The sequence below is a fragment of the Pseudoleptotrichia goodfellowii genome, assembly GCF_007990505.1.
In the GTDB taxonomy this organism is placed as follows: domain Bacteria; phylum Fusobacteriota; class Fusobacteriia; order Fusobacteriales; family Leptotrichiaceae; genus Pseudoleptotrichia; species Pseudoleptotrichia goodfellowii.
In genome coordinates this window covers 230,686-461,371 of the sequence record NZ_AP019822.1, presented here as the reverse complement: position 1 = coordinate 461,371, position 230,686 = coordinate 230,686, and the positions used below count along the sequence as shown (strand labels likewise).

General features: G+C 31.7%; 258 protein-coding genes, 15 tRNA genes and 3 rRNA genes (2 of these 276 running past the window's edge). 52 read left to right on the top strand and 224 right to left on the bottom strand.

Features of this window, described 5'->3' with window-relative positions:
* Together FVE72_RS02370 and FVE72_RS02365 are read right to left on the bottom strand one after the other, a co-directional pair.
* Positions 1-526: the 5' portion of a TIGR03915 family putative DNA repair protein gene (locus tag FVE72_RS02370; RefSeq protein ID WP_026737106.1), read on the bottom strand. It extends 206 nt beyond the left edge of the window; the window shows 526 of its 732 coding nt (coding positions 1-526); the start codon lies at positions 524-526; the stop codon falls past the left edge of the window.
* An 80-nt stretch (positions 527-606) separates the two neighbouring features.
* A complete protein-coding gene (locus tag FVE72_RS02365) occupies positions 607-1,845 on the bottom strand; it encodes a putative DNA modification/repair radical SAM protein (protein ID WP_026737105.1) in 1,239 nt (412 codons plus the stop codon).
* Between the two features lie 317 nt (positions 1,846-2,162).
* Between FVE72_RS02365 and FVE72_RS02360 the strand changes: the two genes are divergently transcribed.
* Genes FVE72_RS02360 through FVE72_RS02345 form a run of 4 tightly spaced genes read left to right on the top strand, consistent with a single transcriptional unit; the run spans position 2,163 to position 4,911 of the window.
* Positions 2,163-2,846 (top strand): DUF969 domain-containing protein, encoded by a 684-nt coding sequence (locus FVE72_RS02360; RefSeq protein ID WP_026737104.1) that lies wholly within the window; start codon positions 2,163-2,165, stop codon positions 2,844-2,846.
* A complete protein-coding gene (locus tag FVE72_RS02355; RefSeq protein WP_026737103.1) occupies positions 2,846-3,787 on the top strand; it encodes a DUF979 domain-containing protein in 942 nt (313 codons plus the stop codon). The genes FVE72_RS02360 and FVE72_RS02355 overlap by 1 nt, the downstream gene beginning before the upstream one ends.
* 19 nt (positions 3,788-3,806) lie before the next feature.
* Positions 3,807-4,448 (top strand): pyroglutamyl-peptidase I, encoded by a 642-nt coding sequence (pcp, locus tag FVE72_RS02350; RefSeq protein WP_026737102.1) that lies wholly within the window; start codon positions 3,807-3,809, stop codon positions 4,446-4,448.
* A gap of 28 nt (positions 4,449-4,476) precedes the next feature.
* Positions 4,477-4,911 (top strand): gamma-glutamylcyclotransferase family protein, encoded by a 435-nt coding sequence (locus FVE72_RS02345; protein WP_026737101.1) that lies wholly within the window; start codon positions 4,477-4,479, stop codon positions 4,909-4,911.
* Between the two features lie 63 nt (positions 4,912-4,974).
* Here the strand turns inward: FVE72_RS02345 and FVE72_RS11385 are convergent, their stop codons facing one another.
* The gene (locus FVE72_RS11385; RefSeq protein ID WP_026737100.1) at positions 4,975-5,481 is read right to left on the bottom strand and encodes an MATE family efflux transporter; all 507 of its coding nucleotides are present in this window, start codon (positions 5,479-5,481) and stop codon (positions 4,975-4,977) included.
* Positions 5,466-5,762 (bottom strand): MATE family efflux transporter, encoded by a 297-nt coding sequence (locus FVE72_RS11380; RefSeq protein WP_232049495.1) that lies wholly within the window; start codon positions 5,760-5,762, stop codon positions 5,466-5,468. The genes FVE72_RS11385 and FVE72_RS11380 overlap by 16 nt, the downstream gene beginning before the upstream one ends.
* A gap of 454 nt (positions 5,763-6,216) precedes the next feature.
* On the opposite strand from FVE72_RS11380, the gene FVE72_RS02335 reads away from it, so the two are divergent.
* The 5 genes from FVE72_RS02335 to FVE72_RS02315 all read left to right on the top strand — a co-directional run bounded on the left by FVE72_RS02335 (position 6,217) and on the right by FVE72_RS02315 (position 9,689).
* A complete protein-coding gene (locus FVE72_RS02335; RefSeq protein WP_026737098.1) occupies positions 6,217-6,573 on the top strand; it encodes a Fur family transcriptional regulator in 357 nt (118 codons plus the stop codon).
* Between the two features lie 65 nt (positions 6,574-6,638).
* Complete coding sequence (locus FVE72_RS02330) at positions 6,639-7,595, top strand: metal ABC transporter substrate-binding protein (RefSeq protein WP_026737097.1); 957 nt, start codon at positions 6,639-6,641, stop codon at positions 7,593-7,595.
* A gap of 26 nt (positions 7,596-7,621) precedes the next feature.
* On the top strand, positions 7,622-8,314 hold the full coding sequence (locus FVE72_RS02325; RefSeq protein WP_026737096.1) for a metal ABC transporter ATP-binding protein: 693 nt from the start codon (positions 7,622-7,624) through the stop codon (positions 8,312-8,314).
* 21 nt (positions 8,315-8,335) lie between these two features.
* Positions 8,336-9,169 (top strand): metal ABC transporter permease, encoded by an 834-nt coding sequence (locus FVE72_RS02320; protein ID WP_026737095.1) that lies wholly within the window; start codon positions 8,336-8,338, stop codon positions 9,167-9,169.
* 82 nt (positions 9,170-9,251) lie between these two features.
* Positions 9,252-9,689, top strand: a complete 438-nt coding sequence (locus FVE72_RS02315) for a Dps family protein (protein ID WP_026737094.1) — start codon at positions 9,252-9,254, stop codon at positions 9,687-9,689.
* Positions 9,690-9,813: 124 nt separating this feature from the next.
* Here FVE72_RS02315 and fni read toward each other — a convergent pair whose 3' ends face one another.
* The 8 genes from fni to uppS form a co-directional block, all read right to left on the bottom strand.
* On the bottom strand, positions 9,814-10,821 hold the full coding sequence (fni, locus tag FVE72_RS02310; RefSeq protein WP_026737093.1) for a type 2 isopentenyl-diphosphate Delta-isomerase: 1,008 nt from the start codon (positions 10,819-10,821) through the stop codon (positions 9,814-9,816).
* Positions 10,822-10,886: 65 nt separating this feature from the next.
* Positions 10,887-11,819, bottom strand: a complete 933-nt coding sequence (locus FVE72_RS02305) for an Abi family protein (protein WP_006806251.1) — start codon at positions 11,817-11,819, stop codon at positions 10,887-10,889.
* Between the two features lie 142 nt (positions 11,820-11,961).
* Positions 11,962-12,978, bottom strand: coding sequence for a phosphomevalonate kinase (locus FVE72_RS02300; protein ID WP_036056027.1), 1,017 nt, complete (start codon positions 12,976-12,978; stop codon positions 11,962-11,964).
* Positions 12,962-13,903, bottom strand: a complete 942-nt coding sequence (gene mvaD / locus FVE72_RS02295; RefSeq protein WP_026737091.1) for a diphosphomevalonate decarboxylase — start codon at positions 13,901-13,903, stop codon at positions 12,962-12,964. Before mvaD ends, FVE72_RS02300 begins: the two co-directional genes overlap by 17 nt.
* Complete coding sequence (gene mvk / locus FVE72_RS02290; protein WP_026737090.1) at positions 13,885-14,763, bottom strand: mevalonate kinase; 879 nt, start codon at positions 14,761-14,763, stop codon at positions 13,885-13,887. The genes mvaD and mvk overlap by 19 nt, the downstream gene beginning before the upstream one ends.
* A gap of 101 nt (positions 14,764-14,864) precedes the next feature.
* Positions 14,865-16,097 (bottom strand): tyrosine--tRNA ligase, encoded by a 1,233-nt coding sequence (gene tyrS / locus FVE72_RS02285; protein WP_026737089.1) that lies wholly within the window; start codon positions 16,095-16,097, stop codon positions 14,865-14,867.
* A 36-nt stretch (positions 16,098-16,133) separates the two neighbouring features.
* Positions 16,134-17,060: a phosphatidate cytidylyltransferase gene (locus FVE72_RS02280; protein WP_026737088.1), complete on the bottom strand. Its 927-nt coding sequence runs from the start codon at positions 17,058-17,060 to the stop codon at positions 16,134-16,136.
* Positions 17,050-17,745, bottom strand: a complete 696-nt coding sequence (uppS, locus tag FVE72_RS02275; protein ID WP_026737087.1) for a polyprenyl diphosphate synthase — start codon at positions 17,743-17,745, stop codon at positions 17,050-17,052. The genes FVE72_RS02280 and uppS overlap by 11 nt, the downstream gene beginning before the upstream one ends.
* 155 nt (positions 17,746-17,900) lie before the next feature.
* On the opposite strand from uppS, the gene nadR reads away from it, so the two are divergent.
* On the top strand, positions 17,901-18,989 hold the full coding sequence (nadR, locus tag FVE72_RS02270; RefSeq protein WP_026737086.1) for a multifunctional transcriptional regulator/nicotinamide-nucleotide adenylyltransferase/ribosylnicotinamide kinase NadR: 1,089 nt from the start codon (positions 17,901-17,903) through the stop codon (positions 18,987-18,989).
* Between the two features lie 47 nt (positions 18,990-19,036).
* Here the strand turns inward: nadR and FVE72_RS02265 are convergent, their stop codons facing one another.
* The 30 genes from FVE72_RS02265 to FVE72_RS02115 all read right to left on the bottom strand — a co-directional run bounded on the left by FVE72_RS02265 (position 19,037) and on the right by FVE72_RS02115 (position 44,396).
* Positions 19,037-19,987 carry a hypothetical protein gene (locus FVE72_RS02265; RefSeq protein WP_026737085.1) on the bottom strand — a complete coding sequence of 317 codons (951 nt, stop codon included), beginning with the start codon at positions 19,985-19,987 and terminating at the stop codon, positions 19,037-19,039.
* Positions 19,988-20,026: 39 nt separating this feature from the next.
* Positions 20,027-20,809: a hypothetical protein gene (locus FVE72_RS02260; protein WP_026737084.1), complete on the bottom strand. Its 783-nt coding sequence runs from the start codon at positions 20,807-20,809 to the stop codon at positions 20,027-20,029.
* 102 nt (positions 20,810-20,911) lie between these two features.
* Positions 20,912-21,127, bottom strand: a complete 216-nt coding sequence (locus FVE72_RS02255; protein WP_026737083.1) for a hypothetical protein — start codon at positions 21,125-21,127, stop codon at positions 20,912-20,914.
* Complete coding sequence (locus FVE72_RS02250) at positions 21,118-21,465, bottom strand: hypothetical protein (RefSeq protein ID WP_026737082.1); 348 nt, start codon at positions 21,463-21,465, stop codon at positions 21,118-21,120. Before FVE72_RS02250 ends, FVE72_RS02255 begins: the two co-directional genes overlap by 10 nt.
* A gap of 3 nt (positions 21,466-21,468) precedes the next feature.
* The gene (locus FVE72_RS02245) at positions 21,469-22,029 is read right to left on the bottom strand and encodes an RBBP9/YdeN family alpha/beta hydrolase (RefSeq protein ID WP_026737081.1); all 561 of its coding nucleotides are present in this window, start codon (positions 22,027-22,029) and stop codon (positions 21,469-21,471) included.
* Positions 22,030-22,083: 54 nt separating this feature from the next.
* On the bottom strand, positions 22,084-23,418 hold the full coding sequence (locus FVE72_RS02240; protein WP_026737080.1) for a HAMP domain-containing sensor histidine kinase: 1,335 nt from the start codon (positions 23,416-23,418) through the stop codon (positions 22,084-22,086).
* Positions 23,419-23,450: 32 nt separating this feature from the next.
* Positions 23,451-24,128: a response regulator transcription factor gene (locus FVE72_RS02235; protein ID WP_026737079.1), complete on the bottom strand. Its 678-nt coding sequence runs from the start codon at positions 24,126-24,128 to the stop codon at positions 23,451-23,453.
* Positions 24,129-24,258: 130 nt separating this feature from the next.
* On the bottom strand, positions 24,259-24,585 hold the full coding sequence (locus tag FVE72_RS02230; RefSeq protein ID WP_026737078.1) for a PepSY domain-containing protein: 327 nt from the start codon (positions 24,583-24,585) through the stop codon (positions 24,259-24,261).
* Between the two features lie 80 nt (positions 24,586-24,665).
* Positions 24,666-25,031 carry a PepSY domain-containing protein gene (locus FVE72_RS02225; protein ID WP_026737077.1) on the bottom strand — a complete coding sequence of 122 codons (366 nt, stop codon included), beginning with the start codon at positions 25,029-25,031 and terminating at the stop codon, positions 24,666-24,668.
* Positions 25,032-25,107: 76 nt separating this feature from the next.
* Complete coding sequence (locus tag FVE72_RS02220) at positions 25,108-25,467, bottom strand: PepSY domain-containing protein (RefSeq protein WP_026737076.1); 360 nt, start codon at positions 25,465-25,467, stop codon at positions 25,108-25,110.
* A 203-nt stretch (positions 25,468-25,670) separates the two neighbouring features.
* A complete protein-coding gene (locus FVE72_RS02215; RefSeq protein WP_026737075.1) occupies positions 25,671-26,225 on the bottom strand; it encodes a sugar O-acetyltransferase in 555 nt (184 codons plus the stop codon).
* A gap of 90 nt (positions 26,226-26,315) precedes the next feature.
* Complete coding sequence (locus FVE72_RS02210) at positions 26,316-26,702, bottom strand: VOC family protein (protein ID WP_006808067.1); 387 nt, start codon at positions 26,700-26,702, stop codon at positions 26,316-26,318.
* A 26-nt stretch (positions 26,703-26,728) separates the two neighbouring features.
* Positions 26,729-27,325: a flavin reductase family protein gene (locus FVE72_RS02205; protein ID WP_026737074.1), complete on the bottom strand. Its 597-nt coding sequence runs from the start codon at positions 27,323-27,325 to the stop codon at positions 26,729-26,731.
* Positions 27,326-27,408: 83 nt separating this feature from the next.
* A complete protein-coding gene (locus FVE72_RS02200) occupies positions 27,409-28,245 on the bottom strand; it encodes a histidinol-phosphatase HisJ family protein (RefSeq protein ID WP_026737073.1) in 837 nt (278 codons plus the stop codon).
* Between the two features lie 24 nt (positions 28,246-28,269).
* A complete protein-coding gene (locus FVE72_RS02195; RefSeq protein WP_026737072.1) occupies positions 28,270-29,007 on the bottom strand; it encodes a TraX family protein in 738 nt (245 codons plus the stop codon).
* Between the two features lie 26 nt (positions 29,008-29,033).
* Positions 29,034-30,455 carry a 6-phospho-beta-glucosidase gene (locus FVE72_RS02190; RefSeq protein ID WP_026737071.1) on the bottom strand — a complete coding sequence of 474 codons (1,422 nt, stop codon included), beginning with the start codon at positions 30,453-30,455 and terminating at the stop codon, positions 29,034-29,036.
* A gap of 14 nt (positions 30,456-30,469) precedes the next feature.
* Entirely contained in the window at positions 30,470-30,925 is a 456-nt protein-coding gene (locus FVE72_RS02185; protein WP_006808066.1) for a pyridoxamine 5'-phosphate oxidase family protein, read from the bottom strand.
* A 30-nt stretch (positions 30,926-30,955) separates the two neighbouring features.
* Positions 30,956-32,359 carry a 6-phospho-beta-glucosidase gene (locus tag FVE72_RS02180; protein WP_026737070.1) on the bottom strand — a complete coding sequence of 468 codons (1,404 nt, stop codon included), beginning with the start codon at positions 32,357-32,359 and terminating at the stop codon, positions 30,956-30,958.
* 323 nt (positions 32,360-32,682) lie between these two features.
* The gene (locus FVE72_RS02170; protein WP_006808093.1) at positions 32,683-33,009 is read right to left on the bottom strand and encodes a PTS lactose/cellobiose transporter subunit IIA; all 327 of its coding nucleotides are present in this window, start codon (positions 33,007-33,009) and stop codon (positions 32,683-32,685) included.
* A 104-nt stretch (positions 33,010-33,113) separates the two neighbouring features.
* Positions 33,114-34,001: a tetratricopeptide repeat protein gene (locus tag FVE72_RS02165; protein WP_026737069.1), complete on the bottom strand. Its 888-nt coding sequence runs from the start codon at positions 33,999-34,001 to the stop codon at positions 33,114-33,116.
* 21 nt (positions 34,002-34,022) lie between these two features.
* Entirely contained in the window at positions 34,023-34,391 is a 369-nt protein-coding gene (locus FVE72_RS02160) for a PepSY domain-containing protein (protein ID WP_051411725.1), read from the bottom strand.
* Positions 34,381-35,826: a HAMP domain-containing sensor histidine kinase gene (locus FVE72_RS02155; RefSeq protein ID WP_051411724.1), complete on the bottom strand. Its 1,446-nt coding sequence runs from the start codon at positions 35,824-35,826 to the stop codon at positions 34,381-34,383. The genes FVE72_RS02160 and FVE72_RS02155 overlap by 11 nt, the downstream gene beginning before the upstream one ends.
* Positions 35,819-36,502: a response regulator transcription factor gene (locus tag FVE72_RS02150; protein ID WP_026737067.1), complete on the bottom strand. Its 684-nt coding sequence runs from the start codon at positions 36,500-36,502 to the stop codon at positions 35,819-35,821. The genes FVE72_RS02155 and FVE72_RS02150 overlap by 8 nt, the downstream gene beginning before the upstream one ends.
* A gap of 157 nt (positions 36,503-36,659) precedes the next feature.
* On the bottom strand, positions 36,660-36,998 hold the full coding sequence (locus FVE72_RS02145) for a hypothetical protein (RefSeq protein WP_026737066.1): 339 nt from the start codon (positions 36,996-36,998) through the stop codon (positions 36,660-36,662).
* A 194-nt stretch (positions 36,999-37,192) separates the two neighbouring features.
* Entirely contained in the window at positions 37,193-37,489 is a 297-nt protein-coding gene (locus FVE72_RS02140; RefSeq protein ID WP_006808068.1) for a PG0541 family transporter-associated protein, read from the bottom strand.
* 45 nt (positions 37,490-37,534) lie between these two features.
* Positions 37,535-40,582, bottom strand: a complete 3,048-nt coding sequence (locus tag FVE72_RS02135) for an efflux RND transporter permease subunit (RefSeq protein ID WP_026737065.1) — start codon at positions 40,580-40,582, stop codon at positions 37,535-37,537.
* A 27-nt stretch (positions 40,583-40,609) separates the two neighbouring features.
* Positions 40,610-41,653: an efflux RND transporter periplasmic adaptor subunit gene (locus tag FVE72_RS02130; protein ID WP_026737064.1), complete on the bottom strand. Its 1,044-nt coding sequence runs from the start codon at positions 41,651-41,653 to the stop codon at positions 40,610-40,612.
* Between the two features lie 33 nt (positions 41,654-41,686).
* Positions 41,687-42,967 (bottom strand): TolC family protein, encoded by a 1,281-nt coding sequence (locus FVE72_RS02125; RefSeq protein WP_006808076.1) that lies wholly within the window; start codon positions 42,965-42,967, stop codon positions 41,687-41,689.
* Between the two features lie 14 nt (positions 42,968-42,981).
* Positions 42,982-43,566, bottom strand: coding sequence for a TetR/AcrR family transcriptional regulator (locus tag FVE72_RS02120; RefSeq protein WP_036056025.1), 585 nt, complete (start codon positions 43,564-43,566; stop codon positions 42,982-42,984).
* A gap of 197 nt (positions 43,567-43,763) precedes the next feature.
* On the bottom strand, positions 43,764-44,396 hold the full coding sequence (locus FVE72_RS02115) for a TetR/AcrR family transcriptional regulator (RefSeq protein WP_036056015.1): 633 nt from the start codon (positions 44,394-44,396) through the stop codon (positions 43,764-43,766).
* Positions 44,397-44,573: 177 nt separating this feature from the next.
* On the opposite strand from FVE72_RS02115, the gene FVE72_RS02110 reads away from it, so the two are divergent.
* Positions 44,574-45,146: an META domain-containing protein gene (locus tag FVE72_RS02110; protein WP_026737062.1), complete on the top strand. Its 573-nt coding sequence runs from the start codon at positions 44,574-44,576 to the stop codon at positions 45,144-45,146.
* Positions 45,147-45,168: 22 nt separating this feature from the next.
* Entirely contained in the window at positions 45,169-45,627 is a 459-nt protein-coding gene (locus FVE72_RS02105) for an META domain-containing protein (RefSeq protein WP_026737061.1), read from the top strand.
* A 188-nt stretch (positions 45,628-45,815) separates the two neighbouring features.
* Here FVE72_RS02105 and FVE72_RS02100 read toward each other — a convergent pair whose 3' ends face one another.
* Positions 45,816-46,856 (bottom strand): M50 family metallopeptidase, encoded by a 1,041-nt coding sequence (locus FVE72_RS02100; RefSeq protein ID WP_006808055.1) that lies wholly within the window; start codon positions 46,854-46,856, stop codon positions 45,816-45,818.
* A 107-nt stretch (positions 46,857-46,963) separates the two neighbouring features.
* On the opposite strand from FVE72_RS02100, the gene FVE72_RS02095 reads away from it, so the two are divergent.
* Positions 46,964-47,929: a DMT family transporter gene (locus FVE72_RS02095; RefSeq protein WP_026737060.1), complete on the top strand. Its 966-nt coding sequence runs from the start codon at positions 46,964-46,966 to the stop codon at positions 47,927-47,929.
* Positions 47,930-48,023: 94 nt separating this feature from the next.
* Here the strand turns inward: FVE72_RS02095 and FVE72_RS02090 are convergent, their stop codons facing one another.
* The 10 genes from FVE72_RS02090 to FVE72_RS02045 form a co-directional block, all read right to left on the bottom strand.
* The gene (locus tag FVE72_RS02090) at positions 48,024-48,509 is read right to left on the bottom strand and encodes a cell division protein SepF (protein WP_006808096.1); all 486 of its coding nucleotides are present in this window, start codon (positions 48,507-48,509) and stop codon (positions 48,024-48,026) included.
* A gap of 18 nt (positions 48,510-48,527) precedes the next feature.
* Complete coding sequence (locus FVE72_RS02085) at positions 48,528-49,211, bottom strand: YggS family pyridoxal phosphate-dependent enzyme (RefSeq protein WP_026737058.1); 684 nt, start codon at positions 49,209-49,211, stop codon at positions 48,528-48,530.
* A gap of 23 nt (positions 49,212-49,234) precedes the next feature.
* Positions 49,235-50,347, bottom strand: coding sequence for a radical SAM family heme chaperone HemW (gene hemW, locus FVE72_RS02080; RefSeq protein ID WP_051411804.1), 1,113 nt, complete (start codon positions 50,345-50,347; stop codon positions 49,235-49,237).
* 101 nt (positions 50,348-50,448) lie between these two features.
* On the bottom strand, positions 50,449-52,167 hold the full coding sequence (locus tag FVE72_RS02075; protein ID WP_026737056.1) for a phospho-sugar mutase: 1,719 nt from the start codon (positions 52,165-52,167) through the stop codon (positions 50,449-50,451).
* Positions 52,168-52,325: 158 nt separating this feature from the next.
* Positions 52,326-52,685, bottom strand: a complete 360-nt coding sequence (locus FVE72_RS02070) for a YbaB/EbfC family nucleoid-associated protein (protein ID WP_006808053.1) — start codon at positions 52,683-52,685, stop codon at positions 52,326-52,328.
* A gap of 73 nt (positions 52,686-52,758) precedes the next feature.
* A tRNA-Tyr gene (locus FVE72_RS02065) sits at positions 52,759-52,843 on the bottom strand.
* Positions 52,844-52,857: 14 nt separating this feature from the next.
* Positions 52,858-52,933, bottom strand: a tRNA-Thr gene (locus FVE72_RS02060).
* A gap of 12 nt (positions 52,934-52,945) precedes the next feature.
* A tRNA-Asp gene (locus FVE72_RS02055) sits at positions 52,946-53,022 on the bottom strand.
* A 5-nt stretch (positions 53,023-53,027) separates the two neighbouring features.
* Positions 53,028-53,103, bottom strand: a tRNA-Val gene (locus FVE72_RS02050).
* A 20-nt stretch (positions 53,104-53,123) separates the two neighbouring features.
* Positions 53,124-53,198, bottom strand: a tRNA-Glu gene (locus tag FVE72_RS02045).
* A 182-nt stretch (positions 53,199-53,380) separates the two neighbouring features.
* Here FVE72_RS02045 and sppA point away from each other — a divergent pair.
* Positions 53,381-55,168, top strand: a complete 1,788-nt coding sequence (gene sppA, locus FVE72_RS02040; protein ID WP_026737055.1) for a signal peptide peptidase SppA — start codon at positions 53,381-53,383, stop codon at positions 55,166-55,168.
* A gap of 196 nt (positions 55,169-55,364) precedes the next feature.
* Here the strand turns inward: sppA and FVE72_RS02035 are convergent, their stop codons facing one another.
* The 3 genes from FVE72_RS02035 to FVE72_RS02025 are packed head-to-tail and all read right to left on the bottom strand — an operon-like array spanning position 55,365 to position 57,388.
* Positions 55,365-56,174, bottom strand: a complete 810-nt coding sequence (locus FVE72_RS02035; RefSeq protein WP_006808077.1) for a Cof-type HAD-IIB family hydrolase — start codon at positions 56,172-56,174, stop codon at positions 55,365-55,367.
* 27 nt (positions 56,175-56,201) lie between these two features.
* Complete coding sequence (locus tag FVE72_RS02030; RefSeq protein ID WP_026737054.1) at positions 56,202-56,564, bottom strand: response regulator; 363 nt, start codon at positions 56,562-56,564, stop codon at positions 56,202-56,204.
* Positions 56,565-56,584: 20 nt separating this feature from the next.
* Entirely contained in the window at positions 56,585-57,388 is an 804-nt protein-coding gene (locus FVE72_RS02025) for a Cof-type HAD-IIB family hydrolase (RefSeq protein ID WP_026737053.1), read from the bottom strand.
* 151 nt (positions 57,389-57,539) lie between these two features.
* On the opposite strand from FVE72_RS02025, the gene FVE72_RS02020 reads away from it, so the two are divergent.
* Positions 57,540-58,013, top strand: a complete 474-nt coding sequence (locus tag FVE72_RS02020; RefSeq protein ID WP_006808048.1) for a thioredoxin family protein — start codon at positions 57,540-57,542, stop codon at positions 58,011-58,013.
* Positions 58,014-58,088: 75 nt separating this feature from the next.
* Here the strand turns inward: FVE72_RS02020 and FVE72_RS02015 are convergent, their stop codons facing one another.
* The 14 genes from FVE72_RS02015 to FVE72_RS01950 all read right to left on the bottom strand — a co-directional run bounded on the left by FVE72_RS02015 (position 58,089) and on the right by FVE72_RS01950 (position 70,106).
* Complete coding sequence (locus tag FVE72_RS02015; RefSeq protein WP_026737052.1) at positions 58,089-58,838, bottom strand: methyltransferase; 750 nt, start codon at positions 58,836-58,838, stop codon at positions 58,089-58,091.
* Between the two features lie 2 nt (positions 58,839-58,840).
* Positions 58,841-59,758: a regulatory iron-sulfur-containing complex subunit RicT gene (ricT, locus tag FVE72_RS02010; protein ID WP_036056291.1), complete on the bottom strand. Its 918-nt coding sequence runs from the start codon at positions 59,756-59,758 to the stop codon at positions 58,841-58,843.
* Positions 59,736-60,248, bottom strand: coding sequence for a PSP1 family protein (gene ricT / locus FVE72_RS02005; RefSeq protein WP_026737050.1), 513 nt, complete (start codon positions 60,246-60,248; stop codon positions 59,736-59,738). Before ricT (FVE72_RS02005) ends, ricT (FVE72_RS02010) begins: the two co-directional genes overlap by 23 nt.
* A complete protein-coding gene (radC, locus tag FVE72_RS02000; protein ID WP_006808034.1) occupies positions 60,245-60,919 on the bottom strand; it encodes a RadC family protein in 675 nt (224 codons plus the stop codon). Before radC ends, ricT (FVE72_RS02005) begins: the two co-directional genes overlap by 4 nt.
* A gap of 56 nt (positions 60,920-60,975) precedes the next feature.
* A tRNA-Arg gene (locus FVE72_RS01995) sits at positions 60,976-61,052 on the bottom strand.
* Between the two features lie 50 nt (positions 61,053-61,102).
* A tRNA-Asn gene (locus FVE72_RS01990) sits at positions 61,103-61,179 on the bottom strand.
* A 14-nt stretch (positions 61,180-61,193) separates the two neighbouring features.
* Positions 61,194-61,308: ribosomal RNA gene (gene rrf, locus FVE72_RS01985) — 5S ribosomal RNA — on the bottom strand.
* 46 nt (positions 61,309-61,354) lie between these two features.
* A 23S ribosomal RNA gene (locus FVE72_RS01980) occupies positions 61,355-64,271 on the bottom strand.
* A 52-nt stretch (positions 64,272-64,323) separates the two neighbouring features.
* Positions 64,324-64,399 (bottom strand) — tRNA-Ala (locus tag FVE72_RS01975).
* Positions 64,400-64,422: 23 nt separating this feature from the next.
* Positions 64,423-64,499: transfer RNA gene (locus tag FVE72_RS01970), tRNA-Ile, on the bottom strand.
* Between the two features lie 58 nt (positions 64,500-64,557).
* Positions 64,558-66,069: ribosomal RNA gene (locus FVE72_RS01965) — 16S ribosomal RNA — on the bottom strand.
* The 16S, 23S and 5S rRNA genes sit together here with 4 tRNA genes alongside, the layout of an rRNA operon.
* 226 nt (positions 66,070-66,295) lie before the next feature.
* Entirely contained in the window at positions 66,296-67,024 is a 729-nt protein-coding gene (locus FVE72_RS01960; protein WP_006808442.1) for a biotin--[acetyl-CoA-carboxylase] ligase, read from the bottom strand.
* A 40-nt stretch (positions 67,025-67,064) separates the two neighbouring features.
* The gene (locus tag FVE72_RS01955) at positions 67,065-69,569 is read right to left on the bottom strand and encodes a DegV family protein (protein WP_026737049.1); all 2,505 of its coding nucleotides are present in this window, start codon (positions 69,567-69,569) and stop codon (positions 67,065-67,067) included.
* Between the two features lie 42 nt (positions 69,570-69,611).
* A complete protein-coding gene (locus FVE72_RS01950; protein WP_026737048.1) occupies positions 69,612-70,106 on the bottom strand; it encodes a KdsC family phosphatase in 495 nt (164 codons plus the stop codon).
* 166 nt (positions 70,107-70,272) lie between these two features.
* On the opposite strand from FVE72_RS01950, the gene FVE72_RS01945 reads away from it, so the two are divergent.
* Entirely contained in the window at positions 70,273-71,412 is a 1,140-nt protein-coding gene (locus FVE72_RS01945) for a S1C family serine protease (protein ID WP_026737047.1), read from the top strand.
* 64 nt (positions 71,413-71,476) lie between these two features.
* On the opposite strand, the gene tpx is transcribed toward FVE72_RS01945, so the two are convergent.
* The 11 genes from tpx to FVE72_RS01895 form a co-directional block, all read right to left on the bottom strand.
* Complete coding sequence (gene tpx / locus FVE72_RS01940; protein ID WP_006808341.1) at positions 71,477-71,992, bottom strand: thiol peroxidase; 516 nt, start codon at positions 71,990-71,992, stop codon at positions 71,477-71,479.
* Positions 71,993-72,167: 175 nt separating this feature from the next.
* Complete coding sequence (eno, locus tag FVE72_RS01935) at positions 72,168-73,472, bottom strand: phosphopyruvate hydratase (protein ID WP_006808329.1); 1,305 nt, start codon at positions 73,470-73,472, stop codon at positions 72,168-72,170.
* A 92-nt stretch (positions 73,473-73,564) separates the two neighbouring features.
* Positions 73,565-75,388 (bottom strand): peptidylprolyl isomerase, encoded by a 1,824-nt coding sequence (locus FVE72_RS01930; protein ID WP_006808336.1) that lies wholly within the window; start codon positions 75,386-75,388, stop codon positions 73,565-73,567.
* 282 nt (positions 75,389-75,670) lie between these two features.
* On the bottom strand, positions 75,671-76,174 hold the full coding sequence (locus FVE72_RS01925; protein WP_026737046.1) for a ferritin: 504 nt from the start codon (positions 76,172-76,174) through the stop codon (positions 75,671-75,673).
* Between the two features lie 41 nt (positions 76,175-76,215).
* Positions 76,216-76,650 carry a Fur family transcriptional regulator gene (locus FVE72_RS01920; RefSeq protein ID WP_026737045.1) on the bottom strand — a complete coding sequence of 145 codons (435 nt, stop codon included), beginning with the start codon at positions 76,648-76,650 and terminating at the stop codon, positions 76,216-76,218.
* A gap of 152 nt (positions 76,651-76,802) precedes the next feature.
* Positions 76,803-77,291: a GNAT family N-acetyltransferase gene (locus FVE72_RS01915; protein WP_026737044.1), complete on the bottom strand. Its 489-nt coding sequence runs from the start codon at positions 77,289-77,291 to the stop codon at positions 76,803-76,805.
* 5 nt (positions 77,292-77,296) lie between these two features.
* Positions 77,297-78,046, bottom strand: a complete 750-nt coding sequence (gene truA, locus FVE72_RS01910; RefSeq protein ID WP_026737043.1) for a tRNA pseudouridine(38-40) synthase TruA — start codon at positions 78,044-78,046, stop codon at positions 77,297-77,299.
* Positions 78,047-78,414: 368 nt separating this feature from the next.
* Positions 78,415-78,762, bottom strand: a complete 348-nt coding sequence (locus FVE72_RS01905; RefSeq protein ID WP_026737042.1) for a hypothetical protein — start codon at positions 78,760-78,762, stop codon at positions 78,415-78,417.
* A 14-nt stretch (positions 78,763-78,776) separates the two neighbouring features.
* Entirely contained in the window at positions 78,777-79,151 is a 375-nt protein-coding gene (locus FVE72_RS01900; RefSeq protein WP_026737041.1) for a type II toxin-antitoxin system death-on-curing family toxin, read from the bottom strand.
* Complete coding sequence (locus FVE72_RS11535; RefSeq protein ID WP_258454568.1) at positions 79,151-79,279, bottom strand: hypothetical protein; 129 nt, start codon at positions 79,277-79,279, stop codon at positions 79,151-79,153. The genes FVE72_RS01900 and FVE72_RS11535 overlap by 1 nt, the downstream gene beginning before the upstream one ends.
* Positions 79,280-79,463: 184 nt before the next feature.
* Positions 79,464-80,195 carry a metallophosphoesterase gene (locus tag FVE72_RS01895; RefSeq protein ID WP_036056011.1) on the bottom strand — a complete coding sequence of 244 codons (732 nt, stop codon included), beginning with the start codon at positions 80,193-80,195 and terminating at the stop codon, positions 79,464-79,466.
* A gap of 160 nt (positions 80,196-80,355) precedes the next feature.
* On the opposite strand from FVE72_RS01895, the gene FVE72_RS01890 reads away from it, so the two are divergent.
* The 3 genes from FVE72_RS01890 to FVE72_RS01880 all read left to right on the top strand — a co-directional run bounded on the left by FVE72_RS01890 (position 80,356) and on the right by FVE72_RS01880 (position 81,910).
* Positions 80,356-80,757 carry a hypothetical protein gene (locus tag FVE72_RS01890; RefSeq protein ID WP_146966347.1) on the top strand — a complete coding sequence of 134 codons (402 nt, stop codon included), beginning with the start codon at positions 80,356-80,358 and terminating at the stop codon, positions 80,755-80,757.
* On the top strand, positions 80,661-81,602 hold the full coding sequence (locus FVE72_RS01885) for an IS1634 family transposase (RefSeq protein ID WP_456300128.1): 942 nt from the start codon (positions 80,661-80,663) through the stop codon (positions 81,600-81,602). Before FVE72_RS01890 ends, FVE72_RS01885 begins: the two co-directional genes overlap by 97 nt.
* 71 nt (positions 81,603-81,673) lie before the next feature.
* The gene (locus tag FVE72_RS01880; RefSeq protein WP_146966343.1) at positions 81,674-81,910 is read left to right on the top strand and encodes a hypothetical protein; all 237 of its coding nucleotides are present in this window, start codon (positions 81,674-81,676) and stop codon (positions 81,908-81,910) included.
* A gap of 321 nt (positions 81,911-82,231) precedes the next feature.
* On the opposite strand, the gene FVE72_RS01875 is transcribed toward FVE72_RS01880, so the two are convergent.
* Complete coding sequence (locus FVE72_RS01875; RefSeq protein WP_026737038.1) at positions 82,232-82,498, bottom strand: hypothetical protein; 267 nt, start codon at positions 82,496-82,498, stop codon at positions 82,232-82,234.
* Between the two features lie 83 nt (positions 82,499-82,581).
* Entirely contained in the window at positions 82,582-83,163 is a 582-nt protein-coding gene (locus FVE72_RS01870) for a hypothetical protein (RefSeq protein ID WP_026737037.1), read from the bottom strand.
* A gap of 111 nt (positions 83,164-83,274) precedes the next feature.
* Here FVE72_RS01870 and FVE72_RS01865 point away from each other — a divergent pair, with 111 nt between their 5' ends.
* Entirely contained in the window at positions 83,275-83,682 is a 408-nt protein-coding gene (locus tag FVE72_RS01865) for a hypothetical protein (protein ID WP_026737036.1), read from the top strand.
* Positions 83,683-83,706: 24 nt separating this feature from the next.
* On the opposite strand, the gene FVE72_RS01860 is transcribed toward FVE72_RS01865, so the two are convergent.
* From FVE72_RS01860 to FVE72_RS01840, 5 genes are all read right to left on the bottom strand, one after another.
* Positions 83,707-84,042 (bottom strand): hypothetical protein, encoded by a 336-nt coding sequence (locus tag FVE72_RS01860; RefSeq protein WP_026737035.1) that lies wholly within the window; start codon positions 84,040-84,042, stop codon positions 83,707-83,709.
* The gene (locus FVE72_RS01855) at positions 84,023-84,391 is read right to left on the bottom strand and encodes a hypothetical protein (protein ID WP_026737034.1); all 369 of its coding nucleotides are present in this window, start codon (positions 84,389-84,391) and stop codon (positions 84,023-84,025) included. Before FVE72_RS01855 ends, FVE72_RS01860 begins: the two co-directional genes overlap by 20 nt.
* Positions 84,392-84,404: 13 nt before the next feature.
* Positions 84,405-84,722: a hypothetical protein gene (locus FVE72_RS01850; RefSeq protein WP_026737033.1), complete on the bottom strand. Its 318-nt coding sequence runs from the start codon at positions 84,720-84,722 to the stop codon at positions 84,405-84,407.
* A 148-nt stretch (positions 84,723-84,870) separates the two neighbouring features.
* Positions 84,871-85,395 (bottom strand): glycoside hydrolase family 108 protein, encoded by a 525-nt coding sequence (locus FVE72_RS01845; protein WP_026737032.1) that lies wholly within the window; start codon positions 85,393-85,395, stop codon positions 84,871-84,873.
* Between the two features lie 3 nt (positions 85,396-85,398).
* Positions 85,399-85,884 (bottom strand): hypothetical protein, encoded by a 486-nt coding sequence (locus tag FVE72_RS01840; protein ID WP_036056009.1) that lies wholly within the window; start codon positions 85,882-85,884, stop codon positions 85,399-85,401.
* A gap of 63 nt (positions 85,885-85,947) precedes the next feature.
* Here FVE72_RS01840 and FVE72_RS01835 point away from each other — a divergent pair, with 63 nt between their 5' ends.
* The gene (locus tag FVE72_RS01835) at positions 85,948-86,949 is read left to right on the top strand and encodes an acyltransferase family protein (RefSeq protein ID WP_026737030.1); all 1,002 of its coding nucleotides are present in this window, start codon (positions 85,948-85,950) and stop codon (positions 86,947-86,949) included.
* 6 nt (positions 86,950-86,955) lie between these two features.
* Here FVE72_RS01835 and FVE72_RS01830 read toward each other — a convergent pair whose 3' ends face one another.
* The 58 genes from FVE72_RS01830 to FVE72_RS01570 all read right to left on the bottom strand — a co-directional run bounded on the left by FVE72_RS01830 (position 86,956) and on the right by FVE72_RS01570 (position 123,643).
* Entirely contained in the window at positions 86,956-87,672 is a 717-nt protein-coding gene (locus FVE72_RS01830; protein WP_026737029.1) for a hypothetical protein, read from the bottom strand.
* Between the two features lie 12 nt (positions 87,673-87,684).
* A complete protein-coding gene (locus FVE72_RS01825; RefSeq protein WP_026737028.1) occupies positions 87,685-88,989 on the bottom strand; it encodes a hypothetical protein in 1,305 nt (434 codons plus the stop codon).
* 11 nt (positions 88,990-89,000) lie between these two features.
* A complete protein-coding gene (locus FVE72_RS01820) occupies positions 89,001-89,600 on the bottom strand; it encodes a hypothetical protein (protein ID WP_146966340.1) in 600 nt (199 codons plus the stop codon).
* The gene (locus FVE72_RS01815; protein WP_026737026.1) at positions 89,600-90,757 is read right to left on the bottom strand and encodes a baseplate J/gp47 family protein; all 1,158 of its coding nucleotides are present in this window, start codon (positions 90,755-90,757) and stop codon (positions 89,600-89,602) included. The genes FVE72_RS01820 and FVE72_RS01815 overlap by 1 nt, the downstream gene beginning before the upstream one ends.
* Positions 90,747-91,115, bottom strand: a complete 369-nt coding sequence (locus FVE72_RS01810) for a hypothetical protein (RefSeq protein WP_026737025.1) — start codon at positions 91,113-91,115, stop codon at positions 90,747-90,749. Before FVE72_RS01810 ends, FVE72_RS01815 begins: the two co-directional genes overlap by 11 nt.
* A 13-nt stretch (positions 91,116-91,128) precedes the next feature.
* The gene (locus FVE72_RS01805) at positions 91,129-91,755 is read right to left on the bottom strand and encodes a hypothetical protein (protein WP_026737024.1); all 627 of its coding nucleotides are present in this window, start codon (positions 91,753-91,755) and stop codon (positions 91,129-91,131) included.
* Positions 91,755-92,681 (bottom strand): hypothetical protein, encoded by a 927-nt coding sequence (locus FVE72_RS01800; RefSeq protein ID WP_026737023.1) that lies wholly within the window; start codon positions 92,679-92,681, stop codon positions 91,755-91,757. The genes FVE72_RS01805 and FVE72_RS01800 overlap by 1 nt, the downstream gene beginning before the upstream one ends.
* Positions 92,674-93,093, bottom strand: coding sequence for a hypothetical protein (locus tag FVE72_RS01795; protein ID WP_026737022.1), 420 nt, complete (start codon positions 93,091-93,093; stop codon positions 92,674-92,676). Before FVE72_RS01795 ends, FVE72_RS01800 begins: the two co-directional genes overlap by 8 nt.
* A gap of 8 nt (positions 93,094-93,101) precedes the next feature.
* On the bottom strand, positions 93,102-93,596 hold the full coding sequence (locus tag FVE72_RS01790; RefSeq protein ID WP_026737021.1) for a phage baseplate protein: 495 nt from the start codon (positions 93,594-93,596) through the stop codon (positions 93,102-93,104).
* 2 nt (positions 93,597-93,598) lie between these two features.
* Positions 93,599-95,803, bottom strand: a complete 2,205-nt coding sequence (locus FVE72_RS01785; protein WP_026737020.1) for a phage tail tape measure protein — start codon at positions 95,801-95,803, stop codon at positions 93,599-93,601.
* An 11-nt stretch (positions 95,804-95,814) separates the two neighbouring features.
* Positions 95,815-95,952, bottom strand: coding sequence for a hypothetical protein (locus FVE72_RS11190; RefSeq protein ID WP_154669366.1), 138 nt, complete (start codon positions 95,950-95,952; stop codon positions 95,815-95,817).
* A gap of 34 nt (positions 95,953-95,986) precedes the next feature.
* On the bottom strand, positions 95,987-96,403 hold the full coding sequence (locus FVE72_RS01780) for a hypothetical protein (protein WP_026737018.1): 417 nt from the start codon (positions 96,401-96,403) through the stop codon (positions 95,987-95,989).
* Positions 96,404-96,412: 9 nt separating this feature from the next.
* Positions 96,413-96,838 (bottom strand): hypothetical protein, encoded by a 426-nt coding sequence (locus FVE72_RS01775; RefSeq protein WP_026737017.1) that lies wholly within the window; start codon positions 96,836-96,838, stop codon positions 96,413-96,415.
* A gap of 14 nt (positions 96,839-96,852) precedes the next feature.
* Entirely contained in the window at positions 96,853-97,923 is a 1,071-nt protein-coding gene (locus FVE72_RS01770) for a hypothetical protein (RefSeq protein ID WP_026737016.1), read from the bottom strand.
* A gap of 1 nt (position 97,924) precedes the next feature.
* Positions 97,925-98,833, bottom strand: a complete 909-nt coding sequence (locus FVE72_RS01765) for a hypothetical protein (RefSeq protein ID WP_026737015.1) — start codon at positions 98,831-98,833, stop codon at positions 97,925-97,927.
* The gene (locus FVE72_RS01760) at positions 98,833-99,309 is read right to left on the bottom strand and encodes a hypothetical protein (protein ID WP_026737014.1); all 477 of its coding nucleotides are present in this window, start codon (positions 99,307-99,309) and stop codon (positions 98,833-98,835) included. The genes FVE72_RS01765 and FVE72_RS01760 overlap by 1 nt, the downstream gene beginning before the upstream one ends.
* Positions 99,306-99,479 carry a hypothetical protein gene (locus tag FVE72_RS11185; RefSeq protein ID WP_154669365.1) on the bottom strand — a complete coding sequence of 58 codons (174 nt, stop codon included), beginning with the start codon at positions 99,477-99,479 and terminating at the stop codon, positions 99,306-99,308. Before FVE72_RS11185 ends, FVE72_RS01760 begins: the two co-directional genes overlap by 4 nt.
* Positions 99,480-99,487: 8 nt before the next feature.
* Positions 99,488-99,880: a hypothetical protein gene (locus FVE72_RS01755; RefSeq protein WP_026737013.1), complete on the bottom strand. Its 393-nt coding sequence runs from the start codon at positions 99,878-99,880 to the stop codon at positions 99,488-99,490.
* 3 nt (positions 99,881-99,883) lie between these two features.
* Positions 99,884-100,303 (bottom strand): hypothetical protein, encoded by a 420-nt coding sequence (locus FVE72_RS01750; protein WP_026737012.1) that lies wholly within the window; start codon positions 100,301-100,303, stop codon positions 99,884-99,886.
* A gap of 8 nt (positions 100,304-100,311) precedes the next feature.
* Complete coding sequence (locus FVE72_RS01745) at positions 100,312-101,217, bottom strand: encapsulin (RefSeq protein WP_026737011.1); 906 nt, start codon at positions 101,215-101,217, stop codon at positions 100,312-100,314.
* Between the two features lie 14 nt (positions 101,218-101,231).
* Positions 101,232-101,630, bottom strand: coding sequence for a structural cement protein Gp24 (locus FVE72_RS01740; RefSeq protein WP_026737010.1), 399 nt, complete (start codon positions 101,628-101,630; stop codon positions 101,232-101,234).
* A gap of 2 nt (positions 101,631-101,632) precedes the next feature.
* A complete protein-coding gene (locus FVE72_RS01735) occupies positions 101,633-102,715 on the bottom strand; it encodes a DUF2213 domain-containing protein (protein ID WP_026737009.1) in 1,083 nt (360 codons plus the stop codon).
* A complete protein-coding gene (locus FVE72_RS01730) occupies positions 102,705-103,493 on the bottom strand; it encodes a phage minor head protein (protein WP_026737008.1) in 789 nt (262 codons plus the stop codon). Before FVE72_RS01730 ends, FVE72_RS01735 begins: the two co-directional genes overlap by 11 nt.
* Positions 103,486-104,787, bottom strand: coding sequence for an anti-CBASS protein Acb1 family protein (locus FVE72_RS01725; protein WP_026737007.1), 1,302 nt, complete (start codon positions 104,785-104,787; stop codon positions 103,486-103,488). Before FVE72_RS01725 ends, FVE72_RS01730 begins: the two co-directional genes overlap by 8 nt.
* 10 nt (positions 104,788-104,797) lie before the next feature.
* Positions 104,798-106,057, bottom strand: coding sequence for a PBSX family phage terminase large subunit (locus FVE72_RS01720; RefSeq protein ID WP_026737006.1), 1,260 nt, complete (start codon positions 106,055-106,057; stop codon positions 104,798-104,800).
* Positions 106,038-106,736, bottom strand: a complete 699-nt coding sequence (locus FVE72_RS01715; RefSeq protein WP_026737005.1) for a hypothetical protein — start codon at positions 106,734-106,736, stop codon at positions 106,038-106,040. The genes FVE72_RS01720 and FVE72_RS01715 overlap by 20 nt, the downstream gene beginning before the upstream one ends.
* A gap of 191 nt (positions 106,737-106,927) precedes the next feature.
* Complete coding sequence (locus tag FVE72_RS01710; RefSeq protein ID WP_026737004.1) at positions 106,928-107,443, bottom strand: hypothetical protein; 516 nt, start codon at positions 107,441-107,443, stop codon at positions 106,928-106,930.
* 61 nt (positions 107,444-107,504) lie between these two features.
* A complete protein-coding gene (locus FVE72_RS01705; RefSeq protein WP_051411723.1) occupies positions 107,505-108,176 on the bottom strand; it encodes a phage antirepressor N-terminal domain-containing protein in 672 nt (223 codons plus the stop codon).
* A 115-nt stretch (positions 108,177-108,291) separates the two neighbouring features.
* On the bottom strand, positions 108,292-108,462 hold the full coding sequence (locus FVE72_RS01700; protein ID WP_146966338.1) for an AbrB/MazE/SpoVT family DNA-binding domain-containing protein: 171 nt from the start codon (positions 108,460-108,462) through the stop codon (positions 108,292-108,294).
* Between the two features lie 307 nt (positions 108,463-108,769).
* Positions 108,770-108,925 (bottom strand): hypothetical protein, encoded by a 156-nt coding sequence (locus FVE72_RS11180; RefSeq protein WP_154669364.1) that lies wholly within the window; start codon positions 108,923-108,925, stop codon positions 108,770-108,772.
* Positions 108,926-108,950: 25 nt separating this feature from the next.
* Positions 108,951-109,142 (bottom strand): hypothetical protein, encoded by a 192-nt coding sequence (locus FVE72_RS01695; protein ID WP_026737003.1) that lies wholly within the window; start codon positions 109,140-109,142, stop codon positions 108,951-108,953.
* Between the two features lie 136 nt (positions 109,143-109,278).
* The gene (locus FVE72_RS01690) at positions 109,279-109,746 is read right to left on the bottom strand and encodes a hypothetical protein (RefSeq protein ID WP_026737002.1); all 468 of its coding nucleotides are present in this window, start codon (positions 109,744-109,746) and stop codon (positions 109,279-109,281) included.
* A complete protein-coding gene (locus FVE72_RS01685; protein WP_051411722.1) occupies positions 109,739-110,539 on the bottom strand; it encodes a putative HNHc nuclease in 801 nt (266 codons plus the stop codon). The genes FVE72_RS01690 and FVE72_RS01685 overlap by 8 nt, the downstream gene beginning before the upstream one ends.
* A gap of 3 nt (positions 110,540-110,542) precedes the next feature.
* Positions 110,543-110,740, bottom strand: a complete 198-nt coding sequence (locus FVE72_RS01680) for a hypothetical protein (protein ID WP_026737001.1) — start codon at positions 110,738-110,740, stop codon at positions 110,543-110,545.
* A 13-nt stretch (positions 110,741-110,753) separates the two neighbouring features.
* Positions 110,754-110,990 carry a hypothetical protein gene (locus tag FVE72_RS01675; RefSeq protein WP_026737000.1) on the bottom strand — a complete coding sequence of 79 codons (237 nt, stop codon included), beginning with the start codon at positions 110,988-110,990 and terminating at the stop codon, positions 110,754-110,756.
* A 2-nt stretch (positions 110,991-110,992) separates the two neighbouring features.
* Positions 110,993-111,742, bottom strand: a complete 750-nt coding sequence (locus FVE72_RS01670; RefSeq protein ID WP_051411721.1) for a BRO-N domain-containing protein — start codon at positions 111,740-111,742, stop codon at positions 110,993-110,995.
* A 4-nt stretch (positions 111,743-111,746) separates the two neighbouring features.
* Positions 111,747-112,268, bottom strand: a complete 522-nt coding sequence (locus tag FVE72_RS01665) for a dUTPase (protein WP_026736999.1) — start codon at positions 112,266-112,268, stop codon at positions 111,747-111,749.
* A gap of 12 nt (positions 112,269-112,280) precedes the next feature.
* On the bottom strand, positions 112,281-112,469 hold the full coding sequence (locus tag FVE72_RS01660; protein WP_026736998.1) for a hypothetical protein: 189 nt from the start codon (positions 112,467-112,469) through the stop codon (positions 112,281-112,283).
* A gap of 2 nt (positions 112,470-112,471) precedes the next feature.
* On the bottom strand, positions 112,472-112,693 hold the full coding sequence (locus FVE72_RS01655) for a hypothetical protein (protein WP_026736997.1): 222 nt from the start codon (positions 112,691-112,693) through the stop codon (positions 112,472-112,474).
* Positions 112,683-112,832: a hypothetical protein gene (locus FVE72_RS11175; protein ID WP_154669363.1), complete on the bottom strand. Its 150-nt coding sequence runs from the start codon at positions 112,830-112,832 to the stop codon at positions 112,683-112,685. Before FVE72_RS11175 ends, FVE72_RS01655 begins: the two co-directional genes overlap by 11 nt.
* Before the next feature lie 9 nt (positions 112,833-112,841).
* Positions 112,842-113,522 carry an ATP-binding protein gene (locus FVE72_RS01650; RefSeq protein WP_232049463.1) on the bottom strand — a complete coding sequence of 227 codons (681 nt, stop codon included), beginning with the start codon at positions 113,520-113,522 and terminating at the stop codon, positions 112,842-112,844.
* A complete protein-coding gene (locus FVE72_RS01645) occupies positions 113,506-114,306 on the bottom strand; it encodes a helix-turn-helix domain-containing protein (RefSeq protein ID WP_051411720.1) in 801 nt (266 codons plus the stop codon). Before FVE72_RS01645 ends, FVE72_RS01650 begins: the two co-directional genes overlap by 17 nt.
* A gap of 12 nt (positions 114,307-114,318) precedes the next feature.
* The gene (locus tag FVE72_RS11170) at positions 114,319-114,477 is read right to left on the bottom strand and encodes a hypothetical protein (RefSeq protein ID WP_154669362.1); all 159 of its coding nucleotides are present in this window, start codon (positions 114,475-114,477) and stop codon (positions 114,319-114,321) included.
* Positions 114,474-115,025, bottom strand: a complete 552-nt coding sequence (locus FVE72_RS01640) for a hypothetical protein (protein WP_026736995.1) — start codon at positions 115,023-115,025, stop codon at positions 114,474-114,476. The genes FVE72_RS11170 and FVE72_RS01640 overlap by 4 nt, the downstream gene beginning before the upstream one ends.
* Positions 115,026-115,034: 9 nt before the next feature.
* Entirely contained in the window at positions 115,035-115,577 is a 543-nt protein-coding gene (locus tag FVE72_RS01635) for a hypothetical protein (RefSeq protein ID WP_026736994.1), read from the bottom strand.
* Positions 115,574-116,488, bottom strand: a complete 915-nt coding sequence (locus FVE72_RS01630) for an N-6 DNA methylase (protein ID WP_051411719.1) — start codon at positions 116,486-116,488, stop codon at positions 115,574-115,576. The genes FVE72_RS01635 and FVE72_RS01630 overlap by 4 nt, the downstream gene beginning before the upstream one ends.
* Positions 116,489-116,583: 95 nt before the next feature.
* Positions 116,584-117,360: a phage antirepressor KilAC domain-containing protein gene (locus tag FVE72_RS01625; protein WP_051411718.1), complete on the bottom strand. Its 777-nt coding sequence runs from the start codon at positions 117,358-117,360 to the stop codon at positions 116,584-116,586.
* A gap of 2 nt (positions 117,361-117,362) precedes the next feature.
* Entirely contained in the window at positions 117,363-117,611 is a 249-nt protein-coding gene (locus FVE72_RS01620) for a DUF3310 domain-containing protein (protein WP_026736993.1), read from the bottom strand.
* Between the two features lie 8 nt (positions 117,612-117,619).
* Positions 117,620-118,177 (bottom strand): hypothetical protein, encoded by a 558-nt coding sequence (locus FVE72_RS01615; protein WP_026736992.1) that lies wholly within the window; start codon positions 118,175-118,177, stop codon positions 117,620-117,622.
* A gap of 100 nt (positions 118,178-118,277) precedes the next feature.
* Positions 118,278-118,356: transfer RNA gene (locus tag FVE72_RS11165), tRNA-OTHER, on the bottom strand.
* 82 nt (positions 118,357-118,438) lie between these two features.
* Positions 118,439-118,681 (bottom strand): hypothetical protein, encoded by a 243-nt coding sequence (locus FVE72_RS01610; RefSeq protein WP_026736991.1) that lies wholly within the window; start codon positions 118,679-118,681, stop codon positions 118,439-118,441.
* A gap of 747 nt (positions 118,682-119,428) precedes the next feature.
* Positions 119,429-119,665: a hypothetical protein gene (locus FVE72_RS01600; protein ID WP_026736989.1), complete on the bottom strand. Its 237-nt coding sequence runs from the start codon at positions 119,663-119,665 to the stop codon at positions 119,429-119,431.
* Positions 119,666-119,743: 78 nt separating this feature from the next.
* Positions 119,744-119,929 (bottom strand): hypothetical protein, encoded by a 186-nt coding sequence (locus FVE72_RS01595; protein WP_026736988.1) that lies wholly within the window; start codon positions 119,927-119,929, stop codon positions 119,744-119,746.
* Between the two features lie 72 nt (positions 119,930-120,001).
* Entirely contained in the window at positions 120,002-120,814 is an 813-nt protein-coding gene (locus FVE72_RS01590) for a VRR-NUC domain-containing protein (protein ID WP_026736987.1), read from the bottom strand.
* 3 nt (positions 120,815-120,817) lie between these two features.
* Positions 120,818-121,264, bottom strand: a complete 447-nt coding sequence (locus FVE72_RS01585; protein WP_146966335.1) for a hypothetical protein — start codon at positions 121,262-121,264, stop codon at positions 120,818-120,820.
* A 74-nt stretch (positions 121,265-121,338) separates the two neighbouring features.
* Complete coding sequence (locus FVE72_RS01580; protein WP_026736985.1) at positions 121,339-122,187, bottom strand: hypothetical protein; 849 nt, start codon at positions 122,185-122,187, stop codon at positions 121,339-121,341.
* Positions 122,188-122,197: 10 nt separating this feature from the next.
* Positions 122,198-122,722 carry a helix-turn-helix domain-containing protein gene (locus tag FVE72_RS01575; RefSeq protein ID WP_036056005.1) on the bottom strand — a complete coding sequence of 175 codons (525 nt, stop codon included), beginning with the start codon at positions 122,720-122,722 and terminating at the stop codon, positions 122,198-122,200.
* 210 nt (positions 122,723-122,932) lie between these two features.
* The gene (locus FVE72_RS01570; protein WP_026736984.1) at positions 122,933-123,643 is read right to left on the bottom strand and encodes an XRE family transcriptional regulator; all 711 of its coding nucleotides are present in this window, start codon (positions 123,641-123,643) and stop codon (positions 122,933-122,935) included.
* Between the two features lie 161 nt (positions 123,644-123,804).
* Here FVE72_RS01570 and FVE72_RS01565 point away from each other — a divergent pair, with 161 nt between their 5' ends.
* The 16 genes from FVE72_RS01565 (at position 123,805) to FVE72_RS01520 (ending at position 130,744) form a co-directional block, all read left to right on the top strand.
* Positions 123,805-124,164 (top strand): hypothetical protein, encoded by a 360-nt coding sequence (locus FVE72_RS01565; protein WP_146966333.1) that lies wholly within the window; start codon positions 123,805-123,807, stop codon positions 124,162-124,164.
* Positions 124,165-124,222: 58 nt separating this feature from the next.
* Entirely contained in the window at positions 124,223-124,606 is a 384-nt protein-coding gene (locus FVE72_RS01560) for a hypothetical protein (protein WP_026736982.1), read from the top strand.
* An 11-nt stretch (positions 124,607-124,617) separates the two neighbouring features.
* Positions 124,618-124,977 carry a hypothetical protein gene (locus FVE72_RS01555; RefSeq protein ID WP_026736981.1) on the top strand — a complete coding sequence of 120 codons (360 nt, stop codon included), beginning with the start codon at positions 124,618-124,620 and terminating at the stop codon, positions 124,975-124,977.
* Between the two features lie 30 nt (positions 124,978-125,007).
* Entirely contained in the window at positions 125,008-125,184 is a 177-nt protein-coding gene (locus tag FVE72_RS11160) for a hypothetical protein (RefSeq protein WP_154669361.1), read from the top strand.
* An 80-nt stretch (positions 125,185-125,264) separates the two neighbouring features.
* A complete protein-coding gene (locus FVE72_RS11155; RefSeq protein ID WP_154669360.1) occupies positions 125,265-125,438 on the top strand; it encodes a hypothetical protein in 174 nt (57 codons plus the stop codon).
* Positions 125,422-125,598 carry a hypothetical protein gene (locus FVE72_RS11150; protein WP_154669359.1) on the top strand — a complete coding sequence of 59 codons (177 nt, stop codon included), beginning with the start codon at positions 125,422-125,424 and terminating at the stop codon, positions 125,596-125,598. Before FVE72_RS11155 ends, FVE72_RS11150 begins: the two co-directional genes overlap by 17 nt.
* Entirely contained in the window at positions 125,568-125,783 is a 216-nt protein-coding gene (locus tag FVE72_RS11145) for a hypothetical protein (RefSeq protein WP_026736980.1), read from the top strand. The genes FVE72_RS11150 and FVE72_RS11145 overlap by 31 nt, the downstream gene beginning before the upstream one ends.
* On the top strand, positions 125,780-125,998 hold the full coding sequence (locus FVE72_RS01550) for a hypothetical protein (protein ID WP_026736979.1): 219 nt from the start codon (positions 125,780-125,782) through the stop codon (positions 125,996-125,998). The genes FVE72_RS11145 and FVE72_RS01550 overlap by 4 nt, the downstream gene beginning before the upstream one ends.
* Entirely contained in the window at positions 125,988-126,227 is a 240-nt protein-coding gene (locus FVE72_RS01545) for a hypothetical protein (RefSeq protein ID WP_026736978.1), read from the top strand. Before FVE72_RS01550 ends, FVE72_RS01545 begins: the two co-directional genes overlap by 11 nt.
* Before the next feature lie 16 nt (positions 126,228-126,243).
* Positions 126,244-126,891, top strand: a complete 648-nt coding sequence (locus tag FVE72_RS01540; RefSeq protein WP_051411717.1) for a YqaJ viral recombinase family nuclease — start codon at positions 126,244-126,246, stop codon at positions 126,889-126,891.
* Positions 126,892-126,904: 13 nt separating this feature from the next.
* Positions 126,905-127,072, top strand: coding sequence for a hypothetical protein (locus tag FVE72_RS11140; RefSeq protein ID WP_154669357.1), 168 nt, complete (start codon positions 126,905-126,907; stop codon positions 127,070-127,072).
* 10 nt (positions 127,073-127,082) lie between these two features.
* Complete coding sequence (locus tag FVE72_RS01535; protein ID WP_026736977.1) at positions 127,083-127,988, top strand: DUF1351 domain-containing protein; 906 nt, start codon at positions 127,083-127,085, stop codon at positions 127,986-127,988.
* 2 nt (positions 127,989-127,990) lie between these two features.
* Entirely contained in the window at positions 127,991-128,734 is a 744-nt protein-coding gene (bet, locus tag FVE72_RS01530) for a phage recombination protein Bet (RefSeq protein WP_026736976.1), read from the top strand.
* Positions 128,735-128,768: 34 nt separating this feature from the next.
* On the top strand, positions 128,769-128,933 hold the full coding sequence (locus FVE72_RS11135; RefSeq protein ID WP_154669356.1) for a hypothetical protein: 165 nt from the start codon (positions 128,769-128,771) through the stop codon (positions 128,931-128,933).
* Positions 128,920-129,321, top strand: coding sequence for a YopX family protein (locus FVE72_RS01525; RefSeq protein WP_036056003.1), 402 nt, complete (start codon positions 128,920-128,922; stop codon positions 129,319-129,321). Before FVE72_RS11135 ends, FVE72_RS01525 begins: the two co-directional genes overlap by 14 nt.
* Positions 129,322-129,388: 67 nt before the next feature.
* Entirely contained in the window at positions 129,389-130,744 is a 1,356-nt protein-coding gene (locus FVE72_RS01520; protein ID WP_026736975.1) for a recombinase family protein, read from the top strand.
* Between the two features lie 24 nt (positions 130,745-130,768).
* On the opposite strand, the gene FVE72_RS01515 is transcribed toward FVE72_RS01520, so the two are convergent.
* From FVE72_RS01515 to FVE72_RS01490, 6 genes are all read right to left on the bottom strand, one after another.
* Positions 130,769-130,852 (bottom strand) — tRNA-Leu (locus tag FVE72_RS01515).
* 20 nt (positions 130,853-130,872) lie between these two features.
* A tRNA-Lys gene (locus tag FVE72_RS01510) sits at positions 130,873-130,948 on the bottom strand.
* Positions 130,949-130,951: 3 nt separating this feature from the next.
* Positions 130,952-131,027, bottom strand: a tRNA-His gene (locus FVE72_RS01505).
* Between the two features lie 28 nt (positions 131,028-131,055).
* Positions 131,056-131,131, bottom strand: a tRNA-Gly gene (locus tag FVE72_RS01500).
* Between the two features lie 15 nt (positions 131,132-131,146).
* Positions 131,147-131,223 (bottom strand) — tRNA-Pro (locus FVE72_RS01495).
* A gap of 78 nt (positions 131,224-131,301) precedes the next feature.
* Positions 131,302-131,904, bottom strand: coding sequence for a hypothetical protein (locus FVE72_RS01490; RefSeq protein ID WP_006808333.1), 603 nt, complete (start codon positions 131,902-131,904; stop codon positions 131,302-131,304).
* 146 nt (positions 131,905-132,050) lie between these two features.
* Between FVE72_RS01490 and FVE72_RS01485 the strand changes: the two genes are divergently transcribed.
* The 3 genes from FVE72_RS01485 (at position 132,051) to FVE72_RS01475 (ending at position 134,667) form a co-directional block, all read left to right on the top strand.
* Complete coding sequence (locus FVE72_RS01485; protein WP_154669355.1) at positions 132,051-133,067, top strand: endo alpha-1,4 polygalactosaminidase; 1,017 nt, start codon at positions 132,051-132,053, stop codon at positions 133,065-133,067.
* A gap of 159 nt (positions 133,068-133,226) precedes the next feature.
* Positions 133,227-133,997 carry an IS1634 family transposase gene (locus FVE72_RS01480; protein ID WP_146966331.1) on the top strand — a complete coding sequence of 257 codons (771 nt, stop codon included), beginning with the start codon at positions 133,227-133,229 and terminating at the stop codon, positions 133,995-133,997.
* Positions 133,998-134,322: 325 nt separating this feature from the next.
* Positions 134,323-134,667 carry a hypothetical protein gene (locus FVE72_RS01475; protein WP_332069763.1) on the top strand — a complete coding sequence of 115 codons (345 nt, stop codon included), beginning with the start codon at positions 134,323-134,325 and terminating at the stop codon, positions 134,665-134,667.
* 236 nt (positions 134,668-134,903) lie between these two features.
* Here the strand turns inward: FVE72_RS01475 and FVE72_RS01470 are convergent, their stop codons facing one another.
* The 20 genes from FVE72_RS01470 to FVE72_RS01375 all read right to left on the bottom strand — a co-directional run bounded on the left by FVE72_RS01470 (position 134,904) and on the right by FVE72_RS01375 (position 156,260).
* Positions 134,904-135,929 carry a glycosyltransferase family 4 protein gene (locus FVE72_RS01470; protein ID WP_232049462.1) on the bottom strand — a complete coding sequence of 342 codons (1,026 nt, stop codon included), beginning with the start codon at positions 135,927-135,929 and terminating at the stop codon, positions 134,904-134,906.
* On the bottom strand, positions 135,823-137,079 hold the full coding sequence (locus tag FVE72_RS01465; RefSeq protein WP_026736971.1) for a glycosyltransferase: 1,257 nt from the start codon (positions 137,077-137,079) through the stop codon (positions 135,823-135,825). Before FVE72_RS01465 ends, FVE72_RS01470 begins: the two co-directional genes overlap by 107 nt.
* A gap of 30 nt (positions 137,080-137,109) precedes the next feature.
* Positions 137,110-137,988, bottom strand: a complete 879-nt coding sequence (gene ylqF / locus FVE72_RS01460; protein WP_026736970.1) for a ribosome biogenesis GTPase YlqF — start codon at positions 137,986-137,988, stop codon at positions 137,110-137,112.
* A 1-nt stretch (position 137,989) separates the two neighbouring features.
* A complete protein-coding gene (gene rsmI / locus FVE72_RS01455) occupies positions 137,990-138,691 on the bottom strand; it encodes a 16S rRNA (cytidine(1402)-2'-O)-methyltransferase (RefSeq protein WP_006808332.1) in 702 nt (233 codons plus the stop codon).
* A 16-nt stretch (positions 138,692-138,707) separates the two neighbouring features.
* A complete protein-coding gene (locus FVE72_RS01450; protein ID WP_006808319.1) occupies positions 138,708-140,012 on the bottom strand; it encodes a S41 family peptidase in 1,305 nt (434 codons plus the stop codon).
* A 19-nt stretch (positions 140,013-140,031) separates the two neighbouring features.
* Positions 140,032-140,769: a TlyA family RNA methyltransferase gene (locus FVE72_RS01445; protein WP_026736969.1), complete on the bottom strand. Its 738-nt coding sequence runs from the start codon at positions 140,767-140,769 to the stop codon at positions 140,032-140,034.
* Between the two features lie 102 nt (positions 140,770-140,871).
* Positions 140,872-141,333 carry a divergent PAP2 family protein gene (locus FVE72_RS01440; RefSeq protein ID WP_006808314.1) on the bottom strand — a complete coding sequence of 154 codons (462 nt, stop codon included), beginning with the start codon at positions 141,331-141,333 and terminating at the stop codon, positions 140,872-140,874.
* Positions 141,330-141,656, bottom strand: a complete 327-nt coding sequence (yhbY, locus tag FVE72_RS01435; RefSeq protein ID WP_026736968.1) for a ribosome assembly RNA-binding protein YhbY — start codon at positions 141,654-141,656, stop codon at positions 141,330-141,332. Before yhbY ends, FVE72_RS01440 begins: the two co-directional genes overlap by 4 nt.
* A 1-nt stretch (position 141,657) precedes the next feature.
* Positions 141,658-143,532: a ribonuclease J gene (locus FVE72_RS01430; protein WP_026736967.1), complete on the bottom strand. Its 1,875-nt coding sequence runs from the start codon at positions 143,530-143,532 to the stop codon at positions 141,658-141,660.
* A gap of 37 nt (positions 143,533-143,569) precedes the next feature.
* A complete protein-coding gene (gene mrdA / locus FVE72_RS01425; RefSeq protein WP_026736966.1) occupies positions 143,570-145,525 on the bottom strand; it encodes a penicillin-binding protein 2 in 1,956 nt (651 codons plus the stop codon).
* Positions 145,526-145,548: 23 nt separating this feature from the next.
* Positions 145,549-145,893: a ribosome silencing factor gene (rsfS, locus tag FVE72_RS01420; protein WP_006808339.1), complete on the bottom strand. Its 345-nt coding sequence runs from the start codon at positions 145,891-145,893 to the stop codon at positions 145,549-145,551.
* 16 nt (positions 145,894-145,909) lie between these two features.
* Complete coding sequence (locus FVE72_RS01415) at positions 145,910-146,914, bottom strand: LytR C-terminal domain-containing protein (RefSeq protein ID WP_026736965.1); 1,005 nt, start codon at positions 146,912-146,914, stop codon at positions 145,910-145,912.
* On the bottom strand, positions 146,911-148,272 hold the full coding sequence (mtaB, locus tag FVE72_RS01410) for a tRNA (N(6)-L-threonylcarbamoyladenosine(37)-C(2))-methylthiotransferase MtaB (protein ID WP_051411716.1): 1,362 nt from the start codon (positions 148,270-148,272) through the stop codon (positions 146,911-146,913). The genes FVE72_RS01415 and mtaB overlap by 4 nt, the downstream gene beginning before the upstream one ends.
* Positions 148,259-148,966, bottom strand: coding sequence for an RsmE family RNA methyltransferase (locus FVE72_RS01405; protein ID WP_026736963.1), 708 nt, complete (start codon positions 148,964-148,966; stop codon positions 148,259-148,261). The genes mtaB and FVE72_RS01405 overlap by 14 nt, the downstream gene beginning before the upstream one ends.
* 29 nt (positions 148,967-148,995) lie before the next feature.
* Entirely contained in the window at positions 148,996-150,057 is a 1,062-nt protein-coding gene (ruvB, locus tag FVE72_RS01400; protein ID WP_006808340.1) for a Holliday junction branch migration DNA helicase RuvB, read from the bottom strand.
* Positions 150,058-150,070: 13 nt separating this feature from the next.
* Positions 150,071-150,694, bottom strand: a complete 624-nt coding sequence (locus FVE72_RS01395; protein ID WP_006808324.1) for a DUF445 domain-containing protein — start codon at positions 150,692-150,694, stop codon at positions 150,071-150,073.
* Between the two features lie 154 nt (positions 150,695-150,848).
* The gene (locus tag FVE72_RS01390; RefSeq protein ID WP_026736962.1) at positions 150,849-152,135 is read right to left on the bottom strand and encodes a ComEC/Rec2 family competence protein; all 1,287 of its coding nucleotides are present in this window, start codon (positions 152,133-152,135) and stop codon (positions 150,849-150,851) included.
* A complete protein-coding gene (locus FVE72_RS01385; protein WP_026736961.1) occupies positions 152,136-152,678 on the bottom strand; it encodes a type II secretion system protein in 543 nt (180 codons plus the stop codon).
* 55 nt (positions 152,679-152,733) lie between these two features.
* Positions 152,734-155,418, bottom strand: a complete 2,685-nt coding sequence (recJ, locus tag FVE72_RS01380; RefSeq protein WP_026736960.1) for a single-stranded-DNA-specific exonuclease RecJ — start codon at positions 155,416-155,418, stop codon at positions 152,734-152,736.
* Positions 155,419-155,597: 179 nt separating this feature from the next.
* Positions 155,598-156,260 carry a DUF3298 domain-containing protein gene (locus FVE72_RS01375; RefSeq protein WP_026736959.1) on the bottom strand — a complete coding sequence of 221 codons (663 nt, stop codon included), beginning with the start codon at positions 156,258-156,260 and terminating at the stop codon, positions 155,598-155,600.
* 445 nt (positions 156,261-156,705) lie between these two features.
* Here FVE72_RS01375 and nifJ point away from each other — a divergent pair, with 445 nt between their 5' ends.
* On the top strand, positions 156,706-160,242 hold the full coding sequence (gene nifJ / locus FVE72_RS01370; protein ID WP_026736958.1) for a pyruvate:ferredoxin (flavodoxin) oxidoreductase: 3,537 nt from the start codon (positions 156,706-156,708) through the stop codon (positions 160,240-160,242).
* Positions 160,243-160,375: 133 nt separating this feature from the next.
* Here nifJ and FVE72_RS01365 read toward each other — a convergent pair whose 3' ends face one another.
* A complete protein-coding gene (locus tag FVE72_RS01365; protein ID WP_036055997.1) occupies positions 160,376-160,732 on the bottom strand; it encodes a winged helix-turn-helix transcriptional regulator in 357 nt (118 codons plus the stop codon).
* Positions 160,733-160,869: 137 nt separating this feature from the next.
* Between FVE72_RS01365 and FVE72_RS01360 the strand changes: the two genes are divergently transcribed.
* From FVE72_RS01360 to FVE72_RS01350, 3 genes are read left to right on the top strand one after another with little or no spacing between them, the layout of a single operon-like run.
* Positions 160,870-161,829, top strand: a complete 960-nt coding sequence (locus FVE72_RS01360) for a VOC family protein (protein ID WP_026736956.1) — start codon at positions 160,870-160,872, stop codon at positions 161,827-161,829.
* A gap of 53 nt (positions 161,830-161,882) precedes the next feature.
* Positions 161,883-162,473, top strand: a complete 591-nt coding sequence (locus FVE72_RS01355) for an alpha/beta hydrolase (RefSeq protein WP_026736955.1) — start codon at positions 161,883-161,885, stop codon at positions 162,471-162,473.
* A 17-nt stretch (positions 162,474-162,490) separates the two neighbouring features.
* On the top strand, positions 162,491-163,537 hold the full coding sequence (locus FVE72_RS01350) for an LLM class flavin-dependent oxidoreductase (protein WP_026736954.1): 1,047 nt from the start codon (positions 162,491-162,493) through the stop codon (positions 163,535-163,537).
* Between the two features lie 591 nt (positions 163,538-164,128).
* On the opposite strand, the gene FVE72_RS01345 is transcribed toward FVE72_RS01350, so the two are convergent.
* Both FVE72_RS01345 and FVE72_RS01340 read right to left on the bottom strand, forming a co-directional pair.
* The gene (locus FVE72_RS01345) at positions 164,129-164,623 is read right to left on the bottom strand and encodes a flavodoxin (RefSeq protein WP_026736953.1); all 495 of its coding nucleotides are present in this window, start codon (positions 164,621-164,623) and stop codon (positions 164,129-164,131) included.
* Positions 164,624-164,726: 103 nt separating this feature from the next.
* Positions 164,727-165,332, bottom strand: a complete 606-nt coding sequence (locus FVE72_RS01340; RefSeq protein ID WP_026736952.1) for a class I SAM-dependent methyltransferase — start codon at positions 165,330-165,332, stop codon at positions 164,727-164,729.
* A gap of 174 nt (positions 165,333-165,506) precedes the next feature.
* Here FVE72_RS01340 and FVE72_RS01335 point away from each other — a divergent pair, with 174 nt between their 5' ends.
* From FVE72_RS01335 to FVE72_RS01320, 4 genes are all read left to right on the top strand, one after another.
* Complete coding sequence (locus FVE72_RS01335; protein ID WP_006806277.1) at positions 165,507-166,121, top strand: hypothetical protein; 615 nt, start codon at positions 165,507-165,509, stop codon at positions 166,119-166,121.
* 126 nt (positions 166,122-166,247) lie between these two features.
* The gene (locus tag FVE72_RS01330; protein ID WP_006806285.1) at positions 166,248-166,463 is read left to right on the top strand and encodes a heavy-metal-associated domain-containing protein; all 216 of its coding nucleotides are present in this window, start codon (positions 166,248-166,250) and stop codon (positions 166,461-166,463) included.
* 109 nt (positions 166,464-166,572) lie between these two features.
* Positions 166,573-167,046 carry an META domain-containing protein gene (locus FVE72_RS01325; RefSeq protein WP_051411715.1) on the top strand — a complete coding sequence of 158 codons (474 nt, stop codon included), beginning with the start codon at positions 166,573-166,575 and terminating at the stop codon, positions 167,044-167,046.
* Between the two features lie 41 nt (positions 167,047-167,087).
* Positions 167,088-167,633 (top strand): GNAT family N-acetyltransferase, encoded by a 546-nt coding sequence (locus tag FVE72_RS01320; protein ID WP_051411714.1) that lies wholly within the window; start codon positions 167,088-167,090, stop codon positions 167,631-167,633.
* A gap of 95 nt (positions 167,634-167,728) precedes the next feature.
* Here FVE72_RS01320 and FVE72_RS01315 read toward each other — a convergent pair whose 3' ends face one another.
* The 17 genes from FVE72_RS01315 to FVE72_RS01235 form a co-directional block, all read right to left on the bottom strand.
* Positions 167,729-168,964, bottom strand: coding sequence for an aminopeptidase (locus FVE72_RS01315; RefSeq protein WP_026736951.1), 1,236 nt, complete (start codon positions 168,962-168,964; stop codon positions 167,729-167,731).
* Positions 168,965-169,190: 226 nt separating this feature from the next.
* The gene (locus tag FVE72_RS01310; protein WP_006806971.1) at positions 169,191-170,549 is read right to left on the bottom strand and encodes a PTS ascorbate transporter subunit IIC; all 1,359 of its coding nucleotides are present in this window, start codon (positions 170,547-170,549) and stop codon (positions 169,191-169,193) included.
* Positions 170,550-170,563: 14 nt separating this feature from the next.
* Positions 170,564-170,848: a PTS sugar transporter subunit IIB gene (locus tag FVE72_RS01305; RefSeq protein WP_026736950.1), complete on the bottom strand. Its 285-nt coding sequence runs from the start codon at positions 170,846-170,848 to the stop codon at positions 170,564-170,566.
* 10 nt (positions 170,849-170,858) lie between these two features.
* Complete coding sequence (locus FVE72_RS01300; protein ID WP_026736949.1) at positions 170,859-171,287, bottom strand: PTS sugar transporter subunit IIA; 429 nt, start codon at positions 171,285-171,287, stop codon at positions 170,859-170,861.
* Positions 171,288-171,387: 100 nt separating this feature from the next.
* Entirely contained in the window at positions 171,388-172,371 is a 984-nt protein-coding gene (alsB, locus tag FVE72_RS01295; RefSeq protein WP_006806972.1) for a D-allose transporter substrate-binding protein, read from the bottom strand.
* A 55-nt stretch (positions 172,372-172,426) separates the two neighbouring features.
* Positions 172,427-173,329 carry an allose kinase gene (gene alsK / locus FVE72_RS01290; RefSeq protein ID WP_026736948.1) on the bottom strand — a complete coding sequence of 301 codons (903 nt, stop codon included), beginning with the start codon at positions 173,327-173,329 and terminating at the stop codon, positions 172,427-172,429.
* 11 nt (positions 173,330-173,340) lie between these two features.
* On the bottom strand, positions 173,341-174,021 hold the full coding sequence (alsE, locus tag FVE72_RS01285; protein ID WP_026736947.1) for a D-allulose 6-phosphate 3-epimerase: 681 nt from the start codon (positions 174,019-174,021) through the stop codon (positions 173,341-173,343).
* 2 nt (positions 174,022-174,023) lie between these two features.
* A complete protein-coding gene (gene alsC / locus FVE72_RS01280; RefSeq protein WP_006806615.1) occupies positions 174,024-174,977 on the bottom strand; it encodes a D-allose ABC transporter permease in 954 nt (317 codons plus the stop codon).
* Entirely contained in the window at positions 174,977-176,506 is a 1,530-nt protein-coding gene (locus FVE72_RS01275; protein ID WP_026736945.1) for an ATP-binding cassette domain-containing protein, read from the bottom strand. The genes alsC and FVE72_RS01275 overlap by 1 nt, the downstream gene beginning before the upstream one ends.
* Positions 176,507-176,520: 14 nt before the next feature.
* Complete coding sequence (locus tag FVE72_RS01270; protein ID WP_026736944.1) at positions 176,521-177,525, bottom strand: LacI family DNA-binding transcriptional regulator; 1,005 nt, start codon at positions 177,523-177,525, stop codon at positions 176,521-176,523.
* A 172-nt stretch (positions 177,526-177,697) separates the two neighbouring features.
* On the bottom strand, positions 177,698-178,129 hold the full coding sequence (gene rpiB, locus FVE72_RS01265) for a ribose 5-phosphate isomerase B (RefSeq protein WP_006808283.1): 432 nt from the start codon (positions 178,127-178,129) through the stop codon (positions 177,698-177,700).
* A 174-nt stretch (positions 178,130-178,303) separates the two neighbouring features.
* Positions 178,304-179,239 carry a transketolase family protein gene (locus tag FVE72_RS01260; protein ID WP_026736943.1) on the bottom strand — a complete coding sequence of 312 codons (936 nt, stop codon included), beginning with the start codon at positions 179,237-179,239 and terminating at the stop codon, positions 178,304-178,306.
* 3 nt (positions 179,240-179,242) lie between these two features.
* The gene (locus tag FVE72_RS01255) at positions 179,243-180,052 is read right to left on the bottom strand and encodes a transketolase (protein ID WP_026736942.1); all 810 of its coding nucleotides are present in this window, start codon (positions 180,050-180,052) and stop codon (positions 179,243-179,245) included.
* Between the two features lie 22 nt (positions 180,053-180,074).
* A complete protein-coding gene (locus FVE72_RS01250) occupies positions 180,075-181,343 on the bottom strand; it encodes a PTS ascorbate transporter subunit IIC (protein WP_006808284.1) in 1,269 nt (422 codons plus the stop codon).
* 24 nt (positions 181,344-181,367) lie between these two features.
* The gene (locus FVE72_RS01245; RefSeq protein WP_036055991.1) at positions 181,368-181,652 is read right to left on the bottom strand and encodes a PTS sugar transporter subunit IIB; all 285 of its coding nucleotides are present in this window, start codon (positions 181,650-181,652) and stop codon (positions 181,368-181,370) included.
* Between the two features lie 15 nt (positions 181,653-181,667).
* On the bottom strand, positions 181,668-182,129 hold the full coding sequence (locus FVE72_RS01240) for a PTS sugar transporter subunit IIA (protein ID WP_006808285.1): 462 nt from the start codon (positions 182,127-182,129) through the stop codon (positions 181,668-181,670).
* Positions 182,110-184,215 carry a PTS sugar transporter subunit IIA gene (locus FVE72_RS01235; protein WP_026736940.1) on the bottom strand — a complete coding sequence of 702 codons (2,106 nt, stop codon included), beginning with the start codon at positions 184,213-184,215 and terminating at the stop codon, positions 182,110-182,112. Before FVE72_RS01235 ends, FVE72_RS01240 begins: the two co-directional genes overlap by 20 nt.
* A gap of 191 nt (positions 184,216-184,406) precedes the next feature.
* On the opposite strand from FVE72_RS01235, the gene FVE72_RS01230 reads away from it, so the two are divergent.
* Positions 184,407-184,952, top strand: coding sequence for a 5-formyltetrahydrofolate cyclo-ligase (locus FVE72_RS01230; protein ID WP_036055989.1), 546 nt, complete (start codon positions 184,407-184,409; stop codon positions 184,950-184,952).
* Between the two features lie 8 nt (positions 184,953-184,960).
* Here the strand turns inward: FVE72_RS01230 and FVE72_RS01225 are convergent, their stop codons facing one another.
* The 12 genes from FVE72_RS01225 to FVE72_RS01170 all read right to left on the bottom strand — a co-directional run bounded on the left by FVE72_RS01225 (position 184,961) and on the right by FVE72_RS01170 (position 204,759).
* The gene (locus FVE72_RS01225; protein ID WP_081724158.1) at positions 184,961-185,947 is read right to left on the bottom strand and encodes a S66 peptidase family protein; all 987 of its coding nucleotides are present in this window, start codon (positions 185,945-185,947) and stop codon (positions 184,961-184,963) included.
* Positions 185,944-186,522 carry an HAD family hydrolase gene (locus tag FVE72_RS01220; RefSeq protein ID WP_036055987.1) on the bottom strand — a complete coding sequence of 193 codons (579 nt, stop codon included), beginning with the start codon at positions 186,520-186,522 and terminating at the stop codon, positions 185,944-185,946. Before FVE72_RS01220 ends, FVE72_RS01225 begins: the two co-directional genes overlap by 4 nt.
* Positions 186,523-186,643: 121 nt before the next feature.
* Positions 186,644-188,356, bottom strand: coding sequence for a proline--tRNA ligase (locus FVE72_RS01215; protein WP_026736936.1), 1,713 nt, complete (start codon positions 188,354-188,356; stop codon positions 186,644-186,646).
* Between the two features lie 129 nt (positions 188,357-188,485).
* Complete coding sequence (locus FVE72_RS01210; RefSeq protein ID WP_026736935.1) at positions 188,486-189,373, bottom strand: DMT family transporter; 888 nt, start codon at positions 189,371-189,373, stop codon at positions 188,486-188,488.
* Positions 189,374-189,442: 69 nt separating this feature from the next.
* Positions 189,443-191,518, bottom strand: a complete 2,076-nt coding sequence (recG, locus tag FVE72_RS01205; RefSeq protein WP_026736934.1) for an ATP-dependent DNA helicase RecG — start codon at positions 191,516-191,518, stop codon at positions 189,443-189,445.
* Between the two features lie 277 nt (positions 191,519-191,795).
* Positions 191,796-192,965, bottom strand: a complete 1,170-nt coding sequence (locus tag FVE72_RS01200; RefSeq protein WP_026736933.1) for an iron-containing alcohol dehydrogenase — start codon at positions 192,963-192,965, stop codon at positions 191,796-191,798.
* Positions 192,952-193,713: a DeoR/GlpR family DNA-binding transcription regulator gene (locus FVE72_RS01195; protein ID WP_006806498.1), complete on the bottom strand. Its 762-nt coding sequence runs from the start codon at positions 193,711-193,713 to the stop codon at positions 192,952-192,954. The genes FVE72_RS01200 and FVE72_RS01195 overlap by 14 nt, the downstream gene beginning before the upstream one ends.
* A gap of 14 nt (positions 193,714-193,727) precedes the next feature.
* Positions 193,728-194,318, bottom strand: a complete 591-nt coding sequence (locus FVE72_RS01190) for a class II aldolase/adducin family protein (protein WP_006806491.1) — start codon at positions 194,316-194,318, stop codon at positions 193,728-193,730.
* A 103-nt stretch (positions 194,319-194,421) separates the two neighbouring features.
* A complete protein-coding gene (locus FVE72_RS01185; RefSeq protein WP_026736932.1) occupies positions 194,422-195,468 on the bottom strand; it encodes an S-methyl-5-thioribose-1-phosphate isomerase in 1,047 nt (348 codons plus the stop codon).
* A gap of 2 nt (positions 195,469-195,470) precedes the next feature.
* On the bottom strand, positions 195,471-196,799 hold the full coding sequence (locus FVE72_RS01180; RefSeq protein ID WP_036055985.1) for an APC family permease: 1,329 nt from the start codon (positions 196,797-196,799) through the stop codon (positions 195,471-195,473).
* Between the two features lie 30 nt (positions 196,800-196,829).
* A complete protein-coding gene (locus FVE72_RS01175; RefSeq protein ID WP_026736931.1) occupies positions 196,830-197,570 on the bottom strand; it encodes a nucleoside phosphorylase in 741 nt (246 codons plus the stop codon).
* A 184-nt stretch (positions 197,571-197,754) separates the two neighbouring features.
* Complete coding sequence (locus tag FVE72_RS01170; protein WP_026736930.1) at positions 197,755-204,759, bottom strand: autotransporter-associated N-terminal domain-containing protein; 7,005 nt, start codon at positions 204,757-204,759, stop codon at positions 197,755-197,757.
* A gap of 303 nt (positions 204,760-205,062) precedes the next feature.
* Between FVE72_RS01170 and FVE72_RS01165 the strand changes: the two genes are divergently transcribed.
* From FVE72_RS01165 to FVE72_RS01155, 3 genes are all read left to right on the top strand, one after another.
* Complete coding sequence (locus FVE72_RS01165; RefSeq protein ID WP_146966327.1) at positions 205,063-205,431, top strand: hypothetical protein; 369 nt, start codon at positions 205,063-205,065, stop codon at positions 205,429-205,431.
* Between the two features lie 52 nt (positions 205,432-205,483).
* Complete coding sequence (locus FVE72_RS01160) at positions 205,484-205,831, top strand: transposase (protein ID WP_146966324.1); 348 nt, start codon at positions 205,484-205,486, stop codon at positions 205,829-205,831.
* A gap of 250 nt (positions 205,832-206,081) precedes the next feature.
* Positions 206,082-206,615, top strand: a complete 534-nt coding sequence (locus FVE72_RS01155) for an IS1634 family transposase (protein ID WP_146966321.1) — start codon at positions 206,082-206,084, stop codon at positions 206,613-206,615.
* Positions 206,616-206,855: 240 nt separating this feature from the next.
* On the opposite strand, the gene FVE72_RS01150 is transcribed toward FVE72_RS01155, so the two are convergent.
* The 20 genes from FVE72_RS01150 to FVE72_RS01055 all read right to left on the bottom strand — a co-directional run.
* The gene (locus FVE72_RS01150; RefSeq protein ID WP_036055983.1) at positions 206,856-208,448 is read right to left on the bottom strand and encodes a ClC family H(+)/Cl(-) exchange transporter; all 1,593 of its coding nucleotides are present in this window, start codon (positions 208,446-208,448) and stop codon (positions 206,856-206,858) included.
* 14 nt (positions 208,449-208,462) lie between these two features.
* A complete protein-coding gene (gene nagA / locus FVE72_RS01145; RefSeq protein ID WP_006806514.1) occupies positions 208,463-209,611 on the bottom strand; it encodes an N-acetylglucosamine-6-phosphate deacetylase in 1,149 nt (382 codons plus the stop codon).
* Positions 209,612-209,647: 36 nt separating this feature from the next.
* The gene (gene nagB / locus FVE72_RS01140) at positions 209,648-210,481 is read right to left on the bottom strand and encodes a glucosamine-6-phosphate deaminase (RefSeq protein ID WP_026736928.1); all 834 of its coding nucleotides are present in this window, start codon (positions 210,479-210,481) and stop codon (positions 209,648-209,650) included.
* Between the two features lie 138 nt (positions 210,482-210,619).
* Positions 210,620-212,056, bottom strand: a complete 1,437-nt coding sequence (gene nagE / locus FVE72_RS01135) for an N-acetylglucosamine-specific PTS transporter subunit IIBC (protein ID WP_026736927.1) — start codon at positions 212,054-212,056, stop codon at positions 210,620-210,622.
* A 431-nt stretch (positions 212,057-212,487) separates the two neighbouring features.
* Positions 212,488-213,237, bottom strand: a complete 750-nt coding sequence (locus FVE72_RS01130) for a YebC/PmpR family DNA-binding transcriptional regulator (RefSeq protein ID WP_006806488.1) — start codon at positions 213,235-213,237, stop codon at positions 212,488-212,490.
* 55 nt (positions 213,238-213,292) lie between these two features.
* The gene (gene ruvA / locus FVE72_RS01125) at positions 213,293-213,934 is read right to left on the bottom strand and encodes a Holliday junction branch migration protein RuvA (protein WP_026736926.1); all 642 of its coding nucleotides are present in this window, start codon (positions 213,932-213,934) and stop codon (positions 213,293-213,295) included.
* 16 nt (positions 213,935-213,950) lie between these two features.
* Entirely contained in the window at positions 213,951-214,736 is a 786-nt protein-coding gene (gene murI, locus FVE72_RS01120) for a glutamate racemase (RefSeq protein ID WP_026736925.1), read from the bottom strand.
* 41 nt (positions 214,737-214,777) lie between these two features.
* On the bottom strand, positions 214,778-215,848 hold the full coding sequence (locus FVE72_RS01115; protein ID WP_026736924.1) for a D-alanyl-D-alanine carboxypeptidase family protein: 1,071 nt from the start codon (positions 215,846-215,848) through the stop codon (positions 214,778-214,780).
* Positions 215,849-216,336: 488 nt separating this feature from the next.
* Complete coding sequence (locus FVE72_RS01110; protein WP_051411711.1) at positions 216,337-217,518, bottom strand: M23 family metallopeptidase; 1,182 nt, start codon at positions 217,516-217,518, stop codon at positions 216,337-216,339.
* A gap of 5 nt (positions 217,519-217,523) precedes the next feature.
* Positions 217,524-218,714, bottom strand: coding sequence for an efflux RND transporter periplasmic adaptor subunit (locus FVE72_RS01105; protein ID WP_026736923.1), 1,191 nt, complete (start codon positions 218,712-218,714; stop codon positions 217,524-217,526).
* A 4-nt stretch (positions 218,715-218,718) separates the two neighbouring features.
* The gene (locus FVE72_RS01100) at positions 218,719-221,334 is read right to left on the bottom strand and encodes an acetate and sugar kinases/Hsc70/actin family protein (RefSeq protein ID WP_026736922.1); all 2,616 of its coding nucleotides are present in this window, start codon (positions 221,332-221,334) and stop codon (positions 218,719-218,721) included.
* Positions 221,335-221,361: 27 nt separating this feature from the next.
* On the bottom strand, positions 221,362-222,198 hold the full coding sequence (locus FVE72_RS01095) for a protein kinase domain-containing protein (protein WP_026736921.1): 837 nt from the start codon (positions 222,196-222,198) through the stop codon (positions 221,362-221,364).
* An 11-nt stretch (positions 222,199-222,209) separates the two neighbouring features.
* Positions 222,210-223,418 (bottom strand): hypothetical protein, encoded by a 1,209-nt coding sequence (locus FVE72_RS01090; RefSeq protein ID WP_026736920.1) that lies wholly within the window; start codon positions 223,416-223,418, stop codon positions 222,210-222,212.
* 189 nt (positions 223,419-223,607) lie between these two features.
* Complete coding sequence (locus FVE72_RS01085) at positions 223,608-225,917, bottom strand: PP2C family protein-serine/threonine phosphatase (RefSeq protein WP_026736919.1); 2,310 nt, start codon at positions 225,915-225,917, stop codon at positions 223,608-223,610.
* 15 nt (positions 225,918-225,932) lie between these two features.
* Complete coding sequence (locus tag FVE72_RS01080) at positions 225,933-226,784, bottom strand: PP2C family protein-serine/threonine phosphatase (protein ID WP_026736918.1); 852 nt, start codon at positions 226,782-226,784, stop codon at positions 225,933-225,935.
* Positions 226,781-227,320 (bottom strand): FHA domain-containing protein, encoded by a 540-nt coding sequence (locus FVE72_RS01075; protein ID WP_006806857.1) that lies wholly within the window; start codon positions 227,318-227,320, stop codon positions 226,781-226,783. Before FVE72_RS01075 ends, FVE72_RS01080 begins: the two co-directional genes overlap by 4 nt.
* Before the next feature lie 67 nt (positions 227,321-227,387).
* Positions 227,388-228,212, bottom strand: a complete 825-nt coding sequence (locus FVE72_RS01070) for an FHA domain-containing protein (protein WP_026736917.1) — start codon at positions 228,210-228,212, stop codon at positions 227,388-227,390.
* Positions 228,213-228,232: 20 nt separating this feature from the next.
* Positions 228,233-228,685 (bottom strand): DnaJ domain-containing protein, encoded by a 453-nt coding sequence (locus FVE72_RS01065; protein ID WP_026736916.1) that lies wholly within the window; start codon positions 228,683-228,685, stop codon positions 228,233-228,235.
* A 118-nt stretch (positions 228,686-228,803) separates the two neighbouring features.
* The gene (locus FVE72_RS01060) at positions 228,804-229,241 is read right to left on the bottom strand and encodes a hypothetical protein (RefSeq protein ID WP_006806858.1); all 438 of its coding nucleotides are present in this window, start codon (positions 229,239-229,241) and stop codon (positions 228,804-228,806) included.
* A 47-nt stretch (positions 229,242-229,288) separates the two neighbouring features.
* Positions 229,289-230,686, bottom strand: partial view of a hypothetical protein gene (locus FVE72_RS01055; protein ID WP_026736915.1) — the 3' portion only. Its footprint extends 768 nt past the window's final position; only the last 1,398 of its 2,166 coding nucleotides appear in the window; its start codon lies off the right edge, out of view; it ends in the stop codon at positions 229,289-229,291.

Here is a 230,686-nt window from a genome sequence, read left to right as displayed (position 1 = left end):
TTTTTCTTTTTTTATCAAAAATAGCAAATTTTTCTTTTCCCAGTCTTTTTTCAAAATGAGAAAGCAGGATCGGTAACACATTATTTTTAGGTTCGATTGTTGAAAACAATGTTCCGTCTTTCATTTCTCTGAATCTTAAAACTCCGAGATATCTATGCCGTTCTCTCAAAACTCTTTTGACAAATTTATTCATGAGAAAAGCATGTTCATCTGCCGAATGTATAATTTTTTCATCAGAATCCAATGCTTTATAAACGGTATTAGCTATTACAGTATCTTTATTGTTTTCAAAGGATAAAAAACAAAGACGTATACTTTTGAAAAAATTTTCCGAAAGCCTTTTACATATTGTCCTTTCCACACGTCGAGCTTCATAATGATCAGTTAAAACATGTATATCCTCTGTTCTGAAAGTGAGCTGTTCTGTTTCGGCGACTACTCTTATCACTTCTTTTCTGTTTTTATATGCCTTAAAAATAACCGTGAGTAATCCGTCAAAACTTCCGTCATAATAATAATTAGGCATTGTTTCCTCCTGATAATCTTATTTAAATTCTGTATTTTCAGCATTCAGCCTCTCATTTATCAAATTATAGATATCTTTCTTTAAAAAAGTCTCATTTGATACATGCCGATTTTTTCTCTTTCAATTAAAATATTCCTTATCAGTTCCGGATTTTCTTTTTTAAGCCCTAAAAACTCGCCATTTACAGTGATAAAATATTTTGCACGTTTTATTACTACCCCCAATTTTTGCAAATGTTCATATTTTATTATGCCGTATTTTCTGCTCATAACTATTCGACGGGCAGAATTTATTCCTATTCCGGGAATCCTCAAAAGCTCTTTATAAGAAGCTCTGTTTATTTCCATAGGAAAAAGATACCAATTTCTCAAAGCCCAATTTGCTTTCGGATCGAGGAGAGGATCAAAAAATGGATTTTGCTCGTTCAATATTTCTCCGGCTTTAAATTTATAAAATCTGAGCAACCAATCTGCCTGATAAAGACGATGCTCTCTTATCATCGGAGCAGCATCGACATTAGCAAGGATTCCTGACTTGTTTACAGGAACATAAGCCGAATAATATACTCTTTTCAAGTCAAAATTTTTATAAAGATTCTCACTTTTATTAAGTATTTTATAATCGCTTTCTCCGCTTGCTCCTATAATCATTTGAGTTGTCTGTCCTGCCGGAATGTATAAAGGTGCACTTTTAAATATTTTCTTTTCTTCTTTATTTTCCACTTCATTTTTATGTACCAGTCCCATAGATGTTGAAATATCTATGGATTTTTTGTCGGGAGCGAGCAATTTCAGAGCTTTACTCTCAGCAAGTTCTATATTTACTGAAACTCTGTCTACGTACAGTCCCATTTCCCGTATAAGTTCCTTACTTGCACCGGGTATAACTTTCATATGAATATATCCGTTAAAGTTTTCTTCGAGTCGAAGTTTTTTCGCTACAATAATCATCTGCTCCATTGTGTAATCGGCACTTTTTATTATTCCCGAACTTAAAAACAGCCCTTCGATATAATTTCTTCTGTAAAAATTTACAGTCAGCTTTACAATCTCTTCAGGAGTGAGTATCGCTCTTTCAATATCGTTACTTCTACGATTAACACAGTATTTACAATCGTACATACAATGATTTGTCATAAGGATTTTAAGCAGGGAAACACATCGCCCGTCTGCCGACCACGAATGGCATATTCCGCTAAAAGCCGCATTTCCCAATCCGTTATTTTTATTTGCTCTTTTACTTCCGCTCGACGAACACGATACGTCGTATTTAGCAGCAGCACTTAGTATTCTCAATTTATCTTCCACAGGCTTATTCATAATTTTTCCTTTCAGATTTCTTTTATCATGAATGAATTTTATCAGAATAACGCTTTTTTCCCTAAATCACTATATTCTGATATTAAGATTTCTCAAAAATATCATTTCGGAATTTTTACCATTTAAAACAATATTTTTTATTTTTTTCAAAATTTCTTTTATTTTCAGACTTTTTCACAACATAAAATCTGCAAAAATTTCGTCGGATATCATACCGTTTTTTCAATTTAATTACTTTTACCTATTGCATTTATCGTAATTTAAGGTTAAAATACTGTATCTGTAACAATTATTATTTATATAAGGAGGAGTTTTTTATGAATTTATGGATACTTATAGGTATCGTTATTATTGTCGTAGGATTTTCTTTGAAATTGGACGTTCTTGCTGTCGTAATAACCGCAGGAGTTGCTACAGGATTGGCTGCAAAAATCGACTTTTTCAAAATCCTTGAAATTATGGGGAAAGCCTTTGTGGAGAACAGATTAATGTCTATCTTTTTAATCAGTTTCCCTGTCATTGCTATATTGGAAAGATACGGTCTGAAGGAAAGAAGTGCGGAACTTATAGGAAACCTTAAAAATGCCACTGCAGGAAAAATTTTAGGTTTTTATATGATTATCCGTTCTGTCGCATCGGCTCTTTCTATAAGAATCGGAGGACACATCCAATTTATAAGACCGCTTATTTTACCAATGTCTGAGGCTGCTGCTGAAGCTTCCAAAGGGGGAAAACTAAGTGAAGATGAAACTGAACGTTTAAAAAGCTTAAGCGGTGCAGTGGAAAACTACGGTAACTTCTTTGCTCAAAACATATTTGTCGGTGCATCAGGATTACTTCTTATCCAAAGTACAATGGGAGAAAACGGATACAATGTTTCTCTTAAAAATCTTGCATTTTACTCAATTCCTATAGGAATTATTGCAATAATATTTACAATTATACAAGTAAGTCTTTATGACAAAAAACTTAAAAAAGATTCGCAGGGAGGTAATAAATAATGGACTTGAAAACACTTTTTAACTATTTATCCGAAATAATTTACATTCTTTGCGGATTGGTCAGTATAAGCACTGCAATCAGAGGGCTTAAAAATGAAAAAGCAAAAATAGGAACTTTTTTATTCTGGTTTCTTTTAGGTCTTATATTCATTTTGGGAAAATATATTCCATATGTATACACAGGCGGAATGTTAATAGTTTTAGGACTTATTACAGTTACAAATCAGCTTAAAATGGGAAAATTTGCAGATATTTCTGCCGAATTCAAAATAGCTCAAAGCAGAAAATTCGGAAATCTGATATTTATTCCTGCTGCATTAATAGGTATTTCAGCTTTTCTGATACTTCAATTTAAAATCGGAAAAACAGCTATTCCTGCTGCATTAGGTATTGGAGGAGGTGCTATTATTGCATTAATTGTGGCACTTTTAATTATAAAACCGAATTTAAGCGAAACAAACGAAGACTCTGCAAAACTTCTGATGCAGACAGGGGCAGCAGCTCTTTTGCCTCAGTTACTTGCAGCTCTCGGAGTGGTATTTAAAGAAGCCGGTGTCGGAAATGTTATTGCTCAAAGTATTTCGTCTGTAGTTCCTTCAGGAAATATATTTTTAGGTATCATTATTTATGCAATAGGAATGGCAGTATTTACTATGATTATGGGAAATGCCTTCGCAGCATTCTCAGTAATAACAGCAGGTATAGGTATTCCGTTCATTTTAAAACACGGAGGAAATCCTGCCGTTATAGGAGCTTTAGGAATGACTGCAGGTTACTGCGGAACACTTATGACACCTATGGCTGCAAACTTTAATATAGTTCCTGCTTCCATACTTGAAATAAAAGATAAAAATGCTATGATTAAAACACAAATTCCTATGGCATTGGCATTATTCGTTGTTCATATAATATTAATGCTGTTGCTGTTCGGTATAAAATAAACATTTGAGGAGGGCGTCAATGAAAATATTAGTTACAGGGTTCGATCCTTTCGGAGGAGAACTTGTAAATCCGGCTCTTGAAGCCGTAAAAAAATTACCCGATAATATTGCGGGAGCTGAAATTATAAAAATAGAAATTCCTACTGTCAGAATAAAATCTCTTGAGAAAATAGAAAAAGCTGTTGAGGAGCATAATCCTGATGTTATTTTATCTATCGGGCAGGCAGGAGGAAGATTCGACATTACTGTAGAACGTATAGGTATAAATATTGATGATTTCCGTATTCCCGACAATGAAGGAAATCAGGTTATAGACGAACCTGTTTTCTCTGACGGAGAAAGTGCTTATTTTTCCAATTTGCCTGTAAAAGCCATAGTGGAAAATATTAGAAATCATGAAATTCCGGCTTCGGTTTCAAATACTGCGGGAACGTTTGTTTGCAACCACGTTTTATATGGTGTAAGATATTTAATTGAGAAAAAATATAAAGAAAAAAAATCAGGATTTATTCATATTCCTTTTTTGCCTGAACAGGTTATAAGTAAACCGAATATGCCTTCAATGTCTGTAGATACTGTAGTCGAAGGACTGACAGCAGCTATCGAAGCTATTGTGAAAAATGATGAAGATATTAAAAAAACAGGCGGAACCGTTTGTTAGACACAAATTTATATTACAGGAGAGAAAAATGATAAAATTATTTGTCTACGGTTCTTTGAGAAAAGGATGTTTCAATCATTATTATATTGATAAAGCTCAATTTAAAGGAATATTTTATGTGAGAGGAAATATTTTTACAATTAAAAACAAGAATTATCCTGCATTAGTTTTGTCTGAACAGGATGAAAATAAAAATCCGGAGAATTTTACAACAGGAGAATTGTATGAATTTCCCGATAACACTGAAAATTTAACAGAAATACTTGAAAATCTTGATAAAATGGAAAATTATTACGGGAAAAATCACCCTGAAAATGAATATAACAAACTTTATCTTGACATATACGACAGGAGTTTTAATAAAGCGGACAAGGCTTATGTATATGTTTTTAACATTAATAATCCGAAACTTAAAAACTCTTTAGGAGAAAAAATTGAAAACAATGATTTTCTTAATATTTAAAAAATGTGAGGGTTTATAGCTCTCACATTTCCATTTCCGAATATACTTTTCTTTTCATTTTTTTTACATATAAAAAGTAGCACCGATCTTGCTCCCGAAAACAGTATAAAAGAAAACCAAAGCCCATGATTCCCCCATAAAGGGATAATGAAAAAGTAAACCGTCAAAAACACTCGAAGCATTGGCAAATCCGTCAAAGAAATACGCCATTAAATACTGGATCTGAAATAGTATGGAATTTGCCGCCAAGACTATTTCTCCTTCTCCTGAGGCTTCTTCCATAAACAGGTTGGTAACTGCAAGAAGACACACTGTTCTTATGACCAGATCAAAGTTTACTCCTACAATCTTTTTTGCAGCTTCTTTATCAAATATCTTTTTAAAATCTATTTTTTTTACGGCTTCAATTATTTTTAAATCCTCGCCTTTTTTTCCTTTCAATATTATGTATATTGACAATAAAGTTGTCATAATTTGAGAAATAAGAGTAGCATAGGCAACACCGGCGACATTCATATTAAGACTTTTTACAAAAAATAAATCCAGAACAATGTTTACAAAATCAGACATTCTCTTATTTGCTTACGTCCCATTATCCAACCGAGAAAAGTATAATTTAAAAGGACAAAAGGTGCTCCCCATATGAGTATTTTATAATAAACTCCCATATAATGCAGTACCTGCTCATCAGCTTTGTAAAAACGTAAAGCCAAATTCAATATTCCGTTCTGAAATACAAAAAACAGTAATCCTGTTATAACTGATATTATCATAGGTCTTATAAGTGCAAGAACTTCTTCTTTTTCGTCTTTCATACCGAATGCCTTTGCCGAATATCCCGACGTACTCACTCTCAAAAACCCTAAAATTCAATATATTGTGTTAAATATCGTTCCTCCCAGTGCCACTCCTCCTATATACACAGGATTCGGCAATCTTCCTACAACTGCAGTATCAACAGAATTTAAAAGCGGTGTTGTAAGCGTAGAGAGAGAGTAAATCCTATAGCCATTTTCAAATATCCGTTATTTAATTTTCTTTTTTCCGTTTTAGTCATAAATATTTTTATATAATTTTATTTTTTGATTTTATAAGAAATTTCAGCTTTAAAGACATGATGATTCGTAATTTTTGTAATAAAAAAGCTTTAATTTTCGCTAATTATAACCTTAATGACAGTTTTTGTCAAATTTTTAAAAAAATGAAGAAAAAAATTTGACAAATAAAAATATTTATTATAAAATAAATCATATTTTTGCAAATCATTTGCATTTTTAAATTTTATTTTTATAGAAGGTAAACATTATGAAACTTACTAAAAATAGGCAAAAGGTCCTTGATTTAATACAAATCTCGGATATCCCCGTAAATGTAAAATTTTTAAAAACAAAAGTTGATTTTGATCTTTCTACGATTTATCGGGCTTTAGATTTTTTAGAAAAAAATAAACTTGTATTTTCTTTTGACTTTGAAAATGAAAAGTATTATTTCAAAGAAGAAAATGCCAACTTTTTTATATGCGACACTTGTAAACATATAGAAACCGTTCCCGATTTTTCGGACTCGGAAATAGAAAAAGAAAAAAATACATTGGAAAAAAAAGGATTTTCTCTTTTATCGCATTTATCCATTTTTAAGGGGAAATGTAGCGACTGCGATTAAGTGAAAAATAACCCGGTTTACACTCAGTACTGACTTATATATAAAACTTACAGGAGGATTTGGAAATGAAAAAAATTGTAGCACTAATGTTATTGGGACTTCTTGTTTTTTCGTGCGGAAAAACTGAAAATCCTGAAAAAAAAGAAAGCGGAGCAAAAACGGAAGCTCCTAAAAAAGAAAAAATTGTAACGAGTATTCCGCCACTTAAATGGCTTGTCCAGAAGATTGCCGGCAGTGATTTTGAAGTTACTTCTATTGTACAGCCTAACATGAATCACGAGCTTTTTGAGCCGAAACCTGAAGATTTGAAAACTCTTGAAGATACAAAAGTATTTTTTACTTATGACGTATTACCTTTTGAAGAAACAATAGAAAAAAGTTTGAACGGCTCGGATAAAATTACAAATGTTTTAAGCGGTGTAGATCCTGCTCTATTTTTAAAAGGACACCATCATCACCATGATGAAGACGAAGATCATGATCATGACCATGATAAAAATGAAAAACATGAAGAAGAAAAAGAACATCACGATCATGACGAAGATGCCAGAGATCCTCATGTATGGTTTTCTTTGGAAATGATGCCTCAAGTGGCAAAAAATGTAAAAGATAAATTGGCTCAAATGTATCCTGATAAAAAAGATACTTTTGAAAAAAATTATAATGACTTTTTAGCTGAATTGACTAAATTCAAAGAAGAAATCTCTAAAAAAATGTCAGGAAAAACTAAAAAATTATTTATGATTTATCATCCTGCATTGAATTATTTCTTGAAAGACTATGACATCAAAGAAATCGAGATAGAAAGTGAAGGGAAAGAGCCTTCAGCACAACAAATTAAAGAAATTATAGATGAAGCTAAAGAACACGGTATAACTACTATTTTAGTGCAGCCTCAGTTTCCTAAGCAAAGTGCAGAAGCTATTTCAAAGGAGATTCCTAATTCCAAAGTAGCTGAATTTAATGCCGATTTGGAAAACGTATTTGAAAATCTGAACCGTTTTGTAGATTATCTGGATTAAGGGGATTTTTTAAGAAAGGGGATATAATGAGTAATTCTGAAGAAAAATTAATAAGCGTAAAAGATTTGAATTTTAAATATCACAATGAAATTATTTTGGAAAATATAAGTTTTGATATAATAAAAGGACAAAATGTAGCTATTTTAGGAAGAAACGGAGGCGGAAAATCTACATTAATAAAGGTTCTTTTAGGTTTTTTGAAAAAGAAATCGGGAGAAATCAGGTTTTTTATCGATAAAAAGAAAATCGGTTATCTCCCTCAAATTAGAGAATTTGATGCTTCTTTCCCTATTAATATATTTGATCTTGTTATATCGGGACTTACAGATAAAAAAAATCTTTTCAGACGTTTTAACGAAGAAGAAAAGAAAAAGACAGAAAATCTTTTAAAAGAATTCGGAATTTCTCATTTAAAAGATAAATTAATAAGCGAAGTTTCAGGAGGACAGTTGCAGAGAGCTCTTATTGCAAGAGCACTCGTTTCTTCTCCGGAAATTATATTTCTGGACGAACCCGAATCATTTTTGGATAAAGAATTTGAGTTTAAACTATTTGAAAAAATAAAAAAGCTCTCAAATTCAACACTTGTAATAATTTCTCATGAAATGGAAAAAATTTATAATTATGTGGATTCAATATTTATTGTAGAAGGAACTATTAAAACATACAAAAACAAAAAAGCATTTTATGACAGCGAAGATAACACACACAGACATTAAATATCAAAGTTGGGGAGAAAAATGGATTTTTTAAATATTTTAGGATATTCTTTTATGAGAAATGCCCTTATAGTAGGCTTTCTTTCGAGTATATGCTGCGGCATAATAGGAACATATATAGTTAATAAAAAAATGGTCTTTATTTCTTCTAGTATAAGCCATGCTTCTTACGGAGGAATCGGGATCGGAATCTATCTTGTTTATTTTTTCAGATTACCGATGAAAGACCCTTTAATTTTCGGTCTTATTTTTTCAATTTTATCGGGTATTTTAATATTGATTTTGAAAGACTTTTTCAATGTTGAAGGAGATTTGGGCATAGGTATGGTCATGTCTTTAGGTATGGCTGTGGGAATTATATTTTCTTTTATGACTCCCGGTTATCAGTCGGATATGTCCACTTATTTATTCGGAAACATTCTTCTTTCCAATAATTCAAATATAATTTCTCTTTTAATACTTGACATTATAACTGTCATATTTTTTATAATTTTTTATAAAGGTATAGTTTATACAAGTTTTGACGAAAAATTATACAGATTGTATGGTGTTCCCGTTTATTTTATCAACTATTTTATGGTTATGCTTATATCTTCCGCAATAATAATAAATATTAAGACTATAGGGATTATTCTTATTATTTCCATACTTACAATTCCTCAGGCAGCCGCTTCCATGGTTGCAAAAAAATACAATATTATTATACTTTTATCGGTATTCTTTTCATTCCTCGGAATTTTATTCGGATTATATTTTTCATATACTTTAAATATTCCTTCAGGGCCGTCGATAATAGTTTCGTTAATAATTTTAATAGTTTTTGTAAAATTATTCTCGTTTTTAAGAAAAAAATGATTGACAAAAGATGATTTTTTTAATATAATTAGTTTGTAATTATTACAAATATAAAATAATTTTAAATAAGGAGAGGATAATAATGAGCAAAACTTCTGAAAAATTGAATTTGTATCTGGTTAATTTGAATGTTCTTTACAGAAAAGTTCAAAATTACCATTGGAATGTAGTGGGAAAAGGATTTTTTACAATCCATACAAAATTGGAAGAATTTTACGATAAAATCAACGAGCAGGTAGACGATGTGGCTGAAAGAATACTTTCAATAGGGGCAAGACCTTACGGGACATTGAAAGATTACTTGGAGCTTACCACAATTAAAGAAGCTGAAAATAAGGAAATATCCGTTCATGATGTGCTTGTTTCTGTAAAAGCCGATTTTGAATCAATGTTGACACTTGTAAAAGAAATTAAAGTAACTGCCGATGATGAAAATGACTACGGAACTTCGGCTATGTTGGACGAGTATATCTCGGAATATGAAAAAAATCTATGGATGTTAAATGCTTACCTAAAATAAAAACCTTTTATCTGACAAAGTACTATGAGGGATCAACAGAATTATTCTGCTATTCCCTCATTTTTTAATTTACAGAACAGTATTTACCCATTTTTATTTATATTCTTACACTGTCTTCTTTACATTATTTGAAATATCCTTCGGAAAACTCTTTTACTTTTCCGTATAAAATATATTTTACTTTTTTTAATTCTTCCAAATTTTGTGCATTCAATGCACACATTATCATTTTACATTCTTCTTTCCAACTGTTTACAATCTCTATCATTTCTTCAACAGTGTTTTTTTCAGCTAATCTCAATACAGTTCCCGATATTCCTACACCTTTTGCTCCCAACACTAAAGATTTTATTATATCGAGAGGATTTCTCACTCCTCCGCTTGCTATTATTTCTATATTGTCGGCATATTTTTTTACACTTAAAAGGGAAGTTACCGTTGTCTGTCCCCATTCATCGAGATAAGAAAGACTGTTTTTTCTTCTCATATTTTCTATATATGCAAAACTTGTGCCTCCACGACCGCTTATATCAAAAGTTTTTATTCCTGACTCCATTCCAATCTTTACAGTTTCTTCACTCATTCCGAAGCCTACTTCTTTTAATATCAGAGGGATTTTTATATTCTTAACAAAACCTTCTATATTTTTTCTCCAGTCTTTGAAATTTTTGCTTCCTTCCGGCATTATAAGCTCCTGCATAACATTTACGTGTATTTGCAAAAATAAAGGTTTCAAATCCTCTATAGCTTTAAGTCCCGCTGTATAATCTTTATCCGCTCCTATATTTGTTCCGAGAAGGAGTTTTTTATTTTCCTCTTTTACAATTTTAAAAGAATTGTCATCGGAATTTTTTAAAGCTGCACTGTATGATCCTGTAACAAACAAAATACCGCATTCCTCAGCAACTTTTGCAAGTTTTCTGTTTATTTCTTTGCCTTTTTCACTTCCTCCGGTCATAGCATTTATAAAAAACGGACACTCAAAATCATTACCCGCAAATCTTGCCGAAATATCTATTTCATCAATATTAAATTTCGGAACGGATTGGTGTATAAGCTCCATATCGTCAAAACTGTTATAAGGACTCTCGTATTTTAACGCATATCTTATATGTTCGTCTTTTCTATTCATTACGATTTAAAGTTCTCTCAAATACCTGATCATATTTTTGAAACAACTTTTTCCTTTCTATAATTTTATTTATGCCAATTTACAGGAAAATCCATTTCTATTAAAATACTGTTTATATTAATAACATTTTCCAAATCTTCTTCCAAGACGATTATTATATTTTTTAAATTTTCTGTAAGCTTGTCATATTCTTTTCTGGACAAAAAGAATTTTAATCCTTCATAAATGGTAAAAAGCTTTTGTCTTTTATTATTTGTTAAAACAGGACTTTTTTTAATATTAATCGTTCTTTTGGAAGAATAATTATATAATCTCTCATTATGTGCTGTTACATTTCTAAAAATAGAAGCAGTAGATAAAAAACTTTTTATAAAAGATGGAGAAATAGCAACTAAATTATTATACTCTACTTTGTATAAATTTTGAAAATGAGAACTTATTTTATCGTGTATTTCAGTTTTTAGACAAAAATATAATTTGCTAATATCTCCAAAAGTTAAATAATGTACTATAATCCAAAAGGGTATATTGTCTTTTGTGGTATTATAGTGTTTTATTATAATCTTTTCATTATCTTTTTTTATATTATTCAAAGTTTTGATTAAGTAAGAAATATAATGAATATTTTTATTTTCATGTCCTGTATTATAATTTTTCGGTAAGAGATAAGGATTTTTTTCTATTTGACCGTATACTTCCGAAAAATAGTAAGCAATAACCGTTTTAAAAAATTTTTCTAACTCTGTAAGATATTCAAAAAACAAAATTCTCAACTTTTTATCAAAGTCATGCAATGCTTTTAAATGTTTAAAACTGATATTCAGAATATATGTATCTTCTCCTTTTGAATTTTTGCCCAAGATAAAAGGTTTTTTATAAAAATTTACAATAGAATAATAATTATATCTCATCAAGATAGAAATAGTTTCATTATCTACAATCATACGATTGAATAATATATTTCTTTGTTCCTCAAAAGTTTTAAATGGCTGATCCATAAATCCCCCTCTCCGGATATGTAAAAAAGCCCTTTAAAGGGGCTTTTTATACAGCCTGTATCGACTTCTTAAAAAAATCATTGATACAGTACGATCCATTGTTAGTATAATGATACCCTTTTTTTTATAATTTGTCAACTATTTATAATCTCCCCCTGTACAACAAAACAATACCCTTTTTTTCCCATTTTTCTATAACAGTTTTTGTGTCATTTTTATTAAAAGATATTGCTATTCCGCAATCTCCTCCTCCGGCACCGCTGCTTTTTGCACACATATCCAGTTCTTTTGCAGCATTCACAAGTTCAGTCAACTCATTGCTGTAGATTGAAGAATCCAGATTTTTCAATAAATCTCCGCTTTTAATAACTGCTTCTTTTATTAACTCTTTATTTCCCGACTTTATTCCTTTTATAATATTTTTTACATTTTCATCGGATTTTTCCAAAAAATCTTTATTTATAGACTTTTTCACATTATTTATCATATCTTTGGAAATAGCGGGTTTTCCTGTCCAACCTACTAAAAATTCATAGTCATGCTTGCATTTCAGCACTTCTATTTTGTATCCCCAGTCGCTATTAATAACCTTTTCAAAAGTTTCATTTTCAATTTTTTCTTTTATTTTTTCTCTGTCAAAAGAAATATAAGCTACAAGTTCTTCATAAGCAATGCATGCCAAATCTCCCATAGAGCCGTTATCTCCTCTTTTTAAAAGAACATAAGCAGCCAATTTGAAAATTGTGTCTTTGGAAATACAATATTTATGAAGTCTCACCATAGCCTTTATTGTGAGTATTACAACACTTCCGCTTGAGCCTATACCGTATTTTTTACCTTCTTTTTCCATTTTTCCTGTTATATTAAGTTCAAAAGGCTTTGTATCTATACTTTTTATGTGCAGATATTTATTCACAACATTTACAGTTTCCTGTATTAAACTGTAGTTTTCATCATGCTCTAACGATACAGAGTAATTATACATATCCGAATATATTTTATATTTTTCGGAAAATCTTATTTGTGCATTCATGTAAATGTTCACATTCTTTACAATCGCTGTCAATCCCGGTGTCAATATAGCGTATTCTCCCGCTATATAGAGCTTTCCGCAAGCCTTTTCTTCTACAAAATCAGTATTATTAATCGTTATTTTCATCGGTAATCACCTTTGTTTTTGAAGCAATTATCTTGTATTTTTTTCCTAACACATATTTCAACTTTTCAAAATCTTTTTCAAGACACAACACTTTCACATTAGGACCTGCATCCATTGTAAAATAGCACTTTTCTCCGCTCTTTCTCAATTTTTTTACAAATTCCATAGCTTCTCTGCTTTTATCCGTCAAATATGAAAACGGAGGATTTGCGTAAAGTGTCGTTTCGTGCATTGCCAAGGCATTTTTCTCCGTCAACTCTCCAACTTTTTCAAAATTATTTTCAGCAAGTGCTTTTTTCATTTCTTCATATTCAATTTCGGAATTTTTTATCCATTTATCAAATATCGTTGAAGTTTCTCCACAAAGTTTCATTCCTTCACGACTTGATATTATTTTCTTTTCTTCATTCAATACAAGCATTATCATCGCTAATTTTAGATCGGTTTTTATTTCGTATATTTCTCCAGTGTCCTTATCCCAGGCCCCTATCGGTCCGAAAAAACTTCTCGCTGACGAGCCTGAGCCGTATTTGGAGATTCGGGCAAGTTCCGTTCTTGTCATATTTTTCCTGAAAAGTTTATTACAGGCTTTTATAAGTGCCGACAATCCGCTCGAACTTGAAGAAAGTCCGGCTTCAGTAGGCATATTATTTTCACTTTTTATCAATACTTTCTGTTCCTTATTTTCTCTGAACAGATCCACTACTTTACTTATTTTTTCTGTCTGTTTACTATCCTGCAGCACTCCATTGAGATAAAATACATCTGTTTCAGACTCGATAAAACTTATTTCAGTGTCTGTATACATATTTTCAAGGGTTAGAGATATGCTGCTTGTTGCGGGAATCATATTTTTCGCATCTTTTTTTCCCCAATATTTTATAATTGCTATATTTGCATAGGATCTTACAGATTTTGTATCCATGTGTTCAATGCTCCTTTTTCAACCAATATTTTTGCTGTTTCTTTCGCTTTCTCTTCACTGTCTGTCAATGCTATGACGCATCCCCCTTTTCCTCCCCCTGATATCTTTGCTCCTAAAGCCCCGTTTTTCAACGCTTCTTTTACAAGCATTTCCGTTTCCTCAATATTTAATCCCAACTTTGAAAGTTCTTCGTGAGCCTTTGTCATATTCTTTCCTATATTTACAATATCTTTTTCTGATATAAATTTTTCCGTTTCATCGGTAAGCTCTCCCAATTTCAAAAGCATAGGACGGGCATTTTCTCCCATTTCACGAACTGCTGTTACAGTTTCTTTCGTTTTTCCCTGTACTCCCGAATCAGCTATTACAAGATACGCTCCCAAATTCAAATCCAAAGGGAAAAAACCTGCTCCTTTTATAAACTTTACAGCTTTTTCACTGATACATGTTCTGAAATCCAATCCGCTCGGAGTAGTATGTGCAACCATTTCTGCACGCTGCACAATTTTTTCCAGAAGTTTATCATCGATATTTTTGCCAAAATAATCAAACACTGCTCTGACTGCAGCTATACTTACTGCCGCCGAGGAGCCCATTCCTCTTTTTTCAGGTATTTGGGATATTATATTATATTTTATTTTTTCTTTTTCCTTACCTAAATATTTCATTGCCTCATAAATAGCCGTTGATAAAGTATCTTCAGGATTATGAATAAAAAAACTGTGAGAAGGTATTATTTCACACTTTACAGTTATATTTTCAAGAGGAATAGCAATAGCAGGATATCCATAAACTACCGAATGCTCCCCTATCAATATTATTTTTGAGTGTGCAGTTCCTGATCCTTTTTTTTCATTCATAATAAATCCTTCTCCATTATTTGAATATTAATGATAAAGTACAAATCAGTTATAAAACAAGGTTTTTCATAACTGATTTTTTTATAAATTCAAGATTTTCTCTACTTCACTTTAACTATTTTCTTTTTCCCCGCTCTTATTACCATTCCGCTTTGGATTTTTACAACCGCTTTTACATCTTTTACAGCTTCATCGTTTATTTTAAAACCGCCCTGTTCTACAAGTCTTCTGGCTTCACTCGTAGAGCTTAAAAGCCCTGTTTCTTTTACAAGTAAATCTACTATTCCGATTTCTTTGTATTCCAGTTCAACTTCAGGTAAATCTACATCGAGATTTTTCTTACTGAATACATTTTCAAACCATTCTCTCGCTTTTTTACTTTCTTCTTCGTTATGATATATTTTTACAACTTCTTCTCCTAACCTTTTTTTAGCTTCCATAGGATGAAGTGTACCGTTATTTATTTCTTCTTTCATCTTAGCGATTTCTTCCTGAGCCACTTCGGTTATTACTTCGTAATATCTGTACATCAAATCATCAGATACGGACATCACTTTTCCGAACATATCGTTAGGGCTGTCTTTGACACCGATATAATTATTTAGAGATTTACTCATTTTTTCCACTCCGTCAAGCCCTTCAAGAATAGGCATAATCATACACACTTGTTGTTCCTGCCCTGCATTTTTCTGTAAATCTCTTCCTCTTAAAAGATTGAACTTCTGCTCTGTCGCTCCAAGTTCCACATCGGCTCTTAATTCTACCGAGTCGTATCCCTGTAAAATCGGGTACATAAATTCTATTAACGACACAGGCTTATTTTCCGAAAGTCTTTTGGCAAAATCCTCCCTTGAAATCATTTGAGATACTGTAAACTGTGATAAAAGTCTTAGTACATCTTCAAGATTAAGTTTTTCAAGCCAATCCCCGTTATATACTACTTTTATTTTATCCAAATCAAGTATTAACGAAACCTGATCCAGATACGTTTTTATATTTTCCTGAACCTGTTCTGCAGAAAGCATTTTTCTTGTTTCGGATTTCCCTGTAGGATCCCCTATTCTTCCTGTAAATGTTCCTATAAGAAAAAATACCTGATGTCCCAAATCCTGAAACTGTTTCAATTTTCTCAAAGGCACTGCATGTCCCAAATGCAAATCCGTTCCTGAAGGATCGATTCCCAATTTTATTCTTAAAGGAGTATTTGTAGAAATAGACTTTTCAAGTTTTTTCTTAAACTCACTTTCATTAATTATTTCATCACAACCTCTTTTCAATATATCAAATTGTCTTTCCACTTCTTTTTTTATTTCCGCTTCATTAGTAAAACTCATTTTTTCCTCCTGTTTTATTTTTATTTGTTTTTTAAATTACATATGTGCCACATATTTCATAAATACGTAAACTATGGGAAGTACAAAAAGTGCACTGTCAAATCTGTCCAAAAATCCTCCATGTCCTAAAAGTAAATTTCCCGAATCTTTTATTTCCAGTTCCCTTTTTATTTTGGATTCTACCAAATCTCCCAATTCCGCAAAAATTCCTATTCCCAGAGCAAGCAGAAAAGCCTGCCATCCCAATATGGCTATATAGTTATAATCAAGGCTGCATGTTTTCGATATTAATGTTATACTGCACACAAAATTTGCTATAAATAAATATATTTTATCAAAAAACGAAATCACAAGAAACACTCCTACAATTCCTGCTATTGCTCCTTCGATAGATTTATTCGGGCTTATTTTCGGAGCAAGTCTTTGCTTGAATATTTTCCCTCCTATAAATTTCCCGACTAAATATGCCGAAATATCACATGCCCAAATCAGTATAAAAGTCATCGCAACTATGACGTTTCCATTGGGAAACTCGTATTTTATAAGGAGTATATACGAGAAGAAATACGATACATATATTATTCCGAAGAGGGTGTAAGCTATTTCAGCCATCGCTCCTTGGATTTTCACTTTCAGAATCTGTCTGAAAGCTATAAGCATCAGTGCAAATACTATAAATCCTCCCATATCGAAATTTATCTGTTGAAAAAATTTCAATCTTAAAAAGGAAAATATATTTTTGGAATTTTGCTGAAAATATATTGCCAAAGGCAGAAACAATCCCAGACCTATTCCTATTCTGTTTGCAACTTCAAATCCTTTATCTTTAAGCATTTTGTAAAATTCATGCAGAGAAACTCCTATTATTACCATTGTAAATATGAGAAACATTATATCTCCTTTTAGAAATATCCAAAGAAGAAAAGGCACAAACAATACTATTACAAATATTCTACTTAGCATTCAAACCTCCGTATCTTCTGTCTCTTTTATTAAAAGCCAGAATAGCTTTGTCATATTCTTCAGGCGTAAAATCAGGCCAGTAAACATCAGTTACGTAAAATTCCGAATAAGCGATTTCCCAAAGTAAAAAATTACTTATCCTGAATTCACCGCTTGTTCTTATTACCAGTTCGGGATCGGGAATGTCCGGTCTGTATAAATAGCCTGCAAATTCCTTCTCATCAACAGTTTCTTTTTTATCTTTTATTATTTTATTTACCGCATCGACTATTTCTTTTCTCCCGCCGTAATTAAACGCTATATTAAAAATCATTTTTTCACAATCTTCCAAATATTTTTCCGTTTCTTCAATTTTTTTCAGAAGTTTTTCGGATATATTTTCCTTCGTTCCTGTTACTAAAAGTCTGATTCCCTGTTTTTTCAAACTTTTCTTTTTTGTGTCCAGATATTTGGTAAACAGCTCCATTAATCCGTTCACTTCTTTTTCAGGCCTTTTCCAGTTTTCAGTGGAAAAAGCATAAACAGTCAAATATTTTACTCCTATTTCAATAGAATGTTCTATTATTTTTTCAAGATTAATCGCACCCTGTCTATGTCCTTCCAATCTGATTTTTCCTCTTTCTTTAGCCCATCTTCCGTTACCGTCCATTATCACAGCTACATGCTCGGGTATTTTCAAGTCCATATATATCCTCTCAAAAAAATTTATTTTTTATTATTTTGTTACCTTATTTTACCATATTTTTTCAAATTTTTAAAAATCTTTTTTGCTTTAAATTTGTTATTTTAAAATTTTATATGATATAATTAGAATAAATAATTACAAGGAAGTGAATACAAATGAAAATCGGAATTGTTGTAGGAAGATTTCTTCCCTTACATACAGGACATGTGAATTTAATACAAAGAGCAAGCGGTCTGGTTGATAAAGTTTACGTAGTAGTTTCTTATTCCGACAAAGGAGATACGGAAATGATTTCCAACTCCCGTTTTATAAAAGAGATTACGCCTAAAGACAGACTCAGATTCGTAAAACAGACTTTTAAACATCAGGATACTATTTCTTCTTTTTTGTTTGATGAAAGCAACTGTCCGCCTTTTCCCGAAGGCTGGGAAATATGGTCAAGTCTTTTAAAAAAGGAAATTGAAACGAGAGAGCCTGATATAGACTGGGAAAATGACGTTTTATTCATAAGCAACAGAAAAGATGATGCAAAATATAATTTAAAATATTTCAATGCCAAAACTGAATCCATTGATCCGGAATATCTCGAATATCCTGTAAACTCATGGGAAATCAGAGAAAATCCGAGTAAATACTGGGAATTTCTGCCTCGTGAAGTAAGAGAACATTTAATCCCGATTATTACTATTTGCGGCGGAGAAAGCAGCGGAAAAAGCGTAATGATCGACAAACTTGCCAACGCTTTCAATACTTCTTCTGCTTGGGAATACGGGCGTGAATATGTTTTTGAAAAACTTGGGGGCGATGAAGATTCTTTACAATATTCCGATTATGAAAAAATCGTGTTCGGTCATCAGTCCAACGTCCTTTATGCCGCAAGAAATGCCAACAAGTTCGCTTTAATAGATACCGACTATATAACGACTCTCGCTTTTTGCCTGACTTACGAAAAAAGAGACAATCCGATTATAAGAGAGTTTGTCCAGAATTATAAATTTGACTTGACTATACTTTTGGAAAATAATGTAAAATGGGTAAATGATGGACTTCGCTCAATAGGGGAAAGTGAACGGAGAAAAAAATTTCAGGATTTACTGAAGGAACTGTATAAAGAATACAAAATTCCTTATATTATTGTAAAATCCGATAACTACGAAAAAAGATATTTAGCCTGTAAAGAGATTATAAAAGCCTATCTGAACGGACAGGATAATTTACAGGAAATAGCCGATTCTTTTATTTAGAGTCTATAGAAAAAGTGCAAGGCAGTTGTTATACTGAATTGCACTTTTTATTTTTCAATCACTTCATAATTATGAACATACAGTGACTGTATTTCTGAATAAGATATAATTGAAATCTCCGAAAATTGTTTATATTTCTCAAATCTTTTTAATTTCAATATGTCTTCTTTCATCTCAATTATTATTCCAACTTTTGTTTCTTCATAATCTTCATTATCTATTGAAACAACTAACTTATTTTCCATGCTTATTTTTAAAATTTCAAAAAAATCAATATTTTTAAACAAATTCTTTATTTCTGTCCTTTTCATAATATTAAAATTTATGAGTTCATTTATTTCTTCTATTTTATCAATTTTTATAATTGAAAGTTGACTGTTTTCATTAAATTCTCTCTTTTCTCTAAAGATAAAATATTCTCCTATTGTTTGAACAACATTTCCGAAATATATTTCTCCCGTATTCATTACTATTTTTCTTATAGTATTCTCTCTGTCAGTTTTTACCGTGTCTTCAATTTCTTCTAAAAGTTTTATTCTTTTTATATAACTTTCTTTAATAATCTCAGTAGAAATGACTTTCATATCATCATTTACAAAATCAAAATAAAATTTATTTTCTGTCTTTTTTCTCATATAACCTGTTTCAGTGCTTTCGTCTTCCAATTCTATTGATAACAGTACTTTATTATCAATAATCTTTTTATAAAAATCTTCAATAAATTTTATTTTACATAATTCGATTTTTCTGTTTTCTTTATCTTTGTTTTTTCTCAACTCATTCAAACTGTCTATATAATCTGATTTTACAATAAGTCTGTCAATTATATCTAAGTTTACTATCTTTATACCGTTGTATTTTCCGTATATATCACAGGAATTTAAAAACAAATAATCATCTGACACTTTTATAATATTTCCGACTATAAAATCATTTTCTTTAAATCTATATACACCTATAAGATCGCTTTTATCTGTATTTTTAAGTATCTGTTTCATTTCGGTTACTCTCTTTTATTTGATATTCAATTTTATTTTTTAGTATCCTAAATACTTTTTTTCTATATTTTTATAATCTTCTTGTATTAATTCATTGAGAATTTTTTTGAATTTACCTTTTTCAATCTTATTATGATATTTTTTTCCATTATCCAGTATCAACTCGTAATTTTGTTCATTATATAATGTTTCCTCATATTTATTATTTATAGCATCCATAAGTTTATTTTGTAATATTTCTGTTTCTAATTTTTTTATTTCCCATACTCTTTCTGCTTTATCTAAATTATTAGGATAATACAGAATTTTACATTTATTCTCACCACAAAAAATTTCCCACTGGCTACCAAATTCATTTAAAGCCCTAAAAAGAAATCTTTTTGAATTATGATATTCCTCATCACTTATTAATATTTTATTTTTATAAGAAAATATATTTAATAATTCTATTTCCTCTTCGATAATGTAAGGTATAATGTATTCTTTCCGATTTATATTTATTTTTGTAATAGAATTACTGGCAATAAATATATTTTCGCTTTTTTTTATAATTTTATTTAACAGCTTTTTTATTTTTTTAATTTCATATCTGTTAACATTTCTATTATTTACCATCTTATCATTTTCATATATTTTACAATTATCTTTTCGACAACTTAACAATATTTCATTTTTTTTTGTATCAATATCCGATGACTCTTCCTCTGAAAAATTTTCATACCTACTTTTTATTTTTAATTCAAAGTTTAATTCGTTTTCCATACAGGAGATACACAAAAAAGATGTGATAATTATTAATATGATTTTTTTATCTATCCTCATATTCCTCACCTTCTTAATAATAAAGTCTATAAGTCAACTCCATTTTCAATCATATCATCTATTCTATGATATAATATGGCTTTTTAATTCTGATATTCTACGTTATTTATTGTTCTTATCTTTAATATCATTTTTTACATACTTTTTTAATACCTCTTCCGATTCATCATAAACATGAACTATCATAGACTTTTCTTTTCCTTGATAATTTACTTTTAAAACTTCTTCCGGTTCACAATTTTTCCCTTCTGAATCAAGGTAGGCTCTTGTAGGATTTTTATCAGAACAGTAAAAATTTATAAATATTCTTACTTCCATTTCTTATCCTCTTTTTTTAATTTTACTTTCACTTCTTGCCTTCCCTGCATTTCTCGGGGATAATATAATGGAGAAAAAGGCAAGCCTCCTACATCTTCTCCATTAAATATGCGTAATACCTTTTCTCTTTCTTTTCCGTTCAGTTTTACTTCTTCCACGTATACTTCCGTATCTTTATTTAGTAATCTGAATATATCGCGTCTTATTCTATCTACTTCCATATTCTCTGCCAAGTCATCTTTAGAAGTTATTGCCAGTACAATAAAAAACAAAATAAATATAAACATAAATAATAATAACACAAGCATAGATATATTAATTTTTTTCTTTACTGACATAATTTAATTCTTATTTTCTTCCAAAATCTCTTTTACCAAAGGTAATTCAGTAAATCCTTCTCTATCCAAAAAATGTCCGCCTTTTTCCACAGGATAAAATTTTCCGTTCAATTTTTCAGCAACTTTCTCGCTTAGTTTTACCGGCACAATATGGTCATCCTTTGCAGCAACTACCGCTCTAAGTTCCGCTTTTTCATTTATTTTTTTATAATCAGGTTTTTCTTTTACAAAAGGATGAAGTTCTTCAAATCCTGCAATTCCCTCATCAAATCCCGAAACAAGAATAAATCCTCCGAATCTCGGTAAATTTTTATACTCAGATAAATATTGTAATATTGTAATTGTTCCCAGGCTATGTGCAACAAAATAAGTATCTTCATTAATATTTTTTATATTTTCCCTCATTGTTTCAAGCCACTTATCAAACTTAGGATGTTCCGAATCAGGCATTTCAAGCACTGAAACCTTCCAGTTTTTTTCTTCCATTACTTTTTTCAGCCACGGGAACCAGTGTTTTTCAGGCGAAGCTCCGTAACCGTGTATTATATAAAGTTGTTTAGTCATTTACAGCCTCCTTAAAATATTATAACAAAATTATATCACACTCTCTTTTATAATTCAACACTTTTTGAACTTTACTGTAAATTTTGCTCCTTCATTCAATTCACTTTCAACATTTATAGTTGCATTATGATTTTCCACAATTTTTGAAACAAGAGAAAGTCCCAATCCGAATCCTTTATTTATTTTTTTATTTCTTGAATCGTTTACCTGATAAAATCTTCTCCAAATCAGTTCTTTTTCTTTTTCGGATATTCCGATACCATTATCCTTTACTTCGAGAACACAGTTTTCATCTTCGGAATACAGCTTCACATTTATTTTATCTTTTGTAAATTTCATTGCATTATTCAAAAGATTATCCAAAAGTCTTTCGATCATAATTTTATCTCCGTTTATCGAAAGATTTTTTTCTATTTCCGGGAAAATTTTTATATTTTTTTCTTCCAGTAAATTTTTATAATCTCCCAATATTTTTTCAGTTATTTCGGAAAAATCTATTTTTTCAGGCAAAATACTAATCTGTTTTTCTATTTTCGATAATTCCATAATCTGATTTATAAGCTCCGACATTCTTTTTGCCTGTCTTTGAATAACCCCGAAAGAATCTTTTGCTTCTTCCATATTATCTACATATTCAAGTGAATACTGACTTTCTGTAAGTATAACGCTGACAGGTGTTCTCAGTTCGTGAGATACGTCCGAACTGAACTGTTTTTCACGCAAATAAAAGTTTTCCAATGAATTTAACATTTCATTGAAAGTATTTGCCATTTTATGTATTTCGTCTTTTCCGTCATCTATATCTATTCTTTTGGAAAAATTACCGTTTTTACTTATTTCAAGAGCTGTATCCGAGATTTTCGCTACAGGTTTCAACGTCTTTTTTACAATTCTGTATCCTCCGTAAACGATAATTACTAACAGTATCGGACTTAAAACAGTCAATATTAAAAATAATTTATTTATCTCATCGGACATTTTTCTTACAGGAATTATTCCTCTAATCCAATCTCCGTCAGAATTATTCATTTTTCTGTCATAATAATAAAATTTTTCACCATTTTTTTCGTATGCACCTATTGTGTCTTCTTCAAGCTTCAATGTCAAATCAAATCCTCTGGGCGACATTCCGCCCGACTCTATTCCTTCATTATTATATCTGACAAAATAAATTCCGTCATCAAAGTCGTCAAAGTCATTATCTGAAATCAGCTCATTTACTGCCTCTGTTAATTCTCTCTGATTTTTATCTTTGCTTATTTTGTCTGTAACTGTAAAAGATATAATCAGCATTGCCGACATCAATATTATTACAAATGTCGTATACCAAAGAGTTATTTTTACAGTTATCGGTAAATTTCCCCAAATTTTTGTAACTTTTTTTCCCATATTCATTGCCTCTTATTATAATTTTCTGATTTTTATTCATCTTCTTCTTTTACAACATAGCCCATTCCTCTTTTTGTAAAAATAATCTGTTTTTCATCTCCTATGTCTATTTTTTTTCTTATATTTTTTATAAGAACATCTATTATATTTGAATCTCCTTCATATTCATAGCCCCAAACACGTTCTATAATCTGATCTCTGCTCAAAATCCTGTTTTTTCTTTGTACAAGATATTCTAAAATTTCGTACTCTTTCCCTGTGAGATCTATTTTTTTCCCGGCTCTTGTAACAGATTTTTCAGTAGTATCCAAAATCAGGTCTTTCACTTCGATTTTATTCGAACTGTTTCCGAATTTTCTTCTGACAACGGCTCTTATTCTCGCCGAAAGCTCATTAAAGTCAAAAGGCTTTACAAGATAATCGTCAGCTCCCATATCAAGGCCCTTTACTTTATCCTCTGCACTGTCCCTTGCCGTCAGCATTAAAACGGAAGTATTGTTTCCTTTGTTTCTCAGTTCTTTTACAACTTCAAATCCGTTTATTTTAGGCATCATAACATCCAAAATGACCAAATCGTATTCTCCGTATTCCAAATACTCAAGTGCTTCTTCCCCGTCAAATACGCCGTCTACGCTATGACCGTTCTTTTTCAGATATTTTGTAACAATATTATTCAAATCTATTTCATCTTCAACAAATAAAATCTTCATTTTCCGATTACTCCTTCCGTTTATTCCGATACACAACTATACCATAAAACCGACAAAATTAAAAGAAAGTTAATTGACAATAATGAATTTTCAAATAACCCTCTTAATAATAATATCTATAAAATGTTTATTAATCTCTGTCTACGTGCCATTTTAAAACTTCTCCTGTTACTGCATCTATATCAAAATCGTATTCCAATCCTTTGTAGTATATTTCTCCTTCGTACACCATTCTTCCGTGATCTCTGTCAAGTTCCATTTCCACTATGTTGCTTTCATTTGCTCCCGGTACTTCTTTTAACGCTATGGCTTTTGCTCTGCTTTCAGTTATTACTTGGGAATTTGTGCTGTTTACAGCATACTGAGAAACTTTATTTGAATTTTCCCTATAAGCAAACCCTAACACTCCGAACATTGCCAATCCTAATACTACCAATTTTAAATTTTTGTTTTTCATTTTTATCTTCTCCTTCTGAATTTTATTTTTTATTTTTTGCTTAAATTTATTATATAATACTTTTATGAATCTAAAATGAATTAATAATTTCTGTTTTTAGCTTTTTTCATTTTCCATTTTACAATTTCGCCTGATGTCGCATCTATATCAAATTCGTATTTTGTATTGTTGTAACGTATTTCTGTTTCATATACCATTCTTCCGTCTTCTCTGTCCAAGTGAACTTCGGTTACATGGCTGTCATTTGCTCCTGGCACTTTTTTCAAAGCTATCTCTTTAGCTCTTGCAACTCCTATATAACTTCCTGCTGTAACATTTCTTACCTGAGCTTCAACATCTCTGTTTCCTGTTTTGCTGTTTCTTGATTTACTCGCTGAATTTGCAGTTCCTGCAACTCCCAGCATCATAATTCCCAATATCATTACGTTTAATATTCTGTTTTTCATATTTCTTCTCCTTCAATTTTTATTTTTTCTCTTAACTTGAACTTATTATATATCACTTTTATGAATCTAAAATGAATTAATAATTTTTATAATAAGTTTTTACTTCTTTTTTCAAAATTTCTCCTGTTGTTGCATCTATATCAAATTCGTGTTCTGTATTGTTATACTGTATTTCTATTTCGTATATCATTCTTCCGTGTTCCCTGTCCAGTTCCATTTCTGTGATATTGCTTTCATTTGCTCCCGGAACTTCTTTTAATGCTATGGCTTCTACTCTTTCTTTCATTATTACCTGTGTATTTTGTGTATTTGCTCCGTTGTTCACTACATACTCTGTTTTATTTGAAACGTTATTTCTGCTCACACCGTATGCGATTCCCAAAATTCCTAACATTCCTATTCCCAATACTGCAAGTTTTAAAGTTTTGCTTTTCATTTTACATCTCTCCTTATAATTTTATTTTTATATTTTTTTGTTTTCCCTCTTAACTTGAGCTTATTATAAATTACTTTTATGAATATAAAATGAATTGAAAAAATTTTTTTATCAAAATATAAAAATGTGAGAATTTTACCGTCCTCACATTCTTTATAATAAGTATTTACAAAAACCGATCATTTTCAAATACTGCATTTTATTTATAATTTTTTTATTACTCTGCAGGGATTTCCTACGGCAACTACATTATCAGGAATGTCTTTTGTTACAACACTTCCTGCACCTATTACCGTATTATTGCCGATTGTAACACCCGGCAGCACACTCACTCCCGCTCCTATCCAGACATTATTTCCCACTTTAATAGGATGGGCATATTCAAGTCCTGCGTTTCTGCTCTCTGTATCAAGGGGATGTCCTGCAGTGTAAAATCCGCAATTCGGTGCAATAAATACATTATCTCCGAAAGTTACTTTGCCTCCGTCCAGTATAATCATATTATGATTGGCATAAAAATTTTCTCCTATCTCAATATTGTATCCATAATCACACCAAAAAGGAGCGACAATCATAAAATTTTTTTCTGTTTTTCCTAAAATTTTTCTCATAACCTCTCTTTGCTTTTCCTCCTGAGAAGGATAAATCTGATTGTATTCATAGCACAAATCTTTAGCTTTTCTTCTTTCTTCTGCAAGTTCTTCATTATAATTGGCATCGTAAATCATTCCCGCCAACATTTTTTCTTTTTCTGTCATATAATTCCTTTCGTACGACAGTTTATTCCTGCTCTTATCTTTAATTTTTGTATTATCTGCAAAAACGGAAATAAATCATATACTCTATTCTTAAACTGTTATTTCTATCAAATTTCCGTCAGGATCTTCAATCACACTTTCATAATAGCCGTCTCCCGTCGTTCTCGGTCCGCTCAGACATTTATATCCGTCTTTAACCAGCATTTCTGTAAGCCTGTCAACTTCACTGTCAGAGCCTGTACTGAATGCCAGATGAATAAATCCCTCATTTACTGTTCTTTCTTCTCTTTGACTGATTTCCGGTCTTGTCATTATTTCGAGCCTTGTATCACTTCCTTCAAAACCTAAGAAATACGTCTGTAATCCTGTGTTTTTATTATGATATTTTGTATTAGCCTTTGCTCCGAAATATTTTTCGTAAAATTCTCTTATTCTTTCCAAGTCGTTTGTATACAATGCAATATGATTTATTTTCATTATTAACACCCTTTCAATCCGATATTTTACAAAGCTTCCTGAAAATTGAAATTCAATCCCAGTCTTTCTCCTGTTCCTACATATTCCCTAAATTTATAAATCAAAGGTTTCCATTTTTCCGTGTCTATCTGTGAATCATTTTTTAATATTTCTTCCGACATAAAAATAGCCTGTATTTCACACGTTACAATGGCAAACCAGTCTTTTTTCACAATATCGGCAGCTTTGGCTTCTATATGAATGGGACACTCTTTTATTCTTACGGCTTTTACAGTTTCCCCCTCTATTTCAGTAAATTCGGCAACTTCAAATTTATCCTCGCAATAAGAATATCCCAATTTCTGTTTTGCTTCAGGTACTTCAGGCATACCTGTAAACTTTTCAATTCTTTTTATATTTTCAAATAATTTTTCGTCAGGAATATTGAAAGTCAAGTCCGAGCCTTCTTCTATGTTCTGAAACCCTTTGCTCCCAAGACCTATTCCTATAACCATTGTTTTCCCCAATACCCATGATGATGATAACGGAGATACATTATTCTTTCCTGTCTGTTTGTCTTTTGTTGTCATAAGTATTACAGGAAATCCGTAATAAAATCCGTTTTTTTCTATTTTTTTAAACATATTTTCTGCTCCTTATATAATATTTATGAGTTAACTATATCATATTTCCAAATTTAGTTCAATATTTTTTGAACAAAATATATTTATAATTCATGAAATATCGGTTTCATTTTGTCAAAAGTGCAAATATGAGTAAATCCTATTTTTTTCAGTTCACTTTGAATATAAGGAATATGATCCCCCACATTTTCAGCTTTATGGGCATCGGAACCTATTGTAATTATTTTCCCGCCCAGTTCATAATAAAGCTTTAAAATATTTCTTTCGGGAGTCAAATCTTTCAGACCGTATCTAAAACTCGATGTATTTACTTCTATACCTTTTCCGTCTTCTATGACTTTTTTCAAAATTTCGGTAATAATTTCCCGTGATTTTTCAAAAGGATAAATCGTTTCATTATACCTCTGTATATGATCAAGATGTCCTAAAATACTGTAATCACTATATTTCTGAATCACTTTATAAATTTCCTCATAATATTTGTAATTATACTCATCAAGAGTTTTCCCTTGCTGAAAAACTTTATTCCAAAATTCTTCGTCATTTACCTGATGACACGAAAGAATTACAAAATCAAGGTCATATTTGTCGAATATTTTTTGAAAATCAACTATTGTATGAGTCTGCATTCCAAATTCCAAACCCTGTCTTATTATAATTTTATCTTTATATTTTTCTCTAAGTTCGCCTATCTCCCTAAAATATTTCGGATAATCTACATTGAGCAGATTTTTATATTTTTCTTTTTCGCTGTCATTCATTTTATTATAAACATCATGGTCGATTTTTATTCCGTAATCTACATGATCCGTAAAACAAATTTCGTCAAAATTTTTACTGACAGCACTTTCTATTATTTTTTGAAGTTCTTCCTCGGAATCATCGCTGTATCTGCAATGTATATGATAATCTGCGAGCATTTATATCTTCTCCTTTCTTTTCCTTTATAAATTAAAGTACATTCTCAGCAATCCCAATACAAGAAGATGTGCAGGATAAAAGCAGTAATTTAAAATCTTGTACTGTTTTCCACGCTTTCCGTTATATGTAAGAGTAAGCCCGAAACCGAGTATCGACCACACTTCTTTAAAAATCGAAACATATCCGAATACAGCCGATAATAAAGGCTTTTCATAAAAAATATAGAAAAAATATCCGATTAAAATAGCATGATATTCATAGTCTACCGATAAAAATACAGCAATAACGGACATTATTATAAGGATTATGAACGAAACCGGATACCACATTATTTTGGATATTTTCCCGGTTTTTCTTTTCAATATGTCTATAATCCAAATTGTTACAAGAGATAATGCCAACGAAAAAAGGACATTGTTCGAGTCGGGATTGAAAAAAACACCCGATTGAAACATATCAAAAGGAATTTCGGAAAGCACACCGAAAGTCAGCAAATACAAAAGATATTTTTTGCGACTTTTTGTCTTGAAAAAGCCTTCAACCAAAAAGAACGAAAAAAGCGGAAATGCCACTCTTCCGAAAACATCAAATACATTACTTATTTGCTGCAGCACTCCTTCTCCTGTTAAAATCGGGTATATTAAAGCCTTATTTACATGGTCTGCTAGCATAGATAAAAAAGCTGTGTATTTTAACTGTGCACCTGAAAACACACGTATTTTCCCCAATATGCCGTTATTTTCATTAAGTATATTATCCATACTGCCCCCCTTTTTTACATAATTTTTTATTCCAAATCTTCTCCGTTACTTGCGATTACTTTTTTATACCAGTCGAAACTTTTCTTTTTACTTCTTTTCAATGTACCGTTTCCGTCATTATCTCTGTCTACATATATAAATCCGTAACGTTTTTTCATTTCTCCTGTTCCTGCACTTACAAGATCAATAGGCCCCCATGTCGTATATCCGAGCATATCTACTCCGTCAAGTTCCACAGCATCTTTCATCGCTTTTATATGGGCTCTCAAATAGTCTATTCTGTAATCGTCTTCTACATAACCGTTTTCATCAGGAACATCTACCGCTCCCAATCCGTTTTCTACCACAAATAACGGTTTTTGATATCTGTCATAAATTTCATTTATCGTAGTTCTGAATCCTAAAGGATCAAGCCCCCAACCCCAGTCTGTTACTTCTATATAAGGATTTCTCATGCTTTCCAGAAGATTTCCTTCACCAAGATCGGCTGCCTCTTTTGATATGCAACGTGTTGTGTAGTATGAAAAACTTACAAAGTCTACAGTATTTTCTTTCAGTATTTTTCTGTCTTCTTCTGTTATATCTATTTTCAGATTATTTCTTTCAAAAAATTTCAAAGCATAATTAGGATAATATCCTCTTACCTGAACATCTATAAAGAAATAATTTTCCCTGTCTTTCTCAAGTGCTTCCCACACATCTTCGGGTTTGGCAGTCAACGGGTAATATTTCCCCGAAGCAAGCATACATCCCACTTTATTTTCAGGATCGATTTCATGAGCAATTTTCGTAGCCCACGCACTTGCCACAAGTTCATGATGAGCAGCCGCATACAAAGCCTGTTTTTCATTTTCTCCTTCTTCAAATACAATTCCCGCACCCATAAACGGAGCATGTAAAAGTATATTTATCTCGTTAAATGTAAGCCAGTATTTTACAAGACCTTTGTATCTTTTAAATATTACTTCACATAACTTTTTGTAAAAATCTACTATTTTTCTGTTTCTCCAGCCGCCATACTCTTTTATTAAATGAATCGGAAAATCAAAGTGAGTTATTGTAACTAAAGGCTCTATTCCGTATTTTCTGCATTCTTTGAATACATTTTCATAAAATTCCAACCCTTTTTCATTAGGAGTTTCTTCATCTCCTTTAGGAAAAATTCTCGTCCATGCGATAGACATTCTGTAAGTTTTAAATCCCATTTCGGCAAATAAAGCTATATCCTCTTTATATCTGTGATAAAAATCGATAGCTCCTTTGGCAGGATAGAAATAACCTTCTTCAAATTCAAGCATTTTTCTTTTTCCTGTAATTACCGAAAGCCTTGCTTCTCCTACAGGTGTCAAATCTACGTTGGCAAGTCCTCTCCCGTCTTCATTATAAGCTCCTTCAAGTTGATTTGCGGCAGTAGCTCCGCCCCACAAAAAATCTTTTCTGAATCCCATAAGTTCCTCCTCGCTTATTTTTGGATATATTTTTCTTTTTTATAAGTATTTTTGACAAAATCAAATTTTTCCAAATAAGGTTCTCCATTTTCATAAATCCACTTTTGAATATATACAGGGTTTATAATAAACAATCTTTCATTTTCTAAAGAAGAATAATTTTCATAAGAATTTCTAAAAACTTCTTTATATAAATTGCAGAATTTTTCATTTTCAAGGGGCTTTCCCGTTTCTTTACAAATACCCTCAATTTGGATATTTTCAAAGCATAATGCTACGTTAGGATTAACTTTTAACTGTTCATATTTTCTAAAATTTCTGTCTGTTTGAAAATAAAATTGATTATCTATAATTCCTATACACATCATCCTTGAAGTAACTCTATCATCTGAAGAAGTCGAAAGTACCATTTTCTTACCTTTACCAAGTTGTTCAAAAAGAAAATTACATTTTTCATCAAATTCTTTCATATTTATTTCTCCTGGATTTTAATATATATTTTACTTTTTTACTGTTTTTTTAGTAGATTTTTTAACTGCTTTTTCTTTTGATTCTTTTATTTTATATTTTTCAGGATTTTTATAATACTCCCTAAATTGCGGCAAATATTTTTCATGAGCGTCAAGCAGTTCATTTAAAACTTTTCTCGCTATTTCCGTTCCCGGTATAAGAGGATTTGTAGTAAATGCCTGTAATGCAGTCGCATAATCTCCCGTAACCGCAGCTTCTATAGTAAGTTCTTCCATAGCTTTCATAACCTGTATCCAGCCTCTCTGCCCTGCATTGGGAAATCTTCCGAAGTCAAGAGGCTTAGGACCTGCTCCTGTTATATATGAAGATATTTCCACTGCCGCATCATAAGGCAAATCGGCTATCGCTCCCTTATTTTTAGTATTTACGACCATTATTGTGCCTTTATTGTTATAAATACCGTTTATAATCTCGCACGCCGCATCGGAATAGTATGCTCCTCCTCTTTGTTCAAGCTGTTTCGGTTTTTCATGTAATTCAGCATTTTTATACAATTCAAACAGTTCTTCTTCTACTTTTTTTACGATTTGTCCTCTTGTTCCTTTTTCTTTATAGTCTTTCAAAGACTGCTGCAACATTGTATCTTGTAAATAATAGTATCTGTGATAAGGACAAGGCAACATGCCCAGATTTTTTATCTGATCGTAATCAAAATTGAAGTTTACTATATTTTTTACACCAATATCTTCTTTATCCTGTAATCTTTCCCATAAATCGTACGTCAAATCATTTCCTTTTTTATCGTAAACATTATACCAGACAAAATGATTCAATCCCGCGAACTGAAAAATAAAATCGTCTTTACTTTTTTCATATATTTTCGCACAGTCCATCATAAGATTTACCGGAACGTTACAAAGACCTACAACTTTATCGAAATTACCGTATTTTAAAACTGCTTCGGTTACCATCCCGGCTGGATTTGTAAAGTTTATAAGCCATGCATCGGGAGCAAGTTCTTTCATATCTTTTACGATATCAAGTATTACCGGTATTGTTCTGAATGCTTTAAATATTCCTCCCGCTCCGTTTGTCTCCTGTCCGAGCAGTCCGTTTTCAAAAGGAATTCTTTCATCTTTTATTCTCGCGTCGAGAAGTCCCACACGAAACTGCGTAGTTACAAAATCGGCATTTTTCAATGCTTTTCTTCTATCCAGTGTCAAATGCACTTTACAGTCTATTCCTGCCGCTTTTACCATCCTTTGAGCCAGTTTTCCCACTATTTCCAGTTTTTCTTTTCCTTCTTCAATATCTACAAGCCATATTTCCTTTACAGGAAGTTCTTTTATTCTTTTAATAAAACCTTCTATAAGTTCGGGAGTATAGCTTGATCCTCCCCCTATTGTAACTATTTTCACACCTTTTTTAGCCATATTTATCCTCCTGTTTTTCATAGTCTATATATTATTTTATTATAGAATTAAATTTTATTCAATAAATTTTCCAACTTAATCTCCAATCTATTTTATATAAATTTGACAGGGATTCCGTTCATTCCGTAGATTAAAGAAACATTCCAACTCTTTGTAGCCCGTATTGATGTAAAAATAATTTTTAATACCCCGTCAAATTATCATTACAGGGCTGTCTCAATTTTACTATGAAACAACCCCGTCTTTTTAAGTATTCTAAATTATATATTGCCATTCTTTCTGACATATAAAATTCTACAAGCTCTAATTTTCTATTGAATTTACTATTTTTTATTATATATCGTTTTATACAAATCAATAAACTCTTTCGCCAAATCTTTGAACAATATCGCTCCCATTAAATGATCCTGAGAATGTACCATTATCAATCCTATATCTATTTTTTCCCCGTTTGCTTCTTTCATAATCAAATCAGTCTGCATGCTGTGAGCTTTCAGCATTTCTTCTCCTGCCTGATCCATAAACTTTTGTGCCTCTTCAAAATTTCCTTTTTTAGCTTCGTTTAATGCCTGATAAGCTAAACTTTTACTTTCTCCTGCGTGTCCTATTAAAGTCATCGCAACTGTTTCAACATCAAAATTTTCAGCCATTTTATTTCCTCCTGAGTTTTTATTTTCTTCATATATTAGTTATATCACATTATTCTTATATGTCAATTATATATTTTTAAGATTCAAAACATCTCTTTACTTTTTTATATTTCCAGTTCCTTAAATTTCTTCAAATTTTTTCTGTAAAGTTTTTTATTTGTATTTTTTATTTCTTCGTTATATTTTTTTATAATTTTAATAGTTTCTTCAATAAGTCCGTCATCGAGAACATCTGCGTATCGGGAATAATTTTCATAAAAAGACTGAAAGCCCTTTTCATACTGTTTATTTTCAAAGTATGACAATGAAGCCAGTATTTCTTCTTTTGCTTTTTTCTTGTCTTCTTCAAAATCATATCTTTTTTTACTTTCTTTAGTATAACTGTTTGCTCCCGATTCAAAAGCTGCGGACGGTGCAACAAACCCGGCAAAACTGTCACTTTTTTTTGAATAAAGTGCCTGTTCTTCACGAGTTTTTTCGGCCATTTTACTGCTTCTTGCATACTCTGCAGACGCAACTGCCATTTCTTCGGCTTTCACAGAATTTTCAGAAAATCTGCTTTTCATCTGACCATAAATATTTGCAGCTTTATCGTAATCATTCGCTCTTATATAATTCTCTCCTAACTGCAAATATATTTTTTCTTCGTCAGGATTTACTTCCAATGCCTTTTCATAATATTCCAGAGCCTTTTTTATATCATTTCCGTATTTTTCATTTTGATAATAAGCACCAAGCAGCTCATAAGCGATATAATTTCTTTTATCAGCTTCTACAGCTTTTAAAAGAAGTTTTTCCACTTCAGACGGATTTTCCGTTTGCAATGCTTTTACCAATATATCTGAAGATTCTTTCTTTATATTATATTTTTTCAATTTCAGTTTATACTGCTCGATTTGTCCGATTGTAGCAGTCCGTGCTTGGGACAATATTTGAATCCCGAATATCAAAAATACTACTGTCAACAAATTCCCGAATTTTTTCTTTTTCATTTTTCCTCCCGAATTACCGTTCTAAATTCCTATAATATCCCAAAATGTTCCTTTAGATTTATTTTCCGCTCTTTTTCTGTTTTCCTGACTGAAATTCAGAACATTTCCTTTTCCTGCGTCGATATTATATTTATATTTTTTATCCTCGGTAAAAAATTCTATTACATAAAAATATTTTCTGTTTTCTTTTTGGAGCATTATTTTAGTAATTCTTACTTTCTGTCCTAAATGTATTCCTGCGTGTTGCAGCATAATTTCTTTAGCTTTTCCCGTAGAAATTTTTACATTCGGATTGGTAAATTTGACTCCCTTTTTACTACCCTCTGCAAAAATTCCGATAGTAAAAATCGCCATTCCTGTCAGTACAATTCTTAAAATCTTATTTTTCATTATACATACTTCCTCCATTTCCACTTGAAAAAACTACAGGCAGTTCAAAAGTAAAAACTGTCCCTTTATTTAGTTCACTTTGAACCTGTATTTTCCCTTTATGAACTTCTATAATCCCTTTTACCATTGACAATCCTAATCCCGAATTATCTCCTGTCCTTGAAAAATCCGCTCTGTAAAACCGATCCCATATTTTGTCTATATGTTCCTCGGATATTCCTATTCCGTCATCGGTAATTTTACAAATAACTTTATCTTCTTTTGCAAACAAATCAACCGAAACATTTCCTCCGTCTTTCCCGTAAAAAACTGCATTGGACAAAAGATTTATAAATACTCTCATTATCATTGATTCATCTATATCCGCATAAACATTCCCGGAAATATTACTTTTTATGGTTATATTTCTCTTTTCTGCATTCGGTCTTTGAGTTTCTATAGCTATTTCAGCCGTTTCACTCAAATTCGTATTTTCAACATTAAGCTTCTGATAACCTTTATCCATCCTTGCAAGCATCAGCAGATTGGACACCAATCCCGACATTTTCTTCGTTTCCTCAAGTATACTCTGAAAAATCTCTTTTGTTTCTTCATTAATATCCAGATATTTAAGTCCGTACTCACTTTGGGTACTTATTACCGAAATAGGAGTACGAAGCTCATGAGATACATCGGATGTAAACTGCACTTCTCTGTCGAAAGAACCCTGAAGTCTGTCAAACATCTCATCAAAAGTATTTGCCAATGTAAAAATTTCGTCTTTTCCGTTACCGATATTTATTCTCTCGGAAAGGTCATTTCCTTTGTTTATTTTCTCGGCAGTTTTTGTTATATCTTCTATAGGTTTAAATGCTTTTTTTGTTATGATATATCCACCCGACGCGGAAATTATAATCAAAAAAGGAAATAATGCCAAAAATATAAAAATCGTCATTTCTGCACTTTTTTCAGGCTGCGAAATAGGAGTAACTCCGCGAATCCACAAATCTCCGTAACCTTCAAAATTCCTTTTTATCTCGTAAACATACCATTTCAAATTACCCTGTTTGACCGTTTTTACTTTATTGTTTTCTTTAAAAGAACTTCCCGTTTCCAAGTCCAGATACAAATCTCCGTATATGAAATCTCCGTTTTTATCATATACGGATATGAAAATATCTCCTGCTGAAGTATCAAGATTATTATCGAGAACAATCTCTCCGTCAATAAAATCTATTCTTTCAAAAGATTTTTCCACTGTTTTTTTCAGTCTGTTATGAACTGCATTTCTGACGTTAAGGCTTCCGATGTTCAGCATTGTTATAATAAACAATGCCGTAATTCCTATTATAAGGCCCGTGTACCAGAATGCTATCCTCATTTTAATAGACAGTTTTCCCGAAGATTTTTTTTCATTTCCGATTGTATTTTTTCTTATTTTAGCTGCTTTAGTCATTTTCCACCTTTAGTATATATCCGACTCTTCTTATTGTGTGAATTAATTTCGGAGAAAAATTGTCGTCTATTTTTTTTCTTAAAAATTTTATATACACTTCGACTATATTACTTCCACCTTCATAATCAAAATCCCACACATGCTCTTCTATTTTCTCTTTGGAAACGACTTTCCCCTTATTTCTTATGAGATATTCCAGTATGGCAAATTCTTTAGCCGAAAGTTTTATAGAAGTTTCATCACGAAATACAGTATGATCGTTACAGTTTACAGTTAGATTTTCTACTTTGAATATATTTCCCGTTTGAGAAGTATCCGAACTTTTTCTGAGTAGAACTCTTACCCGTGCCAAAAGCTCTTCAAAAGCAAAAGGTTTTATGAGATAGTCGTCTGCTCCGTAATCCAATCCTTTTACTCTGTCTTCTACCCGATCTCTCGCCGTCAGAAAAAGCACGGGTGTTTTTATATTTTTTTCTCTTATCTTTTTCAGCACTTGAAAACCATCTATTTTAGGCAACATAATATCCAAAATAACGGCATCGTAGTCTACAGAAAAAATATAATCCAAAGCCTCCTGTCCGTCATAACAGCTATCCACTCCATATTTCTCCTGTTTTAATATTTTTACTATTACATCGTTTATCTTTTTTTCATCTTCTACTACCAATATTCTCATTTTTTCTCCTGAAAATCTATTTTTATTAATTATAACATATTTTAACATTTATTCCTTAAAATAAACTGAAAATTTTTATTTTCAAGTTCAAAAAAACTATGAGGACTTTTCGTCCTCATATTAATAATGATTATATTTCATAATATTTTTACTTTTTCTAACTTACAGTTTCTTCCATTGACCAGTTTCCTTCTTCTTTGGAAAACTTAATAACCAACTGTTTTTTATTTTCTTTTTGTTTTTCCGGAGTTTCTTTAAGCCCTATTTTGACTTCGGCATTTGTTTCGGACATATAGCTGATTTCCTGAATTTCGTACTTTGAAACAGGACTAACTATATTTTCTATGCTTCTTTTTATTTCACTTTCTATTTGTGCGTTATTTTTTCTAATCTCCTGTTTTGAAAATCCGACATTTTCTTCTTTTGTCGTTTGATAATCGGCTGCAAAAGACTGTAATGAAATCGCTGTTGAAATTAAAATTGCAAATTTTTTCATAATTGCCCTCCTAATTTTGTTTTTTTCATTGTAATAGGATTTTATCATCTCAATATTAGAAAAAATTTATTTTAAAATTGCAGCTGCCTGTGCCTGAATAAAGTATTTTCAAATAAAAACGGCAAAAGTCCCTTTTTTGAACTTCTACCGTCTTTTCGTACTTTTTTAATATTTTTTATAAAAATCAAATAATTTTAAAGTATCATATCATCTATAGGTATGAGAACCGCTCCCATCGAGATCATATGCCCTACATCTATTTTCATTTTCTTTATAACCCTCATAATTTCTTCGCCCTGATCATCTTCCACATAGGCTATGAGTATACTGTCCGTCCCCGGCCATAAATGACTGTTAAAATGTTTCAGATGTTTCCCCCAGTCACTGAAAACTTCAGGAACTAAAACGTATTTCTCAAGCCCGTATTCATTCAGTTCTTCTTTTACTTTTTCCAAGAAAAACGAGTCAAAATATACTTCAAGTCTTTTCATATCGACCATCTCTCCCTTCGGATATATAATATATTATACCCTATTTTATGCTAATTGTGTATTTTCTTTCTTTTTCTTTTTTTCGGCTCTTTTTTCTTTTGCTTCTTCCACTATTAAATACAATACCGGAATAAATATCAATGTAAGCAGTGTAGAGAAAGACAATCCGAACATTACCGCTATAGCCATTCCCTGATAGTATCCTGCCGTTCCTCCGCCTATGGCGAGGGCCATCGGTATCCATCCCAAAACTGTTGTAAGGGTGGTCATCAGTATCGGACGAAGTCTCGATCCTCCCGACTCTATAAGTGCTTCCCTTATTCCGACTCCTCTTTGCCGCATATTTGCTACAAAATCCAGTAACACAATGGCGTTATTAACAACCATACCCATAAGCATTATTATTCCTATCATAACGAACATACTTAACTGAACACGGGTTATTACCATTCCGATTACGACTCCTATTATCGATAAAGGCAGAGAAGTCATTATTATGAACGGCAGTATAAAAGATTCAAGCTGTATTGCTAATACTATATATATCAATACAATTGATAATCCCAAAGCACGACTCATTTCTCCGCCCATTTCTTCCTGGCTTCTTGCATTCCCTGCAGTTGCCAGTTTGTACCCTTGGGCAGGACGTGCTTTTTTAAATGCCGCATTTACAAATTTTGCCGCATCACTAAGTCCTTTGGAACTGTCAAGGTTAAACCCTACCGTTACTATTCTCGATCCGTTATACTTAGTTATCTCCGAAGTTCCTTCGACATTGGAAAGTTTTGCTATATCTCCTATTCTCACATAGGCTCCGTCTGAAGCTTTTATTTCGAGATCCAGTATTTTTTCCAACGAGTTTCTGTACTGTTCTTCCAACTGCAATGTTACATCGAGTTTTTCAGTACCTTCGGTTATTTCTATAGGAGCTATACCGAGTACAGACATATTAAGCATAGTTGTCAGATTTGTAACATTTATTCCGTAGCTTTCTGCTTTTTCTCTGTTTATTTCAAGCTGTGCCTGAGGATATCCTCCTTCTGTGGAAGATTTTACGTCTTTCATCCAGTTTTCTTTCTTTATTTCACCTATTATCGAATTTGCAATTCTGTTAAGTTCATCTTCATTTTCTCCTTCTATTTCAAAAGAGTAATCTTTATTGGCATTTGCCGAAGTTGTTTCTTCAAAAAGTACCGCTAAATTTACATCAGGCAGATCTTTAAGTTTTTCTCTTATTCTGTCCATAGCTTTGGCAGTATCTTTATCGACTTTCACATTTACTATTGCAGCATCTGTCTGAGATATCGAATAATAACTTTTTGTATTTTTATCGGCTTTTACAGCTTCTTCTATTTTTTTAGTAATTTCATAAGATTTTTCTAAATCCAGTCCTGTGGCAAGAGAAGCCACCACCGAATATTCTTTATTATCTATCTGCGGGAAAAATGCCGTTTTTACCATGGGTCCGAATATTACCATAGTAGCCACAAATCCTACAAATGTCCCTATAACGACTTTCCATTTGTTATCCAGTGCGGCCGCTATTGCTTTTTTGTACTTTTCTTTAAAAGCGTTATAATATTTGGATTTATCTTTACTGTCCAGTATTTTCTGCAAATTCAGAAATCTGCTCGATACCATAGGAATAAACAGAACTGCCACTATTATCGAAGCACTTAATGCGAACATCATTGAAAATGCAATACTTTTAAATACTGCTTTAGTAAATCCTTCAAATATGACTATCGGTAAAAATACACAAACCGAAGTCATTGTCGAAGCTATCATCGGCATAACGACTTCATTTGTTCCACGTACGGCAGCTACATTAGGCGGTTCTTTATATTCCTGCATATGATCGAATATATTGTCCAGTGTAACTACCGAGTTATCTACCAGTGATCCTACCGCAAGAGCAAGCCCCATAAGAGAAACCATATTCAGCGAGATCCCTTGTGTTCCTAAAAGGAATAGCGTAAACATTGTAGAAATCGGTATTGACAACGATATAAATATGGAAGCTCTTATATCTTTAAGGAATACCATAAGTACTATAGCAGCTATAACCAATGCCTGTAATCCGCTGCTCGTAACGTTGGCTATGGAATCTTTTACCATTATACTGTTATCGGTAATAAGTTCGTAGGTTGACCCTTTAGGAAATAAAGGTTTCATTTCTTCCAGCTGTTTTTTTGCGGTATCGGCTATTTCCACGATATTTCCGTCTTTTGTTTTTTCTATAATTACTCCGACAGCGTCTTTTCCGTTTACTCTCGTATAAGTTTCTCTGTCTTTTGTGCTGTAGCTCACCTTTGCAATATCTGCAAGTTTCAATGTCTGTCCGTTATCATTGGATAAAATTATATTTTCAACCTGTTCGAGATTTTCTATTTCTCCCGAAACTTTTAAAATAAATTTTTTCCCTCCGTCAGTTACTGTTCCCGCAGGAGTTATTGTATTTGCCGCTTTTATTTTGGAATATATTTCCGAAGGCGACAAATTAAACGCTTTCAGTTTATAAGGATCTAGTTCGACTTTTATTTCTCTTTCGGTACTTCCCGTTACTCTTATATCTCCGATTCCTCTGTTTCTCTGTAATCTCGGTTTCATAGTTTCCTTAACAAAAGAAGTAAGAGTGGCTTCATCTGCACCTTTAAGTATTATAAATAAAGCCATCGAGGAATTTCCTCCTCTTGTATTTGCCCCTGATATTATAGGGCTGTCCGCATCAGTCGGCAAATCATTTTTGATTTTATCTATTTCAGACTGTATCTGTACTTTCTTTGTATCGGTATTTGATCCGAAATTAAACTGTATTACTACTACCGATGTTCCATATGCCGAAGTAGTTGTTATATTTTTTATACCGTCTACATTCAGTGATGCTTCTTCTATTCTTTTTGTTATTTGAGTATCTACGTCCTCGGACGTTGCTCCTGTCCATTTTGTCTGTACGACTACAAAAGGAAAGTTAAAATCCGGTATTAATTCCTGTTTCATATTTTTCATAGCACTATAACCGGCAAAAATCATAAATATTATTATCATCGTTGTTGAAACGACCCTTTTGGTTGCGAATTCCGCTATTGTCATTTTGTTGCTCCTTTCTCCCGGTTATTTCTAATTAACTTTTTTCAGTTTTTCTCCGTCCTGTACTACATTCTGTCCGTCAATTATAAGTTCGGATCCTGCAGTCAGTCCTTCTCCTTCCACTGCAGCATATTTTTCATTCTGATTCAGTATTTTTATCGGTATTGCCATGGCTTTTCCGTCTCTTACTATGTATATAATCTGTTGTACACCTCTCACAACTATAGCTTCTTTGGGTATTATTATTCCCGCTTCGATACCTGTATCTATACTTGCCGTACCGTACATACCGCTTTTTATTTCTTTTTCAGGATTCGGTATTCTTATCTTAACGACAAACTGTCTTGTTTTCGTATCGGCAGTTCCAGATATTTCATAAACCTTTCCCGAAACTTCTTTATTTAATTCGTCTATTTTTATTTTTGCATCTGTTCCCACTTTTATTTTACTTATAGCGTTAGGAGAAACTCCCACTTTTATTTCCATTTCCGACTCGTTTACTATTTTAAACAATGTCTGCCCCGCACTTATTTGCTGATGTCTTTCCAAAGTAAGTCCGGATATTACACCGTTTATATCCGCTTTTATTACGGATTTGCTGTTACTGTCATTTGCCAATGCCAAATTTGCACTTGCAGATTCATAATTTGTTTTTGCATTCAGATAATCCGTTTCAGTAATCAGTCTTTTTTGGTATAACTGACTGTATTTTTCATACTGTATTCTGGCAGCATTATAATTTGCAGATGCCGACTGGACGTTGGATCTCGCCGCCTGATTGTCTATCCCCAGTATTACCTGCCCTGCATGGACAGTATCTCCGTCTTTTACATTCAGCACAGTCAACTCACCGCTGACTACCGCTGTATAAGGTATTTCTTCTTTCCCTTTTATTTCAGCTCCTGCAGTATATCCCAAAGACATATCGCTCTGATTTAAAAGTACAGTTTTTACAGGTCTTAAGTCCTCTTCGACTTTCTGTTCCTTCTTTTTTCCGCATGATATTGCAAATATGAGCAATACCAACAGCCCTAAAATATATTTATTGTAATACGATTTTTTACCGTTTTTCATACCTTTTCTTTCCTCCGATTTCTTATTGAATAATTAGTCTAAAAATGCTCCGTATCTTGAAACTAAGTAATAATATCTCAATTTTGAACTTATATAGTCTGTTCTGCTCTGTCTTAAGTTTGATTCGGCATTAAGCAGATCTCTCATTGTTATCAGTCTGTAAGAATATCTTTCCTGTTCGAGTTCATACACTTCTTCAGCTTTTTCGACTGCTATTTTCTTAGCTTCAAGGCTTTTCTCAAGGGCCTGCAGCTGATAATAGACTTTTTTCATTCCCACTTTCAAATCATCAAGAGCTTTTTCCGCTTCTATTTCTTTTATTTCATGATTTCTTTTGGCTTTTTCCACATCCAGTTTATTTTCTCCCCAGTCGAATATCTGCCATGATAAATTTAACCCTATTGTACCGTTATAGTTTTTCGTTTTTGAAACTTCGGAAAATTTTGTTCTGTCAGAAGTTCCGTAAGTTACTACTCCTGTTACTTTAGGTCGCAAATCGGCTTTTTCAAGATCTATGTTTTTTCTGCTTATTTCCTTCTGTTTTAAAGCCATTTGATATTCGGTATTTCTAGTTGTAAGTTTTGCCAAATCATCTTTCAGATTTACGGCTTTACTGAACTTTTCTTCTACAGTAAAAGGGACGATTTCTATTTTCTCGCTGTCTTTTACTCCGATCATATTCCCCAATGCTTCTTTTGCTATTTCTATATTTGAAGTTTGCTGTATCACATCGGCTTCTATTGCTTTCAGACTTCTTTCAGCTTCTATAAATTCAGGCTTTGTAACCAGTCTTAATTTATATTTTTCTTTCTGTTCCTCATAATTTCTCGATAACGCCTCTTTGGACTTTTTCAGCACTTCAAGCGTATTTTCAGCTTCATAGACATCTATATACGCCTGTATAACACTCAGCATCGTATCTTTTCTTATTTTATCCAGAGACAGTTCCATTAACGACAAATAGTTTTTTCCTATTTCTATCCCCGATTTTATAGCTCCCCCTGTATAAATAGGCTGAGCCAATGTAACATTTTGTCCGTATGCCTGATTGTATTTACCTGTAAAAGGCGATTTAACATCTTTAAAATACTTATTTGCCGTTGCATTATAAGTTACCTTGAAATAAGCACTTTTCCACGCTTTATTCACATCAAGTTTACCTTTTTCCACTTCAAGCATTCCGATTTTTATATCTTTGTTATTTTTTATTGCCATTTCCGCCGCTTCCTGTACGGTTATCTTTTGTCCGAAAACGAAAACAGGCAATGCAAATAACATCATTGTAACTGCTACGCCGATTTGTTTTATTCTCATCTCTTCCTCCTGACTTATTTTAATGCATTATTTATAAATTCTATTATCTGTTCTATCTTTTTTTCTCTTTCCATAGTGTATCCTCTTTCACAATCTATTCCTTCGGATAAAACTTCATCCAGAAAGAACCCTTCTATAGATAAAAGTATAAATTCGGATATAAATCTGCTGTTGTATTTTTCCCCTCCTCCACCTCTGTTTATAATATTTTCTTCGATAAAATTTACAGATATAATCTGAATTTCGTTCAAATAATTGACAATCTTCTGATCTTTTAAAAAAGCATCCACATTCTGCATATTTGTTTTTTTCATATATTTAAAAAATATATTACTCCTTTTATTTACAAATTCTTTTAAAATTTCTTTCGGATTTGCATTTACGTCTATTTCTTTTAGTGCCTTTATTTTTTCTTCTTTTATTCTATCCAGAATTTCATATAAAACTTCTTCTTTGGAGTCAAAATACGTGTAAAAATTCCCTTTAGATATTTCCAGTGCCTTTGTTATGTCTTCTACCTTTGTTTTATGATATCCGTTTTCAGAAAATAATTCTATTGATTTTTCTATAATCATTTGTCTTTTGTCTTCTTTTTTCATCATCTCCACTCCTTTTTTCACTTTTCTGAAAAAGTGACCCACAAGTCATTTTTATATATAATATTCCTTTTTTTCTGTTTTGTCAATCATTAAAATTCATTTTTTGAATTTTTCGATACTTTAGAGATAAAATATTGCCCAAACTTTAAGTTGCAGCGAATTATATCATGTTGAAATTTTTTTATTTGGAAAATAAATTACTGTACTTTTTCTAATAAATTCTCATTTCCGTCAAAAATCATTACTGAATTTAAAATTTCTTCTATACGTTTGTCCCAATTTTCATCATACTTTATATCCGACATAGTTATAATAACTGTCAATCCTTCTACCAATGCCCACATGGCAATAATCTTATCCTGTATTATTTTAGAAGACACTTTCAACTCATCAAATATATCAAGTGCTGTCTTTTTTAGAATTTCAAGTGCTTTATTTTCAGTTTTTTCTGTAAATTCAAGAGAAAAATCCATTTTTAAATTCTTTTTTGAAAATAAGAAATTATGATAAATCGGATATTTATAAAAAAACAGAACATAACTTTTTCCCATTTTCATCAAAACATCAGGAGTTCCATAATATTCTTTTTTTGCTTTTTCCAATTCTTCTGCCAATTGATCAATAACATGTAAACGCATAGCATCCAACAATTCTTCCTTATTTTTAAAATGTGCATATGGAGCTGCATTGCTGACTCCGCATCTCGTAGCCACCTTTCTTAACGAAAAGTTACTTTCTCCTTCCAGATTAATAATTTCTATCCCTTTTTCAATAAGTGCATATCTCAAATCGCCATGATGATACCTGTCTTCTTTAATTTTATTCTTCATTACAATTCACCTCTTAATCTTAATCACGTAAAGATTATAACACACAATCTTTACATTGTAAAGATTATTTTTTTGAAAAGCTTATTATAATTTTTATATTTTTTCAAAATAAAGACTTTTCAAACTTTTCTGTGATATTATATTGTATTATTAAAAATTTGAAAGGATTTTACCCAAATGAAAATGAAAATAAACAAATTTCTTATTACAGCACTAATGCTGTTAATTTCCGCTTACTCTTTTTCAGATAATGAAACTCCGGCTGAAACTGAAACTACTGTTAATAATACGGAAACTAAAATTGAAAACAGTGAAGAAGCGACTGAACCTATTGTAAAACCTGTAACAACAAGTGTTACTACTAAAGAAAGCAAAAAAGCTAAATCTTCTGCAACATTCAAGAAAAAAGAAGTTGCAAATATTTTATGGAGATTGACAAAAATTTCCGATAAAGACTTAGCTTCAAGTGAAGATGAACAGGATAAAAAAGAAATCATTACTCTTTACTTATCTTCCAACGGCGGAATGAACGGAGTTACAGGAGATAACGGATATTTCGGCAACTATAAGCTGAACGGAAACAGTATTTCTATAAGTTTATTCGGAAACTCGGCTGTTTACGACGGATCGACAGAGCTCGAAACAGAGTACCTGAACCTTTTAGGAAGAGTTTCTTCAATCAGTGTTTCAGGAAATATACTTACTTTAAGAGCAGGAAAAGATTTATTAATATTCCAAAGAGTTCAATAAGTACCGAAAGGAGTAATAAATTATGAAAACAAAAATTATTTTAAGTTTAATCAGTATTCTGTTTATATTTGCCTGCACAACAGCTAATACTGCTTCTCAAAACAATAAACCCGGCAAAGTAAAAACCGATATCGCAGCTAAATTATTAAATACTTCATGGGAATTAACTGAAATAAACGGACAAGAACCCGATTTCGGAGTTGCCTATTCATCAAAACCTGTTATTACTATAGAATTTAAAGATAACGGAATGAACGGGCGTTCTGTTGTAAACGGATATTTTTCTTCATACAAAATAAATGACGACAATATCAATTTCGGAGGTATAGGGGCTACAAGAATGGGAGGTCCTAAAGAATTTATGGATCTTGAATACAAATATTTCAACATACTGGATAAAGTTAATAAAGTCGAATTACCCGACGAAAATACTTTAATTTTAAAAAGTAATACCGATACTTTGAAATTTACGAAAAAATAAATTTTACAAATTTCTAAAAAACTAAAAATAGCTGTGTTAATAGATTTTTCTATTTTTACAGCTATTTGTTTTTACAATTTTGTAAATATTATATTTATAAAAACTAAAAAATCTTATTTTTTTATTTTTAAAACAAAAAAACTGTCTTAAAATTTAAAACAGTTTCTTTTTTATAGCTCATTATTTTTCTAAAAATATTTCATCACATCGTTAAACACAATAAATACCATTAATCCCAGCAACAACAACATTCCGATCATATGTATTCTTTCTTCGATTTTTTTATTCACTTTTATTCCGAAAAATTCAGGTATTACAAACAACAGTCTTCCTCCGTCAAGAGCAGGTATCGGGAGCAGATTCATCAATCCTATATTAATCGAAAGCAGAATAAAGATATTCAATAATCCTATTCCTCCTCCGTCTTTATAAGCCTGTCCCACATATTTGGGAAGTCCTACAGGTCCTGTAACTTCTTTCACGGACACTTTCCCGGTAATAAGCATTTTAAGCCCGTCTGCCATAACTTTAAAATAGTTCCCGAAAGTATAGAAAGACGCCGAAATCTTTTGGAAAAACGAAATTTTAGCCTGTGCTGCTACTATACCGAGGGCATTTATTTTCAATTCCTCACTATAAGTGAGTTTAATATCTGTATTTATCTCTTTATTATCTCTCATTATTTTTAAAGAAATATTTTCTCCATTATAACCTTTTTCATTTATTTTATATATCGCATTAGCCAAATCTTCCCAGTTTTTTATTTTTTTACCGTTTATTTCCGTAATTCTGTCATTTACCTGCAACACATTCTTTGCAGCAGAGTTTTCATTGACAGATCCTACTATAGGCTTGATATATCCCGCAGGAACTCCTCCCGTAACAGAAAGCATAATAAATATAGCTATTATCGACGATATAAAGTTCATCATTATTCCGGCTATCAGTACGACAAATCTGCTGAACGGTGACTTTGTGTAAAAGCCGTCCTTTACTTGCTTTTCAGGATCATCTTCAGGCTGCATGCCTCCTATATTTACAAAACCTCCCAAAGGAAGCAGTCTTATAGAATAAGCAGTTTCATTTATTTTTTTTGAAAATACTTTTGGTCCCATTCCTATAGCAAATTCCAGAACGGGCATTTTATAATATTTTGCTGTCATAAAATGTCCCAATTCATGCAAAAATATTATTATTCCCAATATTATTATCGTAAAAATTATACTCATTTTTTTCCTCTCATTATTTTAAAATCTTCTTTTTTGTGCTATACTTTGTTTATTATATCATACGTCAATATTGAATTACAAACAAAAGTAACAAAGAAAGGATTAAAATGAAAAAAAACAATTTAATTTTAGGAGGATTTTTAATAGTTATCGCTGCTATTATGTGGGGACTTGACGGGGTTTTACTTACACCTTCGTATTTTTCAAAATTCCATTTTTATGATGTGAATTTTATCGTATTTATTGCTCATGCGATACCTACACTTATTTTATCGGTACTTTTTACAAAACAATATAAAATGTTAAAAGAATTTACTAAAAATGACTATATATTTTTTCTGCTTATTGCTCTATTCGGCGGAAGCATAGGAACTTTATCCATAGTAAAAGCCTTACAACTAAGTGAATACAGTAAATTCAGTATAGTTATTCTGATTCAGAAATCTCAGCCTATATTTGCTGTAATTCTGGCTTTCCTTATTTTAAAAGAAAGACCTTCAAAAAAATTTTATATAGTTGCGATTATTTGCATGATTTCGATTTATTTACTTACTTTCGAGTTCAAGAGTCCTACACTTTTGCCTAAAAATAATCTTTTGGCAGCCATGTATTCCCTCCTTGCAGCTTTTTCTTTCGGAAGTTCAACTGTTTTCGGGAAAAAAATTGTAGGAAAGTTTTCTTTTTTAACAAGTACATTTTACAGATTTTTCTTTACTACTGTAATAATGCTTGTTTTTATTCTCTTTTCCGGAAATACCGAAAAAAGTATAATTACATTTACAGGAAATAAAAGTCTAATGTCATTGGCACTTTTTATCGCCGTATATGGACTTTGTGCAATATTTATTTACTACAACGGATTAAAAAACATTCCTGCATCTATCGCTACATTCTGCGAACTGGCATACCCTTTAACTTCGGTCTTTGCCGAAGCGGTAATATTAAAAAGATTTCTCTCTCCTGTACAGTTTGTATCGGCTATGATTTTGGTAGGTTCTATTCTATATCTGAATCTTTCCAAAGTGGACAAAGAATTTAAAAATATAGATAAAGTCGGAGATTCCGAGATATAGTATAAAGTAAAATAAAAATATACCTTAAAACTATTTTTACAGTAAGAATAGTCAAAAGGTATATTTTTATATTGTTTTAAATAAATACCGTATTTTAAAGCAAATCGGAATTTCTCTTTCTTTCTTCTTCCAAAGAAGTGTCTATATCTTCATATCCCACTCCGTTAGGAATAGACGTAAGAACTTTATCGGTAACTTTTGATAAATGGGCATCCATTGCATAAGCAGCTCCACTTACAAAATCTATAACTCTTTGTCCTACTTCAAATTCCAAAAATTCCAAACTGAATGTAACCACTTTTTTTTCTTTTATAGAATCAGCTATCAGCCTTGAGTCTTCAAATGTTTTTGGTCTTATTATCGAAACATAACTTACTTTCATTTTCCCGATTTCCTCCTTCTTTCCTCCACCGAAAATGCTCATTACTCTTTTTTCTTTCTCTTCAGGTTGCTGCTCACTTTCATTGACAGTGTGAGTTTTGACCTGAGGTTTAGGCTTAACGACAACTTCCTCTTCTTCTATTACTTCTTCTTCATCCACATCTCCGAAAAATTCCAAAAATTTCTTTCCTAATTTCAAATTAATAACCTCCTGTTTTTATTTAAACAATTTACTTCCTATTCTGATTATAGTTGATCCGCTCTCCAGTGCTTCTATATAATCATTGGACATTCCCATAGAAAGTTCATCTAAATAATCGTATTTTTTTTCATATTTCTCTTTTAACCTCAGCATATTAAAAAAATATTCCTTTATTTCATGACTCTCAGCTTCCAAAGGAGCCATTGTCATAAATCCTTTTATTTTTACGTTATCCATAGAAAAATATTTTTCATACTCTTTTTCAAAACTTTCGACATAAACTCCTGTTTTCGACTCTTCTTTTGAAATATTTATTTGTATTAAACCGTTTACAATTCTGTTATTTTCAGCGGCTTTTTTATTTATTTCTTCCAAAAGTTCATAAGAATCTATTGAATGTATCAAATTTACATTTTTTATTATATACTTTATTTTATTTTTTTGCAACCTCCCGATAAAATCCCATTTCAAATTTTTATATTTATCTTCAGAATAATTTTTCACTTTATCTCTGTAAACTTGGGCTTTGTTTTCTCCAAAATAATTATATCCCATATCTATAATTTTTTTCTGTTCTTCAAAATTAAAATATTTTGTTACAAATAATATTTTTACTTTTTCAGGATAAGGAGAATATTTTTTTATATCTTCCTTTATTTTTTCATAATTTTGATGTATTTTTTCCCGGGTAAGTTCCATTTTTACTCCTTAAATTGTAAATTTTAAATAAATTCGACAAATACTTCATTTGCAAGTAAAATACCTTTTCTTGTGAGTCTCATTCTTTTCCCGCTGTCAAACCTTTCGAGCAGTCCTCTTTCCAAAAGGCTTTCGACTTTTTCATTTTGAAAGTATTTTATTCCCTCTTCTGTCAGTCTTAATCCGAGCATATTTTTAAGTTTTTCTTTTTCCTTTTCGTCTATTATTTCAATACTTTTTTCATCTATGGGAAGTGCATTTTCCTCAAGAGATTTATAATATTTATTGAAAGTTCTCACATTGGAATATCTTCGTCCTTTAAAGTAAGTTGCCGCACTAAGTCCAACTCCTATAAACTCTTTATTTCTCCAATATTTAAGATTATGAATACCGCCTCTTCCTTTTTTGGAAAAATTTGATATTTCATAATGATTGTAGCCATTTTTTTTCAGAAAATCTATTATTTCTTCGTACATTTCAGCTTCCAAATCCTGATCCATTTCGGATAATATTCCTTTTTTCAGTTTGCTCCAGAATACTGTCCCTTCTTCCCATATCAGCGAATAAATAGATATATTGTCAGGAGAAAGGAGCAGTATATTCTCCAAATCTTTTTTTAAATCCTCAAAACTCTGATTAGGAATACCGAACATCAAATCAATTGAAATATTTTCAAATCCAGCTTTTCTCGCATCACGAAAAACTCTTACGGCATCTTCTCCGCTATGCAGTCTACCGATAAATTTCAGCACGTGATTTTGAAAGCTCTGTATTCCTATACTGAGTCTGTTTATACCTGTTTTTCTCAATCCTTTAAGTTTTTCTGCCGTCATGTCGTTAGGATTCAGTTCCAATGTTATTTCGGAATTTTCTTTGTATCGAATATTACTCATTATTTCGGCTGTCATTTCCACAGGAAGTAACGAAGGAGTTCCTCCTCCGAAATAAACAGTGTCGTATTCATATTCGGGATACATTTTAAGTTCTTTTATCAGTGCTTTCGTATACCTTTCATACTCACGGCTCATATTGATAAATGTGCAAAAGTCACAATATTCACATTTTTTTTCGCAGAAAGGAATATGAAGATAAAGTGCATCCGGTTCTTTTTTGTTACAGGAGCCCTTTATTTTCATACTCTCTTTTATATACAATCCATTTACATTTTCCAAGTTCTTATTATTTTCTGTACTGTTCATCTCCTTATTCTTGCTTTCATTATTTGTCTAAAACTTTTTTATAATTTCAAAATTTTCAAAAATTCTTCCATTGTATTTTCAAGTTTTTCTTTTACTTTTTCATCGGAATCGGCATTCACACTGAAATAAAATTTAATTTTAGGCTCTGTTCCCGAAGGTCTTGCAGTGATATATGTATTGTCTTCCAACACAAACTGCAATACATTTTCTTTCGGAAGTTTGATTTCTTTTTCTTCTCCCGTTTCCAAATTATACTCTTTATGCGAATCGAAATCTCTTTTGATTTTTATTTTCTTTCCTATCAGCGTATCTTTTATGTTTTCCCTTAAATCCGACATTAATGCCGTCATTTTTTCTATTCCGTCTTTTCCTTTTAATGTTACCGATTTTATTCCCTCAAGATAATATCCGAATTCTTTGTACAATTTTTGCAATTCTTTATATATTGAACTTCCAATCGAATTATAATATGCAGCCATTTCAGCTATTACCATTGATGTTACCAACGCATCTTTATCTCTGGCATGAGTTCCTATTAAATATCCGTAACTTTCCTCAAATCCGAATAAATAGCTTCCGTCAAGTTTTCCTGTTTCAAATTCTCTTATTTTTTCCCCTATGTATTTAAATCCTGTCAATGTTTTCATAACACCTACATTTTTCGCAGGTGCCACAACATCTATCATAGGGGTCGATACTATTGTAGTTATTACTTTTGCATTTGCAGGGATATCTTTTTTATTATTTAACAAATATTGAAGTAATAACAGTCCCATTTGGTTTCCGTTAGGATAATACCAGTTATCGCTGTCGTCTTTTACCGCTATCCCTATTCTGTCGGCATCAGGATCATTAGCCATTACAAGTTTTGCTCCTATTTCATCGGCTAATTTTACTCCAAGTTTAAATGCTGCCACTTCTTCAGGATTGGCATATACTACCGTAGGAAAATTCCCATCAGGCTCTATCTGCTCTTTTACTACTTCAAAACTGTACCCGAAATCGGACAATATTCTTTTCATTGGTCTTCCGCCTGTACCATGCAAAGGCGTATAAACTATTTTAAAGTTTTCTTTTCCCGGAATATTCGTTTTTAAAGTCTGTTTTTTTATTTCAGAAAGGTAATCATCATCTATTTTCCCGTCAAGTTCTATTATAAGTCCTTTTTCCCGTGCTTCTTTTTCACACATGACTTTTATTTCTTCCAAAGTTTTAATTTTATTTACTTCTTCTAATATTCCTGTTACTTCAGGTGCTACGATTTGACCTCCATCACTCCAGTAAACTTTATATCCATTGTATTCAGGAGGATTATGACTCGCAGTAACTACTATTCCTGCAAGGCAGCCTTTATATCTGACACCGAAAGACAATTCCGGAGTGGAACGTAAATCGGAATAAATATACGCTTTTATACCGTTTGCAGCCATTACTCTTGCAGTATTTAAAGCATATTCTCTCGAACCTATTCTACAGTCATGAGCTATTATAACACCTTTTTCTTCAGCTTCTTTTTTGTTATATTTAAGCATATAATTTGCAAGCCCCTGAGTCGCTTTTCTTATAACATATTTGTTGATTCTGTTTGTTCCTATTCCCCTTACTCCTCTTATTCCTCCTGTACCGAAGCTCAAATCCTTAAAAAATCTGTCTTCTATTTCTTTCGGATCGTCCTTTAGACTTTTCAATTCCTCTTTGTCTTTTTCATCAACAGAATCTGAATTTAACCAGTATTCATACTTTTCCATAAATTCCATAGCGATATCCTCCCTAAAATAATGTTATTTATTTTAATTTTACCACATTTATTAAATATAACAAATAGAAATTACTTAGAATTTTGAATTTTTTTAAATCATATAGAAAAAAGTCGGAAATATCCGACTTTCTATGAATTTATTATGATTTAAAATTTTTAGAATAATCCCGGTATACTTACACCGCCTGTTATTACTTCCATTTCTTTTTCAGCCATTTCTTCAGCTTTTTCAAGTATTTCATTTATTGCATTTATTATTACATCAGAAACAATTGAAGTATCCCCTTCATCAACTGCATCTTTTAATATATCCATCGAAATAGACAAATCAACTATTTTTTTCTGTCCGTTTGCTTTTACAGTTATTCCGCCACCGGCAACAGACGTTTCCACAAATTTATCTTTCAGACCTTCCTGTATTTTCAACATTTCCTGTTGCATAACCTGTGCCTGTTTTATTATATCCTGTTGACTTCCGCTTTTTCCTGAATTGGCTCCTTTTAACTTTCTAACCATGTTATTATTGCCTCCTGAATAAAATTCACATAATAAATTATCTATAAAAATTCATATCTCATTAATAAAAAAATGGTGGTGAGGGAAGGATTCGAACCTTCGAAGGCTGAGCCGGCAGATTTACAGTCTGCTCCCTTTGGCCACTCGGGTACCTCACCGCATTCTTTAAAAGTGGTGCCGCTTGTCGGACTCGAACCAACCACCTACTGATTACAAGTCAGTTGCTCTACCAGATGAGCTAAAGCGGCATAAAATATAAATGGCGGAAGTGACGAGACTCGAACTCGCGACATCTTGCGTGACAGGCAAGCACTCTAACCAACTGAGCTACACCTCCATAAATGGTGGTCACAATTGGGCTCGAACCAATGACCCCCTGCTTGTAAGGCAGGTGCTCTCCCAACTGAGCTATGCGACCGATATATCTGTATTTTTAAATGGTACGCCCTAGGAGAATCGAACTCCTGTTACCGGGATGAAAACCCGAGGTCCTGACCTCTAGACGAAGGGCGCACATTATTTTTTCACACTTCTCTTACAGACAAAAAAGATATTATCATAAATGGAAAATTAAGTCAATACTTTTTTTTAATTTTTTTATATTTTTTTGACATATACTAAAAATTTTATTTTTTTATACGTTGATATTTAAGATTTTAAATGATATAATTCCAGATATATTAAGGAGGTTACCAATGAAATTTTTTGATTTTATAAAAAGATTTTTATTATTTACAATTAAAGAAATATACTCTTTCTTTTTAAAATTGTCATTGTTATTTTTTGTATTTTTTATACTGTTAAGTTCACTGATAGGTTATATTATAAGCAAAGCAAAAGACGAAGACAGTATTTCCAAAAATTACAACTATGTTTTACTTAACGTTTCTTCAATATCCGAAGACAAACTTGACACTTCTCTATTCGGAGAAACTAAAAAATACAATATTTCTTATATGGACGTACTTAACAGTTTGGAAGATATAAAAAATAACGATAATATAAAAGGAATTATAATAAATCTTGATCAGACAAATATTTCTTCAGTAAAATCCGAAGAAATCTCTAAAAAACTTCAGGAAATTAAAAATAAAAATAAAAAAGTTTATGCTTTCGGAGCATATATGGATAACAGCAATTATCCTCTGGCTTCTGTAGCAAATGAAATAATAATGGTGCCGTCAGCTTCAGGTTCAGTTTCTCTGGCAGGATATCATTACTCGGATTTATATTATAAAAAACTGCTTTCAAATGTCGGAGTAGATATGGAAGTTGTCCGTATCGGAGATTTTAAATCATATGGAGAAAATTATACATCCGATACAATGTCTCCGGGATTAAGAAATGAGCTGACACGTATTCTGGAAAGCAGATTCAACTCTTTCCTTGATAAAGTTTCAAAAGCCAGAAGACTCGATAAAAACAAACTCAATGCCGATATACTTAACGGAGATGATACGAATCTTACTCCTTCTGCTGCAAGAGATAAAAATTTTGTTGATACTCTTGAATATTTTAATGATTTAATGACAAAACTTCAAATAAACGAAGATAATATAGTAGATATTTACGATTATTATGCCGATAACGGAAAAAGAATAGAAGAGCAGAATCAGGATAAAGGTACAATAGCGGTAATTTACGCTGAAGGTCCTATAGTTTATAATGAAGAAGCTCAGGGAATATACATATCTCCTGACAACATGGCGGAAAAATTGAAAGAGCTTTCAAAAATTAAAGATTTGAAAGGTGTCGTTTTAAGGGTTAATTCACCGGGAGGGTCGGCTCTTGCTTCGGAAATGATTTATCAGATGCTTTCAAAAATAAATGTTCCTGTTTATGTTTCAATGTCTGAAGTTGCAGCTTCAGGAGGATATTATATATCTATGAGCGGAAAAAAAGTCTTTGCTAATGATGCCACAATTACAGGGTCTATAGGAGTTGTCTCCATGTTCCCTAAATTCTATAATGCTCAAAATAAATACGGAGTTACCTCAAACTCTATCAGCAAAGGAAAATATACGGATACTTTCGATCCTTTTGTTCCTTTATCTACCGAATCCAGAAATAAAATAATAGAATCCATGAATGCCACTTATGACGAGTTTAAATCGAGAGTTTCCAAAAACAGAAATATGGCTCCTCAAGTGCTTGAAAATTATGCACAGGGTAAAATCTGGCTAGGAAGTGAAGCAAAGGAAATTAATCTTGTAGACGGTATTGCTACTCTTGATGAAACAATAAAAATTCTTGCCCGTGATTTAAACTTAGGCGATAATTACAGAGTTGAAAACATTTATGCTAAAAAAGATTTTAAAGAAACATTGAAATTACTTTCTTCTTATATATTTGAGAAATTCCAGCTGACTTCCCAGTTGGAAACAAAATTACCGGGAAGTTCAAAAATAATGGACGAATATAAATTAATAGAGCAAAATAAAAATAAACCTATGTATTATTTACCTTACCAAATAAAATTTTAAAAATAATTAGGGGGAATTTCCCCCTAAAACCCCTTTCACAATCTCAAATTTTACATGCTCAAGAATGTCCGTTACAAAAAAGATGTTTTCATTACACTCACTAACACATTTTTAGCATTGTAAAATTTGAGGATTGATTTTTTATATTAAAAATCCTGCTTTCAGCATTTTAAAAGCTGTTTGGCAGGATTATATTTTACAAAAATAACTCTATAAGTTTTTTCGCTTCTCCGTCATCTGAATTTTTTCCTATTATTTCAAAGTCTTTCGGCAACAAATTTTTAAGTCTGTATATGGCATTTCCCATTGCATGCCCTTTTCCCATGGTTGTTAAAAGCTCGTAATCATTTTCTCCGTCTCCGAAACTGACTGTTTCTTCAGAATTTATGCCGTCCCTTTTAAGTAGAAATTTAGCTGCATTTGCCTTATTTGCTGTTTTTGAAAAGACTTCCATACAGTCATCGGATACAAATACGACACTTACATTATTATCAGTTTTTTTCAATATTTCTTTTTCCAGTTCGATTAGATTTTCATGCTTTCCTATATAGAAAAATTTCAATATTTCCCTTTTCCCCAGTTCATTTTCAGGAACTTCGATCATATCCAGAGGAAAAGTTTCTCCGTCTCTTTTTATAACTTCTTCCAACGTTCCTTTTGTTATTATCCAGTCATCTCCCGAAAATATATTTAAGTGAATATCTTTTCCGAAAGACTTGTAATCAATACTCAAAATTGCATCTATTTCTTTTCTTCCCAAGCCGTCTTCATATATTACTTTTCCGTCTTCATCATTTATTCTCGCACCGTTTGACGAAATAAGAGGAATATTTATTCCCAATTCATCTTTTACTACTTTTGCCAATCCGTAATTTCTTCCTGTGGCAATATAAAATTTTATTCCTTTATCTATTATTTTTCTGACTGTTTCTTTAGTAAATTCGGACACTTTGTGCTCATCATTGAGTAATGTCCCGTCCAAATCAGTTACTACCGCTTTATACATAAATTATACCTCCGTTTCCGATTTTAATTATAAAAATAATTTTGACAATTCGTTCATAAATTCCTCATCTGTAAAAGGTTTGGATAAAAATCCTTTTGCTCCTGCTTCTTTTCCCATTTTTATATAATTCTGAAAAGTTATCATCGTACTGCACAACATAACTTTTGCTTGGGGATCATAATCTATAATTAGTTGTGTTGCTTTTATCCCGTGTACTCTAGGCATATTAATATCCATTGTTACAATAGTCGGCTTTACTTTTTTGTACATTTCAAAAGCTTCCATTCCGTCTGCCGCTTCATAAACTTCGTATCCCTGATCTTCCAGTATATCTTTTATATCTTCTCTTATATATGAAGCATCGTCTGCTACTAATGCTGTTTTTGTCATTTTTTTCTCCTATCCTGTTTTTATAAAAATAATTCTCTTAATTTTTCAGCTTCTCCGTTATTTTCATTTGTGCCGATCACTTCATAATCAGGCAAACCTTCCAACAATCTGTATAAAGAATTTCCCATAAGATAACCTTTTCCTGCTTCTTTCAATAGCTCATAGTCATTATACCCGTCTCCGAAAGCTACAGTTTCACTTAATTTTATCCCGTCCTTTTCGAGTAAATACTTTGCAGCAACTGCTTTATCCGAATTTTTATCAAACACTTCCAGACTTCCTTCCGAAACAAATACTGCATTTACTTCTTCATTAGTCACTTTTTTCAATATTTTTTCGAGTTTTAAAAGTTTGTCATGAGGTCCTAAAAAGAAAATTTTTGTATATTCTTTTTCCATAAATTCTTTCCAACTGACAACTTCAGGCAAAAATGTTCTGTCCGGTCTTTTTTTTCTGTAATAGTCAACAACATCTTCAACTATGTACCAGTTACTTCCCGAATAACCGTTCAATATTATATTTTGCCCTACGAATTTATAATCAACTTTGTAAATTTCATCAAGATATTTTTTTTCAATATTATTTATATAAATCTCGTTACCGTCACTGTCCATTATTCTTGCTCCGTTAGAAGTAATCAAAGGTATTTTCAGATTTATTTTATCCATTATTTCTTTAGCCCCGAAATAACTTCTTCCTGTTGCAATATAGAATTTTATTCCTTTTTCGACTACTTTTTTGACGGTTTCTATTGTGAAATCGTTTATTTGGTGATTTTCATCCAATAATGTTCCATCCAAATCACTTATTACAGCTTTATACATTTTTCCTCCTTCAGTTATTTTAGCATATTTTGATATAAAAATAAATAGAATAAGTTTTTGCTTTACTTTGGGAATTTTTTTAAAGTTAACCTTTATTTTTTAAGATTTTTGGTTTATAATAATTATAATAAAATTATTTAGAGGTGATAAAATGAGTACATTTCAGGATTATTTAAAGTTTTCCGACAACGAAGAATATTCACAAAAACAGTTAAAAATTATAGATAAAATAACTCTTTCCGAAGAAACTGAAAAAGCTGTAAAATCTATAAACAAAGAAATAAAAATATTATGTTTAGCTCAAGTTTACTGCCCCGACTGTCGTGCCATAGTTCCTTTTATGAAAAAATTTTCCGAACTGAACAGTAATATAAAAGTCAACTATCTGCCCAGAGAAGGTAACGAAGAATTATTGAAAAAATTGACCGAAACAGTTAAAATTCCCACACTGGTTTATGAAAAAGAAAATAATATGTCGGTATTTTTATTGGAATTTCCTAATGTTGTACAAAAAGCGATGAAAGAAAATCCCGAAAATTATGATGAAATAAAATACAATTTCAGAACAGGAAAATATAATCAGGAAATAGAAAAAGAACTTGTAAATTATTTAATTTCTTTGTAAATCCGATAAAATTCACATCCCGTTAGCCTCTAAAAAATAGGTTATGCGGGATTTTTTAATCACAGCTAAACAATATTATTTCAAATTATATTCAATTTCAATTCCCGAGTTGATTTTTCCGCCTTTTTTTCCATGTATTATTATCAATTTCTTTTTTTTATATTGATTTATATTCAAACTCAATATTTGCAATTCATTTTTATAAATATATCGAAAGCTGTCATTCAGCCTTTCTTCAGGAACAATAACAAAAAATTCTCCATAATTTTTAAGTAATCTTTTTGTATTAAAAAACAGTTCTTCCAATGTCAGCAACACTTCGTATTTACTTATGGCTTCTGTTTTATCCTGAGGTAATTTCCCCGAATTTACTTTTTTATAAGGAGGATTGGAAAAAATATAGTCATACTCTCCGACAACATTTCTTATATCCTCATTTAAAACCAAAATTTTGCTTTGTAACGAGTTTTTCTCTACATTCCCTATCAAATACCCAAATACTTCTTTTTGTACTTCTACAGCATAAATTTTTGAAATATTCGGCAATCCCGAAACTAATAAGGAAATAATTCCCTGTCCTGCTCCTATTTCAAGCATATTTCGATTATGAAAAAAAGTCCGGTTTGATTTCCCGGATTTTTTTTCCAATTTATTTTTTATAAAATTTGCCAATAATAATGAATCTTCTGTTATCTTTAAACCAATTTCACTTACAGTCATAATTTTATTGACACTTTCAAGTCTTTCAGTATAACTGCCTACATCTCCGATTTCATCAGATTCCCTCAAAAAATCATCTTTTTTATTATTTTTTAAACTGCCCATAGTTAATTTCCTTCTATAAAATTACAGCAATTCTGTCTTTTCTCTATTTCTCTCTTTTCTTCCGCATCAAACTGTATTTCAGCCAATCCGTATCTTCCTATACCTTTTCCATGAATATTTACAAATATCAAATCATTCAGCATATTCATACTTATAACGTTACCTTTTCCTTCTTCGGTTGTTACAGTTTGTCCCACTGCCGGATAGTTTTCTCTTACTTCATTATACTGATCATTTTCAAATCCTATACAGCATTTCAAACGTCCGCATACTCCCGTAATTTTTGACGGAGTAACTACTACTCCTTGATCTCTTGCCATTTTTATTGAAACTGAATCAAATTTGTTTATAAAAGATTTACAGCATAATGTTTTTCCGCAACTTCCGCAATCTCCAACCATTTTTGCATAATCTCTTACACCGATTTGTCTTAACTCTATCCTGACTTTGAATATTGCAGCCAAATCTTTTACAAAATCCCTAAAATCTACTCTTTCTTCAGAAGCAAAATAAAAAATTAACTTTTTCTTATCGAAAGTATATTCAGTGGCAACAAGTTTTAAATTAAGATTATACTTTTTCAGTTTATTTCTGAATATAAATCCTGCTTTAACCGAATCCTCTTTTAATTCTTTATTTTTTTCCAAATCCTTATCATCCGCTACTCTTATAATCCTCTTTAAAGATTCTTTTTCTTCAACTCTTCCTGATTTTATGCCTATAACTTTTCCGATTCCTAAACCCATTTGAGTCTCTACCAGAACTTTATCGTTTATTTTTACCCTAAAATCAGGATTGTCAAGAAAAAAATACCGCTTTTGAAAAGTTTCAAAGTACACATCTATGGTTCTATCCTCATTGATTTTATTGATAATACCGGAATCAAGTTCATTCTCATTACCAGTATATCTCTTTCCCATATTTTCCAAATGCACTTAAAATTCTCCCTTCATCATTTTGCTTTATTTGATAGAATTCTACTCTTTTCTTGAAAGTCTTATTTACTTCTTTTACCAATTCTCTGAAATCAAGTCTGTTTTCAGCTGTAAAATAAAAAATAAGCTTATTTTCATCAAAAGTATACTCCCCTATAACTAAATTCATTTCAGGTAAAATACTTTTAACTATTTTTTTACACTTAAAATAAGCATCATTTGCCTTTTCATCCAACTCTTTTAATTTTTCGACTTCTTTATCGGTAAGTTTTCTCTTTACTTCCCTTATTTTTACATCATCTTTTTCTTCGGATTCTTCTCCGAATTTATCAGTCATTCCTATAACGATACCTGTCTGTTCTCCCCTTATTGTATCAACTATTACATGATCGCCTTTTTGATAATTTTCATATTTCCCTATTAAAAAGGGATAAACTTTTTTTGTTTTTCTAAATTTTATGTTTAAAATCTTCATAATATTCCACCTTCTAAAAAACTAAAATATCCTTTTTCACTTATTATTATATGGTCCAGCAATCTTATTTCGACATTTTCAAATATTTCTTTAATTTTTTTTGTCAATATTATATCAGACTGCGAAGGTTTCAAAGAACCTGAAGGATGATTATGTACAAGTATAACAGATTTTGCATTGTATTTCAAAACCTTTTTCATCAATTCCCTGACATAAATAGTACTTCGGTCCAAAGTTCCCTGAAAAAGTTCTTCTTCTCGTATAAGCTCATTTTGAGTGTTCAAAAATAACACTTTAAAAATTTCAATATCTCTTTTCAAAAGAGAAAATTCTAAATAATCCAGAAGCTGAACGTTACTTGAAATTACAATTCTTTCATTGTGAATTTTCCTATACAACTGATCTTCCAACATTGAAAATAATACTTTTAAAAATATTGCAATTCTTTCAGTGATAAAACTGTTTGTTTCCAGTTCGTCTTTAGACTGTTTCAGTAAAGAATACAAATCACCGTATTTATTAAGTAAATCCTTCGCAATTTTCTTACAATCTCTTCTTACTATAACATAACTCAAAAGAAGTTCCAACACTTCATAATCATGAAATCCTGAGATTCCCGACATCAGAAACCGTTTTCTCAGCCTTTCTCTATGTCCCTCATTTTCACCCATATTTCCCCCGATTTAAAACTCACACTCTTCAAATAACACTTTAATATATAAAAACATGGCGCACTCGTGAGGAATCGAACCCCAAGCCTTCTGATCCGAAGTCAGACGCTCTATCCAGTTGAGCTACGAATGCACCTCTTAATAATTTTATCACATTTCAAATAAAAAAACAAACAAAAAAAATGGCGTCCCCGGATGGATTCGAACCAACGACCCTTTGGTTAACAGCCAAATGCTCTAACCGACTGAGCTACGGAGACGCAAAAAAGAAAAAGTTTGGCGATTACCGATTTTCCCTAGAAGTAAATCTAAGTATTTTAGGCGTAAACAGACTTAACTGCCGGGTTCGAAATGTAACCGGGTGTATCCCTGTTGCTAAGATCACCAAACTGAATATAAAGACAATGAGAAATAAATAGTAGTAGTAAAGAAGTTAAATAAAAGCTAACGTAATATTAGTACCGGTCAGCTAAATACATTACTGTACTTACACCTCCAGCCTATCACCACCTGTTCTCGATGGTTACTTAAAGAATACTCATCTTAAAGTGGGCTTCTCACTTAGATGCTTTCAGCGATTATCCCTTCCAAACGTGACTACCCGGCCATGCTACTGGCGTAACAACCGGTACATCAGAGGTTTGTCCATCCCGGTCCTCTCGTACTAAGGACAGATCTCTTCAATATTCTAACGCCTGCAGTGGATAGGGACCGAACTGTCTCACGACGTTCTGAACCCAGCTCGCGTGCCTCTTTAATGGGCGAACAGCCCAACCCTTGGGACCTTCTCCAGCCCCAGGATGAGACGAGCCGACATCGAGGTGCCAAACACTTCCGTCGATATGGACTCTTGGGAAGTATCAGCCTGTTATCCCCGGGGGTAGCTTTTATCCGTTGAGCGACGGCCTTTCCATTCAGCACCGCCGGATCACTAACTCCTACTTTCGTACCTGCTCGACCCGTCAGTCTCGCAGTCAAGCTCCCTTTTGCGTTTGCACTCTCCGGTTGATTTCCATCCAACCTGAGGGAACCTTTGAACGCCTCCGTTACTCTTTTGGAGGCGACCGCCCCAGTCAAACTGCCCACCTTAGCACTGTCTCATATACTACAAATATATGATTAGAATTTCAACAACATATGGTTGGTATTCCAACGACGACTCTGATAAAACTGACGCCTTATCTTCTCAGTCTCCCAACTATCCTATACACACATTGCCAAAACCCAATGCCAAGCTACAGTAAAGCTCCACGGGGTCTTTCCGTCCTACTGCAGGTAATCGGTATCTTCACCGACATTACAACTTCACCAGGTCTCCAGCCAAGACAGCTCCCAAATCATTTCACCATTCGTGCAGGTCGGAACTTACCCGACAAGGAATTTCGCTACCTTAGGACCGTTATAGTTACGGCCGCCGTTCACCGGGGCTTCAATTCGAATCTCTCAATCCTCCTCTTAACCTTCCGGCACTGGGCAGGTGTCAGCCCATATACGTCGCCTTTCAGCTTAGCATAGACCTGTGTTTTTGGTAAACAGTTGCTTGGGACTCTTCACTGCGACCTATTTCCCCTCGTGGTGTCTCTCCACTCAAGTATATTAGGTACCCTTCTCCCGAAGTTACGGGGCTATTTTGCAGAGTTCCTTAGCTAGAGTTATCCTGTCGGCCTTAAGTTTCTCACTCTGTCCACCTGTGTCGGTTTTCAGTACGGGCACTACTTCTCTCGATAGAAGTTTTTCTCGGCAGTGTAGGATCTGTAACTTATACCATATGGTACTTACCCATCAGGTCTCACATTTAAATATACGGATTTGCCTATATATTCATGCTACTCCCTTAGAAAGACTATTCCGTCAGTCTTCTTACATACCTTCCTGCGTCACTCCTTCTCTAATAACGATTATAGTGGTATAGGAATATTAACCTATTTTCCATTCGCATACGCTCCTTAGCCTCTGCTTAGGTCCCGACTCCCCCAGGGCGGACAAACCTTCCCCTGGAAACCTTGGACTTCCGGCCGGATGGATTCTCACCATCCTTCTCGCTACTCATTCCTGCATTCTCACTTCTGATACCTCCAATATACCTTCCAGTACACCTTCTTCGGCCTACAGAACGCTCTCCTACCAATTAGATTACTCTAATTCCACAGCTTCGGTTTATGTCTTAGCCCGTTATATCTTCGGCGCAGATACTCTCGACCAGTGAGCTATTACGCACTCTTTTAAGGTATGGCTGCTTCTAAGCCAACCTCCTGGTTGTCTATGAATATCCACCTCCTTTCCCACTTAGACATAATTTGGGACCTTAGCCGGTGGTCTGGGTTGTTTCCCTCTCGTCCATGGACCTTGTCATCCATAGACTCACTCCTAATCATCAATATATGGTATTCGTAGTTTGCTTGATTTCGGTAAGCTATATGCCCCTGATCATACAGTGCTCTACCCCCACATATCTAAATTAAGGCTGCACCTAAATGCATTTCGGAGAGAACGAGCTATTCCTGCGCTCGATTGGCTTTTCACCCTAAACCTATCTCATCTCCCAACTTTTCAACGGCGGTGAGTTCGGTCCTCCACTGAGTCTTACCCCAGCTTCAACCTGGACAGGCCTAGATCACTAGGTTTCGCGTCTATGATATGCGACTTGTCGCCCTATTAAGACTCGGTTTCCTTCGGCTCCGCTTACTTAACCTCGCCACATATCATAACTCGCAGGATGATTAACCAAAATCCACGCAGTCACACATTTCTGTGCTCCTACCGCTTGTAAGCACACGGTTTCAAATTCTTTTTCACTCCCTTGCTCAGGGTTCTTTTCACCTTTCCCTCACGGTACTCTCCTCTATCGGTCAACTAAAGTATTTAGCCTTACGTGATTTGGTCCACGCTGATTCACACCAAATTCCTCGTGTTCGATGCTACTCGGGATTATATCTATCATTATATCATACTTACACTATACAGGACTGTCACCTTCTTCGGTTTAGCTTCCCAACTAATTCCGCTTCATACAACATAACTTAAACTTTATGGCTATCTGTTCATTCTATATCCCTCTACCCCATATATGCAACGTCGCCAACTTCTACACATACATGGTTTAGGCTCTTCCCCGTTCGCTCGCCGCTACTTAGAGAATCGTTTTTACTTTCTTTTCCTCCCGCTACTTAGATGTTTCAGTTCACGGACTTACCTCTCTCGTGTATACTCTCCCAGTATACAGGTTCTCCCATTCGGATATCTATGTCTATTGCGGTTACTTGCACCTTAACATAGCTTTTCGCAGCTTATCACGTCCTTCTTCGGCTTTAGTTGCCTAGGCATCCTCCGTGTGCCCTTATTTCGCTTTTTTCATTGTAACTCTTTTACCTACTATTCATTTCTCATTGTCCTTTTTTCACTCTTGGTGGAGATAAGCGGGTTCGAACCGCTGACCTCTGCCTTGCAAGGGCAGCGCTCTCCCAACTGAGCTATATCCCCATACAATCACCTTTAAAAAACCTTGGTGGGCATGACTGGACTCGAACCAGTGACCCCTGCGTTATCAGCACAGTGCTCTAACCACCTGAGCTACACGCCCTCAATCCCTTAAAGCTTTTAAACACAAGAAGAAGAAAGATGTTTTCTTTTCTCCTTAGAAAGGAGGTGATCCATCCGCACCTTCCGGTACGGATACCTTGTTACGACTTCACCCCAATCACTATTCACACCTTAGGTACCTTCCTCCTAAGTTAGACCAGTAACTTCAGGTGCAAACAACTCTCGTGGTGTGACGGGCGGTGTGTACAAGACCCGAGAACGTATTCACCGCAACATTGCTGATTTGCGATTACTAGCGATTCCAACTTCATGAAGTCGAGTTGCAGACTTCAATCCGAACTTAGAACAGCTTTCAAGATTCGCTCCATATCACTATCTCGCTCCTCTTTGTACTGCCCATTGTAGCACGTGTGTAGCCCAGATCATAAGGGGCATGATGACTTGACGTCATCCCCACCTTCCTCCTGCTCTTCGCAGGCAGTCTCGCTAGAGTCCCCAACTTAATGATGGTAACTAACGATAAGGGTTGCGCTCGTTGCGGGACTTAACCCAACATCTCACGACACGAGCTGTCGACAGCCATGCACCACCTGTCTCTACGTTCCCGAAGGCACCATGTATCCTCATACATGTTCGTAGGATGTCAAGATCTGGTAAGGTTCCTCGCGTTGCGTCGAATTAAACCACATGCTCCACCGCTTGTGCGGGTCCCCGTCAATTCCTTTGAGTTTCAACCTTGCGGTCGTACTCCCCAGGCGGATCACTTATCGCATTTGCTTCGGCACAGACAGTCTTCCTGCCCACACCCAGTGATCATCGTTTACAGCTAGGACTACCAGGGTATCTAATCCTGTTCGCTCCCCTAGCTTTCGCACTTCAGCGTCAGTTATCGTCCAGTGAGCTATCTTCATCATCGGCATTCCTACACATATCTACGAATTTCACCTCTACTCGTGTAGTTCCGCCCACCTTTCCAATACTCTAGACAATCAGTTTCAAAGGCAAGCTTACAGTTGAGCCGCAAGTTTTCACCCCTGACTTGATCGTCCGCCTAGATGCCCTTTATGCCCAATAATTCCGGATAACGCTCGCGACATACGTATTACCGCGGCTGCTGGCACGTATTTAGCCGTCGCTTCTTCTGTGGGTACCGTCACTTCCTTCTTCCCCACTGAAAGCACTTTACAATCCGAAAACCTTCTTCGTGCACACAGAATTGCTGGATCAGAGTCTCCTCCATTGTCCAATATTCCCCACTGCTGCCTCCCGTAAGAGTAAGGGCCGTATCTCAGTCCCCTTGTGGCCGTCCACCCTCTCAGGCCGGCTACCTATCATCGCCTTGGTAAGCCATTACCTTACCAACTAGCTAATAGGACGCAAAGCTCTCTTTCAGCATCTCTTTTCATTAATCTCTCATGCAATCAATTAATTATATCCGGTCTTATCAGAAGTTTCCCTCTGTTATCCCAGTCTGAAAGGTAAGTTCTTTACGCGTTACTCACCCGTCCGCCATGGTTACCAAATTAACAAGTTAATTCTTCCCCATCGACTTGCATGTGTTAAGCATTCTGTCAGCGTTCATCCTGAGCCAGGATCAAACTCTTCATTCAATATATCTCTATATTTCCTTTATTTCACCATTATTTCATCTTTTCACATCTTTGCTTCTTCTTCTCATGTTTTCATTGTCCTCGCCAACTACACTCCCGTAATTGACAAAAATTATATTACCAAATTTATTACCCTTTGTCAAGATATTTCTGAAAAAATTTTGAAAAAAATTTTTCATCTCTATATCTTTGTAATTTATAAAAACTATATCACTATATATTGAGTTTACAAAATCACTTCAAAATCAAGCGATTCAAATTTTGATTCTTCTGTATCCCCTTTTCCTATTAGACAAATTTTTCCTGCTCTGTCTATACGGAGAAATCTGTATATTTTTTCTCCCAATTTATTTTCTTTTTTTATTTTTATTATTTTATCTTTTAAATAGCTTTTTTCATTTATCTTCTCAAGTATTCTTTCCCATTCCTTATTCAGGTTTGTAAATTCTTTTTCAAACAAAAAAACAATTTCTTTTATTATTTCTTCTACAGAAAACTTTATCCCGCATATTTCCGAAAGAGAAACTGCCCTTTCCTGAAATATACCGAAATCATTATTATTTATGTTTATTCCTATTCCTATTATTATGTTTTCTCTTATTTTTTCACATAAAATTCCGCATATTTTTTTGTCTTGATAGTAAATGTCATTTGGCCACTTAAACTTCAGATTTTCAGAAAAATCATCATTTTTAAGATTTTCATCTATATATTTTTTCAAAATTTCATATACTGTATATCCACTGAAAATCGTTATTTTTTCCTGTAAATTTTCCTTATCTTTTACCGAAAACGAGAAGAGTGCAGCTCCCTCGTCGGAAATCCACACTCTCCCTCTTTTTCCTCTTCCGGCTGTTTGTCTTTTCGCAATTATAACTTCAAATTCTTCTATTTTATGATTTTTTCTCAAATAATCATTAGTAGAATCTATTTCTTCAAAAACTGTGAACTTCAAAAGCAATCCCTCTTTTCAACATATTTCTCTTTTTAATAATTTAACTTAATCTTGGAAATACAAATACTCCGTAAACAGGACCTGCGTGAGCTCCTATTACAGCTCCGACCTGTCTGTTAAGTATAGGGAAACTTATTCTTGAACTTTCTCCTATTTCCGAATGAATTTTCACTATACTTTCAAGTTCATTCGGACCTCCTCCCCAACCTGTAAACACTATAAGACTTTGTTTCTTACTTTCATCTTTTACATATTTTTCAATATATTTTTGAGCATTTCTTTCTCCAAGTACTTTTTTCTCTACTGTTATTTCTCCCTGACTTACCGTTAATATAGGTTTAAGCTGGAAGGCTCCCGCTATAACGGAACTTGCTTTTCCTATTCTTCCGCCTTTTTCAAGATATTTAAGATCCGGAACTACAATCAACAATTTTCCTTTATTTTTGAAAGAATTTACCCAATTTATTATTTCTCCGTAACTTTCTCTTTTTATGGATTTTTTAGCAGCTTCTATAACTAAAAATCCTTCAAGTAGAGAAGCTCCCATACTGTCTATAAGCTCTATATCATTTTCTCTGTTGGTAAGAGATCTTCCCACTCTTGCTGCTTGAAGAGTACCGCTGAATTTAGCCGACGGATGTATGGAAATTATTTTTTTGTATCCCTTTTCAAACAATCTGTTATAAGCATTTAAAAATTCCTGTGGAGAAGGTTGGGAAGTTTTTATTTCCAATTCTTTTTCAGTCATATCTTTCCAAAATTCAGTTTTCGAAATTTCCTCCCCGTCTTTAAATATTTCTCCGTTTATATCGATTTTTAAAGGAACTATTTTAACAGGCAGTCCTTCTATATCCTCCTTAGACAGATCCGATACCGAGTCTGTCAATATAGCAATTTCAGGCATATTAGGATCTTTATTTTCAATATAAATATAATAATAATAATTTTCCTGATTTCCGTTGATGTAAGTAACCTTTATGTTGCCTAATTTATCCAATATAAACTGTTTTACTTCTTCGTCTTTGGTATTTCCCTCTACTGCTACTACTTTTACTGTATTCGGAGTTATGAGAGAATTTAATATTTCTTCTGTTAATTCTTTCAACGAAGAATTTGTATACTTAATTTTTCCGTTTACAAGACCTATATAATTGTCTTTTTCTATTGTAAGTTCATCTACTTTAGTATCTCTGACAGCTTTAGTAATTTCAATCGAATAATTTCTTTTAGCATTATTTTTAATTTCTTCTATCCCGTCCTGCCTGTTTTTTAAACAGTAGTAACCTTCAAGCATTGTTTTAGTTTCATAAACTATTGTATTTTTCCCTGATTTTTCTGCTGCCATTTTTGCAGTAGTTATAACGTTTTTATTGTTAGGAAGTACGTAAACGTTTGTCTTTTCAACTTTATCTATTGCCGACAGAATTTCCTGTACGCTCGGGTTTTTGCTTTGACCTCCGAGAATAACAACATCGGCTCCTTCTTTTAAAAATTCGTCTTTCAGGTTTTCCGAATCTGCAAGTATAATATAAGCATTTTCGGTTTTATTTATTTTGTTGTTCTTAAATATTTTCGCTTCGTCTTTTTCACTGAAAATTTGTAAATTGTCATGTTGCAATTTCATATTTTCCACTTTCATTTTTTCAAGCGGACCGTATTCAAGGGCTATTTCAAAAGCTTTTCCCGGATGGTTTGTATGTATGTGAGTTTTGAATTTTTTGGATGTTTGAGCAAAAACCGCTGAATCTCCCAATTCCAAAACTCTTCTTTTATATTCCTCCACATCAAAATCTCCGTTCAGTATTATATATTCAGTACAATACTGGAACTTTATACTTTCAGGATCGTGATCTATATTTGCTATGGTTTTATCAAATTCATTTTCTTTAACTTGAGCTTTTTGCAATTCTGCAAGCAGATTCAATTCTGTCGCAACTTTATAAAATCCCTCAAACAAAAAGAACAATCCTTTTCCTCCGGCATCTACAACTCCCGCTTCTTTTAATTTAGGAAGCAATTCAGGTGTTTCTTCCACTGCACGATTAGCTTCTTCCGTAATTTCCTTCAGAAATATTACCAAATCATCCATAGAAGGAGCTATTTCCATAGCTTTATCAGCTATTTTTCTTATAACCGTGAGCATAGTTCCTTCTACAGGTTCACTTACTGCCCCGTATGCTGTTTTCTTTGCACTTTCAAAAGCCTGAGCAACATCGGCAGGAAGTAATTTTATTTTATTTCCGATTCCTTTAAGAAAACCTGTAATAACTTGAGAAAGTATAGTTCCCGAATTTCCTCTTGCTCCCATTAATACAGCTTCTTCCACTACGCCTATCAAATCTTCCATGGAAGTTTTTTCGTTTGTGTTGTTTTCCAATTCGGTTACCATTGAATTTAAAGTCATTGCCATATTACTTCCGGTATCTCCGTCAGGGACAGGATAAACATTCAATTCATTTAATATATCTTCATGTTTTATTACCCATTTTCCGCCGCCCATTAAAATTACTCTAAGTCTTTTGGCATCTAAATACTTTATTCCCATTATTCCTCCTAAACAATTATTTTTCTTTGTCATTTTGACTCATTATTTTAAATTTTTCAGAAATTTTTCCCAAATTCCGTCTTTTTTCAATATAAACTCCGTAAATTCTCTGACTGCTCCGTCTCCTCCGTTTTTTGAAGATACAAAATCAGCCACTTCTTTTACTTCCGGTACGGCATCCTGAGGAGCCCCTTTTAATCCGACTTTTTTCATTATATTGAGATCATTCAGATCATCTCCCATATAAGCAATCTCGTCTTTTTTCAAAAGAGTTTTTTCCATTATTTCTTCCAAAATAAGAGTTTTCTCCGAGATTCCCTGGTACAAATATTTTATTTTCAGTTCTTCGGATCTTATTTTTACAAGTTCGGATTCTCTACCGGTTATTATCCCGAAATCTATACCGACTTTTTGTGAATTAACAATGATATATCCGTCTTTTACATTGAACTTTTTCAGTTCTTCTCCTTTATTTCCACGGTATATTCCTCCGTCAGTCAACGTACCGTCAACATCCAGCAAAATCAATTTTATCATAATTTCTCCCTACTTATAGATGATATATTATAACTTTTATACTTGCAAATGTCAAACGTCAAGTTTTTTTACATTTTTAAGTCAATACAAAGAAAATTCATATAGCTATTTAATTTATTTTATTTACACTATCTTACATCACAAAAAAATGAAGGAGGAATTTAAAATGAAAAAAAATAAAGCATTTATTATATTATTGTTATCAATAATTTTAAGCTGTTCAAAGCCTGCAGAACAAAAAAAGGATGTTTCTCAGAATAACAGTCAAAACAACACTGTTTCCCAAAAGGAAGTTGAAAAAAGTAATAAAAATGCATTGGAAACTCAAGGGGCATTTATAAATGTATACAAAGAAGCTAAAGATTCTATTGTTAATATAAGAACAAAAAAAACGATTACAGTAAATACTTACAATCCCCTAGAAGAACTGCTTTTCGGGAGTTCCGGAGGACAGGAAAAGAGAGAATCGGGTTCTTTAGGATCAGGATTTGTCGTATCCGAAGACGGTTATATAGTTACAAATAACCATGTAGTCAATAATGCCGACGAAATTTATGTGAAGTTTACCGACGGAAGAGAATATCTTACAAAACTCGTAGGAACTTCTCCCGAAGTGGACATTGCCATATTAAAAATAGAATCCAGCGAAAAATTTAAGCCTTTGGAATTTGCCGATTCAGATAAAATACAAATCGGTCAATGGTCAATAGCTTTCGGTAATCCTTTAGGATTAAACGATTCTATGACTGTAGGAATAATAAGTGCAGCAGGAAGAAGTTCTTTAGGAATAGAAGAAATAGAAAACTTTATACAGACAGATGCTGCGATTAATCAGGGAAATAGCGGAGGTCCTCTGGTTGACATTAACGGAAAAGTTATAGGTGTAAATACAGCCATACTCTCGACTTCAGGAGGAAGTGTAGGTCTCGGATTTGCAATACCTTCCAACCTTGTTTCCGTTGTAAAAGACTCTATAATTTCCACAGGAAAATTTGAAAGACCTTATGTCGGACTTTACTTGGATAATCTTGACAGCCAGAAAGTAAAAAATCTGAATATTAAATCAGGAAACGGAGTTTACATAGCTCAGGTTGTTCCAGGTTCACCTGCGGAAAAAGCAGGATTAAAAGCTAATGATGTAATAATCAGAGTTAATGATAAACCTATAAATTCTGCCGGTTCTTTTATAGGTGAATTGGCGGCTAAAAAAATAGGACAAACTGTAAATTTACAAATAATAAGAAATTCTCAAACTATGAATGTAAATGTTACTTTGGAATCTTCCCCTAAAATACAGCAAAGATAATTTTATAAAAACGAGGGCTTATTGCCCTCGATATTTTGAATATTAACTCCAACAACTCAAAAAACTAAACTAATGATTTTGCTACTTCAAGAGCTTTATCATAATCAGGATGTTCTCCTATTTCGGAAACATATTCCACATATTTTACATTTCCTTCTTTATCAACAATTACAGTTCCTCTCGCAAGAAGTCTTAATTCTTTTATAACAAAGCCGTATTTCAATCCAAAATCCAGTTCTTTATGATCAGATGTCGTTAATGCATTTTCTATCCCTTTATCCGCACAAAATCTTCCTAAAGCGAAAGGCAAGTCAGCCGAAACTGTCAATAACTGAATATCTTCAGGAAATTTAGCCGCTTCCTGATTAAATCTTGTAGTCTGTAAAGCACAAACTCCTGTATCTACAGAAGGAAACACTGAAATTATAACTACTTTTCCTTTATAGTCACTCAATTTAACTTCTTTCAAATCATTTGCCAAAACTGTAAAATCTTTTGCTTTATCTCCTACTTTTACTTCTTCCCCCAATAATGTAATCGGAGTTCCTTTAAATGTAACAACATTTTTTCTTTCTGTCATCATATTTCTCCTCTCTAATAATTTATCTTTAAACGTAATTTTTATTGTCTTTTTATTTTAATACAAATAGTTTTTATTGTCAATAAATATTTGTATATTAAAATATTAATTTTAAAAAAAGAGTCGAACTGAATTTTATAATTCGAGCCGACTCTTCTATTTATAATTCTTAAAACTATTTGTAAATGTTATAGAATGCTGCTTTTCCTTCATAAACAGCTTCTTCAGCCAAATCGTCTTCAATTCTTAATAATTGATTGTATTTAGCCATTCTGTCTGTTCTTGAAGCAGATCCTGTTTTAATTTGTCCTGCATTTGTAGCAACTGCTATATCAGCTATAGTATCATCTTCAGTTTCTCCCGATCTGTGAGATACTACCGCAGTATATCCTGCTTTTTTAGCCATTTCTATAGCATCCAATGTTTCTGTTAAAGTACCTATTTGGTTAACTTTTATTAATATTGAGTTTGCTATTCCTTCTTTAATACCTCTTGAAAGTCTTTCGGTATTTGTAACGAATAAATCGTCTCCTACCAATTGTACTTTTTTACCTAATTTTTCAGTTAATAATTTGAATCCTGCCCAGTCATCTTCTGCCAAACCGTCTTCAATAGAGATAATAGGATATTTAGCACATAATCCTGCATACCATTCAACCATTTCTTCAGAAGTTCTTACTACTCCGCCTTCTCTTTTGAATGTATATACATATTTATCTCCTTCTTTTGTAGCAAATTCAGAAGATGCAGCATCCATTGCGAATGTGATTTCTTCTCCCAATTTGTATCCTGCAGCTTCTACAGCTTTAGAAATAATATCCAATGCTCCTTCTGTTCCATTAATATTTGAAGGTGCATACCCTCCTTCATTTCCTACGTTTGTAGAATCTCCGTTAGCTTTTAATAATTTTCCTAAGTGATGGAATATTTCCGCTCCCATTCTCAATGCTTCTTTATAAGTTTTAGCTCCTACAGGCTGTACCATAAATTCCTGAACATCTACTGCAGAATCGGCATGAGATCCTCCGTTTAAAATATTCATCATAGGAACAGGTAATTCTTTTGCATTAACTCCTCCCAAATATCTGTACAAAGGTATTCCTAATTGGTTAGCTGCCGCTTTAGCCACTGCCAATGAAACTCCTAAAATTGCATTTGCTCCTAATTTTCCTTTATTAGGTGTTCCGTCTAATTCTATCATAGCTTTGTCAATAGCAACCTGATCCAAAGCATCCATTCCGATTAGATTTTCAGCCAAAACAGTATTTACGTTTTCAACTGCTTTTAAAACACCTTTTCCCAAATATCTGGATTTGTCACCGTCTCTTAATTCAACTGCTTCGTGTTCTCCTGTAGATGCCCCTGACGGTACAGACGCTCTCCCCATAGCTCCGCCTTCCAAGAAAACTTCCACTTCAACAGTCGGATTTCCTCTTGAATCAAGTATCTCTCTTGCATAGATATCTTCAATTCTAGTCATTTCTAATTACCTCCAATAATTTTTATTTATTTTACTCTTTGATTATATCACAATGTCTGTTTATTTTCAAAAGAAAATTTTATTTTTCATTTCTATTTTTCAATTTCTTCATTTACATGCTCAAAAGCAAGTTCAAGTCTTATTCTTTCCTTTACACTGTCAAATGTAACTTCTTTAAACGGCACTTCGGATATTTTACTCAAAAGGAAATAACCGTATTCAGTTTGATGTTCGATTATATCTCCGACTTTTGAAGCAAACAGTTTATTACTTAATTCCGAGTCATATTTTCCTACTCCCGGAATTGGCTGAGATTTAGTCAATTTTTTAAACTGTTCCTTTATTTCAAATTTATACTTATCCTGAGTATTTACTTGCTGCCAAGTAACTTTTTTAGCTGTAAGTTCATCTTTTAAAGTTTTCATTTTCTTTATAAGTTCCTGTTTTGTAGCTTCGGATACAGAAGGTGTAAGTAATATATGACTTACTTTTGCTTTATCGCTGTTTGAAGAATCTTTATCTTCAACATAAATAATATGATATCCGAACTGTGTTTTTACAGGCCCTACTATTTTACCTTTTTCGGCTTTTTTAACAGCTTCGGCAAATTCCGGAACCATTCCCGATAAATCAATGACTCCCAGTTGTCCTCCGTTATCTTTGGATCCCGGATCCTGACTTAATTCTTTGGCTTTTTGTCCGAAGTTTTCAACATTTACTGTTTTAATCAATTCTTCCGCTTTCTTTTTAACTTCGTCAAAATCAGCTTTTGAAGGTTGGAAATAATCTCCTACAACCTGTCCTGCAATTGTATTCTGTATATTATAAGTTTCTCTTTTAGAATTAAATCTTTCAAGCATCGCCTGTTCAGTAGGTTTATAAGTATCTATTAAATAACTGTAGTATTTTTTTGCATAATCATTCAATTCCTGTATCCCCGCAGCTTCAGGAGAAGCTTTTATTCCTGCAGCTTTAGCTTTTTTAGCTATCTCTATCAATTTATTCAAATCGGATTCCAAAGATTTTTTAGCCTCTTCTCTTAAAGCTTCGCTGTATCCGTTTTCGGAATTTACAAACATTGTAATTATTTTTTCGTTTAAAGAGCCGCCTTCAAATTTATATCCGTCTTTTTCAACTATAGTTTTAGTTATATTTTCGTACATTTTTTTATAATCTATTTTTTTCACATCATCATTTTTTATTTTTATTTTGGCATTTTTCCACGCTTTTACTAAATAAGAACTTATAAGCATCTGTTCATTGTCACCGTTTAAAGTTTCAATTAACTGAGGTTTTGCTTCTTCAAATGTCTGATCCTGAAAATTGAAGTATTTATATCTTTCGTATGCTTTTTTCAATTCTTCATCACTTATTTTTGAAGAACTTTCTATCTTTTCCGCTACTTTTTCAAGTAACATTTTATCTCTTATAAATTCTTTATAAGTAGTCAAATTATAACCGTTCGTACCTAAAAGTCTAATAAAATTTTCTTTTCCGCCTGCCTGTTTTTGGTCGTTTTCGACTATTTTATCAATATCCGCTGAACTCACTTTTACCTTCAAATCTTTAGCTGAGGACAAAAGAAGTTTCTGATCAATCAATCCTTTTAAAAGATACTCTCTCAACAGTTCTTCAGGTAATGATTTAAAATTATCAGGATTTCCTCCTAACTGAGCTATTTGCTGTTTTCTTTGTGCAACTATGGAATCAAGTCTTGAACTGAGATCCGCATAACTCTTTTCCATATCATCTGCATAAATTTTTTCTCCGTTTACTTCGGCTATCACTTTTTTTCTTTCAATGAACACATTATTTTTCAGGAAATTCCATCCTGCATATACCATTGAAAGTGCAAATGCTATAATTAAAGCGATTGATATCCCTTTAATAATATTTTTGTGTTTTCTTACTGACATGTTTCCTCCTATTTTATTTACTGCTGAATTTATTATAGCAATAAATTCCCAATGTTGCAATAAAAAAATACATCTTATAAAATTATATTAAAACAAGAACTTTTTATTAACTTCCCCATCCTTTCATCCTTTATTCCCGACGTATTCGGAGTATTCAGATGACCCGAAATTTTTAAAAATATTATTTTCCTGTTTTAAAACTATTTTTTTCGATGTATTTAATTTCCACACTTTTTCTGTTTCTATATTTTATATCTCTAAAATAAATCAAATATTTTGTTACTATTCTTCAGTTCTCTCTCCCATTTCTTTATCGAACATATACAATGCAACACTGTCTTTATCCACATTCAACAATGTTATTTTATCGATAATTTTCTGAACAGTTTCCTCTTCTTCTCCCTGTTCCGACACAAACCAGTTTAAAAACACTTCCGCTCCGTAATCTTTTTCTTTTCTTACATTTTCATAAATAGCTTCTATAGATTTTGTAACTGACTGTTCGTGTTTTAAAGAATCTTCAAAAACTTCTTTTACTGTTTTAAAATTTCCTTTGGGCTTTCCCAAAGCTTCAAGCTCGACTTTTCCGTTTCTTGATAATAAATAATCGTAAAACTTTCTTGAATGTTCTATCTCTTCTTTAGCTTGGTTGTCCATCCATTTTGCAAATCCTTCCAACCCCAAAGATTCAAAATGTGCAGCCATTGCCTGATATTGATAGGCAGCTCCCAATTCCATGTTTACCTGATCATTTAATAGCTTTTCTGTTTTTTTCGTTAATTTCATCGATATCTCTCCTATTTCAAATTTTAAAAAACAAAATCAAACTAATTTTTAACAACTGTTGTATTTCTGTTTTTTAAACATTCGGCACACGTTCCTTTAAGATAAAAATGCGTTTCTTCTATTTCCACATCTCCTAATTTGGACAAATCCAATTTAGACAAATCCACATCAAAATCCTTAATCTCTCCGCATACTTTACATTTAAAATGCCCGTGAACCCCTGTTACAACATCATATCTGACTTCATTTTCCTCTATTATTACTTCCTGAACAATATGATTCCCGACAAAAAGGTTCAACATATTATAAACAGTTGTTTTTGATAAAGTCGGAATTTCAGCAGAAAGTGTTTGAAATATATCATCTACCGTAGGATGAATATGATGTTCCAGTAAAAATTCAAATATTTTTATTCTTTGAATGGAAGGTTTAATTCCATTTTCTTTCAAATATTCTCCTACATTTTCTATGTGCATGTTTCCTCCTTAAATTTTCCGGCTTTGTTAACAATGTATTGATACAATCCGTTTTTTTGCTTCTTACTTCAATTTTGTATTCATTATAATTTTATAATGTATTTTAAAACTTGTCAATTATTTTTTTTACTTTAATTATCAAACTATTTTAATTAACCTTTATTTTCATACTTCATTAAATATCTTTTTTCTCCATCTTTATACTCATTTGTCAGAACTTTTTCTATTTTAAATCCGGACTTTTTATACATTTTTATCGCTCTTTCATTATTTACTCCGACAGTCAGTTCGATAATATTTATACTATTTTCAGACAGGTAATTTATCACATATTCGAGCAATTTTCTTGTATGACCTTGTTTTTCATACTTAGGAACTGCAGAAACTCCGTAAAGATAGCCTTTTTCTCCGTTGAAACTTCTTAAAACTTCTATTATAGAAACAGGTTCTTCCATTTTATCCTCTTTATGCAGCATCGCAAATACTTTTCCATATTTTGCAAAAGGTTTTATATTGAAATTTCCAATAGACGCTTTCTGAAATACTTCATCTTCATGTTTCACTATTTGAAATAACAGTTCGGAATCTTTTTCCGAATCCAGTTCTCTGATAAAAAATTCTCCCATATAATTTCCTTTCACTTATTCTAATAATCAACCCTGTAAAGATACAGTCCTTCAGACGGAGCCAATATTTTCGGTTTATCAGCATCAGGATTTTCAAGCCTCATTTTTATATAATCTTCTCTTTCTTTTCCGAAATATATTGCCATTGCCGATCCTATCATTATTCTTATCATTGTTTTTAAAAATGAACTTCCGCATATTTCAACATATATTTTTTTTTCTCTTTCTTCGTATTCACATTTAATGTTGTAAATTTCCCTCATTGTATTTCTGATTGCCTTATCTTTTTTCATAAAACTGCTAAAGTCGTACTTTCCCTTGAAAATTTCCATTATTTTCTGAAACTGTTCAATATTTATATCATTTTTTATTCCCGTAATATAATTCGACTCAAAAGGAGTTATTTCTTCCTCTTTTTTCATAATATATAAATAAGTTCTTGATTTTGCGTCAAACCTTGAATTAAACTCTCTCTCTATTTCTTCAACTGATAAAATCTTTATCTCTCCGTATAAATTTTTATTGATTTGCCTTTTTATTGCTTCTAAAGGAATTTTTTCATCAATAAAAAAATTGGAAACCTGACCTAAAGCATGGACTCCCTTATCAGTACGTCCTGATGATATCATATTTATTTTTTGAGAAAAATTTTTCAAAATAACTTTTTCGATTTCTCCCTGAACAGTCTTTTTATTTTTTTGCCTTTGAAAGCCGTAAAACTTACTCCCGTCGTATTGATATACCATTTTAATATTTTTCTCTTTTGTCATCTTTCTCCCGATCCGAAAAATTAATTTTTGTTTTACATCATTATTTTCGCAATGAATTTTTTGAACTAATTAAATTAAAGACTTATTTTAAGTTCTTATAAATCATTTAATATGAAATAATAAGTTTATTCTAAGTGTTTTCGTTTAATATATATACATAAAGTAATAAATTAACTTTTTTCTTCATAACTTCCTTAAGAAAAGGCTTTGTCTAACCAACAGGGTCTTTTTTTATTCTATATCCCTACAAATCCTGATTTCAAAAGAATTTACTACACTTTTTTAATCAATGTATTTTATCATATTTTCGATAAAAATTCATATAAACAAAAAAGACCGTCAAAGTCTATTGTCAGTCTTATAGAAATTCATCCCGTTTTCTCAACTGTTTTATCTTTATTGAATTTTAACATTTCCCGTACTTCTTCATGTGAATAAGTACGACTATTTTTTAATCTATATTCTAAATGTTCAAAAAAAGCATTTATCATTGCTGCTTGTAGGATATCTCTTTTAGCTTGATTCATCACTTCATTTCTTTTAAATCCCCTATATCCGACTTTTATTTTTTTAAAATGAAATACATCGCTGTTAATATCTTTCATTATTTTTCGGACTTTCTTTTTATTGTCTTTCTTATAGCTCACTTTATCTTCCTTATAATCTTGATAAGCTAAAATACTTATATAAGGCATATTCCTTTTTGTTCTGCTCATTTTACTCCTCCTTATTACAAATATCTTTTCAATATTTCCTTAAACTGCTCTCTCGCCAATTTTCTCTCTACCAATTCAATTATATAATATTCCATTTCCTCAATATACAGGTCCAGTTTTTCATTGTACCCATTTATACTCAAAAATAATGTTCCTGTGGCTATTGAAGTCCTTTTGTTCCCGTCATTAAAGAAATGGTTTTTTGCTATGCTGAATATCAAATATTCGAGTTTATCTACAAAGCCGGGATAATATAAATCATTCTGCATAAAATCACAAATTTGACTTATACCGTTTTTATCTTTATATCCTGATAAGCCACCAGACACCTCCAAGACTTCTTTGTGTATTTCCCATACTTTCTCAACATCAAAATATTTAATATCCATTATTTATCCCTCAATCTTATAAATACATCCTTATGCTCTCTTATTTTAGCTTTCACAGTTTCCATTGCTTTTTTCAGTTCCCGCTCTCTTATCTCTTTTTCGGTCATTTTTACTGGCTTCTTATCCATTTTATATCCCCTCATTTCATTTTATCTTCTATTATGATTATAACATACTTCATTATTAAATCAAATCGGATATCTTTATCTTTATTAAACCATAATTTTATTTTTATTGTTGGTTCATCTTGATTTTACTGACTTTTTCTATAAGAAAAGGCTTTGTCTAACCAACAGGGTCTTTTTTTATTTCTTAATCTTCTTTAACATATATTTCTTCTTTGGAATTCAAATTTATACAGCCTAGTACTTTCGTGTTATACGAACCTGTGTCAATACAGCAGACATCATTTACATAGTATCTTATTTTACCGTCTTTACTTGGAGTATGTCCAAAATAAATTGCTTTTCCTGTTTTATTATTTGTCCAAAAATCATCTCTACTCCAAACTAAAAATCTATGCTCCTGTTCATCTATACCTTTAGTAGTATCATAAGCCGCATGAACAAATATATTTTTATCTCCTTCAATTATTAAAGGCAACTGCTCTATCCAGTTTACAAACCATTCCAAATTTTTCATTCCGTCTTTTTCTTTCCATTCTTCTAAAGTTATACCCAAATTTTCAGAGAAGGAAATATCGGTTTTCTCTCCTCCGTTACGATACCAATGAGCATCATCTCCTGATTGAACAGCTTTATACAGCATATCTTCATGATTCCCTAAAATATGCTTTATATTATATCCCTGTTCGGACAATTCCATATATTTTTTATAAAGTTCATAAGATTGAGGTCCTCTGTCGCATGAATCTCCCATTATTATAAGCAAATCTTTCTTAGTAAGTTGTATTTTATCCAGCAACTTTAAAAATAATGAGTAGTATCCATGTATATCCGAAGTTACAAAAATTCTTTCAAAATCTTTTTCATGAATTTTTTCTATTCTGATTATATTCTTGGATTTTTCGCTTTTTTTAAACATTCCAAATATTTTTTTATTTTATCAGTCATATATTTTACCTAAATTTCCGAAGAAATAAACATATGAAGTAGAAAAAAGATTAATTTTATTGCTTTTTTCTACATTTTTTTCTTGACTTTTTCTTTATTTCTATGTATAATTATACATAGGTGATAATCTTATGGCTTCTTTAGTTTTTCTATATAATAAAAAATACAATAAAACTTATGTTTATGAATCTATTAACTATTGGGATAAATCTGAAAAAAAATCTAAATCTAAAAGAAAATTAATCGGTATTAAGGACCCTCTTACTGGACAAATTGTACCTACTTCCACTCCAAAAAAGAAATTGGAAGAAAATAAAGCTCAAAATGATAAGCGTAAATTTTATGGTGCTAATCTGCTTTTAAATCTTATTGCTAAAAAATTGGGACTGACTTCTAATCTTAAAGAATGTTTTCCTGATTTGTACAAAGAAATTTTATCTGTTGCACAATATCTGATATTAGAAAAGATAGTCCTATATCAAGATATGAAAAATGGAGTAAAATTCATAAAACATTTAACAGAAGTGAACTAACTTCTCAAAGAATAAGTGAAATGTTTTCAGAAATAAATGAAAGCGGAAAAAACAATTTCTTTAAATTACAGGCTGAACAGTTGAAAGAAGATGAGTATTGGGCTTATGATACAACAAGCATATCATCTTATTCAAAAGCTATTAATCAAATGAGATACGGATATAATAAGGAAAATGATACATTAGCACAAATCAATCTTGCAATTTTGTATGGAGAAAAGTCAAGATTGCCTTTTTACTATAGAGTTTTACCAGGAAACATTGTTGATGTGTCAACAGTTAGAAGATTAATAAAAGATGTTCAGTATATAGGAGTTAAGAAACCTAAATTAGTGATGGATAGAGGATTCTACAGTAAAAACAATATAGATGAACTCATGAATAATAAATTTAAATTTATTGTAGGAACAAAGTCATCATCAAAAATAATAAAAGAAAGAATAGAAAAAGTAAAAGATATTAAGAAATTTACTAATTATATAGCTGAATATAATATATATGGTAAAAAAGAAATACTTATGTGGGACGATACAGACAAGGAAAATAAGAAGTATCTTTACTTGTATGTGTTTTTTGATGATGAAAAAGCTTTAAAAGAAGATAAAGATTTTACAGAATACCTGATTAAATTAAAAACAGATATAGAAAATAATGTAGAAAATGAAAAAAGAGTCGAAGACTATAGGAAATATTTCGATATTAAAGTTGAAAAAGAAAATATAATTGCTGTAGCAAAAGATGATATTATAGAAAAACATATGAAAAAATATGGTTATTTCAGTTTGATAAGTAATGAAAATCTTGAAGCAAGAGAAATATTAAGTATATATAGACAAAAGATGTAGCAGAGAAAGCATTTCATAATATAAAAGACCGACTTGATGCAAGAAGATTAAGAGTATCATCAAAACCTACAATGGATGGAAAAATATTTGTAACATTCGTGTCATTAGTAATGCTATCGTATATAAAAAATAAGATGAGTGAAAAAGAATTATATAAGAAATACACAACACAGGAACTTCTTGATGAATTGGACTTGATAGAAAGTTATGAAAGAGGTAATGAAAAACTTAAATTGGGAGAAGTAACAAAGAAACAGAAAGAAATATTTAAATATATGGATATTAAATTTCCTGAAGAATTATTATAGAAAAAGACTAATTCTATGTCCTTTTTTCATATGTATAATTCTTCGGGAATTTAGGATTTAATTTCCTTTCTAAAAATTTTATAATTTTATAAAAAAATAGCCCTTTTTAAAACAGGCTTTCAGTTCGAATTATTTAATAAATATCTTTTTACAGCTCTAAACTGCTGAGAAATTTTACCAAACTTTAAAATCTTTTATTAAATAAATGGTGCGAGAGTGCATACTCTACTTAACACCACAATTAACGGTATAATATCTACGCCTATTTTCAAGAGATTTTATAATAATTTATAACCTTTGTCAACATTTAAACAAAAAGAGTCAATTACGACCCTTTTTTGCTTCTGTTTTTCTATTTTCCCAAAATATATTGTATTCATCTTCCGTTGCCTCAGAGATTAAGTCTTTCAACTTCTCAATCTCAAACAACCTTTTATATCTGTATCCATTTAAAATTCTCCTTACTTCATACGTTTCATCTCCATTTAAAATATCTAATTCCTGTAGATGAATATAAAAATACGCTCTGTCTACACCTCTGTTGAGTCTGTAGACATTATCTCTAAAATGAATAAAAAATTTTGCCATAATACATCCCTCCCTTTTAATATATTATACCTCAGATTTAAAAAAAGAAAAGAGCCTTAAGAGCTCTTTATAATTAACTTATTTTACATATCAATTGGCTTATCATAAACAACTTCTTTTTCTAAATCATCTATTTTATCTGCTATTTCTGAAAAGTTTTTGTCAAATAAGTTTAATTCTATGCAACTATATTTATTTGAATTTACATCATACAATATTTTATAATTTTTATAATATATTAATATAAATCCTATTTTATTTTCAGGGTTTGATTTTTTCTTACAATAATCAACAATATCTTCTATTTTATTTGTCTCTATAACAACAGAATCACTTTCATAGACAGTTAATAAAGGTCTTTCATATTTTATTTCGAACTCCTCTTTTAAATATAATAATGAATCTATATTTAATATTTCAAAAAAATCTTTTTCTTCTTTTATAAATAAATACGCTATCGTTACGCCTGTATCTTTTATTGTTATATCTTCTCTGCGGCTTTTTATGTTGCGAATCTCATCTTTTTCACACTTATTAAAAGTAGGTTGTATCTCTATACTATAAGGATAATATTCTTCGACAATCATTTTAATTTTGCAATATAATTCTTCAGGCTTTTTTCTTATACCGATTAATTCATCTTTGATTATTTTTCCTATCTCCATAAAAAAACCATCTCCTTTAATATTTTACATAATTATATCTTATTTTTTAATTTTGTCAACATTTTTGTGAAATTTTGAGAAATGAGGTATAATATCGACAGGAGGTATTTTATGTTATTAAAAACTGGAGAACAAATAGAAAGAGATTTATATTATAAATTTAAAGACTTTGATATAAACGAAATATCAAAGGAAGTAAAAATTGATCCTGAAATTATAGAAAAAATAATAGGCGGATCCGAATTTGAACATATCAAAGAATGGCTTAAATTAATTGAAATGGTTACTCAAGATGTTCAATTCATCGAGTGCAGTGATATGATTAATTTAATTAATGAAAGTATTATGCTGTATGGGACTAAGAAGAAATACAAAATAAAATATAAAGCAAGAAGCCGAAAGCATGTGAAGTTCTATGAAATAATTGACTTTGAAAAAGCAGACGAAGAATATTTCGGAGTAATTCTCACACTCCCTCAAATTCTCAAATTATTTGAATTTCAGAATAAAATTATATAAAAAGGATAGCCTTTTTAGGCTATCCTACAGCAACATTTTAATCCCGTCTACCACTTTCTTTTTATTAGCTTTTACAGTATCATCTGTCTCTTCAAAAACACCGAATCTATCAAATCCGACAATAACTCCCAAAGATAACATATTAATTCCGATTAAAAGCCACATATCTTCTTTTCTTGACTTATTTTCTATATCTATAAATATTTTTTCCGTGTATCTGTTTTTAAGTTCCATTTTTATAGCCGTCAAATTTTGATTCCGCTGATATGCTCTTAATTTAAGAGTCACAACAGAGTTCAAAAATACTAATGCTAATACTATAATAAGAAATTTACGGCTTTTATGATATTTCTTTTCCATTCTTTCTGCCGCCTTTCTTCACGAATCCGAATTTCTCCAATAATAATTCCAAAAATCCCGTGCTTATTCCGTATCTTTTTTGATTTATAGTTTCTACTATAGCCTCTCCAAAAAAGCCAATTACAGGGCTTGACGGATATAAAAAATCAGCTCCGAAATGCCCCATAATCTTATTGAACGAAAGAGCAATAGACATTGTCATTCCCGCTATTGCCACTCTCTTAAAAACGGGTTTTACAGGTTTATTGTCAACTATTCTTTGTGATACTACTCCGAAAAGCACACCGCTAAAGAATAGTATTATGAAAAATCCGTGATTGTTTATTATCTCCTGCAAATCATTTAACACTGTAAAACTCCTCCTATATTCCGATTGCTATTTTTTCCTCTCTCAATACCTCTTCAATTAATTCTCTTAAATTAATTTCTTTTTTTAAGATTTCTATAGTTCCGAGTACCAATTCTTCTGTCGCAAATTCAATTGCATTTGGAATATATTTATTATCAACTTTTTGAGCATTTTTAACAAACTCTATTGAATCGTTCCAGAAATTGTCAAGTGCTGCTTCTAATTTCTCAAGTCCTTTTTTTGCTCCTTTCAATATTTCCTGCTCAAGAACTCTCTTTCTTGCAAATTCTTTAATTTTTCCTAATAATATTATTTTTAATGCTATATCCATAGTCATACCTCCTAAAATTTTATTTTTTTGTTATTTGTTTGATTATTCGCGAGAAATCACTCGAATATTCTCGCGAATTTTTAGACTCATTTTTTATGATTTTTGAGCCTTATTTATTTTTTAAACTCAATTTTGCGATTTTTTGAGCCTATAGATTTTCTTTAATGTATTTTTCCTTTCTTGCAACTCTGTTTAGCCAACCTTTCAAAAACACCCGCTGTGTCGGCTTTCTCTCTGCTAAGCTTTCATAAAATCTTCTTTGTTTTGTATGATATAAAACCAAAAATTTTTCGGGAGTTATTTTATTAATCGCTTCTATAGTTTTACTCCCAACTACTCCGTCAATATTCAAAAATGCTCCTAAGTCGTTAGCTGTCGACTGTGCTTTTTTTATCCCTGTCATCCCGCTATTTACAGCCCAATCTAATATTGACAACGCTACTCTATCGTCTTTTAATTCTTCAAGACGATTTTTGTCGTAGTAGTCTTTTTTGTAAATATCTTTTGCCATACTCAAAGGCAATTCGCTCATTTTTCCTTTATATCCGTGCCGCCTTGCTTCACTTTCTATAATACCGTATCTCGTCTTTCCGCCTTTGTCGTGCTTATCATCGCTATAATCCCCCTCCACTTTTAAAATATAATCGAATAGTTTTTCAAATCTACTGCTCATTTTTTACGCCTCCTTTCCGTTTATTAAATTTATTTTCTTCAAATATTTATACAACCGTTCAGGATTGAACTTGTTATATCCTTTTTTTGTCATAGCCCTTTTACCGTATTGCAATCTGTAGTTTAAAGCATAATCTATCGCGTTCAAGCACCATTCAGAACAAAAAAACTCGTCTAAGTTATGCCCGTTTCCCGCGAAAAACAGTTGGCTTTCAATTATTCCTTTATAGTCATATCCCGATCCTTTTGTCATCTCGAAAAACTCCATTATTTTATCTATATTTACTAAAGCCGAAGCCTCGTAAATATCGAAATTTTTCTTTGGAATATACGGCTCTTTCCGTACTCCACCAGGATTTGCTAAATAAACTTCGTTGTTATAAACAAATTCACAATGAGAGTAGTTTCCTAATGTCCACGCAGAAATTAAAAATCCGACTAAGCTCTTTGGCTTGTGAAAACATATGTATAAAGTATCTTTTTTTAACATTTCTACCACCTTTCATTTTTTTATGTTATAATAATATAAATTAAATTTTAAAGGAGTTTTACTATGAAAAAATATAATCAATTTGAAATTTTTAGATTTATTGGTGCATTCAGCGTTTTGATTTTTCATACAGCTAAAGACACAAGTTTTTATCCCCAAGTTCCTTTGCTTTTCCAAAATGGAACAATTTGGGTATATTTCTTTTTCGTTTTATCAGGATTTATGCTTTCTTATTCTCATTTGAATAAAAACATTGATATAAAAAAATTTTATTTAACGAGACTTTTTAAATTTTATCCCTTATACTTTTTTTCTTTATTACTTCTTTTTGTTTATTCCCTAAAATATAAAGAAAAATTAATATACAGCCTTTTAATGATACAAAGTTTAATATTCGGAAAAGCTACAGACCAAAATTATAATTATGCCTCTTGGTATCTTTCTGTCTTGGCTTTTCTAATAATAATATTCCCATATTTATTAAAATTTATGAAAGTACATTCTAAATATTTTAAATGTTTCACAATATTTACAGTTATTTACACTTACTACGTGTATCTAACATTTAATAAATACAGTGATAATTCATATATTTATCATCTTATTAATTATTTTCCTTTAATGCATCTTTCTTCCTTTGTTGCTGGGATGCTGTTGTTTTATTATTTAAAAAATATAAATGGTAAAAAATATTATTCTTTTTTACTCCTCTTATATTTTTTATTTTTAACTCTATTTATTCAATATAATAAATTTATTCCTTATACGTCTATATTAATTTCATTATCTTTTGTACCTTTGATTATGTTTTTATTTTTAGATACAGGATTTTTTAGCAAAATTTTAGGTAATGACTTTTTTATATATTTAGGAAGTTTAAGTTTTTCAATATATATTCTTCATGTTCCTATTTATCACATTTATAGGAAATATATACATAGTATTGATAATAATTTCCATTTTCTAATATTTTTTATAATAGTTTTCGTTGCTTCAAATGGCACAAAATACTTTATTGAAAATAAATATTATAAATTTTTATGTAGCAAGTATCTAAAGTCCTAATGGATTTTAGATACCTCCATTTTCTCTGTAATACTTTTCAAAATAAATTTTAATATCTAAATTTTTCAACTCTTCGTCTATTAAATCTTCCAAAGCTTCCTCTGCTTTCGCTTCTCCGATTATCACTCCGTTTAATACTTTTTCACCCTTAACAAATATTTCTCCTATTATCTCTTTTGTTATTTTACTGAGAACGGGATTATGTTCTTCGTCATAATATTTCCATTCTTTTTCTTTAGCTATGGTGTCTTTAATCATCATCAAAAGTACTCTATCAGTATCACGAATAGGTTGATAGACACCGTCTTTTATCTTTACACCAAGTTTTATTTTTTCTTCCTTAAGTTCTTTCAACTTCTCTTTTATCTTCTTTATTTTAAAATCTCTATCATATACGACTTTCCCGTTCTTTATTATTTCACATTCCTTTAATTCTATCATTTCTCCGTTAATAAAATACAAATTCGGATTTACTTTTATTTCTTCACTGTATTCAATTTCTTCAATAATATCTCCAACCATAGTAGGAGCTATTTTTGAAACGTCTTTTTCTCTTCCTAAAATTAAAAAACTATCTTTGTTATACATAATTTTTAATGTATTTTCTTTAAAATTTTTCTGCTCTTCATACCAATTCTTATTATCTTTATCAAAAATCCCCCAATACTTCATTCCTTCCTCTGTTTCCATTACTTCTACTCTATCAACTACAAATTTTTTCATTTTTTCCTCCTGTTATGCAAAATAAGCATTAAGCCATTGACCATTTCTATGAAACTGTAAAGCTCTGCTCCCTATTTTAATATGATCCTGACTTTCTCCATAATTTCTCGAAACCTTTGTTAAAACATAACCATTTCTTTCTCCCTTTCCATTAATTTCATCTTCTACATAACCTACCATTCTAATTTCATAAATTCTGTTTACTTGAGCGTCGTGTGCTTTATTCCAAGCATCATTTGCCCTTCCCCACAAATTCGATTTATCCGCATCAATCCTATCCATTCGCTGGTCTCTTGCTATCATGTCGAATTGGTCCATAATCTCACACCAATTTCCGCTATTTCTGTTCGGCACTCTGTAATAAGCACGTCCGCCATTTAAGTGGAACGCCCCCATATAATCGCCATTTTCAAGATACATGTGTAAATGGCGAGGTGTCCATACATCTGATGCATTAGCTCTTACAAATTCTGTAACGTTTCCCTTATCTCTATAACCTTTTGCAAATGGAACGTAAGGCGACAAATCAGGCTTTGGCGATACGCTTCTTATTGTATCGTAGCTAACTATCCCGTATTCATTCCCATTCGCAGGTTGCAGGATTTCTTTTAAAATGATTGACAAATCTTTCATTGTTACAAATTTTGTATGGTCCGCTTTTTCAATTAAATTTTCCCAATATGTCTTTGCATTTTGATATTCTCGTTCATAATCTTTTCCGTTTAGTCCTTCTTTGACTTCTTTATTGTTGCCGATATTTTCACGAGCATATTTCTTGATTTTCTTTGCGTCGTTTTCTGTATCTGATTTTTTGTAGATTTTAGCAATTCCTGATGTCTCTTCACTTGCTGTTGTGACTAATTCTGTAAAAAAAACATCACCGTTATACACTACATTTATAACGCTATCCTTTTTCAATGCTTGTGCTTTTATTTCTTGGCTTCCAGACAATTTCAAGGCATATCTATTATTATCTATAATCAAAATAGGATTATCAAATACATTAGTTTTCGGAATTATAAATTTTAACTTCAATCCTGAAAAAACATTCTGCTCATTTGTAAAATTACTAATTACATAAGCATCAACTCCCGTTCCATAATTCTCAGAATATTCAGTATCAACAAAGTAAACTGAATTTTTTTGTATTTCATTCAAATCGTCGGAACTAATAATATCTCCCTGAGTTTGTATAACCCCTCTAAACGGAGTTATTTCTCTAACTTCGCTATCCCCAACATTTGCAATCGGTTCTTTTATTTTAAATAAATTATTGTGTTCGTATACTCCTCTTTTAAATTTCTTAATGCTCGGCATTTTTAACCTCCTTAATCATTTATTTCTTGCATCTCATCAAGATTATATTCATGTCTATCATATTCATAATCTGTATTATTTCCTACTTTATATTCTTTTTTATTACCCTTACAATCAATTAAAAAATTTCCATCTAACATTTCCCAGCAATCTATTATTATTCCAGCTGCTTTTATATGTTTTAAAAAACTTATAACTTCTTGTATATCTGTTTTTTCTAAAATCCTTAATTTAATGTGCCTTGATTTCATTTCTTTGTTTGAATTTTTGTCAAAGATTTTAATTTTACTTTTCTCTATCCCAAAAAATATTGATATAGCATTAACTATAAAATTAAAATCAACTTTTCCAAGCCTTAAAACAAATGATATTTTCAAATATTTTTTATATTCTTCGTCTGTTCTTCCTGCTCTATAAATTCTAAATTGTTCTCCAAACAAATCTAACTCATATCCATAAAGTCTATCAATAACATCTGAATATAATATCTTTTCGTAATATTTATTATATAAATCGAATCCGCTTGCTATTATTTCAAAAATCTTCTTATTATTGACTCCTTTTCTGTCAATAATATTTCCACATAAACTTAAAAACATATCTGCATTCATCATAGCGTTACCTCAATATTATTAATACTTAAAAAGCTATATTCGTCATGTCTTATGGCAATATCCTCTTTTATCCAACTCCCACTACCTTTTTTTATTTCGACATCTGCTTCCAATTGCTTTGACAATTGATAAACCGCAGACTGAATTTTTTCATAATTCACATATTGCCCTAATTTAAAATTATTAGTTTCTTTTACTATACTATTTATAATTTCATCTTTCGTTACCTTATTTTGTTCAGAAACATTTTTTATGTTTCGTACTCTTACAGAATATTCAATTTTTGTAGCTTGTTTAAATTTGATTATTCTGTTTTGATTTGAGTCTGTAACAACTCTCATAACTACATCGCCGTCTGTAACTATTCCGGGAGAAATAGTATTTAAAACTGCGTAAGCTACTTCTTCATCTATAAGTCCTTTTACAACAATTCTAATATGTCCCGGTTCAAGTTCAAAAGTCTCGTCCCTTTCGTCCGTAGAATTTTCTTTAATATCACAATCCTCAACTTGCGACAACTTAAGTAAATTTGCTTTTATACCATTAATATCGGCTCCGCCTTTTGATGTTGATAAATTTAAAATTCTTTCTCTCAATTCCTCGTCGCTTTCTAAAAACGTTCCTCCTGTTATTGCTTCTTGATTATAAATTTTTGTTACATTTTCATCTCCGGTTGCTTTTTCTACAATAGTATTTGCTTCCGTATTATATTCTTCTCCAAATTCCATTGCTTTTATTTGGACTTTTGCTTTACCATTAGAACTTATTAATACATTTGATACTGTCTTATATAAAAGTCCTTTTTTTGAACGGACTTGAAAACCTTTTGAAACTATATGTCCCGGAGTTCCTTCAACAGTTAAATCTCCATAAGCATATTTCCCCTGTATCCTTTCTATCCCATAATTGCTCGCATATTCCGATAATAAAGCACCGTTTTTGTTAAATAACCAAAATAGAAAATATACATTTTGAAGCTGCTTACTTGTATTCTCAAGCATATAAGATATAACTTCTAAAAACTGCCCTAAAGAAGTTTCAGGATTTATTTCAAATTCTTCTCCAAATTGTATTTTCCCTTCTTTTTCCATTTCTTCTTTAAAGTCTGCAAATGTCGGAAAAATTATTCCGTTTTTATCTGTCTTAAATCCCATTAAACACACCTCCCTCTATATCGGAACTTACTTTTTCTCCAAAATATATAAATTCTATTTTAAAACTTGCTTCTCTATTTTCTTTTTTTAATTTTTCTATATTAATACTACTCACATCTACTCCCTTATATCCTGATATTCTTTCGTACATATAAGCGATTATTATATTATCTCTTTCTGTATCACTAAGCTGCCCGTTATAGTCAAGCCAAGGTATTCCTATTTCTTCTCTTAAATTGTAAGTTCCTCTTATTAATTTTATTTTTTCTTTTATTTCCTGCAGAACTTTTTCTTTTTCTGTAAGAATCTGAAAGTCATTGTTATCTATTTTTAAATCCTCGTTTTCCATTTTAAACATTTGATTTCCTCCACTAAGGATGTATATAAGGTGTTCCGTCTTTACTTATTCCGTTTTCAGTTTTAATATCATCTGTTTCTACAGATTTAACCTTTAATTTCCCGTTTATCGTTACATCTCCATTAAATTTCAAATTCCCGTTCCAAGTACAATTTCCATTTACCTCTATAGTCCCATTTTTTATGATAATATTCGTCTCATTATTTCTTATAAGTATATTTTTGGAATTGTTTTGTCGATCCGACAAAATACTTTTTGGAATGGCCTTTAAGACTACAGAATAGCCCATATCCATACGTCCGAACGATTGCTGTTCCTGAACTTCATCATTATAAAAAGCTTCTATATAAGGTCGTTCCAATACTCCTACAAGTACCTTATCACCGTTAGAATACGGGATATAAATTTCAAAATTTTGACTTGAAAAAACAGGTAACAAAGGAACATCTATTAAATCTTCGGGAGGAGTTTGAAAATAATCGTTTTTCAAAGTTCTTATTGCTTTTTGTAAAAACTTAACACTTGCTTTTCTTTCTTCGTTATTTACATCATAAATTTTTGCTATCCATAACGTGTGAATATCGTTCAACTCCTCTGTCACAATTGTTCGATTGTGTTTTTCCAACTCCGAAAATGCCATTATTTTTTCTCCTTTTTCTCTGCTTTTGCTATTTTTTCTTCCGATTTATTTTTAATTTTTTCAAGTTCTTTAAGCATATTTTGACCGAATATATCCATATCAAGTATTTTTAATTCTGTCATAAAATCCCCATTTTCTCCGTCACAAGTATGTTTTATTTTATCAATCACATAGTCTTTTCCAAGTCCCTCAATATATATTTGAGTGTTTATTTTAAAATTTCTAAAACCTAATTTTATGCTATACCCGTCATCGTCGGCAGTTAAATCAAGTAAATCTAATTGCTTTAATTCTGTTCTTTCTTTTATATATAAGTGTTTTGGAAGAAAATAAAGCAGTCCGTTTTCAATATAAAATATACTCATCGTATCTTTTGCAAGATCCTCAAATATCTTCTGTAAACTCGTATTTGACTTTGAAAAATTAGATTGATAAGGCAAATCTTTGAATGGCTCTATTTTACCTATTCCAAGTTTTATTTCTCCACTACTGCCAAATTTTTCAATCAAATCCTTAATAATAAATGACGGCTTATTTCCTTTCGGATAGCTTACATTTAATGTCTGCATTACCCAAATATCACGTTCTTGGAAACACACAAGAGAATACTTAATATCTAAATCGTCATAATCATTTTTTATTGTTGCTAATTGTCCGCTAAATACCAAATCTTTTACTTTGATCTCTTTCTTTTCTCTATAACCTGCATATAATTCAATTTGAGGATTAGACCTCATAAATTCATACTCTAAAGAGTTTCTCCCTTTTTCCCTTTCCTTTATATTATACAAATTAAGTTCTAATACATTTGATTGGCTGGTCCTATCAATTTCAAGATTAAAATCAATATTGAAACTATCATTATCATAAATAAGTACATTATTATCTAAAATTAACCTTATCTCTATATATCTAAATTTATCCATTTTTTACCTCTTTAAACAAAAAGAAACCATAGTTTTCAATGTTTTCAAGACTAAAAGATTTGTCTTTCAAAGACTTTTTATTTTTTGGAATCAATAACAAAATCAAATCATCATAATCATTCGTGATCTGCTTAACCGCAAACAATAAATCTTGTCTCAATTGTAATTTTGAAGTAGAAAGTAACTCATTATCTACATTAAATATCTGAAAAACAACATTTTCAATACTATCAAACAAAAAGTCGTATTTTTTGTTTATGTACATTAGTTCAAATTTTATCTTTCTTTCAAAAACTATTGCTTCTATTTTTAATGTCTTACTTTTCAAATTTGTAAAATCAAAAGGGATTTCGACAAAATCGTTGTTTAATATTAAATTCTTTATTTCGTTTTCCTTGTATTGTATTTTCATATAAACACCTACTTTATTGCTCTACTATATAAATTGACAATATTATTCAATTTTTCTTTTGCGATTCCGACAACTTGAGTAAACATACTATCTTGTTGAGTAACATTTTTTATATCATCATAAATATTTCCTCCGGGAACTCCATATCTCATTTCTTGAAAAGACACATTTAATTCAATAATGTTATCTCTTTCGTTGTCATATTCCTGTGTATTTGAAATATTCTTTATAACCATATTTTTAAATATTTGACCATGTTTTAGTAATATCAAAACCTGTTTATCATTGTTTTCCCACATTGATTGTAGTGCAGTTAGATATAACTTTTTTAATCTTCCTTCAAAAATAATAGTTAAATTTATTTCTTTTGCTTTAAAATATCTATGATCATTATCTTCATAACCTAAGTATGTTTTTCTTGATGTTATTTCTTTTTGCCAATTAATTCCGTTTGATACAGACCTAAAAGGCAAGGCTCCGAAAAAACCGTCATATTTTAACATGCTTACCCGCCTCTTCTCTTATTTTGTATTTTAAACAAATCTGCTATTCTACTGTTTGCATTTATTCCGTATGATGTTCCATTTGATCCATTTAAAAATATTTCAACTTTATTGTTATTATTAATTTCTTTATTATTAGTTCCTAAAACCCTTTCTTTTATATGTTTAAATAATTCAGTTACTCCTTCTCTTTTTTGAGAATCGAGTAAAGCTTTTCTTTTTGCTTCAAACAAGTTAGCTCTTTTTATTTCAGAAGTAATAGAATATCCTGTTTTTTTAAGAATATCCTGCAAACTTTCTATAGCTGTAACAATAGCTTTTTCCCCTTCCGTGTTTTGCTTATTACTTTTTCCTGCTCCGTCTTTATTTTTCTTTCCTTTACTTCCTCCACCAGAATTTCCTCCCGAGCCAAACATTCCACCTGTTTTTCCAAATATATCTAAACCTTTTTTGTTATTTTTTTTCTTTTTTGTTCCTCCTAAATTTCCAGGATTTTTTCCGTCTCTTGCAAATCCGTTTATTCTTTTATCTCTTTCGTTTACAGTAGATTGTCTTTTTCTTATATCTTGTTCTATATTATCTGTGACACCTTTAAGCCCATTAGCTCCTTTTTTTATGTATTCTCCTATAAGAGGAATATCAGCTAATTTATTCATTAATCCTACAAAAGCATTAAGTATAGTTTTTACAGCTTTTTGTGCCGCAAGGACTATCTTATCAAAAATATTAAGTGCCGCATCTTTTAGCCTTTCAAATCCTTCGGAAGCTCTCGGGATATTACCTGTAAATAAAGCTACAACTATATCAATCATAATCGCTGTAAAATCTAAAAAGCCTTGAAATAAAGCCATCCAATAATCAACCATAAATTGAAAAATTGCTATCATTTCAGTCACACCTGCTGTTATCCAAGCGACTAATATATCAAATGTCGCTTTTAAAAAATTAAGAACCTCTCCAGCTGTTGTAGTTATGCCTATCCATTCTAAAAATTTCACTATCAAGTCAGCGATTATTGAATTTCCTGTAGTAAATCCATTCCATAAATCCCATATGACAAATACTACTCCAGCTATTGCTACTATAATCCATCCTAATCCTGCACCAAACGTAGCAAACAATCCAGCTACACTTGATATAATTGGAGTTAAAACCATAAATGCTCCTACTAAAGCTGTTAAAGTTGTTATGATTAATACTATCCCTGTTACTAATTCTGGATTTTCTTCTACCCATTTTTTTATTTTATCTAAAACATTATTCACAATATCCATTAAAGGCTTTAAGACTGATTGTAACTTTTCAAATATAGTTATCTTTATAGTATCAATCGAATTTCTAATATCTTGCATTTTCCCAGAAAATGTATCTGCTGATTTTCCAGACATTCCCATTATTCCATCAAGTTTTCCTAAACTTAATAAGTATTCATATATATCTTTTTCACTCTTCTTTACTTGAGTAGACACTCCTCTAAAAGTATAAATAACACTGCCTCCGGCATCTTTAGCAGTTATTCCGAATTTCTTCAATCCTCTGTTTTGTCCTAACATTGCAGAAGTAACGGCATTAGTCCATTGTCCTATATTCTTTCCTTGAGATCTTGCAAAATCATTTAGCCGTATAAACTCTTCTTCGGTTGGCTTCATTCCTCTTTGTACTAATTTTTGAAAACTTTCGCCAACGTCTCCAATACTCGCATGAGCATTAGAAGCAATATTTTTTATCATATCCATAGCGGCATCGCCTTCTTCGGTTCCGCCCAAAGTATTTCTCATTATTGTTTTTAAATTTTCAAATTCAACTCCAACCTCCATTATTCCTTTTGTCATATTTTTACTAAAATTCAACAATGCTGTTCCGCTTACAATTTGAGACATTTGTTTTGTAAAATCTTGCAATCCTCCGCTGGAATTTCCTGGTATTCCGGTAGAAGCAGGAGAATTTGTTGGTTGCGGTGTTGGCTTAGAAACTGGAGCTTTCGGGGCATCTCCTTTTTGATGAAACGAAACAGGAACTTTGATTTCTTTTGCTATTCTTTGCTTTAATGCTTCGACTCTTTTTTCTCCTCGTATATTAAAAGTAATATCTACTTGTGCTTTTAAAGTAGATCTTATCATGTCATTAATTTTCCTTAACGCTTCTTTTAATCCGTCTAAATCAGCTTTGAGCTTCAGTGTAACTATAGTTTCGTTTTTATCTGCCATTCCAACACCTCCTATTTCCTTTTATATAATTCTTTTAAAAAGCTCACTGTATCTATGATTTGTTTATCTCCCCAATTATCCTCAATGTCATAAGGATTCAATTTAAACTCATATGCTATGTAGTGAGCATCTATTAGTCTTGCATCCATTTTTTTATAGTGCTTTTTATAGTTTATTTCTCCGTTACTTTTTATCTCCACTTCTGGGATTTACCGCAATATTCGTCGCAAAAGCTACCATTTGCACAATACTCATAAAAGTCAATTTGTCCACAACAGACTCGGCAATTTGAAACAATTCTTGAGTCAATTCAATAAAATCATCTAATGCTCCATCATCAACACTTGAAAAATTTCCATTCTCAAGAGCTGATAAAACTACTGAAGCATTCGAGATAAATTTAGTTAATTTTCTCGCTTTCGGAGTTATCATTTGAACTGGTATAAAAGCTTTTTCTCCGTCATCTCCCTCCCCTTCTAAATAAACTTTAAAAACTTTATTCGGGAGACCGAAATGCCTTTCCTCTCCCTCGTAAGCTCCCTCAAAAGGTTTTTCTCCAAGTTTTATTGGCTTGAAATTCATTTTTTTATCTTTTTCCATTTTTTCTCCTTACCCTACGTTTTTTTCGATTCTTGTTCCTGCTATTTTTAATGTATTTGTCGGAGCGTCCGACTTAAAAGCTCCGTCCGAATCTAATTCGCTCATTATGTTGCCGTCATTGAAGTATGATGTTACAGATTTTCCGTCTATAACTTCATGTATTTCAAATTCTAATTCTGGATAATCTCGGCTTTTTAAAAACTTTAAAAATTCAAGTGTTCTCTTCATTGAATTTGCAAGTGGTGGAATTGACATTGTTATCTCATAAGGTACATTCCTCATCATCGAAAATATATTTTTACCTCTTGTTGTGCTTCTTCTTGTCGCTTTATCTTCTGCAGCTTCTACATCAATACTATCTTCATCAAATTCATCAATTATAAGTTCTCTTCCCGGAACTCTTATAAGGACAAATCCGTCTCTCATATATGCCATTTTTAATTACCTCCTTAATTTCCTTTATTTGATTTCAATGTTATTTGTACTTTAGACTTTATTATTGCTCCTTGGAAATAACACTTATACTCAACTTCAGCTTCTCTATTGCTTAAATTTATTACATCAACCGAATAAGCATTCTCTCCTGTTTCAAGCAAATCATCTATGTCATAAATTATTCCTCTTGTTGCAAATTCTCTTAATATAGATGTTCCTTTTGAGGAAATTAATTTTTTGCCTTTTTCCATTGCTGGCAATTTATTTCCTTCTGTATTTCTTTCTATAATATATTTCGTTATTCCGACTCTCATATATTCATCTATTGCGATTTTAGCAACTGTGTAATCAAACCAAGTTATGCCGTTCATAGCTTTACCATAATACGGAATTATAAATTGGTCTTCTTCTGTAACAATATTTACTCCCGTTTCACTTTCTCTCTTACTTCCTACCAGTTCTAATATTTCTGATAAAGAATAACCCGATCCTGTCAATCCATTTAATTTAATACTTGCAAACGGAACACTTCCTGGAAAAAAATTTCTTACTGTTGCAACTAAGTTAGTTATTTGACCTTCTGTTTTATCGGTAGCTATATAAAATCCATTTTCCACTTTGTTTTCTTTAGCTATTTTTAAGTTAGTTTCTTTTGTAAAATTAGCTGCTCCTTGAAATAAAAATACATAATCTACCGAAGTTCCCTTTCCAAAATCAATCGCCTCTTTCACATCCGCTTCTTGACCCACAGGAACAATTGTATAAAACCATTTTCCTTTCCAACGGGTATCAAGTCCCTCAAGGATTTTAGTATATGTTAAAGAAGCCGTACTATCTCCGAAAACCCATATATAATCTGGCTTTGTTGAAGCTCCGAAATAATCTTTGACTAATATCGTTTCTTTATCATCATCACCAAAACCTAAAGCTTTCAATTCAGCTACACTTGTTATAGCTTTTGGTAATTCGTCAGAAGTTTTTACATCCTTAGACTTTGTTATTAATAATACACTTGAAAAATCTCTTGTAGTTGTACTAAGTGCTGCATTAATAGCCGCAATGCTCACTATTGCATTTCTTGACATTTTAGTCCTCCTTATTTTTTAATTTCCCTTTTATTTTTGCACTTTCTATATAATCGTTATCATAACTATAGAATGTATCTACAGTAAATTCAATATCGTATACTTTTTCGTTATAAAATCCATTGTTTATTATCGTATCACTTTCGCTTATTAAATCTAATTTTTGAATTTCGAGATCCGATATATTTTGAAATTTTATATTCAGTTCATCAATAATATGATTTAATATCTTGTTTTTGCTGAGTATTGTATCTAAATTAAGTATTGTTCCTCTATCGTAAAGCCTTACAATCATTTTATATATTCTTTTGCTTCTGTATTTAAAAATGATTTTATCGGTTTCCGATATTTCTTCTTTGATAGTCGTATAATCATTTGCCCTTTTTACTTGCATAATTTCATAAGTTAAAAACGGCTTTTCTATTTTCTCAAAATAAGAATTTTGAAAAAAAGAATGGTAGACTATTGCTTCAATTCCCAATTTTTTAAATATTTTAAAGAATAACAAATTAAGCTCTGTTTTATATAAATCAAATTTTATATTTTCTATATTATCGGTTAGATAAAACGTATAGTAATGTTTTAATTCATCTTTTAATTTTCTAACTTCTATTAGTTCAAACTTCTTATTTTCATAAATAATACAGTCTCCGTTATTGACTTCAATTGTTCCGCTGTTTCCATTTTTATCAACTGATACAGTCGGAATACGGACAATTCCCAAAAGATTATCTCTTGTATTTATGCTTTCAATTTTATCGTTATTAGCTTTATAACTTTGATAGTCAATATAGGACTTTATTTTATATTCTTCAAATTTGCTCTCAATGATCCCGTTTATATTTTTTTGAGAAATCAATTTTAAAAATTTGTATTCTTTTTCCTTTTCGTATATTTGACTTATATTCATTATCCTTTACCATATCTTCCTTTATTATTAATACTATAAGCTATACTTCTCACTAAGGTTCCCGTATCGATGAGAGGATCGTTAAACCCTTTTCCCTTGATTGTGCTTACAGCATTTCCCGGACTCGTAAATCCGTATACTAATTGTTTATGTTTATTGTTAATATCTAACCCTATTACGTTTCCTGCCTTCATGATGTCTTTATCATTTTTCAAATATATCCCGACATATTTTTCCTTATTATCTTCAAGATATTTATTTAAAAACTCTAAAACATTACGACTTGGTATTTTCCCATCCTTAGTTCCATATAATAATACTGAATAAAGATTTTGAGCAGTTATATTTTTGGCATAGTGTTGCGTATCTGAAAATATTCCACTTTCTATCGTTAGGACCGGAAATTTTATTTCAGGTTTTTCAATTTTTTTAACTGAAACATTTAGTTTTGCTTTGAAACTTCCTCTGAATTTCATTTTTTAGTTCCTTTTTTTATCAACTTTATTTTTCCATTACTTTGAGCAATTATCCTTTCCATTCTTAAATCAAGCTCTCCTACATCCAAAATTCCTGATTCTTCAAATACAACTTTTTCATTTGTTTGAGCAAGAACTACTGTAATAGGTTCTTTTATTTCTATTTCCATTATTCCCCCTAACTGAAAAATTTAATTCCATGATGTTTTTGTTTTGCCTTTTCTTCTGCAGTCGCAAAATCATCAGTATACTTTCTTATTAAAGCTCTAAAATTTTGACCCGGAATTGTCTGATCCAACGCTAAAGCACTCAGTCTTGCTTTCCAACTTTCGGAATTATTTGGAAGATTTAATCCTGTAGTTTCTTTCAAATTCATAAGCAATAGATGTTGAGTCAAATATTTAATCAAAATATCTTTTACCTTTTTAGGAATCGTCGCCTTAACATCTTCTATAAAAATAACGGCTTCATCTATTTTAATTTTAATCGTTTCGTCAGGAATAATATAACTTTCGTCCGCTTCTTTATAATTTAATTCAGGAACTCCAGTTCTTATTTCTTTGGCTTCCATATTTTATCCCTCTATTTTTTCAATATTTTCTTCAATTTGCTTTATTAGTTCTTCTTTTTTAACATTTTCATCATTTACATATTGCTTAAATTTTTCAATAATGTCTTTTTTAGATATTTCCTTTAAATCTTTTTTTACAAGTTCCAGTTCCGAAAGTAATCCGGCTTTTCTTTGCTTTAATTCAGTTTCTTTATTCATTTTGTTTACTATTTTTTCATTGTTGATTCCCTCTGCTTCTGTTTCAGTTAAAACTTGAATACGTTTTCCGTATCCTTCTAAAAATTTTTTTATTTTTTGCAAATTTTCTTCGTTAAGTTCAGTTTCAAGTATTCCTTTTGTGAATTTTAATATATTCCCTTTTTCAGTTATTACCTGAGATATTATAAACATCTCAGGTAAATCACTTATTATCTTTACTTTCATTTCCCCTCCTACGCAGTTATAAGTTCCATTATTGACTCCGGTCTAAATGCAACTATTTCAGATATTTTTTCTTCTACAGCCACATAAGTTGTTCTTCCAATTTCCCATTCGTCTCCAGTTGCTTCTTGAACTACAATCGCTTGAAAATTTTCTGGAACATTATCCAAAATTAGCATCGTTGCTTTTTGAGAAACTGGATTTTTTAATCCTTTTACAACTACTATATTTCCAAACAATCCCAATTCTTCAATAACTCTCAATCTTGTTTTGTATTCCTGCGTTCCGTAACTTTTCATTAATTCTGCATGTAACGTATTATCAATTACTAATGTTCTGGCATTGTAAGTCCCTTTTGCTCCTGTTGTAAATTCAAGAGCAGCTTTTACAAATGCATCAGTTACCTGTTCTCCCGTCGCAGTAGACAAATTTACTCCAAGCGTAAAGCTTCTTTTCCCGTCAACAGTCAACAATCCCTGTCTGTCAAGTTTCTCATTACCATACAGTAATTCTTTATTTTCTGTTTCAGAAATTGCATAGAATGTTTCTGATGCTTTTAAGTTAAATAATTTTGTTTGTTTTTCACGCTCCACACTTATAATTTTGTCTTTTTCTGCTATAGAAAATTTGTGACCACTTCTTATCCAGTGTAGTTTTGCAAATTTATCCTTTGCATCAACTTCTGTGAAAGGTATATCATCATCTCTTTCCGATACTACTTCTGCCACTCTTCTTGAAGACACAGAGCTGTATTGTACGTATTTATCGCCGATTTGTATTCCCGATTGATCTCCGCCGATTGGAACAATCATTCTACCTTTTAGTTCATCTTTTCTTTCTTCTAAAACAATACCTAATGCAACCATAAACGATGTTGCTAATTGATATGTTTTGTTGTTGTATTTATTAAATCTCATCTATTATCTCCTCCTTATGCTATTCCTTCTAACACTAATATTGCTAATTCTCCACTTTTGGCAGTTGTTTCATAATAACCTCTTATTTCTGTTCCCGAAGCAGCTTTTACAAATCCGCCTGTATTATTTACTCCCGCTTTATCTCCTTTACCTACATTCTCTTCAACTTTCACACATATATTTCCGAGTTGCAAAATTGATGCTGTTGTCGGATATTCTATTACTCCGTCTTTATTATCATCTGTATGTATAACAACTCCTGCAAAAGTTCCTGTTGTAAAAGGTTTTATCGCTCTCATTCCATCAGTTGTACTCCATTGTACTGCTTTTCCGATAGTTATATTTTCATCTATAACATCGCAAACTCTTCTTCTCAATTCACGTGAGAAATATGCCTCTTGTCCTAATTTCATTATTAATTACCTCCTGTTCTTTTTTTTGAAAAATATCCGTTATCAATATTTAAAGTAAGTCCCGCTTCATTTTGATTATTAAATTTACTTCTTTCTGATAATTTTGCTTCTTTATCCATTTCTGACAAAGTTTCAACACTAAAGTTAAACGTATCTTTTAAATCATTAACTGTCGCATTTTCTCTCATATTGAATTTTGGATTCACTTCTTTAATTACTTTTTCCATTATTTTTTCTATTTTTTCTTTTTCATCAACAGAGTTTAAAACCTCTTTCGCTTTACTTATTATTTCTTTATTTTCTGTTTCTGTTACCAATTCATTGTATTTTGCCTCTAATTTAGAATTTTCTGTAATTAAGGTTTGTTTTTCTGTTTCAAGCGTTGCTTTTTCATCAAATAATGCTTTTTTCTCCAACTCTAAACCGTTAAATTTCTCCTTTAAATTTTCGTTTTCATTCTGAAGGTTTATAGCCTTTGCTAACAATTCTTCAGACGTTAAATCTTCTCCATTAAATTTTAATGTCATTCCTTTTTCCTCCTCGTAATCTAAATAATTATATATAAGTCTCACATCGCTTCCAGCTCTCCCTTTTCCAGCTAAAATAGCAACGTGATTTGCAATAATGTTTTTTTGAATATATTCATTGCCCTTTATAAGCTCTGTTTCTGCTGTATATCCTGCACTCAATTCTATATTTTCGTTTTTGTTATGACGATCCTTTATAAAATTTACAGCATTTTTATCTTCTACTTGCAAAATCGCTCCAAGACAATCTCCGTTTTCAAATACATCTATTATCGTTCCTTTTCCAAATTCAGCAACATTTTCCGAGTTAATCATTGACAATTTTCCAGACGTTGACGGATGCTCCAATGTTACTTTTTTGTGTAAAAAAGAATTTTTAACATCGTCACTAAACAAAATATCTTTCGGGATTTTCTCCCGTAATACACCTGTTTTATTCCTGTATTCCATAAAGCTATCAGCTTTTAATATGTTACCTTTTATCTGTAAAAATCCCTCATCAGTTTCAATAAAATTAGGTTTTTCAAGTTGTTTTAAGTTATATCTATTATGCGGCATTATCCAGTCCCTCCTCTATCACTTTTTCATTTATTCCAAAATCACAACGGCAACCCCATTCTTCTTTAGGAAGTATTCTTGAATGATCTTTTCCGATTCCGTCTTTTAAAACTCCGTTGAGTGAAAATTTTCTTCCATGCCTCCAAGCATGTTTTTCTCTCACTCTATCGTCGTTTTTAGTTATCCAAATAAATTCATTTTTCCCAAGTTCTTTTAACACTGTTTTTATGTATTCCGCCTGTGCTTCTCCAAGCACATTTACAGTATTAAGTAAATTTGAATAGCTCATCCTTTCTATTATTTTTTTCTTCGCTTCTTCCCACTTTTTTATATCTACTTCTTTTTTAAATTTTTCTTTAAGTTCTTCCAAAATTTCTCTTTCTTTATTAATTCCTTTTTGTGTTTTGGAGAAGTAATTAGTAGTAATACTCACAACCCTATTAGGAGTATTTTTCAGCAACTCTTCCATTTTTTTATCCGCTTTTTTTAGTGCTTCTTCAAATATTTCGGTTTTCATTCTATCTTTAAATAATTCCTGATGCTTTTCGCTTAATTTATCTATTATTAAAGCTAATGTATAAAGCAATAACAATCTATTAATTCCAAATATCATCTTGTCTTCTTTTGGCTTAAATTTTTCTGCCGCTTCAATTAGTTGTTCTTCATCTTCAACGTCTATATTGTTATATTCTATATATTTCAAGAATTTCTTAGTTCTTTTTTTTAGTATATTTAATAGTTTTTTTTCTATATCCGTGCTAATATCAAACTCAATCATTTTCACTCAACTCTTTCAACAGTGCTTCAAAATCAAAATCATCTTCTCCAAGCCTTTTAATTATTTCTGCAACTTTATCTTTTTTTTCTATAAGTTCATTATTAGATATAATGTTTACTGCCTTTTCTAAATACTCAAGTTTTTTAGTATCTAATTCAACTTTTTTTAAGCTGTTTTCTATTTGTTCTGACTCTGTCGGTTCGAGTAAATTTGGTAGACTCACTCTATATGATTGCGATATTTTAAGTTCAATTAATACTTTGTCAATTAAGCTGTTGATAACAGGAAGAATGTGCTTATTAAAAAATCTTTTTAAGTATTCGGCGTATTTTTTAGCATCTTCTTGTGATCCCGCAAGTGTTCCTTGAGTATTTCCTGCGAGTCTCTGTTTCGGAATATTTGTATGTATTGATAATATAGTTAAAACTGCATTTATAAATTTTTCAGGATCCAATCCCCCAGTTGAGTTTATTACTTGTAATTCGTCATCTTGTCCTATTACTGCCAAAGTCGAAGCATTTATTTCTTCTTCTTTATCTCTTATTCCTCCGCTTTCTTTTATTTTATCCATTGTAGCGTTGTCCGTCTTTAAAATTAGAAATACAGCTCTATATATTAACTGCCCAATACTCCATTCCGTACTATCAAATATTACCATTCTTTCAAAAAGAGAATTAAATATTGATTGTCCTATCTCTTTTTTATCCTCATTTATTCTTGAAAAAACGACACGGCTCGGATGTATTTCGGTATTTATTACCTGATTATTATCTTTATAGTTCTTTATCTGCAATTCTTTTATTTCTCCGTACTTCAGAGATAATTTCGAGTTTTCGAGTTTTAGTTTTGCTATTTCGGATTTGCTAAATATATTTAAAGCTTCAATTTGAAATCTCTCTCCGAGTTCATCCGCCGTTTCTGTCTCAATATTATGTAGCGTATTCAAATACATAATCGCATATCCATGTTTACGAACTTCTGACATAAAATTCATTATTTTTTCAAGATAATCAAGTTTATCTAATTTTTCTTTCAGTTTTTTTGTACTTTCTATATCATCCGTTCCATCATCTTGTAAAATTGCAATATCAAGTCCATTTTTTAAAACATCTTCTATCGGAGCATTCAGTATTATTTTTGCAAATTCATTACTTGCGATTAAGTCATCTATCATCTCTACACTCAAATATTTTTTCACAGGAATTTGTCTATTTAGCGTATCTCTTTCCGTTCCTTTTGTACTATTCCTTGCGTTACTCGCGAATCCATTATATTTTTTCTTTTTTTTGTTCATTTATATTCTCCTATAATATACCGTGCATTCCTCCGACACTATATTTTTCAATAGAATAACGTAATGCATCAAGTGCATGATTGTAACTATCGATTGGTTTATTTAATGTATTTCCGTTTTTATCTACGTCCCAAATATAATTTTTTAGTTCCATTATCACATTCCTACATTTTGGATGTACATATATATCGAATTGTTGTAAATATTGTATCCCCTGATTAACGCTTCCTTTTCCTTTTGAAGCTGCTTTTATTCTTGAAATTCCAAGCCTCTTTATTTCTTCAATTGACTTTTGTTCGGCACTATCAGCTATAATTTCATCTTTTGAATAACCTCGCCTTTCTATTTCTAAGGCTATTTCATTGTTCAACATTCCTCTTGCATAAAATTCATCAAATATATATAATCGTTTGTTTTCTAAATCGACTATACTTGCTACAAATGCTGTATTATCGTTAGTAAATCCGAAGTCAAGTCCGAACACTGCTTCTAATTTAAAATTGGTCCTTAACATCAATAAAGCATTAAACTCAAGTATTTCCCAGTTGTCATAAACAAGTCCTTCCGCTATTCCCCATTCGCCCATTCCTGCAACTTTGAATCTGTTTGGATTTTTAGTTTTCATTTCCTCAAATCTTTTTATTGTTACTTCATCCAAAAATTCATTCATTGTATAGTCAGTTGTAATAGCATATATTAGATCATCTATATATGTTCTATCATACGTATCGTTATAAAATCTTTTTCTTAGCCAGTGATCTTCTGACCATGGATTAAAACTTAATGTAATTTGATGGAAAAGTCCGTCAGGGAGCTTACCCCTTATACTTTCTTCAAGAGTGTCAAACATCTCTTGTTTTTCAATTTGAAAACATTCTTCGATCCAGACAAAATTCAAATATCCGTTCGCTACTGTTATTGATGTCAATTTTAGCGGATCGTCTAATCCGGCAAACAATATCTGTTGTCCTGTCGGCAAATAAGTCAAAGTATGTTCTCCTTTGGGGATTTTCCATAAACGATTTACTTTTAACTTGTTAATCGCCCAAATCAAATCAGCTCTACAACTGTTTCTTAAAGTATTGAACACCCTTCTTATTACAAGCAAATTGCTTTCAGGGTATTTCATAATCCTGTAAATCATATTTATTGCTATCGTTTTACTTTTCTTACTACCTCTTGAACCTTTTACAACTCTATAAAAATGTTTATCATTCCAGAATTTGTCATAATTACAACCAATAATGTCTTTAATCTTTATCTGTGTCATCCACTATCACTACCTGTTCAAATTCTTCTGTTATCAAATTTTTATTTTTTTCAACATCAATTTTTTGCTGTTGTAATTCTTCCTCTGATAATTGCTTATCTATTTCGAGTAGCTCAAATGGTGTTAGTATTTTTCCAGTCCTCATTATATCGTTCGCCATTTGCTTGATAGAGTTAAAAGCTTTGTTGTATTCTTGTATCTTTTTAATATCGGTTTCTTGGTTGCCTACCTCTTTAATCGAACGCACAACTAAGTTCCTTTTCGCCTTTTCAGTGTTCTCCAAAACGGATTCCAAATCTGGGTAAACTTTTTCCGCTATCATATCTAAATATCGTTCCGTCTTTTCCAGTCTTGCTTGTCTTATGCTCTTAGCTTTTCTTTGATACGTTCTTTCCGATATGTCATATTCCGACATTATCTCTTTTTTACTTTTCCCTTTAAGAATATCTTTTTTTATCTGCGTTTCTCTGTCTAAAGTAACCGAATTATTTTGGTTACTTTTTTTGGTTCGGTTACTTTTATTTTTGGTTACCTTATTTTGTTTTTTTTTAATCCAATTTTCTTGAGAACTCCACTTCTTTATACTGCTGAGATTTGTATTATATTTTTTCGACAGTACACTCATACTTGTTCCGTTTTCGTACTCATCTTTAATTAACGGTTTTATGTCTTCGTACACATCATTTTCCCTCCTGTAAAAATCTGACAAAAGAAAAAGCGAACCCTCTACGTATTGCTACGTAAAAGGTCCGCTTGGGACTCTGCGAATAAAAAGCCTGTTGTTACTTTGCTTACCCAGAAATTGTTTCTGGTTCCAAATATATTTTTATTTTTTATATTATATCATTATTTGAGATAAACTTCAATATATTATGATATAAATCCTTTTTCTTTGTAGTAAAAAAGAAAGTTAGCCAAAGTTTCTATTGATTTTTGTCCAGCTATGCTGTACTTTATCGAATCCGAAAACTCTCCTTTTTTTCTTAATATTAAATAGCTAATACTTGCTCCTAATGCTGCTAAAACTCCTAAATCTCCCGCAACTTTTTGAGCCACAAGCATATTTACTACTTGATTTTGGCGATTAGGAACATTAAATTCTACATTGTAATCTCTTATATCAAATATTTTATATCTATGGTGAAGCGTTTCTATAAAACGTCCGTCATCGTTAAATATAAGATATTTATTTTGTCCTGTTTCCACTTCTCTATAATTATTGAATCCTATTTTTCTTAATTCGTCATAAAAGTTTTTTTCTTTTTTTAAAAGACTTCTATGAAACAATATTGTTGCTATCAAAAATGGTGGAAAAGCAATAAAAATAATAGAGAGAAAATATGCTGCAAACAAAGTAAATTTAATGTTAAACTTCCTTAGACTCATTATCTACCAACTCCTTTTATATATATTATACCCTATTTCCATTATTTTTCAAGTATTTTTATTAAATTTCATTCAATTCTTTTTCTGTTCTTTTTAAGCTATCAGTATTTAATTTGTCAATATCTTCTATAGTGAGTTCTTTACCTTCAAGAATAAATGCTGTTCTTTTGCTTTCTTTATAGTTAAATTTCGCTCTTTGAAAACCAAGACCTGCTCTATATTTTATCCAATCATAATCATTTGCTATTTGGATTAGCAAACTTCTTACAATATCCTGATTTTTTCTTATTCTTTTTGATCTGTCCTCAATTTCATTTAGTTCAGGCTCATATCGGACTTTATTTTCAAGCTTTCTTTTCCCTAAAAATTCATCGGCTAATACATCTTTAGCCCTTAACTGGTAATTTAATAATTGTTCTTTTAGTTCTTCTGTAAATCTCGACAGATTTATCTTCGCTAACCAAATTGGCAAATAATCAAGTTCTATCATTAAAACCTGTTGTGTTCCTCCGTTTGTTTTGAGGTGCGTTAATTTTGACGCACCTTTCAAAAGCTCATCTTTATTAATTTTTTTAATTTGAGTATCTGATAAATTCTTATCCATTCCTAAATTCTTGCAAATGCTTTTTACCGATACATATACCTTGTTGCCAATCAACACTGTAACAATAGATTTCCCATCAAATTTAATTTCTCTCACATTTTTATTTTCTTTGCATTCTAATAATTTCATATTAGCTCCTCCTAAAAATTTTGATTTTTAGAAGTCTATGTGATATAATCCTATTGGTAGGATAGAGTTATATCCATAAACTCCTTTTAGTTTTAGGACTATTAGGAGTTTTTTCTTATCTCTTTTTTATTATAAGTTGCTGATTTTCTCTATCAAAAATTAGGTCAATACTTTTTTCATCTTCTGTTATACCTAATTCTCTTAGCCACTTTATTGGAACGGTTAATCTCGTTGCCTTACCTGTTCCTGCTTTATAGAAAGAGATATTTAATTTTCTTTTTTCCATTTTTCCTCTCCTCTATTAGTCCCAATTTTTTATATCATATCTGGGACTAATTTGTCAACAAAAATTTTTGATTTTTTTAAAAAATTATGATACAATACATTTGTCTTAAGACAAACCCCGTAAAGGGAACTTATAAAAATATAGAAATTTTTGGATTAAAGGCTGGTGTTTTCCAGTCTTTTTTGTTATAATAATTTTGGCTTCCAAAAAGCCACTATATTTTTATAAGGAGGTACTGTAATGCTTAAAATAGCAGTTGTACTGATTTTTTTGTTTATCAGTTACAATTTATTTTAAACATCAGACCTCAACCTTGCGGGGTATTTTTATGAGTTTTATCGACTATTGTTCCTATATTTCTTTTCTTGCACCTCGTACATATGAAATCATAATTAAATCTTCCGCCTTTTATTTCGTATTCCATTTTCTTTTTTTTGCAAAATTTACATTTCAATTCTTTCACTTTTAAAATAACCTCCCGATTTATTTTATAATTTCAAGATATTGTATATATACATCAATAACCCTATTATACTTAAGATATATATCATTATAACAAAAAATGCTTTATATTCTTCGCGGTCATAATCGCTTACTACAAATAGATTTATTGTCTTAATTATTATATCCGACGTAATCAATATATATAACATTAGTATTACTACAATAAATATTTTCATCTATCTTCTCCTCCTATTAAAATCTTTTTTTATTTTTATTCCCGAATGTAAAGGATTTTTTGTTATTATTGGCGGATTCGTCCCTTTGATGCCGTTTTTTGAATACTCTGTATATCCTCCGCCGTAATTTTCTCTTCTATATTTTTCTTTTTTCTCTCCTCATTTTTATGATCCTCGTCCTGACTCCCAAAACAGTCCTGTTTAAATCTTTTGCTATCTGAACAGCTGTCTTGTGTTCATAGTTTTTCAAAATATAATCTTCTTCGTCCTTAGACCATTTTTTGAAATTATTTTTTCTCACTAATCTGTAAGAATTTGTGATTCCGTAATGTCTTGTAAGGAAATTTGAAATACCGTAAAATGTTCTTCCTGTTGTATTTGCTATTTGTTCTTTTGTATACCCACTTTCAAACATTTTAATAATCTTTTCTTTTTCCTGATCTTCAAAAATTTTTCTATATCTATATTTAGTGTATTTTTGAATAATATAAGATATTCTTCTTGATTTTTTTCCTAAAAGTTTTGAAATTTCTTTTATTTTAAGTTTTTCGACTTCTCTCAAATATCTTATTTCTTCTATTTCTTTTCTTGTGACATCATTCATTCTTTCCCTTCCTTGTAATTACATTGTCATAATACCCCTCTTTCAATCTTTTCCTGAAAAGTCTAAAATGGTTCGGATAAACATCGAGTAGCTCATATACTAACTGTTCGTTAAGCCAGATTCCACCTATATGGTATTTTTCTTCAAAACTTTTTACTCCAATATTGTGTTTTTCAGAATGATGTAACCGGCACAAAGAGACAAAAGGATTTTGCAAACCATCATCATTTTCATACGTTCCTGCACTACTTGAGATTGTCGACCAATGATCTAAATCAACTATATCTCCGTTGTCAAAGTCATGTACCTTTCCGCATACAGCACATCTTCTCGCTCTTAAACAAGCTATTACATATCTACCAATATCAGGCACCCATAGGGCAGGATTACCTGTTTCCTCTCTAAAACCTATGCTTTCAGTTACAGCAAGTTCACATAACCATTGTATGAATTCCCGTGCTACATCTTTACTCGCTCCGTCTCGTTTAAGTTCCGAGATGCTAAAGTATTCGTAATCTCTTTGTCGGCAAAATTCAGTCTGTAATTGCTCTCGCCACTGTTCTTTATCTCCTCCGTTACAATAAGCAAAATCATCCAAAATACACCAAATTTTCTTCCGTTGCTCCGTAGTCAGTCTTTTATCAACATTGACTTCTGCAACAGTATTTTCCAAAAAATCTTCCAGCGATTTTATCCGTTCTTGCTTAATTGTATGCGTAGAAGTCAGATTATATTTTGTTATCCCGGTATTCAAATCCACTTCAAATGTGCCTCTTATGATGTCATTATCCAACTCCTACACCTCCACTTTAATTTTTTTATTATTTAAAAGTAATCGCCATTTCGGATCTGCTCTCCTAACTTTTTTAAATTTAAAATTTGCAAATAATTCGGGATTTCTTCTTAAAAATTCTCCGTCATCTTCAGTAATTTCAGAACCTGTCAAAAGTACTTTCCTAACAAGTTCAAAAGTTCTTTTCGTTTCTCTTCTCATCTCGACACCTCTTTTATTGACTTTTCCATTTTTCAAATTCTTTTAAAGCTATAAATGTTATTGTTTCCGTATCTATTCTTTCCATTCCAATTTCTTCTTTTATTATTTGCTCTGTTATATCCGTCATGTCCTCATCTCTTAACTCATATTTTAAACATTTCGCTATACTCACAAATAAATCTGATATTTTGTCCTGCACATCAAAATCATCTAATAATTTTTGAAATTTCCCGTATTCTTTGCTATTCATAACTAAGCCACCTCTCTTATTTTTTCTATAATTTCGTTCATATCCGTTTCATACATTTTCAAAGCTATGTTATAAAGATTATCTATATGTCCAAATTTAACAGCATATTCAATAACACTTTTACACTTGTCTCTGCTCCTGATTTGAGTTTTATTGTAGCCTTCTTTTCTCGCCTTCAAGTCTACATGATGTGTTTCTCTGTAGACTTTGTATAATTCTCCACAACGCTCTCTATAGTTGGCTCCTTTGTGCTTTACAACTCTATTTAAAATATCTTGTTTCTTGTACACATCAATATTATTTGTTACTCCCTCAATTATTTCAGATTTGTAAGCAAGTTCTAATTTCAGTTGCTTATTTTTTTCTTTTTCTTCTTTTAATTTTGTAGCAACTCGAATTAACAAATCAGGATTTTCTAATAACTCATCGGTAGCGTACATTCCATGTTTTCTGATACTCGGCAAGACATCTTTTGTTACCCACTTTTTAAACTCTTTCGCTTCTTTCATTTCGCTCGAAATTATTAAAGAATAAAAACCACTTTCATTTATTATCCAAGTTTCCTGTTCTCTTCCTATATTATCGACGACAGGACATTTCATACGGTCATCTTCTTCAACATGTCTTGTTATTGCTTTCGACGTATCTTTATACCCTAAAATTTCAGCAATATCTTTTCCTACGAAATAAATTTCGTTATCTTTTTTTAAAGCCCTTATCTGTCCTATCTTTTCATTTTTAAATATTTGCAATTCATTAGTATTCCTCCTTAGTTCTTTCGTTCATATTTTTAAGCCATTTTTCATGATGTACTTTTAAAAACTCCTGCTCCGATGCACCGATTTTCATTACTATGTTTAACATTTGTCTAAAATAATGATATGCCTCGACTCCGATTAAGATCGTATCTAAGTCAAATAAGCATTCTAAACTGATTTCGATGCTTTCATTGTAATGATATTGTATTATGTCCAGTTCTAATCTCTCAAAATTGGCTGTTTTCATACATTTTCTTAAATTAAGATAGCTTAAAAAGAAGTGTAGCACGTCCGACAATTCTTCTAAAACTCTGTTCTTGTCGTACCTTTTAGCTGTATTTTTCCAATAATTCCACTCCCCTTTAAGTTCCTGTGACAGTTCTCCGAGTTCTGTAAAATACGCTATTAAAACTCTGCTTTCTGTTCTTTTTCTCAAAGTTTCTTTATCGTCAAATTTTCTATCAAGCTCAGCTTGTCTTTTCAATAATTCTTTAACATCAAACGTTTTTAATGCTTCCATTTTTAATTCCTCCTAAAATATGTCTTTTAATTCTTCAAGTATATATTCTAATTCTGAAATATCTTGGTCGTCTTCATAAATAAGACGATCAGCTTCATCTACCGTATCTTGATAATCGCTTATTATACCTCGCACTCTACTCATTTCTGTTTCAATTTCTTTTATTTTTTCAAGTGCGTCTCCTTGCAATATTTTTAACATCTTCACTCCTTCAAAGTCATTAGGTCTTCAATACTCACATTATCAATACAATGCTGTAATTTGCTTTCAGGAACTTTCTTATAGCCTTGATTAAAGCCTGTTACTCCCTTTTTATGTAGTTTGACAAAATCTACTATCTCCGACCATTTATCTGTTTTTATCTCAACTTTATTATCTCCGTGCCATATTTGGAAATAATAAAGATTTACTTTTCTACTTTTCATTTAATTCTTCTTCTATCTCAAATTTTATTTTTCTCAACTTTTTAAGTTCGGTTTCATAGGATTTTATTCTGTTTTCTGTAAATTCGATTTTTTTATCAATCAAATCCAATCTTTTTCGTAAAATTTCTTTAGTCACCATTTGCTCCTCCTAAAACAATCTTTCAAAATCCGCTTTATGCAAATCTTTTCTTCTGCTATCCCAATCAAATTTATAGCTTTTGCAACGTTCTCGGATTCTATCAAATAACTTCGGACTTCCATTGATTCTCAAAAACTCTTGAAACTGTTTATTATCTAAGTTAGTATTTATGATAAAAGAAACGCGATTTTTGTACAAAAACTCAAAAATCAAAAACATTTTTTCTTTTCCCCAATCTGTTATCATTTCATTTCCTAAGTCATCAAAAATTACAAGATCCGACTTTTTTAACCTTTTAAATAAATACTCGTCCGTTGCATCCGTATATTTTTTATACGTCTGTCTTATTTCTTCAAGTAAATCAAATAGGCTTGTTCGGTAAACTTTATATTCTTTATTGAGTTCATTCATAATACAAACCGAGTAGTAACTTTTTCCTGTTCCGCATTCGCCGTACATGAAAATGCCTAATCCGATTTCTTTTATTTCTTCAAAGTTCCGGCAAAAATTTTCAAATGATTTTTTGTGTTTTTTTTCAGTATCATTTTTACAATCAGCTTTTTTAAAAGTTATTTGTTTTTCTTCTTCCAAAATATTTGAAAGTCTTTGGTATTCTTTCGTTTCTTGTTTTCTTATTTCTTCATCCCAATCCACAGTTTCAGCCATATAATTATTAGTTCCAGTCTTCAAATCCCGTTGAGTAGTCTGGTTTTTCCGAATGTTTTCCATTCGTTTTGCTATATCCTGCACGCTTTCCACCATTATTGTTTCCTCCTTGCTTTTTATTTTCTATCCATTGTGGTTCAGCTGTCCTCCAGTTATACATATCCATATATTCCAAAGCTTCTTTTAAAAGTTCTTCTGTCGGAAAGAAATTAATCAATGTCTTAAGAGGTCCTGGAGTTTTTAAAGATAATTTTATCTTTTTTCTATATTTTACAAACTCAAAAAGTAGATTTTTATACTCCTCACTTTTTTGAGCAGCGTTTATATAATCATCAATTTCGTTTCTTTCTTTTTTATTTTCTTTTTTGTTATATTCAGTATTTAGTATATTTCTTTCTTTAGTAGTATTCTTTCTTTTGTATACGTCGGGAAAATCCCGATTTGGGTTTTCCCGATTTGGGTTTTCCCGATTTGGGTTTTCCCGATTTGGGTTTTCTTCTTTTAAAGAAAAATCCTCAATGTCATTTTCGCTTTTATCTTCAAAAACATAATAATCTACCCTACCGTCAGCATATCGCTTTCGGCTTACATATCCCGCTTCAATAAGTTCTTTTAACCCGCTGTATACTGAATCTAATCCGTCTTTTGAATTTGCTGCTATTTCTTTTGGATTATATTTCCAGTCATATGGTTTTGACAGCATATATAGCAATATTCCCTTAGCCTTTAAAGATATGCTTTTGTCATTTATTAATTCGTTTTGTATTGTTGTATAATTCCCCTTTTTATTTATTAATTTTTTGGCCATATTCCGACACCTCTAATCTTCTAAAATTCTTCTTAACAGATGTATTCTGTCTAAATATCTGTTAAATTCCTTGTTTCTTTGCTCTATCGTCAAGTTTTCATCCTTTGATACTGCTTCTTTTTCTTCCTTGAATCTTTCAAGCAGTTCCCTTATTTCTTGTTCTGTTTTCATAAATCCCTGCTTTCCTTCCATATTCTCGTTCGTTCTTTAAAGTTCCAACCTTTTGTATAAAAACCTTTTTCTAACAATTTTTTATCTATGTTATCAAACATTCTTTTTTTTAATGCTCCAAGAGTTCTCCCTAACGCTTTGGCTGTTTTCAATCTTCCTATTTTATAATAATTTTTGTAAATAAAATCGTCTTCTTCCTGCGACCATTTTTTACCATTGTTTTTAAATAACCCTTTATTTCTTATATTTGTTAAATTGCATGTTTTATACATCAATTCCATTCTATAATTTAAGGATCTTTTTGTTATTTTCAATCTTTTACAAATGGTGTTTTTATCAATAGTTGAATTTTCAACTAAGTTTCTTAATTCTATCTTTTTTCTTTTATCCATAAAATACGATGTTTTAAATTTATATATCCTAGCTTTGTGACAAACAGATTGTTTTGTTCTTCCAAGTGCCTCTGCCGCTTCCCTGTGACTTAATCCTTCCACTTCGATCATTATTCTTAAATCTTCTATTTCTCCTAATGTCCAATTTCTTTTCATAGTTACTCCTTAAACAAATTCCGCATACTCATCTAAGTATTTTTGTAGTTCGTCCAGTTCTATTCTAAAGTTTTGAAACCATTCTCCACTCTTAGATACGTGAGTATCGCATTTGGTCCCGATAAAGCCGTTTGGGATTAATAAGCAGTAAGGATTTTTCAATTCATCTCCACTTTTTCTTTCTAAAAATGCTACTGTTATGTTCTGTTTCCCTTTTGTCCGTATATTCCAGTAGTTTGTTTTCTTCCCTCGGGAATGATAGCTGCTATATTTGACGTCTATGGTCAATCCTTTATACATGAAATCGTAAATAGGATTATTTTTTTGCCAATATTTATTAGCATCCACAGCATCAGGAACTAATTTTTGAAATAGTTCCTCTGCCAGTCCCCCTAATCTTCCACCTCTACTGGCATATTTTATTTTGTCTTGTATTTTCAAAACACCGCTTTTCATTAATTTTATGTGAGCAACAAGTGGAGTAAGTCCACTTCTCTTAACTGATTCGTGAAAATCGCCACATTCTTTATAGATTTCTACTATATCTTTCATTCTTCATCTCCTATCAGATATTTTCTTTCGTACTTTCGTACAATTTCTTTTATTGCTGCTAAATAGCTTAGAAATTCTCCTTCTCCAAGCGTTCTAAATAGAAATAATTCTAAATCTAAGCTATTTTCAATATGCCCTAAAAATGACCGTTTTAAGTCATCTTTAAGCTCTTCTATATTAATTTCTTCTGTTTCTTTTTCCAACTGTGTCGGTTGCCAACGAAAGTCTTCTTCGAGATCCGTTTCTTCAATTTTAAGAAGACTTTTAGTTTTACAATCATACAACTCTTTGGTAACTTTATTGTCTGTTTTTTCCTTATCAATAACAATAAATAAAACTGATATTCCTGTGTCTTCAAAAGCGTTTTCTATCATGTTAAGTTCCTGCAGACTGTTTCCAATAATTTCCCGAAACTTTTTCTCACTGCTTCTGTATCCGACACCAGGAAATAGTATGTAGAAGCCGTATTTTTTCGTATATTTGAGTGATTTAAGCACAAATATATCGTCGACAACTCCGCTCTTTTTCCAGCTAAATTCATTCCTGATATTTTCTTGTTCTTCCTCTGACAAATCTTTGAATTTAATCGAAAACGGCGGATTCATAATCACGCAATCAGCTACAAAATTATCTCTCGTGAAATTGAAAAAACTTTTATTTTCAATGTCAATTTCGGAATAATTCTCTTTTGCTGCCTCACAACTTTCTGCTTGAATTTCGACACCATAGATTTTTTCAGGATTGCAGTACTGTTCAAGCTGTCCGCTTCCTAAAGCTCCGTCAAATATCGTTGGATTTTCTCCGACATATTTTTTAACTTTGGAAGCTACATATTTTCTTAACTCTTCTCCCGTGATATATTCAGCGAAATTCTTTGCTTTTATTCGGTTATTATGTTCCTTAAAACTCATCTAAACTCCTTTACAAACACCGTTTTTCATGATATAATTAGCTATAAAATTAAATAACCAACTCCTTTTAAGACACTCTATAAAGTGTCTTTTTTTTAGTTTATTGCCACACTATAGTTAGGATTTATTTTTGTATATCCTAATTTCAGCAATAACCTTGTAATCGCTTCTATCCCTTTCATATAAACGACTGTTTTCATCTTCCTATTCCCGAAATTATCAACATAATTTGTCGGGATTAATTTAAAATATCCTCTATTTACATATTCCTGATATGGATCGTTATTAGAGTTCAATATTCCTTGTTGTCTTAAAATTGCAAATAAGTTATTCCTTCCAATTCCCTTGAAATTTATTGTTTTAGATACTTCTCCAATATCCATAACGGCATCGCTTTCATACAAATTTTCATACGCTTGTACCTTAGGAGCTTGTATTTTTAATTGTTCTTTTGCTTTTCCGTATTCAATCAGCATTTCTCCAAGCTTTACAGGATTTTCAAGCAAAGCTTCAACAGGATTTTGAATTGAGTAGTTTCCTGTTTTACGGATTGACGGTATCACTTCCGAAGTTATCCATTTTCTGAAGGTCTTGGCTTCAGGTTTATCACTTCTCAAAATCAAAGTATAAAGACCGCTTTCATTTGCAAAGTTCGTAAGCTCTTTATTTAATAACCCTAAGTCAAACTTAGCCTGTTCGTCCATGTCCAATCTTTGAGCTACCATAGTAGGATTTGTTAATCCTAAAATATTGCATACATCTTTTATACAGAACCAAACTTCGCCGTCCACTAATACCGTTCTTACGCTTCCTAAATTCTCTTTGTTAAAAATTTTAAAATTCTCTTTTTCTATCGTTTTCAATTCATTCATCTTTACCCCTCCATTTCCTTTATTAGCCAGTCCGTATATTTTCTGGCTTTTTTTATATCTTCCAATCCGTTCTTGTTCTCTTCCCGGATTAAGTATTTCAGTATATTTCCTTTGCAAAATCCGATGAATTTCTCTTTTCCAAGAACTGATCTCACAACATCAATACTTTCTATATCCAATCCGTTAAGTTTGTAATGCTGCGGATTATTGATACTGTCTACTTTTTGTATTATCTCTGATTTTTCTCCCACAATTCCTCCTAAAATAGATTTAATTGTTTGATTTTCTCTTCTTCAAATTCAAATGTTATTTTCGTTTCGACATTTGCTTTATCAAAAATAATAAATATACTATGAAAATTACTTCCGTCTCGTTTCTTCCAATTTTTATCGTAGTAATTTACCCTGCGGGTCGGAATATATATTTCAAGTTTTGTATTATATTTCTCAAAAATTCTGTGCCTTTTTACTCCAGCTAAGCTTTCAAGTGGTAATACTAAGCACGTCCTTTTCCCGCTTTCAAGGCACTTTTCAATTACAGCGTCCTTTATAGAAAAAGGCGGATTTGTGATAATATAATCAAAATTATATTTATTACTTTTGAGAAAATCGTTTATTCCGTATATAACTTCGTGTCCTTGCTCTTTCAACTGTTTCACAAAATTTGAGTTTTCAGTGTCGAAAGGACACAAAATTTTACTTTCAGGAAACGGATTTAAAAGTTCAATCATTTTATTGACTGTTTTAATATCCGTATTCCATTCATCTGAATAAAAGTTATTATTCAAATTATTTTGCATTTTGCTTACTTTTCTCATCCTTTACGTTTCCTTTGTTACCGCCCTGTAGCCGAAATACAAGGCGGATATAATAAATTCAAATTCGAGGGAGGTTTACACCTACCTTTCAAAATATATTCGGACTGTGCAGGAGTCGAACCTACCATATAGGATTTACTCGAGTTTACCCATGCCTTAACCTTTCAGCCATACAGTCCATATAAGCTGTCAACTATTAGTTGACAACTCAACTGACTTCGTCGTCAGCAAGTTTTAATGAGTTTCTTCTCTCAAAAAAAATCATTTGAAATTGTTCAATAAGATTTTTCTTCTTCTCCACAAAATTGAATATCCTCTGTTACTTACATAAATTTGATGTTTACTTAAATGTTCCGTTTCTCTGTTATACAATAAAACGTATCCATTTGTTTTTTTTCCGTGTTGTTTACTTACTTCCTTAATTTTTTCTTTGTCTCCGTTCTCTTCAATAAGCACGAAGTCCTTGTATTGCTTACGTCCTTTTAAAAATTCTTGAAAAGTCATTTTCTTTTCCCTCCTATATTTAGTGATATTTTATTGTTGACAAACACAAAATGTTGCGTTATAATATTGTTAGCAATCTATAGCGTATGTTGCTAACAAGACTTTAAATAATTATATATACACGTAAACTCCAATCTACCAAATATATAATTATTAGAAAGGAGGAAAACTATGGCAAAAGCTACATCTGGAAAATCCGGAAACAAGGTTAAGATTGTTTCAGTAGGTTCTTACACTAAGAAAGATGGCACAAAAGTTCCTGCTCATAAACGTTCAACACCTAATTAATTTTCAAGAGTCTGAAAAGGCTCTTTTTTCACTTTCGGGGTATAATATATTGCCAAACATCACACACGAAAGGAGGTATTTTTTTGAAATCTTTATTTTTAGTTTTATTATTCTTAATTTTCTTGAATCCGTTTTCTGATTTCATTTACAAGAAAGTTAATTTTTTGATTTTAATTACTTTTTGTTTTTCAATATTTATTAGCTATTTTTCAGTTGAATTCGACAATCAAGCTTTAAGTATCTTTTTTTCATCAAACAGTATTTTTTTAGCTATTTCAATATTTTTAAAAAATTCAAAACTGTTAAAAATTTCTGTCTTGAATTTTCTGTTTGTACTAAATAACTTTTTTATAAATGTTCTGAATTTAAACCTAAACTTAATAGTTTTTGATTTGACATTAAAACAAATCTTTACTTTCTTAATTACTGCCAGCATTCTTATGTTTCTGTTTGAACTGATTAATGTCTTAGATAAACTTCAAGAAAAATAATTGATAAAAATACCAAAAACAATATAATATTAAACAATAAATGTGCTCTGTATCTCTTTTTTATTTTTTGAGAATCTAACGGATTATTTTTGTAATCCGTTTTTATTTTTTCATAAATTTCTTCAAATTCATCCAATCCTACTTCATTTTCAGACAAAACTATTTCAATTTCTTTTGATATTTTATTCAAATCTAATATTTTCACATCAAACCTCCTTTCTTGGGGTTATTTATTCTATTTGCAAAATCATTTGACTTTTGACAATCGTGATTGCAAAAAAAATTAAACTGACTGTATCTTTTCAAATACTTTGTCAATTGTTTTTTGATAATTGTTTTTGAAAGCGTAGTCTATATTTTGCCTTGTAAATCCTGTTATTCTTTCAACATCTTTCCAAAGCAAATCTTTATCCAGCATTAGCTTTCTCAATATTTTTAATTTATAGTTTTTTTTTGTATTTTCACCCATTTACTTCACCTCAAAACAATTATACTTTATCATTTGACTTTTGTCAAGTGAAGTTTCAAAAAATAAAGACCCCTAAGAGCCTTTATTTTTTCTTTTTTTTAAAACTTCCTGTACTTTTATTTCTTCGTAAGCTTTGTCTTTGTAATAATTGTTCAGAAAAGAAATAATTGCTAACGGTATTCCAATATACCAAAATACAAGTATAAATAGTATTCCTAATCCTTTTTCATACCAATATTTATTTCTTCTATTTATTTTGATTATATCTTGCAATAAATAGTTTATTATGTCTACATCTTCTTTATTAGATTTTAATAGCCTTATTATTTCTTTCTTTTTTCTTTCCGAAAAATTAATAGTACAAATTTCTACATTCACATTATTGCTTGATAAAACTTGTAAAGTTATCGCTTGACTTTCTCTTAACATGTCATTTTTATTTTTTACTTCTAAAAATAACAGTTCCTTTTTGTTATAAATCATAACATCAGGAAATCCTGATTGTTTTATCCTATAATAAAATAACAATTTCATAAAACTTTCCAAATCTAAAAAATCTAACAGCACTTTCAAATCTTCTTTTTTATAAGGACAGTAAGCCTTATTTAAAAAGTACGTTTTATTGAATACCTTTTTTATATCAATCTCTTTTTGAAAATCAAATTTTAAGATATTCACGTTTCCGACTTGTTCCACTATAATATTATCAAAAAATAATCCAAAAAAATTCCTCCAGTATTTGTTTTCAGTATAAATTCCTCTGTATCCTCTATCCTCATAATACTGTATAACAACTTCCTCAATAGTTTTGAATTTTTTATTTTCAAACAAATAATATCCGATTTCTTTTCCAATATTTAATTCTAAATTTCTTATTTTTACCATATTCTATTCTTTTTTACTCTTAGCATCTTCTTCATCTAATATTTTTGCAAAACTTTGATATTTGTCTTGAATAGTAAAAAAATCAGGATTTTCTTTGTTTATAAGATTAGATAATTTCCCGTCCTTAAATCCATTTTCTTCTAAAAAATTCGAGTATTTCTGATTACTTTCCGAAGTTTTTGTAAGTGCTGTTTGAAATTCAACTTGTGAAACTGAACTACTTAAAGGATGTCTAATACCGTAAGTACGCATTATATCAACAAGTTGCAATCTTGTATAAGCTTCATAAGACAATTTCATTCCTTTTAAAAAATTTTCGTCTTTTTGTGCAATAATTTTTTTCTTTTCAATCAATACTTTCCTGTAATTATAAGCCTTATATCCTACAGCTAAAATCCCGACACAAAGCAAAACAATAATTCCTGATAATATTTTTTCTCTTTTTGTCATTTTTATCAACTCCTTTTAAAATATTTATTATATTATATCCCGAATTTCCCAAAAAGAAAAGAGCCGTTAGGCTCTTATTTTAAAGTTATTATTTTGTTTTCGGTCATAGTATGTTGAATTATTAACTTATTTCTCAATCTTTCTAATAAAAAACCTACATATCTCAAAACATTATCTTCGCCTAATCTTTTAAGTACTCTATGCTCTTCTCCCATTCTTTCCATTTCTTCAAGAGTAACATTAAATTTCCTTTTAGCGTAGTCTTCAAAATAGCTGTTCAAAGTAAAATAATATTCATCTATCGCCGAAGTTAAATCTCCAAAACCATTGAAAGCTTCTGAAAAAAGTTCTCCCAATCGTTTTTTATCTTTTTCTATCATTTCAGTCATATAACGCAACGTAACATTTTCAATTTTTTCTCCCTTTTTATATAAATCTAACGCTAACAATTTAACTGCTATTTGTAACATCATATACAGAAAGTTAGATTGCTGAATAGCCAAATTATATTTTTCTTTCTTCTTTTCTTTATCTGAAGAAAAAATCGACTCTAAAGTTATATCTACTAACCTAAATGAATATTCTAATATATTTTTACCTATTTCCCTGCTTCCGAAAGTTTCAAACATCATCTCAATGTGTTGCGGCATTCCGTGCGTTCCTGTTTTAACTCTTGGATTTCTTCCTTTTTCCTCCATTCTTATCATGCATCCAGAAATTTTTCTACCTTGTTCCAAATATATTGTACCATAATCTTTATATCTCGGCTTCAATGTCTTTCCAAAAAATGTAGTAAATGCCATTTCTATTACTTCGTTTTCTTCTTTCTCTACAAATTCCGATATAATTTTAATTTTGCTTGTAAAGTCCTGCATTAATGGCAATAACTCTATAAATTCTTTTTCTTCTTCTACACTAAACATTCTTATCCTCCTACAAAATTTGTGCATCTATAATTTTTTTATCAAGATGCTTTTTCATTTTTTTTGACATATCGTCTAAATCTTCGCTAACTTTTAAAATACCTTTTTCCATTTTTTTATTTGTTTTAAACTCATTTGTAGAAAGTAACAAATCTATTTCCTGAAAATATTTGAAAAGAGATTCTCTAAAATCCCACATTACTTTCACTAATCTATTTGTAGTTGCGTATTCAGACAAAACCGCCTTTATTTTTAGCATATCTTCATAACTATAATTCTCATCTTGTTCTTTTGAGGTTGTTTTTGCTTTTTTTTCTTTCTTCTGCTTTTTATATTCAAAAATGATTTTTCTCGTTTCTTTATCAATATTCCTTTGTTTCAAAAATTCAGTTAATATTTTAGGACCGGCATTTGATTTATTTGTCTCAATTTTAGCAATTGATTGTAAACTACAATTTAACAAATCCGCTAATTCTCTTTGTGTTATTCGTTCTTTTTTTCTATATTCTTTAAAAATACTCCCCATTGTTTTCATAATATATCCTCCTTTATTCTTTATATATTTATATACTTTTTTTTATATAATGTCAACAAAAATTATATTATAAAATATATAAATATTTTTTAATAAAGGTAACAATATCAGTATTTATGAACAACATATAAATTATAATTATAGTTATAAAATATTATTTTTTTATATTACTTTTTCAAACTTCCCTAAACTCTAAATCCATCGGAAGTTTTATATTCTTTTATTATTTCTCATACTAATTACCATACTTATAACTCCTTTACACTCAACTTCGTCAAGGTCATAGTTTTTAATTTGAATGTCACTATAAGCAGGATTATATGACTTTAATCGTAAATCCCCTGTGCCTACTTCAAACTCTACAATTTTTAAATACCTTTTTCCGTCATAATCAATTAATGCTTCTTTACCATTTAATGTCCGAATATCTCTATTTGAAACATCTACAACTATTATATCTCCTTCGTGATAATAAGGTTCCATACTATCACCTTTTACCTTTGAAGCAAAATCGCTCTTTTTTACGTTTCCATTTAATTTAGGTATATCTATATAATCGACTTCATTGCTAAATTCTATTAATCCGTTTCCTGCAGAAGCCATACTATAAAGTGGTATGGTCACGAAACTTTGGAAAGAGCCTCCATATACATTCGATTCTTCTCTCACTTCCGATTGTCCATTGAAATTTTGAGGATTATGTCCTAATATTGCCATAAAATCTTTTTTCAATATTTTCGATAGAGCTATCAGCAGTTTCGAGTCTAATTTTTGTCTTTCCGAACTTTCGATTCTTGAAAGTCCAGATACCGAAATATGAATATTCTCTTTTCTTAGTTTTTCAACTACATCTTCTTGGTATAATCCTAATTCTTCTCTTCTTTTTCTAATTGCAATTGACACTTCTTCAATTTTATCCATTATAAATCCTCCTATTGTCTTATTAAATTATACTATCATTTTTTACATTTGTAAAATAATTTGACAAAAATCAAATATACGCTTGACAAAAGTCAAATTATATGATATAACTATATCACAAAAGGAAAATTCCTATATTTTTTTACCTTATCATTTGCATTTTGTCAAACGATTTGACAAAAATCATTTTAGTAGGAGGAACTATGAAAGAAAATTTTAAAGACTTTGTCGAAAGTGTCATACAAGACGAAATCGGCAACGGAGAATTGAAAATAAACGATGAATACGAGATTGAATATACTCAATCTTGGTTGAACAACTGGCTTTGTGGCTGGATATTAGACGGCTACACGACCAAAGAAGTAATGCAAGTGTTGGATATATTCGAGAATTACGAATATGAAACACAGGCAACTTCAAGTATCGTTACTGGTATTCATACGTACTGGAACGGAAACCAAGAATACATCACAGAGGAAGAAACCTATGACGTATGGGTTTCAACTAAGAAAATAGCTTAACAAACCAAATTATATATAGGGGGAGAAATCCCCCAAATAAAAAATAGGAGGAAATAATATGGAAAGAAAAATAAATAAACATATTGAAACACTTACAGGTTTTACAAGATTTGGTGGGTCTAAAAACATTACAGGTTTATGGGGGTATCTATTACCATGCTTAAGTTCAGATGTCGCATGGAGAGAAGACCGTAAATTTGAAATAATGAAACAATTTATGATGAATAAGGAATTTGTAAAAATAAATAATTTAGCCGACAACGAAATGGTAGTTGTTTACAATAATAACAGAAATGCTTTTGTTGTTGGTACTAAAAAATATATAATCAGCGTTATTTATACTGGGGATTACAAAAAAATGGTAGATTCCCACTGGGTTGTAGACCCTAACAAAATCAAAGTTACTATCAAAAATAGAAAAACAGAATTTAAATATAATTAGGAGGAAAGAAAATGAAAAGAAATATTAACAGAGAAAATTTAAAATCAGATTTAATAAGAACACAAGAGAAAGCTGATTTATCGGGTCTTAATGCTAACGACAGACTAATGATTGCAAAAGCTGAACATAAAGTAAGAGAAAGTAGCAACTACGAATTGTACTCTGGTAGAGAAGGAGACATTATTGTTGTAAAACTCAGAGGAAAAACAAGCGGTCAATTATACAGTGTCGGCTCTTACAAAAAACATTCGTACACCGTCGAGGGAAGTGATATTACACGGACAGAATGGACAACACACGTATCTTTCAAATATGTCTTTGAAGATACAGAAGAAGAAATACAAAAATTTATCAACGATATGTTTGATTAATTTTTAAAAATGTAGAAAGGAAGGATAAAGATGAATAAAATTAAGTGGATTATATCAATACTTCTTACTTTATTAGCTCAATACGGTGCTATAGTGGAAAACGGATATTGGGGACTTGGAGGAAATGCCCTTGTACCTATATTATGCTGGTTATTATTTTGGATATTCCCGGAATTTTTCCGAGAATTGAAAAAAGAGTTTAAATAGAAAAAGGCACTCGCAAAAGTGCCTCACAAATTCAATCAATTAAGTATAGCATATTATAAAATTAAATAATAGGAGGAAAAATGAAAACAGAACAGGAAATAAGGGAAATGATACGTAAAAATGAATTGGAAATAGAAAGAGCAAAATCGGATAATGATTGGGGGCTTCTAAGTACATATATATTGGTGCTCGAAGAGAGAAATAAACTATTAAGAGAAATTTTAGGAGATGATGAAAATGAGAGAGAAAGATGAGGTAATCGAAAAATTAGAAGAATTAATTTTAGAATTGAAAGCTGATGCTTCGATTTTGAAAATCAAAATGAAAGATATAGAAGACCATTCGAGTTTCGATTATGAACGCGGAAAAATCGAAGCTCTTAAATGGGTTTTAAAAAAAATAAAATATATTTAATGAGAAAAAATATGGATATAAAAGAAACTATAAAAAACAAAATTAATGTTCTTGAAAAGGAGAAACAAGAGCTTGCTGAATCGGATATTTGGATTGAACAGGCACTAAAATTAGCTTTAGCAATTGAAATAAAAATTGATATTTTAAAAGAACTTTTAGAAGAAATAGAGGAGGATAACAGATGATAGAACTACAAGATATATGGGAAAGCATAATAAATGAAACACCGTTTGATTATGACGACGGAGAAATAGTAATCGTTAGTCTGAATATGAACAAAAATGGTATATATGTAACTTATAAAAAATTTAACTCTTCAAAAAATCACAAAAAAGAATTTGATTACTTCGCAGATTTAGAAGAATGGTTGGAGAATGGAGATGACGAAGATGAGCAATAAAATAAAACTCCTTTACTTTGAAAATGCTCCAGTTGTTATTGAAGTTGAAGAAAGAAAAGTGTCAGCGAAAATTACCCACGCAAAACTTCGGGCTTTATATAATTCCGACAGAAAAATCGAAGTGAGAGCTATAAATTTTGATTACAGCAGAATGACAAACGATGAAATAATAGGATACTTTGAAACACTGAAAGAAGCAAGACGGGAAGAATTATTTCCTGTTTTGTGAAATGAAAGGAGGAAGAATGCAATTCAGAGAATTAAGCTACTCAAACAAAGATGAGTGGCATGATATACGGAGGAAACATATTGGTGGAAGCGATATTTCTGTATTAATGGGGTATAACGAATACAAAAATATTGTTGACCTCTGGAAAGAAAAGACAGGGAGAAAAAAGCAAGACGATTTATCCGACAACGAGGCAATACAGAGAGGCGTTAAAAGCGAAGATTTGCTTATAGAACACTTTCGGATTAATAATCCTGAATATTCTGTAGGCAAACTTGAAAAAACTCTTGTGTCGGTTGAATATTCATTTATGTCAGCTAATCTCGACGGAGTTTTGGAAAATGAGGACGGAGAAAAAGGGATTTTAGAAATAAAGACAGCTACTTGTCATAGCTACGCAATATACAAGCAAAAATGGAAAGATAATATACCGATTGAGTATTATCTTCAAGTCCAACACTATTTAATGGTTACGGGCTGGAAATATGCAATATTATACGCTGATATTAAGCTTGTATTTGCGGATAATAAGCATGAGTTAAGGCAATATTATATCAATCGGGATACCGAAGATATGTTTGAAATATATAAAAAAGAGGTTGAGTTTTACGGCTACTTAGAAAGAGACGAAGAACCGCCTTATGTAAAGAAATTAATAATTTAGGAGGAAAAATAAAATGAAAGAAAAAACAGTAAAATGTGCAGAAGATAAAATAGACAACATAAAAGATTTTCTTTTGGAAATTGAGGATAAAATAGAACTCGAAGAATTTGAAGAGGAAGAATTACAAGATTTATGTGAAGTCCTTGAAAAAATAAATGATTTATTATGGATATATACTTAAGGAGGAAATAATGGAATTAGTTATAAAAAGCATTACTCCTGCCGTAGTTCAAATGAATATCGAGGAAGTCGAAAAATATATGGCAGAAGTTAAAGAAAAGTATCAGAATATAGTTTTTACAGCTGATGAAGTTAAAATGGCAACAGAAGAAAGAACTAAACTTAATAAGCTTGAAAAAAATATATTGGAAGTAAGAAAAAAAATAGAAAAAGATGGAATGGCAGACATAAAAAGTATAATAGATACTCTTAAGACTGCTGAAAAAGATACAAAAGCATTATCAAACAATATAGGAGAGCAAATCAAGAAGTTTGAAGAGGAAGAATGGCAAAAGAAACTGGAAGAAATAGGGGAATTTAAAAATAAAATATTCGGAGAAAATAAACTCCTCGAAAGATATTTCGTCATAGGGGATAAATGGAAAAACAAAACTATGACGATTAAAAAAATCGAGGAAGAAATAAAGGAACAGTTTGAATACTGGAATAAAAGATACAACTTTATAACTTCTCAATTAATAGCAGTCAACGAAGAAATAGAAAATAAGCTCAAATTTGAAGATGTGCAGTATTTAGTGCTTGAAGAGTATGATAACATAATGAAAAAGTTAGTTGATAAAAAGAACGAAATTAAGACTACGGAAGAAAATATGAGAATAAAAGCCGAAGAGGATAAACAAAAAGCTTTGGCGGAATTAGAAGCTAAAAAAGAACAGGAGAAACAAGAAGCTATACAGCAAACTCAAAAAACTTATGTAGCTTCGGATCCAAAAATCGAAAAAAATGAAAAATACTTCGATACTACAATAAGATTTCCGAGAGCTTCATTATCATTTTTGAAAGAATTAAAAAGAGTATCTGAAATATACGGAATAAAATCAGAATTAAAAGAAAATATTGAATTGGGAGATGAATAATAATGAGTAGAATAGCAGATGAAAAAAATAAGAAAGATAACAAATTAATGATTTTCAACGTAGGTAATGAAGAAATAAAATTAAGTCCTGCGATAGTAAAGAACTACCTTGTAAACGGACAGGCTGATAAATTAACGGACCAAGAAATAGTTTATTTTATGCACCTGTGTAAAGCAAGAAAACTCAATCCGTTTACGAAAGAAGTATATTTGATTAAGTATGGAACACAACCAGCCACAATGGTAGTTTCAAGGGACGCTCTTGAAAAAAGAGCCATACAGCATAAAGAATATGATGGAAAAACTGTAGGGATATATGTTTTGAAAAATGAAACTGGAAAATTAGAAAGAAGAGAAGGAACTATTTACTTAAAAGACCAAGAGAAATTAATTGGTGCTTGGTGTAGTGTATATCGTAAAAACTGGAAAAATCCAGTTACGGTCGAAGTAAATCTTGATGAATATATTCAAACTAAAAGTGACGGAACTCCTAATACAAACTGGGCAAATAGACCAGTTACAATGATAACTAAAGTTGCTAAAGCTCAAGCATTAAGAGAAGCCTTTATTGAAGAACTTGAAGGAATGTACGAAGCTGAAGAAACAGGCATTGATTTATCTAAAATTGATGAAACTCCACAAGAACAACCTACAAGTGAAGTTCAAGAAGCCGAAATAGTAACTGAAGACGATAATTTAGAAAATGAATTATTTGGAGATACAGCAAAAAATCCATTTGAGGAATAAAAACAGGATTAATTGAGAGAACGGAGGAAGAAAAATGAAAACAGAACAGGAAATAAAAGATAAAATAAAAGAATTAGAAAACAATTTAGATACTTGGTGCAGTGATGTTGAAGAAATAGACAATCACAACAAAAATTTATTAAATCAAATAAAAACTTTAAAATGGATTTTAGGAGAGAAAGAAAATGAGAGAGATTAAATTTAGAATTTGGGATTATGATTTGAAAAGATTTGTTGAAAAAGAATTAGATTATTTAATCAACCCAAGAGGTGAGTTATATGTATTCAGGAACAACAAATTAACTTTTTTCTACAAAGACCCTTATGAAATAATGCAATACACAGGACTTAAAGACAAAAATGGTGTTGAGATATACGAGGGGGATATAGTTTTAATTAATTTAACTTCGAGCAAAATTGAAAAAGCAATCGTTAAATTTAAGAACGGTGCTTTTGTAGGCGAATTAATCAACAAAGATGACTATATCTATATTTTCCATTTTGATTTCAAAAAAGAAGATTTTGAGGTTATCGGTAATATTTTTGAAAATCCCGAATTAATGGAGTTGATTGAGAATGAAAAATAAAGAACAAATACTAAAAATACTTTTAAAAATAAAAGCAAATCAGAGAAAAAGAGGAGCGGCTTAATAAATGAAAGCTATTGTTTATGCGAGAGTATCGACCGAAATGCAAGAAGAAGGTCGGTCTCTCGAGTTCCAAATTCAGAAATGCAAAGAATTTTGCGAATATAACAACTACAAATTAAAAGAAATAATACAAGATGTTGAAAGCGGAGGAAATGATAACAGGGAAGGATTTTTAAAGCTACAGCAGGAAATTAAAAAGAAATCATTTGATGTATTAGTTGTTTATGAAAGTTCCCGTATATCCCGTATTACTCTAACAATGCTAAATTTTGTCCTTGAATTACAAAAAAGTGACATTAAATTTGTTTCAATATCTCAAAGTGAGATAAACACTACAACTCCCACAGGTATGTTATTCTTTCAAATTTTTGCAGTCCTTGCTGACTACGAAAGAAAACAAATATCTATGAGGGTAAAATCTAACAAGTGGGCAAGGGCAAAAGCAGGGATATGGCAAGGCGGAACTATTCCTATTGGATATAAAAAAGATGGAAACGGAAATATAGTAGTTGATATAGACACATCAGAAGATGTAATAAGTATATTTAATACTTATCTTGAAACAAAAAGTCTAAGTGAAACAGCAAAAATATTTAATCGTCATATTTCGTCAATTAAATGGATCTTGCAAAATGAATTTTATATTGGAAATCTAATGTATGGAAAAAAAGAAAATAACATAAATACCGGGATAGTAAAAATAAATAAGGAAGCTAAAATTTTTAAAGGAAATCATCCCGCAATCATAGATAAAGAAGTTTTTGAAGAAGTTCAAAGACAAATGCTCTTTAAGCAAAGAGTAATAAAAAAAGATAATAAATTTTTATTCACAGGAATTATTGAATGTTCCTGCGGAGGGAAAATGTTCAAAAACGGTCCGAACTATAGATGTGATAAATGCAGAAAATCAATAGCACAAAGAAAAGCAGAGGACTTTATTATAAATAAGCTTTTAAGCTTAAAAGAGCTTGAATTTTTAAATGAAAAACCAAATTTGGATAAATATATATCCGACAAAGAAAACTTTAAAGCACAGTGCCAAAAATTAGACAAGGAACGAAATAAATATATAGAGTTATACTCAAAAGAATTAATTACGGAATCAGAATTAAAAACAAAACTTGAAGAACTGAAAACAAGAAAAGAATTTTTTGAAACATCATTGCAAGATGTTGAAAGAATTATAAATGAAAAAACTATATCTGAAAAAGAATTAGATAATATAAAAATTTTGAAAGAGGTTTTGGAAAATATGGATGATACGGATCGATATGATTTATTCACTATGTTTAGACTTTTGATAAAAAAGATAAAAATAAAAAAATATCAGCCTATTGAAATACTGATAATCTTGAATTGAGTTATAAAGTTGTGTGGGGCTTTTTGGTGCGAGAGGAGGGACTCGAACCCTCATGTCGAAGACGCTAGATCCTAAGTCTAGTGCGTATGCCAATTTCGCCACTCTCGCATTCTTTATTTTATTATTAATGGTGAGCCATACTGGAATCGAACCAGTGACACCATGATTAAAAGTCATGTGCTCTACCGACTGAGCTAATGGCTCATATGGGGTGACCGACGGGACTTGAACCCGCGACAACCAGTGCCACAAACTGGCGCTCTACCAACTGAACTACGGTCACCATCTATCTCCTGTTTCCTTTAAAAAAATGGAGCGGGAGACGAGGGTCGAACTCGCGACATTCAGCTTGGAAGGCTGACGCTCTACCAACTGAGCTACTCCCGCATCACATATAGATAATGGTCGGTGCAGCAGGATTCGAACCTGCGGCCCCCTGCTCCCAAGGCAGGTGCGCTACCGGACTGCGCCATGCACCGTTCTTATTTGATATTTCTATCAGACAAGTGATATATTATCATTTTTTATTTTATTTGTCAATAACTTTTTTTATTTTTTTACAAACCGGCTATTGAATGAAATTTATCCATTATTCCCAAAGAAAGCATATTCATAAATTCTCTGTCTAAATTAAGATTATCCCAATTACCGATTTTTTTTATTTTAAGTTTCATTCTTTTTTTATTGTAATATTTAAAACTTCCGCTTTTCAGATCTTTTATCATATATTTTTCAAATTCTTCTGCGATATATTTTTTAGAATCATTTTTAGACATTTTTTTTATTTTCTCGACAATTTCAGGAGATTTTTCAAAATCTTTCTGAAATTTTTCAACTCCCTGACTTAAATCAGGACCTTTATAGTCTATATCAATTACAGCTTCATTTCCTTTTATTTCAATATTGTTTATTTTATATTCGGACTTTTTATGACCTTCACTCATTACACTTCCGATTTTATTCATAATAAAATAACTGACAGAATCTCTGTCCAGTCTATTTACCAGCAGCAGTTTTTCCCGTTCTTCCTTACCGCCTGTTTTATGATAATTAATAACCTTTTCCATTTCTTTCCTGATTTTTTCTTCCGCTTCTTTATCAGTACCCGAAAAAGCAGTTATCGAAAATATAAAAAATACGAATAAAATTAATTTTTTCAAAATGCTCACCTCCACTATTTTCATCAACGAAAACAGTCATATATTGGTATATTTTACAACATGTACCTTATAAATTACTTATTGACTGTATTTTCTAAGTTAAAAAAGATATAATAAATTCATATATTGAAAGGAATTTATATTATATGAAAAAACAATTATTATTAATCTTTATATTTTTTATTTCAGGTTTCTCAAAAGAAGATCCCTTGAAACTGTCTTCTTTAAAAGAATCGGAAAATAAGATATTCTCCAACAATGAACGGAATACATCCAACGAAGTATATCGTAATCGTATGAAGGATTTTATAAAGGAAATAAGAAATAATACAAGTAAAAGCAGGATTATAATTACTCAAAACGGAAACGGTCTGTATTTCAATAACGGAAAGCTTGATAAAAACTTTTTCAACATTACGGACGGAACTACTCAGGAATCTTTGTATTATGGAGATATTTTAAAATACAACACTCCCACTCCAAAAAAATCCCGACAAGAATTATTAAATCTTTTAATTCCTTTAAGAAACAGCGGAAAGCCTGTTTTTGTTATTAATTATGCTAAAGGAAAATCAAAAAAAGATTTTTTAATTAAAGAGGATATGAAAACAAAATTTATCAGCGAAATGCTTCTCTCATTCGGAGCAAAAGATCTATATGAGTCTATTCACGAATACAATACAGAAAATATAGACTCTCTCAATAAGGTTAAGAATTTTTTGTGTCTTTTAAATCCTGAAAAGTTTAAAGATATAAATCAATATTTTGAGTTTTTAAAAAACACTGATTTTGATTTACTTCTGATTGAACCTTCTCACAACGGAGTCTTTTTTACAAAAGAACAGATAAAGCAGTTAAAAACAAAAAAATCAGGAGGGAAAAGGCTTGTAGTTGCTTATTTCAGCATAGGAGAAGCTGAAGATTACAGAAATTACTGGGATAAGTCGTGGAACAAAAAAAATCCTGAATGGATTGTAGCGGAAAATCCTGCTTGGAAAGGAAATTATATTGTAAAATACTGGCATCCCGAATGGAAAAAAATTATAAAAAATTATCAGAAAAGTCTTGATGAAATAGAAGTTGACGGTTATTTGCTTGATACAGTCGATTCCTATTATTATTTTGAGGATAGAGCCGAACAGGGCATAAAAATTCCTGATTAATTTTTAAAAAAGGATACTTGAAATTCTTTATTTAAACCTAAATTTCCGAAGAAATAAACATATGAAGTAGAAAAAAGATTAATTTTATTGCTTTTTTCTACATTTTTTTCTTGACTTTTTCTTTATTTCTATGTATAATTATACATAGGTGATAATCTTATGGCTTCTTTAGTTTTTCTATATAATAAAAAATACAATAAAACTTATGTTTATGAATCTATTAACTATTGGGATAAATCTGAAAAAAAATCTAAATCTAAAAGAAAATTAATCGGTATTAAGGACCCTCTTACTGGACAAATTGTACCTACTTCCACTCAAAAAAAGAAATTGGAAGAAAATAAAGCTCAAAATGATAAGCGTAAATTTTATGGTGCTAATCTGCTTTTAAATCTTATTGCTAAAAAATTGGGACTGACTTCTAATCTTAAAGAATGTTTTCCTGATTTGTACAAAGAAATTTTATCTGTTGCACAATATCTGATATTAGAAAAAGATAGTCCTATATCAAGATATGAAAAATGGAGTAAAATTCATAAAACATTTAACAGAAGTGAACTAACTTCTCAAAGAATAAGTGAAATGTTTTCAGAAATAAATGAAAGCGGAAAAAACAATTTCTTTAAATTACAGGCTGAACAGTTGAAAGAAGATGAGTATTGGGCTTATGATACAACAAGCATATCATCTTATTCAAAAGCTATTAATCAAATGAGATACGGATATAATAAGGAAAATGATACATTAGCACAAATCAATCTTGCAATTTTGTATGGAGAAAAGTCAAGATTGCCTTTTTACTATAGAGTTTTACCAGGAAACATTGTTGATGTGTCAACAGTTAGAAGATTAATAAAAGATGTTCAGTATATAGGAGTTAAGAAACCTAAATTAGTGATGGATAGAGGATTCTACAGTAAAACAATATAGATGAACTCATGAATAATAAATTTAAATTTATTGTAGGAACAAAGTCATCATCAAAATAATAAAAGAAAGAATAGAAAAAGTAAAAGATATTAAGAAATTTACTAATTATATAGCTGAATATAATATATATGGTAAAAAAGAAATACTTATGTGGGACGATACAGACAAGGAAAATAAGAAGTATCTTTACTTGTATGTGTTTTTTGATGATGAAAAGCTTTAAAAGAAGATAAAGATTTTACAGAATACCTGATTAAATTAAAACAGATATAGAAAATAATGTAGAAAATGAAAAAGAGTCGAAGACTATAGGAAATATTTCGATATTAAAGTTGAAAAAGAAAATATAATTGCTGTAGCAAAAGATGATATTATAGAAAAACATATGAAAAAATATGGTTATTTCAGTTTGATAAGTAATGAAAATCTTGAAGCAAGAGAAATATTAAGTATATATAGACAAAAAGATGTAGCAGAGAAAGCATTTCATAATATAAAAGACCGACTTGATGCAAGAAGATTAAGAGTATCATCAAAACCTACAATGGATGGAAAAATATTTGTAACATTCGTGTCATTAGTAATGCTATCGTATATAAAAAATAAGATGAGTGAAAAGAATTATATAAGAAATACACAACACAGGAACTTCTTGATGAATTGGACTTGATAGAAAGTTATGAAAGAGGTAATGAAAAACTTAAATTGGGAGAAGTAACAAAGAAACAGAAAGAAATATTTAAATATATGGATATTAAATTTCCTGAAGAATTATTATAGAAAAAGACTAATTCTATGTCCTTTTTTCATATGTATAATTCTTCGGGAATTTAGGTTTAAAAGAAAATTCAGAATATCCTTTATTTTTTTATCATAATGTTAAAACATCGAGTTCTTACGATTATTTTATTTTTTATCCAATATATATTCATAATACTCTTTGTATTTTTTACCTATATTTTTTAAGTCTCTTTCTTCAGCAATTTTATAAGCATTTTCTATTATATCATCTATATTTTTTACTTTATCATTGACGATACTTACCATTTTTTTGTAAAATTCGTCATTATTTCGGGCTTTAAAGCAGTTTACACCGTCCTGAAGCCAGTCCTCATAGACAGGAATATCTCTTACCACCAAAGGTAATTTCAATGAAAGCGATTCCAACACTACTATTCCTTCATTTTCCTCATAAGTCATGAATAAAAAAAGTTTTGCAGCACTGAATGCTCCTATCAGTTCTTCTTTTTCCACAAATCCGGGAAAAGAAAGATTTTTTGGAGGATTATCTATTATTTTTTGTATTTTTTTCGGTAACATCGGTTTTATACTTGAAGAGCCGAACCATAAAAACTGATAATCACTGCATCTTTCCGCTAATTTTACAAATTCTTTTATTCCTTTTCTTTCAAAAGGCAATCCTGCAGTTATTACAAGAGGTTTGAAAATCTTATATTTTTCCAGAAACTTTTTCTTCAATTCTTCATTTTTCGAAATTTTCTCAGTATTTACACCGTTAGATATTACTCTTATTTCTTTTTCGTTTTTTAAGTATTTTTCAGAAACAAGTTTTTTTGTATATTCAGTTGGAGATATTAAATAATCCGCTCCATTGTAAGATTTTTTAGCCCAGTATCTTATTACAGGTGCAAGCTGATCACTCCATTTTATACTTCCTTTAAAATCTTCGTAAGTTGTGTGTGTGTGATAAATTACAGGTTTTTTCATTTTTTTAGCTTTTTTCAACATTTTCCATGATTTCAACCCTAACGTGTTTATATGCACAATATCATATTCTTCATCAGGATTTAAAGTATATTCCACATTATTTGCTCCAAGGGCTTCTACCTGATGATTTAATGCTTGTCCAACGCCTGATTTGCTGAATGTATTTTTCCCCTCTGAAAATAGTAAAACTTTCACGACTATCATACTCCTCTATTGTTTTTTTATAGACTGCTTCTACTCTCTCTCCGAACTTTTCAGCAGTAAAGTCCTGAGATACATTGTAAGCATTTTCTATTATTTTCTCTCTCAATTCTTTATTCTGTTTTAATAACATTATATTACTTATAAATTCTTCTTCATTTTTATAAACTAATCCCGCTTCATTTTTAACCAGTAAATCTTCCAGATTCAAATCATACCTTGCATTAACGGGAGTTTTTGCAGCCATTGCTTCTACAAAGGTTAGTCCCTGAGTTTCCGATACACTTGCATTTAAGAATACATCTCCCATCTGATAATAAACGGGAACTTTATCGTGAGGAACTTCTCCCGCAAAAATTACTCTGTCATTTATTCCGAGATTTTCTGCCTGATTTTTAAGTTCATCAACCACAGGTCCTCTACCTACTATCATAAATTTGAATGTTTCATCTTTTATTTTTGAAAACATGTCTATCAAAACATCAATACTTTTTTCCTTTGCTATTCTTCCTATATACACACAAAGAAAATCACTATCCTGTATATTAAAACTTTCTCTCATAAATTTTATTTCTTCATCTGTATAATTTTCTCTGTAAAATTTATTCAGCTCTATTCCTGTAGGAATTATATTCATGTTTTTATCAACATCATATGAATAGAGTATATCTTCGACTTTCCTTGTAGGTACTATAAGTGCATTACATTTTTCACAGTAAAACTTACTTATCGCAGCTGCGAGTTTTTTAGCCGGTACTGTAAAATGACCTCTCGTTATATAATGGGTATAATATTCATAAAGAGTGTGATACGTATGCACAAGAGGGATTTCAAGATTTATTGCTGCAAATCTTGCAAATGTTCCGACTCCCCATTCTGTCTGTGAATGTATTATATCAAGTTCCAGTCTTTTTATTTTTTTTATTATCCTCGATGAATAAAGCATTCCCAATCTGTATTGAGGCAAAGGCTTAAACTCCATACTAGGCAATCTCAACACATTAGGCTCGACCATAGGTGCATCAGGATCTGTTGTTGTTATAATATAAACTTTATGACCTTTTTTCCTTAATTCCTTCTCCAATGTCAATATTGAGCTTACAACACCGTTTACCTGCGGTCTGTAAGTATCGGTGAATATTCCTACTCTCATATTTTCTCCTTTAAACGCATAAAAACTTTCCTAAAACTCCTCAGGAAGTTCCAAAAAGAATTTTCCTGTTTTTCCGTTTCTGTAGTCTTTAAGCACTCTTCTTGCTACTGTCTCGTAATTATGCTCTTCGTTTTTGAAAATCCCCAATCTTTTTTCGAGCATTTCAAGTATTTTATGATTTTCCGTATCTTTTATCTCTTCTTTATTTGTGTATTCTTCCAAATTATATACTTCTACCAAATTTTCAATTTTGTTTAATATTTTTAATTTGTCAAAAAATTTCATGACTACTTCTTCTATCGGCAGCACATTATCTTTTATTGAGCCTGTTATCGCCAGATTATATGCTGTGTTCTCATCTTCAAACTTAGGCCATAAAACTCCCGGTGTATCAAGCAACTCTATTTTATCATTTATTTTTATCCACTGTTTTCCCCTTGTGAACCCCGGTGTATTTCCGACTTTAGCCTTATTTTTATTCACAAATTTATTAATAAATTTTGACTTTCCTACATTGGGTATCCCTACTATCATTGCTCTTACTTCGGTTTTTCTCAGTCCCTTTTTTTTCATTTTTTCGAGTTTATCAGAATAAATTTTATCGGTTATTTTTCTCAGTTCATTAAAATTAGTTCCTTTTTCTACACTGAGAGCAACAAAATAATCTGATATTTCATTTTTCAGAAAATATTCTTCCCACTTTTTCAGATCTTTAGTATCAACCAGATCAACTTTGTTTAAAACAACTATTTTCTGTTTATTTTTAGCCAATTTTGATATATCGGGATTTTTACTCGATAAAGGTATTCTTGCATCCAGTATTTCAATAACGACATCTATTATTTTAAGATTTTCAACTATCAGATCCTTAGTTTTTTTCATATGACCCGGATACCAGTTTATATTCATTTTATTCTCCTTTTACTTCTTTTTTCAAATATATTCCGTTATCCTCCGATGCCCTTATAAACAAAACTATTTCTCCCTTAACAGGTTTTTTTTCAAGTTTTTCTATAATTTCTGAAACATTTCCTCTTATAACTTCTTCATATATCTTTGTAAGCTCTCTTGTGATTACTATATATCTTTCTCCCAAGTATTCTTTTATATCCTTCAGAGTTTTCAAAATCCTGTTAGGAGATTCGAGTATAATAATCATTCTTTCCTCTTCTTTCAGTTTATTAAAAAGAGTCTGTCTTCCCTTTTTTTTGGGTAAAAAACCTTCGTATGCAATTCTTCTCATGTCAAGTCCGGAAATACTTCCACCTGTTATTATCGATGAAGGACCCGGTATGCCTGACACTTTTATGTTTTCTTTTAATATCTCATTTACAAGTTCAAAGCCCGGATCCGAAATGCAGGGAGTTCCTGCATCCGTCACCAAAGCTATATTTTTATTGTCTTTCAATAAGTTTAAAATATTTTCTATTTGATGAAATTTATTATGTTCATGATACTGGTATACCGTCTTTTCTATTTCATAATGATTAAGTAACTTTTTTGTTACTCTCGTATCTTCGGCAAATATATAATCCACCTCTTTTAAAATCCTTAAAGCTCTGAATGTTATGTCTTCCAAATTACCTATCGGTGTACCGACAACATAAAACATAAACTCTCCTAATATTCTATTTTTTTGTTCCTAATTTTTTATTCATTTCTTCTATGGCTCTTTTCAGCTGTACATCTCCTGCAGCTATGATTTTTTTAGCTTCTTCGGCACCTTTTTCTTTTATAAGAATCTCTTCTATTTCTTTTTCTCTGTTTTTTCTTGCCTGTTCCGAATCATTCGTATAACCTTTAAGAGTGATAAGTTCTTCCATAGGTACTTTTATATCAGGCTCTATTCCTTTTTCGTGAATATAATTTCCTTTAGGTGTAAAGTACTGTGCAATAGTTAATTTTACAGCATCTCCCGTTCTTAAAGGTAAAACTTGCTGTACAATTCCTTTTCCGAAAGTTTTCTCTCCGATAATAGTTCCTCTTTTGTAATCTTTAATTGCTCCTGTTACTATTTCCGACGCAGAAGCACTTCCCTTGTTTACAAGAACTATCAAAGGAAAATCACCTAAATATTTACCCGTTCTATTGTATTTTTTCTCCTGGCCGTCTTTATATTTCAATGAAACTATCAAATCCTCTTTTAAAAATAAAGATGATATATCCTGTGCTTCCTGTAAAGATCCTCCCGGGTTCAGTCTAAGATCCAGAATAAGCCCTTTCATTCCCTGTTTCTGAAGTCCTTCTACAGCTTTTTGTACATCTTCTCCTGCATGATTTCCGAATCTCAAAAGACTTACATATCCTATACCGTTTCCGAGCATTTTACTTTCTACAGTTTCAAGCTTTATTTTTGCTCTTGTCATAGTTACTTTAAAGGGCTCTTTTTTTCCAGCTCTTACAATCTCTACACTGACTTTTGTACCTTCTTTACCTTTCAGTAATTTTACCGTATCTGTCGATGTAAGAGGCAATATATCTTTGTCATCTACTTTAATTATTTTATCTCCGATTTTTATTCCCACTTTTTCAGCCGGACTTCCTATAAAAGGCGACGTAACTTCAAGAGCTTCTCCTTTTTTCTTCTGGATACTCATTCCTACACCTACATATTCACCTTCTATATCTTCGGAAAAGTTTTTCAAATCTTCCTGAGACAAATACTCCGAATAAGGATCGTTCAGCCTGTTTACGACTCCTGTAACAGCTGCTTTATAAAGTTCGTCTTTATTAGGTGTTTCTTTTCCTACAAATCTATTGTCTATGATGTTTATAACGTCCACAATTCTGTTAAGTTCTGTTGAATCCGTGTTATAGTTGGCATTGCTGTTTTTATCATTTCTGGCGGATTTTATAATTGTCGCAGCACAGTATACAGGTATACTTATAAGTATAAATCCTAATATCAGATATAATAATTTATTTTTTTTCATTAATTTCCTCCTGTTTTTATTAGTTTGACACAATCATTGCTAAAAATTCTTTGTTACCTTTAGAGCCTTTTATAGGGGAATCTTCTACACCTATAAGTTCATAATCATTTTCTTTAATAAAAGAAATTATTTTCTTTATTGCTTCATCATGATACTGTTCTTCTATTACTATACCATTCTTTCCTATTTTTTCTTTTCCGACTTCAAACTGAGGCTTAATAAGCATTATAACTTTACCTTTATCTTTCAGAAATTTACGTAAATAAGGAATTACTTTTGTTAATGAAATAAATGACACATCTATAACTGTAAAATCTGCTTTTTCGTTTTCAAGATTTTCGGGCTTTAAATCCTTTATATGAGTATTTTCAATGGAAACTACTCTGCTGTCGTTTCTCAGTTTCCAGTCAAGCTGATTGGTCCCTACATCTACACTGTAAACTTTCTTCGCACCGTTCTGTAATGCACAGTCTGTAAATCCTCCGGTAGAAGCACCTATATCAAGGACTGTCTTATCTGAAAAATCAAGATTCCAGACTTCTATTGCTTTTTCCAGCTTAAGTCCTCCGCGACTTACATATTTCAAACGGTCTTTTACTCTTATTAAAAGCTTTTCATCATCTTTAAAATTTGTTCCCGCTTTAGTGACAGCATGCTCATTTACAATAATATTCCCTGCCATTATTTCTCTTTTTGCTTTTTCTCTCGTTTCAAAAATACCTCTTTCCACGAGAATCAAATCCAGCCTTTTTTTCATATATTTCCTTTTCTGACAATTTAAAATCGGCAACGGTAATAACTTAAATGATAAAATATAATTCTTATTTTTTCATTTATTTTATATTATTTAGCTTATTGATTACCCTGCTATATATCCTCTAAATAACAAACCTATTACTATTCCCAATATACTCCCCCAAAATACTTCAAGAGGAGTATGACCTAAAAACTCTTTAAATTCTTCGCTTATTATTTCTATTCCGTCTCTTTTTTCTATACTGTCCACAAGAGTATTCAAGGCTTTCGCATGTTTCCCCGCCTGTCTTCTCACTCCTGTAGCATCATACAGAACTATTCCCGAAAACACCATTGCTATGGCAAATTCTATAGAGTTAGCACCTTTCAGCAAACACACTGACGTTGCCAGTGAAACAACTGTCGAAGCATGTGAACTGGGCATTCCTCCTGTCTGAAACATTCTTACCCATTGTATTTTCTCTTTTTTCAGCAAAGGATAGAATACTTTATAAAATTGTGCCGAAAAACAAGATATTGCAGCCACATCAAGCAGTCTGTTTCCGAATATTATTCCACCGCTCATTTTTTACCTTTCTTTCTAAACTCATTAAATTCTTTGGTTATTTTTCCGTTTTTGTTGTCAGGCTTAAAAAAAATCATTATTTTTCCTATACTGTCTACAAAGACGGACTTTGTTTTGGAAGCCAGTTCCGTTCCCGGTTCTCTACCGATTTCTTCCTGAGAATTCTGTAATATTTTTACTTTTATCAGTTCTCTCTTTTTTACAGCATCGGCTATACTTTTTATTACATTTTCATCTATACCGTCTTTTCCTATTCTTACAACAGGATCTATTCCGTGTGCAAGTTTTTTCAGAAAAGCTCTCTCCTTACTGGAAAGATCCATTTTAAACCTCCATTATTATAGGAAGAATTATAGGCTCTCTGTCCGTTTTTTTATTTAAAAATTCTCCTACTTTTATTTTCAATCTCTGTTTTATTTTTCCTGTTTCTTTAATTCCCTGTGTTTCCATATTTTCAAGTTCAAGTTTGATTAACTCTTTCGTTTCGGATAATAAGCTTTCCGCATCCTTATTATATACAAACCCTCTTGTTACAAGCTCTATCTGTTTATTGAAAGTACCTGTTTTGTATTGAGAAACGGATATTATTACTATTCCGTCATCAGCCAGATTTTGTCTGTCTTTTAATACGGCATTTCCTATATCTCCTATACCGAATCCGTCTATAAGAGTAACTCCGCTCGGTACTTTTCCTACAGCTTTAAAACTTGATTTTGTAAGTTCCAGCTTCATACCGTTTTCCGCAAGTATAATATTTTGTGAAGGTATTCCCACAGCTTCGGCAGAATCTTTATGTTTTTTCAACATGACATATTCCCCGTGAACAGGCATAAAGAACTTAGGTTTTACAAGATTTAACATAAGTTTCTGTTCTTCCTGACATCCGTGTCCGGAAACATGTATTCCTATACCTTTTTCAAATACGACATTTGCGTGTCTTTTCATAAGTTGATTTATATTTTTATATGCAGCTTTTTCATTACCCGGAATAGGACTTGCAGATATTACTACAGTATCCCCGTCTCTTAAAGTTATATATTTATGTGAACCGTTTGCTATTCTGGACAATGCCGCAAGAGGCTCTCCCTGAGTCCCTGTGCACAATATCAGAACTTTATTTGCAGGCAATGTTTCAACTTTATCTATATCTATCATTATTCCTTTAGGAATTTTCAAATATCCCAAATTTGAGCAGATTTCAAATATTTTAACCATACTTCTTCCGTCAATGGCTATTTTTCTGTTATTTTTTTCAGCTATATATATTATTTGCTGTAATCTGTGAACATGAGAAGCAAATGCCGCTAGTATTATTCTTCCTTTTGCTTTTGCAAATTCTTCTTTCAGACTTTCTCCTACAGTTCTTTCGGACAATGTAAAGCCCGGAATTTGTGCATTTGTACTATCCGAAAGAAGTAAATCCACTCCCTCTTCTCCCAGTTGTGCAAATCTCGCAAAATCAAATCCTTCACCGTCTACAGGTGTCAAATCCACTTTAAAATCTCCCGAGTGAAGCACTGTTGCAGCAGGAGTTTTTATACAGATAGCATAACAATCGGCAATACTGTGAGTTACACTTATAAATTCCACTGTAAAGTATTTCGATATTTTTAATATACTTCTTCCTTTTATTATTTTTTCTTTAGGAAGTTTTGCATCTTTTCTTTCAAATTTTGCTTTTGCCAGTTCCAATGTCAGCCTTCCGCCGTACATCGGTATATCTTCCGTTCCCAATTTCTGATATAAATAAGGAATCGCTCCTATATGATCCTCATGTCCGTGAGTTAAAAGAAGTCCTTTTATTTTTTCTCTGTTACTTTCCAAATACGAAAAATCGGGAATTATAACATCTATTCCCAAATGTTCGTCTTCAGGAAAAGTAAGCCCTGCATCTACGATGATTATTTCATCCTTATACTGAAATGCAGTCATATTTTTCCCTACTTCTTCTATTCCTCCCAGAGGGATAACATACATTTTTTCTTCTTTTTCTTTCTTTTTATTTTCATTTTTCAAATTTATCCCTTCAGATTTATCAGGGAAAAATTGTAAACTGTTTCCTTCGTTTAAACGTCCTTCACGGTTCAATCCGCTATTTTTAATTTTTGATTTCACTTTATTCAACACATTTTTTGAATAATCTCTTTTAAAAGGATGATCTGCTTTTTCATTTCCTTTTTTATTTTCTTTTTCCGACATTCAACGACCTCCTTTTCTTTATATATTTTCTTAATATTTATCCTCTTTTTCTTTTTTTCTTTTTACCTGTATTCTCGGCAACTTGATTCTGCTGTTCAGGCAAAATGTTCTTTTTAAATTCATATTTATCTCTGTATTTTTCTATAAATGTCCTTGCCAACTGTCCTGAAGCGACTCCTCCATATCCTGCACCTTCTATTATGGAAACAAATACTATTTGAGGATTATCCGATGGGAAATACCCAGCTATCCACGAGTGATTATCTCTAAATCCTGTATTTTGTGCCGTTCCCGTTTTTGCAGACACAGGAAAATTAGGGAAATAAAGTACTCTCGCAGTCCCTCCGTAGGAACTTACAGGAAGCCTTAATGCATTTTGCATCAACTTCAGATTTTTATCGCTTACTTTTATTTTCCTCAATATTTTAGGCTCATTCTTTTCCACTTTACCGTCATAACTTACAAATCTGTCAACAACTGTGGGCTTTATCATCACTCCGTTATTAGCTATAATCTGATAAGCTGAAAGTACCTGTACCGGTGTCATCAGTACATATCCCTGACCTATAGACATATTTATAAGATCTCCCGGTAACCATATCTGATCCTGTTTCTTTTTAAATCTTTTCTTTTTCCATTCAGGTGTAGGTAAAACTCCGGCCTGTTCCCCCGGGATGTCTATTCCCGTTTTTTCTCCTACTCCCATTTCTTTTGCATATTTTATAATATTATCTTTTCCCGCTCTTTGAGAAAATACATAATAATAAGTATTTACCGAATGTTCTATTGACTTATTGAAATTTGTTATTCCATACCCTCTGCTGCTCGAATCTCTGAATATGAGTTTTCCGAACTTATACTGTCCTGTAGACATTACTGTATCATAAGGAGAGATACCCGATTCCAGTATTCCCAAACCTGTTATTGCTTTAAAAGTAGACCCCGGAGGATATAATCCGGCAATCCCTTTATTTACAAGAGGTTTTGCTTTGGAATTGACCAGTTCATTCCACTGATCGTCAGGAATCCTTGAACTTAAGAGATTCAGGCTGATTTCAGGATAACTTACGAATGTTATGATTTTTCCTGTTTTAACTTCCATAGCTATAAATGCTCCGCTTTTCCCTGCAAAAGCCTGAGTCATGTACTTCTGCAAATCGAGATCTATAGACAGATATATATTCTTTCCTGTTATACTGGAAACATTTTTTATTTCTTTTATAACATTTCCGTGGACATCGACTTCTACATCTTCAACTCCGTCCTGTCCTTTCATTTCCTTATCGTATTCTTTTTCTACACCTTTTTTACCTATCAGATCGTCATTCTGATATCCTTCTTTTTTTAACTCATTATATTCTTTTTCACTTATAGGTTTCACATTTCCTATTACATGCGAAGCGATACTATCTTCAGGATAGTATCTCTTATTGTATTCAACTATATTTATTCTGTTATTTTTTATCTTTTCTACAGCTTTCAATGCAATATTTTTATCCAAATCTTCTATAACGAGAATTGTTTTATCAATACCTATACGGGGCTGTTTACTGAACCTTGTTATTATGTAATCGGTAGTGTATCCTGTAATTTGGCTGATTGTCCGTATATCTTCTATTGTTTCTTTCAATCCTTCGGCTTTCTGTTTTTTTTGTCTGGATAATGCTTCTTCCAACTGATTTTCATCAAGATTCTGAATTTTTCTGAGCAATTCTATATCATTGCTTGAGAGCTGTCTGGTATCTGTATGTATCAGTTTATAACCGGTAGTATTTTTAGCCAGAAGTTTCCCTTCTCTGTCGTATATTTCACCTCTTGTCGCTTTAATAACATTTGTTCTTATTCTGTTTTGTAAAGCTCTTTCTTCATAAGTGGAAGCATTTAATATCTGCAGCGAAAACAATCTTGCTACCAAAACCGTAAAAACCGATGCAACTAATAATATAAACATTACATATCTGGGATTTCTTTCCTCTTTATCCAATTCTCTCATAGTTTTTCTTTACTCCCTGAGCCCTAAATTATACTTCCTTCCTGATTTACACCTTCATAAAATGCGTCCAATTGGTAATATTCTCTTGCATCTTTACTGAATATACTGATTATTATATCTCCCGAATCTATCAAAACCCAGTTGCATTCTTCAAGACCTTCGATACTTCTGATATTTTCGGAACTTTTCTTAATATCATTTGCTATCGCTTCTATATTTCTCGTGGAACTCCCCGTACACAATATTGAATAATCGAAAAACGGTGACCTTCCTTTCATATCAAAAACTTTGATATCCTGACCTTTTTTATCTTCAATTATTGATATAATTGAATCAATTTCCTTTTTAAGCTCTTTATTTTCTTCCATTTTACCTTCCTTTTCCTTAATTTTTAGACACAATTATTATTTTCCCGTTTATTTCATTGTCAGCAATAAGTTTTACCCCACCGCCTATTTGTTTTGCAAGTAACTTTGCAGTATAAACATCCGAAGGATTGTAAACGATTTTCACGTCAATTATTTTATCAAGTTTTTCCCCTTTATATTCGGAAGATTTTATATTTTTGACGTTATATCCTTTTATTTTATCTGCTGTTACCGACTTTTCACCTAACGTAACTATTTCTACCGGGAAATTTATTTGAGAATCATTTCCTGTAATCAGCACAAAGTCCGCATCAGGTTTTACAGTTTTATCTTCCAGTATTTTGGCATATTTCAATCCTGCTTCTGCGAGTATCGCTTCGATTTCAGTATCGTTTAATTTACGGACTATAACATAATTCATTGTTTCAGGCTTCGTATAATTTTCAGCATTGTATTCTATTCCGAATTTTGCTTTCAGTTTTTCTCCGATATTTTTTGCAAAACCATCAATACCATTGGCATTGAGTATTTCAAACTTTTTACCTTTCAATGTTTCTGCAGGATTTGTATTTACTACTGTTTCTTCCTGTATTTCATCATCTTTTTTGACTTCCTGAGCTTTAGGCATATTTGCAAGCATTTTTTCAAATTTAATACTGTCCACATGTTTTTCACTTCCCACTGAAGTTACAGGAATTAAAACACTTCCTACAGAAGTTTCATTTTCAGTTATATATTTTATTCCTGAAGGAAAATACTTATTCAAGTCATTTAACAACTCCGCTTTACTTAATGTCCCTATATTCAATTGCTTAAGCATTCCCGATGTAAAATACTGTTCGACTTTTTTAGTTTTTGTCAAATATAAATCTTTAGGTAACTCAAAAGTATTACCGTCATAATAAACATAATATTTGTCATTGGTTCTGAATATTCTGTTTTCACTTTTCAGCTTTTCCGCATTTTCAAAACAGGAAACAAAGAATAATAAACTGATCATTACTAATAAAAATTTTTTCATATTATATCTCCTTCTAATAATATTCCGTCAAAATCGACTATTTTTGTATTTACCAAATCAGAAACTTTTACATCCAGATTGTTTTTTTCTCCTTTTTTCAAATCAATAAATACTTTCAAATAATTTTCGGTATAACCGAAAGCTTTGTCTTCAACTATTTCTTCAATATAAACTCTCTGTTTTAAACCTACAGTTTTCTTTCTGAACTCTGCATATTTTATGTTATTCAATTCTTCAACTTTTTTAACTCTTCTTTTTTTCTCTACAGCATCTATTTTACCGTCCAGCAGCATAGCTGTAGTTTTTTCCCTGTCCGAATAAGGAAATACATGTAAATCCGCAAATCCTAAAGAATCAAGATTTTTCATCGTATTAGCAAAATTTTCTTCTTCTTCCTGAGGAAATCCTACTATTATATCTGCCGTAAGAGCTACTTCAGGAACCTCTCTTTTTACCTTTTCAAGAGTATTTACAACAAATTCGGCTTTATAATTTCTTCTCATCAAATGAAGAATTTTATCATCCAAAGTTTGAACGGATACATGAAGATGAGGCATTAACTTAGGATTATTTTTCAGCATTCCCAAAAATTTATCTGTTATAGTATCGGGATAAACCGAGCTGACCCTCACTCTTTCCACAGATTTTACTGCAAGTATTTTTTCAAGTAATGTATCAAAATCAGTTTTAGGTTCCAAGTCCAACCCGTATTCACTCATATTTATTCCTGTCAGTACGACTTCTTTATATCCTTGTTCTCCTAAATAATTTATCTCTTCGAGAACATGTTCCGTAGCTCTTGATCTGCTGAGTCCTCTCGCATAAGGAATTTTACAGTAAGAACAGAATTTTGAACAGCCGTCCTGTATTTTTACAAAAGCTCTCGCTTTTTCCCTCAATATCGTATATTTATTCGAGCTGTATTCTTTTTCGTCAAATATGTTATCTACCTGATAGTGAGATACATTTTTATTTATTATGTTAAAAACATTTTCTTTTTTGGAATTTCCGATTATAAAGTCTATTTCTTTCATTTCCTTCAAATCGTCCAAGTTTGTCTGAGCATAGCACCCTGTTGCAACTACAAGAGAATCAGGATTTGTATTTTTTGCCCGTCGCAACATTTTTCTATTTTTTTTATCTGCAACATTAGTAACCGTACATGTATTTACAATATAAACATCGGCTTTTTCATCAAAATCGACTTCTTTATAATTATGATCCAGAAAATCTTTTCTTATGATTTCCGTTTCATACTGATTTACTTTACATCCCAAAGTATAAAAAGCTACTGTTCTCTCTGCATTATTTTTAATATCTTCGGCTTTTTCCTTTTGTGTATCTCTAATTGTAGACATTTGCCAATATACCTCCTATGACAATTGCCGCTGTTTCCGCTCTCAATATTCTTTTTCCGAGACTTATTTCTGTCGCCCCTTTTTCTTTCAAAAAATTAACTTCTTCTTCTGTTATTCCGCCTTCAGGTCCCACTATATACAATATGTTTTTATCGTTTTTATTTACTATATTTACTAAAGGTTCTGTATTATCACTATTCTCATAAGCATAGACGATTTTATCATATAATTCATAGTTTATACTTTGTAGCTTTGTAACGGGAGCTATTTCTGTAAACTTCACACCTTTACATTGTTTTAAGGCTTCTCTCACAGTTATATCCCATTTTTCTTTTTTTTCATTTATCTTTACAACTACCCTTTCTGTCTGAAGAGGTATTATTTTACTAACTCCGATTTCTGTTAATTTTTTTATTGTCATATTCATTTTTTCGTTTTTCAGAATACCGATTGCAGCATCTATATTAATATTCAGCGAATAATTATCTGTATTTTTTTTTATTATTTTTAATTTTATTTCCTTTTTTGCAATATTGGTTATTTCCGTCAAATATTCAAATTCTCCGTCTATAACCCTCAATCCATCACCTTTACCCAGTCTGAATACATTCTGTACATGATTACAGTCTGATTTATCGGTTATTGTAATTTCTTTTTCTGTTATATTTTCCTTATCTGCTATTACTGTCAGCAAATTTTGTCCACCTCGATTATTTTCATTTTTTAAAACAAAGTGTTTTCATCATCGTTTTTTAAATCGGAGTCGTTTTCTCCTTTTATTTTTTCACCTAGTATTTTTTCCAATCCCAGATGTCTGTAACCGTGTTCGGTAACAACACGACCTCTTTGAGTTCTTTTTATATACCCGATTTTCACGAGATAAGGTTCGTAAACTTCTTCTATCGTTCTTTTATCTTCTCCCAGCAGAAGAGAAAGAGTTTCTATTCCTACAGGACCGCCGTTATATACATTTATAATGGATTTCAGTATATTTCTGTCAAGTTCGTCAAGTCCGCTTTCATCCACCCCCAGCAACTTTAAAATACCGTCTACACTGGCTTTGTCAAGTATACCTTTTCCTTCCACAAGAGCAAAATCTCTCGCTCTTTTGAAAAGTCTGTTGGCTATTCTCGGTGTTCCTCTGCTTCTTTTGGCTATTTCGGTTATTCCGTCCTCATCATAAGATACTTGAAATATATTTGCACCCCGTCTTATTATTTCTTTCAGTTCTTCAAGCTTATAATATTCCATTCTGTGGGTTACTCCGAATCTGTCTCTTAGAGGTGTACTGAGCTGTCCCGCTTTCGTAGTTGCTCCTATAAGAGTAAATTTGGGCAATTCTATCCTTATACTTCTTGCAGACGGACCTTTTCCTATGAGTATGTCAAGCTCTCCGTCTTCCATTGCAGGATAAAGTATTTCTTCTACAGAAGTATTGAGTCTGTGGATTTCATCTATAAACAGAATATCATTTTCTTCAAGAGATGTCAAAATCGCTGCCAAATCTCCCGCTTTTTCCAATACCGGACCTGTAGTTATTTTAAGGTTTACTCCCATTTCCGTAGCGATAACTCCTGCCAAAGTTGTTTTCCCCAAACCCGGAGGTCCGTAAAGCAGTATATGATCCATAGCTTCGTTTCTCATTTTTGCAGCTTTTATAAAAATATTCATTTTTTCTTTTAAATCTTCCTGACCTATATATTCACTGAATGTTTTAGGTCGGAGAGTTTTCTGAATATTGTCTTCACCTAATTCTTCAGACGCCAATATTCTTTCATTTTCCATTAACACTCCTTAACTAAACCTGTTTTAACAGCATCATTAATAAAAACTGAAATACAGCAATAATTCCTCCGAGAACTCCGCCTATTATTTCAATATGTTTTAATTCTTTTTTTGAAATTTTAAGTATTATATTTTCTATCTCATCCAAAGAAAAATTAGTCATTTTTTCAACCATAATTTCTTTAAAATCAATTTTTTCTTCTACAACTTTTAAAATTTCCGCAAGAATTTCTTCTTTGTTCTCCAAAATCGCTTTTTTAAAATAAGATTTCAATTTATCCATTAAAGAATCGTTTACTATCATTTTCAATAAAGGATTTTTTTCCAAAATGCTTTTTTGAAGCTTAACCCCTATTATTTTATCCACAAGTTCATCAACGATTTCTTCGTCAAGATTGCTGCCTTTAAGTCTTTCCGCTATATCGGATACCGAAATCAGTTCCTGTTCCACAACTCCCGCAATATTCTCGGAAATTTCATCTCTTCTTTTCGGTATAAGCCCCTGTATTTTAAAAAACAGAAAATTTATCTCTCTGTGAGGTCTGAATAATAATTTTATCGCAAGATAATTGGTAAACCATCCTATCAATGTTCCTACCGACACCATTATTACAAACTGTATTATTAAATGTTTCAATTTAATATCCTCCGTAATTTCCTTACTTTAATCAATGTATCTATTATTTTTGTTACATTGTATATTATCATATTTGCCTTTATTTTTCAAGCTAAGGAAAGAGAATTTGTAAAATCTCCATGTCATATAAAGTTCTTGTACTTTCTTTTATTTTTTAACTTCCATTTTCAGATTTTTCATCTTTTTTATTTAGCTTCAGACATAGAAAAAACAACATCCCGTAATATATAAATACAAAAAGCAGATTTATTTTCACGGAAATTCCGATTTGTAAAAGAGGAAGTCTGCTTCCCGCATATATAAACCCTTCAAAAGCATTAAAAATAATTTTTGAAACCGTTACAAGAAGGGGATTCAGTATTTTTATCTGAAGAATATTAAGTAAAGTTACTCCGAAAAGCAACTCTATCAAAACGGTTCCCACAGGTACTCCTACTGTATTAAGTAAAAAAGAAAAAAGCGGAAGTTTATCAAAATAATACAGAAACAAAGGAATACTCGTCATCTGTATTACAAGGCTCAGCAGTGTAAGTTTCAGGACATCTTTTATTATTCCGTCTTTCATTTTATCGAAATATTTTTTCTGTAAAAGTTTTTCAAAAATCGGATAAATAAATATTATTGCAATAACTGCAGCGTAGGACAACTGCAAAGAAATATCAAACAGCGAATAAGGATTTAAAACTATTATTATAATTGCAGAAATCATAAGAGATTTCTTACTGTCTTCCTGCTCGAACAAAATTCTTGCAAGAATCATCATTGCACCCATTATATAAGCTCTTAATATCCCCGGCGACATCCCTATAAGTGCACAGTAAAAAGTAAGTGCTGCAAGGGATAATACATATTTTAGTTTATATCCGACATTTACACTGTCCAGCATTTTCACAATTCCCATTATGACAAGACTTATATGAGAGCCTGATATTACTATAAGATGAGCAAGTCCTGTATATTTGAATTTATCATTCATATCTTTAGACACATCCGACTTTTCTCCGAGTATTGCCGCTTTGGAAAAAGCATATAAATTATCTTCAGTCAAAAACAATTCATCAAATATATTCAGAACATATCTTCTTACCCCATTCAATCTTGACTCTTTATATCCTAAAATTTTACCTTCAATAGTAATAAATCCGTTTTTTTCTTTAACATTCTTTATTTTATACTTTATCCAATAAAAACCGTAACTTAAATTTTTGCTATTTTTTATGACCGCCTGCTTTTTAAGATATTTATTATTCACTTTCAAAACTGAGCCGTTGTTTCCGTCCATTTTCACATATAAGATTTTCTCCCCTGCAAGTTTTTCTTTAAATGTTACGAAACTTATATAAAAAGCAAACAGCAAAACTGAAAATATCAATAATGTCCCGAATTTTAAAATATTTGAAAAATTTATCTCTTTCACCGAAAATACTTTTTCTTCGTTCATTTACAGCTCCTCCTCCCATAAAATCGACTTTGTATAATCGTCATTTATATCAATAGGAGTTTTCGCCCTGTAAATACTTATTATCGGATATTTTGCGGCATTTATAGTATTCGTAGATATTCTGTAATATATTTTTTTGCCTTTTTTATCAAGCAGATAAATGGAAAAACCTTTTTCAAAATTTCCTTCATTGGTAGTTCTTCTCTTAAAATCTGCATTTTTATTTGTGTTATTTGTCATATACGATATATTTTTTGATATTTCAAGTTTTCCTATAGTTTCTGTTTTTCCGTTTTCTTCATTTAAAAAATAAGCAGTATTTCCGGATATTTTAAAATCCAATATATACTCTTTTTTGTTATATTGGGCATATTGCTGAATTTTTCTTACGAATTGACTGATATTTCTTTTCTGAATTGTAAATTCCTGTTTTTGTTTCTGATTTTGCAGAACATTAAAAATAATCGTAAATAAAATTGTCAAAATCGACATGTACACCAAAACTTCAACGAGTGTAAACCCGTTGTTTCTTATCTTTCTCATAATTAATCCCCCCGATTATATTAATAAAATTGTAAATAATATGATTTTTCTAAAATTATAATATCTCCCTAACCGCCTCATCAGAATAAATCGTTTCTCCATCCTGAAATAATTTTTTCAGTCGAATTTTTTCCTTTAAAGGCAAATATTCCACAAAAATATTTTTCAAATCTTTTAATTCGGACTTTTTCAGACTGCTCAGTAAAACTATATTTTCAGGTAATTCCTCAACATTTTCTATTATTTCGACATCAGACAACTGCTCCGATTTTCCGGCAAAATCCTTTTCAAAATCGACATTTGAAACACAACAAAATCTCGTTCCCGAATTATTCTCACCTATATATTTTTCAAATTTCGCCTGCTCATCACAAAAGAAAACAAATGGACAATCTCCATCACTTTTATATTTAGGCATTATATCAAAATAAGTTTTTATAAAAGGATTATCATAAGGTGTATTTTTGCCATTTTTTATAATAATTTTACTTTTCTTTCCAGTCTGTTTCATGTAGTAAATCCCTGTTGTAAGCAAAAAATTATTCAGTATATTTTGAGAAGATTTTCCCGTTTTAATCATCAAATTCTTATTTTGCTTGAAAAATATCGAAAGAAGTTTTTTCGTATAGCTGTCATACTCCATATTTCCTATTAAAAATTCTTTTATTTTCCTGAAAATAGAAGTTTCGGTGTAATCATAGCACTCAAAATTATAATCCCTCTTTATTAAAATATCGACAATATTATGATTTCCTGTTTTTCTTATATTTTCTATTTTTATTTTAAAATTCTGATTATAATATTCATTCAATAAAATCAATAAATTTGAAACATTATAATCAAGTCTGCCGACAAATTTTCTGCCCTGAAAAAGAGAAATCTGATCAAATTCTATTTTTACAGTAAGGGGCGAGTCTTTTTCCAAATCAATATTCGTATAAAATACCGACTTTAATGGAAAAGAAGTATTATACAAAGAATGATAATAAGAAAGAGTATCATCTTTCAAATCTGACACTTTGATGTCATCTATATAAACTTTTGTGTAATATCTGTCTTGAAAAGACTCTACTTTCATCTTGTATACAATATCGTAAACAACATTTTGACTTAATTCCTTAAAATATTCTCCTGCTCCGAACCATACGGTATTTCTGTTTGAAAATCCTTTCTGCTTCAAATCGAACATAAGATGATTTTTACTTTCTCCGATAAACTTTATATTCTCCAAAAGAATATTTTTCGTCTGAAAAGTAGGACTCGGATTACCGAAACCGAAAGGCTTTAATAACTCTATCACCTGAAAAAATTCGTAGGATATTTTCTGTATGGGAATTTGCTTATCAATATTTATTACTTTCACAAAATCTTCTTCTTTTAATATTTTCTTTGCATAGTCATTGATTTTTTTTCTGAACAGTTCAATATTCTTAATAGGAATCGTAAAACCTGCAGCTCCCGAATGCCCTCCGAATTTTACAAATAATTCGGGCATAGACTGAAGTGCTTCCAAAATATTGAAATTCTCGATACTTCTGCACGATCCCACAGCTATTCCCTCGTCTTCTTTTACTTCCATAATAATTACCGGTTTATAGTAAGTATCGACTATTTTAGCCGCAGCAATCCCTATAACTCCGTGATGATATTCGGGAGAATAGTCTATAATTACAAAATCTTCATTTATATGCTGTTTTTCTATATTTTTTTCAACTTTTTCCACAATATTGTTTTGTAATTCTTTTCTCTCATAATTTTTATTAATAAGCTCTTTTACTATAATGTCTATTTCTCTGTCATTGTCGGAAATCAAAAGTTTTACTACCATTTTGGCATCTTTCAGACGACCTGCTGCATTAAATACCGGAGCGATAATAAATCCCACATCATAAGTAGAATATTCAACTTTCGGATCATTAACCGAACCTTTGTCATTGTTGAATAACTTGTATAACAGAAAATTTAATCCTTTATTTTCCGAAAAAGGCAGTTTTTCCAATCCGAATTTCGTAAATATTCTGTTTTCTTCAAGTAAAGGTACAATATCGGCTACCGTTCCTATGGCTACAAGATCAAGATATTTATATGCCTTTTCTTTTATTCCTTTTCTTTCAAAAAGTGCAAGAATAACCATGAATATTGTTCCGACTCCGGCTAACGAACTAAAAGAAAAGTCATTTTCACTTCTTTTAGGATTTATAACTGTAAGAGCTTTCGGTATTTTATTTCCGTGTAAATTATGATGATCGGTTATAATCATTGAAAGTCCGAGAGAATTTGCATACTCAACTTCGGTAAAAGCAGTAATACCGCAATCTACAGTGATGACAAGCTCTCCTCCGGAATCTTTTATTTTTTTCAAAGCATCATTATTAAGCCCGTATCCTTCATCACGAACAGGAATATAATAATTCACATTTTCTGCTCCCAACTCTTTTAAAGCCATATACAAAATTGACGTGGAAGTAATACCGTCTACATCATAATCACCATATATCCAGATATTTTTTTGTTTATTTACCGCTTTTTCAATCGCTTTCACTGTTTTTTCCATATCATAAAGTCCGTAAGGAGACTGAATATTTTCCAGTTTCGGATTGAGAAAATTTTTTATATCTTTGGCGGATTTTATTCCTCTTGAAGACAGGATTTTCAAAATATCTTTATCCACAGGAATGTCATTTATTTTAATCTCTTTATCTTTGGGCACACTTTTTATAACCCATTTGGTATTTCTCATGTTTAGCTCCTCAAAATTTATAAATACATTTTACCATATTATGAAAGTAATTAAAATATATTTTTTTAATTTTTTGTTAATAATTTTCCCGAAACATTTCTCGACATTTCCCGATTTTTTACAATAAAAAATCGCTCCGAAATAAACGATCCGAAACGATTTTTTCATGTTATGTTATCTTATTTTATTATTCCGATAAGATCTCTTGTTATAAAAGGAATAAACAACTGTCCGTCTGCAAATTCAAGACCTTCTCCCTGATTGTAAAACAAAACTATAGAGTCATCTTCCATATAGAATTTTGTTCCTTTTGCAGCACCTTTGAATTTATTTTTTCCTGTTTCGTTTACAGTAAGTCCGAATTGTTTAATTTTATCGTTTATCGCAGCATTCAATGCTGTTTCATAACCTTGAACAAATATATCCTTAATTCCCATTTCTTTTCCGTCTTTTACATTAAAAGTAATAGCGTCATTGTATTTTGTAATAACATTATTTTTTTTATCATTTTTTTCTATTGTGAACAATATACTGACAAAACGGTCATTACTTCCTACAACCTGATATTCCACTTTGTAAGTTTTGTCTTTATGTCCTTTGAAAGTATTTACAAATTTTGTTACAGTCTTATTCATTTTTTCGACAACTTTAAGATTTCCCGTAAATACAGGATATGCAACAACAGAACCGTCCAAATTTTTAGTTCTCGCTATTTCCTTTACAGCATCAGGAGCTGAAGGAATATAGTTTTGGAACGTAAATGTAGTATCTTCTTTTTCTTTTGCACCGTATGATACACTGACGATTGTCAGAGCCATTAAAAGTATTCCTAATTTTTTCATTTATAAATCACCTCTAAATTTTATTTATTAAATTCATTTTACGAAAATATTATATAATAAATTCCCTAAATAAGCAAATAACATTTTAAAATAACAGAAAAATTTAATGTATTATTAAAAAAATATATTCTATTTCAAAGCAACTATATATTTTATGTATTTTTGATTGTTGTACGATAAATTTTGTATATTTTCAACAATATTATTTGCTAAAAAAATACTTTGGATAGTAAAATATTTTTTCAAAAAATGTTGTAAATAGGACAAAAAAGAAAAAGAACTGCAAAAAAGAACTGTAAAATATATTTTGTATATCAAAATAATTACGAAAAACATTAGTGAAAAATATACTGAAAACAAATAAAAACTTGACTAAACCGCATTTTAATTATATTATTAATTATAAAATAACATCAATTTTTTAAGATAAATTTTAGGAGGAACAATGGCTAAAGTAATGGAGACAATGGACGGAAATCAGGCAGCTGCACATGCGGCATATGCTTTTACTGAAGTAGCCGGGATTTATCCTATTACTCCATCATCAACAATGGCAGAATATACCGATCAGTGGGCTGCCTACGGAAAAACAAATTTAATGGGGGCACCTGTAAAAGTCGTAGAAATGCAATCCGAAGCAGGAGCTGCGGGAACTGTTCACGGTTCTTTACAGGCCGGGGCTTTGACAACAACATTTACAGCTTCTCAGGGATTGTTACTTAAAATACCTAATATGTATAAAATAGCGGGAGAACTGCTACCGGGAGTTATGCACGTGGCGGCAAGATCCATATCAGCTCAGGCACTGTCCATTTTCGGAGATCATCAGGATATTTATGCCGTAAGAATGACAGGCTGGGCAATGATGGCTACAAGTTCCGTTCAGGAAGTAATGGATCTGGCAGGAGTGGCACACCTTGCCGCGATAAAATCAAGAGTACCTGTGCTTCATTTTTTTGAGGGATTCAGAACTTCTCACGAGATAAATAAAGTCGAAGTAATGGGTTATGAAGTATTTGACAGATTGCTCGATAAAAAAGCTCTACAGGAATTCAGAGAAAGAGCTTTAAATCCGGAAAATCCTGTAACAAGAGGAAGTGCTCAGAATGACGATATTTATTTTCAAGCAAGAGAAGCACAAAACAGATTTTACGATGCCGTACCGGACATTGTAAATGACTATATGAAAGAAATTACCAAAGAAACAGGAAGACACTATGCTCCTTTTGTCTATTACGGAGCCGAAGATGCCGAAAGAGTTATCGTTGCGATGGGGTCTGTCAACGAAACAATAAAGGAAACTGTCGATTTTCTTGCAGAAAAAGGAGTTAAAGTAGGACTTCTTACAGTTCATTTATACAGACCTTTTTCAAAAAAATACTTTTTCGAGGCAATGCCCGAAACAGTGAAAAAAATCGCTGTATTGGACAGGACGAAAGAGCCGGGGGCATTGGGAGAGCCTTTGTATATGGATGTCCGATCTTTGTATTACGGCAAAGAAAATCCTCCGATTATAGTAGGAGGACGTTATGGACTCTCTTCAAAAGATACTACTGTGGAACAGATACTCGCAGTCTACAAAAATCTTGATCAGAGTGAGCCTAAAGACCATTTTACTATAGGTATAGTGGATGATGTTACGTTCAGTTCGTTAGCTTTGGAAGAACCTGTTTTTGCAGGAAATAAAGATGTAAAAGCGTGTCTTTTTTATGGTTTGGGATCTGACGGAACTGTCGGAGCAAATAAAAACTCGATTAAAATCATAGGAGATAAAACCGATTTGTACGCACAGGGATATTTTGCCTACGACTCGAAAAAATCCGGAGGAGTAACAAGATCTCACTTAAGATTCAGTAAAGATCCTATAAGATCGACTTATTTAGTTACAAAACCGAGCTTTGTTGCCTGTTCGGTGCCTGCCTATCTAGGAAAATACGATATGATTTCGGGACTCAGAGAAGGTGGAATCTTCTTATTAAATACTATTTGGGATAAAGATAAACTTGTAAAAAACATTCCTAATGAAATAAAACGTGAACTGGCAAGAAAAAAAGCAAAATTCTTCATTATAAATGCTACAAAACTCGCTTTGGAAGTGGGACTCGGAAACAGAACAAACACCATTATGCAATCGGCATTCTTTTATTTGACCGAAGTAATTCCTTATGAAGAAGCAAAAAAATATATGAAAGAATACGCTGAAAAAACTTACGGTAAAAAAGGCAAAGATGTTGTTGAAAAAAACTGGGCTGCAATAGATAAAGGAACAGAAGGGCTTGAAGAAGTTTTTGTAGATCCTGCATGGGCTGACCTGGAAGTGGACGAAGAAATAATAGATTCTGCAAAACCTGAATATGTAAGGAAAATAGCCGATCCTATTAATGCTATCAAAGGAGAGCAGTTGCCTGTTTCGGCATTTGTCGGATATGAAGACGGAACTCTTGAGCACGGAACGGCAAATTATGAAAAAAGAGGAATAGCTGTGGAAGTTCCCGAATGGCAGCCTGACATGTGTATACAATGTAATCAGTGTGCATACGTATGTCCTCATGCCGCAATAAGACCTTTTCTGATTGATGAAAAAGAAATGGCAGCAGCACCTCAAGGAATGCCTACAATAAAAGCTTTAGGGAGAGGATTTGACAATTTACAATATAAAATTCAGGTGTCTCCTTTGGATTGTACGGGATGTACCGCATGTGTAGATGTCTGCCCTGCACCTAAAGGAAAAGCTATAGTAATGAAACCTATTGAAAGTCAAATAGAAAGACATGAAGTGGAATACAGTGATTATTTATACAATGAAGTTTCCTACAAAGACCATATAATGGGGAAAAATACCGTAAAAGGCTCTCAATTTGCAAAACCGTTATTTGAATTTTCAGGAGCATGTGCGGGTTGCGGAGAAACTACTTATATTAAGCTCGTAACACAATTATTCGGGGAAAGAATGCTTATAGCCAATGCTACAGGATGTTCTTCAATTTACGGAGCATCTGCACCGTCTACTCCGTATACTAAAAATTCATGCGGCGAAGGACCTGCATGGGCATCTTCCTTATTTGAAGACAATGCCGAATATGGATACGGTATGTTTCAGGCTACGGAAACTATAAGACACAGAATGGCTAAAATGATGATCGAATGTGAAAATGAAGTATCTCCTGAATTAGCCGCTTTATTTCTCGAATGGAGAGAAAATATATCAGACGGAGAAAAAACAACGGAATTAAGAAATAAAATAGTTCCTCTCCTTGAAAAAGAAACAGGGAAAACTGCAAAAGAACTGTTGGAATTAAAACAATATCTGGTTAAAAAATCAGTCTGGATGTTCGGAGGAGACGGATGGGCCTATGATATAGGATTTGGAGGAATCGATCACGTTCTGGCATCGGGAGACGACGTAAATATGCTGATTCTTGATACGGAAGTTTATTCCAATACCGGTGGACAGTCATCCAAAGCCTCTCCTGCAGGAGCTTTAGCTAAATTTGCTTCATCGGGAAAACCTGTTAAGAAAAAAGATTTGGCTGCTATACTGATGACTTACGGGAATATCTATGTGGCAAGAGTTTCGATGGGAGCCAATCAGAATCAGACTCTGAAAGCTATAAGGGAAGCCGAATCATATCCGGGTCCTTCAATAATAATAGCTTACTCGCCTTGTATCGCCCATGGAATAAAAGAAGGAATGGGACGTGGTCAGCATGAAGAAAAACTCGCTACCGAAGTAGGATACTGGCCTATATTGAGATATGATCCGAGGCTTGCTGAAAAAGGTAAAAATCCTTTACAGCTGGATTCAAAAGATCCCGCTTGGGATAAATACGAGAATTTCCTTAAAGGCGAAAGCAGATATTCGGCACTTCTTTCGGAATTTCCCGAACGTGCAAAAGAATTATTTGAATTAAACTTAAAAAATGCCAAAGAAACTTGGAATTATTATAAAAGAATGGCTTCAATGGACTATTCTGCGGAATAATGGTGTGGAGGATTTTTCACCCTCACATTTTTTATGACAAATAAAAACATAATATGTACCTAAAAACTTGACAGAAATATCTGAAAAGTTTAGAGGTACATATTTTTTATTCTTTAATAGATAAAGGTAATTTTCAAATCATATTCTGCCACTTTTTCTGTATATGCTCTTTATGACGAATACCCCATTTATGTAGCTGATCAATAATCGGCTCAAGTTCCTTTCCATGCTCTGTCAATGAATACTCTACTTTCGGCGGAATTGTAGGATAAGAAAAACGGCTTATCAAATCATCTTCTTCCAATTCACGCAGATTTTTTGTAAGCATTTTCTGGGTTATTTCGGGCATAGCTCTCATAAAGTCTGAAAACCTCATAGTTCCGTTTTTCATCATATGTAATAAAATAGGTAATTCCCATTTTCCAATAATTGTATCAAGTCCGTCATCAGTCCGACACAAATTCGGTTCAATTTTTATATCTTCAGACATCTCTCAAATCCTCTCATTTCAATTTGTATACTTTTTCATATTATAGCACTTTTTAGTGCGTACTTGTATATTAAATTTAAGAATGATATAATTCGTTTGTACATAAAAATAAAAGAAAAAGAAAAGAGGGATTTATTATGAATAATACAGGATTGCACCATGTTTCGGTGTTGTCAAGTAACGCAGAAAGAGCATTTTACTTTTATCATCACATTTTGGGATTGAAATTAATATTAAAAACCGTCAATCAGGACGATCCGAATATGTATCATCTGTTTTTCGGTGATGAAACAGGGAGAGGCGGAACGGAATTTACTGTTTTTGAAATGAAAGGCATGAAAGAAAACAGATTCGGAACAAATGCAATTGAAAGAACAATGTTTTTAGTAAGATCCGAAAAATCACTTTATTTTTGGGAAAAAAGATTTGACGACTTCAATGTATGTCATTACGGTATCGAAACATACAACGGGCAGAAGATATTGAGATTTGAAGATGAGGACGGACAAAGACTGGGACTTGTTTACAGAAAAGGAGAACTCGGAGAAATGGAACCTTTTGTAGCAGAAGATATTCCTGAAGAACACGCTGTTTTAGGAATCGGCGATATTCATTTGAGAGTAAGATATACAGAGCCCACACAAAAAATTCTTGAAAAAAATTACGGATTTGAAAAATATGACGAAATTACAGTAAATAACTTGAAAGTGTCATTATTCAGATTTAAAAACAGTCCTTTCAAACATGAAATACATATTATTGAGGATAAAGCTTCAGAAATACAGCGATTAGGCGTAGGAGGAATACACCATATAGCTTTCGGAGTGGAAAGTGTGGAAGATTTGAAAGTTCTTCAAAAAGAACTTGAAGATAAAAATGTTCAAAATTCAGGAATTATAGACAGAGAATTTATCGTCTCAAGTTATTTCAGAGAGCCTAACTTCAATTTATTTGAAACTGCAACTCCCCTAAATAAAGAAAAAGAATCTTTTCCTGAGCAGGGAAAACAGTTTCATGAGATTCCTTTATTTTTACCGGAATTTTTGGAAAACAGAAGAGAAGAAATAGAACGTAATGTGAACTACGAATTAAAATAAAACAGGAATAATAAAATACAAGAATAACAACCGCAAAAAGTAAGGAGGAAATTATGGAATATATGTATATAAAAGGAACAGACGAAATGTTTGTACTGTTTCATGGAACAGGCGGCAATGAAAACAGTCTACTTTTCTTGACGGGAGAACTGGATCCTTATGCAAGTGTATTGAGCTTTTCAGGAGATACAGGTGTCGGAATAAAAAGAAGATTTTTTGCACCACTTATAGGAAAAAGAGAGCCTGACAGAAAAGGCTTGGCAGAAAGAGTAGAGAAATTTCTTACTCAATGGGATAATTTGGAACTGACAAAAGGAAAAAAAATAACATTTATAGGTTATTCCAACGGAGCAAATTTTATAACGGCAATACTGGAAAAAAGACCCGATATTGCAGATAAAACTATACTGCTTCATCCAAGTCATCTAGGTTGGAAATTTGAAAGCAGACCTTTAAAAAATGTCATTATTGTCACAACAGGAGCTACAGATCTTATGGCTCCTGCAGGAGATGTAATGAAAATGAAAAAAGAATTTGAAAATATCGGTTACGATAAATTTGATGTCATTCTTCTTGACGGAGGGCATGAAATTAATGATCAGGAAATAGAAAAATTGAAAAAATATTATAAAAATAAATTTTAAAGAAAGAAGTGATAAATATGATAGAATTAGGAATAAGTTCATTCGGAGAAACAACTCCCATAGAAAAAACAGGAGAAGTATTGTCTCATGACAAACGTATAAGAAACTTGATTGAAGAAATAGAATTATCCGATAAAGTAGGATTGGATATTTATGCCATAGGAGAACATCATCGCTCTGATTTCGCAGTATCAGCCCCTGAAATAGTTCTTGCGACCGGAGCTGTAAATACAAAAAATATTAAACTGTCCAGTGCAACTACAAATATATCGTCCAATGATCCCGTGAGAGTTTTTCAGAATTTTGCAACAATAGATGCTATATCTAACGGACGTGCAGAAATTATGCTTGGAAGAGGTTCTTTTACTGAAGCATTTCCTTTGTTTGGATATAAACTCGAAAATTACGAAGAACTGTTTAATGAAAAACTGAATATGATGCTTGAACTGAAAAAAAACGAGATTATGAACTGGAAAGGCAATTTCACACAAAGTATTGACGGTAGAGGTGTTTATCCTCGTCCCGTTCAGGAAGATTTTCCGATTTGGGTCGCAACAGGAGGACATGTGGAATCAAGTTTAAGAATTGCTCAGAAAGGTCTGCCTATAGTTTATGCAATAATCGGAGGAAATCCCCTTGCATTTAAGCAATTAATAGATATTTATAAAAAATTCGGTGTAGAAAACGGTCATAGCCCTGAAAAACTTAAAGTTGCTGCTCATTCATGGGGATTTGTCTGGGATAATACCGAAGAAGCGATAGAAAAATATTTTTATCCGACTAAAGTATTGACAGACCAGATAGCTAAAGAAAGACCTCATTGGAGAGGATTGAGCAAAGAACACTATCTGCAGTCAGTCGGTCCTGACGGAGCAATGTTTGTGGGATCTCCTGAACATGTTGCCGACAAACTTATTAAAATAATAGAAAATTTGGGATTGGACAGATTTATGCTCCATCTTCCTATCGGTTCGATGCCCCATGAAGAAGTATTAAAATCTATAGAGTTATACGGAACAAAAGTAGCTCCTATAGTGAAAGATTATTTTAATAAGAAAAAATAAAACAACAAGCAATGAAAGAATTGGAAAAAAGATAGTAAATAATAAAAATGTACTTATAAGATTAAAGGATAAGTAAAACAACTCTATGAAAAATGATACCTGCCAATTAATTTGGCAGCTTTTTTTGTTATTTATAAAAAATTGATTTTTTAAAAAACACTTACAAAAATTTACGGCTTCAAAATATTGAAGTCATTATCTTTCAAATCATTTCTAAAGTGTACCTACGGTATACCTACCGCACTTCAAAATATTGAAGTTTTATGTTATTTTATTGAAGTTTTCAGAAAAAATGACCATATTACCGATACCATCAAAACACAACAAAGTCCCTAAAAAATATTGGGAAAACAAAAAGTCGACGCTGTGGACACGTCGACCGTTTGCTTTTTGGAGAGAAAATCAACTCGTGAAAATTGATTTATTTTAGTTATATATATAAAATATAGCTAAAATCACATTTAATGTGCTTCCCGTCTTTTAAACAGACCTATTTTTATTTATAAAAATATCTTATTGTCTTTTTTAGAAAAGAACCTTCTCATAACAGTGATATTCCTATTTTCTGTTCTGAGGTAATTCCTTATTATTTTATAAAACTTTTTTTAACTCTTCTACCCACACATCTATTCTTTCATCAGTTAAATCAGGCTGATTTATTTCGTCAATCGCCAATCCTAAAAATTTTGAATTTTTAACTGCTCTCGACTCACTGAAATCGTATCCTTCAGTACTTGTCTGACCTATTACTTCAGCTCCTGTTTTTTCAATCTCTTCGTTTAAAATCCCTATTCCGTCAACATATGTTTCAGAGAAAGTCATTTGATCCCCGCATCCGAAATAAGCTACTTTTTTACCTTTCAAATCAAGCTTAGCCAACTCATCCACTGCTGTTTGCCAATCATCCTGCAAATCACCGAATCCCCAAGTAGAAGTCCCTAAAATAAGAACATCATAATCTCCGAGTTTATCTTCATTTCCGGCAATATTAAATACATCCGCTCCGTCCAATTTATCAGCTATTTTATTAGCCGCATCTTCAGTTACCCCTGTTGTTGTTCCGTAAAAAATACCAATTTTTGACATGTTTATTTCCTCCCAAATATATGTTAAAAGTAATCCTTAATAATTATAAATAGATATTATCATATTTTACTTTGATTGTCAAACTAAAATCTCTTTTTTTATTTTAATTTTTTTTAGCCTTGTAAATTCTATATCCTCCGTCTATTGTTAATGTTTCACAATTTCCGAAAATCTCTTCCAGTTTTTTTTGAGTGCTTTTAGCTCCGTGTTTTGTCTGGATTACACAATAAAATTCCCCTTTATTGTTCAAATGCTCGTAAGCTCCTTCGTATATTTTAAAAATTGTTTCTTTTCCTGCCCTAATCGGCGGATTTGACATAATTATGTCATATTTATCCGAAATATTGTCAAAAGCAAAAGATTTTACTATTTTATAATCATTTATATTATGATTTTTCAAATTTTCTTCACTTAATTCCAAAGCTCGCTCATTTACATCGGATAAAGTTACAGAAGATAACGGATAAAAAGTTTTTAACACAACCGAAACTATTCCGTAGCCGCATCCTATATCCAAAACATCAAAACTTTTTTTAGTTTTAAAATTTTTTATAAAAGTTTTCAACATCAGATCCGTTCCGAAATCGATTTTCGACTTTGAAAAAACTCCGTTATCGGTAATAAATTCCATCTCCTTATTTTCTATCGTATATTTTATTTTTTTCCTTTGAGATTTTATATCCGGTTTTTCCGAAAAATAATGATTCATTTATATTATAGGATTCCTTTCGTAATTTTATATTATTATACAGTTTATATCGAAAATTGTAAATATAAATTGACAAGATAAAGTAATTTTGGTAATATTTCATTAGATATTTGTATATAATTATAAAATATCTTTAGTTTTTATTTTTTACGAATAAAATCAGGAGGTAAACAAATGAAAAAATATTTATTCTTATTTCTGTTAGCACCTGTTTTAGTTAATGCAAGTACCACTGAAATAAGATTCGGAGGAAATTTATTGTCAAAAGGTAAATTTAAAAATGAATTTTCAGGAAACACTTTTTCTAAAAAAGATATTGTAAAAAATGGATTTGGAGCTTCGATTGAAGCAAGAGATTCCATAGATGATTTTGAAATAGGACTAGGAATAGGTTTAAAATATAATAGTTTAAAATCTATTGAAAATTCCAAATCTAAAAATATAGTTTCGGTACCTATATATTTTGTGGGTAAAGGAAATCTTTTTAACAATTTTACAGATGGGAAAGTAGCACCTTATATCAGATACGAATTAGGTTATGCTTTCAGAAATGGAAATTTAAAATGGGAAAATCAAAAAAATTCAGGTGAAATAAAATTTGGAGGAGGCGTATATGCTTCAGCAGGTTTAGGTATTCAATATAAAAATTTTACAACGGACTTAAGCTATAATTGGGAAGGAATAAGAGTAAAAAGAAACTATAAAACAGCTGCTTACAATTATAGTGATAAATTTACATTACATCAAGGTTTTGTCACTTTGAATGTCGGATATGCTTTTGAAAAGTAATATAAAAATTTTTAATTTAAAGTTCATTCTTTATAATACATCTAAAATTATTAATGTATAAAGAAAGGAGTCGTATTTTTAATATACTTGAGAAATAAGATTCATATTAATTATACAAAATAACAAATGAAAAAAATCATAGAAATAGAAGGCATGAATTGTAGTCATTGTACCCAAAAAGTCGAAAATGCTTTATACGGACTTCCTGAAACTGAAGAAGTTAATATAAATCTTGAAAATAAATGTTCCGAAGTTGATTTTTCTTCGGATGTCGATGACAAACTTATTTCAGATTTAATAAAATCTATAGGATATTTGGTTACAAACATAAAAAATATATAAATTCAGGATTATATGATCGTAAAATTAATTAAAATTACTAAAATTCAATATAAATTTTTGTAAAAATTATAAAAATATAAAAAATATTTTTGAAAGGAATGATTTTATTATGAAATCGAAAACTGTTTTAGTTTTAATGTCAATATTTCTTGTTTTAACTTTTACTTCCGGCTTTGCAGCTAAAAGTAAAGTAAGTAAAGGAACATCCGTTAACAACAGCATGAATACAAATAAACTTTTGCATACTTCATGGAAATTAAAAAGTGTCTCGGGAAAAGCCTTAAAAAAAGTTGTTATTGAGGGAAGAGAAGAAAATGTTATGATTACTCTCAATTTTTCATCTGATGTAATTAACGGAAGCGGCGGAGTAAATAACTATACCGCAGGTTATAAAATAAAAGGAAATAATATTTCGCTTACTCAAATAAGCAGCACTCTAAGGGCAGGTTTCACTGAATTAATGAAAGCGGAACAAAATTATTTCCAGATTCTCCAAAATGTCAAAACCTTTGAATTGAAAGGTGACATTCTTACACTAAAATCCGATAATGGATCTTTGGTTTTTTCAAAAATGCCTAATTAATAAATTACAACTGATTGCGGAACAATTCAAAGGAGCAAAAAATGAACTTAAAGAATACTCCGAATTTAGAAACAGAACGTCTGATATTAAGAAAATTTACAAAAAATGACTTAAAATCTATATTTGAAATTTACAGTGATGAAGAAGTCAATACTTTTTTACCGTGGTTTTCTTTAAAATCTATAAAAGAAGCGGAAATGTTTTTTGCTGAAAGATATGAAAAAAATTATAAAAATCCTTTAGGCTATAATTATGCAATTTGTTTAAAAACCGATAACATTCCTATAGGATATATAAATGTAAATATGGACAGTAATTATGATTTAGGTTACGGACTGCGTAAAGAGTTTTGGAATAAAGGAATCGTAACGGAAGCTTGTAAAGCTGTTATTGAACAACTGAAAAAAGACGGAATACCTTACATTACAGCTACTCATGACATCAACAATCCCCGTAGCGGAGAAGTCATGAAAAAATTAGGAATGAGTTATCAATATTCCTATGAAGAACAGTGGCAACCTAAAGATATTAAGGTTACATTTCGTTTATATCGTTTAAATTTTATAAATAAAAATAAGTTTTTCTAAAAATTTTATCCGCATTACCGAAATCGACAAAGTCGACAAAGTGGCGGTTAACAAGTGTATGAGGGCAGCAATAAGCCCTCATTTATTTCATTTTCTTAAAATGCCCAGTTTCCTTTTCTGAATACAGGCTCTCTTGTTCCGTCTTCATTAATACCGTCAATATCCATTTCGGCATCTCCTATCATAAAGTCTACATGCGTAATAGACTGATTCAAATGAGCTTTTTCAAGTTCTTCTTCGCTCATATCTTTTCCACCTTTAACATTTGTAGGATAAGCTGCCCCCAATGCCAAATGATTTGAAGCATTTTCATCAAATAATGTCTGATAATACAAAAGTCCCGAATTGGAAATCGGTGAATCATGAGGGACCAAAGCTACTTCTCCGATACTTTTTGCTCCTTCATCAGTATCAAGAAGCTGCTTCAAAATATCGTATCCTGTTTCAGCCTGAAAATCAACTACTTTTCCGTCTTTAAAAGTCAATTTAAAATTATCAATTATATTTCCCTGATAAGACAACGGCTTTTTATTGGAAACGTATCCGTCTATTCTGTATTTATCTGCCGCTGTAAACACTTCTTCTGTAGGCATATTCGGCATAAAATGATCTCCTTTGAGATTTTTGCTTCCTGCTGCAATCCATACATGATTTTTAGGCAATCCTACTGTTAAATCTGTTCCCGGTGCAGTATAATGCAAAGCCGAGAAAGCTTTTTTATTCAAATAATCAGCCTTTTCCGAAAGTATTTTATGGTGTTCTTCCCAAGCTTTTACAGGATCTTCTCCGTCTACTCTTACTGTTTTCAAAATAGCATCCAACAGTTTTTCCTGAGCTTTTTCAGAATCTTTTTCTTCAGGAAATACAAGTTTTGCCCAGTCTGCCGAAGGATAGCTTGCCAATGTCCATGAATTTGCATCTGTCATCACACGGGAACGATAGTATTTAAAAGCTTCTCCCATATTTTTAGTATATGCTCCGAGTTTTTTCGGATCTACTCCCGAAAGAAGATTGGGAGAACTGCTTAAAATATGTATAAATACTACATTGTTATCTAAATATTCATTTCTCTCGTCTACTAACCATTGAGGTACATGTGAATATACTTCTGTAGGTTGATATTCAGCGTGCATACGTGTCAATTTATCATCGGATAATTTTACGTGAACATCACTTGCTCCTGCTTTATATGAAGCTTCTGTCACTTTATACACCAAAGGCAACGAATCAGTTGTACAATTTATCCATACTCTTTGTCCCGGCTGCACATTTGCTCCTATTTTTACTATTACCTGTGCATACTTATCCAGTTTTAAATCTAAATTTTTCATTGTTTATCTCCTTTTGTCTATTATTATTTTTTTAATTTTTTCTGTACTTGTGAAAAATAAATCAAAACAGCTCTGTTCTTAAATAACATTCTATCACTTTTTTTGTTTTTGTCAACTATTGAATATTTGAAAAAACTGCTATAAAATAAAATTTTTACTTTATAACAGTTTTTTCTATTACAAATAAATTTCTTTATTTGTAGTCAAAATAATTTTTTAAATACAATTATATATTATTTATTGTTTCCGATTTTGTCTTTACAAAATTAGGTATAATTAATACTATCATAATTATAGCAATAATTATATATACTCCTAAATGTCCCATGAAATTATTTATTGTTCCTAAAACAATTCCTATAACTGTAAAATCAACATCTCCAAATGTAGTGTTGGCAAATCCGAGTTTTCCTAATACAGGTAATAATGCTGCCGGCAAAAACGAAAGAAGTAATCCGTTTATAAACGCACCTATCATTGCCCCTCTTTTTCCTCCTGTAGAGTTACCGTAAATTCCTGCTGTTGCTCCACAGAAGAAATGCGGAACAAGTCCCGGTATAATCAAAACTCCTCCGGTAATTCCCAATATTATCATTCCTATTATTCCACCGATAAAGCTGAAAATAAATCCTATTATAACTGCTGTTTGAGCAAACGTAAAGAAAACCGCACAATCCACAGCCGGAATACTATTCGGAATTATTTTTGTAGCAATTCCCTGGAAGGCAGGTATTAAATCTGCTAAAATCATTCTTACTCCGTTATAAACTATTGCTACTCCTACTGCAAATTTTAATCCCAACATTATTACATATAGATATGGCGAAACTCCGTTTGAAAGAGTTGAAACATATTCATTTCCTGCAGCAATTCCTGCTATTAGATAAAATACTATCATTGTAATAGCTGTTGCTATTGTCGTATTTCTCAAAAATCCCCATTTTTCAGGTATTTTCATATTTTCAGTCGTATTTTCAGGATTTCCTACTTTCCCTCCAATCCACGCAGAAATATAATAGCCTAAACTTCCAAAATGCCCCATTGCAATTTCTTCTTCATCTGTAACTTTCAACGTATACTTTTGTCCGATTGCAGGGGAAATAGCACTCCAAGTTCCTAAAAAAAATCCTCCTATAATAACCAACGCTACATTGGAAAATCCCATAGCTCCTAAAACTGCTGATAATAAACATGCCATATAAAAGCTGTGATGTCCTGTTAAAAATATATATTTATACTTTGTAAATTTAGCCACAATCAAATTTACAAATAATCCTGCAACAAGAATAAGCATTGTCTCTTTTCCCAACAAATTTTGAGCAGTTGCAACTACAGCTTCATTATTCGGGACCACTCCTGTGATTTTAAATCCTTTTTCTATCATTTTACCTAACGGATCCAAGTTTGATACTATAAAATCCGCTCCTGCTCCCAGCATAATATACCCGAGTATAGGTCCCAAAGTTCCGGTCAATACTTTATGTCCCGGTTTTTTCAAAGCTATCAACCCTACAAAAGAAACCAATCCCAATAATATAGCAGGCTGACTTAAAACATCTCTTAAAAATAACAATATCTCTTTCATAATTTTTTTCCTCCTTAATTATTATAATATTGTCTCAATTCTTCCAATATATCCTCTTTTATTTTCTTTTTATTTGTATAACTTCTTGTTACAATGACTTTTTTATCTTCGGGAAATTGTTCTGCTATTTCTTTAACTGTTACAATTATGTCCGTTTCTTTAGATTTAGCACCGTTAAAATCTGATGATTCTACTGTTATACTATCCATTCCCTCCTCTTTACATATTTCTTCTATTTTCATTGCAAGCATTAGACTGCTCCCTATTCCGTTTCCGCACACTGTTAAAATCCTTAACATTTTTTACCTCCTATTTTTTAAAAATTTTTTCAATTTCTTCAATAGACTTCGCATTTATCAGCGACTCTATTCTTTCATCACTATCAAGAAAATCTGATAATTCTTTTAGCACGCCAATATGTTTTTCTTTATTTTCAGCAGCTAAAATGAAAACAAGATTTACTTCATGTTCTCCATAATTCACAGGTTTTTCCAATTTAAGCAATGATAATGCAGTTTCCTTAACACCGTTTTCAGGTCTTGAATGAGGCATAGCAACTTTATCAGTTATCACAACATAAAAGCCCATTTGTTTTATATCATTTATCATGGCTTCAATATATCTTTTTTCAATTTTTCCCGTTTTTTCCAATAAATTAGAAGCTTTTTTTATACTCTCTTCCCAATCCGAAACATTTTCCTGCATTATTATATTATCTTTCAATATTTCATATAACATTATAACTCCCTTAAATATAATAAAAATTAAGTAAATAATCCCCTTTAATACAGACATAGTAGAAAAGACTATGCATTCAAGGGGATCTGTCAAAAAATTATTATTGTGTTACTAATTTAGATTCTACAGGAACTTCTTTAGGTGTTGCACTCGGAGATATCTCAGGTTTATTTTTTATTGCTTCCAATAAAATTTTCAAACTTTCCGCCCCTATATTTGCAGAATCCTGTGCCACTGTTGCACTTAATCCTTTCTGTTTTATAGAATCCAATGCTTCAGGTGCACCGTCTGTTCCTACTACTATTATCTGATTTTGTTTATTTGCATTTACTACAGCCTGTAAAGCTCCTAAAGCCATAGTGTCATTTGCAGCATATATCGCTTTTAAATTAGGATATTTTTGAATTAAATTTGCAGCTAAATCAAGAGCCTTGGATCTGTCCCAATCAGCAGGTTGGCTTGCCACAAGTTTTATTTTTGAATTTGCTTTAAACGCTTCTGTTGCTCCCTGTTTTCTATATTCTCCTGAAGCATTTCCCGCTTTTCCTTCTATAATAGCTACTTCTCCACCGTCAGGTAATTTGCTTATAATAAATTCTGCTCCTTTTGCTCCCACTTTTACATTGTCCGTAGTAACAAAGGCAAGAACACTTCCTCCTGAAGCCTGTAACTGATTCATGTCTATTTTTTCATCAATGTTTACAACATAAATTCCCTTTTTATTAGCTTCTACTATTCCCGGTATCATATTAACAGGAGATAAAGGAGCTACTCCTATTGCCTTATAACCTTTTCCCAATAGATTTTCCAAAAGTTTTAACTGTTCCTGAACATCTTCTTCTGAATTTGCAGCAAAAATATCAACTTTTATTCCCTGAGCGGCAGCTTCTTTTTCAATTCCTTCTTTCATGCTAACCCAAAAAGGATTTGATAAAGTTTTTAAAATAATTGCCACTTCGGCTTTTCCTTCTCCTGAATCTGATTTTGCACTTTCTGTTTTTTCAGCTTCTTTTGAACCTCCACCACATGATACTAATAAAAATAATCCTAAAAGCATTAAAATGCTCTTTAAAAATCTGTTCATAGTTTTCCTCCTATAAAAATATTATTTAATCACTACTGTTAAATTTGTTACCTATTTATTTCATATAGTTTCTTATATAATAAGCCGCTCCCAAAATTCCACTTTTTTGATCATGATTGGATACAATTATATTTAAATCTTCTGCGGGATAAGGCTTTCTGGCCCTTTTATAAATCGATTTTTTCAGTTTATCCATAGGAAAATCTTTCATTATAGGTACTCCCCCTGCAATAATTATATAATCAGGATCCAAAATATTTATTTCCGTAACAATAGGTATTGACAATGTATCAATAAAATCTTCCATAATTTTTGTATCTCTATGTTCGGAAAAAATATTATCTATATCTGTTTCACGAAAGTTTTCTTCACATATTTTCTTTAAAGCTTTTCCCGAAGCATGTGCTTCAATACAGCCTGTGTTCCCACATGCACATACTTCATTTGAACCTAAAACCGGAATATGTCCCAGCTCTCCGGCTACTCCATGTTTTCCCTCGATAATCTTTCCATTTATATAAATAGCATTTCCAAATCCGGTTCCTATATAAAGTCCTATTGCTATTTTATCATTTTCTATATTATTTTCTTTTACATCTTTTAACATAAGAAAATTCACATCTTTATTTATATATACAGGAATATCAAGTTTTTTCTCAAGAGTATCCGTAACATTTATATTATCCAGATTTTTTATATTCGGAGTGGAATAGACATATTTTTTGTCTTTACTTACAATTGAGGGAAATCCTATTCCTATAGCCTTTATTTTTTCTCTGTATAAATCTGTATAAAATTTTATATATTTTAAAAGATTATCTATAAAATCTCCTTTTTGTAACTCTAAAATAGGCTTTATTTGAAATTCTTCAACTTCATAATTTTGGGAAACCAATCCTATCCTAAAGTTTGTCCCTCCTATATCTATCCCTAAAACATAGTCTTTCTGTTCTTTCATAGTTGCCCTCCCTACTCGGCAATTTCTCGATTAAATATTTCTATCATTTTATTCCAAGCAACTACAAGGTCTTCTTCCAAATTAAATAGCCCCGAACTTCCGACTATTAGAACCTCTGCTCCTGCTGAAGTCAATCTTTTAAATGTTCTTTCATTGCAGGATCCGTCAATCTCAATTAAATATGAATAATTATTTTCTTCTTTTATTTTTTTTAATTCTTTTATTTTTTCAAGCATTTCAGGAATAAAAGGCTGTCCTGCAAATCCCGGATCCACTGTCATAATAGTTATTTTATCTACAAGATGAATATAATATTTTATCCATTCCACAGGTGTAGAAGGATTTAAAACAACTCCAGCTTTACAGCCTAAAGATTTTATTTTATTAATTACCCTGAAAGCATCTTTATTTATAGTTTCAGCATGAGGACATATATACGTTGCTCCCGACTTCGCCAGTTCATCAATATAATCTCCCGGAAATTCTACCATTAAATGTACATCAATAGGAAGTTTCGTAATCTTATTCAACTGTTCTACAAAAAACGGAGATAGTGTTATATTTTTTACAAAATGTCCGTCCATTATATCCACATGATAAAAGTCAGCCCTTTCATTGAGTATATCCACCTGTTCTTTAAACTTTGTCAAATCCATACACATAAGTGACGGAGAAAATTTCATTTTTTCCATTGTTACTCTCCTTTCTTTTTGCCTCCAAATATTTTATCTGCAGTAACTGCCAATATAATCAATCCTCCCATTACAATTTGCTGATAATATGTAGGTACTGTCAATAAGTTTAGTCCATTATTAATAACTCCTATAATTAATCCTCCCATTACTACTCCGAATATTTTCCCTTTTCCTCCGAAAAAACTTGTTCCTCCAATAATTGCAGCAGCTATTGCAAAAGTTTCAAATCCGGCTCCTGCACCCGGTTCAGCTGCTCCTACTCTTGCTGTAGAAACCACTCCTGCTATTCCTGCACATGTTCCGGATATAATAAATACAATTAAAGTATGCAGTTTTACATCTATTCCCGAAAACCATGCTGCCTGTTTGTTTCCTCCGAGAGCATATATATTTCTTCCCAATTTTGTTTTTGCCGTTAAAAATCCTAAAAATAAAGCTACAATAATCGCTATAATTGCAGGTATCGGTATTCCTACAATTCTTCCTGCTATCATTTTTGCAAATAAAGGACTAAATCCAAAAACCGGTCTTGCATCGGAAATAATAAGTGTTACTCCTCTGAAAATTGCCTGTGTCCCCAAAGTAATTATAAAAGGATGCAGTTCTGTGACATTAACTAAAAATCCGTTTAACAATCCTATTAATGCTCCTGCCAAAATTCCTCCTATTAATATTGCAAAAATAGGATTCATTCCCGCTACAAGAAGCTTTCCTGTAAACATACCCGTAAGAGCTATTACTGAGCCCACAGACAAGTCTATTCCTGCAATAAGAATTGCAAAAAACTCACCACATGCTATTAATATATTTACAGAACTTTGTAATATAATTTGTGTTATATTGTCAAACGAGAAAAACAAAGCAGGTTGCCCTATTCCGAAAACTACCATTACTATAATTAAAATCCCGAAAGTCCCATATTTTTGCCATAATGTATTAAATTCCGATTTCATTATTCCACTCCTTCACTTGTTAAAATTCGCATTATCGCTTCCTCGGAAGCTTTTTCTATCGGTAAAATTTCCGCTATTCTTCCTTCTTTAAACACGGCTATTTTATCACATACTGCTAATAATTCAGGCATTTCCGATGAAATCATCATTATGATTTTACCTTCATCGGATAATTTTCTTATAATAGTATAAATCTCGCTTTTACTTCCTATGTCTATTCCTTTAGTCGGTTCGTCAAATATTATGAGTGAAGAATCAGCCATCATCCATTTACTTAAAATTACTTTTTGCTGATTTCCTCCTGACAGTTCGGTTATATTCTGATCTATTGAAGCACATTTTATATTCAGCTGATTTTTCCCTTTTAATGCATATTCTTTTTCTTTGGAATTATCTGTAAGTCCCCAAGTCCCTTTAAATTTTGAACTTTTTATAAAAGGAAGTATGGAAATATTCTGCTTAATATCAAAGTTATGGAAAAATCCTGTTTCTCTTCTGTTTTCAGTAACAAAACCCATTCCTTTTTTTATAGAATCATATTCACTTTTAGGAACAGATTCTTTTCCGAACATTTTTATTGTTCCTTTTTTTATAGGCTCTACACCGAAAATCGCTTCCATAAGCTCACTTCTTCCCGAACCTACCAGTCCTGCAAAACCGAGTATTTCTCCCTTGTGAATCTTAAATGAGATATCTTTTACTTTTTCATCAGAACGGGTCAAATCATTTACTTCAAAAATAATTTCTTTTCTGTCCAATTCAGGATTATTGGAATCATATCTTGATTTTATTTCTCTTCCGACCATCATTGTTACTAAATCTTTTATATCAACAGTTTTAATATCTTTTGTTCCTACATCTTTTCCGTCTTTTAAAACTGTTACTATATCCCCTATTTCTTTAAGTTCTTTCAATTTATGAGAAATATACACTATCCCTTTTCCTTCAAGTTTCAGTTGTCTTATTATTTTAAAAAGATGATTTGTTTCAGTTTCTGTTAAAGATGTTGTAGGCTCGTCCATAATTATAATATCCGCATTCGCCGCAAGTGCTTTGGCAATTTCAACCTGTTGTTTTTCACTTATTGTAAGTTCTTCCACTGTTGTATACGGATCTTTATCAAGACCTATTTTTGAAAGTATTTTTTTTGTTACATTTTCCATATATTGATAATCAACTGTTTCTATACCTAAAACTTTTTTTACAGGCAATTTCCCTACAAATAAATTTTCCTGTATTGATAATTCGTCGATTACACTTAATTCCTGATATATTATACTGATTTTATTTTCAAAAGAAAGTTTCGGTGTAAGAAAATCATAATCCCGGCCATTTATAATAATTTTTCCTGAAGTTGGCTGATAAACTCCGCTTAATATTTTCATAAGAGTAGACTTCCCCGCACCGTTTTCACCTAACAGCACATGGACCTCACCTCTGTTTATTTTAAAAGAAATTTCATTCAAAGCAGTTACTACACCGAATTTTTTTGTAATACTTTTCATTTCCACTAACGGATTACTATTCATATCAGTCCTCCTTTTTAATTTTCCGTACTTTTTCTTCTTATAAGATTGACAGGAATTTTTATATTATTTACATTGCTTTTTCTTGACAGTATTTTATCCATAAGCAACTCTACCGCAAGTTCTCCCATTTTTCTTTTATTTTGATTTATTGTTGTAAGAGGTATCCCTGCTATTTCCGAAGCCGAAATATTATCAAAGCCTACTATTTTAACTTCATTAGGAATTCTTATCCGTCTCTCATTTAATGCCGTCATTACTCCCAAAGCCAAAGTATCATTTGTAGCAAAGACTCCGTCAAAAACTTCCCCTGAATCAAGTAATTCCAAAGTTTTTTCTTTTGCTTCTTTATAGCTTATTACTGTAATATCACATAATAATTTTTCATCAAATCCTACTTTAGAATCTTTCAAAGCTTTTAAAAACCCCAAATATCTTTTATGTGCTGAAGATATTTTTCTTATATCTTTCATTACAGCTATCTTTCTGCAGCCTGATTGTATTAACTCCTGTCCTGCCAAATATCCTCCATGAAAATTATCAGATTCAATATATATCTCTTTATCGTCTATGTATCTGTCAATATAAATCATCGGTATTTTCAAAGCCTGAGTTTCATTTCCCAACTGAACTCCGCCTCCTATATAGATTATTCCGTCTACAAACTGTCCTATAAGATTATTCAACTGTCTTTTTTCGATTTCAATATTTTCATCGGTATTACATACAAAAACCGAGTAATTATATTTTATTGCCTGTTTTTCTACTGCCTGAATAATTTTAGCAAAAAACTCATTACTGATATCAGGTACAATAACCCCTATTGTTTGAGATTTTTTTGTCCTTAAACTTCTGGCATTGACATTTTGCTGATAAGATTTGCTCTCTGCTAATTTTAAGATTTTTTCTTCAGTTTCTTTAGAATAACCTCCTTTTTTATTTATTACTCTTGAAACCGTCGCTATAGAAACTTCAGACATTTCTGCCAATTCTTTGATAGATACTACTTTTTTGTTTTTCATATTACCCCTCATTTTCAGTAAACGTTTACGTAACTCTTAATAAAAATATACCTCGATTTTTTAATTTGTCAAGAGGAAAAGCTTTAATAATTTTCTATATTTTTTATAACAGAAAAAAACTTAAAAATACGTATACAAATATATGAGGACCGTATAATTCTCCTCATATATTTTACATATTATCAAGCATATTCACCCTATTCGCATGACGTCCACCTTCAAACTCAGCCTCCAGCCATTCCTTTACAATCATCTTTGCCAATTCACTTCCTATTACTCTTGATCCGAATGCTAATATATTAGTATTATTATGCTCTTTAGACAATTTTGCCGAATAAGGTTCACTGCATACGACAGCTCTTATTCCTTTTATTTTATTTGCCGCTATGGAGATGCCTACTCCCGTTCCACACATAACTATTCCGCAGTCATAATTTCCTTCTATAACAGCTTTTGCAACCTTTTCTCCATAAATTGGATAATCTGTTCGTTCTTTTGAATACGCTCCAAAATCTTCGACTTCATGTCCTAATTCTTTTAAATATTCCACTATTACAGGTTTTAATTCCAATCCTACATGGTCACTTCCTATTGCTATTTTCATTAATAACACACCTTCCTTTTTATTTTTTGATATTAAGAAATCGTTTACGTAAATTATATTATTATAATACCACATCTTTTCAGAATGTCAAATTTTGATTCTAAATAATCAGAATCTAATAAAAATGAAGTGTATTAAAAACAAATAAACACTTCATTTTTTTATTATTCTATTTTAGAACTTTTCAACTGTTTCAAGCACTTTTTCTCCAGACAAACCATACTTTTGTTTTACATCACCTGTTTTTCCAGATTCTGTAAATGTATCTTGAATGCCTACTCTTCTTAACGGAACACCCATGCCGCTTTCAGCAATTATTTCAGAAACAGCTCCGCCTAAGCCTGCATTAACAGTATGGTTTTCTATTGTAATAATTCCTTTCATATTTTTTGCTTCGTTCAGAATTCCTTCTTTATCTAGCGGTTTTATACTTTTTATATTTAACAGCTTATTTTTAAAACCTTTTTCTTTTAAAAGTTTAAAGCCCTCCACTGCCTGTTTTGCAGCTGTCCCTTCAAAAATAAGCAAATAATCATTTCCTTCATTAAATAACAATTCGGAAACTCCTTCTTTAAAAATTAGAAGTTCTTTATAAATTACAGGAACTATATCTCTTGCAACTCTTATATATACAGGTCCTTTTATTTCTATCGCTCTTTTTATTGCAGCCTTTAAGTCTTCCAAATCTAAAGGATTGAATACTTTTAAGTTAGGTAAAACTCTTGATAAAGCAATATCTTCAAGAGCATGATGAGAAGCCCCGTCAGGTCCGTTATCTATTCCCGGATGAGTTCCTATTATTTTTATATTTAAATTTGCATAACAGGATTGACGTAGCTGTGTCCACACCGTACCTGTACTGAAAATAGCAAAATTTACATAAAAAGGTATAAATCCTTCTGTTGCTAATCCTGCCGTTACTCCCAATGAATTTTGTTCGGCTATACCCATTTCAAAAAATCTTTCGGGGAATCTTTGTTGAAATTTATGAGTAGTAACTGATGATGCTAAATCACTATCTATAACTGTTATTTTGTCATTTTTTTCTCCCAATTCAATTAAAATATCTCCTATATAATCTCGAGGTGAAATATATTCATATTTTTTCATTTTCTAGTTCCCCCTTTCTATATCTTCTATTGCAACGTCATACTCTTCCTGTGTTAAAGCACTGCTGTGCCATTTAGGATTATTTTCCATGAAACTGACACCTTTTCCTTTTACAGTATGAGCTATTATAAAAGTAGGCTTATCTTCAGATTTTTCGGAAAATTCTATACTCTTTTTAATTTCATTAAATTCATGACCGTTTATTTCTATTAGGTTCCATCCGAAAGCCTCAATTTTATCCTTTATAGGCTCCAAATTCATAGTTTTGTTTACATCATTTTTAGATGACAATTTATTATAATCAAGAAAAACTGTCAAATTATTGAGATTATAATGTGCTCCGCTCATTAATCCTTCCCAAATCTGTCCTTCCTGCATTTCTCCGTCTCCTATAATAACATAAACTTTACTGTTATCCTTTTTTAACTTTTTTCCTAAAGCCATTCCTATTCCTATTGATAGCCCTTGACCTAAGAGCCCTGTATTGGCATCAAGTTCAGGAATTTTATTTCTATCGGGATGTCCCTGTAATCTTGAATTTACTCTCCTAAAAGTGTCAATCTCATCATCATTTATAAATCCCAAGTCCATGAAAACCGCATATATTGCCGGAGTTACATGTCCTTTTGATAAAACCAGTCTACTTCTATTCTCATTGTTAAAATCAATTTTATAAGTATACAAATAATTCAATATGTCTATACACGACAAAGAACCTCCAGGATGTCCGGCTTTAGCTCTGTATATCAGTTCTATTATTGCTTTTCTGTATTTTTGTGATTTCTTTTTTAAAAGTTCTAAATCATATTCCATAAACTTCTCCTATCTTTATAAATTATCTTCCGAACATTTTTCCTAAATAATAAATTACTAAACCTAATGCGACAAAATCTGTTTCAGGGAAAGTAGTTCCTTTTAATCCGATAATTTCCATAATCGGATATAATAACGCAGGTCCTACAGCTATTAATATTCCTGTAACAAAACCTCCCGCTACAGCTCCTTTCCAACCTCCGGTAGCATTTCCGAACACTCCTGCCGTCGCACCGATAAAGAAATAAGGCACTGCCACAGGTATAATAACTGTCATCCCAAGCATAGCCAATACTATCATACATAACAACCCTCCTGCATATGCTGATAAAAATCCTACTACTGTAGCTGTCGGTGCATAAGGAAATACTACAGGACAATCAAGTGCAGGTTTTGCATTAGGTATTAATTTTTCTGAAATCCCTACAAATGCAGGAACTATCTCACCTAATAGCATTCTCACACCTGTTATAATAATGTAAAGTGAGGCAGTAAAAGTTAAAGATTGGAATAACGGATAAACAAGCCAGCTTACTCCTCCTGATAATTTTTCCACTGTTTCTTTTCCTGCTGCAAATGAAGCAATATAGAAAAATACAATTATTGAAATACTTACCGAAACAATATAATCTTTAAATATAGAAAGCCATCCGGGCAATTTCAATTTTTCGGTACTTTCATCGGGATTTCCGACTTTTCCTCCTAACCAGCCTGATAAAGCATAAGCAATTGTTACATAATGTCCCATTGCTATATCATCATTCCCCGTTACTTTTCTCATATACGGTTGAGCCAATGCAGGGTATAAAGCTGCAGCAATTCCCAGTATAATTCCACCAAGTATTACTGTTGTCACGTTACTGAAATTCAAAGCTTTCAATACAACAGTCAACAATGCAGCTAAATATAAATTATGTTGTCCTGTAAGAAAAATATACTTAAATTTTGTGAATCTTGCTACTAATAAGTTGCAAAAAAATCCTAAAACCATAATCAACGAAACAACAGTCGCAAATTTTGTCTGTGCTAATGCTGTTACCGCCTCAGCTAACGGCAATACTCCTTTTAACCCAAAACCTGCACTGAACAAACTCTGAAAATTATTCAAAGCAGTTACTCCAATTCCGGCTCCTCCTGCAAATATTAAAAATCCTACTATCGCTTTCAGTGTTCCACTTATAATTTTTTCAGGTGACTTTTTCTGCAATGCAAGACCTAATAATGCCATTAATCCGACAAGTATAGGTGCTGAACCCAGTAAATCAAATACTACGATTTTCATTAATTCCATATTTTTCACTCCTTCTCTATTAAATTATTTATTTTCTTCAAAAAATTTTTCAATTTTTTCTTTCATTTCAACTTTGTTCATTAAATCATTAATTCCTATTACATATTTTGCCTCGTCTTTTATCTGTTCCACTAAATCCATCATAGTAATAACACAATCTACATCATAATTACTTATTGCACTTAAAACATCATGCTCCAATTCTAAAGGAAATTTATTTTCTCCTATAACCTGTTCAAGCTTTATTCTAAGCATCATACTACTTCCCATTCCTGTTCTGCAAACTACCAGTCCTCTTTTCATTGCCATCATCTCCTTCTATTATTATACGATTATATTATTTAAATACTTGTACACAATTTCTCTATTTTTTTCATTATTTTGTCTATTTTTTTCAACCAATTCAAAAAAATTTTTATCTTCTATTATTTTTGAAATAAATTTTATTAAATTAATATGTTCCTCAGAATTTAACGCCATTAAAAATATTATATATTTTACAGGATCATTTTCCTTACTTCCGAAATCTAAAGGTCTTTTCAATCTGATAAAACTGAATCCTCTTTTTTTAACACCTTCTTCAGGTCTTACATGAGGAAGTGCTATATTTTTTGTAATAATATAATAAGGACCTTCATCTCTTGATATTTTCAAAAGAGTTTCAACATACTTTTTTTCAATATATCCTTCTTTTATCAGTATTTCACCTCCTTTCATGATAGCTTCTTCCCAGTTTTCAGCTTCTAAATCAAGGTTTATTAATTTTTTACTGATTATTTCTGCCAATATTTTTCACCTCATTTCCAATTTCATTTATTAATTCAACTAGCATTCCTTTATTTTCTATTTTTTCGATTCTTTTTTTAAAATCATACTGCTCTATTAATTTAAGTATATCTTCTATTATTTTTAAATTATCTTTTCTTTCTTTAGAAGAGAGAAAAAACAAAATTTTTACTCTCTTGTTTTTCGGAAAAAACACAGGATATTTTAATACTAAAAGTGCTATACCTTTTTCATAAACATTTTTATTGGTTTCCGAATGAGGAATAGCTATATCTTCGGTTATTACCATATAAGGTCCGAAATTTCTAATTAAGGATTTTATGTCTTCTGAATATTCCTCATTGACTTTTTTGTTATTTTTTAGAATATTAACTCCTATATCTATTATTTCTTCCCAATTTTCTATTTTTTCTTTAATATATTCAACATTTCCTGAATAAAAATAGCTATATAAATTTTGATTTTCTTTTAAATCATTAACAGATATAACATCTGAATTTTTGCCGAGTAATAATTTTTCAATTGACTTTTCCAGTCCCTCTCTATTTTTTATCTCAACAAATTTTTCAATGCTTTCTATTATTTCAGGCAATTCTATCCTTTTAACTCTTCTTTTATTAAAATAACTGTCCAATCTTTTTATATCTTCTTCAACCAAAAGGGGTGAAACTTTTATAATCTTTATATTCAAATTTTCCTGTATACTTTTTTTCAGATTAACAGTTGTTATTACGGCATCATAATTACTAATATCTATATCGGATAAACTCATATATGAAATCGGCTTTAATTCTTTCAAATCATATTTTTCTTTTAATTTATACATCAAAATTGTTGTTGTTCCATATCCTCCTATACACATAAGTAAAACTCTTTTATTTTGTTTTATTCTTTCAGCTATTCTTTCCATAGAAGCTTGAAAATGAACAATAAATAAAATTATCTCTTCTCTTTTAAAATTAATATCAAGTAAGTTTTCTATTTTCTTTACTTCTTCTTCTACTTTTTCCAATAAATTTTTATCAAAAGATTCTGATTCATTCAGATATAATTCCGTTTCTTCTAAATTAATTTTATTTTTAGCTCTATAAATTGCAGGCTTAATATGATTAAGAAGTCCTTCCAGCAAAACCTCATCTTCGGAAAAATTTATTTTCATTTCTTTTTCCATTTTGTAAATCATATTTTTTATTATTAAATTTACTTCTATCCACTTTTCAAAAATTTTTGTATTATATGAATAGGAAAAAAATCCTATTAGATAATCCGTGAGTTGTAATTTTTCATTTTCATTGAATATTATTTTATTATTTTTCTCCAATATACTTATATATTTAGTTATTATTTCGTATTCTTTGGTATTTTTTAAAAAATTTGCATTTAAAATTCTTGTACTAAGACTTTTTCCTGAACTTATTCTTAAAATACTCACTAACATATACGAGTAAAAAAAATCATAAAATTCACTTTTTAATACTTTTTCTCCTGAAATTTTTTCTAAAAATTTTTTTATTGATTTCTTATTTATAAGAGAAATTTTATCTTTTATAAACTCGGTTACCATATTTGATTTTAACTTCAACATTAAATTATCTCTGTATTTCAGTAATATTTTCACTAAAATTCCTCTTAATTCCAATTCATGTTCATCTTTTAACAACATTTTTAAAGGTTGATGTATTTTCTTTTCTTTAAAAATTTTTTCTTCAATATATTTCAAATCTTTTTTCAATGTCGTTCTGCTAACATCAAATTCCTCTGTAAGTCTTTTTATGTTTATTTTTGATTCAGTTAAATACTTAAATATTATTATATCTCTTCGCTGTTTTTGGGAAGGTTTTTCCAGCGACAATAAAATTTTAGAAAATTCTACTGTTTTCAAATTTTTTTCTATTGATATTTTTCCTACTGAATTTAATATTTTGTATTCAATTTTATTCAACGACAACAAAAAATTCAGATTTTCAATTTCATATCTTATTTTTCTTTCATCAACACTCATGTCTTGTGCCAATTCTTTTACAGTTTTATAAGGATTATTCAAAATATAACTATAAAGTTCTATTGTTCTTATATTAACTATCATTTATACCTCCATCTTACATTAAAATAATACCCTGTTTTAGAAATTTGAAAAGATACACCTTTTAGTAAACATTTATTACAAAAAGTTTCATTTTTATAATTATACCCTTATTTTGTAAACTACTACAGTAGCCAAATCAAACTTTATATGCTACTATAAATATTATAAAGTCCAAAAGGAGCTCCGACACCATGAAAAAAGATGAAATTCGTAAAAATATGATTAAAAAAAGAAACTTACTTTCAAAAGAAACTGTAGAAAAAAATAGCGATATCATTATCGAAAAACTTGATATTTATATCCGAAAATCAGAAAATATAATGATTTTTATGAATATGGGAAATGAAGTTGAAATTACAAAAATAATAAAACTGTATTCTGATAAAAATTTTTATATCCCGAAAACGCTGCCAAACAAGGAAATGAAAATAAGCAGATATAATGAAAATGAACTTGTTTTACATAAATTCGGATATTACGAATCAAAATCCGATATTTTTAGCGATGAAAACATCCTTGATTTAATTATTGTTCCTGCTCTTGCCTTTGATATTTCCAAAAATAGAATTGGATTTGGAGGAGGATATTACGACAAATTTTTACATAAAATCAGAAAAAATCATAACAATCCTTTAATTATAGGTATTTGCTATGATTTTCAGTTATTGGACAACATTCCTTCGGAAGACCACGATGTAAAAGTCGATTTTGTTATTACCGAAAAGAGAAGTCTGTAAATATTCGATTATTTTACAGATTGTTCTATGATTATTTCATTTTTATAAGTATCTATTTTTGCTTTAGCTCCTATAGGGATTGTAATAAAAGGTCTTACGTGTCCTGATTTCAGTCCGCTTATTACAGGCACTTTCATTTTCCCGAAATTATCTTCAAATACATCTTCCAAAGACATGTCTCCCGGCTCTGCTCTTTTAGCATTTTTAAAATCTCCCAAAAGAACCCCTTTTATATTTTTCAGCTTTCCCGCCAATTTCAGTTGCTTTAACATTCTGTCCACTCTGTAAGTAGGCTCGTTCACTTCTTCAATAAACAATATTTTCCCATCGGTATTTATTTCGTATTCAGTTCCAAGCGATGCAATGACAAGAGATAAATTCCCCCCTGTTATCTGTCCTTCGCCTTTACCGCCTTTCAACACAAAATACTCACTGTCAAATTCAGCTAAGTTCAAAGATTCTTTATTTATAAAAGTCTTATCAAAAGAACTTTCGGTAACAACAGGAATATCTTTAAAATTAGAGCTCATAGGTCCGTGATAAGTTACAAGTCCTGTTTTTTCATTAATTGCTATCAAAAGAGTAGTAATATCACTGTACCCGGAAAATATTTTCGGATTTTTCTTTATTAAATCATAATCCAGTTTATCTACAAGTCTTATAGTCCCGTATCCTCCCCTTATAGCAAATATCGCTTTTATCTGTTTATTTGCAAACATATCGTTTATATCTTTGGCTCTTACTTCATCAGTACCTCCGAAGCCGTACCATACCGAATCGAAAGATCTTCCGTAAACTACATTAAACCCTCTGTTCATAAGATATTCCACTTCCGCATCGGCAGAAGTTCCTTTGTAATTTGCAGGAGCGATAAGACCTATCGTATCTCCCGGTTTCAAGCCTTCAGGTATTATTATCTGCTGCTTTTCAGCTCCCGAAATCATATTTGCCGTTATTAACAGCAATACCAACAATAAATTTCTTATTCTCATCATTTTAAAAATTCCTCTAACTTTTCTTTTAATTTTGTATAATCAGGCAAATGAATACCTTTTATTCCCAGTTTTTCCGCAGCATCTATATTTACTTTCATATCATCTATAAACACTGTTTCTTCAGGCTTCAAAGAATATTTATTCAAAATTTCTTCATATATTTCTTTTTCAGGCTTTAATAAATGATAGTAACATGACACTACTTTCCCTTTAAAACACTTGAAAAAATCATATTTTTCATATATTTCTTCAAAAGCCCCTTTATGAAAGTTGGATAAAATATACAAATCATATTTTTCTTTCAGTTGCGACAATAACTCGGTATTTTCTTTTATAGGAGTCAACAACTCAAAAAAATTACTGTCAAAAAGTTCATTAATTTTCTCAGCCTTTTCGGGAACTCTTTCTTTAAATATTTCTTTTGCTTCCTCATAAGTCAGTGTTCCCCTATCCAGCATAAGCCACTCGGGGCTTGCAAAAACTTCTTTTAAAAGCTTTTCATTATTTGTATACTCTTTCGGATTAAAATTTATAAGGACATTTCCCAAATCAAATATTATATTTTTAATACTCATCCTTTTCTCCAATCTGTTAATTATATTTTATTTTTACATCGGTAATAATGACATACTGTTTCCTGAACTTTATAATATCGCAATCTTTCCACGTAGCTGCATATTTTTTCAGATATTCTTCTTATTCTTCTATGAATCTTCTTACAAAATCAGTTACTTCTTCGGCTTTTACTTCCCGACTTTCTCCCGTTCTTCTGTCTTTAATCTCGACTTTTCCCTCAGCTGCACCTTTTCCTACAACTATTTTTAACGGAATACCTATAAGATCGGCATCTTTAAACTTAAATCCGGCTCTTTCGTTTCTGTCATCAAGCACTGTTTCAATTCCATTATCGCATAATTCCTTATAAAGTTTTTCTCCCAACGAAAACTGTGTTTCATCTTTTATATTGGCGATTATTACATCAACTAAATAAGGTGCTATATTTTTCGGCCATATTATACCGAATTCGTCATGATTCTGTTCTATAGCGGCAGCCATTACTCTTGAAATTCCTATTCCGTAACATCCCATAGCTATTATCTGTTGTTTCCCGTTTTCATCAAGAACTGTGGCATTGAGTGCTTTGGAATATTTATCTCCCAGTTTAAATATATGTCCCACTTCTATTCCTCTTGCGACTTTTAGCGTCCCTTTTCCGTCAGGAGATCCATCTCCCGCTCTTGCTTCTCTTATATCTGCTACTAAATCATAAGCCAAGTCTTCAAGATTAACATTTATATAATGGTATCCTTTTTTATTTCCGCCTACTACAAAGTTTCTCATATATTTTACAGTTTCGTCCATAATGACTTTCAATTTATCATTTTTCTCAAAAGATCCTACATATCCTGTAGTAATCCCAAGTTTTTCGCAGTCCTCTTCGGTCATCATTTCAAGCTCCATCGAAGCTCCCATAGCATTTTTCAACTTAATCGGATTAATATCCAAGTCTCCTCTTATAAGCCCTAAAACGAAATTTTGTCTGTCAGGCAATACTTCTTTCATCAGCACAGCTTTTACCGTTTTTTCCTTAGGTATATTCAAAAACTCAGCCAGTCCTTCTATCGTCTTGGCATTGGGAGTTTCTATCAGTTCCTTTTCTTTTTTTTCTTCAGTACTTTCAACTAATTCTATTATACTCGATGCTTTTTCAATATTTGCAGCATATCCTGAAACGTCACTGTATAAAATATCGTCTTCTCCGCTATCTGCAAGCACCATAAATTCGTGAGAAGAATCTCCTCCTATAGACCCTGAATCGGCTTCTACCGCCCTGAAATTAAGCCCACATCTTTTAAATATTCTTTCATAGGCAGATTTCATATTAAGGTATTCTTCATCGAGAGATTTCTGATCAATATGAAAACTGTAAGCATCTTTCATCAGAAACTCTCTTCCTCTCATAAGTCCGAATCTCGGTCTCATTTCATCTCTGAATTTTGTCTGTATCTGATAAAGATTAAAAGACAAATCTTTATACGAACTCACCATATTTCTCACTATATCCGTTACAACTTCTTCATGAGTAGGCCCTAAAGCAAATTCTCTTTCATTTCTGTCTTTCAATCTCATCAATTCAGGTCCGTAAGCAAACCATCTCCCCGACTCTTCCCACAAAGAAGCCGGTTGCAATACAGGCATATGTATTTCCTGTGCATTTGCTCTGTTCATTTCTTCTCTTACAATATTTTCTATTTTTCTCAATACTTTATAGCCCAAAGGCAAATAGCTGTAAACTCCTCTTGTCAGTTGCTTTATCATCGAAGCTCTTAACATAAGCTGATGACTTATTATTTCGGCTTCTTTAGGAGCCTCCTTATATGTTTTTAAAAATGCTTTTGATAATCTCATTTTCTATGACTGCTTCATGAGGGCTCATTGCTACCCTCATACTCCCGCTACCCAAGTTCTCCGCTTCTCCGTCGACTCCGAAAATACGGGAATATTTTTAAACAGTACTCTCCTTTCTTTATTTTATTTTTATCCTTTTTCCACTTCATTTTTTCCGAATTTAATCTCCGATACAACTACCGAAGAAAGTATTAATACTGCTCCGAATATTACTTTCAAAGTAAGCACTTCACCTAAAAGAAAATAGGCAAATAACGGAGCAAACAGTGATTCTGTAGTCATTATTATTGATGCCCTTGTAGAAGTAGTCCATTTTTGAAAATATGTCTGGAGCAAAAACGGAATCGCTGTTGAAAATATCGTTAAGTAAAGTATAGCAATTAATGCCATTCCATGTAAAGGTTTTATTGCACTTACTCCGGAAAAAATCACCAAGTTTCCTAAAAACAGCACTCCTCCTGTAACCATCTGAATGAAAACAAGGTTCAGTGTATGGACTCTTTCACTGTAATATCCTGTTGATGCAACCTGAGCCGCAAAAAACACCGCACAGATTATAGTTAAAATATCTCCTTTATTTAAACTTGTTAAATGCATATCTTTGTCAAAACTTATGATTCCTATTCCCGCTACACATAAAACCGAAGCGATAAAAGCACTTCTGTTAGGTCTTTCTCTGTATATAAGCCAGAAAAAATAAGGCACTATTACTACATTTATCGCAGTAAAAAACGCATTATTACTGGCAGTTGTGGTCAGCATTCCGTATGTCTGAAAAGTATAACCGAAAAACTGAAACATTCCTATTATTATTCCGGCTTTCATGTCATACAGAGTTATCTTCTTCATTTTTTTTCGGAAAATCGCATAAAGTATGGCAAAGCCTCCCAAAAATCTTATTGAGAGAAGATAAAACGGGTCTATTCCTTCATTCAATCCGATTTTCACAAAAACAAATCCCAATCCCCACAATATTCCTACCAAAAGCAATCCCATATCTGCCTGTTGTCTTTTCATTTTTTTGCAAAACTCCTTTCCGAGATTTTTTTAAATACTGTATATACTTTTTTCTTCGCTCAATTTTCCCTATTCAATCATTTTTTTATGAAATTTCTCATAAATATCCCTTTTTAAATATTCATTATTTATTTTACCGTTATTTTTCTCCAGATAGTCGACTACATAATCTCTTATCGCCTTTATTTCTTTTACATTTTTGACAATATCCGTAAGTACCATATCCGACACACCGCTTTGTCTTGTACCTAATATCTCTCCCGAATTTCTTAACTTTAAATCTTCTTCGGCTATTTTAAATCCGTCTGTAGTCTTTTCCATAACCTGCAATCTTTTCATGGATAAATCATTATCGGTTTCCGACTCGAGAAAACAGTAAGACTGATATTTTCCTCTTCCTACTCTTCCTCGCAACTGATGAAGTGATGACAAACCGAATCTTTGAGCATCTCTTATTACCATTATTGACGCATTCGGAACATTTACTCCCACTTCTATAACCGTTGTGGATATTAATATATCAATTTCATGTTTTTTAAATTTTCTCATTACTTCCTGTTTTTCTTTATAATTCTGTCTCCCGTGAATCAGCCCCAACCGTCTGTTTGAAAAAATTTCACTGTATTCTTCAAAAGTCTGTTGTGCCGACTTTACATTAAGTGTTTCGCTTTCCTCAATTAACGGTGACACTACGTAAACCTGCCGTCTTTCTTTTATCTTTCTTTCGATAAAATTATACATTTTGTTTTTTTCGTCAAGATCTCTGATCCATTTAGTTTTTATAGGCATTCTGCCTGACGGCAACTCATCGATAACAGAAACATCAAGATCTCCGTATATGGTAAGTGCAAGGGATCTCGGGATAGGAGTAGCACTCATTACTATAAGATTGGCAATACTTCCTTTTTCCCTCAGAAGCTTTCTCTGTACTACTCCGAATCTGTGCTGTTCGTCTATAACTATAAGTCCGAGATTTTTAAAAACTACATCATTTTCTATAAGAGCATGTGTTCCTATGACAATATCCACAAGACCGTTTTCTATCTCCGAGAGCAGTTTTTCTCTTTTTTTACCTTTGACACTCCCCGTTAAAAGTTCCACTCTCACATCAAGATCGTTAAATATATCCACAATTCCTAGATAATGCTGTGTAGCAAGTATTTCCGTCGGTGCCATAATTACTCCCTGGTAGCTGTTTTCAGCCATATACAGCAACATAATAAGAGCAACTATCGTTTTCCCCGAACCTACATCTCCCTGTATGAGCCTGTTTACTATTTTTCCTGATTTAAGTTCTTTATATATTTCGCTTATCACTTTTTTTTGAGCCTTTGTCAGTTCATACTCAAGACTTTCTATAAATTTACTCACAAGTTTTTTGTTATCTTCCAGTTCGTATATATTGTTATTTTCCTTATCAGTTTCAAATCTGTTCTGTAAAATCCCCATTTCCAGAAGCAGAATTTCCTCGATCATAAATCTTTTTTTCGCTTTTTCCTTTTTCTCAAATTCTTCAGGAAAATGTATATTCAGTATTGCTTCTTTTCTTGAAATCAGGCTTCCTTTTTTCAGCAAATCTTCAGGAATATTTTCCTGTAACAGATATCCGTAATCAAGCAATGCTTCATTTACAATTTTTCTTATCGCTTCCTGTCTTAATGATGCCGTTGATGGATAAATAGGCAATATCTGTTCGTGTCTTGCTTCTCCTCTTATCATTCCGTCAGCCTGTATTTTTTTATATTCAGGGTTTACCATTTGAAACTTTGCCGCTCTTTTGACTTTTCCGTATACCTGCAATTCATCTCCCGTTTTTATGCTGTTTTTTATAAATCTGTTATTAAACCATACCAATTCTATAATTCCCGTTTCATCTCTAAGCATTGCACGAAACATAGTTCTTCCCGATTTTATATATTGATTTACGGCATTTACAACTGTTCCTTTTATAACGACAAACTCTTCAGGAAGTATTTCAGATATATTTTTACTATTGGCCTTGTCTTCATAAGCTCTCGGAAAAAAATAAAAAAGGTCATATAAAGTATATACCCCAAGTTTATTAAATTTATTCAAGGCTACTTTACCTATCCCTTTGATTTTCAATTCTTCCAAACTTTTAAACAATAAATTGTATGTTGCCATTTTTATTTTTCCTTTTATCAAATAAATTATAATATTTTATTATTTCTATCACATCAATCCGAATAATTTCCAAATGTACTTTGTTATTTAATCAGCACTCATATATTATCATATTCTGAACTTTTTTGGAAGATGATAAGAAAAAATTATAAAAAGTAGTGAGGACGCTCAAATGAAAAAGAAAATGCAACCAAAAGGAAAACAAGACAAAATTAATTATATAAAAAGAGTTATCTGCTAGTATTAAGATAACTCTTTAATACATTCTTTATTGACTTTATCTTGCAATATTAAGGATTTCTATTATTTCTTCTTTTCCTAAAGGTAAATAATGACCTATTTTATTACTTCCGTTTTTAGTTGCTCTATCTGCCATTTTCTCAAAATCAGTGTCATTTATATTCATTTCCGAAAGTTTTGTTCTCAAATGAAGTTTTTTATAAAAATCTTCCAATTTATCTGCTAAAATTTCAGCCATTTCCGTTAAAGAATAATCAAAACTATCTATTCCAAACACTCTATTTACAAGTTGAGCTAGTTTTTCAGGCTTCTTTTTAGCCATATATTTTGTGTATGCTACAAGAACAACTGCCATTCCTTCTCCATGAGTAATTCCATATTCACCGCTTAACTCATGCTCTATTCTGTGAGATGCCCAGTCTGCCATTCTCCCTGAATCCAATATATTATTATGTGCGAATATAGATATTAAAAACACCTCTGCTCTGGCATCAATATTATCAGGATTTTTTATTAATTTCAGTCCATTTATTATTAAAGCTTTTAGAAGTCCTTCTATCATATAGTCGGTTGTATCTGTATTCTTAACTGCTGAATAATATCTTTCTATTAAATGACTTGATATATCACATATTCCGACAGAAGTCTGATATAACGGCAAAGTTTTTGTATATTCAGGATCCAATATTGCAAATTCGGGAGTTATCAAATCTGTTTCTAAACCAAGTTTATACTTTCCGTTTGAAATTATCGAACAATTTGAAGCTTCCGATCCGCTTGCAGGCAATGTAGAAATCACTCCTATATTCAATGCTTTTTCAGGAATTTTATTATATAAATAAAATTCCCATACATCTTCATCAGATAAAGCTCCAACTGCAACAGCTTTCGCAGTATCCATAACGGAACCTCCTCCTGCAGCCAGTATAAAATCTACACTTTCTTTTTTACATATATCAACCAGTTTTCTTACTAACTCCACTTCAGGATTAGGGATAACTTCATTATTATAAATAAGTTTTATATTAAGTTTCTCACAATTTTCTTTTACTTTATTATATATTCCTAAATCTTTTAAATATTTCCCGTTTCCACTTATAAGCATCAAAACTTTAGAATTATATTTTTTTAATTCGTCTTCCAATTTATCTATGGAATTTTTACCAAAAATTAATTTAGTATTATTTTTATAACTAAAATTTAACATTTATATCCTCCCGTTTAAAAAATTCTTCCCATTTTTTATTTATCTTTTTATCTGTTATTATACAATTTATATTAGAAATCTTTGAAAATACAATAGATGCGTTTTCAGAAAATTTTGTATGATCCATAAGTAATATTTTTACTTTGGAATGCTTCAACATTGTTTCTCTGACTCTCAATTCTTCATAATTATTATCCCCTAAACCCAATTTTATATCTATTGAAGGATAACTTACAAAAGAAATATCTGCATTATATAATTTCAAAATATCTGTAGTATGATAACCTGTAAAAGACTTATTTCTAGTTCTAAATTTACCTCCTAAAAGTATTAATTTTGCATTTTCGGAAAAATCGCATAAATTTGCAATTTGTAGCGAATTTGTTATTATAGTAACATATATTTTAGAATTTAATATCTTTTTTGCAAATTCAATACATGTAGTACTGGAATCTAACATTAGAGTATTTCTATCTTTTACAAAATCCAAAGCTATATCCGATATATACATTTTTTCTTCTTTTAATAAAGTTTCTCTTATATTTGAAGAAAATCCCTTGTCATATCTATCCTCAATATAAGCTCCTCCATGTATTCTGATTAGTTTTGACTCTCTTTCCAACTCTACAAGATCTTTTCTGACTGTTTCTTCACTGCATTTTAATTCTTTTGATATTTTTGATATGGATAAACTTCCATTGACATTTAAATAATGAAGTATTTTATTTTGTCTTTCTATTTTTATCATACTGTTCTCCTAATTTAAAAATCCAATATTTTAGGTTTTCCTGCTGTTTTAGCGTAATAATATATTTTTGAAGCATCTTCTACATATTCAGCAGAGATAAAAGCTTCTTCCAAAGTAGTTCCACAACTTATTGTACCATGATTTGCCAATAAACACGAATTTCTGTTTTCAAGATACGGTAATATTACTTTACCCAATTCTCTGCTTCCTGCTGGCTTATATGGTGCCACATCCAGATCACCGCCAAGAAAAGGTTTCATCTCTACCAGAATTAAAGGTATTTTTTCTCCAATTACAGCAAATGCCGTTGCAAATGTCGAATGAGTATGAATTATTGCATTATATTTGTTATATTTTTCATATACAGATATATGCATTTGCCATTCTGAAGAAGGCTTTTGTCCCCTTATATAAGGTTCTCCTTTTGAATTTATTTCTACAATATCTTCTTCTTTAATTTCATTATAGGGTAAACTGCTCGGAGTAATAAAATAACTGTCCTTTTTTTCTAAATTTCTCATACTGATATTTCCGCTTGTTCCTGCAACCAGCCCTGTATTATAGAGTCTTTTTCCTGCTTCTACAAGTTTTTTTCTAATATTCATATTAAATTTCAGATGTCTCTGAGAAAAAATAATTATTATCTTTGTATTTTTATTCTTTACAGTTTTTCTGAAACATCTTTATCTCCTTTCAATATTGTGTATTCTAATAAAATCTTTTTATATCATTTTTAAAATACGAGCCTAAATCATATGAAGAATATACACCTTTATCTGTAACTATCCCACTTATTAAATAAGGAGGTGTTATATCAAAAGACGGATATATCGCATTTACATTTTTTAAAGTATGATTACCTAAAACTGAACTGGGATCTCTGTATTCTATATTTATATCATTTTCCCCATATTTGTCAATATCCGGAATCCCTGTCACAAAATAAGGTATTCCAAAATTTCTAGCAAGTAAAGCTATCTGATATGTGCCTATTTTGTTGGCAATATAACCTTCTCTTGTTATTGTATCAGCTGCCGATGTGAATAAATTTATTTTTATATTTTCCATTAAATAAGCTATCATATTGTCTGTAACTACAGTTGTTTTAAATCCTGCTTCAGCAAAACATGTTGCAGTCAGTCTTGCTCCCTGCAAATAAGGTCTTGTTTCAGCACAGTAAAACTCCACATTATTTTTATTTTGTTGTTTTAATATTCTTATAAGCATACCTATTATAGTTTCTCCAAAACATTGTGTTAAAATCTTATCTCCGTCTTTTATTTTATCTGCAAGATATCTTCCTACTTCTTCCATTATACTGTATCTTCTGTTTAACGAATCTATTGTTTCATTTTTTATGGATTCAAATGCATTATCTCCATTTTCCAGATTTTTTTTAGCTTTTTCAACACATGCTTCCGTAATTTTACTCATTCTGTTGGCAGTGGTAGGTCTTGCGTGACTCAATGTATAACTTGCTTTTTCCAAATACTCTATTTGCTTTTCTACTGACATATTCTTACATTCAAATGCGGCCAAGGCCATTCCCATACCTACTGCAGTATACGGTCCTGCACTTTGAGTAACCATATCTTTTACTGCCTTTGCTACTTCTTCATGTGTATTACATTTTACAAATACTGTTTTTTCAGGGTATATTCTTCTATCTAATATATTGACATATCCTTCTTCATTAAACCATGCAATATTTTCATATTTCAGCATAAAAGGAAGATTATAATCCTGTCTAATCATTTTCATTCCTCCTTTTGAAGACTTTGCTTATTTTTCACATAAGGTTCCCTGATCCATGTATAAGCAGCTACTATAATACAAAAAACTATAATAGGAGTTATAGCTCCCTGACTTTTCAAATAATCCCAACTCGATAAAACCCCTATAACGTATATACACATACTTATCGCAGGTATTGTATACATCGCCCATTTAGGTAATTTAAATTGAGCATTTTCATATTCTTTCGGACGTTTTTTAGCAAGAAACATTATAGCAACAACAGGGAATCCTGAAAATATCAATCCTATATTTGTTCCTATAACTGAAATAGTTTTGATTTCCTGTCCAATTAAAATAGGATACATTCCTACTAAATAATACATCAACAATAACCAATGTGCCGTTCCGAATCTTTTATTTTCTTCTGCCAGTTTTTCAGGCAACCAACCGTCTTTTATAGCTTGTTTGATTCCTTTTGTTGCCCATGCAAATACTGCATTTAATGATGATATTAATGCAAACATTCCTCCACCTATCATAAACACAAAATACATCCATGTAGGTAATATTTTTTTCGCAACAACTCCCAATGTTTTAAAAGCGACTTCGTCTATAGGAAGTACTCCTGCAGCGACTATGGCAATCAAAACATACAACACCGCTACACATACTGTTGAAAGTATCATAGCTATCGGTATATCTCTTCCCGGATTTTTAGCATCTCCCCCAAATTCGGATAAAAATTCCGAACCTATTAATGCAAATCTTACTAAAACAGAAGCTGCTAAAAAACTTCCCAAGCCATTAGGCAATATATTGGAAGCTTGAAAAAAAGAGCCTACATCTTTTACTTGAGGAAATCCGTAAATAACAAAAACTAATAAAGAACCTACGAGTATAACTACAACAAATCTTTGGAGCAACACTGAAGTTTTAAGTCCTATTAAATTTACAATAAATACAAAAGTCATTACTCCCATAGATATAAGTCCGACATTTACATTAGACCATAATTCTTTTGCATATTCTCCAACCCCTATTGCATACTGTGCCAGTATAAATTGTCCAAACACTAATAAAGTAACATAAAAAAATCCTGTCTTTTTTCCTATAAGATCTCTTACATAGACATACATTCCTCCTGAATTCGGTATTGCAGATCCCAACGCAGCCATTGCAATCAATGGAATAATTACTATTACTGCAGCAACTATAAACGAAAAGGCAACTCCTTTTCCTGTCATTCCCATAGCAATACATAATAGAACCATTATTCCGGAACCTATAAGTTGACCTATTCCAATAATCATTAACTCCCAAAAACTTAATTTTTTTTCACTGCCTGACATATTTCCTCCTTTATTAAACTAAATTTTATATTAAAATTTGACATTTATTAAAGCTTCCAATGCTATATCTGCACATTTTTCAACAGTCTTTTTCAATAATTCAGGATCAGGATTATTATCCTCCGCACAATCTAGAACTGCTAAAGCATTTCCATCAACTGATAATATCGATCCTGTTTTAATTCCATAAATTGAACCCGCAGTATATAAAGCGGCAACTTCCATTTCTAACCCAATTGCTCCGGATTCTGCAAGTTCTTCAGTATTAGTTTTAATAACTCCTCCGTAAAAAGCCCCCTGTGTCACTATTATCCCTGTATGAATATTTTTTATATTCTGTTTTATACCTGTTTCTCTTAAACAATTAATTACATCAATATCTGCTACCGCAGGAAATGAGACAGGAACATATATATTACTTAATCCATCCTCTTTAGCCGCTGCTGTAGCAATTATTATATCTCCTGCTTTCACATCTTTTTTTAATGAACCGCATGTCCCCAGTCTGATTATTACTTCTGCACCTCCTTTAATTAAACTTATGAAGGATAACATAGCTCCACTTGCTCCGACTCCGTGAGAAGATATATTAATCGGGACTCCTTTATACTTACCGTAATAAGTCCAATACTCCCTCGCTTTTGCAAGACATTTCATATCATCCAACCTTTGTGCTAACATTTCTGCCCTGAAAGGATCTCCACAAACTAAAACTCTCTCAGATATTTCACCTTTTCTCAATTTGATTCCAGGTAAAAGTTCTTCTGCCATTCCGCTTCCTCCTTTTTGATTTTTTGGTTTTCTTATTAACATTATACCTCATATACCAAAAAAGTCAATTTTTTACCAAAAATATCCAAAAATTAGAAATTTAATATATTTATTGTCCTAAAAAAGAAAGAGTATTCCAATCTTTGAAATTACCCTTTCCGTCAAAAATGAATATTAAAATCTGTTAATAAATCACCCTAAACCCTAATCCTCCTCTTACATTTTTACCTTTTGTGTCATAACCTCCGTTTAATGTTACTCCGAATCTTTGGTTTTCTATTCCGATATTCAAGTCCGCTTTAAAGTTTCCTTTTCTGTCGTCTTTTTCTCCTCTTATATTGAACCAGTCTGCATCGGTATAAGCCACTCTCCCTTTATTTTTAACATCTCTCACTTTTCCAAGCTCATTTTCATAGCCTAATCCAAGAGTTGTTACAAAAGTTGTTTTTACAGCCATCGGTTGTTTATACTTAAACTCTATTCCGACTTCAGGTTTTACAGAATAGTAATCATTTCCTTTTACTTCAAGTCTTACTTCTCCTGTTTTTTCTTTGATTGTATTAAATCTTCCATATTCAAGTTTTAAACTCCCGTAAGGTTTTATACTTGTTCTTTCATTTGTTCTGAATTCTTTGCTTATTTCATTTTTAATTGCTGCTCCATAACTGTTATAATCGGATTTTCCTTCAAAGATTTCATCTACTACCAAATATTTTCTGTGCATACTTGTTCTTGCTACGTAGCCTTCTCCCAAAACTGTCCATTTCAAGCTTCCGTTATTATCAAAAGCTGTTGATTTAAATATTCCCAACTTTAACATAGTAGTATTTTCTTTTGATCCGCCTATATCTTTAAATTTAAAGCTGTTGTTTACAGCTCCTGCATACCATCCTGAACTGTTTCCAAGCTTAATTGTTTCATCTTCATGTAAATATGCAAATCCGTAAGCATTACTTGTGTAATTTATTATTCCTGCAGTATCTGTTTTATACTCATCTCTCATTCCGAATACTTTTATTTTGTTCGATTGTTTTGATTTAGTATCCCATTCTTTTCTTAAATGAGTGAACTCTTTATCCAACAATACTCCTGTTCCGTGTATTCTTTGCTGCACATTTGCATACTGATGTCCCATCATTTCGTCTATAGCTTGGTAGAATAATCTCTGCTCATTTTTTCCTATACTGCTTATTTTATCAAACAATGTTTTTTCTCTCATTCCTAACCCCTCTACTCCGTATCTTTGTTCCAATCCGTCAAGGAAATTATACGTATCGGTTACTTCCACAGGCATCGGTTCTTTCCCTGCCCACTGAGTATAAGGTATTTTAGCCATATAAGCATTTTCCATTGTACCGTCAGTCTGATTTTGAGCTACAGTTGCCATCCATGTAAGCGATCCCGAATATATTTTCCAATCTTTTATTTGTGTATTTCTTTTTATCATATCGTTATACGGATCCAGTATTTTTTTATCCAGCTGAATATATTTACTTGTAGTATTTTTAGCAGCTTCAACTCCTATTATCAAATCGGCTTTTCTTAAACTGCTGAGATTGCTCAATCCGGCTATAGGTCTTGTAAATCTTTTATTTGAGGTATCTATATACATCCCTATTCTTGAGACATTCATATCCTGATATTCTTCCCGAGTAGTCGTTGCCAATGTCGGTACTACAGGTTTTCCGTTTACGTTTATCGTTCCTGTACTTGAACCTTTCGGTACATCTATGGAAACTCCTCCCATTCCTTTACCGAAACTGCTGTTATTAGTATCTTCCTGCTGATTGACCGAGCCTTCTCCCGTTATCGTCATGTTTTTATAGTTTTTAATTATACCTAAATTATTTCCTAAAACATCTCCTTTAGCCAATAATCCCACTGCCGATTTAGCATCCAGTATTATATCTCCGTGATTTTCTATTGTGGAACCGTTTCTGACAACAACTCCCGCTACTTTTTCCAGTCCCGTTCCGACTGTTTTTATAGTTCCGTAGTTATATCCGTATGCTCCATTATCCAGATACATTCCCGTAGTATTACTTGCTCCGAGATTTATTGTCGCAACGGAACCGATTGCAGTACCGTTATAAACTTTTGTTCCAGCTCCTGTTCCATACATTCCGATACTGTATTGTCCTGTTACATTTATCGTACCGTTATTTACTATATTTCCTGTATAATCGGTTTTTCCTGCCAGTCTTTCCAAATCAGTCGGTGTAAATCCTGCTGCCATTCCCACTCCGTAACGGTTTTTCTCTACATCATCAGGATCTATAAATGATTTTCCTATTGTAATTGTTCTTCCTGCCGAGTTTGTTGCCGTTCCGCCATGTGTACTGTATATTCCTACATTTCCCAATCCTGCTCCGAAATTTATATCGGCATTGTTTGTTACCGTACCTGCCGAATACATTCCGTAATTATAGGATCCTGTTGAAGTCAATGCGGTATTATTTGTTACCGTACCTGTTCTGTCAGTCGAATAAATATAAACTGTGTCAGTTCCCAACGATTGACTTGAAATATTACTGTTTATTGTATTCCCTGTCCCTTCATTAATAAATCCGAACGAATTATCTCCTATATTCAAAGTACTTCCGTTATGAGCCGTTACTGTTTGTCCGTTTCCTTTTGTATAAACTGCCACAGCCTTATTTGTTCCTGTATTTATTGCACCCAAAAGCAAATCAACATTTCCTCCCGTACTGTAAATACCCGTTCCTCCGTTCCCTACGTTTACAGTACTTGTATTTACTACAGTGTATCCGAATATCCCTACAGAGTTTTCTCCTGCAGTTATTATTCCGTTGTTTGTTATTTTGTCACTTCCTTGAGTATAAATACCTACACTCGCTTTTTTAGTTGCATTGTCTACAGGATTGTTCAATGTTATATTACCGTTATTTACTATTTCAGTTTCGCTTGTAATAATTCCGTATCCTTTATCTCCCGCAATATTTCCTGTATTTGTTAAAATGCCTCCGTTATTCGCAAACAGACCTACCAGTCCTCCTGTTGTTCCTGTATTATCTACAAGATTTACATTGGTTTTGTTAAGCATATTTGCAGTTGACGAACCTTCGTAGAATATTCCTACTCCTGTTCCTGTATTCGAACCGTTATATTTCAGTTCTAAAGTTCCCGCACTTACAGAACTGCCGTCTTTTACAAAAATTCCTGTTCCCTGATCTTTTACTTCCATTCCGTAATTTGACAATAAATTGATATTGGATTTTTCAGCATACACTCCTATTCCATTCACTCCGGTTACTATATCCGAGCTTCCCGTTCCGCTTAAATCAATTTTGTTTCCGAATCCTTTGGATACGATTCCGACAGCGTTATCACCCGTCATAGTAATTTTACCGCTATTTGTTATAAGTCCGTTACTTGCCGCTATATTTGTACTTGCATGAGCTCCTGCAGCTTTATTTGTTTCTCCGTACATTCCTACAGAATTATTTCCGTTTACGGTAATAGTTCCTTTATTTAACAATTCCAAAGTTTTGTCTGTCGAAGCCAACGTACCGTCTTTTATTTTTTTATCAGTTCCGTAAATCTGTAAAGTCGAGGCTGATGAAAATCCTGCCATACCTACTCCTTCAGTTCCGACAGTTATTGTTCCGTTAGTATTGTTTACAAGTCTGCTTCCGTTTATTCCGTAAACTCCTATTCCTTTATCAACATTTATTATATTTCTATTATCAACAGTTCCGTAGCTGATATTTAAAGCTGATGTATTTGCTGTTCCGCTTGTTATATTTATTGTTCCGTCATTGTTATACGCATTACTTGCATTGGAAGTTGCCGTATCATTTGACCCCATTGCGAGTCCTTTTCCTGCTGCAGAACTTACAGTAACTCCACTTCCTATGTTAAACACTTCATTAGACAAACCTAAACTTTTATTAAATTCGTCAGTAGCATCATCAAGATTCAAATTAGTTGCCAGATTAAAAGTTCCGTTTATATAAAATATTTTAAACTTTTTATTGTTTGTATCTAATTCTCCAAGTTTCATTGCATTTTTTACGGCTGTTGATCCTGCTGTTGAACCGTTCCAAGTCACCGTTTTACCGTTACTTGTTTTTAAAACTACTCCGTCTGCCTGTAATACTACTTTAACATTTTTCATTCCTTTGTATTTTCCGACACCTGTTGCTGCAGCAGAATAATCAGTATCTTCTCCTGTCATTAAAATACCGCTTGACATATTTATAGTAGTCGGTTTACTTGTCGGAGTTGCTCCGTCTTTAAAAGTAACAGATGAATTCGGATCTTCATCTGCGTACACAGGTGTGGAACTCGAACGATCAGCTCCCACATTTATTGTTCCTCCTGCAAAATTGACTTTTCCTCCTTTTACTGCAGCAAGTCCGCCTTCTTTACCTATATTAATTATATTTCCTGTCTTATTTAAGTTTACTGTTGAACCGTTTCCTGAAGCAAGTGCACCCATACCGTTTACATTTACGTTACCGTTTATATTAACTGTTCCACCTACTGTTGCTCCCGATAATGCAGTTGTATTTAATGTTGCCAACCCTGCTATATTTTTATATTTATCATCAGCATTAGTGACCTTTGCATCCAATGCGGTAATATCTCCGTCAATATTTACCGTTCCTTTGTTTCTTGCAAATCCTATAATTGCACTGTGACTTACGGCTACTGTTGTCTTTTTGGCATTGACAATCCCCTGATTATCACCCATATATGCAATTCCTTCTTTAGAAGCTAAGACTACATCAGGGTAGACATTTATTTCAGAAGCCAGTCCCTGGAGTTTAGCTGCTGTTGAAGCAGCAATGTCTGTCAACGGTTTTCTGGCTGTTCCATTATTTACAGCTACTGCATCATTATCATTTTGAGTTTTTTCTGCAGCTTTAGAGCCTAATTGATGTTTTGCCTGATCCCAAGTTCCTTCAGCATAGGCTATAACTGTTCCGGTTGAAGCATCAGTTTCATTTGTATTGGCACCGTTAACTCCATCAGTAATTGTAGAACTTATACCTGTTACATAATCATTTGAAGAAGCAGGGTTTCCGACATCTATGACACTTCCTAATTTTGAAATTAGCATAAATCCGTTTTTAGAATTTTTACCGAAAGTTATATCCAACTTTCTTACTTGCAGTGCATGAATTTTATCATTTGCAATTGTTGGTGCTTGTGCATAATCTCCTCCAAGTCCTGAAGGTACTCCTAAATCTTTTATAGGATCTATTCCTTCTCTTTGCCCTGACTGAGCAAATACTCCAACTCCGCCTTCAACCCATTTATCACTATTTCCTGTTAAGTTCCCCACTGAAGCTTGTGCCGTATCACTTGCATTAGCTCCTAATTGAGTCCCTATTTTAGCCGCAAAATCTATTTCTCCCTGATATATTCCTATATATGAGGCTTTTCTTATATAACCTGCACCATCTTCAGAGATTCTATGCCCGGGTTCCCAAGATTTAGGATTATTTCCTCCCATTTTGCTACCAAAAAACATTCCGACATTTTCATCTCCGTAAAGATTAACTTTCGATAGTTGTATTTTTGATTGCATTTTATCAGGATGAGGTCCCATAGTTTGGTAAGCTGATTTTGACCAGTCCGGAACATAGCTCATTCCTGAATAAACTATATTTGAAGCTCCATAAGAATTGATTACTCCATCATTTTCTATATGTCTTGCCCCTGATATTCCTGAAGACAGATAGACATTATTTCCGGTACCGAATATATCTATATTAGTCTTTCCTGTAATTTTTCCAAGATAAAAAGCCCATCTATTAGAATTGCTATATCCATAAGTTATTGTCCCGTAAGCTGAAGGCATTATGTAGAATACCGAGTTTTCCGAACCGTATACATTTACTTTATTATTATTTCCTACTATATTAACAACACCGTTACGCCAAGTTTCAGAAGTTACAAATCCGGCTCTTCCGTATAGATTTGCAGTGGCGTTTTCTATATTAACATTTAATAAAGTGTGTATTCCCATTGTTCCACGGGTAGGACCTCCTGTATCTGCTCCTCCTTCTGCTCCACGGCCGACATCTGTATAACTGTCAGTTGGGCCTGTTCCTGTTCCTCCGCTATCAGTTCCGTCAAAATTTCCTCTAACATGCAGTGTTAAATCTTTCAATGTAAGAGGAGTTCCATTTGTGTATCCGCTTCTATATAAAATATTTGTTGTACGGCCAACTTTATTCCCTTGGGATGTATTCGTATTAGAAACATCCACAATAGTTCTGTCTGATTTTATATAACCTGTTTTTGCAGCAGGTGTCATTTGATCTGCAGATTTATTTGCATTTATATCACTCGGTTCCACTCCGGAATATAGTGTAACACCTTGTGTTGCAACATATGTTACATCAGCTCCGGTAGGTATTAAACCTTGGCTATTATCTTTAGTAATAGCATTTGCACTTCCATCAAAAAAGAAACCAGTAAACGGACTTGCATTTGGTTTAACAATACTTACTGTCTTTTCCGGTACATTAGGAGTAGGAACGCTGACAGGGGGCGGTGTTAAACTGGGTACATTCAACGGTGGCAGATTTGGAGCCTGCACACTGACTGTCGGTGCATTTACCGCGTCTCTGAATACATCTTTGGGTTTTATTGAAGCATCCACGTTTAAAATTGCCAGAGGTTCCTGTTTCGGAGTTGTACTGGCTATTCCGTATCCCTGATTTAATCCGTTTCTTATATTCGACATTCCGTTTAACTCTTCATAACTCGGACTTAAAGGAGATGTGTATCTTTCAAAAGCATTGGTACTTCTTTCAAATATTCCTTCATAAGGATATTTTTGGGCTTTATCACCTCTCCCTTTATATGCCCCTCTCCAATTGCTGTAGAAGTAGTTCATCCCTATTTGCCAGCTGCTCCACGGAGATTTTACCACATGGTCTCCCTGTTCCATTAATTGAATCAATTCCAAATTGGCATTTTTCAACAATCTGTTATTTTCCCTTTTCGTCTGTTTAAATGACACATGTAAATCATTTATTGACGTATTCAAATCTTTTCTTGCATTTACGATATTGCTGTCAACATTTACAGAAAAAGTAAGCATTCCTGCAAAAAGAAAACTCAAAAGAAGTCCGCCTGTGTATTTTATATTTTTACATCTTTTGGCAAAATTTCTCAATTCCTTCTCCAATCTTGTCAGCTCATTACTCAAAATAATCACTCCTTTGTTTTTTATTAGTATTAAACTTAATATCTGTTCATATTTTTCATCAAATATAAAACTTTATTTTTATCTACAAATAAATTTGCTATATTTACTGAATTTTTATTAATTTTAATTTCTTTATTGGAATAAAAATAATCATTTTAATTATACTTCTTTTATATTTTACCTAAATTTCCGAAGAAATAAACATATGAAGTAGAAAAAAGATTAATTTTATTGCTTTTTTCTACATTTTTTTCTTGACTTTTTCTTTATTTCTATGTATAATTATACATAGGTGATAATCTTATGGCTTCTTTAGTTTTTCTATATAATAAAAAATACAATAAAACTTATGTTTATGAATCTATTAACTATTGGGATAAATCTGAAAAAAAATCTAAATCTAAAAGAAAATTAATCGGTATTAAGGACCCTCTTACTGGACAAATTGTACCTACTTCCACTCCAAAAAAGAAATTGGAAGAAAATAAAGCTCAAAATGATAAGCGTAAATTTTATGGTGCTAATCTGCTTTTAAATCTTATTGCTAAAAAATTGGGACTGACTTCTAATCTTAAAGAATGTTTTCCTGATTTGTACAAAGAAATTTTATCTGTTGCACAATATCTGATATTAGAAAAGATAGTCCTATATCAAGATATGAAAATGGAGTAAAATTCATAAAACATTTAACAGAAGTGAACTAACTTCTCAAAGAATAAGTGAAATGTTTTCAGAAATAAATGAAAGCGGAAAAAACAATTTCTTTAAATTACAGGCTGAACAGTTGAAAGAAGATGAGTATTGGGCTTATGATACAACAAGCATATCATCTTATTCAAAAGCTATTAATCAAATGAGATACGGATATAATAAGGAAAATGATACATTAGCACAAATCAATCTTGCAATTTTGTATGGAGAAAAGTCAAGATTGCCTTTTTACTATAGAGTTTTACCAGGAAACATTGTTGATGTGTCAACAGTTAGAAGATTAATAAAAGATGTTCAGTATATAGGAGTTAAGAAACCTAAATTAGTGATGGATAGAGGATTCTACAGTAAAACAATATAGATGAACTCATGAATAATAAATTTAAATTTATTGTAGGAACAAAGTCATCATCAAAAATAATAAAAGAAAGAATAGAAAAGTAAAAGATATTAAGAAATTTACTAATTATATAGCTGAATATAATATATATGGTAAAAAAAGAAATACTTATGTGGGACGATACAGACAAGGAAAATAAGAAGTATCTTTACTTGTATGTGTTTTTTGATGATGAAAAGCTTTAAAAGAAGATAAAGATTTTACAGAATACCTGATTAAATTAAAAACAGATATAGAAAATAATGTAGAAAATGAAAAAAGAGTCGAAGACTATAGGAAATATTTCGATATTAAAGTTGAAAAAGAAAATATAATTGCTGTAGCAAAAGATGATATTATAGAAAAACATATGAAAAAATATGGTTATTTCAGTTTGATAAGTAATGAAAATCTTGAAGCAAGAGAAATATTAAGTATATATAGACAAAAAGATGTAGCAGAGAAAGCATTTCATAATATAAAAGACCGACTTGATGCAAGAAGATTAAGAGTATCATCAAAACCTACAATGGATGGAAAAATATTTGTAACATTCGTGTCATTAGTAATGCTATCGTATATAAAAAATAAGATGAGTGAAAAAGAATTATATAAGAAATACACAACACAGGAACTTCTTGATGAATTGGACTTGATAGAAAGTTATGAAAGAGGTAATGAAAAACTTAAATTGGGAGAAGTAACAAAGAAACAGAAAGAAATATTTAAATATATGGATATTAAATTTCCTGAAGAATTATTATAGAAAAAGACTAATTCTATGTCCTTTTTTCATATGTATAATTCTTCGGAAATTTAGGATTTTAATTTTCTTAGTTTTAAGGATTATATAGAAAAAATCCCGTATTTTCATTATTAATGAATCACAGGATTTTTTAAATTATATATAAACCGTTATTTTACCTGAATTTCTCTTTGTTTTCAAAATGAAAAAACAAAACTAATACACAAAGTCAAGCAATAGTTACATTTTTCAAAAATTATTTTATAAAATCTTTATCCCCTTATCTTTCAAATCATAAGCATACTTCTGAGCAGTTTTGTAATCCGTTACAATTACAAGCTGATTTCCGCTTCTTACAACGGTCTCTCCGTCAGGAATATATTCTTTCCCGTTAGCTCTGACACTCACAATCAAAAGCTTTTTCGGCAAATTGAGATCTTTTATTTTTTTATTTTCCAATTCGGAGTCGGCTCCTACATGTATCAGCAAAGTAACAATTTTGTTTTCTTTTCCCGGACTGTGGCTGCCCTTTTTTTCAGTTTCACTTTTAGCAAACATATTTTCAAACAGCACTTCATAAATCGGCTCCATTTTCATCATTTCAGTCAAAATATAAGTAATTGTTGCAGTTATCGTAAGCAAAAACAGACAAGAAAAATTTCCCGTCATTTCAAGTATAAGTATAATCCCTGTTATAGGTGCTTTTACTACTGCCGTAAAGTAAGCTGCCATTCCCAAAAGCATAAAATGAACTATAAATTCATTTGAAGCAGAAAAATAATTAACTAAAATCACTCCGTACACTTTTCCGACTAATGCTCCGATTACGAGCATCGGCAAAAATATCCCGCCCGGAAAGCCTGTGCTGTAACTGAGCATACTGTAAAAAAACTTCAAAATCAGAATAACGAACAATATTTTCAGAGGAACATCGGCTTGAAACATATTTTCTATCAAATCGTGTCCGCCGCCTGTTACTTCTCTAAAAAATACCGCTGTCAAATAAGCAATTATCATAAAACATGATATTTTTAAATATTTATTCAGCTTTACTCCCTTGTACTTTTTCTGGAAATAAACAAGAAAATATCCGAAAGCTTTTCCCGATACTGCCATAATAACACAAAAAATTACAGTCGTTACAATAGCAAATAGAGGAGAAGTACCGTCAGGTAAAACAAAATTATGCTGAAAAGTAATTCCGGTTTTCAAAATCGTTCTTGATACATAATTGGCAGCACCGCTTGCTACAAGTACACAAATAAGCAGTAACGGAGAGAAAAACTTATGCAGTTCTTCCAGTGCAAATATTGCTCCTGCAAGAGGAGCATTAAATGCAGCTGATAATCCTGCACTTGCTCCGCATGTAACCAGATATTTTTCTTCTACACTTGTTCTCTTGGATAGTTTATTTATCCCGTCACCTATTAATGCACCCAAATGAATGGAAGGACCTTCTCTTCCCAAAGACATCCCTGTTCCGATTGCCAAAACTCCTCCGACAAATTTACATATCAATTCGGGAAACCAGTTAAATCCGACTTTCTTTTGCAGCAAACCATTTACCTGAGGTATTCCGCTCCCGCTTATCATAGGATATTTTGAAAGCATAAACTGTACAGCAATTCCTATGAGAATAAAAATCGACATTCCGATAATCACTCTTCCCAAAGACATATCTTTAAAAAAATCGTGTCTGAAATATGCTATTTTATCCAGTAGTAATCTGTAAGAAGCAACAACTCCTCCTGTAACAATTCCCGTTAAAAAACAGAAAAATATTAAAACCGTACTTTTTCTTCTTGATTTTAAAGAATTAATATCATGTAATTCACGTAATATACCCTTTGCCATAACTTCCTCTTTTATTAATATTTTGTAAGATTTCCTTTTGCCACTGTTCCTTTGACTTTATAATTATCATCAAAATAAGTCAAATCGGCTATATATCCTTCTTTTATATATCCGTATCTGTCATTTACGGATATGGCTTTTGCAGGATAAGAAGTAGCCATTCTCAGTGCTTCTTCCTGAGAAACATGCACATGCTGCACAAGATTTTTAACTCCGTCTATCATAACAAGAGCCGATCCTCCCAATGTTCCTAAAGGAGAATAACATCTTCCGTTTTCATACAACACTCTGTTTCCTTCAAACATAAATTCTGTCATATTGTCAGTTCCCGCAGGACTTACGGCATCAGTCACAAGATAAAGTCTTTCTTTCAATATTTTCTTTGCGATTTCCGCCGAAGGATATTCCATGTGGAACCCGTCTATTATTATTCCGCAGTTTGTAGTATCATTATTAAATAAGAACCCTATAACTCCCGGATTTCTTGATTCTAAAGGACTCATCGCATTGTACAGATGTGTTGCACAGTTAAAATATTCTTTCTTTTCCATACATTCTTCGTAAGTAGCATTTGTGTGCCCTACAGCTATATTTAAACCTGCATTTTTCAAAGTTTTCAAATGTTCAACTTTAGCTTTTTCAGGAGCAATAGTTATTATTTTTGTTACTTCAGGTCCTGCATCTGCTATTTTCTGTATCATTTCATCGGATAAAATTCTTATATATTCAGGTCTGTGAATACCTTTTTTCTCCACACTTATATAAGGACCTTCTATATGAAGTCCCAAAACTCCTATTTCTTCTTTATCCTGCATTTCTTTTATCAAATCTAATGCTTTTTCTATTTTTTCATCGGGAGATGTTATCAGTGTAGGCAAAAATGAAGTACATCCGAATCTTTTATTAGTCTCATTCATTATTTCCAATGCTTTTCTTGAAATATCGTCATTAAAAAGAACTCCTCCGCATCCGTTTATCTGCAAATCAAGGAATCCCGGCGATAAGATCATTCCGTTTATGTCTACCACTTCATGATTTTTCAATTCTTCTTCAGACAATTCCGATGTATTTGCTACTTTTTTTATCTTTTTGTCTTCAATAACTACAGCATCTTTATCTGTAAATTTTTCTCCGTCAAAAATTTTGGCATTTTTAATAATCATAATATTACCTTCCTTCAGTTATATTTTGTATTGAAACTATTTTTTTAATTTTATTATTTCCTCTTTGTATTTTTCCAAATCAAGATTATGAGCTTCTATTTCTTTAAAATATCTGTAAGTTTTTACTTTTATATCCGAAGCTGCCGACTCGTCAATGACAAGAATTGCTCTTCTGTGTAACTGCAATGCCGACACTGTCCACAAATGATTTATTCCGCCTTCTATTCCATGATATACGGCTCTTGCTTTTTTATATCCGTCAGCAAGTATCATAAGTTCTTCGGAATCCATTAACGTTCCCACACCCACTGTCAACGCAAGTTTAGGAACTTTATTTACATCATTATCAAAAAATCTCGAATTTACCAGAATAGTATCATAAGTCAGCTCTTTATCCCTCGTTCTCGAAGCGAGAGATGATCCCGGCTCATTAAAAGCGATATGTCCGTCTTCTCCTATACCTCCTAAAAACAGTTTTATTCCTCCGACACTTTTTATTTTGTCTTCATATCTTTGACATTCTTTCGTCAAATCCTCTGCCAGTCCGTCAAGTATATTAACATTTTCAGGTTTTATATCAATATGCTTGAATAAATTTTCGTGCATAAAATAATGATAACTTTGCTCATGTTCAGGAGAAAGTCCTACATACTCATCCATATTGAAAGTTATAACATTTTCAAAGGAAATAATCCCTTCTTTATACAAATTTATAAGTTCCTTATATGTTCCTAAAGGAGTCGATCCTGTGGGCAAACCTAAAACAAAAGGCTTCTCTGCTGTAGGATTAAACTTCAATATTTTTTTTGCTATTTGATAAGCACTCCATTTTCCTATTTCCTGCTTATCTTTCAAAATTATTACTCTCATTCTGCTTCCCTCCTAAAATCTTAAATGAGGGCTGTTGCTGCCCTCATACTCCTGCCACTACAGTTTAGCTATTACACTGGCTATGGCAATACAGGAGATTTGTTTTTTTATTTCCTTATTGTTTTCCATTTCCCGACATTAAAATTTTTTCATTTCTTCCGCAACAAATTCTACCAAAGGTCCTATAACTACCTGAGCACTTGTTTTGGAAGGTTTTATTATTCCTGCCGATACCTGTTTTATTTTTTTATCGTCTATTGCCGATGTATCCTTTACTTCAAGTCTTAATCTTGTTGCACAGTTGTCAATAGATACAACATTTTCTTTTCCGCCTAATGCTTCATATATAATTTTTGCAACTTCGGCATGATTATTATTCGATGATCTTATTTCCATTTCCTGTTTATTATCATCTTCTTCTCTTCCAGGTGTCATAAGATTAAATTTAACTATCAATATTCTGAATAACAAGTAATAAATTACTGCAAACACCAATCCCTGTACTAACAGCATCAAAGAATTATTTGCCATAGGCATTCCCGAAGTAAGTGTAAAGTCAATAAGTCCCGCACTGAATCCGAATCCTGCAGTCCAATGGAAAAGTGCCGATATAAATAAACTTATTCCTGTCAAAACGGCATGTACAAAATATAGTACAGGTGCTACAAACATAAATGCAAATTCAAGAGGCTCTGTTACTCCTGTAACAAACGAAGTAACTCCCGCAGCAAGCATTAATGAAGCTACCTGTTTTTTCTTTTCAGGCTTTGCTGTTTGATACATTGCAAATGCTGCTGCCGGCAATCCGAACATCATAATAGGGAAGAATCCCGCCTGGTACATTCCCGTTATACCTTTTGTTCCCGTTCCTCCAAGAAAGTTTTTTATATCGCTTATACCTGCTATATCAAACCAGAAAACGGCATTTAAAGCATGGTGCAATCCTAACGGTATTAACAGTCTGTTAAAGAATCCGAATATCCCCGCTCCTACAGCTCCCAATTTCAGGAATGTTTCTCCGAATGTTAATAATGCTCCGAATATTACAGGCCATACAAAGAACAATACCGGTGATAATGCAAGCATTGCTGTGGCAGTTAATATAGGCACAAGTCTTCTTCCGCTGAAAAAGGCAAACGCCATAGGCAATTCAGTTTTATGAAACCTGTTATATATTTCTCCGGCTATTATTCCTACTAATATTCCGATAAAAGCATTTCCGTTATTCATTTTTGCAAAAGCTAAAGGTACATTATTGGGGTCTACTTTTGTTAAAACTGCTACTGAATCTTTTGATAATAAAGTAGTTATAACCAAAAATCCTACCAATCCTGCTAAAGCCGATGAACCGTCTTTTTCTTTAGTCATTCCTATTGCTATTCCCACTGCAAATAAAATACCCATATTATCCAGTATAGAGGCTCCCGACTTAATCAAAAAAGCTGCTATAGAACTGTTAGCTCCCCAACCTACAGGATCAAGTCTGTATCCTATCCCTAATAAAATCGCTGCTGCCGGTAAAACTGCCACCGGTAACATCAAAGATTTACCGATTTTTTGCAAATACTTCATCATTTCAAACCAACTCCTTTTCTTTTCATCCATACTCCTGTAGAATATAAACACTATTATACTTAATATATATCACTTCATGTTATTCATGTCAATATTTAAAATCTTTTTTTTTAATATATTTTTTTAACTTTACTTTCAATCAAATGACTAAAATACAATATTATAAATCGAAAATCAAGAAAAACTTTTTTAACCAAAAATAATTTTTAAATTTTTTTTCATTTTAGAAATTTTATTTGATTTTATCTTTTTCAATATCAGAATTTTATTTCTCTCTCAACATTCAAATTTTACAACGTAAAAAATGTGCTAGTGAGCGTTTATGAAAACATCTTTTTTGTTTTCATAGCAAACGGACATTTTTAAGTATGCAAAATTTGAGTTGAGTTATTTTTTGCTGCTTTTTTTAGTAAAAAGCAGATGATTTCCGCTTACTCTATCCGACTCAAAACTTCATCACTTATATTAAAGTTGGCATATATTTCCTGAACGTCTTCATTATCTTCCAAATCGTCGTATAACTTCAATATTTTAGTTGCAGTTTCCGTATCTGTAATATCTATCTCATTTTGAGGATACATCGTTATTTCAGCTTCTTCCGTCTTTAGACCCTCTTTTTCCAACGTTTCTTTTACTGTTTCAAAATCATTAGGATCGGTTATTACAACAAGAGAATTTTCTTTGTCTGCTACATCTTCAGCTCCCGCCTCGAGTGCGATTTCCATCAGTTTTTCTTCATCAACTTTTCCTTTTTCAAATTCAAAAATCCCTTTTCTGTCAAACATAAATGCAACAGAACCTGTTTCTCCCAAGTTTCCGTCATTTCTCGAAAAATTCATTCTTACTGTCGATGCCGATCTGTTTTTATTATCGGTAACTACATCCACTAAAAAAGCAATTCCACCGGGTCCGTAGCCTTCATATCTTATTTCAATATAATCTACTCCTTCAAGTTCCCCTGTTCCTTTTTTTATTGCTCTTTCAATAGTATCCTTAGGCATATTCGCCGCTTTGGCTTTATCTATGGCAAGTCTTAATCTCGGATTAAAGTCCACATTCCCTCCGCCGATTCTTGCCGCAATCATCAATTCTTTTCCTAATCTTGTAAAAGCCTTTCCTCTCTGTTTATCCTGTCTTCCTTTTCTATGTTGGATATTTGCCCATTTACTGTGCCCTGCCACAAACTTACCTCCATAATTTTATTTGTATCAATATTTCCGAAACTTATATTCGGTATTATTTTTTATTTTGAATTTTTTGCAATATAGATTTAATAGCTTCTCCTATATCATTTATTTGTGAAAACTCTTCATCTTTTATCCATTTGGAAACATCGGCATTCAAATATCCCAATGATTCCAATGCCAGTTTTATATCTTCTTTCATTAACAGTATTTTCGTATTTGACGTATCCGAAACTATCGGATTTCCTTTGGAAATTTCGCCGTTTTCGTTATATGTTTCTATTATGTTCAGCTTTTTAACTTTATCTTTCAGATCCAGTATTATTTTCTGAGCTTTTTTATCTCCCAGTCCCGGAACTTTCGTGAACAATTTTGAATTACTCTCAATAACAATATTTATAACATCTTTTACATTATACGTAGACAAAATGGCAAGTCCCAACTTAGGTCCTACACCGCTTGTGCTTATTAAAGCCTTAAAAAGTTCTCTTTCGTTTTCCGTCTTAAATCCGTAAAAAGAAATATCGTCCTCTTTAACATGGGTATGGACATAAAGTTTTTCATCCTGTCCTGTTTCTCCCAACGCTTCAAATGTTTTTAACGATATGAATATTTTATACGCAAGTCCGTTAATATCCAAAGCCACATAATCAATTTTCTTTACTGTCAGCTCTCCGAATATATACTCAAACATATCTTTCCCCCTTTGATTACAATTTTATAAGTTCAACATAATCAATGTTTTCGTCTAAAAACATTGTTCCTATTTCTTTAAATTTTTCCTGTCCGTCAGTGACGTAATACCTCACTTCTTTGCCTTTTTCTCCGTCATTTTTCATTAAATTATTATCCGTCAGAATTTTTTTGAGATCCTCTGCTGTTTCTTTGGCAGGATCTACAATTTCGATATTCGGATAAAGATTTTTTATCGTTTCCTTTAAAAGCGGATAATGAGTACATCCTAAAATAAGAGAATCTATTTTCTCCTTAAATTCTTCAAGATACATTTTCACTACCAAATCGACTATTTCTCCTTTTGTTATTCCCTCTTCAATAACAGGTACAAATAACGGACACGATTTTGAGTAAACTTCTATTGCACTGTTTTTATTTTTTATTTCAGTTTCATATTTTTTCGAGTTGATAGTGGCTTTAGTTCCGATAACTCCTATTCTATTATTTTTTGTAGTATAAAGAGCCGTTTTTACTCCGGCATCTACCACTCCTATAATCGGCACTCTGAAAGTTTCTTTTAATTCCTCCAAAGCCAAAGAAGTCGCAGTATTACATGCGACTACAATAGCATCTACATTCTGTTCAAGCAGAAATTCCGTAATCTGCTTAGAGTATCTCACTATCAGTTCTTTAGTTTTTTCACCGTAAGGAACTCTCGCCGTATCTCCTAAATAGTGTATTTTCTCATTCGGCAAAACTTTTCTTATCTCTTTTAAAACCGTAAGCCCGCCGACTCCCGAATCAAAAATTCCGATGGACATTGATTTCTCCTTTTTTTCTATTATTCAGACTGTTTATATAATTATTTCATTATTAATGCCCCTGTATATTCATTTTTCCCGTCAGTTCCTATAAATGTGCCTACCACCTGTCCTACATCTTTTCTCGAAACATTGTCTTTTAATGCCACTTTATAAGTGAGTTTCGGTTTTTCGAAGCCGTTTTTACTTTTAACTGTTACATCTTCGGAAGGATACAGTCCGTATCTGTCTTTCCCTATTTTCGCATAAGCAACAGCAGTATCTTTATCTATTATTTTAAAAGACTTCGACCCGTTTATAAAATAGTCATTTATTTCTTTTTCTCCGATAGCATCTCTGTTTTTTGCTTTCGTAGAACCTAAAATAACAAGTATCATTCTTTCGCCGTTTCTTTTCGCTGTCAATATTATATTCGAACCCGCAGCATTATGATATCCTGTCTTTAACCCGTCCACTCCCGGAACTTTTCCCAAAAGATGATTTGTCGCTGTTAATTTTATATTTCCGTGATCGATAAAATCTACAGATTCCTTGGCTATATTCATATATTCCTTATAAGTAACGGCTTTCATCGCCATTTTATACAAATCTCTGGCATTTCCCTGATCCATACACGATCCTGTATAACTTGGCGGAAGTCCGTGAGGCGAACAGAATCTCAAAGAATCCCAGCCTGACTGTCTTGCCTTATTATTCATCGAATTTACAAATTCGTAAACATTCCCTTTTGATACGTATTCTGCAAGAGCATATGCCGCATTATTTGACGATCTTATAGCTGTTGCTTTCAGCAAATCTCTTACTGTATATTCATTTCCCGCTACTAATTTTATCCCGTAAGGAACTGAGGCTGCAGCTTCTGAAACTACAACTCTGTCGTTCAGAGAAATTTCTCCGCTATGGACTTTATCAAGTGTCAGCATTATCGTCATAACTTTCGTTACCGAAGCCAAAGGTCTTACTGCATAAGAATTTTCTTCTCTCACAATATTTCCGTTTGTGTCCCCTATTAAGATTGCTTTATAATCAAAATAGTTTTCTCCTTCTGCAAAAGCAAATGAAGATATTACAAAAATTGTCAAAACAATAAATATTTTTCTTAAATTTTTCATCTTTTCTCTTTTTCACTTTCTATAATTTTTTGATTTTTTGAAGCATCACCAACACCGTAATTTCTTTACTTTTTGCAGTCCGAAAATCTGAATGACTTTATTTTAAAGCATTTTTCGTTAAGGCATTTCATTTTCTTTTCAAACTAAAAGCAAAGATACAGAAAAGTGCTTTCTAATATTACGATAGTATAATACTCTTGACCAATAGAAAAAGTGAAAACTTTTTTCTTCATAAACTCCTTTTAAGAATCGGGTATCTTCAGCCCGATTCTTTTTTCGTTCATAAAGACTTATAGAGTATATCATTTTTCTCAATTTTTATCTACTTTTATAACAATTAATTTTTCTTAATTTTTGTCTTCATTTTTCAAATACTTAACAGTTTATTCTCTCATTTTTTCAATATATTTCTATAAATTTGATTTACATAATCAGCAAATATTTTTTCAGCAAAAAATCGGGATTAATTTTTAACCCCGGACTTTTAACTAACGATACTTAAATTTCATAGGGTCTACGGGGATATCTTCTATTAATACTTCATAATGTAAATGAGGCCCTGTTGCCATACCTGTACTTCCCACTTCTCCTATTTTATCTCCTTCCTGTACTGTTTGCCCTGTTCTTACTTCTATTTTACTCAAATGTGCATATCTCACTTTCAGTCCGTCATTTCTTCTTACTTCTATCATATTACCGTAATTTCCTTTTGCTCCCGCATATGTTACAACTCCTTTAACTCCCGAATTCACTGCAGCTCCTTTTACCGAAGCTATATCCACTCCCCTGTGAAATCTGTTTTCTTTCAATACAGGATGCATTCTGTTCCCGAATTCACTTGTAATCTTCGTAGAAACCACAGGCCAGTACAGTTCATAACTTTCTATTTTGGATAAGTCCAGCTTTCTTATATCTTCTTTTGTTATTTTTATTTCTTCTTCCCCTTCAAAATTACTTTGATTACTTTCATTATCAGTTATAACTTTTACTTCGATATTTTCAAAATTATCCTCACTGCTGTAGTTATTTTTTATTCTGTTACTTTTAGTCCTGTTATTTGATATATCGGAAATTATCGTTTCTTTGTTTATTAAATCACTTTTATTATGTCCTTTATTTAATTCGACCGATAAATCAACAAGACTGCTTATTTCTTCCATTCCCTTTTCAACAATAAGACTGTCATTTATCACAGGATTTTTTATAACAAGATACTTTTTATTACTAAGATTTTCCTGTATTATATCGGAATTTATATTTATAATTGACTCTTTGGAAACTTGAAATTTTGAAGCAATCACGCTTAATGTATCTCCATCCTTTATTTTATAAAAAATCACAGGCTCTTTATACACAATTATACGTGTTCCCGGTTTTAACAAACAGCTTTTTGCAGTCACAGGATTATTATATTGCAAAACTTTGACATCTTTTTTCAGTTTCAATGCCAAATCCGTAACTGATATTTCTTCACTTACAATATAGCTTTCATATTCAAATTCTCCTGTATTCCCTTCTGAATTGGGTACTTTTAATATTTCTCCCGATATATTTTCAACTTTTTCATTCTCGTTATAGTCTGTCCGGTATATTTCATAAATTATAACCAAAAATATTACAGGAACTATTATGTATACCGAAATTTTGAAAAAATTTATTTTTTTCTTCATTTTCTTTACTTCTTATTTTCTCCTCTTTTAAGTCTTATTATTTCTATCTCGTTCTTTTCAATTTCTTTCTGTTTTTTCTCGTTTTCTTTTTCCAGTTTTGACAGCTCTTCTTCCTTTTTCTTTTTCTCGGTTATCAAATCCCGTCTTTTCACTATTATATTATTTCTTATTTTATCATCGGGATTTGCTACTATTTCAAGCCCTTCTTTAATACCCGTTCCGTATATTTCTATTCTTTTTCCGTTATTTATCCCTATCTGTACTTCTTTTTCCGTAACTTTATTGTCTTTGTTTATCAGATAAATAATATATTTTTCTCCATTTTTGCTACTTTTTTTCTTAACAACTGCATTTAAAGGAACTGTTATCGCATTTTCCTTTTTCTGATAAATCAGCCTTATTTTCAATATTTGATTTAACGTAACGTCTGCAAAAGAAGAAGTCAGAAATTCCAGCACTTTCAAATCAGGAATACCCGAGTCACTTATTTTATAAAGTATTCCTTCAAATTTCGTTTCAGTATTATTAATTGCCTTTATTTCAGCTTTATTTCCTAAATTCACATATTGGAGCTTATTTGCAGGAAAAGGCTCACTCACTATTTTTATATCATGTGTCTTTGCCAATATTACAACAGGCGTCAGAGAGTCTGTCGTTCCCCCTTTAACAGCATTCAATTTTACTATATAACCGTCTATCGGACTCATTACTACTCTCTGAACAAGGGCATTTTCTTTACCTGTCGTTGCCAATTCTCCTTCGAGTGATTTTATTTCTCCCATTAATTTCTGTATCTGATTTGTTACATCAGCTCCTAATTTATACTGCTCCTGTAAATATCTTAACTGTGAAGTTTTTACAGCCAGTTCCTGTTTTTGATTATATAATTTTGCTTCAAGGTCTTTTGACTTATAATCACTGAATTTTATAATTATATCTCCCTTTTTTACACGATCCCCCTCTTTAAAATACACATCATCAATCCCGAGTTGAATATCAAGTCCGATAGGAAGAAGGTCTTTTGCTTCCACTTCTCCTTTCATATCCAAAAAAAGTTCCAATGTTTCTATTTTTGTATTTTCGATTATATATTTGTTATTTATCTTCGGAGTACACATTCCCAACATTAAAAGAACCAAAAATACAAATAGAGGAGGTAAAATCCATATTATATTGTCTTTTTTATTTATTCTCATCTTCCTAATGCTCTCCATCAAAATACGATATTTCATTTAAGTTATCTTCATAAGGGAAATACTCTCTTTTTCCCAAATATAGCTGATCTCCGCTTCTTTGCACAGGAAATACGAAAAATCCCCAATTATTCATGTCCGTATACACAAAGAATCTTACTGTATCATTTTGTATCGTATCAGTATCGTCCTGTGTTATTACTCCGTTAAATTTCGGTATCAGTTCTTCCGCATCTTCTTCCGTGTACTCTATTTCATTCTTATAAACCATTTCCTTTTTAAGTTCTCCTTCGGCATTATGCAGATATATTTTAAGTTCCATCGCAGATATCGCCTTATCTATATAGCCCATCAATATACTCGCCTTTCTTGATGTCTGCAACACTCTTTCCTTTTCTCCGTTATATTTTTCTACCCAAACCGAATAAGGAACCAACGGCACTTCATTTTCTATATCCACTTCCATATGTCCGAATCTCTTGTAATCAAGATACTTTATCGACCCGTCAAGACAGTTAAGTTTTAACTCGTAATCATCTCTATGGCTTAATTCCTTGTATTCTATCATTTTCCCGGGAACAAACTCTTTCAATACTTCCTGAAACGTATTTATTTTTGTCGATTGTCCACTCAGCTTAATTAAAGAGTACTCAAACAGCAATCCCTCATTGTAATATGTATTAAGGAACTTTCTCAGCATTGCATATATATCGGCTTTTACTATTTTCTCCACTTCTTTTATTGTAAATACCTGATTAGGGTATTCATTTATTGTTTTAAATATCCCGTTTTCCGTTATGTGCATTACCCACGCTTTTAACTGCGTTATATGCAAATCATTTCTTTTTTCATATGTTCTCAGTATATCAAACTTTGTTCTTAATCTGCTGTCTCTGTTAAAAAACTCCTTTTTCATACTTTCTGCTGCTTCCCACAACATATAGAAATTATTTTTTATCTTTCTGTATTCATCACTCATCTTATTTTCAAACTTTGCAAATTTTGTAGGTATTATTTTTTCGGATTTATTATACTCTTCATCTATTTTCTCAAATATTTTTTCTATCCCGTGTTCGTCTATCACCTTGTAAATCATATCATTGTCATATTCTATAAGGTCATCTATAGTTATCACTCCTTCTCCTGAATACTTTGCAGCAAGAACTATTTTCAAATACTGCATTATTCTATACGTAAGATTATTTCCTCCGAAATTTTCATCTCCGTTTTCAAAACTTGTCTTTACATCAAGATGATATGCCACTCTTCCGTTTTTTATTGTATATTTACATGCTGCAAGGTCTGTCGTTCCTCCTCCGCAGTCTATTACCAATGCACTGTATTCTTCCCCTTCTTTGTACTTTCCTTTTCTTATCTGATTTTCTATTGTATTATAAAGGACCGCAATAGCTTCATCCATTGCATTTTTTCTTATTATTTCATATTCATAAATTTTTTCCCCGTTTTTCTCCGTTGTAAATATTTCCTGAAACATATCCAAAAACTGTTCTTTCAGCCTTACAGGACTTGATGCGTGTATTCTTTTAAATTTACACTTAAATACATATTCCGCTCTGTTTACAACATATTTCAAATATGCTTTTATTATTTCTCTTCTTTTTATGTACAGTATATTTCCCAATTCATCTACTATTTTTTCTTCTTCATCATGGTCATGTACCCATCTTTTAAGCCCGTAAAATAAAGAACCGTTTACTATATAGTCATTCATTTCGAGCTTTTTGATCACATCATATCCGAACGAATACTTTATATCGTCAGGATTACTGCAATTATCCACATATGCAAGAGTCGGAAATATCTCCCTGTAATGTCTTTCTCCGTCATTAAATTTTACATAGTTTATTTCATTTAACGTTATATTTCCGTTCAATATATCATTTGTAGGCAAATCTCTCACATAATGTCTGTCAAGATAAGCCCCCAAAGCTGTATTTGTAGTCCCGAAATCTATACACAAAGTCGCATTGGTTTCTTCCAAATCTCTCACTTCAAAATTTTCTATATCCACTTTGTAGTAATCAAGTTTATACGGATATGTCGGAAATGAATTGCCGTCTTTTACATTATAAAATTTGTATATAAATTCAAGTTCCGGATTTTTGAAAAATATTAAAGAAAATTTATTGTTTTTCAAGTCTTCCACTCTCAAAAATTCCTGTCTGCTCACTAAATAATAGGCATCTCTTGAGTTCAAATCTTTTTCGAGCTGCAGTATCCCGCATAAATAGTTATTTGCATTCACTAAAAACACATTGGCATTTCCTATATAGTCGGGTATTATTATTTTATAGTTGTCTTCTCTTGTCAAATTCAAATCTTTATACAGTATTATTTTGTGAGGAATTTTTATTCTGTTTTCATGGTGTATTCTTGTGCTCAGTTTTTCATCAAACAAAGCCTGTACATAAGCAATCCCGTCTTTCTTATATTTATTTATACAATAATCGGGTCTTGCTCCTCTGTACTTTAAAAGTAAATTTATCAGTTCTTCCCTTGTCGGTGTGGAAGTATATAATTCCACAAGTCTTTCTTCCACTGCTATCTGATACATTTCATAATATGATTTTCTTCTTAATTCTTCTTCATAAAACAATCTCATATTTTTTATCCTCCGATTTATTTATTTTTATTCTGTTAAGTTCAATTTTTTAAATTCTTCTTTCATTTTCTGCATATTTTCATATCTTGCTTTCATTTCCTGCTCTAACCCTTTTTCTATGAATACTCTCGCATTTTCGCTTACAGTATCTTCATAAAGAAGTTCGGGATAGTAAAATCTTTTTACAGAATCCATAGGCTTCTGTTTATTCAGCATAAAATAAAGTAATGCGGAAAGGCTGTAAATATCAGTTCTTTCATCATTTTTACTTTTTACCGAATACATTTCCATAGGCGAATAGCCGTTTGTCAGCTTTACATATTTTCCATTTTCTTCTTCTTTTGTTATTGCAGAACCGAAATCTATTATTTTTACATTTCTATTTTTATCGATTATTATATTTGAAGGCTTTATATCTCTGTGAATAACGTCTTTACTGTGAATTTCTTCTATTACTTCCATTATTTCTTCAAATATTTTTATTATTTCTATTTCAGTCAAATCTTCTTCTAAAATATATTCTTTCAGCGTTTTCCCTTCACAATATTCCAATATTAGGTAAACTGTTCCTTTTTCTTCAAAAAAGTCCTCCAGTCCCACTATTCCTTTATGGATAAATTTTTCCAATATTTCGGCTTCTTTTCTAAAACTGTTTACCACCATTCCAAACTGTGTTTTGTATTTATTTGTAAAAACTCCGTATTCATTATCTCTTATAACCAATTGAGCAGGAAAACATTCTTTTACAACATATTTCTTTTTTCTGTATGTCGCAAGATATATATTGGAAAAATCACTTTCCGCTATATATTCGGCTATTGAATATTTTTTCTTCAACTTATATTTTAGAGGCAGTTCATTCATTATTTTTCCTTTCAGTTTTTATTCTTTTTATTTCCGTTGCTGTCTCTTCCGAGAGCTTTCCAGTTCCTTTGAATCTCACGATCCAAATCCGATTGTCTCTTGTTTTTGCTGTTTTCTCTTCTTTTCGTTTTTACTGTTTTCTTTTTCTTTACATTATCGTCAGCAACTGTTACTTCAGTCTTTTCAACGACTTCTTCTTCAACAACTACAGGCTCGGGTGCTTTAGGCGGCTCAACCGCAGGAACTGTAATCTTAATATTATTAACGCTGTTAATAAGGTTTTGTTCTTCTTTTTCGGCCGTTTCCTTTTTCTTTTGAAGTTCGTCTATTTTTTCTTTTGTTTTCTTATTCTGAGGACTTATCTTTTTATAATAAAGTATTGCCGCGTCTATTTCATTTACAGACTCCTTGTATCTTTTGTTTTTAAATTTTTCTTCCGATAAAGCTATATGCTCTTTTGCTTTTTTCACATACCCGTTATTTTGTACTGTTTTTCCTATAGCAATAAATAAAAACAGTAAAACGAGCATTATCAATAAATATTTTAAAGGATTTGTCCTTTTTTCTTCGGTTTTAATTACAGTTTCAATTTTCTCTTCTTCCAAATCTTCTACAAAAACAGATAAAAAAGGAATAGACATTTTTCTTAACTTTTCATTTTTTTCTATTTTTTCACTTAACAGTTTTTCCAATTCCTTTTTACTGCCCGAACTTATTAACATGTCGGAAACTTCAGTATCGTTTATCGACTCCCAAAACAGAGGACTTCCCACTAAAATATAGTCATTTTTTTCAAGTATAATGTTCTTTATTTTATCTCCCGAAACTTCTTCAAAAACTTCATTATTTCTGAACATCTTAAATTTTGTTTTGCCTATATTTCCGACAATTATTTCATTTTTTTCGGCTATTACCGCCAGTATGGAAAATCCTTTATTATATTCTTTTCCTTTGGAAATTTTACTTTCAACAATCCTTTTATTAGCCACGTTAAGGAAAGTGTTCATATTTTCCATAGAAAAATCCGAGTTTTCCAAATACTTTTCTACAACAGCTTCTACTCCTGCTTTTGCAAAATTTTCCTCAGTTTCACTGTCTACAACCGTTACCCAAAGCCCCTTCCCATCGCTTGGAATGTATGCCGAATAAGTATTCTTTTCAGCCATTCCCGCATACTCTTTAAAAAAGAATGTCTTGTACTTATTTTTTCCGATTTTCAATTTTAAGGTCCTCCTTTTTTATTTAAAATTAACAATTGCTTATCAGTATACGACAAGATTTATTTTAAATCTCACGATTATATAACAAGTCATAAAAAGTATAATTGTAAATTTTTTAAAATAATTCTACCGATTTTGTTTGTTGATTTTCCATCAATTTCATCTCCCTACTTTTTTAAATTTACTTTCCTATTTCCAAAATTCCCACCATTTCTTATTAGCTTTTTTTGTAGCGTTTTTCAGTTTCTTCTCTACTCTTTTCTTATCTTCCGTGCTCACATCCGAAAGCTCCATATTGTCTTTTGACATCTGATATTTCTTTTCAGCTTCTTTCCATTTTTTGTTTTTACTTTCGGTATCTCCCTGCTCTTCATACAAATATCCTTCGCTTTTTACTATCTTTTTCCCTAAATAATCTATCTTGTTCGTCTGATCATTAAAGTTTCCTGCTGCTTTTAAATTTTCAAATATTTTCTTTGCTTCACTGTACTTTTGTATACTTTCCGTATATCTTTTCAGGCTGAACATCTGATCTCCCTGTATCTCAAGGTTGGTCGCATTTTCTATATCCTTTGCTATCTTCTCCAGTCTTTCTTTTTCAGCTATTATTTCATTTTCTTTTGCCTGTATCTCTAATTTTGATTGCTCTTCCTGATTTGCCAGCTGCGTTTTTGTATCACTTTCAAACTTTATAAATTCCTGTGCCTGTTTTATGTAATTATCCACATTACTTGCATTATTCGTATCCTGTAACCCTTGATATATAGCTTTTGCTTTAGTCAGTAAAGCTATTGCTTCAGAAGGATTATTTGCCGTTATCTGGTCCAATCCCTCTTTTACCATATTACTTGCTGTCTGCAAATTGGCTATCTGTCTTGAATTAAGTTCCTGTATCTTGTTATCTATTTCCTGCGTCTTTGCACTGTCTCCCAACACCTGATACATTTGTCTTGCCTGATAATACGCTTCCCTTGACATATTAGAGTCCGTAGGTGCCAATATATCTCCTCTGTTCTCTGTTAACATTGCTCCACTGTATGCTGTCTTTTCCTTATCGTTTATTTCCGATATTTTTCTTTCCATACTTGATACATAATCAGGTCTTCCGTTTACCAAATATATATCCGAAGCTGTCTTGTAACTTTCTTTTGCCAAATTATAGTTTCCTGCTGTATATGCACTGTCCCCTGCCAGTTCCATTGACTGTGCTTCTTTCAGTTTTGATGACGAATCTATTCTCGTATTCAATGTTACAAGTATTTCTTCTGTATTCAGTTCATCTTTTTTGTATGTATTCTGTTCAAGATTATACTTCGCCTGCTGATATTTTCTCGAGGCTTCGTCATATCTTCCTCCGTTAAAAAATTCATTCCCTTCACTTATATCTTGAAATGCCTGTTTTAATTTTTCCGTCTGTTCTATCTTTTTCCTTACTCCGTCTATTCTTTTATCAGCGTCCGCCCTTCTATTTTTGGCATTAACGAAAAATCCTATTATTCCTCTGCTCTTAGGCTTCAATTTCTCATATTCTCCTATGGACAGTTTCAATTCTTCCATGGAATTATTAAAATCCTTTTTTATAAGATCCTCATCAGCCATCTGCTCATATGTTGTCGCCTTTTTTATAATATCGTTTCTCTTTTTTATATTCCAAAATGTCAGCATTAAAATAAGAAGCAGAATTACCAAAGATATTAACGCTACTTTTATCCAAAATTTCTTTTTGTCTTTTTCTACCGGCTCCGGTGCTGCCACTCCTTCTATGCTCACCGCTGCAAATGTATAATTTTCCACTTCGTCACGCAATGTCGCTATTATTTTTCTTTCCAATGATCTTAGCCATTTTGATTTGTCGTCGTATCTCGAAAGTTCTACTTCCATTTCTCTTTCATCTATATTTTCCCAAAATCCCATAGTTGTAAGACAAAGCACGTCTTTTTCTTGTAACTGCACAGGATGTTTTATGACATTGGGCTTTATCTTTCCGAAATCTCCTATTGCCTGCAGCAGATCGTTTCTCTGTCTGTGATATTTCATATCCCTTGTATTCAATGCCCCTTCTTCTACAAGTAACTGAGCTATACTGTCATCACTGCTCTGATACATGACATAGCCGCCTCTCAAATGATAAAGACGGGTATTTCCTACATTCCCGTACAATATCGAATTATAGTTGCTTATTACTATTAAAAGTGACGTATGCATTAAAGAATAACGCTCGGTTTCTTCCTGTTTTTCTTTCACTTTAAGATTTGCATACTCCATCATTTCCTTTATTACTTCAGGATTAAATCTCGGTCTTAGCATAAAATATTCTATCGCCGATTCTACCGCAAGTTTTGACGCTATAGCTGCTCCGTCTTCTTCATCATATCCGTCCGCTATCGCCCAAACAGCATAATTATCTAACTGAACATATCCGAAATAATCATTATTCTTCGGTTTTGTCCCGGGTTCACTCACAAATTTTGTCGTAAATTTTGCCTCTTCTCTTCTCATCAGTTTCTCCTCATATTACAAAATCACATCATTTTTCTGCAAATATTTATTATCCGTCTTTATTAAAATAATACTTGCATTATCCTGATTCAGTCTTCTTCTCTCTTTTAATGTATTCATTATCAATTCGGTAATTTCTTTACCTGTCTTATTTATATTTTCTTCTATGATCCTCTTTATTGTTCCCGTTTCCATGTATTTATCCACTCCGTCACTGCACATAAGTATAATTACGGGAAACTTTTTACTTCCTGTTTTTTCATCTGTTTCAAGTTTCATAGAATTTATTTCCGTTACATTTATTCCTTCTTCGCCAAAATCTTCATATCCTACATAATTTGTCAGATACGAGCCTCTATTTTGAGATTTATTAATCTTTCTTATATATTCTTTCGTCACTATGTAGGCGGAACTGTCTCCTACCGAAAATATTCTCATTTTATTTAATATTATTTCACACACAAGAAAAGTAGTCCCTATTCTGTTTTTCAAATCCAGACTTTCCGAAAAATTTAACAGTTCTCCGTTTATTTTTTTTATTATTTCGGGAATCTTCAAATCTCCTCTTGAATACAAATCCAAAAATCTATTTACGGAAAACTGGCTTGCCAGTTGACCTTCAGAATAGCCTCCCATTCCATCAGCTATTATGAGTATATGCTCTTCATCTGAAGGTGAAAATACGGCGTAACTGTCTTCCTGTAATTTTCTCTTTCCTATCCATTTCATTCCGGTTATGTCTATTTTCGATTTCTGTTTCTTTTCAGGCTTACCTTTCTTCCTGATTTTACCGAATAATATTAAAAACAGTAATATCGAAATTAAAACTGTATACATAAAAATCCCGTATTTTAATATATTTATCATTCTTTATCAGAAACCTTTTCTTTATTCCAATCAAAATTTTCTCCGCACAGATTTACAAACACAAATTTGCTTTCTCCTATTTCTATCATGTCATAAGCTCTCAATTCTCTCGTGTCGTACAAAGCCTCGTTATTTACATAAACCAGTCCGTTTGACTGTCCGGGAGAAAGCATAAATACTCTCTGTTTCGGGTTATAACTTATGGAACAGTGATTTTTTCTCGAGATAGTCGAATCTCCTTTTATCTGAATATCCATATCATCTCCACGTCCGATAAAGTTTCTTTCGCTCACTATTCTGAAGTCCTGTCCTTTATCGGGGCCTTCTATACAAGTTATCCAACCTACTGCAGGATCCACTTTTGTATCTTTAGACCAGTATGCAGTCGTTTTATCATCGTCATTCATTTCCTCAACCAGATTTATTTTATCTTCTTTAATCTCTACTTCCAAACCTTCCGATTTACAATAAGGGCAAGTCGCTCCGTATCTTGACGCATCATACATATGTCCGTTCTTACATCTTTCCAATTTCATAATTCTTTTCCTCCTGTTTTTATTATACTTTTTATATTTTTAAACTTTATTTTCCAAAAAATCTGTTTCATTTCAATAACAATTTACTTGTAGCCAAATAAATTATATCTCCCGACTCTACTTTGACAGGCGTATTTTTTCTGATTTTTATCTTTCTTTTGTCCGAACTCTTTTCTATTCCGCTTCCGTTTTGCGATCCCAAGTCTTCATAATACCAGACTCCGTTCACTTTATTTAATATTCCGTGAGCCCTGCTTACAAGATTTGAATATATTCCTTCACTCACATCTATATCCACTCTGTTTCTCGGTGTTCTTTTTCCTATGAGAAGCGAAGTCGCTCTTCCCACTTTCCATACTTTAATATCGTAATCTTCAGAATTTTTCAATATTATATTTTCTATCTGATTTTTTTCTACCTGTTCTATTTCTTTTACTTTATCCAAAAATACATTATGTTCTCTTTCTCTTTCATTTTTGATTTCTTTTATTTCTTCTTCGACTTCCACTCTTTCCTTAAATCTTTCCACTACAAGAAGGTACAGCGTCAACCCTATAAAAATAAATATTGCTATATACAGACTTTTTGTCGAATATCCTGAAAAATGAATATATACAAATGTTAAAACCAGTATTATCATTATCACCGTATTTCTTACATTGAAAAAGTTGTACTGTCTTTCTCCTTTTGCTTCCATTTGTCTTTTCTCGTATTTTTTTATCCCTTTATCTACAGACATGGACACTGTTTTTTCTTCTGTTTTACCGTTTTTACTCTTACTCTCGGCATTTCTTCTCATGCTTTCCAGTCTGTATAAACTTCCTCTTCCGATCGAAGTCGGTCTGAACATACTTCTCATTCTGCTTAAAAAACTTCTTATTCTCCAAAACATTTTCTTTTTCCTTTCTTTAATTATTTATTTTTTTTAGGTCTGAAAAAATTTTCAAAACTTTTTTCCATATTTTTTTTATAAGCCTTCATCTTTTCTTTATCCGAATTTTTCATTTCATCTACATTAAACGTTTTTTCAAACATATTTTTTATATCCTTCGGATTTGCCGAAAAATTTCTGTAAAAAGCTTCTGCTCCTTTTTTCGCATCTCCCCCTCCTCCCGCTCCCGTTTTCTTCTTTTCGGAATTTTGCTTTTCTTCTCCTGTTTTCAATATTTTTTTATCATATTCTTTTCTTTTTTCTTTATCTCCGAGAACTTCATATGCTTCACTTACTTTTTTAAACATTTCTTCGGCTTTTTTATCATCAGGATTTCTGTCGGGATGATATTTCATGGCCAGTTTTCTGTATTTAGACTTTATTTCATTCTCATCCGCCTCTATTGAAATGCCTAATATTTCATAATAATTCATTTTTTCTCCCACACATAAGATTTATTTTTACTATCAACTACTGATAAGTATGTTTTTCATTTCTCTTATTTTTAGAAAAAAGGAGACAGATTTTCGTGTAATCTGCCTCCCTGTTTTCTTATGCTTCTTGAGATGCGTATCCACCTTCAATCGCAACTTCTTTTACTTTTTCTTTCTTCTGTTTTATTTTCAGCGTAAACGTTCCTGTTCCCGCCTGATCTCCGAATGTTTCTATATAGTCCACTACAAATACATTGTTCATGTCTATTTTTCTTACCATCTGTCCTGCCGATATTACTTCCAATGTTGCATGTCTATACGCATCACTCGATTCTGCAGGAATCAAAGACCATTGTGCAAGTTTTCTTGTATCGTCTGCAGCTTCTCCGTTTGTTGCCGCCAATATTTTCCCTTTTATTTCCAATATTACTCCTAAATCCGTTGCTCTTGCATTACTGTCATCAGGTGTTTCCGAAATATATTTTACATCCAATATACTTTCTTTTTCCAATAAAATTTCTTCACCCTGTCCTTTTACATTTAATCTGAATCCCATACTTACCTCCTAAATTTTTATTTATAATTTTTTTACAAATCATATTATTAATTCTTGTTTATTTCAACCTGCAAGTTCTTTACATTTCCTGAGAACACTATATTTAACTGACATACATTACTGTCTTCATCTATAACATGCGACAAGTCGTCTCCTTTTTGCATTATTCCGTTTACAAACTTCTCGTCTTTTATCCATACCGATTTCTGGCTTTCGGGATTTGTACTGAAGAAAAAGTTCAGTTTATCTTCTTTAAAGTCTGTCGTTACAAATCTTAATGTTCTTTCTATAAATGTTGTCGTCAAAGTCTTATACAAAGGCTCATAATTACCGTCTACATTTTTTGCAAGTGTTCTGGCTTTATACACCACTATATTTTTTATCTTTTCTTTTTTCAAATGAGCACTGTCAGATGAAAATATAAAGCCGTAACTGAACTGATTTATTTTATCTTTTATCGTATTAGTAAATCCTGATATTTCTTTTGACATTGTCGTTTTTGCTTTATATGAATTATCTTCGGCTTCTATATCAAATCTTACTCCCGGATACACAGGCGATACATTATTAAATCTGTCTTTCAAATAATTCGGACATTGGTATGCCGCTACTATTCCTGCAGCAACATAAGAAGCATCTATATATACTCCTTCTATCCAGAATTTCAGTAAATCTTCTTTTTCTTTGGATAATGCCACTCCTGTTTCATCTTTATACTTCATCTTAAAGTCAAGTACAACTCCCGACTTATCTTTCGGTATTATTGTAAAGTTCGGAATTGCAGGAACTAAATACTCGGAATACTTCTGATCTTCCAACATTCTTGTTTTTTCTATATATTTGTCCACTCCTGTTGTCGCAAGATTATCAAACGATGTTTCATATGTTCCCTCAAAATTGAAAAATACCTGTACTTTATATTCCGACAGTACACTCATAAGATTTGTAAGTGACTCTATTGTATTCTTTTCAGATTTTTCCTCATTTTTAGTCCCTTTAAATCTTTCTCTTACTTTCTTTTCTCCTTTTTTTATATCCAAGTCAACATTAGGATATATTCCGAACCATATTGCATTGTCAAAATCATTTTTAGCATTTACAGTATTGAAAAACGACTGGAGTCTTTCCTTATTTCCGGCTTTCACTATCATTTCAGCCTTTATATTCGTTACAAGTAATGTAGGTTTCATCAAAGATACTTTAGCATTATACTGTTCAAAGAACATTTTTACACCTAACAGTTTTTCTATTAAAGGTTTTGCTATCTTCACAAAATCTTCCTGTGCCGCTTTATAAAACTCAAGATAATTATTATAATTTTCCACTTCCTGTGAAGGTTCTATTGCAACTACTCCTTTTGCCAAAGGTACAAATGTTCTTACTACCAAATCACTTATATACTGATTAGGCTCTTCGGCTACATCATTATAGTCTTCTCTGAAAGC

Excerpts from the sequence above, each read along its gene's own strand:
- FVE72_RS02365 (WP_026737105.1), bottom strand. The coding sequence starts at position 1,845 with ATGAATAAGCCTGTGGAAGATAAATTGAGAATACTAAGTGCTGCTGCT.
- FVE72_RS02360 (WP_026737104.1), top strand. The coding sequence starts at position 2,163 with ATGAATTTATGGATACTTATAGGTATCGTTATTATTGTCGTAGGATTT.
- FVE72_RS02355 (WP_026737103.1), top strand. The coding sequence starts at position 2,846 with ATGGACTTGAAAACACTTTTTAACTATTTATCCGAAATAATTTACATT.
- pcp (WP_026737102.1), top strand. The coding sequence starts at position 3,807 with ATGAAAATATTAGTTACAGGGTTCGATCCTTTCGGAGGAGAACTTGTA.
- FVE72_RS02345 (WP_026737101.1), top strand. The coding sequence starts at position 4,477 with ATGATAAAATTATTTGTCTACGGTTCTTTGAGAAAAGGATGTTTCAAT.
- FVE72_RS11385 (WP_026737100.1), bottom strand. The coding sequence starts at position 5,481 with ATGTCTGATTTTGTAAACATTGTTCTGGATTTATTTTTTGTAAAAAGT.
- FVE72_RS02335 (WP_026737098.1), top strand. The coding sequence starts at position 6,217 with ATGAAACTTACTAAAAATAGGCAAAAGGTCCTTGATTTAATACAAATC.
- FVE72_RS02330 (WP_026737097.1), top strand. The coding sequence starts at position 6,639 with ATGAAAAAAATTGTAGCACTAATGTTATTGGGACTTCTTGTTTTTTCG.
- FVE72_RS02325 (WP_026737096.1), top strand. The coding sequence starts at position 7,622 with ATGAGTAATTCTGAAGAAAAATTAATAAGCGTAAAAGATTTGAATTTT.
- FVE72_RS02320 (WP_026737095.1), top strand. The coding sequence starts at position 8,336 with ATGGATTTTTTAAATATTTTAGGATATTCTTTTATGAGAAATGCCCTT.
- FVE72_RS02315 (WP_026737094.1), top strand. The coding sequence starts at position 9,252 with ATGAGCAAAACTTCTGAAAAATTGAATTTGTATCTGGTTAATTTGAAT.
- fni (WP_026737093.1), bottom strand. The coding sequence starts at position 10,821 with ATGAATAGAAAAGACGAACATATAAGATATGCGTTAAAATACGAGAGT.
- FVE72_RS02305 (WP_006806251.1), bottom strand. The coding sequence starts at position 11,819 with ATGGATCAGCCATTTAAAACTTTTGAGGAACAAAGAAATATATTATTC.
- FVE72_RS02300 (WP_036056027.1), bottom strand. The coding sequence starts at position 12,978 with ATGAAAATAACGATTAATAATACTGATTTTGTAGAAGAAAAGGCTTGC.
- mvaD (WP_026737091.1), bottom strand. The coding sequence starts at position 13,903 with ATGGATACAAAATCTGTAAGATCCTATGCAAATATAGCAATTATAAAA.
- mvk (WP_026737090.1), bottom strand. The coding sequence starts at position 14,763 with ATGAATGAAAAAAAAGGATCAGGAACTGCACACTCAAAAATAATATTG.
- tyrS (WP_026737089.1), bottom strand. The coding sequence starts at position 16,097 with ATGAGTTTTACTAATGAAGCGGAAATAAAAAAAGAAGTGGAAAGACAA.
- FVE72_RS02280 (WP_026737088.1), bottom strand. The coding sequence starts at position 17,060 with ATGCTAAGTAGAATATTTGTAATAGTATTGTTTGTGCCTTTTCTTCTT.
- uppS (WP_026737087.1), bottom strand. The coding sequence starts at position 17,745 with ATGGACTTGAAAATACCCGAGCATGTAGCTGTGATAATGGACGGTAAC.
- nadR (WP_026737086.1), top strand. The coding sequence starts at position 17,901 with ATGAAAATCGGAATTGTTGTAGGAAGATTTCTTCCCTTACATACAGGA.
- FVE72_RS02265 (WP_026737085.1), bottom strand. The coding sequence starts at position 19,987 with ATGAAACAGATACTTAAAAATACAGATAAAAGCGATCTTATAGGTGTA.
- FVE72_RS02260 (WP_026737084.1), bottom strand. The coding sequence starts at position 20,809 with ATGAGGATAGATAAAAAAATCATATTAATAATTATCACATCTTTTTTG.
- FVE72_RS02255 (WP_026737083.1), bottom strand. The coding sequence starts at position 21,127 with ATGGAAGTAAGAATATTTATAAATTTTTACTGTTCTGATAAAAATCCT.
- FVE72_RS02250 (WP_026737082.1), bottom strand. The coding sequence starts at position 21,465 with ATGTCAGTAAAGAAAAAAATTAATATATCTATGCTTGTGTTATTATTA.
- FVE72_RS02245 (WP_026737081.1), bottom strand. The coding sequence starts at position 22,029 with ATGACTAAACAACTTTATATAATACACGGTTACGGAGCTTCGCCTGAA.
- FVE72_RS02240 (WP_026737080.1), bottom strand. The coding sequence starts at position 23,418 with ATGGGAAAAAAAGTTACAAAAATTTGGGGAAATTTACCGATAACTGTA.
- FVE72_RS02235 (WP_026737079.1), bottom strand. The coding sequence starts at position 24,128 with ATGAAGATTTTATTTGTTGAAGATGAAATAGATTTGAATAATATTGTT.
- FVE72_RS02230 (WP_026737078.1), bottom strand. The coding sequence starts at position 24,585 with ATGAAAAACAAAAATTTAAAATTGGTAGTATTAGGATTGGCAATGTTC.
- FVE72_RS02225 (WP_026737077.1), bottom strand. The coding sequence starts at position 25,031 with ATGAAAAACAGAATATTAAACGTAATGATATTGGGAATTATGATGCTG.
- FVE72_RS02220 (WP_026737076.1), bottom strand. The coding sequence starts at position 25,467 with ATGAAAAGCAAAACTTTAAAACTTGCAGTATTGGGAATAGGAATGTTA.
- FVE72_RS02215 (WP_026737075.1), bottom strand. The coding sequence starts at position 26,225 with ATGACAGAAAAAGAAAAAATGTTGGCGGGAATGATTTACGATGCCAAT.
- FVE72_RS02210 (WP_006808067.1), bottom strand. The coding sequence starts at position 26,702 with ATGAAAATAAATCATATTGCATTGTATACAAACGACTTGGAAAGAATA.
- FVE72_RS02205 (WP_026737074.1), bottom strand. The coding sequence starts at position 27,325 with ATGTTTAAAAAAATAGAAAAAAACGGATTTTATTACGGATTTCCTGTA.
- FVE72_RS02200 (WP_026737073.1), bottom strand. The coding sequence starts at position 28,245 with ATGCTCGCAGATTATCATATACATTGCAGATACAGCGATGATTCCGAG.
- FVE72_RS02195 (WP_026737072.1), bottom strand. The coding sequence starts at position 29,007 with ATGGATAATATACTTAATGAAAATAACGGCATATTGGGGAAAATACGT.
- FVE72_RS02190 (WP_026737071.1), bottom strand. The coding sequence starts at position 30,455 with ATGGGATTCAGAAAAGATTTTTTGTGGGGCGGAGCTACTGCCGCAAAT.
- FVE72_RS02185 (WP_006808066.1), bottom strand. The coding sequence starts at position 30,925 with ATGAAAGAATTTGATGAAAAATGTAATTTTCTTTTTGAACAACTTGGT.
- FVE72_RS02180 (WP_026737070.1), bottom strand. The coding sequence starts at position 32,359 with ATGGCTAAAAAAGGTGTGAAAATAGTTACAATAGGGGGAGGATCAAGC.
- FVE72_RS02170 (WP_006808093.1), bottom strand. The coding sequence starts at position 33,009 with ATGGCTGAAAATTTTGATGTTGAAACAGTTGCGATGACTTTAATAGGA.
- FVE72_RS02165 (WP_026737069.1), bottom strand. The coding sequence starts at position 34,001 with ATGAAAAAGAAAAAATTCGGGAATTTGTTGACAGTAGTATTTTTGATA.
- FVE72_RS02160 (WP_051411725.1), bottom strand. The coding sequence starts at position 34,391 with ATGAAAAATAAGATTTTAAGAATTGTACTGACAGGAATGGCGATTTTT.
- FVE72_RS02155 (WP_051411724.1), bottom strand. The coding sequence starts at position 35,826 with ATGACTAAAGCAGCTAAAATAAGAAAAAATACAATCGGAAATGAAAAA.
- FVE72_RS02150 (WP_026737067.1), bottom strand. The coding sequence starts at position 36,502 with ATGAGAATATTGGTAGTAGAAGATGAAAAAAAGATAAACGATGTAATA.
- FVE72_RS02145 (WP_026737066.1), bottom strand. The coding sequence starts at position 36,998 with ATGAAAAAATTTGCAATTTTAATTTCAACAGCGATTTCATTACAGTCT.
- FVE72_RS02140 (WP_006808068.1), bottom strand. The coding sequence starts at position 37,489 with ATGAAAAGACTTGAAGTATATTTTGACTCGTTTTTCTTGGAAAAAGTA.
- FVE72_RS02135 (WP_026737065.1), bottom strand. The coding sequence starts at position 40,582 with ATGACAATAGCGGAATTCGCAACCAAAAGGGTCGTTTCAACAACGATG.
- FVE72_RS02130 (WP_026737064.1), bottom strand. The coding sequence starts at position 41,653 with ATGAAAAACGGTAAAAAATCGTATTACAATAAATATATTTTAGGGCTG.
- FVE72_RS02125 (WP_006808076.1), bottom strand. The coding sequence starts at position 42,967 with ATGAGAATAAAACAAATCGGCGTAGCAGTTACAATGATGTTATTTGCA.
- FVE72_RS02120 (WP_036056025.1), bottom strand. The coding sequence starts at position 43,566 with ATGAAAAAAGAAGACAAAAGACAAATGATTATAGAAAAATCAATAGAA.
- FVE72_RS02115 (WP_036056015.1), bottom strand. The coding sequence starts at position 44,396 with ATGAAGAATAAAATTAAAGAAGACAGGTATCATCATGGCGATTTGAGA.
- FVE72_RS02110 (WP_026737062.1), top strand. The coding sequence starts at position 44,574 with ATGAAAATGAAAATAAACAAATTTCTTATTACAGCACTAATGCTGTTA.
- FVE72_RS02105 (WP_026737061.1), top strand. The coding sequence starts at position 45,169 with ATGAAAACAAAAATTATTTTAAGTTTAATCAGTATTCTGTTTATATTT.
- FVE72_RS02100 (WP_006808055.1), bottom strand. The coding sequence starts at position 46,856 with ATGAGTATAATTTTTACGATAATAATATTGGGAATAATAATATTTTTG.
- FVE72_RS02095 (WP_026737060.1), top strand. The coding sequence starts at position 46,964 with ATGAAAAAAAACAATTTAATTTTAGGAGGATTTTTAATAGTTATCGCT.
- FVE72_RS02085 (WP_026737058.1), bottom strand. The coding sequence starts at position 49,211 with ATGGAACTTACCCGGGAAAAAATACATCAAAATTATGAAAAAATAAAG.
- hemW (WP_051411804.1), bottom strand. The coding sequence starts at position 50,347 with ATGAAAATAAAGGGCTCCTGTAACAAAAAAGAACCGGATGCACTTTAT.
- FVE72_RS02075 (WP_026737056.1), bottom strand. The coding sequence starts at position 52,167 with ATGGAATTTATGGAAAAGTATGAATACTGGTTAAATTCAGATTCTGTT.
- FVE72_RS02070 (WP_006808053.1), bottom strand. The coding sequence starts at position 52,685 with ATGGTTAGAAAGTTAAAAGGAGCCAATTCAGGAAAAAGCGGAAGTCAA.
- sppA (WP_026737055.1), top strand. The coding sequence starts at position 53,381 with ATGAAATTTTTTGATTTTATAAAAAGATTTTTATTATTTACAATTAAA.
- FVE72_RS02035 (WP_006808077.1), bottom strand. The coding sequence starts at position 56,174 with ATGTATAAAGCGGTAGTAACTGATTTGGACGGGACATTACTCAATGAT.
- FVE72_RS02030 (WP_026737054.1), bottom strand. The coding sequence starts at position 56,564 with ATGACAAAAACAGCATTAGTAGCAGACGATGCTTCATATATAAGAGAA.
- FVE72_RS02025 (WP_026737053.1), bottom strand. The coding sequence starts at position 57,388 with ATGTATAAAGCTGTAATAAGTGATTTGGATGGAACATTATTGGATGAA.
- FVE72_RS02020 (WP_006808048.1), top strand. The coding sequence starts at position 57,540 with ATGAGTACATTTCAGGATTATTTAAAGTTTTCCGACAACGAAGAATAT.
- FVE72_RS02015 (WP_026737052.1), bottom strand. The coding sequence starts at position 58,838 with ATGGGCAGTTTAAAAAATAATAAAAAAGATGATTTTTTGAGGGAATCT.
- ricT (WP_036056291.1), bottom strand. The coding sequence starts at position 59,758 with ATGGGAAAGAGATATACTGGTAATGAGAATGAACTTGATTCCGGTATT.
- ricT (WP_026737050.1), bottom strand. The coding sequence starts at position 60,248 with ATGAAGATTTTAAACATAAAATTTAGAAAAACAAAAAAAGTTTATCCC.
- radC (WP_006808034.1), bottom strand. The coding sequence starts at position 60,919 with ATGGGTGAAAATGAGGGACATAGAGAAAGGCTGAGAAAACGGTTTCTG.
- FVE72_RS01955 (WP_026737049.1), bottom strand. The coding sequence starts at position 69,569 with ATGGGAATAAAGTATTTAGATGCCAAAAGACTTAGAGTAATTTTAATG.
- FVE72_RS01950 (WP_026737048.1), bottom strand. The coding sequence starts at position 70,106 with ATGATAAAATTGATTTTGCTGGATGTTGACGGTACGTTGACTGACGGA.
- FVE72_RS01945 (WP_026737047.1), top strand. The coding sequence starts at position 70,273 with ATGAAAAAAAATAAAGCATTTATTATATTATTGTTATCAATAATTTTA.
- tpx (WP_006808341.1), bottom strand. The coding sequence starts at position 71,992 with ATGACAGAAAGAAAAAATGTTGTTACATTTAAAGGAACTCCGATTACA.
- eno (WP_006808329.1), bottom strand. The coding sequence starts at position 73,472 with ATGACTAGAATTGAAGATATCTATGCAAGAGAGATACTTGATTCAAGA.
- FVE72_RS01930 (WP_006808336.1), bottom strand. The coding sequence starts at position 75,388 with ATGTCAGTAAGAAAACACAAAAATATTATTAAAGGGATATCAATCGCT.
- FVE72_RS01925 (WP_026737046.1), bottom strand. The coding sequence starts at position 76,174 with ATGAAATTAACGAAAAAAACAGAAAAGCTATTAAATGATCAGGTAAAC.
- FVE72_RS01920 (WP_026737045.1), bottom strand. The coding sequence starts at position 76,650 with ATGCACATAGAAAATGTAGGAGAATATTTGAAAGAAAATGGAATTAAA.
- truA (WP_026737043.1), bottom strand. The coding sequence starts at position 78,046 with ATGACAAAAGAGAAAAATATTAAAATGGTATATCAATACGACGGGAGT.
- FVE72_RS01905 (WP_026737042.1), bottom strand. The coding sequence starts at position 78,762 with ATGAGCAGAACAAAAAGGAATATGCCTTATATAAGTATTTTAGCTTAT.
- FVE72_RS01900 (WP_026737041.1), bottom strand. The coding sequence starts at position 79,151 with ATGGATATTAAATATTTTGATGTTGAGAAAGTATGGGAAATACACAAA.
- FVE72_RS11535 (WP_258454568.1), bottom strand. The coding sequence starts at position 79,279 with ATGGATAAGAAGCCAGTAAAAATGACCGAAAAAGAGATAAGAGAGCGG.
- FVE72_RS01895 (WP_036056011.1), bottom strand. The coding sequence starts at position 80,195 with ATGTTTAAAAAAAGCGAAAAATCCAAGAATATAATCAGAATAGAAAAA.
- FVE72_RS01890 (WP_146966347.1), top strand. The coding sequence starts at position 80,356 with ATGGCTTCTTTAGTTTTTCTATATAATAAAAAATACAATAAAACTTAT.
- FVE72_RS01880 (WP_146966343.1), top strand. The coding sequence starts at position 81,674 with ATGGATGGAAAAATATTTGTAACATTCGTGTCATTAGTAATGCTATCG.
- FVE72_RS01875 (WP_026737038.1), bottom strand. The coding sequence starts at position 82,498 with ATGGCAAAATTTTTTATTCATTTTAGAGATAATGTCTACAGACTCAAC.
- FVE72_RS01870 (WP_026737037.1), bottom strand. The coding sequence starts at position 83,163 with ATGGAGATAGGAAAAATAATCAAAGATGAATTAATCGGTATAAGAAAA.
- FVE72_RS01865 (WP_026737036.1), top strand. The coding sequence starts at position 83,275 with ATGTTATTAAAAACTGGAGAACAAATAGAAAGAGATTTATATTATAAA.
- FVE72_RS01860 (WP_026737035.1), bottom strand. The coding sequence starts at position 84,042 with ATGGAAAAGAAATATCATAAAAGCCGTAAATTTCTTATTATAGTATTA.
- FVE72_RS01850 (WP_026737033.1), bottom strand. The coding sequence starts at position 84,722 with ATGGATATAGCATTAAAAATAATATTATTAGGAAAAATTAAAGAATTT.
- FVE72_RS01845 (WP_026737032.1), bottom strand. The coding sequence starts at position 85,395 with ATGAGCAGTAGATTTGAAAAACTATTCGATTATATTTTAAAAGTGGAG.
- FVE72_RS01840 (WP_036056009.1), bottom strand. The coding sequence starts at position 85,884 with ATGTTAAAAAAAGATACTTTATACATATGTTTTCACAAGCCAAAGAGC.
- FVE72_RS01835 (WP_026737030.1), top strand. The coding sequence starts at position 85,948 with ATGAAAAAATATAATCAATTTGAAATTTTTAGATTTATTGGTGCATTC.
- FVE72_RS01830 (WP_026737029.1), bottom strand. The coding sequence starts at position 87,672 with ATGAAAAAATTTGTAGTTGATAGAGTAGAAGTAATGGAAACAGAGGAA.
- FVE72_RS01825 (WP_026737028.1), bottom strand. The coding sequence starts at position 88,989 with ATGCCGAGCATTAAGAAATTTAAAAGAGGAGTATACGAACACAATAAT.
- FVE72_RS01820 (WP_146966340.1), bottom strand. The coding sequence starts at position 89,600 with ATGAATGCAGATATGTTTTTAAGTTTATGTGGAAATATTATTGACAGA.
- FVE72_RS01815 (WP_026737026.1), bottom strand. The coding sequence starts at position 90,757 with ATGGGATTTAAGACAGATAAAAACGGAATAATTTTTCCGACATTTGCA.
- FVE72_RS01810 (WP_026737025.1), bottom strand. The coding sequence starts at position 91,115 with ATGTTTAAAATGGAAAACGAGGATTTAAAAATAGATAACAATGACTTT.
- FVE72_RS01805 (WP_026737024.1), bottom strand. The coding sequence starts at position 91,755 with ATGGCATTTTCGGAGTTGGAAAAACACAATCGAACAATTGTGACAGAG.
- FVE72_RS01800 (WP_026737023.1), bottom strand. The coding sequence starts at position 92,681 with ATGGATAAATTTAGATATATAGAGATAAGGTTAATTTTAGATAATAAT.
- FVE72_RS01795 (WP_026737022.1), bottom strand. The coding sequence starts at position 93,093 with ATGAAAATACAATACAAGGAAAACGAAATAAAGAATTTAATATTAAAC.
- FVE72_RS01790 (WP_026737021.1), bottom strand. The coding sequence starts at position 93,596 with ATGTTAAAATATGACGGTTTTTTCGGAGCCTTGCCTTTTAGGTCTGTA.
- FVE72_RS01785 (WP_026737020.1), bottom strand. The coding sequence starts at position 95,803 with ATGGCAGATAAAAACGAAACTATAGTTACACTGAAGCTCAAAGCTGAT.
- FVE72_RS11190 (WP_154669366.1), bottom strand. The coding sequence starts at position 95,952 with ATGGATGCAAGACTAATAGATGCTCACTACATAGCATATGAGTTTAAA.
- FVE72_RS01780 (WP_026737018.1), bottom strand. The coding sequence starts at position 96,403 with ATGGAAAAAGATAAAAAAATGAATTTCAAGCCAATAAAACTTGGAGAA.
- FVE72_RS01775 (WP_026737017.1), bottom strand. The coding sequence starts at position 96,838 with ATGGCATATATGAGAGACGGATTTGTCCTTATAAGAGTTCCGGGAAGA.
- FVE72_RS01770 (WP_026737016.1), bottom strand. The coding sequence starts at position 97,923 with ATGTCAAGAAATGCAATAGTGAGCATTGCGGCTATTAATGCAGCACTT.
- FVE72_RS01765 (WP_026737015.1), bottom strand. The coding sequence starts at position 98,833 with ATGAATATAAGTCAAATATACGAAAAGGAAAAAGAATACAAATTTTTA.
- FVE72_RS01760 (WP_026737014.1), bottom strand. The coding sequence starts at position 99,309 with ATGAAATTCAGAGGAAGTTTCAAAGCAAAACTAAATGTTTCAGTTAAA.
- FVE72_RS11185 (WP_154669365.1), bottom strand. The coding sequence starts at position 99,479 with ATGGAAATAGAAATAAAAGAACCTATTACAGTAGTTCTTGCTCAAACA.
- FVE72_RS01755 (WP_026737013.1), bottom strand. The coding sequence starts at position 99,880 with ATGGAAGCCAAAGAAATAAGAACTGGAGTTCCTGAATTAAATTATAAA.
- FVE72_RS01750 (WP_026737012.1), bottom strand. The coding sequence starts at position 100,303 with ATGAAAGTAAAGATAATAAGTGATTTACCTGAGATGTTTATAATATCT.
- FVE72_RS01745 (WP_026737011.1), bottom strand. The coding sequence starts at position 101,217 with ATGAGATTTAATAAATACAACAACAAAACATATCAATTAGCAACATCG.
- FVE72_RS01740 (WP_026737010.1), bottom strand. The coding sequence starts at position 101,630 with ATGAAATTAGGACAAGAGGCATATTTCTCACGTGAATTGAGAAGAAGA.
- FVE72_RS01735 (WP_026737009.1), bottom strand. The coding sequence starts at position 102,715 with ATGCCGCATAATAGATATAACTTAAAACAACTTGAAAAACCTAATTTT.
- FVE72_RS01730 (WP_026737008.1), bottom strand. The coding sequence starts at position 103,493 with ATGATTGAGTTTGATATTAGCACGGATATAGAAAAAAAACTATTAAAT.
- FVE72_RS01725 (WP_026737007.1), bottom strand. The coding sequence starts at position 104,787 with ATGAACAAAAAAAAGAAAAAATATAATGGATTCGCGAGTAACGCAAGG.
- FVE72_RS01720 (WP_026737006.1), bottom strand. The coding sequence starts at position 106,057 with ATGACACAGATAAAGATTAAAGACATTATTGGTTGTAATTATGACAAA.
- FVE72_RS01710 (WP_026737004.1), bottom strand. The coding sequence starts at position 107,443 with ATGAGTCTAAGGAAGTTTAACATTAAATTTACTTTGTTTGCAGCATAT.
- FVE72_RS01705 (WP_051411723.1), bottom strand. The coding sequence starts at position 108,176 with ATGAAATTATTAGAATGCAAAGAAAATAAAAATGTGAGAGAAATTAAA.
- FVE72_RS01700 (WP_146966338.1), bottom strand. The coding sequence starts at position 108,462 with ATGGAAAAAAGAAAATTAAATATCTCTTTCTATAAAGCAGGAACAGGT.
- FVE72_RS01695 (WP_026737003.1), bottom strand. The coding sequence starts at position 109,142 with ATGAAAATATTTATTGTAGTAATACTAATGTTATATATATTGATTACG.
- FVE72_RS01690 (WP_026737002.1), bottom strand. The coding sequence starts at position 109,746 with ATGAATGATGTCACAAGAAAAGAAATAGAAGAAATAAGATATTTGAGA.
- FVE72_RS01680 (WP_026737001.1), bottom strand. The coding sequence starts at position 110,740 with ATGAGAAGAGAAACGAAAAGAACTTTTGAACTTGTTAGGAAAGTACTT.
- FVE72_RS01675 (WP_026737000.1), bottom strand. The coding sequence starts at position 110,990 with ATGAATAGCAAAGAATACGGGAAATTTCAAAAATTATTAGATGATTTT.
- FVE72_RS01665 (WP_026736999.1), bottom strand. The coding sequence starts at position 112,268 with ATGGAAGCATTAAAAACGTTTGATGTTAAAGAATTATTGAAAAGACAA.
- FVE72_RS01660 (WP_026736998.1), bottom strand. The coding sequence starts at position 112,469 with ATGTTAAAAATATTGCAAGGAGACGCACTTGAAAAAATAAAAGAAATT.
- FVE72_RS01655 (WP_026736997.1), bottom strand. The coding sequence starts at position 112,693 with ATGAAAAGTAGAAAAGTAAATCTTTATTATTTCCAAATATGGCACGGA.
- FVE72_RS11175 (WP_154669363.1), bottom strand. The coding sequence starts at position 112,832 with ATGGTGACTAAAGAAATTTTACGAAAAAGATTGGATTTGATTGATAAA.
- FVE72_RS01645 (WP_051411720.1), bottom strand. The coding sequence starts at position 114,306 with ATGGCCAAAAAATTAATAAATAAAAAGGGGAATTATACAACAATACAA.
- FVE72_RS11170 (WP_154669362.1), bottom strand. The coding sequence starts at position 114,477 with ATGAAAACAGAACAAGAAATAAGGGAACTGCTTGAAAGATTCAAGGAA.
- FVE72_RS01640 (WP_026736995.1), bottom strand. The coding sequence starts at position 115,025 with ATGAAAAGAAATTGGACATTAGGAGAAATAGAAGATTTAAGAATAATG.
- FVE72_RS01635 (WP_026736994.1), bottom strand. The coding sequence starts at position 115,577 with ATGAAAGATATAGTAGAAATCTATAAAGAATGTGGCGATTTTCACGAA.
- FVE72_RS01630 (WP_051411719.1), bottom strand. The coding sequence starts at position 116,488 with ATGAGTTTTAAGGAACATAATAACCGAATAAAAGCAAAGAATTTCGCT.
- FVE72_RS01625 (WP_051411718.1), bottom strand. The coding sequence starts at position 117,360 with ATGAATGAATTGAAAACGATAGAAAAAGAGAATTTTAAAATTTTTAAC.
- FVE72_RS01615 (WP_026736992.1), bottom strand. The coding sequence starts at position 118,177 with ATGAGAAAAGTAAGCAAAATGCAAAATAATTTGAATAATAACTTTTAT.
- FVE72_RS01610 (WP_026736991.1), bottom strand. The coding sequence starts at position 118,681 with ATGACTTTTCAAGAATTTTTAAAAGGACGTAAGCAATACAAGGACTTC.
- FVE72_RS01595 (WP_026736988.1), bottom strand. The coding sequence starts at position 119,929 with ATGGGTGAAAATACAAAAAAAAACTATAAATTAAAAATATTGAGAAAG.
- FVE72_RS01590 (WP_026736987.1), bottom strand. The coding sequence starts at position 120,814 with ATGGTAAAAATAAGAAATTTAGAATTAAATATTGGAAAAGAAATCGGA.
- FVE72_RS01585 (WP_146966335.1), bottom strand. The coding sequence starts at position 121,264 with ATGACAAAAAGAGAAAAAATATTATCAGGAATTATTGTTTTGCTTTGT.
- FVE72_RS01580 (WP_026736985.1), bottom strand. The coding sequence starts at position 122,187 with ATGTTTAGTGTAGAAGAAGAAAAAGAATTTATAGAGTTATTGCCATTA.
- FVE72_RS01575 (WP_036056005.1), bottom strand. The coding sequence starts at position 122,722 with ATGAAAACAATGGGGAGTATTTTTAAAGAATATAGAAAAAAAGAACGA.
- FVE72_RS01570 (WP_026736984.1), bottom strand. The coding sequence starts at position 123,643 with ATGGATAAAATTGAAGAAGTGTCAATTGCAATTAGAAAAAGAAGAGAA.
- FVE72_RS01560 (WP_026736982.1), top strand. The coding sequence starts at position 124,223 with ATGGAAAGAAAAATAAATAAACATATTGAAACACTTACAGGTTTTACA.
- FVE72_RS01555 (WP_026736981.1), top strand. The coding sequence starts at position 124,618 with ATGAAAAGAAATATTAACAGAGAAAATTTAAAATCAGATTTAATAAGA.
- FVE72_RS11160 (WP_154669361.1), top strand. The coding sequence starts at position 125,008 with ATGAATAAAATTAAGTGGATTATATCAATACTTCTTACTTTATTAGCT.
- FVE72_RS11155 (WP_154669360.1), top strand. The coding sequence starts at position 125,265 with ATGAAAACAGAACAGGAAATAAGGGAAATGATACGTAAAAATGAATTG.
- FVE72_RS11150 (WP_154669359.1), top strand. The coding sequence starts at position 125,422 with ATGAGAGAGAAAGATGAGGTAATCGAAAAATTAGAAGAATTAATTTTA.
- FVE72_RS11145 (WP_026736980.1), top strand. The coding sequence starts at position 125,568 with ATGGGTTTTAAAAAAAATAAAATATATTTAATGAGAAAAAATATGGAT.
- FVE72_RS01550 (WP_026736979.1), top strand. The coding sequence starts at position 125,780 with ATGATAGAACTACAAGATATATGGGAAAGCATAATAAATGAAACACCG.
- FVE72_RS01545 (WP_026736978.1), top strand. The coding sequence starts at position 125,988 with ATGAGCAATAAAATAAAACTCCTTTACTTTGAAAATGCTCCAGTTGTT.
- FVE72_RS01540 (WP_051411717.1), top strand. The coding sequence starts at position 126,244 with ATGCAATTCAGAGAATTAAGCTACTCAAACAAAGATGAGTGGCATGAT.
- FVE72_RS11140 (WP_154669357.1), top strand. The coding sequence starts at position 126,905 with ATGAAAGAAAAAACAGTAAAATGTGCAGAAGATAAAATAGACAACATA.
- FVE72_RS01535 (WP_026736977.1), top strand. The coding sequence starts at position 127,083 with ATGGAATTAGTTATAAAAAGCATTACTCCTGCCGTAGTTCAAATGAAT.
- bet (WP_026736976.1), top strand. The coding sequence starts at position 127,991 with ATGAGTAGAATAGCAGATGAAAAAAATAAGAAAGATAACAAATTAATG.
- FVE72_RS11135 (WP_154669356.1), top strand. The coding sequence starts at position 128,769 with ATGAAAACAGAACAGGAAATAAAAGATAAAATAAAAGAATTAGAAAAC.
- FVE72_RS01525 (WP_036056003.1), top strand. The coding sequence starts at position 128,920 with ATGAGAGAGATTAAATTTAGAATTTGGGATTATGATTTGAAAAGATTT.
- FVE72_RS01520 (WP_026736975.1), top strand. The coding sequence starts at position 129,389 with ATGAAAGCTATTGTTTATGCGAGAGTATCGACCGAAATGCAAGAAGAA.
- FVE72_RS01485 (WP_154669355.1), top strand. The coding sequence starts at position 132,051 with ATGAAAAAACAATTATTATTAATCTTTATATTTTTTATTTCAGGTTTC.
- FVE72_RS01480 (WP_146966331.1), top strand. The coding sequence starts at position 133,227 with ATGGCTTCTTTAGTTTTTCTATATAATAAAAAATACAATAAAACTTAT.
- FVE72_RS01470 (WP_232049462.1), bottom strand. The coding sequence starts at position 135,929 with ATGATAGTCGTGAAAGTTTTACTATTTTCAGAGGGGAAAAATACATTC.
- FVE72_RS01465 (WP_026736971.1), bottom strand. The coding sequence starts at position 137,079 with ATGAGAGTAGGAATATTCACCGATACTTACAGACCGCAGGTAAACGGT.
- ylqF (WP_026736970.1), bottom strand. The coding sequence starts at position 137,988 with ATGAATATAAACTGGTATCCGGGTCATATGAAAAAAACTAAGGATCTG.
- rsmI (WP_006808332.1), bottom strand. The coding sequence starts at position 138,691 with ATGTTTTATGTTGTCGGTACACCGATAGGTAATTTGGAAGACATAACA.
- FVE72_RS01450 (WP_006808319.1), bottom strand. The coding sequence starts at position 140,012 with ATGAAAAAAAATAAATTATTATATCTGATATTAGGATTTATACTTATA.
- FVE72_RS01445 (WP_026736969.1), bottom strand. The coding sequence starts at position 140,769 with ATGAAAAAAAGGCTGGATTTGATTCTCGTGGAAAGAGGTATTTTTGAA.
- FVE72_RS01440 (WP_006808314.1), bottom strand. The coding sequence starts at position 141,333 with ATGAGCGGTGGAATAATATTCGGAAACAGACTGCTTGATGTGGCTGCA.
- yhbY (WP_026736968.1), bottom strand. The coding sequence starts at position 141,656 with ATGGATCTTTCCAGTAAGGAGAGAGCTTTTCTGAAAAAACTTGCACAC.
- FVE72_RS01430 (WP_026736967.1), bottom strand. The coding sequence starts at position 143,532 with ATGTCGGAAAAAGAAAATAAAAAAGGAAATGAAAAAGCAGATCATCCT.
- mrdA (WP_026736966.1), bottom strand. The coding sequence starts at position 145,525 with ATGAGAGAATTGGATAAAGAGGAAAGAAATCCCAGATATGTAATGTTT.
- rsfS (WP_006808339.1), bottom strand. The coding sequence starts at position 145,893 with ATGGAAGAAAATAAAGAGCTTAAAAAGGAAATTGATTCAATTATATCA.
- FVE72_RS01415 (WP_026736965.1), bottom strand. The coding sequence starts at position 146,914 with ATGAAAAAATTTTTATTAGTAATGATCAGTTTATTATTCTTTGTTTCC.
- mtaB (WP_051411716.1), bottom strand. The coding sequence starts at position 148,272 with ATGTCTACAATTAGAGATACACAAAAGGAAAAAGCCGAAGATATTAAA.
- ruvB (WP_006808340.1), bottom strand. The coding sequence starts at position 150,057 with ATGGAAAATGAAAGAATATTGGCGTCTGAAGAATTAGGTGAAGACAAT.
- FVE72_RS01390 (WP_026736962.1), bottom strand. The coding sequence starts at position 152,135 with ATGAACGAAGAAAAAGTATTTTCGGTGAAAGAGATAAATTTTTCAAAT.
- FVE72_RS01385 (WP_026736961.1), bottom strand. The coding sequence starts at position 152,678 with ATGAGAAAGATAAGAAACAACGGGTTTACACTCGTTGAAGTTTTGGTG.
- recJ (WP_026736960.1), bottom strand. The coding sequence starts at position 155,418 with ATGAGAAATACCAAATGGGTTATAAAAAGTGTGCCCAAAGATAAAGAG.
- FVE72_RS01375 (WP_026736959.1), bottom strand. The coding sequence starts at position 156,260 with ATGAAAAAATTAGGAATACTTTTAATGGCTCTGACAATCGTCAGTGTA.
- nifJ (WP_026736958.1), top strand. The coding sequence starts at position 156,706 with ATGGCTAAAGTAATGGAGACAATGGACGGAAATCAGGCAGCTGCACAT.
- FVE72_RS01365 (WP_036055997.1), bottom strand. The coding sequence starts at position 160,732 with ATGTCTGAAGATATAAAAATTGAACCGAATTTGTGTCGGACTGATGAC.
- FVE72_RS01360 (WP_026736956.1), top strand. The coding sequence starts at position 160,870 with ATGAATAATACAGGATTGCACCATGTTTCGGTGTTGTCAAGTAACGCA.
- FVE72_RS01355 (WP_026736955.1), top strand. The coding sequence starts at position 161,883 with ATGGAATATATGTATATAAAAGGAACAGACGAAATGTTTGTACTGTTT.
- FVE72_RS01350 (WP_026736954.1), top strand. The coding sequence starts at position 162,491 with ATGATAGAATTAGGAATAAGTTCATTCGGAGAAACAACTCCCATAGAA.
- FVE72_RS01345 (WP_026736953.1), bottom strand. The coding sequence starts at position 164,623 with ATGTCAAAAATTGGTATTTTTTACGGAACAACAACAGGGGTAACTGAA.
- FVE72_RS01340 (WP_026736952.1), bottom strand. The coding sequence starts at position 165,332 with ATGAATCATTATTTTTCGGAAAAACCGGATATAAAATCTCAAAGGAAA.
- FVE72_RS01335 (WP_006806277.1), top strand. The coding sequence starts at position 165,507 with ATGAAAAAATATTTATTCTTATTTCTGTTAGCACCTGTTTTAGTTAAT.
- FVE72_RS01330 (WP_006806285.1), top strand. The coding sequence starts at position 166,248 with ATGAAAAAAATCATAGAAATAGAAGGCATGAATTGTAGTCATTGTACC.
- FVE72_RS01325 (WP_051411715.1), top strand. The coding sequence starts at position 166,573 with ATGAAATCGAAAACTGTTTTAGTTTTAATGTCAATATTTCTTGTTTTA.
- FVE72_RS01320 (WP_051411714.1), top strand. The coding sequence starts at position 167,088 with ATGAACTTAAAGAATACTCCGAATTTAGAAACAGAACGTCTGATATTA.
- FVE72_RS01315 (WP_026736951.1), bottom strand. The coding sequence starts at position 168,964 with ATGAAAAATTTAGATTTAAAACTGGATAAGTATGCACAGGTAATAGTA.
- FVE72_RS01310 (WP_006806971.1), bottom strand. The coding sequence starts at position 170,549 with ATGAAAGAGATATTGTTATTTTTAAGAGATGTTTTAAGTCAGCCTGCT.
- FVE72_RS01305 (WP_026736950.1), bottom strand. The coding sequence starts at position 170,848 with ATGTTAAGGATTTTAACAGTGTGCGGAAACGGAATAGGGAGCAGTCTA.
- FVE72_RS01300 (WP_026736949.1), bottom strand. The coding sequence starts at position 171,287 with ATGTTATATGAAATATTGAAAGATAATATAATAATGCAGGAAAATGTT.
- alsB (WP_006806972.1), bottom strand. The coding sequence starts at position 172,371 with ATGAACAGATTTTTAAAGAGCATTTTAATGCTTTTAGGATTATTTTTA.
- alsK (WP_026736948.1), bottom strand. The coding sequence starts at position 173,329 with ATGAAAGAACAGAAAGACTATGTTTTAGGGATAGATATAGGAGGGACA.
- alsE (WP_026736947.1), bottom strand. The coding sequence starts at position 174,021 with ATGGAAAAAATGAAATTTTCTCCGTCACTTATGTGTATGGATTTGACA.
- alsC (WP_006806615.1), bottom strand. The coding sequence starts at position 174,977 with ATGAAATCGGAATTTAATACATTATGGCAAAAATATGGGACTTTCGGG.
- FVE72_RS01275 (WP_026736945.1), bottom strand. The coding sequence starts at position 176,506 with ATGAATAGTAATCCGTTAGTGGAAATGAAAAGTATTACAAAAAAATTC.
- FVE72_RS01270 (WP_026736944.1), bottom strand. The coding sequence starts at position 177,525 with ATGAAAAACAAAAAAGTAGTATCTATCAAAGAATTGGCAGAAATGTCT.
- rpiB (WP_006808283.1), bottom strand. The coding sequence starts at position 178,129 with ATGAAAATAGCAATAGGAAGTGACCATGTAGGATTGGAATTAAAACCT.
- FVE72_RS01260 (WP_026736943.1), bottom strand. The coding sequence starts at position 179,239 with ATGAAAAAATATGAATATATTTCACCTCGAGATTATATAGGAGATATT.
- FVE72_RS01255 (WP_026736942.1), bottom strand. The coding sequence starts at position 180,052 with ATGGAATATGATTTAGAACTTTTAAAAAAGAAATCACAAAAATACAGA.
- FVE72_RS01250 (WP_006808284.1), bottom strand. The coding sequence starts at position 181,343 with ATGGAATTAATGAAAATCGTAGTATTTGATTTACTGGGTTCAGCACCT.
- FVE72_RS01245 (WP_036055991.1), bottom strand. The coding sequence starts at position 181,652 with ATGGCAATGAAAAGAGGACTGGTAGTTTGCAGAACAGGAATGGGAAGT.
- FVE72_RS01235 (WP_026736940.1), bottom strand. The coding sequence starts at position 184,215 with ATGATAGTTAATATAAGAACAATAGAACTTTATAGTTATATTTTGAAT.
- FVE72_RS01230 (WP_036055989.1), top strand. The coding sequence starts at position 184,407 with ATGAAAAAAGATGAAATTCGTAAAAATATGATTAAAAAAAGAAACTTA.
- FVE72_RS01225 (WP_081724158.1), bottom strand. The coding sequence starts at position 185,947 with ATGATGAGAATAAGAAATTTATTGTTGGTATTGCTGTTAATAACGGCA.
- FVE72_RS01220 (WP_036055987.1), bottom strand. The coding sequence starts at position 186,522 with ATGAGTATTAAAAATATAATATTTGATTTGGGAAATGTCCTTATAAAT.
- FVE72_RS01215 (WP_026736936.1), bottom strand. The coding sequence starts at position 188,356 with ATGAGATTATCAAAAGCATTTTTAAAAACATATAAGGAGGCTCCTAAA.
- FVE72_RS01210 (WP_026736935.1), bottom strand. The coding sequence starts at position 189,373 with ATGAAAAGACAACAGGCAGATATGGGATTGCTTTTGGTAGGAATATTG.
- recG (WP_026736934.1), bottom strand. The coding sequence starts at position 191,518 with ATGGCAACATACAATTTATTGTTTAAAAGTTTGGAAGAATTGAAAATC.
- FVE72_RS01200 (WP_026736933.1), bottom strand. The coding sequence starts at position 192,965 with ATGTTAAATTTTAGTTATAAAAATAATACTAAATTAATTTTTGGTAAA.
- FVE72_RS01195 (WP_006806498.1), bottom strand. The coding sequence starts at position 193,713 with ATGATAAAAATAGAAAGACAAAATAAAATACTTCATTATTTAAATGTC.
- FVE72_RS01190 (WP_006806491.1), bottom strand. The coding sequence starts at position 194,318 with ATGAATATTAGAAAAAAACTTGTAGAAGCAGGAAAAAGACTCTATAAT.
- FVE72_RS01185 (WP_026736932.1), bottom strand. The coding sequence starts at position 195,468 with ATGATTAGACAGGATTATAATCTTCCTTTTATGCTGAAATATGAAAAT.
- FVE72_RS01180 (WP_036055985.1), bottom strand. The coding sequence starts at position 196,799 with ATGTCAGGCAGTGAAAAAAAATTAAGTTTTTGGGAGTTAATGATTATT.
- FVE72_RS01175 (WP_026736931.1), bottom strand. The coding sequence starts at position 197,570 with ATGGCAGAAGAACTTTTACCTGGAATCAAATTGAGAAAAGGTGAAATA.
- FVE72_RS01165 (WP_146966327.1), top strand. The coding sequence starts at position 205,063 with ATGGCTTCTTTAGTTTTTCTATATAATAAAAAATACAATAAAACTTAT.
- FVE72_RS01160 (WP_146966324.1), top strand. The coding sequence starts at position 205,484 with ATGTTTTCAGAAATAAATGAAAGCGGAAAAAACAATTTCTTTAAATTA.
- FVE72_RS01150 (WP_036055983.1), bottom strand. The coding sequence starts at position 208,448 with ATGGCAAAGGGTATATTACGTGAATTACATGATATTAATTCTTTAAAA.
- nagA (WP_006806514.1), bottom strand. The coding sequence starts at position 209,611 with ATGATTATTAAAAATGCCAAAATTTTTGACGGAGAAAAATTTACAGAT.
- nagB (WP_026736928.1), bottom strand. The coding sequence starts at position 210,481 with ATGAGAGTAATAATTTTGAAAGATAAGCAGGAAATAGGAAAATGGAGT.
- nagE (WP_026736927.1), bottom strand. The coding sequence starts at position 212,056 with ATGATGAAGTATTTGCAAAAAATCGGTAAATCTTTGATGTTACCGGTG.
- ruvA (WP_026736926.1), bottom strand. The coding sequence starts at position 213,934 with ATGTTTGAGTATATATTCGGAGAGCTGACAGTAAAGAAAATTGATTAT.
- murI (WP_026736925.1), bottom strand. The coding sequence starts at position 214,736 with ATGTCCATCGGAATTTTTGATTCGGGAGTCGGCGGGCTTACGGTTTTA.
- FVE72_RS01115 (WP_026736924.1), bottom strand. The coding sequence starts at position 215,848 with ATGAAAAATTTAAGAAAAATATTTATTGTTTTGACAATTTTTGTAATA.
- FVE72_RS01110 (WP_051411711.1), bottom strand. The coding sequence starts at position 217,518 with ATGAAGAAAAAAATAAATTTTTTCAAAATTTCGGTATACATAATAGTT.
- FVE72_RS01105 (WP_026736923.1), bottom strand. The coding sequence starts at position 218,714 with ATGAGAATAAATAAAAAAGACAATATAATATGGATTTTACCTCCTCTA.
- FVE72_RS01100 (WP_026736922.1), bottom strand. The coding sequence starts at position 221,334 with ATGAGATTGTTTTATGAAGAAGAATTAAGAAGAAAATCATATTATGAA.
- FVE72_RS01095 (WP_026736921.1), bottom strand. The coding sequence starts at position 222,198 with ATGAATGAACTGCCTCTAAAATATAAGTTGAAGAAAAAATATTCAATA.
- FVE72_RS01085 (WP_026736919.1), bottom strand. The coding sequence starts at position 225,917 with ATGAGAAGAGAAGAGGCAAAATTTACGACAAAATTTGTGAGTGAACCC.
- FVE72_RS01080 (WP_026736918.1), bottom strand. The coding sequence starts at position 226,784 with ATGATAAATATATTAAAATACGGGATTTTTATGTATACAGTTTTAATT.
- FVE72_RS01075 (WP_006806857.1), bottom strand. The coding sequence starts at position 227,320 with ATGAAATTGGAAAGATGTAAGAACGGACATATGTATGATGCGTCAAGA.
- FVE72_RS01070 (WP_026736917.1), bottom strand. The coding sequence starts at position 228,212 with ATGTTTTGGAGAATAAGAAGTTTTTTAAGCAGAATGAGAAGTATGTTC.
- FVE72_RS01065 (WP_026736916.1), bottom strand. The coding sequence starts at position 228,685 with ATGAATTATTATGAAATATTAGGCATTTCAATAGAGGCGGATGAGAAT.
- FVE72_RS01060 (WP_006806858.1), bottom strand. The coding sequence starts at position 229,241 with ATGGGATTCAGATTAAATGTAAAAGGACAGGGTGAAGAAATTTTATTG.